Origin of the sequence: Streptomyces cynarae (assembly GCF_025642135.1) — a bacterium.
Lineage (GTDB): Bacteria > Actinomycetota > Actinomycetes > Streptomycetales > Streptomycetaceae > Streptomyces > Streptomyces cynarae.
This window is the reverse complement of the sequence record NZ_CP106793.1, coordinates 5,902,086-6,130,588: the sequence shown is the minus strand read 5'-3', so window position 1 is coordinate 6,130,588 and position 228,503 is coordinate 5,902,086. Positions and strand designations below refer to the sequence as shown.

General features: G+C 70.4%; 195 protein-coding genes, 1 tRNA gene, 7 pseudogenes and 2 riboswitches (1 of these 205 only partly in view). Of the genes and pseudogenes, 63 read left to right on the top strand and 140 right to left on the bottom strand.

Translation table 11 applies throughout. The features are described 5' to 3' along the window. A protein-coding gene (gene pruA / locus N8I84_RS27940) for an L-glutamate gamma-semialdehyde dehydrogenase (RefSeq protein ID WP_263232235.1) crosses the window boundary here: on the bottom strand, nucleotides 1-63 show its start. It extends 1,569 nt beyond the left edge of the window; only the first 63 of its 1,632 coding nucleotides appear in the window; its start codon is at nucleotides 61-63; its stop codon lies off the left edge, out of view. Nucleotides 64-113: 50 nt separating this feature from the next. Then, nucleotides 114-1,040, bottom strand: a complete 927-nt coding sequence (locus N8I84_RS27935) for a proline dehydrogenase family protein (protein WP_263232234.1) — start codon at nucleotides 1,038-1,040, stop codon at nucleotides 114-116. Between the two features lie 161 nt (nucleotides 1,041-1,201). On the opposite strand from N8I84_RS27935, the gene N8I84_RS27930 reads away from it, so the two are divergent. Next, a complete protein-coding gene (locus N8I84_RS27930; RefSeq protein ID WP_263232233.1) occupies nucleotides 1,202-2,440 on the top strand; it encodes a PucR family transcriptional regulator in 1,239 nt (412 codons plus the stop codon). 104 nt (nucleotides 2,441-2,544) lie between these two features. Beyond that, the gene (locus tag N8I84_RS27925; protein ID WP_263232232.1) at nucleotides 2,545-3,570 is read left to right on the top strand and encodes an alcohol dehydrogenase; all 1,026 of its coding nucleotides are present in this window, start codon (nucleotides 2,545-2,547) and stop codon (nucleotides 3,568-3,570) included. 8 nt (nucleotides 3,571-3,578) lie between these two features. On the opposite strand, the gene N8I84_RS27920 is transcribed toward N8I84_RS27925, so the two are convergent. Continuing rightward, on the bottom strand, nucleotides 3,579-4,169 hold the full coding sequence (locus N8I84_RS27920) for a TetR/AcrR family transcriptional regulator (RefSeq protein ID WP_263232231.1): 591 nt from the start codon (nucleotides 4,167-4,169) through the stop codon (nucleotides 3,579-3,581). A 97-nt stretch (nucleotides 4,170-4,266) separates the two neighbouring features. On the opposite strand from N8I84_RS27920, the gene N8I84_RS27915 reads away from it, so the two are divergent. After that, the gene (locus N8I84_RS27915) at nucleotides 4,267-5,799 is read left to right on the top strand and encodes an MFS transporter (protein WP_263232230.1); all 1,533 of its coding nucleotides are present in this window, start codon (nucleotides 4,267-4,269) and stop codon (nucleotides 5,797-5,799) included. A 70-nt stretch (nucleotides 5,800-5,869) separates the two neighbouring features. Here the strand turns inward: N8I84_RS27915 and serA are convergent, their stop codons facing one another. The 6 genes from serA to N8I84_RS27885 all read right to left on the bottom strand — a co-directional run bounded on the left by serA (nucleotide 5,870) and on the right by N8I84_RS27885 (nucleotide 16,102). Beyond that, nucleotides 5,870-7,459, bottom strand: coding sequence for a phosphoglycerate dehydrogenase (gene serA, locus N8I84_RS27910; protein ID WP_200422549.1), 1,590 nt, complete (start codon nucleotides 7,457-7,459; stop codon nucleotides 5,870-5,872). A gap of 241 nt (nucleotides 7,460-7,700) precedes the next feature. Beyond that, complete coding sequence (gene ilvC, locus N8I84_RS27905) at nucleotides 7,701-8,699, bottom strand: ketol-acid reductoisomerase (RefSeq protein WP_263232229.1); 999 nt, start codon at nucleotides 8,697-8,699, stop codon at nucleotides 7,701-7,703. Nucleotides 8,700-8,817: 118 nt separating this feature from the next. Then, a complete protein-coding gene (gene ilvN / locus N8I84_RS27900) occupies nucleotides 8,818-9,345 on the bottom strand; it encodes an acetolactate synthase small subunit (protein WP_103838036.1) in 528 nt (175 codons plus the stop codon). Nucleotides 9,346-9,366: 21 nt separating this feature from the next. After that, nucleotides 9,367-11,214, bottom strand: coding sequence for an acetolactate synthase large subunit (locus N8I84_RS27895; RefSeq protein WP_263232228.1), 1,848 nt, complete (start codon nucleotides 11,212-11,214; stop codon nucleotides 9,367-9,369). Between the two features lie 341 nt (nucleotides 11,215-11,555). Continuing rightward, nucleotides 11,556-14,615 carry a putative bifunctional diguanylate cyclase/phosphodiesterase gene (locus N8I84_RS27890; RefSeq protein ID WP_390898952.1) on the bottom strand — a complete coding sequence of 1,020 codons (3,060 nt, stop codon included), beginning with the start codon at nucleotides 14,613-14,615 and terminating at the stop codon, nucleotides 11,556-11,558. 545 nt (nucleotides 14,616-15,160) lie between these two features. After that, nucleotides 15,161-16,102: a 2-hydroxyacid dehydrogenase gene (locus N8I84_RS27885; protein WP_263232227.1), complete on the bottom strand. Its 942-nt coding sequence runs from the start codon at nucleotides 16,100-16,102 to the stop codon at nucleotides 15,161-15,163. Between the two features lie 74 nt (nucleotides 16,103-16,176). Here N8I84_RS27885 and N8I84_RS27880 point away from each other — a divergent pair, with 74 nt between their 5' ends. Together N8I84_RS27880 and N8I84_RS27875 are read left to right on the top strand one after the other, a co-directional pair. Continuing rightward, nucleotides 16,177-17,175: an aldo/keto reductase gene (locus N8I84_RS27880; protein ID WP_263232226.1), complete on the top strand. Its 999-nt coding sequence runs from the start codon at nucleotides 16,177-16,179 to the stop codon at nucleotides 17,173-17,175. A gap of 120 nt (nucleotides 17,176-17,295) precedes the next feature. Continuing rightward, the gene (locus tag N8I84_RS27875) at nucleotides 17,296-18,453 is read left to right on the top strand and encodes a PQQ-dependent sugar dehydrogenase (protein WP_263232225.1); all 1,158 of its coding nucleotides are present in this window, start codon (nucleotides 17,296-17,298) and stop codon (nucleotides 18,451-18,453) included. 14 nt (nucleotides 18,454-18,467) lie between these two features. On the opposite strand, the gene N8I84_RS27870 is transcribed toward N8I84_RS27875, so the two are convergent. From N8I84_RS27870 to N8I84_RS27815, 12 genes and pseudogenes are all read right to left on the bottom strand, one after another. Beyond that, entirely contained in the window at nucleotides 18,468-18,662 is a 195-nt protein-coding gene (locus N8I84_RS27870; RefSeq protein WP_200422542.1) for a DUF6191 domain-containing protein, read from the bottom strand. A gap of 38 nt (nucleotides 18,663-18,700) precedes the next feature. After that, nucleotides 18,701-21,745 (bottom strand): helix-turn-helix transcriptional regulator, encoded by a 3,045-nt coding sequence (locus N8I84_RS27865; RefSeq protein WP_263234911.1) that lies wholly within the window; start codon nucleotides 21,743-21,745, stop codon nucleotides 18,701-18,703. Nucleotides 21,746-21,903: 158 nt separating this feature from the next. Continuing rightward, on the bottom strand, nucleotides 21,904-22,080 hold the full coding sequence (locus tag N8I84_RS27860) for a hypothetical protein (RefSeq protein WP_263232224.1): 177 nt from the start codon (nucleotides 22,078-22,080) through the stop codon (nucleotides 21,904-21,906). Between the two features lie 192 nt (nucleotides 22,081-22,272). Further along, nucleotides 22,273-22,857, bottom strand: a complete 585-nt coding sequence (locus tag N8I84_RS27855; protein WP_263232223.1) for a hypothetical protein — start codon at nucleotides 22,855-22,857, stop codon at nucleotides 22,273-22,275. 77 nt (nucleotides 22,858-22,934) lie between these two features. Further along, nucleotides 22,935-23,428: pseudogene (locus N8I84_RS27850) on the bottom strand (GNAT family N-acetyltransferase). Beyond that, the gene (locus tag N8I84_RS27845; protein WP_263232222.1) at nucleotides 23,406-25,646 is read right to left on the bottom strand and encodes an MMPL family transporter; all 2,241 of its coding nucleotides are present in this window, start codon (nucleotides 25,644-25,646) and stop codon (nucleotides 23,406-23,408) included. Before N8I84_RS27845 ends, N8I84_RS27850 begins: the two are co-directional and overlap by 23 nt. 270 nt (nucleotides 25,647-25,916) lie before the next feature. Then, the gene (gene gatB, locus N8I84_RS27840) at nucleotides 25,917-27,431 is read right to left on the bottom strand and encodes an Asp-tRNA(Asn)/Glu-tRNA(Gln) amidotransferase subunit GatB (RefSeq protein ID WP_263232221.1); all 1,515 of its coding nucleotides are present in this window, start codon (nucleotides 27,429-27,431) and stop codon (nucleotides 25,917-25,919) included. A gap of 16 nt (nucleotides 27,432-27,447) precedes the next feature. Then, nucleotides 27,448-27,690 (bottom strand): hypothetical protein, encoded by a 243-nt coding sequence (locus tag N8I84_RS27835; protein ID WP_103838024.1) that lies wholly within the window; start codon nucleotides 27,688-27,690, stop codon nucleotides 27,448-27,450. Further along, nucleotides 27,687-29,189: an Asp-tRNA(Asn)/Glu-tRNA(Gln) amidotransferase subunit GatA gene (gene gatA, locus N8I84_RS27830; RefSeq protein ID WP_263232220.1), complete on the bottom strand. Its 1,503-nt coding sequence runs from the start codon at nucleotides 29,187-29,189 to the stop codon at nucleotides 27,687-27,689. The genes N8I84_RS27835 and gatA overlap by 4 nt, the downstream gene beginning before the upstream one ends. Before the next feature lie 6 nt (nucleotides 29,190-29,195). Beyond that, nucleotides 29,196-29,492, bottom strand: coding sequence for an Asp-tRNA(Asn)/Glu-tRNA(Gln) amidotransferase subunit GatC (gene gatC / locus N8I84_RS27825; protein WP_004925108.1), 297 nt, complete (start codon nucleotides 29,490-29,492; stop codon nucleotides 29,196-29,198). Nucleotides 29,493-29,614: 122 nt separating this feature from the next. Next, nucleotides 29,615-30,109 carry a cupin domain-containing protein gene (locus N8I84_RS27820; RefSeq protein WP_263232219.1) on the bottom strand — a complete coding sequence of 165 codons (495 nt, stop codon included), beginning with the start codon at nucleotides 30,107-30,109 and terminating at the stop codon, nucleotides 29,615-29,617. A gap of 31 nt (nucleotides 30,110-30,140) precedes the next feature. Next, nucleotides 30,141-30,512 carry a DUF4267 domain-containing protein gene (locus N8I84_RS27815; protein ID WP_263232218.1) on the bottom strand — a complete coding sequence of 124 codons (372 nt, stop codon included), beginning with the start codon at nucleotides 30,510-30,512 and terminating at the stop codon, nucleotides 30,141-30,143. Between the two features lie 98 nt (nucleotides 30,513-30,610). Between N8I84_RS27815 and N8I84_RS27810 the strand changes: the two genes are divergently transcribed. After that, nucleotides 30,611-31,195, top strand: a complete 585-nt coding sequence (locus tag N8I84_RS27810; protein ID WP_263232217.1) for a TetR/AcrR family transcriptional regulator — start codon at nucleotides 30,611-30,613, stop codon at nucleotides 31,193-31,195. A 16-nt stretch (nucleotides 31,196-31,211) separates the two neighbouring features. Here the strand turns inward: N8I84_RS27810 and N8I84_RS27805 are convergent, their stop codons facing one another. The 5 genes from N8I84_RS27805 to N8I84_RS27785 all read right to left on the bottom strand — a co-directional run bounded on the left by N8I84_RS27805 (nucleotide 31,212) and on the right by N8I84_RS27785 (nucleotide 38,335). Further along, nucleotides 31,212-33,341, bottom strand: a complete 2,130-nt coding sequence (locus N8I84_RS27805; RefSeq protein WP_449334054.1) for a putative bifunctional diguanylate cyclase/phosphodiesterase — start codon at nucleotides 33,339-33,341, stop codon at nucleotides 31,212-31,214. Between the two features lie 427 nt (nucleotides 33,342-33,768). Then, nucleotides 33,769-35,964: an NAD-dependent DNA ligase LigA gene (gene ligA / locus N8I84_RS27800; protein WP_263232216.1), complete on the bottom strand. Its 2,196-nt coding sequence runs from the start codon at nucleotides 35,962-35,964 to the stop codon at nucleotides 33,769-33,771. A 15-nt stretch (nucleotides 35,965-35,979) separates the two neighbouring features. Further along, on the bottom strand, nucleotides 35,980-36,987 hold the full coding sequence (locus N8I84_RS27795; protein WP_263232215.1) for a methionine synthase: 1,008 nt from the start codon (nucleotides 36,985-36,987) through the stop codon (nucleotides 35,980-35,982). Between the two features lie 94 nt (nucleotides 36,988-37,081). Beyond that, entirely contained in the window at nucleotides 37,082-37,780 is a 699-nt protein-coding gene (locus tag N8I84_RS27790; RefSeq protein WP_263232214.1) for an SDR family oxidoreductase, read from the bottom strand. A 15-nt stretch (nucleotides 37,781-37,795) separates the two neighbouring features. Next, nucleotides 37,796-38,335 carry an LOG family protein gene (locus N8I84_RS27785; RefSeq protein WP_263232213.1) on the bottom strand — a complete coding sequence of 180 codons (540 nt, stop codon included), beginning with the start codon at nucleotides 38,333-38,335 and terminating at the stop codon, nucleotides 37,796-37,798. 51 nt (nucleotides 38,336-38,386) lie between these two features. On the opposite strand from N8I84_RS27785, the gene N8I84_RS27780 reads away from it, so the two are divergent. Further along, a complete protein-coding gene (locus N8I84_RS27780) occupies nucleotides 38,387-38,710 on the top strand; it encodes a DUF427 domain-containing protein (protein WP_263232212.1) in 324 nt (107 codons plus the stop codon). A 36-nt stretch (nucleotides 38,711-38,746) separates the two neighbouring features. Beyond that, nucleotides 38,747-39,529 (top strand): alpha/beta fold hydrolase, encoded by a 783-nt coding sequence (locus N8I84_RS27775; protein ID WP_263232211.1) that lies wholly within the window; start codon nucleotides 38,747-38,749, stop codon nucleotides 39,527-39,529. 23 nt (nucleotides 39,530-39,552) lie between these two features. Here N8I84_RS27775 and mnmA read toward each other — a convergent pair whose 3' ends face one another. Next, a complete protein-coding gene (gene mnmA, locus N8I84_RS27770) occupies nucleotides 39,553-40,677 on the bottom strand; it encodes a tRNA 2-thiouridine(34) synthase MnmA (protein ID WP_263232210.1) in 1,125 nt (374 codons plus the stop codon). Between the two features lie 86 nt (nucleotides 40,678-40,763). Here mnmA and N8I84_RS27765 point away from each other — a divergent pair, with 86 nt between their 5' ends. Next, entirely contained in the window at nucleotides 40,764-41,420 is a 657-nt protein-coding gene (locus tag N8I84_RS27765) for an N-acetylmuramoyl-L-alanine amidase (protein WP_263232209.1), read from the top strand. A 52-nt stretch (nucleotides 41,421-41,472) separates the two neighbouring features. Here N8I84_RS27765 and N8I84_RS27760 read toward each other — a convergent pair whose 3' ends face one another. From N8I84_RS27760 to N8I84_RS27750, 3 genes are all read right to left on the bottom strand, one after another. Then, entirely contained in the window at nucleotides 41,473-42,636 is a 1,164-nt protein-coding gene (locus N8I84_RS27760; RefSeq protein ID WP_263232208.1) for a cysteine desulfurase family protein, read from the bottom strand. Nucleotides 42,637-42,723: 87 nt separating this feature from the next. After that, nucleotides 42,724-43,053, bottom strand: coding sequence for a DUF4190 domain-containing protein (locus tag N8I84_RS27755; RefSeq protein WP_263232207.1), 330 nt, complete (start codon nucleotides 43,051-43,053; stop codon nucleotides 42,724-42,726). 39 nt (nucleotides 43,054-43,092) lie between these two features. After that, nucleotides 43,093-43,260, bottom strand: a complete 168-nt coding sequence (locus tag N8I84_RS27750) for a hypothetical protein (RefSeq protein WP_263232206.1) — start codon at nucleotides 43,258-43,260, stop codon at nucleotides 43,093-43,095. A gap of 134 nt (nucleotides 43,261-43,394) precedes the next feature. On the opposite strand from N8I84_RS27750, the gene N8I84_RS27745 reads away from it, so the two are divergent. After that, on the top strand, nucleotides 43,395-44,021 hold the full coding sequence (locus tag N8I84_RS27745; RefSeq protein WP_263232205.1) for a TetR family transcriptional regulator: 627 nt from the start codon (nucleotides 43,395-43,397) through the stop codon (nucleotides 44,019-44,021). Between the two features lie 205 nt (nucleotides 44,022-44,226). Here the strand turns inward: N8I84_RS27745 and N8I84_RS27740 are convergent, their stop codons facing one another. After that, nucleotides 44,227-45,192 (bottom strand): helix-turn-helix transcriptional regulator, encoded by a 966-nt coding sequence (locus N8I84_RS27740; protein WP_263232204.1) that lies wholly within the window; start codon nucleotides 45,190-45,192, stop codon nucleotides 44,227-44,229. Between the two features lie 112 nt (nucleotides 45,193-45,304). Between N8I84_RS27740 and N8I84_RS27735 the strand changes: the two genes are divergently transcribed. Beyond that, entirely contained in the window at nucleotides 45,305-45,934 is a 630-nt protein-coding gene (locus N8I84_RS27735; RefSeq protein ID WP_263232203.1) for a TIGR03086 family metal-binding protein, read from the top strand. Nucleotides 45,935-46,031: 97 nt separating this feature from the next. Here the strand turns inward: N8I84_RS27735 and N8I84_RS27730 are convergent, their stop codons facing one another. Then, nucleotides 46,032-46,892 (bottom strand): thioesterase family protein, encoded by an 861-nt coding sequence (locus tag N8I84_RS27730; RefSeq protein ID WP_263232202.1) that lies wholly within the window; start codon nucleotides 46,890-46,892, stop codon nucleotides 46,032-46,034. A gap of 221 nt (nucleotides 46,893-47,113) precedes the next feature. Here N8I84_RS27730 and N8I84_RS42795 point away from each other — a divergent pair. Then, nucleotides 47,114-47,914 (top strand): annotated as a pseudogene (locus N8I84_RS42795) (alpha/beta hydrolase); the annotation flags it as partial. Between the two features lie 289 nt (nucleotides 47,915-48,203). Here the strand turns inward: N8I84_RS42795 and N8I84_RS27720 are convergent. The 11 genes and pseudogenes from N8I84_RS27720 to N8I84_RS27670 form a co-directional block, all read right to left on the bottom strand. After that, on the bottom strand, nucleotides 48,204-48,902 hold the full coding sequence (locus tag N8I84_RS27720; protein ID WP_263234910.1) for a trimeric intracellular cation channel family protein: 699 nt from the start codon (nucleotides 48,900-48,902) through the stop codon (nucleotides 48,204-48,206). 68 nt (nucleotides 48,903-48,970) lie between these two features. Next, nucleotides 48,971-50,371: a M1 family metallopeptidase gene (locus N8I84_RS27715; protein ID WP_263232201.1), complete on the bottom strand. Its 1,401-nt coding sequence runs from the start codon at nucleotides 50,369-50,371 to the stop codon at nucleotides 48,971-48,973. A gap of 105 nt (nucleotides 50,372-50,476) precedes the next feature. Beyond that, entirely contained in the window at nucleotides 50,477-51,949 is a 1,473-nt protein-coding gene (locus tag N8I84_RS27710) for a dipeptide ABC transporter ATP-binding protein (protein WP_263232200.1), read from the bottom strand. A 23-nt stretch (nucleotides 51,950-51,972) separates the two neighbouring features. After that, complete coding sequence (locus tag N8I84_RS27705) at nucleotides 51,973-53,070, bottom strand: ABC transporter ATP-binding protein (protein ID WP_263232199.1); 1,098 nt, start codon at nucleotides 53,068-53,070, stop codon at nucleotides 51,973-51,975. After that, entirely contained in the window at nucleotides 53,067-54,065 is a 999-nt protein-coding gene (locus tag N8I84_RS27700; RefSeq protein ID WP_103838005.1) for an ABC transporter permease, read from the bottom strand. Before N8I84_RS27700 ends, N8I84_RS27705 begins: the two co-directional genes overlap by 4 nt. Before the next feature lie 110 nt (nucleotides 54,066-54,175). Next, nucleotides 54,176-55,969: an ABC transporter substrate-binding protein gene (locus N8I84_RS27695; RefSeq protein ID WP_263232198.1), complete on the bottom strand. Its 1,794-nt coding sequence runs from the start codon at nucleotides 55,967-55,969 to the stop codon at nucleotides 54,176-54,178. A 69-nt stretch (nucleotides 55,970-56,038) separates the two neighbouring features. After that, the gene (locus N8I84_RS27690) at nucleotides 56,039-57,046 is read right to left on the bottom strand and encodes an ABC transporter permease (protein WP_263232197.1); all 1,008 of its coding nucleotides are present in this window, start codon (nucleotides 57,044-57,046) and stop codon (nucleotides 56,039-56,041) included. Between the two features lie 321 nt (nucleotides 57,047-57,367). Further along, on the bottom strand, nucleotides 57,368-58,162 hold the full coding sequence (locus tag N8I84_RS27685) for an enhanced serine sensitivity protein SseB C-terminal domain-containing protein (RefSeq protein WP_263234909.1): 795 nt from the start codon (nucleotides 58,160-58,162) through the stop codon (nucleotides 57,368-57,370). Between the two features lie 239 nt (nucleotides 58,163-58,401). Next, nucleotides 58,402-59,193, bottom strand: coding sequence for an enhanced serine sensitivity protein SseB (locus N8I84_RS27680; protein ID WP_263232196.1), 792 nt, complete (start codon nucleotides 59,191-59,193; stop codon nucleotides 58,402-58,404). Nucleotides 59,194-59,259: 66 nt separating this feature from the next. Continuing rightward, nucleotides 59,260-59,430 carry a hypothetical protein gene (locus N8I84_RS27675; protein WP_263232195.1) on the bottom strand — a complete coding sequence of 57 codons (171 nt, stop codon included), beginning with the start codon at nucleotides 59,428-59,430 and terminating at the stop codon, nucleotides 59,260-59,262. Beyond that, nucleotides 59,427-60,112 (bottom strand): annotated as a pseudogene (locus tag N8I84_RS27670) (AAA family ATPase). Before N8I84_RS27670 ends, N8I84_RS27675 begins: the two are co-directional and overlap by 4 nt. A gap of 221 nt (nucleotides 60,113-60,333) precedes the next feature. Beyond that, nucleotides 60,334-60,445, top strand: a riboswitch (glycine riboswitch). Further along, nucleotides 60,446-60,561: riboswitch (glycine riboswitch) on the top strand. Nucleotides 60,562-60,629: 68 nt separating this feature from the next. On the opposite strand from N8I84_RS27670, the gene gcvT reads away from it, so the two are divergent. The 4 genes from gcvT to N8I84_RS27650 all read left to right on the top strand — a co-directional run bounded on the left by gcvT (nucleotide 60,630) and on the right by N8I84_RS27650 (nucleotide 65,000). Beyond that, on the top strand, nucleotides 60,630-61,748 hold the full coding sequence (gcvT, locus tag N8I84_RS27665) for a glycine cleavage system aminomethyltransferase GcvT (protein WP_263232194.1): 1,119 nt from the start codon (nucleotides 60,630-60,632) through the stop codon (nucleotides 61,746-61,748). 109 nt (nucleotides 61,749-61,857) lie between these two features. Beyond that, complete coding sequence (gcvH, locus tag N8I84_RS27660) at nucleotides 61,858-62,235, top strand: glycine cleavage system protein GcvH (RefSeq protein WP_263232193.1); 378 nt, start codon at nucleotides 61,858-61,860, stop codon at nucleotides 62,233-62,235. 15 nt (nucleotides 62,236-62,250) lie between these two features. Further along, nucleotides 62,251-63,513: a serine hydroxymethyltransferase gene (gene glyA, locus N8I84_RS27655; RefSeq protein ID WP_263232192.1), complete on the top strand. Its 1,263-nt coding sequence runs from the start codon at nucleotides 62,251-62,253 to the stop codon at nucleotides 63,511-63,513. 119 nt (nucleotides 63,514-63,632) lie between these two features. Then, nucleotides 63,633-65,000 (top strand): L-serine ammonia-lyase, encoded by a 1,368-nt coding sequence (locus tag N8I84_RS27650; RefSeq protein ID WP_263232191.1) that lies wholly within the window; start codon nucleotides 63,633-63,635, stop codon nucleotides 64,998-65,000. 136 nt (nucleotides 65,001-65,136) lie between these two features. On the opposite strand, the gene N8I84_RS27645 is transcribed toward N8I84_RS27650, so the two are convergent. The 6 genes from N8I84_RS27645 to N8I84_RS27620 all read right to left on the bottom strand — a co-directional run bounded on the left by N8I84_RS27645 (nucleotide 65,137) and on the right by N8I84_RS27620 (nucleotide 71,041). Next, entirely contained in the window at nucleotides 65,137-66,558 is a 1,422-nt protein-coding gene (locus tag N8I84_RS27645; protein WP_263234908.1) for a glycosyltransferase family 39 protein, read from the bottom strand. A 388-nt stretch (nucleotides 66,559-66,946) separates the two neighbouring features. Further along, on the bottom strand, nucleotides 66,947-67,597 hold the full coding sequence (locus N8I84_RS27640; RefSeq protein ID WP_263232190.1) for an ABC transporter ATP-binding protein: 651 nt from the start codon (nucleotides 67,595-67,597) through the stop codon (nucleotides 66,947-66,949). Between the two features lie 52 nt (nucleotides 67,598-67,649). After that, entirely contained in the window at nucleotides 67,650-69,746 is a 2,097-nt protein-coding gene (locus N8I84_RS27635) for a hypothetical protein (protein WP_263232189.1), read from the bottom strand. A 129-nt stretch (nucleotides 69,747-69,875) separates the two neighbouring features. Next, entirely contained in the window at nucleotides 69,876-70,166 is a 291-nt protein-coding gene (locus N8I84_RS27630) for a lactococcin 972 family bacteriocin (RefSeq protein WP_263232188.1), read from the bottom strand. A gap of 229 nt (nucleotides 70,167-70,395) precedes the next feature. Further along, nucleotides 70,396-70,752: a hypothetical protein gene (locus N8I84_RS27625; RefSeq protein WP_263232187.1), complete on the bottom strand. Its 357-nt coding sequence runs from the start codon at nucleotides 70,750-70,752 to the stop codon at nucleotides 70,396-70,398. 4 nt (nucleotides 70,753-70,756) lie between these two features. Next, nucleotides 70,757-71,041 (bottom strand): hypothetical protein, encoded by a 285-nt coding sequence (locus tag N8I84_RS27620; RefSeq protein WP_263232186.1) that lies wholly within the window; start codon nucleotides 71,039-71,041, stop codon nucleotides 70,757-70,759. Nucleotides 71,042-71,630: 589 nt separating this feature from the next. On the opposite strand from N8I84_RS27620, the gene N8I84_RS27615 reads away from it, so the two are divergent. Continuing rightward, on the top strand, nucleotides 71,631-72,662 hold the full coding sequence (locus N8I84_RS27615) for a phosphatidylinositol-specific phospholipase C domain-containing protein (RefSeq protein WP_263232185.1): 1,032 nt from the start codon (nucleotides 71,631-71,633) through the stop codon (nucleotides 72,660-72,662). A 96-nt stretch (nucleotides 72,663-72,758) separates the two neighbouring features. Further along, nucleotides 72,759-73,316, top strand: a complete 558-nt coding sequence (locus tag N8I84_RS27610; RefSeq protein WP_263232184.1) for a glycoside hydrolase family 25 protein — start codon at nucleotides 72,759-72,761, stop codon at nucleotides 73,314-73,316. Between the two features lie 42 nt (nucleotides 73,317-73,358). Here the strand turns inward: N8I84_RS27610 and N8I84_RS27605 are convergent, their stop codons facing one another. The 9 genes from N8I84_RS27605 to N8I84_RS27565 form a co-directional block, all read right to left on the bottom strand. Beyond that, a complete protein-coding gene (locus tag N8I84_RS27605; RefSeq protein WP_390898950.1) occupies nucleotides 73,359-74,021 on the bottom strand; it encodes an NADPH-dependent F420 reductase in 663 nt (220 codons plus the stop codon). A 186-nt stretch (nucleotides 74,022-74,207) separates the two neighbouring features. Beyond that, nucleotides 74,208-74,420, bottom strand: a complete 213-nt coding sequence (locus N8I84_RS27600; RefSeq protein ID WP_263232182.1) for an EF-hand domain-containing protein — start codon at nucleotides 74,418-74,420, stop codon at nucleotides 74,208-74,210. A gap of 59 nt (nucleotides 74,421-74,479) precedes the next feature. Further along, entirely contained in the window at nucleotides 74,480-75,394 is a 915-nt protein-coding gene (locus tag N8I84_RS27595; RefSeq protein ID WP_263232181.1) for a MerR family transcriptional regulator, read from the bottom strand. A gap of 174 nt (nucleotides 75,395-75,568) precedes the next feature. Then, nucleotides 75,569-76,741, bottom strand: coding sequence for a YncE family protein (locus N8I84_RS27590; protein WP_263232180.1), 1,173 nt, complete (start codon nucleotides 76,739-76,741; stop codon nucleotides 75,569-75,571). Further along, the gene (locus N8I84_RS27585) at nucleotides 76,741-77,619 is read right to left on the bottom strand and encodes a polysaccharide deacetylase family protein (protein ID WP_263232179.1); all 879 of its coding nucleotides are present in this window, start codon (nucleotides 77,617-77,619) and stop codon (nucleotides 76,741-76,743) included. Before N8I84_RS27585 ends, N8I84_RS27590 begins: the two co-directional genes overlap by 1 nt. A 62-nt stretch (nucleotides 77,620-77,681) precedes the next feature. Beyond that, on the bottom strand, nucleotides 77,682-78,185 hold the full coding sequence (locus tag N8I84_RS27580) for an ATP-binding protein (RefSeq protein ID WP_313884293.1): 504 nt from the start codon (nucleotides 78,183-78,185) through the stop codon (nucleotides 77,682-77,684). A 313-nt stretch (nucleotides 78,186-78,498) separates the two neighbouring features. Beyond that, nucleotides 78,499-79,266 (bottom strand): enoyl-CoA hydratase/isomerase family protein, encoded by a 768-nt coding sequence (locus N8I84_RS27575; RefSeq protein WP_263232177.1) that lies wholly within the window; start codon nucleotides 79,264-79,266, stop codon nucleotides 78,499-78,501. Between the two features lie 87 nt (nucleotides 79,267-79,353). Further along, complete coding sequence (locus N8I84_RS27570) at nucleotides 79,354-80,583, bottom strand: L,D-transpeptidase (protein ID WP_263232176.1); 1,230 nt, start codon at nucleotides 80,581-80,583, stop codon at nucleotides 79,354-79,356. A 351-nt stretch (nucleotides 80,584-80,934) separates the two neighbouring features. Further along, the gene (locus N8I84_RS27565) at nucleotides 80,935-82,149 is read right to left on the bottom strand and encodes a L,D-transpeptidase (RefSeq protein ID WP_263232175.1); all 1,215 of its coding nucleotides are present in this window, start codon (nucleotides 82,147-82,149) and stop codon (nucleotides 80,935-80,937) included. Nucleotides 82,150-82,299: 150 nt separating this feature from the next. On the opposite strand from N8I84_RS27565, the pseudogene glgX reads away from it, so the two are divergent. Beyond that, nucleotides 82,300-84,560 (top strand): annotated as a pseudogene (glgX, locus tag N8I84_RS27560) (glycogen debranching protein GlgX). Nucleotides 84,561-84,584: 24 nt separating this feature from the next. On the opposite strand, the gene N8I84_RS27555 reads toward glgX, so the two are convergent. Genes N8I84_RS27555 through N8I84_RS27540 form a run of 4 tightly spaced genes read right to left on the bottom strand, consistent with a single transcriptional unit; the run spans nucleotide 84,585 to nucleotide 88,215 of the window. Further along, nucleotides 84,585-85,226 carry a response regulator gene (locus N8I84_RS27555; protein ID WP_263232174.1) on the bottom strand — a complete coding sequence of 214 codons (642 nt, stop codon included), beginning with the start codon at nucleotides 85,224-85,226 and terminating at the stop codon, nucleotides 84,585-84,587. After that, the gene (locus tag N8I84_RS27550) at nucleotides 85,216-86,517 is read right to left on the bottom strand and encodes a sensor histidine kinase (protein ID WP_263234907.1); all 1,302 of its coding nucleotides are present in this window, start codon (nucleotides 86,515-86,517) and stop codon (nucleotides 85,216-85,218) included. Before N8I84_RS27550 ends, N8I84_RS27555 begins: the two co-directional genes overlap by 11 nt. Nucleotides 86,518-86,542: 25 nt before the next feature. Further along, nucleotides 86,543-87,277 carry an ABC transporter permease gene (locus N8I84_RS27545; RefSeq protein WP_263232173.1) on the bottom strand — a complete coding sequence of 245 codons (735 nt, stop codon included), beginning with the start codon at nucleotides 87,275-87,277 and terminating at the stop codon, nucleotides 86,543-86,545. Then, the gene (locus tag N8I84_RS27540) at nucleotides 87,274-88,215 is read right to left on the bottom strand and encodes an ABC transporter ATP-binding protein (RefSeq protein WP_263232172.1); all 942 of its coding nucleotides are present in this window, start codon (nucleotides 88,213-88,215) and stop codon (nucleotides 87,274-87,276) included. Before N8I84_RS27540 ends, N8I84_RS27545 begins: the two co-directional genes overlap by 4 nt. A gap of 206 nt (nucleotides 88,216-88,421) precedes the next feature. On the opposite strand from N8I84_RS27540, the gene N8I84_RS27535 reads away from it, so the two are divergent. The 9 genes from N8I84_RS27535 to N8I84_RS27495 all read left to right on the top strand — a co-directional run bounded on the left by N8I84_RS27535 (nucleotide 88,422) and on the right by N8I84_RS27495 (nucleotide 106,046). Beyond that, complete coding sequence (locus N8I84_RS27535; protein ID WP_263232171.1) at nucleotides 88,422-90,278, top strand: ABC transporter ATP-binding protein; 1,857 nt, start codon at nucleotides 88,422-88,424, stop codon at nucleotides 90,276-90,278. Further along, nucleotides 90,275-92,143, top strand: a complete 1,869-nt coding sequence (locus N8I84_RS27530; RefSeq protein WP_263232170.1) for an ABC transporter ATP-binding protein — start codon at nucleotides 90,275-90,277, stop codon at nucleotides 92,141-92,143. The genes N8I84_RS27535 and N8I84_RS27530 overlap by 4 nt, the downstream gene beginning before the upstream one ends. Before the next feature lie 47 nt (nucleotides 92,144-92,190). Continuing rightward, nucleotides 92,191-93,921 carry an ABC transporter ATP-binding protein gene (locus tag N8I84_RS27525; protein WP_263234906.1) on the top strand — a complete coding sequence of 577 codons (1,731 nt, stop codon included), beginning with the start codon at nucleotides 92,191-92,193 and terminating at the stop codon, nucleotides 93,919-93,921. Further along, the gene (locus N8I84_RS27520) at nucleotides 93,918-95,693 is read left to right on the top strand and encodes an ABC transporter ATP-binding protein (RefSeq protein ID WP_263232169.1); all 1,776 of its coding nucleotides are present in this window, start codon (nucleotides 93,918-93,920) and stop codon (nucleotides 95,691-95,693) included. The genes N8I84_RS27525 and N8I84_RS27520 overlap by 4 nt, the downstream gene beginning before the upstream one ends. A gap of 147 nt (nucleotides 95,694-95,840) precedes the next feature. Then, nucleotides 95,841-96,758, top strand: a complete 918-nt coding sequence (locus tag N8I84_RS27515; RefSeq protein WP_263232168.1) for a GPI inositol-deacylase — start codon at nucleotides 95,841-95,843, stop codon at nucleotides 96,756-96,758. Beyond that, nucleotides 96,755-101,281, top strand: coding sequence for an nSTAND1 domain-containing NTPase (locus N8I84_RS27510; protein ID WP_263232167.1), 4,527 nt, complete (start codon nucleotides 96,755-96,757; stop codon nucleotides 101,279-101,281). Before N8I84_RS27515 ends, N8I84_RS27510 begins: the two co-directional genes overlap by 4 nt. A gap of 252 nt (nucleotides 101,282-101,533) precedes the next feature. Next, complete coding sequence (locus N8I84_RS27505) at nucleotides 101,534-103,576, top strand: M4 family metallopeptidase (protein WP_263232166.1); 2,043 nt, start codon at nucleotides 101,534-101,536, stop codon at nucleotides 103,574-103,576. A 241-nt stretch (nucleotides 103,577-103,817) separates the two neighbouring features. After that, complete coding sequence (locus tag N8I84_RS27500) at nucleotides 103,818-105,476, top strand: M4 family metallopeptidase (RefSeq protein ID WP_263232165.1); 1,659 nt, start codon at nucleotides 103,818-103,820, stop codon at nucleotides 105,474-105,476. Nucleotides 105,477-105,539: 63 nt separating this feature from the next. After that, nucleotides 105,540-106,046, top strand: coding sequence for a DUF1990 family protein (locus N8I84_RS27495; RefSeq protein ID WP_263232164.1), 507 nt, complete (start codon nucleotides 105,540-105,542; stop codon nucleotides 106,044-106,046). 85 nt (nucleotides 106,047-106,131) lie between these two features. On the opposite strand, the gene N8I84_RS27490 is transcribed toward N8I84_RS27495, so the two are convergent. Further along, nucleotides 106,132-108,756: a glycosyltransferase family 1 protein gene (locus tag N8I84_RS27490; RefSeq protein ID WP_263232163.1), complete on the bottom strand. Its 2,625-nt coding sequence runs from the start codon at nucleotides 108,754-108,756 to the stop codon at nucleotides 106,132-106,134. Nucleotides 108,757-109,165: 409 nt separating this feature from the next. Here N8I84_RS27490 and N8I84_RS27485 point away from each other — a divergent pair, with 409 nt between their 5' ends. From N8I84_RS27485 to glgB, 5 genes are all read left to right on the top strand, one after another. Further along, nucleotides 109,166-110,368 (top strand): S8 family peptidase, encoded by a 1,203-nt coding sequence (locus tag N8I84_RS27485; protein WP_263232162.1) that lies wholly within the window; start codon nucleotides 109,166-109,168, stop codon nucleotides 110,366-110,368. Between the two features lie 233 nt (nucleotides 110,369-110,601). Beyond that, nucleotides 110,602-112,719, top strand: coding sequence for an alpha-1,4-glucan--maltose-1-phosphate maltosyltransferase (locus N8I84_RS27480; RefSeq protein ID WP_263232161.1), 2,118 nt, complete (start codon nucleotides 110,602-110,604; stop codon nucleotides 112,717-112,719). Then, the gene (treS, locus tag N8I84_RS27475; protein ID WP_263232160.1) at nucleotides 112,716-114,416 is read left to right on the top strand and encodes a maltose alpha-D-glucosyltransferase; all 1,701 of its coding nucleotides are present in this window, start codon (nucleotides 112,716-112,718) and stop codon (nucleotides 114,414-114,416) included. Before N8I84_RS27480 ends, treS begins: the two co-directional genes overlap by 4 nt. 88 nt (nucleotides 114,417-114,504) lie before the next feature. Next, nucleotides 114,505-115,905 (top strand): maltokinase N-terminal cap-like domain-containing protein, encoded by a 1,401-nt coding sequence (locus tag N8I84_RS27470; RefSeq protein ID WP_263232159.1) that lies wholly within the window; start codon nucleotides 114,505-114,507, stop codon nucleotides 115,903-115,905. Continuing rightward, nucleotides 115,902-118,778: a 1,4-alpha-glucan branching enzyme gene (gene glgB, locus N8I84_RS27465; RefSeq protein ID WP_263232158.1), complete on the top strand. Its 2,877-nt coding sequence runs from the start codon at nucleotides 115,902-115,904 to the stop codon at nucleotides 118,776-118,778. The genes N8I84_RS27470 and glgB overlap by 4 nt, the downstream gene beginning before the upstream one ends. 711 nt (nucleotides 118,779-119,489) lie before the next feature. Here the strand turns inward: glgB and N8I84_RS27460 are convergent. The 4 genes from N8I84_RS27460 to N8I84_RS27445 form a co-directional block, all read right to left on the bottom strand. Continuing rightward, the gene (locus tag N8I84_RS27460; RefSeq protein ID WP_263232157.1) at nucleotides 119,490-120,899 is read right to left on the bottom strand and encodes a cytochrome P450; all 1,410 of its coding nucleotides are present in this window, start codon (nucleotides 120,897-120,899) and stop codon (nucleotides 119,490-119,492) included. Between the two features lie 102 nt (nucleotides 120,900-121,001). Next, on the bottom strand, nucleotides 121,002-123,239 hold the full coding sequence (locus N8I84_RS27455) for a HelD family protein (RefSeq protein ID WP_263234905.1): 2,238 nt from the start codon (nucleotides 123,237-123,239) through the stop codon (nucleotides 121,002-121,004). A 171-nt stretch (nucleotides 123,240-123,410) separates the two neighbouring features. Then, a complete protein-coding gene (gene trxA, locus N8I84_RS27450; protein WP_313884292.1) occupies nucleotides 123,411-123,743 on the bottom strand; it encodes a thioredoxin in 333 nt (110 codons plus the stop codon). Next, nucleotides 123,740-124,168, bottom strand: a complete 429-nt coding sequence (locus N8I84_RS27445) for a MerR family transcriptional regulator (RefSeq protein ID WP_263232156.1) — start codon at nucleotides 124,166-124,168, stop codon at nucleotides 123,740-123,742. Before N8I84_RS27445 ends, trxA begins: the two co-directional genes overlap by 4 nt. Nucleotides 124,169-124,348: 180 nt before the next feature. Between N8I84_RS27445 and N8I84_RS27440 the strand changes: the two genes are divergently transcribed. Continuing rightward, a complete protein-coding gene (locus N8I84_RS27440; RefSeq protein ID WP_263232155.1) occupies nucleotides 124,349-125,500 on the top strand; it encodes a serine hydrolase domain-containing protein in 1,152 nt (383 codons plus the stop codon). A 54-nt stretch (nucleotides 125,501-125,554) separates the two neighbouring features. Here N8I84_RS27440 and N8I84_RS27435 read toward each other — a convergent pair whose 3' ends face one another. Then, nucleotides 125,555-126,325 carry a DUF2127 domain-containing protein gene (locus N8I84_RS27435; RefSeq protein ID WP_263232154.1) on the bottom strand — a complete coding sequence of 257 codons (771 nt, stop codon included), beginning with the start codon at nucleotides 126,323-126,325 and terminating at the stop codon, nucleotides 125,555-125,557. Nucleotides 126,326-126,431: 106 nt separating this feature from the next. Further along, complete coding sequence (locus N8I84_RS27430) at nucleotides 126,432-128,111, bottom strand: MFS transporter (RefSeq protein ID WP_263232153.1); 1,680 nt, start codon at nucleotides 128,109-128,111, stop codon at nucleotides 126,432-126,434. A gap of 167 nt (nucleotides 128,112-128,278) precedes the next feature. Here N8I84_RS27430 and N8I84_RS27425 point away from each other — a divergent pair, with 167 nt between their 5' ends. Next, nucleotides 128,279-128,896: a TetR/AcrR family transcriptional regulator gene (locus N8I84_RS27425; RefSeq protein WP_263232152.1), complete on the top strand. Its 618-nt coding sequence runs from the start codon at nucleotides 128,279-128,281 to the stop codon at nucleotides 128,894-128,896. A 153-nt stretch (nucleotides 128,897-129,049) separates the two neighbouring features. On the opposite strand, the gene N8I84_RS27420 is transcribed toward N8I84_RS27425, so the two are convergent. After that, nucleotides 129,050-130,441, bottom strand: coding sequence for a cation:dicarboxylate symporter family transporter (locus N8I84_RS27420; protein ID WP_263232151.1), 1,392 nt, complete (start codon nucleotides 130,439-130,441; stop codon nucleotides 129,050-129,052). A 276-nt stretch (nucleotides 130,442-130,717) separates the two neighbouring features. On the opposite strand from N8I84_RS27420, the gene N8I84_RS27415 reads away from it, so the two are divergent. The 3 genes from N8I84_RS27415 to N8I84_RS27405 all read left to right on the top strand — a co-directional run bounded on the left by N8I84_RS27415 (nucleotide 130,718) and on the right by N8I84_RS27405 (nucleotide 134,136). After that, a complete protein-coding gene (locus N8I84_RS27415) occupies nucleotides 130,718-132,385 on the top strand; it encodes an ATP-binding protein (protein WP_263232150.1) in 1,668 nt (555 codons plus the stop codon). 242 nt (nucleotides 132,386-132,627) lie between these two features. Then, nucleotides 132,628-133,320, top strand: coding sequence for a response regulator (locus N8I84_RS27410; RefSeq protein ID WP_200419382.1), 693 nt, complete (start codon nucleotides 132,628-132,630; stop codon nucleotides 133,318-133,320). Between the two features lie 96 nt (nucleotides 133,321-133,416). Next, nucleotides 133,417-134,136, top strand: a complete 720-nt coding sequence (locus tag N8I84_RS27405; RefSeq protein ID WP_263232149.1) for a helix-turn-helix domain-containing protein — start codon at nucleotides 133,417-133,419, stop codon at nucleotides 134,134-134,136. Between the two features lie 38 nt (nucleotides 134,137-134,174). On the opposite strand, the gene N8I84_RS27400 is transcribed toward N8I84_RS27405, so the two are convergent. After that, on the bottom strand, nucleotides 134,175-135,200 hold the full coding sequence (locus N8I84_RS27400; RefSeq protein WP_263232148.1) for an ATP-dependent 6-phosphofructokinase: 1,026 nt from the start codon (nucleotides 135,198-135,200) through the stop codon (nucleotides 134,175-134,177). Between the two features lie 252 nt (nucleotides 135,201-135,452). On the opposite strand from N8I84_RS27400, the gene pta reads away from it, so the two are divergent. From pta to pyk, 3 genes are all read left to right on the top strand, one after another. Next, nucleotides 135,453-137,543 (top strand): phosphate acetyltransferase, encoded by a 2,091-nt coding sequence (gene pta / locus N8I84_RS27395; RefSeq protein ID WP_263232147.1) that lies wholly within the window; start codon nucleotides 135,453-135,455, stop codon nucleotides 137,541-137,543. Continuing rightward, nucleotides 137,540-138,760: an acetate kinase gene (locus tag N8I84_RS27390; RefSeq protein ID WP_263232146.1), complete on the top strand. Its 1,221-nt coding sequence runs from the start codon at nucleotides 137,540-137,542 to the stop codon at nucleotides 138,758-138,760. Before pta ends, N8I84_RS27390 begins: the two co-directional genes overlap by 4 nt. Before the next feature lie 98 nt (nucleotides 138,761-138,858). Beyond that, entirely contained in the window at nucleotides 138,859-140,289 is a 1,431-nt protein-coding gene (gene pyk / locus N8I84_RS27385) for a pyruvate kinase (protein WP_263232145.1), read from the top strand. 77 nt (nucleotides 140,290-140,366) lie between these two features. Here the strand turns inward: pyk and N8I84_RS27380 are convergent, their stop codons facing one another. From N8I84_RS27380 to N8I84_RS27365, 4 genes are all read right to left on the bottom strand, one after another. Further along, entirely contained in the window at nucleotides 140,367-141,689 is a 1,323-nt protein-coding gene (locus tag N8I84_RS27380) for a hypothetical protein (protein WP_263232144.1), read from the bottom strand. Then, complete coding sequence (locus tag N8I84_RS27375) at nucleotides 141,679-142,215, bottom strand: DUF6114 domain-containing protein (protein ID WP_263232143.1); 537 nt, start codon at nucleotides 142,213-142,215, stop codon at nucleotides 141,679-141,681. The genes N8I84_RS27380 and N8I84_RS27375 overlap by 11 nt, the downstream gene beginning before the upstream one ends. Before the next feature lie 127 nt (nucleotides 142,216-142,342). Then, entirely contained in the window at nucleotides 142,343-142,999 is a 657-nt protein-coding gene (locus tag N8I84_RS27370) for a DUF6230 family protein (protein WP_263232142.1), read from the bottom strand. 620 nt (nucleotides 143,000-143,619) lie between these two features. Continuing rightward, nucleotides 143,620-144,594, bottom strand: coding sequence for a tetratricopeptide repeat protein (locus N8I84_RS27365; protein ID WP_263232141.1), 975 nt, complete (start codon nucleotides 144,592-144,594; stop codon nucleotides 143,620-143,622). A 277-nt stretch (nucleotides 144,595-144,871) separates the two neighbouring features. Between N8I84_RS27365 and N8I84_RS27360 the strand changes: the two genes are divergently transcribed. After that, nucleotides 144,872-145,501, top strand: coding sequence for a TetR/AcrR family transcriptional regulator (locus N8I84_RS27360; RefSeq protein WP_263232140.1), 630 nt, complete (start codon nucleotides 144,872-144,874; stop codon nucleotides 145,499-145,501). A gap of 828 nt (nucleotides 145,502-146,329) precedes the next feature. Here the strand turns inward: N8I84_RS27360 and N8I84_RS27355 are convergent. The 3 genes from N8I84_RS27355 to N8I84_RS27345 all read right to left on the bottom strand — a co-directional run bounded on the left by N8I84_RS27355 (nucleotide 146,330) and on the right by N8I84_RS27345 (nucleotide 149,019). Then, complete coding sequence (locus N8I84_RS27355; protein ID WP_263232139.1) at nucleotides 146,330-148,030, bottom strand: acyl-CoA mutase large subunit family protein; 1,701 nt, start codon at nucleotides 148,028-148,030, stop codon at nucleotides 146,330-146,332. A gap of 75 nt (nucleotides 148,031-148,105) precedes the next feature. Next, on the bottom strand, nucleotides 148,106-148,444 hold the full coding sequence (locus tag N8I84_RS27350; RefSeq protein WP_103838639.1) for a DUF3817 domain-containing protein: 339 nt from the start codon (nucleotides 148,442-148,444) through the stop codon (nucleotides 148,106-148,108). 65 nt (nucleotides 148,445-148,509) lie between these two features. Then, nucleotides 148,510-149,019, bottom strand: a complete 510-nt coding sequence (locus N8I84_RS27345) for a MarR family winged helix-turn-helix transcriptional regulator (protein ID WP_263232138.1) — start codon at nucleotides 149,017-149,019, stop codon at nucleotides 148,510-148,512. 128 nt (nucleotides 149,020-149,147) lie between these two features. On the opposite strand from N8I84_RS27345, the gene N8I84_RS27340 reads away from it, so the two are divergent. Further along, complete coding sequence (locus N8I84_RS27340; protein WP_263232137.1) at nucleotides 149,148-149,579, top strand: SRPBCC family protein; 432 nt, start codon at nucleotides 149,148-149,150, stop codon at nucleotides 149,577-149,579. Between the two features lie 93 nt (nucleotides 149,580-149,672). Here N8I84_RS27340 and N8I84_RS27335 read toward each other — a convergent pair whose 3' ends face one another. After that, nucleotides 149,673-149,969 (bottom strand): MTH1187 family thiamine-binding protein, encoded by a 297-nt coding sequence (locus N8I84_RS27335; protein ID WP_263232136.1) that lies wholly within the window; start codon nucleotides 149,967-149,969, stop codon nucleotides 149,673-149,675. Continuing rightward, on the bottom strand, nucleotides 149,966-150,310 hold the full coding sequence (locus N8I84_RS27330; RefSeq protein WP_263232135.1) for a DUF3817 domain-containing protein: 345 nt from the start codon (nucleotides 150,308-150,310) through the stop codon (nucleotides 149,966-149,968). Before N8I84_RS27330 ends, N8I84_RS27335 begins: the two co-directional genes overlap by 4 nt. 244 nt (nucleotides 150,311-150,554) lie before the next feature. On the opposite strand from N8I84_RS27330, the gene N8I84_RS27325 reads away from it, so the two are divergent. From N8I84_RS27325 to N8I84_RS27310, 4 genes are all read left to right on the top strand, one after another. Continuing rightward, nucleotides 150,555-151,187 carry an AIM24 family protein gene (locus N8I84_RS27325; protein WP_263234903.1) on the top strand — a complete coding sequence of 211 codons (633 nt, stop codon included), beginning with the start codon at nucleotides 150,555-150,557 and terminating at the stop codon, nucleotides 151,185-151,187. A 1-nt stretch (nucleotide 151,188) separates the two neighbouring features. Then, nucleotides 151,189-151,839, top strand: coding sequence for an AIM24 family protein (locus N8I84_RS27320; protein WP_263232134.1), 651 nt, complete (start codon nucleotides 151,189-151,191; stop codon nucleotides 151,837-151,839). Further along, a complete protein-coding gene (locus tag N8I84_RS27315; RefSeq protein ID WP_263232133.1) occupies nucleotides 151,836-152,630 on the top strand; it encodes an AIM24 family protein in 795 nt (264 codons plus the stop codon). The genes N8I84_RS27320 and N8I84_RS27315 overlap by 4 nt, the downstream gene beginning before the upstream one ends. A gap of 92 nt (nucleotides 152,631-152,722) precedes the next feature. Next, on the top strand, nucleotides 152,723-153,199 hold the full coding sequence (locus tag N8I84_RS27310) for a MarR family winged helix-turn-helix transcriptional regulator (RefSeq protein ID WP_263232132.1): 477 nt from the start codon (nucleotides 152,723-152,725) through the stop codon (nucleotides 153,197-153,199). Nucleotides 153,200-153,232: 33 nt separating this feature from the next. On the opposite strand, the gene N8I84_RS27305 is transcribed toward N8I84_RS27310, so the two are convergent. From N8I84_RS27305 to N8I84_RS27295, 3 genes are all read right to left on the bottom strand, one after another. Then, nucleotides 153,233-154,525: an MFS transporter gene (locus N8I84_RS27305; RefSeq protein WP_263232131.1), complete on the bottom strand. Its 1,293-nt coding sequence runs from the start codon at nucleotides 154,523-154,525 to the stop codon at nucleotides 153,233-153,235. Nucleotides 154,526-154,689: 164 nt separating this feature from the next. Further along, nucleotides 154,690-155,646 (bottom strand): methylmalonyl Co-A mutase-associated GTPase MeaB, encoded by a 957-nt coding sequence (meaB, locus tag N8I84_RS27300; protein ID WP_263234902.1) that lies wholly within the window; start codon nucleotides 155,644-155,646, stop codon nucleotides 154,690-154,692. A gap of 47 nt (nucleotides 155,647-155,693) precedes the next feature. Continuing rightward, complete coding sequence (locus N8I84_RS27295) at nucleotides 155,694-156,896, bottom strand: acetyl-CoA C-acetyltransferase (RefSeq protein WP_263232130.1); 1,203 nt, start codon at nucleotides 156,894-156,896, stop codon at nucleotides 155,694-155,696. 148 nt (nucleotides 156,897-157,044) lie between these two features. Here N8I84_RS27295 and mce point away from each other — a divergent pair, with 148 nt between their 5' ends. The 5 genes from mce to N8I84_RS27270 all read left to right on the top strand — a co-directional run bounded on the left by mce (nucleotide 157,045) and on the right by N8I84_RS27270 (nucleotide 165,029). Further along, nucleotides 157,045-157,485: a methylmalonyl-CoA epimerase gene (gene mce, locus N8I84_RS27290; protein ID WP_263232129.1), complete on the top strand. Its 441-nt coding sequence runs from the start codon at nucleotides 157,045-157,047 to the stop codon at nucleotides 157,483-157,485. Nucleotides 157,486-157,718: 233 nt separating this feature from the next. Then, nucleotides 157,719-161,567, top strand: a complete 3,849-nt coding sequence (gene scy, locus N8I84_RS27285) for a polarized growth protein Scy (protein WP_263232128.1) — start codon at nucleotides 157,719-157,721, stop codon at nucleotides 161,565-161,567. A 181-nt stretch (nucleotides 161,568-161,748) separates the two neighbouring features. Then, on the top strand, nucleotides 161,749-162,684 hold the full coding sequence (locus N8I84_RS27280) for a coiled-coil domain-containing protein (RefSeq protein ID WP_263232127.1): 936 nt from the start codon (nucleotides 161,749-161,751) through the stop codon (nucleotides 162,682-162,684). Nucleotides 162,685-162,918: 234 nt separating this feature from the next. Further along, the gene (locus N8I84_RS27275) at nucleotides 162,919-164,163 is read left to right on the top strand and encodes an ABC transporter ATP-binding protein (protein WP_263232126.1); all 1,245 of its coding nucleotides are present in this window, start codon (nucleotides 162,919-162,921) and stop codon (nucleotides 164,161-164,163) included. Further along, the gene (locus N8I84_RS27270; protein ID WP_263232125.1) at nucleotides 164,160-165,029 is read left to right on the top strand and encodes an ABC transporter permease; all 870 of its coding nucleotides are present in this window, start codon (nucleotides 164,160-164,162) and stop codon (nucleotides 165,027-165,029) included. Before N8I84_RS27275 ends, N8I84_RS27270 begins: the two co-directional genes overlap by 4 nt. 17 nt (nucleotides 165,030-165,046) lie before the next feature. On the opposite strand, the gene N8I84_RS27265 is transcribed toward N8I84_RS27270, so the two are convergent. After that, nucleotides 165,047-165,376: an ATP/GTP-binding protein gene (locus N8I84_RS27265; protein ID WP_263232124.1), complete on the bottom strand. Its 330-nt coding sequence runs from the start codon at nucleotides 165,374-165,376 to the stop codon at nucleotides 165,047-165,049. Nucleotides 165,377-165,597: 221 nt separating this feature from the next. Here N8I84_RS27265 and N8I84_RS27260 point away from each other — a divergent pair, with 221 nt between their 5' ends. Next, entirely contained in the window at nucleotides 165,598-166,626 is a 1,029-nt protein-coding gene (locus tag N8I84_RS27260; protein ID WP_263232123.1) for an LLM class flavin-dependent oxidoreductase, read from the top strand. A gap of 120 nt (nucleotides 166,627-166,746) precedes the next feature. On the opposite strand, the gene N8I84_RS27255 is transcribed toward N8I84_RS27260, so the two are convergent. Then, nucleotides 166,747-167,139: an SCO5389 family protein gene (locus N8I84_RS27255; RefSeq protein WP_263232122.1), complete on the bottom strand. Its 393-nt coding sequence runs from the start codon at nucleotides 167,137-167,139 to the stop codon at nucleotides 166,747-166,749. A gap of 281 nt (nucleotides 167,140-167,420) precedes the next feature. Here N8I84_RS27255 and nucS point away from each other — a divergent pair, with 281 nt between their 5' ends. Continuing rightward, a complete protein-coding gene (gene nucS, locus N8I84_RS27250) occupies nucleotides 167,421-168,092 on the top strand; it encodes an endonuclease NucS (protein WP_103838620.1) in 672 nt (223 codons plus the stop codon). 88 nt (nucleotides 168,093-168,180) lie between these two features. Here the strand turns inward: nucS and N8I84_RS27245 are convergent. The 4 genes and pseudogenes from N8I84_RS27245 to N8I84_RS27230 form a co-directional block, all read right to left on the bottom strand. Beyond that, a pseudogene (locus N8I84_RS27245) lies at nucleotides 168,181-170,648 on the bottom strand (ATP-binding protein). 292 nt (nucleotides 170,649-170,940) lie between these two features. Next, nucleotides 170,941-171,264 (bottom strand): STAS domain-containing protein, encoded by a 324-nt coding sequence (locus tag N8I84_RS27240; RefSeq protein WP_103838618.1) that lies wholly within the window; start codon nucleotides 171,262-171,264, stop codon nucleotides 170,941-170,943. Between the two features lie 145 nt (nucleotides 171,265-171,409). Beyond that, nucleotides 171,410-172,258 (bottom strand): 3-hydroxyacyl-CoA dehydrogenase family protein, encoded by an 849-nt coding sequence (locus tag N8I84_RS27235; protein WP_263232121.1) that lies wholly within the window; start codon nucleotides 172,256-172,258, stop codon nucleotides 171,410-171,412. A 123-nt stretch (nucleotides 172,259-172,381) separates the two neighbouring features. Further along, the gene (locus N8I84_RS27230; RefSeq protein WP_263232120.1) at nucleotides 172,382-173,023 is read right to left on the bottom strand and encodes a TetR/AcrR family transcriptional regulator; all 642 of its coding nucleotides are present in this window, start codon (nucleotides 173,021-173,023) and stop codon (nucleotides 172,382-172,384) included. Nucleotides 173,024-173,102: 79 nt separating this feature from the next. Between N8I84_RS27230 and N8I84_RS27225 the strand changes: the two genes are divergently transcribed. Genes N8I84_RS27225 through N8I84_RS27215 form a run of 3 tightly spaced genes read left to right on the top strand, consistent with a single transcriptional unit; the run spans nucleotide 173,103 to nucleotide 175,230 of the window. After that, nucleotides 173,103-173,885 (top strand): ABC transporter ATP-binding protein, encoded by a 783-nt coding sequence (locus tag N8I84_RS27225; RefSeq protein ID WP_263232119.1) that lies wholly within the window; start codon nucleotides 173,103-173,105, stop codon nucleotides 173,883-173,885. Nucleotides 173,886-173,894: 9 nt separating this feature from the next. Further along, nucleotides 173,895-174,644, top strand: a complete 750-nt coding sequence (locus N8I84_RS27220; RefSeq protein ID WP_263232118.1) for an ABC transporter permease — start codon at nucleotides 173,895-173,897, stop codon at nucleotides 174,642-174,644. A 13-nt stretch (nucleotides 174,645-174,657) separates the two neighbouring features. Beyond that, nucleotides 174,658-175,230, top strand: coding sequence for a cob(I)yrinic acid a,c-diamide adenosyltransferase (locus N8I84_RS27215; protein ID WP_263232117.1), 573 nt, complete (start codon nucleotides 174,658-174,660; stop codon nucleotides 175,228-175,230). Nucleotides 175,231-175,282: 52 nt separating this feature from the next. Here N8I84_RS27215 and N8I84_RS27210 read toward each other — a convergent pair whose 3' ends face one another. The 5 genes from N8I84_RS27210 to N8I84_RS27190 all read right to left on the bottom strand — a co-directional run bounded on the left by N8I84_RS27210 (nucleotide 175,283) and on the right by N8I84_RS27190 (nucleotide 178,389). Beyond that, on the bottom strand, nucleotides 175,283-175,516 hold the full coding sequence (locus tag N8I84_RS27210) for a hypothetical protein (RefSeq protein ID WP_263232116.1): 234 nt from the start codon (nucleotides 175,514-175,516) through the stop codon (nucleotides 175,283-175,285). Continuing rightward, complete coding sequence (locus N8I84_RS27205; protein ID WP_263232115.1) at nucleotides 175,516-175,938, bottom strand: hypothetical protein; 423 nt, start codon at nucleotides 175,936-175,938, stop codon at nucleotides 175,516-175,518. The genes N8I84_RS27210 and N8I84_RS27205 overlap by 1 nt, the downstream gene beginning before the upstream one ends. Before the next feature lie 49 nt (nucleotides 175,939-175,987). After that, entirely contained in the window at nucleotides 175,988-177,451 is a 1,464-nt protein-coding gene (locus tag N8I84_RS27200; protein ID WP_263232114.1) for a sensor histidine kinase, read from the bottom strand. After that, on the bottom strand, nucleotides 177,448-178,137 hold the full coding sequence (locus N8I84_RS27195) for a response regulator transcription factor (protein WP_263232113.1): 690 nt from the start codon (nucleotides 178,135-178,137) through the stop codon (nucleotides 177,448-177,450). The genes N8I84_RS27200 and N8I84_RS27195 overlap by 4 nt, the downstream gene beginning before the upstream one ends. An 84-nt stretch (nucleotides 178,138-178,221) precedes the next feature. Beyond that, complete coding sequence (locus N8I84_RS27190) at nucleotides 178,222-178,389, bottom strand: type II toxin-antitoxin system RelE family toxin (protein ID WP_263232112.1); 168 nt, start codon at nucleotides 178,387-178,389, stop codon at nucleotides 178,222-178,224. On the opposite strand from N8I84_RS27190, the pseudogene N8I84_RS27185 reads away from it, so the two are divergent. Both N8I84_RS27185 and N8I84_RS27180 read left to right on the top strand, forming a co-directional pair. Beyond that, nucleotides 178,339-178,851: pseudogene (locus tag N8I84_RS27185) on the top strand (LuxR C-terminal-related transcriptional regulator); the annotation flags it as partial. The gene N8I84_RS27190 and the pseudogene N8I84_RS27185 sit on opposite strands and share 51 nt — an antisense overlap. A gap of 50 nt (nucleotides 178,852-178,901) precedes the next feature. Next, entirely contained in the window at nucleotides 178,902-180,731 is a 1,830-nt protein-coding gene (locus tag N8I84_RS27180) for a glycoside hydrolase family 18 chitinase (protein ID WP_263232111.1), read from the top strand. 67 nt (nucleotides 180,732-180,798) lie between these two features. On the opposite strand, the gene N8I84_RS27175 is transcribed toward N8I84_RS27180, so the two are convergent. The 25 genes from N8I84_RS27175 to N8I84_RS27055 all read right to left on the bottom strand — a co-directional run bounded on the left by N8I84_RS27175 (nucleotide 180,799) and on the right by N8I84_RS27055 (nucleotide 207,501). Beyond that, complete coding sequence (locus N8I84_RS27175) at nucleotides 180,799-181,245, bottom strand: DUF2550 domain-containing protein (protein ID WP_200419341.1); 447 nt, start codon at nucleotides 181,243-181,245, stop codon at nucleotides 180,799-180,801. A 158-nt stretch (nucleotides 181,246-181,403) separates the two neighbouring features. Beyond that, complete coding sequence (locus N8I84_RS27170; protein WP_103838606.1) at nucleotides 181,404-181,781, bottom strand: F0F1 ATP synthase subunit epsilon; 378 nt, start codon at nucleotides 181,779-181,781, stop codon at nucleotides 181,404-181,406. A 175-nt stretch (nucleotides 181,782-181,956) separates the two neighbouring features. Next, nucleotides 181,957-183,393 carry a F0F1 ATP synthase subunit beta gene (atpD, locus tag N8I84_RS27165; RefSeq protein WP_263232110.1) on the bottom strand — a complete coding sequence of 479 codons (1,437 nt, stop codon included), beginning with the start codon at nucleotides 183,391-183,393 and terminating at the stop codon, nucleotides 181,957-181,959. Beyond that, nucleotides 183,393-184,313, bottom strand: a complete 921-nt coding sequence (locus N8I84_RS27160; protein ID WP_200419339.1) for a F0F1 ATP synthase subunit gamma — start codon at nucleotides 184,311-184,313, stop codon at nucleotides 183,393-183,395. Before N8I84_RS27160 ends, atpD begins: the two co-directional genes overlap by 1 nt. A 21-nt stretch (nucleotides 184,314-184,334) precedes the next feature. Beyond that, nucleotides 184,335-185,927 carry a F0F1 ATP synthase subunit alpha gene (atpA, locus tag N8I84_RS27155; RefSeq protein ID WP_263232109.1) on the bottom strand — a complete coding sequence of 531 codons (1,593 nt, stop codon included), beginning with the start codon at nucleotides 185,925-185,927 and terminating at the stop codon, nucleotides 184,335-184,337. A 122-nt stretch (nucleotides 185,928-186,049) separates the two neighbouring features. Then, nucleotides 186,050-186,865: a F0F1 ATP synthase subunit delta gene (locus N8I84_RS27150; protein ID WP_263232108.1), complete on the bottom strand. Its 816-nt coding sequence runs from the start codon at nucleotides 186,863-186,865 to the stop codon at nucleotides 186,050-186,052. Then, nucleotides 186,862-187,413, bottom strand: a complete 552-nt coding sequence (locus N8I84_RS27145) for a F0F1 ATP synthase subunit B (RefSeq protein WP_263232107.1) — start codon at nucleotides 187,411-187,413, stop codon at nucleotides 186,862-186,864. The genes N8I84_RS27150 and N8I84_RS27145 overlap by 4 nt, the downstream gene beginning before the upstream one ends. A gap of 45 nt (nucleotides 187,414-187,458) precedes the next feature. Then, a complete protein-coding gene (gene atpE / locus N8I84_RS27140; protein WP_018571456.1) occupies nucleotides 187,459-187,698 on the bottom strand; it encodes an ATP synthase F0 subunit C in 240 nt (79 codons plus the stop codon). Between the two features lie 78 nt (nucleotides 187,699-187,776). Then, entirely contained in the window at nucleotides 187,777-188,595 is an 819-nt protein-coding gene (gene atpB / locus N8I84_RS27135) for a F0F1 ATP synthase subunit A (RefSeq protein ID WP_200419335.1), read from the bottom strand. A gap of 225 nt (nucleotides 188,596-188,820) precedes the next feature. Then, complete coding sequence (locus tag N8I84_RS27130; RefSeq protein WP_263232106.1) at nucleotides 188,821-189,258, bottom strand: hypothetical protein; 438 nt, start codon at nucleotides 189,256-189,258, stop codon at nucleotides 188,821-188,823. Between the two features lie 298 nt (nucleotides 189,259-189,556). Continuing rightward, nucleotides 189,557-190,897 (bottom strand): MraY family glycosyltransferase, encoded by a 1,341-nt coding sequence (locus N8I84_RS27125; RefSeq protein WP_263232105.1) that lies wholly within the window; start codon nucleotides 190,895-190,897, stop codon nucleotides 189,557-189,559. 126 nt (nucleotides 190,898-191,023) lie between these two features. Continuing rightward, nucleotides 191,024-192,265, bottom strand: a complete 1,242-nt coding sequence (locus tag N8I84_RS27120; protein ID WP_263232104.1) for a serine hydroxymethyltransferase — start codon at nucleotides 192,263-192,265, stop codon at nucleotides 191,024-191,026. 444 nt (nucleotides 192,266-192,709) lie between these two features. Further along, nucleotides 192,710-193,369 carry an arsenate reductase/protein-tyrosine-phosphatase family protein gene (locus N8I84_RS27115; RefSeq protein ID WP_263232103.1) on the bottom strand — a complete coding sequence of 220 codons (660 nt, stop codon included), beginning with the start codon at nucleotides 193,367-193,369 and terminating at the stop codon, nucleotides 192,710-192,712. A gap of 52 nt (nucleotides 193,370-193,421) precedes the next feature. Continuing rightward, nucleotides 193,422-194,069, bottom strand: a complete 648-nt coding sequence (locus N8I84_RS27110; protein ID WP_263232102.1) for an L-threonylcarbamoyladenylate synthase — start codon at nucleotides 194,067-194,069, stop codon at nucleotides 193,422-193,424. Between the two features lie 55 nt (nucleotides 194,070-194,124). After that, nucleotides 194,125-194,970 carry a peptide chain release factor N(5)-glutamine methyltransferase gene (prmC, locus tag N8I84_RS27105; RefSeq protein WP_103838595.1) on the bottom strand — a complete coding sequence of 282 codons (846 nt, stop codon included), beginning with the start codon at nucleotides 194,968-194,970 and terminating at the stop codon, nucleotides 194,125-194,127. 49 nt (nucleotides 194,971-195,019) lie between these two features. Next, nucleotides 195,020-196,099 carry a peptide chain release factor 1 gene (gene prfA / locus N8I84_RS27100; protein ID WP_263232101.1) on the bottom strand — a complete coding sequence of 360 codons (1,080 nt, stop codon included), beginning with the start codon at nucleotides 196,097-196,099 and terminating at the stop codon, nucleotides 195,020-195,022. Nucleotides 196,100-196,233: 134 nt separating this feature from the next. Then, nucleotides 196,234-196,455, bottom strand: a complete 222-nt coding sequence (rpmE, locus tag N8I84_RS27095; RefSeq protein ID WP_103838593.1) for a 50S ribosomal protein L31 — start codon at nucleotides 196,453-196,455, stop codon at nucleotides 196,234-196,236. 215 nt (nucleotides 196,456-196,670) lie between these two features. Then, nucleotides 196,671-197,810: an LCP family protein gene (locus N8I84_RS27090; RefSeq protein ID WP_263232100.1), complete on the bottom strand. Its 1,140-nt coding sequence runs from the start codon at nucleotides 197,808-197,810 to the stop codon at nucleotides 196,671-196,673. Nucleotides 197,811-198,094: 284 nt separating this feature from the next. Beyond that, entirely contained in the window at nucleotides 198,095-200,089 is a 1,995-nt protein-coding gene (rho, locus tag N8I84_RS27085; RefSeq protein WP_263232099.1) for a transcription termination factor Rho, read from the bottom strand. A gap of 408 nt (nucleotides 200,090-200,497) precedes the next feature. Further along, nucleotides 200,498-201,415: a homoserine kinase gene (thrB, locus tag N8I84_RS27080; RefSeq protein ID WP_263232098.1), complete on the bottom strand. Its 918-nt coding sequence runs from the start codon at nucleotides 201,413-201,415 to the stop codon at nucleotides 200,498-200,500. 256 nt (nucleotides 201,416-201,671) lie between these two features. After that, entirely contained in the window at nucleotides 201,672-202,730 is a 1,059-nt protein-coding gene (thrC, locus tag N8I84_RS27075; RefSeq protein WP_263232097.1) for a threonine synthase, read from the bottom strand. Nucleotides 202,731-202,736: 6 nt separating this feature from the next. Continuing rightward, nucleotides 202,737-204,026: a homoserine dehydrogenase gene (locus N8I84_RS27070; RefSeq protein WP_263234901.1), complete on the bottom strand. Its 1,290-nt coding sequence runs from the start codon at nucleotides 204,024-204,026 to the stop codon at nucleotides 202,737-202,739. Between the two features lie 164 nt (nucleotides 204,027-204,190). Continuing rightward, nucleotides 204,191-205,582 (bottom strand): diaminopimelate decarboxylase, encoded by a 1,392-nt coding sequence (lysA, locus tag N8I84_RS27065; RefSeq protein ID WP_263232096.1) that lies wholly within the window; start codon nucleotides 205,580-205,582, stop codon nucleotides 204,191-204,193. Between the two features lie 16 nt (nucleotides 205,583-205,598). Continuing rightward, nucleotides 205,599-206,678 carry an ArgS-related anticodon-binding protein NrtL gene (gene nrtL / locus N8I84_RS27060; protein ID WP_263232095.1) on the bottom strand — a complete coding sequence of 360 codons (1,080 nt, stop codon included), beginning with the start codon at nucleotides 206,676-206,678 and terminating at the stop codon, nucleotides 205,599-205,601. Nucleotides 206,679-206,952: 274 nt separating this feature from the next. Continuing rightward, nucleotides 206,953-207,501, bottom strand: coding sequence for a response regulator (locus N8I84_RS27055; protein ID WP_263232094.1), 549 nt, complete (start codon nucleotides 207,499-207,501; stop codon nucleotides 206,953-206,955). 109 nt (nucleotides 207,502-207,610) lie between these two features. Between N8I84_RS27055 and N8I84_RS27050 the strand changes: the two genes are divergently transcribed. Beyond that, a tRNA-Arg gene (locus N8I84_RS27050) sits at nucleotides 207,611-207,682 on the top strand. A 545-nt stretch (nucleotides 207,683-208,227) separates the two neighbouring features. Here N8I84_RS27050 and N8I84_RS27045 read toward each other — a convergent pair. The 12 genes from N8I84_RS27045 to N8I84_RS26990 all read right to left on the bottom strand — a co-directional run bounded on the left by N8I84_RS27045 (nucleotide 208,228) and on the right by N8I84_RS26990 (nucleotide 215,814). Further along, the gene (locus N8I84_RS27045; protein WP_263232093.1) at nucleotides 208,228-208,590 is read right to left on the bottom strand and encodes a hypothetical protein; all 363 of its coding nucleotides are present in this window, start codon (nucleotides 208,588-208,590) and stop codon (nucleotides 208,228-208,230) included. Between the two features lie 273 nt (nucleotides 208,591-208,863). Then, nucleotides 208,864-209,172 (bottom strand): putative quinol monooxygenase, encoded by a 309-nt coding sequence (locus tag N8I84_RS27040; RefSeq protein WP_263232092.1) that lies wholly within the window; start codon nucleotides 209,170-209,172, stop codon nucleotides 208,864-208,866. A 205-nt stretch (nucleotides 209,173-209,377) separates the two neighbouring features. Further along, on the bottom strand, nucleotides 209,378-210,751 hold the full coding sequence (locus N8I84_RS27035; protein WP_263232091.1) for a tyrosine-type recombinase/integrase: 1,374 nt from the start codon (nucleotides 210,749-210,751) through the stop codon (nucleotides 209,378-209,380). After that, nucleotides 210,748-210,918: a helix-turn-helix transcriptional regulator gene (locus N8I84_RS27030; RefSeq protein ID WP_033275543.1), complete on the bottom strand. Its 171-nt coding sequence runs from the start codon at nucleotides 210,916-210,918 to the stop codon at nucleotides 210,748-210,750. Before N8I84_RS27030 ends, N8I84_RS27035 begins: the two co-directional genes overlap by 4 nt. Further along, entirely contained in the window at nucleotides 210,918-212,294 is a 1,377-nt protein-coding gene (locus N8I84_RS27025; RefSeq protein ID WP_263232090.1) for a replication initiator, read from the bottom strand. Before N8I84_RS27025 ends, N8I84_RS27030 begins: the two co-directional genes overlap by 1 nt. Before the next feature lie 93 nt (nucleotides 212,295-212,387). Beyond that, nucleotides 212,388-212,693, bottom strand: a complete 306-nt coding sequence (locus N8I84_RS27020) for a SpdD-like protein (protein ID WP_263232089.1) — start codon at nucleotides 212,691-212,693, stop codon at nucleotides 212,388-212,390. Between the two features lie 19 nt (nucleotides 212,694-212,712). Then, complete coding sequence (locus N8I84_RS27015; protein WP_263232088.1) at nucleotides 212,713-212,868, bottom strand: hypothetical protein; 156 nt, start codon at nucleotides 212,866-212,868, stop codon at nucleotides 212,713-212,715. Between the two features lie 15 nt (nucleotides 212,869-212,883). Next, nucleotides 212,884-213,063: a mobile element transfer protein gene (locus tag N8I84_RS27010; RefSeq protein ID WP_061927187.1), complete on the bottom strand. Its 180-nt coding sequence runs from the start codon at nucleotides 213,061-213,063 to the stop codon at nucleotides 212,884-212,886. Nucleotides 213,064-213,079: 16 nt separating this feature from the next. After that, nucleotides 213,080-213,775, bottom strand: a complete 696-nt coding sequence (locus N8I84_RS27005) for a DUF2637 domain-containing protein (RefSeq protein WP_263232087.1) — start codon at nucleotides 213,773-213,775, stop codon at nucleotides 213,080-213,082. Between the two features lie 24 nt (nucleotides 213,776-213,799). Further along, the gene (locus N8I84_RS27000; RefSeq protein WP_263232086.1) at nucleotides 213,800-214,012 is read right to left on the bottom strand and encodes a hypothetical protein; all 213 of its coding nucleotides are present in this window, start codon (nucleotides 214,010-214,012) and stop codon (nucleotides 213,800-213,802) included. 84 nt (nucleotides 214,013-214,096) lie between these two features. Further along, a complete protein-coding gene (locus N8I84_RS26995) occupies nucleotides 214,097-215,461 on the bottom strand; it encodes an FtsK/SpoIIIE domain-containing protein (protein WP_263232085.1) in 1,365 nt (454 codons plus the stop codon). 5 nt (nucleotides 215,462-215,466) lie between these two features. Beyond that, nucleotides 215,467-215,814, bottom strand: a complete 348-nt coding sequence (locus N8I84_RS26990) for an SCO3933 family regulatory protein (RefSeq protein ID WP_263232084.1) — start codon at nucleotides 215,812-215,814, stop codon at nucleotides 215,467-215,469. Nucleotides 215,815-216,058: 244 nt separating this feature from the next. Between N8I84_RS26990 and N8I84_RS26985 the strand changes: the two genes are divergently transcribed. Next, a complete protein-coding gene (locus N8I84_RS26985; protein WP_263232083.1) occupies nucleotides 216,059-216,553 on the top strand; it encodes a hypothetical protein in 495 nt (164 codons plus the stop codon). A 54-nt stretch (nucleotides 216,554-216,607) separates the two neighbouring features. On the opposite strand, the gene N8I84_RS26980 is transcribed toward N8I84_RS26985, so the two are convergent. The 4 genes from N8I84_RS26980 to N8I84_RS26965 all read right to left on the bottom strand — a co-directional run bounded on the left by N8I84_RS26980 (nucleotide 216,608) and on the right by N8I84_RS26965 (nucleotide 219,791). Further along, nucleotides 216,608-217,429, bottom strand: a complete 822-nt coding sequence (locus tag N8I84_RS26980; RefSeq protein ID WP_263232082.1) for a protein phosphatase 2C domain-containing protein — start codon at nucleotides 217,427-217,429, stop codon at nucleotides 216,608-216,610. Then, on the bottom strand, nucleotides 217,426-218,277 hold the full coding sequence (locus N8I84_RS26975) for a sigma factor-like helix-turn-helix DNA-binding protein (RefSeq protein ID WP_263232081.1): 852 nt from the start codon (nucleotides 218,275-218,277) through the stop codon (nucleotides 217,426-217,428). Before N8I84_RS26975 ends, N8I84_RS26980 begins: the two co-directional genes overlap by 4 nt. Nucleotides 218,278-218,452: 175 nt before the next feature. Beyond that, the gene (locus N8I84_RS26970; RefSeq protein WP_263232080.1) at nucleotides 218,453-218,842 is read right to left on the bottom strand and encodes an ATP-binding protein; all 390 of its coding nucleotides are present in this window, start codon (nucleotides 218,840-218,842) and stop codon (nucleotides 218,453-218,455) included. A gap of 97 nt (nucleotides 218,843-218,939) precedes the next feature. Beyond that, nucleotides 218,940-219,791: a helix-turn-helix domain-containing protein gene (locus N8I84_RS26965; protein ID WP_263232079.1), complete on the bottom strand. Its 852-nt coding sequence runs from the start codon at nucleotides 219,789-219,791 to the stop codon at nucleotides 218,940-218,942. Nucleotides 219,792-220,277: 486 nt separating this feature from the next. On the opposite strand from N8I84_RS26965, the gene N8I84_RS26960 reads away from it, so the two are divergent. Continuing rightward, nucleotides 220,278-221,393, top strand: a complete 1,116-nt coding sequence (locus tag N8I84_RS26960; RefSeq protein ID WP_263232078.1) for a hypothetical protein — start codon at nucleotides 220,278-220,280, stop codon at nucleotides 221,391-221,393. Between the two features lie 17 nt (nucleotides 221,394-221,410). On the opposite strand, the gene N8I84_RS26955 is transcribed toward N8I84_RS26960, so the two are convergent. From N8I84_RS26955 to N8I84_RS26935, 5 genes and pseudogenes are all read right to left on the bottom strand, one after another. Continuing rightward, nucleotides 221,411-222,592 carry a hypothetical protein gene (locus tag N8I84_RS26955; protein WP_263232077.1) on the bottom strand — a complete coding sequence of 394 codons (1,182 nt, stop codon included), beginning with the start codon at nucleotides 222,590-222,592 and terminating at the stop codon, nucleotides 221,411-221,413. A 126-nt stretch (nucleotides 222,593-222,718) separates the two neighbouring features. After that, nucleotides 222,719-223,465 carry a DUF5677 domain-containing protein gene (locus tag N8I84_RS26950; protein ID WP_263232076.1) on the bottom strand — a complete coding sequence of 249 codons (747 nt, stop codon included), beginning with the start codon at nucleotides 223,463-223,465 and terminating at the stop codon, nucleotides 222,719-222,721. A gap of 204 nt (nucleotides 223,466-223,669) precedes the next feature. Further along, nucleotides 223,670-224,482 (bottom strand): annotated as a pseudogene (locus tag N8I84_RS26945) (transposase). 44 nt (nucleotides 224,483-224,526) lie between these two features. Further along, entirely contained in the window at nucleotides 224,527-225,177 is a 651-nt protein-coding gene (locus tag N8I84_RS26940) for a hypothetical protein (RefSeq protein ID WP_263232075.1), read from the bottom strand. A gap of 9 nt (nucleotides 225,178-225,186) precedes the next feature. Beyond that, a complete protein-coding gene (locus N8I84_RS26935) occupies nucleotides 225,187-225,831 on the bottom strand; it encodes a hypothetical protein (RefSeq protein WP_263232074.1) in 645 nt (214 codons plus the stop codon). 1,251 nt (nucleotides 225,832-227,082) lie between these two features. On the opposite strand from N8I84_RS26935, the gene N8I84_RS26930 reads away from it, so the two are divergent. Further along, entirely contained in the window at nucleotides 227,083-227,460 is a 378-nt protein-coding gene (locus N8I84_RS26930) for a hypothetical protein (RefSeq protein ID WP_263232073.1), read from the top strand. Nucleotides 227,461-228,503 lie beyond the last annotated feature (1,043 nt).

Here is a 228,503-nt window from a genome sequence, read left to right as displayed (position 1 = left end):
GCCGGGGGCGTAGCCGTGCACCGGCTCGTTGACGGGGGTGGGGACCTGGGTCACAGCGTCCATGGGTTCCGTAACTCCTTGACGTGAGCGGTGTTGCGAGCGGGGGTGCGGGCTCAACCCTTGGTGGCCATCGAGCGGACGAAGAAGCGCAGGTTCGCCGGCTTCTCCGCCAGGCGGCGCATGAAGTAGCCGTACCAGTCGGTGCCGTACGCCGTGTAGACGCGCATGCGGTGGCCCTCGGCGGCCAGGCGCAGGTGCTCCTCGCTGCGGATGCCGTACAGCATCTGGAACTCGTACTCGTCCATCTTGCGCCCGGCGCGGTGGGCGAGTTCCTGGGCGACGGAGATCAGGCGCGGGTCGTGGGAGCCGATCATCGGGTATCCCTCGCCCTCCATGAGGGTCCTCAGGATGCGGACGTACGCCTTGTCGGTCTCGTGCTTGTTCTGGTACGCCACCGACGCGGGCTCCTTGTACGCCCCCTTCACGATACGCACGCGGCTGCCGCTCTCGGCGAGGCGGCGGGCGTCGGCCTCGGTGCGGAAGAGGTAGGCCTGGATGACGCAGCCCGTCTGCGGGAAGTCCTTCCGCAGCTCCTCGTGGATGGCGAACATCGAATCGAGGGTGGTGTGGTCCTCCGCGTCCAGCGTGACCGTCGTGCCGATCGCGGCGGCCGCCTCGACGACCGGACGGACGTTCTTGAGGGCCAGCTCGTGGCCGTCCTCCAGCGCCTGGCCGAACATCGACAGCTTCACCGACATCTCGGCGCGGGTGCCCAGTTCCAGGGGCTCCAGCCGGTCGATCAGCTCAAGGTAGGCGTCGCGCGCGGCCGCGGCCTGCTCGGGGGTCGTGATGTCCTCGCCGACGACGTCCATCGTCAGCTCCAGCCCCTTGCCGGTGAGGTCCTGGATGATCGGCACGACGTCCTCGACCGTCTCGCCCGGGATGAAGCGGTCGACGACCTGCTTGGTCACCGGGGCCGCCGAGATCAGGCGTCGCATCCGGTCGCTGCGCGACGCGGCGAGAATCACGGGACCCAGCACGGGGCACCTCCACAGAACGGGCAAGAGGCCGCGACCCGACCATTCGGGTACGGCACGGAGAACCACCGTGAAACCTAAGGATCCCTCCGATCGTCGGCCATCGACAGCTGTCACGCATCCGTGCCCTGGATCTCAGACAGATGTATGAGCGGGATGGGAAAATGCGGGAGAATGCACGTGTGGCGGACGTTTTCAAGGCTGGGCGCGGCGATTACCAGGAGCTCGTCGACGAGATCTCCGCGCTGCTCGGCGCCCCGGCGACCCTGGAGAACCGGGACTTCGAGCTGATCGCCTTCGCCGCGTACGACAGCGAGGGCGACTTCGACGAGGCGTCCCTCGACCCCGTGCGCACCCGCTCGATCCTCACGCGGCGCTCCACGGCGGCGGTGCGGAAGTGGTTCGAGGGCTTCGGCATCGCGCGCGCCACCGGGCCGGTGCGGATTCCGCCCACTCCGGAGGCCGGCGTGTACCGGGGAAGGATCTGTCTGCCGGTACGCCATCGGGGTGTCGTCCTCGGCTATGTGTGGCTGCTGGCCGACGAGCCGGGCCCGTCCGAGGCACAGCTGTCGGCCGCGATGGAGATCGCGGCGCGGATCGGCGACCTGCTCGCGGAGGAGGCGCAGGCGGGCGCGGAGGTGACGCGTGAGCTGCGCGCGGTGCTGACCGCGGAGCGCGGCTGGCCGCAGGACATGGCGGTGGCCGAGTTGCGGACGGCGCTGGGCGCGCGCGGCGAGGGCCTGCACACGGTGGTCTGTGTCGCGCCCTGGCCCTCGGCCGACCCGGACGACGCGCCGTCGGCCCGGACGATCCCGGCGGCGACCGCGCTGTGCACGGTGCCGTGGGGTGCCACCGGCCAGAGCCTGGCGCTGCTGGTGCGGCTGCGCTCGGCGGACGTGCTGACCCCTGCGCTGACGGCGGCCACCCGGCTGCTGCGGGAGGCGGGACACCAAGGCGCGGGCTCCGCCGCGGGGGCGACCGGGCCGGACCGGGGCTCCGCGGCCGGGGTGGCCGGCGCCCGGCACGGCCTCGCCGAGCTGGGCGCGGCCTGGCAGGAGGCATCGTCGGCGGCCCGCGCGGCCTTGGCGGAACCCCGGTTCGGCCCGGTCGCCCAGTGGTCGGCCATCGGCCCGTACCGCCTGCTGACGTCGCTGCCGCCGCAGGCGGCCCACGACCCGGCCGTCAGCGCCCTGCTGGCCCCCGCCCACCGCGAACTGGCCCGCACCGCCGAGGTGTTCCTGGACTGCGCGGGCCAGGCGGGCCGCACGGCCGCCGAACTGGGCGTCCACCGCCAGACCCTGTACTACCGCCTCTCCCGCGTCGAACAGCTCACGGGCCTGGACCTGGACGACGGCGAGGACCGTCTGCTGCTGCACATGGCGCTGAAGGGGGCGCGACTGTAGAAACATCCGCTCGCTTCTCCCTCTCCTTCGGCGCGCGTGATCGGGCCGGAACTGGTCTGCTGGGGTTGCGGGGGGTCAGTCGTACCCGTTTCCGGGGAGAGCCCATGAGTACGTATCGAGTCGCGCAGGCGGCCGCCGCCGGCGGTCCGTTCGAGGTCGTCGAGCGTGAGGTGCCACAGCCTGGCCCCGGCCACGTACGGGTCGCCGTGGACGCGTGCGGGATCTGCCACAGCGACGCCTTCTTCGTGAACGCCGGACTGCCGGGCGTCACGTTCCCGGTGGTGCCCGGGCATGAGATCGCCGGGCGCATCGAGGAGCTCGGCGAGGGAGTGCGGGAGCGGGGCTGGCAGATGGGCGACCGGGTGGCTGTGGGCTGGTTCGGGGGCAGTTGCGGCCACTGCACGCCCTGCCGGCAGGGCGACTTCGTCGTGTGCCAGAACCTGAAGGTGCCCGGATGGGCGTACGACGGGGGCTTCGCCGAGGCGGTGATCGCGCCGGCCGACGCACTGGCCCGCATCCCCGACGCGCTGGCGGCGACCGACGCCGGGCCCATGGCCTGCGCGGGGGTGACCACCTTCCACGGGCTGCGGCGCAGCTCCGCCCGGCCGGGGGACCTGGTCGCCGTGCTCGGCATCGGCGGGCTCGGCCATCTGGGGGTGCAGTACGCGGCCGCCATGGGCTTCGAGACGGTGGCGATCGCCCGCGGGGCCGAGAAGGCCGACCTCGCCAAGCAACTCGGCGCTCATCACTACGTCGACAGCACGGCGGACACCTCCGTGGCCGACGCGTTGCAGTCCCTCGGCGGCGCCAAGGTCGTCCTGGCCACCGCCGGCGACGCCGAGGCCATCACGGCGACCGTGGACGGGCTGTCGCACCGCGGCGAACTGGTCGTCATCGGCGCGTCTGTCGATCCCATGGGGATCAGCCCGGTCCAGCTGATCATGAGCGGCAGGGTCGTCCGCGGGCACCCGTCCGGCACCGCGCAGGACGTGCAGGACACCATGGCGTTCAGCGCCCTGCACGGGATCCGCCCGATGGTCGAGACCGTGCCCCTGGACCAGGCGGGTGAGGCGTACCAGAAGATGCTCTCCGGCACCGCCCGCTTCCGGATGGTGCTGACCACCCGGTGACGGACGCGTCAGCTCTTCGCGGTCCCCGCGATGACGCGGCGCAGCCCCTCGGTGAGCTGGTCGGCGTCGGTCGCCGTCTCCGGGTTGAAGAGCCACTGCACCATGAGGCCTTGGAGGAGGGTCTGGTAGAAGCGGCCCTCGGTTTCGACGGTCTCCTCGTCGAGATCGGCTTCCGGGATGTCGCTGAACAGCGGCACAAGCCCGGAGCGGCCCTGCCCCTCCGCCTCGATCATCAGCCTGCGCACCTCGGGAAGCCGGTCGCCCTGGAGGATCAGCTCGAAGCTCAGCAGGAAGATGGCTCGTGACTCGGGCAGCGCACGGATGATGTTCGCCCAGACCTTCTGGAAGCGCTCCAGCGACCCGGGGGGCTCGGACATCGCCTGCTGCGCCTCTCCACCGGGGTCGAACCGGTGCCCTGTCTCCTCGATCAGCGAGACATAGGCCTCCACCAACAGCGCGTCCTTCGACCCGTAGTGGTAGCCGATCGACGCCAGGTTGGTCCCCGACTCCTTGACGATGTCGCGCGCCGTCGTGCGCAGGAAGCCCTTCTGAAGCAGGCAGCGCCTCGCGCCCTCGAGCAGATCCTCACGATGTCCCATGCCCACCGACCCTACCGCGATTCAGACGGCCGTCCTAGACGAGCGATTTATACGAGCGTACTAGACAGCTGTTTAAGACGCCCGTACAGTCCCTGGCATGACGAACCCGACGAGCACGACCCCGGCCGCGCCGCCCGCCGGAACCCGCGCCGGCCGCCGTGAATGGACCGCCCTGGGCGTCCTGATGCTTCCGCTGCTGCTGGTCTCGATGGACGTCTCGGTCCTCTACTTCGCGATCCCCGCGATCAGCGCGGACCTGGAGCCGAGCAGCACCCAGCAGCTGTGGATCTTCGACATCTACGCCTTCGTCCTCGCCGGACTGCTGATGACGATGGGCTCGCTCGGCGACCGCATCGGCCGCCGCAGGCTGCTGCTGCTCGGGGCCGCCGCCTTCGGGGGCGCCTCACTGCTGGCGGCCTACGCGAACAGCGCCGAGACCCTGATCGCGGCCCGCGCCGTCCTCGGTATCGGCGGCGCGACCCTCATGCCGTCGACGATGGCGCTGATCCGCACGATGTTCACCGACCCCGGTCAGCGCGCGAAGGCGATCGGCCTGTGGTCGGGCATCATGACGGCCGGCATCGCACTCGGCTCGGTGATGAGCGGCGTCCTCGTCCAGTACTTCTGGTGGGGCTCGGTCTTCCTGGTCAACCTGCCGGCGATGGTTCTGCTGCTGGTCCTCGGTCCGTTCCTGCTCCCGGAGTCGAAGAACCCCGAGCCCGGCCGCTTCGACCTGCTCAGCGTGCCGCTGTCGATGGCGGCGGTCCTCCCGGTGGTCTACGGCCTGAAGGAGATCCCGGCCGAGGGCTGGCGCGTCCAGTACGTGCTGGCCGTGACGGTGGGCCTGCTGTTCGCGGCGCTGTTCGTGTACCGCCAGCGCACCACGGCCTCCCCGATGATCTCCCCCGCCCTGTTCCGCGGCCGGGGCTTCGCGCCCGCCGTGGTCCTCAATCTGATCTCGGCCTTCGGGATGATGGGCTCGGCCTTCTTCACCACGCAGTATCTGCAGTCGGTGCTCGGCAAGAGCGCGATGGAGGCCGCGCTGTGGGCGCTGCTCCCCTCCGTGCCGATCGGCATGGCGGCGCCGATCGCCACCCAGCTGGTGCAGAAGGGCGTCAACCGCGCCTACGTCGTCACGGCCGGGTTCACGATCGCCGCGGTCGGCTACGGAATGCTCGTCCTCGCCGGTACCGACTCCCTCTGGCTGGTGCTCGCGGCCTGCGGTGTCCTCGCCTCCGGGATCGTCATCGCCATCTCCCAGATGACGGACCTGGCGATGAGCGCGGCCCCCGTCGAGCGGGCGGGCTCCGCGTCCTCCCTGCTGGAGACGGGTGCGGAGTTCGGTGGCGCCCTCGGGATGGCGGTCCTCGGCTCGATCGGTACGGCGGTCTACCGCCACGAGATCCCGGCCTCGGCCCCTTCTCCGGCCCACGAGACGCTGGGCGGCGCGCTCGCGGTGGCCCACGGGATGCCGGGCCGGGCGGGAGCGGAGCTGCTGGCCGCGGCGCGGGAGGCGTTCACCGCCGGGATGCACGGGGCCGCGATCGCCGGGGCGGTGGTCCTGGTGGGGGCGGCGGTACTGGCGGCGACGAGCCTGCACCGGATCCACGTACGCGACACCGAGGAGTGACGGATCAGGAAACGAGCCGGGGCCCGGCCACCCTGAGGTGGCCGGGCCCCGGCTGTCGTGTTCAGCGCTGTCAGACCAGGTTCACCGAGCGGGCGGACGTCGCACCGATCTCCTCCGCGACCTCCGTCAGCACGTTCTGCGGCACCGTGTCGTCGACCGTGAGGACCGCGAGGGCCTCGCCGCCGGCGATGTCGCGGGCCACCTGCATGCCCGCGATGTTGATGCCGGCCTCGCCGAGGATGCGGCCGACGGTGCCGACCACGCCGGGACGGTCCGTGTAGCGAAGCACGATCATGTGGTCGGCGAGCGACAGGTCCACGTCGTAGTCGCCCACCGCCACGATCTTCTGGTGGTGCTTCGGGCCGGCCAGCGTGCCGGACACCGAGACCTCCTCGCCGTCGGCGAGCGTGCCGCGGACGGTGACCACGTTGCGGTGGTCGGTGGCCTCGGAGCTGGTGGTCAGGCGCACCTCGACACCGCGCTCCTGAGCGAACAGCGGGGCGTTCACGTACGACACCGTCTCGTCCACGACGTCCTCGAACACGCCCTTGAGCGCGGACAGTTCGAGCACCTTGACGTCGTGCTGGGTGATCTCGCCGTACACCTCGACGTCGAGCCGGACCGCGACCTCGCCCGCGAGCGCGGTGAAGATGCGGCCGAGCTTCTCGGCGAGCGGCAGACCCGGCTTGACGTCCTCGGCGATGACACCGCCCTGGACGTTCACCGCGTCCGGCACCAGCTCGCCGGCGAGCGCCAGGCGTACCGACTTGGCGACCGCGATGCCCGCCTTCTCCTGCGCCTCGTCGGTGGAGGCGCCGAGGTGCGGGGTGCAGACGACCTGGTCGAGCTCGAACAGCGGGGAGTCCGTGCACGGCTCCTTCGCGTACACGTCGAGGCCGGCACCGGCGACGCGGCCCTCCTTGAGCGCCGAGTACAGCGCCTCCTCGTCGACGATCCCGCCGCGCGCGGCGTTGATGACGCGCACGCTCGGCTTGACCTTGTGCAGCGCCTCGGAGCCGATCAGGCCGAGCGTCTCGGGGGTCTTGGGCAGGTGGACGGTGATGAAGTCGGAGACCTCGAGCAGCTCGTCCAGGGTCAGCACCTTCACGCCCATCTGCGCGGCCCGGGCAGGCTGGACGTAGGGGTCGTAGGCGACGACCTTCATGCCGAACGCGGACATGCGCTGCGCGACCAGCGCGCCGATGCGGCCGAGGCCGACGACGCCGAGGGTCTTCTCGGCGAGCTCGACGCCGGTGTACTTGCTGCGCTTCCACTCGCCGTTCTTCAGCGCCGCGTTGGCCTGCGGGATGTTGCGGGCGGTGGAAATGATCAGACCGCAGGCCAGTTCGGCCGCGGTCACGATGTTGGAGGTGGGGGCGTTGACGACCATCACGCCGGCCTTGGTGGCGGCGGAGACGTCCACGTTGTCCAGGCCGACGCCGGCTCGCGCGACGACCTTCAGCTTCTTCGCGGCGGCGATGGCCTCGGCGTCGACCTTCGTCGCGGAGCGGATCAGGATGGCGTCGACGTCGGCGATCGCGGGCAGCAGCTCCGCCCGGTCGGCGCCGTTGCAGTGGCGGATCTCGAAGTCGGGTCCGAGGGCGTCGACGGTCGCGGGCGACAGCTCTTCAGCGATGAGTACGACGGGTTTCGAGCTCACGTGAGTCCTCACATGTCCAATGCGGACGGCCGTCCCGACGGCCGCTGGCGGTGGAGGGGTGCTTGCCGCGTGGAAGACGCACGACGCTGTGGGCCTGACGCGATTGTTGTGCAGCAGTCTAGTGGCGCGGCGAGGGGCGCATTGCGCCTGCGCGGAAGGATCACCCGGACGTGGCTGGCCGGTGTGGACAACAAGAATAATGCGGCGGCGCCCCCGGCAAAGGGCACCGCCGCATCAGAGGTCACGCCTCCTCGTTCACCCACGACATCAGCTTGCGCAGCTGCTTGCCGGTGGTCTCCAGCAGGTGCTCGGAGTCCTGCTTCTTGTACTCGTTGTACTTCTTCAGACCGCCGTGGTACTCGTCCATCCAGTTCTGGGCGAAGGAGCCGTCCTGGATCTCGGCGAGGACCTTCTTCATCTCGGCCTTGGTGGCGTCGGTGATGATGCGCGGGCCGGTGACGTAGTCGCCCCACTCGGCGGTCTCGGAGATCGACCAGCGCATCTTCTCCAGGCCGCCCTCGTACATGAGGTCGACGATCAGCTTGAGCTCGTGCAGGCACTCGAAGTAGGCGATCTCCGGCTGGTAGCCCGCCTCGGTCAGCGTCTCGAAGCCCGCCTTCACCAGCGCGGCGGTGCCGCCGCAGAGCACGGCCTGCTCACCGAACAAGTCGGTCTCGGTCTCCTCGGTGAAGGTCGTCTTGATGACGCCTGCGCGGGTGCCGCCGATGCCCTTGGCGTACGACAGGGCGAGCGCGAAGGCGTTGCCGGTGGCGTCCTGCTCGACGGCGGCGATGCAGGGAACGCCGCGGCCCTCCTCGTACTGGCGGCGGACCAGGTGGCCCGGGCCCTTCGGGGCGACCATGCAGACGTCCACGCCGGCCGGGGGCTTGATGAAGCCGAAGCGGATGTTGAAGCCGTGGCCGAAGAACAGCGCGTCGCCGTCCTTCAGGTTCGGGGCGATGGACTCCTCGTAGACCTGGGCCTGGATCGGGTCCGGCACCAGGATCATGATCACGTCGGCCTCGGCGGCGGCCTCCGCCGGGGTCACCACGCGCAGGCCCTGCTCCTCGGCCTTCGCCTTGGACTTCGAGCCCTCGTGCAGACCGACACGGACGTCGACACCCGAGTCGCGCAGCGACAGCGCGTGGGCGTGGCCCTGGCTGCCGTAGCCGATGACCGCGACCTTGCGGCCCTGGATGATGGACAGGTCGGCGTCAGCGTCGTAGAACAGCTCGGCCACTTTGGGTTCTCTCCTTGAGTGCAGGTGTTGCGTCCCACCGTATGACGGCGGGCGGAAGGGAAGTTTCGGGGTCTCGGAATACGGGCGGCCGGTTCTCCCCGGCCGCCCGGACACCGTCTTACGCCGACCGGTCGAGGGCCCGCAGGGACCGGTCCGTGATCGAACGGGCGCCGCGGCCGATCGCGATCGTGCCGGACTGCACCAGCTCCTTGATGCCGTACGGCTCCAGCATCTTCAGCATGGCCGACAGCTTGTCGCTGGACCCGGTGGCCTCGATGGTGACGGCCTCCGGGGAGACGTCGACCGTCTTCGCACGGAACAGCTGGACGATCTCCACGATCTGGGAGCGCGTCTCGTTGTCGGCGCGCACCTTCACCAGAACGAGTTCACGCTGAACGGCCTGCGACGGCTCCAGCTCGACGATCTTCAGCACGTTGACGAGCTTGTTGAGCTGCTTCGTCACCTGCTCAAGGGGCAGGTCCTCGACGTTCACCACGATGGTGATGCGGGAGATGTCGGGATGCTCGGTGACTCCGACCGCGAGGGAGTCGATGTTGAAGCCGCGGCGGGAGAACAGGGCGGCGATCCGGGCGAGGATGCCGGGGGTGTTCTCGACCAGGACGGAGAGGGTGTGCTTGGTGGACATGGTTCTCGACTCAGCTCTCTCTCAGTCGTCCTCGTTGTCGCCGAAGTCGGGGCGGACGTCCCGAGCGGCCATGATCTCGTCGTTGGAGGTGCCGGCGGCGACCATCGGCCACACCATCGCGTCCTCGTGGACGATGAAGTCGACGACGACGGGGCGGTCGTTGATGGAGTTCGCCTCTTCGATGACCTTGTCCAGGTCGTCCGGGGACTCGCAGCGGATCGCGTAGCAGCCCATGGCCTCCGACAGCTTCACGAAGTCGGGGACGCGGGTTCCCCTGGCCGCCGGATCGACGTCCTCGGGCCCGGAGTGCAGCACCGTGTTGGAGTACCGCTGGTTGTAGAAGAGGGTCTGCCACTGGCGGACCATCCCGAGGGCGCCGTTGTTGATGATGGCGACCTTGATCGGGATGTTGTTCAGGGCGCAGGTGGTCAGCTCCTGATTGGTCATCTGGAAGCAGCCGTCGCCGTCGATCGCCCAGACCGTTCGGTCCGGGGCGCCGGCCTTCGCACCCATCGCGGCCGGGACCGCGTAGCCCATGGTTCCGGCGCCGCCGGAGTTCAGCCAGGTCGCGGGCTTCTCGTACTGGATGAAGTGCGCGGCCCACATCTGGTGCTGGCCGACGCCCGCGGCGAAGATCGAGCCCTGCGGCGCGAGCTGCCCGATGCGCTCGATGACCTGCTGCGGGGAGAGCGTGCCGTTCTCGGGCAGGTCGTAGCCGAGCGGGTAGGTCTCGCGCCAGCGGTTCAGGTCGTTCCACCAGGCGGTGTAGTCGCCCTGGTGGCCCTCGCTGTGCTCCTTCTGCACGGCCTGGATCAGGTCGGCGATGACCTCACGGGCGTCCCCGACGATCGGCACGTCGGCGGCGCGGTTCTTGCCGATCTCCGCCGGGTCGATGTCCGCGTGGACGATCTTGGCGTACGGGGCGAAGCTGTCCAGCTTGCCGGTGACGCGGTCGTCGAAGCGGGCGCCGAGGGCGACGATCAGGTCGGCCTTCTGCAGGGCGGTGACGGCGGCCACGGAACCGTGCATGCCGGGCATGCCCAGGTGCTGCGGGTGGCTGTCGGGGAACGCGCCGAGCGCCATCAGCGTGGTGGTGACGGGCGCCCCGGTGAGCTCCGCGAGGACCTTCAGCTCGGCGGTGGCCTGCGCCTTGAGGACGCCGCCGCCGACGTACAGGACGGGCCGCTTGGCGGAGGTGATCAGCTTGGCGGCCTCGCGGATCTGCTTGGCGTGCGGCTTGGTCACCGGGCGGTAGCCGGGCAGGTCCATCACCGGCGGCCAGGAGAAGGTGGTCCGCGCCTGGAGGGCGTCCTTGGCGATGTCGACCAGGACCGGGCCGGGGCGGCCGGTCGAGGCGATGTGGAACGCCTGCGCGATCACCCGCGGGATGTCCTCCGCCTTGGTGACCAGGAAGTTGTGCTTGGTGATCGGCATGGTGATGCCGACGATGTCCGCCTCCTGGAAGGCGTCGGTGCCGATCGCCTTGGAGGCGACCTGGCCGGTGATCGCGACCAGCGGCACGGAGTCCATGTGGGCGTCCGCGATCGGGGTCACCAGGTTGGTGGCTCCCGGTCCCGAGGTCGCCATGCAGACGCCGACCTTGCCGGTGGCCTGGGCGTAGCCGGTGGCCGCGTGGCCCGCGCCCTGCTCGTGCCGCACCAGCACGTGGCGCACCCGCGTGGAGTCCATCAGCGGGTCGTACGCCGGAAGGATGGCACCACCCGGAATGCCGAATACCGTGTCGGCGCCGACCTCCTCGAGAGAGCGGATGAGGGACTGCGCACCCGTGACGTGCTCGGGCGCGGACTGCTGTCCTCCGGATCGGGGCCGCGGCTGCGGGTGATGGGCCCCGGTGGCCTGCTCGGTCATCGGCATTCTCTTCTCGATGCTGAGGGTTTTGGCGAGGTTTGGGCGTTGTTCGGCTGGTGCCTGTGCAACAAAAAACCCCTCGTGCCGTGAGGCAAGCGAGGGGAGCGCGCCGGGTGTGGTCGCTGGGTTCTCCGGTTCATGTCCGGTGGGTCCCAGCTCAGCCGACGCGCTGTCCAAGTACGAGAATTCGGGTGCGCATGGCACAGACCCTCCCCCCGGCACGGCATCACTGTCAAGTGTGTGGGACGGGAGTCTCATTATGTGAGCGTAGGCCCGTCCCGCCTCCGAAAACGGCAGGCACGCCACTGGTGTACACCCCCGCGGCCCTCCCCTTGAGCCGTTCACCTACGGGGTGCCCCGGTCGGTGTCGAGGCCACGACCGTGCTCAGCCCCTCGGGCCTCCGCGCTCCCCCGCTCTCGGCTTCGCCGGAGCGGGGGGACCCCCATGCGCTCTCGACACCGACGCGCTCCTTCGGCTCTCTCACTCCGCCCGCGAAGGCCGGCTCCGCCGGGCCGAGCGGCACCGGGTAGTGGCCGGAAGTGAGCGCCCGGCGCAGCCGGTACTCGTCCAGTGGGCCCGAGAATGCCATGCCCTGACCGTGCGTGCAGCCCATGGCGCGCAGAGCGACGACCTGCTCGGGCAGGTCCACCCCGTCGGCGACGGAGGTGAGGCCCAGGTCGCCCGCGATGCGCAGCAGCCCACCGGTGATCTTGTGCAGCCGCGCCGACTCGACGACCCCCTCGACGAGGTTGCGGTCCAGCTTCAGGACGTCGATGGGGAGCCGGCGCAGCGCCGCGATGGCCGCGTAGCCGCTGCCGAGGCCGTCCAGGGCGATACGGACGCCGATCCGGCGGAGGTTGCCGAGTCTGCGTTCCAGTTCCTCCAGGGAGATGCGCGGGTCGATGCCGGACAACTCGATCATCAGGGCGCCGGAGGCCAGACCGTGCCGGGTGAGCAGGGCCTCGATGGAACCGAGCGGCAGGGAGCGGTCGAGCAGCCGGCGGGCGCTCACCCGGACGGCGACGGGTACGACGAGCCCGCCGGCGGCGCGCTCGGCGGCCTGCCGTACGGCCTCCTCGAGGATCCAGCGGCCCAGCTCGGCGGCCTTGTCACTGTCCTCCGGGACACGCAGGAACTCGTCGGGTGTGAAGAGCACGCCCTGGGAGGACCGCCAGCGCGCCCGGGCGCTGACGGACGCGATCCGGCCGTCCTCGAGCGAGACGACGGGCTGGTGCAGCAGGGTGAACTCGCCCTCGTCGAGCGCGGCCCGCAGCCGGGTGGCCAGCTCGGCCTTGCGTACGACGTCCTGCTGCATCTGGGGCCTGTACAGCTCGACGCGGCCCTTGCCGGCGGCCTTGGCGCGGTACATGGCGAGGTCGGCGTTGCGCAGCAGCTCACCGGCGCCGAGGCCCGGCTCGGCGAAGGCCACGCCGATGGAGGCGGCCACCCGGACATCGTTGCCGTCGATCTCGTACGGCTGGGAGAGGGTGACCCTCAGCCGGTCGGCGAGCTCGAGGATGTGCCTCTCGCGGGCGGTGCGGTCCCGGGTGCCGTCGCCGACGATGAGGGCCGCGAACTCGTCGCCGCCGAGGCGCGCGGCGGTGTCGCCCTGCCGCACCGACTCCTGGAGCCTGCGGGCGGCCTGGACGAGCAGTTCGTCGCCGGCCTGGTGCCCGATGGTGTCGTTGACGGCCTTGAAGCCGTCGAGGTCGATGAACAGGACGGCGGTGCCGCGGTCGGAGGAGCGGCGGCCGGCGAGGGCCTGCTGGACGCGCTTGGTGAACAGGGCGCGGTTGGGCAGGTCGGTGAGCGGGTCGTGCTCGGCACTGTGCTGCAGCTGGGCCTGCAGGCGCACCCGCTCGGTCACGTCCCGGCTGTTGAAGATCAGGCCGCCCTGGTGGCGGTTGACGGTGGACTCCACGTTGAGCCAGCCGCCGTCGCCGGAGCGGAAGCGGCACTCGATGCGGGTGGTCGGTTCCTCCGTGTGGCTGGCGGCGAGGAAACGCCGTACCTCGTGCACCACACACCCCAGGTCGTCGGGGTGGATGAGCGCGGCGAGTTCGGTTCCGACGAGTTCCTCGGCGGGCCGGCCGTAGACGCCGGCGGCGGCCGGGGAGACGTAGTTCAGGATGCCGTCGGGCGCGGCGATCATGATGACGTCGCTGGAGCCCTGCACCAGGGAGCGGAAGTGGTTCTCCTTCTGCGCCAGTTCCTGGGTGAGGGTGATGTTGTCGAGCAGCATGATGCCCTGGCGCACGACGAGCGCGAGGACGACGGCGCCCGCGGTGATGAGCACCACGCGGTCGACGCTGTGGCCGTTGAGGACGTTGTAGAGGATCCCCAGTGTGCAGACGGCGGCGGCCAGGTAGGGCATGAGGGCGGCCAGCGATCCGGCGATCGGTCGCGTGGCCCGGTACCGGTCGTGGTCGGCGTCCGGCGGGGGTGAGGCCGGGTACCGGTCGTGGGCCGGTCCCTGCGGGAGCCCGGGAGCCGGGTCGTGGTCCCGGTGCCCTTCCTCGTGGCCGGTGGCCCGGGGCTCGCCCTGCCGCTGCTCGGGGACGTGTTCGTGCACCACGCGCGTGTGCTCGTCGTCCGGCATCCGGCCGGGCCGGGCGCCGACCCAGGGGGCATAGGCGAGGAGCAGGGAGCCGGAGAACCAGCCCGCGTCCAGCAGTTGGCCGGAGTGGTAGCTGCTGTGCAGCAGCGGCGAGGTGAACAGGGCGTCGCACAGCACGGTCAGGGCGAGTGCCCCGATCGCGGTGTTGACCGCGGAGCGGTTCACCGCCGAGCGCCTGAGGTGCAGGGCGACCACCATGCTGATCAGGGCGATGTCCAGCAGCGGGTACGCGAGCGACAGCGCGGTGTGCGCCACGCTCGGCCCGTCGAACTTGGCCGCCTGCGCGAGCGCGAGGCTCCACGACAGCGTCAGCAGCGAGCCGCCGATCAGCCACGCGTCGAGCGCCAGGCATACCCAACCCGCCTTGGTGACGGGCCTTTTGGCGAGCACGAGCAGTCCTACGATCGCGGGTGGGGCGAAGCAGAGGAAGAACAGGTCGGCACAGCTGGGCGAGGGGACGGGGCGGTCGAGGACGACCTCGTACCAGCCCCAGACGCCGTTGCCCAGCGCGGCCATGGCGGAGGAGAGCGCGAACAGCAGCCAGGCCGGTCGAAAGCGGCTGCGGCGGCTGCGGGCGTACAGCAGGCAGGAGACCGACGCGGTGCCGGCGGCCGCGCTCAACCCGAAGTCGCCCATGATCAGCGCGAGGATCCGGGAGCCCCAGTCGACCGCGGAACCGACGGCGTATCCCGCGCACACCAGGGCCAGGACGAGTTGCGGAGCCGGGTGCGCCCGGCCGCCCGGTGCCGGACGGCGGGCCGGCGGTACCCCCGGGGACCTCACCGGTCCCTCCCGGTCCGTGGCGCCGGGTCCCGCTGGGCCCGGCGTGCCGGGTGGGCGTGCCTCTTGCGGCCGGCGTCCCCGGGGTGGTGACGGTGGCCGGCGTGGTGACGACGGCTGCCGTAAGCGCTGTGACCGCGTCTGCGCGTCGCGGTCCGCCAGGGTCGTCGCCCGCGGCCGCGCCGCGTCGGGTCGTTCGTCCATAGGCCGTGCATCGCCCGTCGCCCCCCTCGTATGTCTGAAAGTTCCGTCCCCGGCGCCGAACGGTGCGCGGCGCAGCCCTGTCGGGGACGATACACCAGTCTCGTCACTCAGGGACATAGTCCCTCTACTCTCAGTGACGACCAGGGGGAATGCGGGTACGTACCGCGTTCGGGGGACTGCGGAGCGTTCCGGAAGCGGACGGGTGGTGCGCCGGAAGCGGTGTGCGCGCCGGTGGTGCGACCGTTGGCGGGCGCGTGCGCGGGTGGCGGCGATGGCTGGATTCGTGTGCCGCGTCGACGTGCGCGGGGTCCCCCCGCCCCGACGCCCGCGCCCGCCGCGCCTTTTCAGCCGCCGGTCGTCAGGACGACGTTCTCGAGCGGTTCTCCCTGTGCGAAACGGTTCAGCTGAGAGCTGAGGAGACGCTTGGCGCGGGGCCAGAACGCCGAGGTGGGGCCGCCGACATGAGGGCTGATGAGCACGCCCGGCGCATGCCAGAGGGGGTGGCCTGCGGGCAGCGGTTCGGGGTCGGTGACGTCCAGGGCGGCGGTGATACGGCGGGACTCCAGCTCGGCCAGCAGGGCCTTGGTGTCGACGATCGGGCCACGCGCCACGTTGACGAGCAGCGCTCCGTCCTTCATCCGGGCCAGGAACTCCGCGTCGACCAGGCCTTTCGTCTCCTCGGTGAGCGGGGTGACCAGGACGACGACATCGGCGTCGGGAAGAAGTTCCGACAATCGGGAGAGAGGATGCACAAGGCCGCGCGCTGTGTTGCGCTCGCGGCGCGCGACGCGCGCCACCCGCGCGACTTCAAAGGGTGCGAGCCGGTCCTCGATGGCGGCACCGATCGCGCCGTAGCCGACGATGAGAACGGACTTGTCGGCGAGCGCGGGATGGAAACCGCTCTGCCAGCGCTCCTCCGCTTGAGCCCGTACGAAGCCGGGGATGCCGCGCAGCGAGGCGAGGATCAGGGCGAGCGCGAGCTCGGCCGTGCTCGCCTCGTGCACTCCGCGCGCGTTGCACAGGCGCACGCCCGGCACGACGGACGAAAGGTGGGCGGTGATGTCGTCGACGCCGGCCGTCAGTGTCTGGATGACCTGGAGGTTCCGCATCTGCTCCAGCGGCCGGACCTTGACGTCCTGGCGCTTCATGTACGGCACGGCGTAGAACACGCAGTCCGCGGGGTCGGCGGGAAGGTCCTGCCCGCCGTCCCAGTAGCGGTAGTCCAGGCCCTCGGGGAGGCCCTCTATCTCGTCGGTGCGGAACGGAAGCCAAACGTCGTCGGTCATGGTCAGGAGGCTATGCCAAGGATCCGGCGCCGCATTGGTTAGTTTGGGGTGCCAGCAAAGGAGGACACGGCCAGGTGGAGCGCAGGACGATCGGCGCGGCGACGCTCGAAGTGGGGGCCGTGGGACTCGGGTGCATGCCGATGAGCTGGGGGTACTCCACCTCCCGGCAGCGGGGCGACGAGTCGCTGCGGACGGTGCACCGGGCGCTCGACCTGGGGATGACACTGCTGGACACCGCCGACATGTACGGACCGTTCACCAACGAGCTGCTGCTGGGCCGGGTCCTGAAGGAGCGGCGCGCCGATGCCTTTGTCTCGACCAAGGTGGGGCTGCTGGTGGGCGAGCAGCACATCGTGGCCAACGGCCGCCCCGGCTATGTGAAACGGGCCTGCGACGCGTCGCTGCGCCGTCTGCAGACGGACGTCATCGATCTCTACCAGCTGCACCGCGCCGACCCGGAGGTGCCCGTCGAGGAGACCTGGGGCGCGATGGCGGACCTGGTGCGGGCGGGCAAGGTGCGGGCGCTGGGGCTGTGCGCGGTGGGGGTGCGCGAAGGGCGGCGGACCGGGACGCGGCGGTACGACGGAACGATCCGGCAGCTGGAGCGGGTGCAGCAGGTGTTCCCGGTGAGCGCGGTGGAGGCGGAGCTGTCGGTGTGGTCGCCCCAGGCCCTGGACGCGCTGCTGCCGTGGTGCGCGGCGCGCGGCGTGGGCTTGCTCGCGGCCATGCCGCTCGGCAACGGCTTCCTGACCGGCACGCTGACCCCGGGCGAGGGTTTCGAACCGGACGACCTGCGCGCCCGGCATCCCCGCTTCACGGCGGAGATGATGGCGGCGAACCAGCCGATCGTGGCGGGCCTGCGCCGGGTGGCTCACCGCCACGGCGACGCCGTCACCCCCGCCCAGGTGGCCCTGTCCTGGGTGCTGTCCCAGGGCCCCCACGTGGTCCCGGTCCCAGGCGCCAAACAGCGGCGGTGGGTGGCGGAGAACGCGGCGGCCTCCGTGCTGCGGCTGACCCCCGAGGACCTGACGGAACTGGCGGGGCTGCCCGCGGCGCAGGGGTCGTGGGACTGAACGGACCCCGTACCGCGTGGCCGGAATGGGAAGGTCGCTGGAGGGAAGACCGGCGATGGGAACCCCAGTGGTGTCCGAGGCGTAGGTAAGGGAGGGACGGCCCGTGGCGGAGGGAGCTGGATGGTGCGACGTCGAGTGGTGACGGCCGTGGTGGCCGCGACCGCGCTGCTGGCGGTCGGCTGCTCCTCCGGCGGCGGAGGCACACCGAGTGGTGGCGAGAGTTCCTCGGCCGGCTCGGCGGCGCCGTCGGCCTCCGGGCGGACCGCCGAAGAGACACCGCCGGCCAAGGGGTCGGTGCGGGTGGTGCGCACGGTCGCCGATCACCTCAAGACACCCTGGGGCCTGGCTGCGCTGCCCGGCAGCGGGCTCCTGGTCTCCTCCCGGGACGACGGGACGATCACCCGGGTCGACGACAGGACCGGCCGGAGAACGCTCCTGGGCACGGTGCCCGGTGTCGCCGCCGACGGCGAGGGCGGGCTGCTGGGCATCGCGCTCTCCCCGGACCACGCCTCGGACCACCTGGTCTACGCCTACCTGACGACCGACTCCGACAACCGCATCGTCCGCATGCTGTACGACCCGCGGAAGCCGGCCGGTGAGCAGCTCGGCGCACCGGACACCGTGTTCAAGGGCATCCCGAAGGGCTTCATCCACAACGGCGGCCGTATCGCGTTCGGCCCCGACGGCATGCTGTACGCGGGCACCGGCGAGTCGGGCGACCGGGGTCTGGCCCAGGACCGGAACTCGCTGGGCGGCAAGATCCTGCGCATGACCCCCGAGGGCGAGCCCGCCCCCGGCAACCCCTTCGGGAACTCGGTGGTGTATTCGTACGGGCACCGCAATGTGCAGGGTCTGGCCTGGGACGGCAAGCAGCGGCTGTACGCCTCCGAGTTCGGCCAGGACACCTGGGACGAGCTGAACGCGATCAAGCCCGGCGGCAACTACGGCTGGCCGGACACCGAGGGCAGGTCGAGCGACCCCGGGTACCAGAACCCGATCGCCCAGTGGCACACCGACGTGGCCTCCCCCAGCGGCATCGCCTACGCCGAGGGGTCGATCTGGATGGCGGGTCTGCGCGGGGAGCGGCTGTGGCGCATCCCGCTGAAGGGCACGGAGACCTCGGCACCCCCGCAGGCCTTCCTCACCGGCGCATACGGCCGTCTGCGCACGGTGGTCGCGGCCGGCGGCGACAAGCTGTGGCTGACGACGAGCAACACGGACGGCCGGGGCAAGCCGTCGCCCACCGACGACCGGATCCTCGAGGTGGTGGTGTCGTAGCCGGGCGGGCCGGTTCAGCCCTGGTCGGGCTCCGGCTCGGCGGGAGCCGGTTTCGGCAGGCGTATGACCACCGTGCCCGACGCCAGGTCGATCGGGCCCCGGCCCGGATCGCCGTCCGTGACGTCCAACCGGGTCAGTTCCAGGCGCTTCTGCTCATCGTGGGTGTGTTTGCGGCCCGGCGCGAACAGTTCCTCGAACATGTTGAACACGGCGCCTCCCTAGGCCCGGATTCCCGTCAGCGTAAGCCTCAGCCCGCGGCCTGGACAGGGGGTGCCTCCGCCGGGAACAACCGCAGGCGGTGTGCCACCGCCGCCGCCTCGCCCCGCCCCGCGACACCCAGCTTCGCCAGGATGTTCGACACGTGGACGCTGGCGGTCTTCGGGGAGATGAACAGCTCCTCGGCTATCTGCCGGTTGCTGCGGCCGATCGCGACCAGGCGGAGCACGTCCCGCTCCCGGTTGGTCAGCCCCAGGGACTCCGCCGGATCGAGCGCGGCCGGTTCCGGGACGCGGCTCAGGGTGAGGCGGGCGCGCCGGGCGAGCAGGGCGACCGAGTCGGCGAGCGGCCGGGCACCGAGGTGGTCGGCCACCGCCCCGGCCAGCCGCAGCAGCTCGGCGGCCCGCTCGCGCGCGTCCTCGTCGCAGCCCGGGGCCAGCAGGGACTCGGCGAGCCGGTGCCGGACCCGGGCCAGGTCGTACGGGCGGTCCAGGGCCTCGAAGGCGGTCACGGCCTCCGCCCAGACGTCCGGGGTGCCACGCCCCTCGGCACGCAGCAGCTCGGCGCGGACCCAGCATGCGTAGGCCTGCCACACCGGCACGTTCGCGGCGAGTGTCTTCGCGGTGTCGCGGATCCGCTCCAGCGTCTCGGCGCGGCCCGGCTCGGCGGCGGGCAGCCCGAGCGCGTCGGCCTCGGCGGTGGCGGCGGCGAGCAGCAGCGGCCAGCCATAGCGCTGGGTGCCGAGCGGAAAGCCTCTGTTCAACACGGTGGCGAGCGTGGCGCGGGCGTCGATGAGGCGGCCTTCGCCGGCGGCGATCCCGATGGCGACGTGATCCAGCCTCAGCTCTTGCTGCGGCACGCTGTCGTGCGTGCCCAGGTACGCACGGGCGGCGGCCAGTTGCCGCCCTGCCTCGGCCAGGTCGCCGCGGCAGAGGGCGAGGTGTGCGTGGATCGTGGCGCGGAAGGCGCGGGGCTTGGCGCTCTGGCCGACACGCTCGGAGTTGATCCCTGCCTCGGCGGCCTCGTCCCAGCGGCCCAGGGAGTGGAGGGATTCGCCGAGGTTGGCCCATACCCAGGCCTCGGAGTCCGTCAGCCCCAGCTTCCGGGTGATCTCCAGGCCCTCGCGCATCACCTCCACGGCCTCCCGGGAACGGCCGATGCCTTCCAGGTGGGACGGCAGGTTCACCTGCAGGCGGCCCCTGACATAGACCTCGCCGAAGACAGCCGCCCGTTCCCTGACCTCGTAGATCTCCGCGAGCCCGGCGTCGATGTCACCCGCGTCGACGAGGAGGCCGCCCAGGGTGAGGCGCGCGTTGAGCTCGATGTCGCGGGCGCCCACCATGCGCGCGTACTCCACGGCGCGCTCGGCGGCCGAAAATGCGTCGGGGCCGGGCTCGTGCAGCATCGACCAGCCGGCGACCATGGCGAGCACCTCGGCGTGCACCTCGGAGGGCGGCAGTCCCCGCACCAGCTCCTGGGCGGTGGCGAGTTCCTTCCATCCGTCGCCGCGGCCCGTGTTCTGCACGAGCCGGGAACGCTGCACCCAGAACCAGGCGGCGCGCAGCGGATCGGGGTCCTCCTCCAAGAGGCGCAGGGCCCGTCTGGTGATCTTCAGGGCGCGTTCCCGCTCGCCGCACAGCCGGCCCGCCACGGCCGCCTCGGCCATCAGGTCGAGGTAGCGCAGGGGTGTGGTCGCCGGGTCGCAGCCGCACGGAGGGTAGACCTCCGCATAGTCCACGGGCCGCAGGGCCGCCCGTACGTCCTCGGGGGCGAGGTCCCACAGCTCCATCGCCCGCTCCAGCAGCCGCAGTTGCTCGGAGTGGGCGTGCCGGCGTCGGGCCTCCACCGCGGCGTCGAGGACCGCGGGCAGGGCCTTGGCGGCGTCGTGCGCGTGGTACCAGTAGCTGGCCAGGCGGGTGGCTCGCTGGTCGGCGGGGACGAGTGCGGGGTCGGCCTCCAGGGCCTCGGCGTAGCGCCGGTTGAGACGGGAGCGCTCGCCGGGGAGCAGGTCGTCGCTGACGGCCTCGCGGACCAGGGAGTGACGGAAGCGGTAGCCGTCGCCGTCGGGGGTGGCCAGGAGGATGTTGGCGCCGACGGCGGCGCGCAGGGCCTCGATGAGGTCCTCCTCGGCGAGTGAGGCGACGGCGGCGAGGAGGCGGTACTCGACGGTGGAGCCGCCCTCGGCGACGGTCCGGGCGACCCGCTGCGCGGTCTCGGGCAGCGCCTCGACCCGGACGAGGAGCAGGTCTCGCAGGGAGTCGGTGAGGCCCGTGCCGCAGCTGTCCTGGGCGGCCACCGCCAGTTCCTCCACGAAGAAGGCGTTGCCGTCGGAGCGGGCGAAGATGTCGTCGACCTGGGCCGGGTCGGGGTCGGCGGCGAAAATGCCGGCGATCTGGCGTTCGACCTCGGTGCGGTTGAACCGGCCCAGCTCGATGCGGTGGACGGTGCGCAGGCGGTCGAGTTCGGCGAGGAGGGGGCGCAGCGGGTGGCGGCGGTGGATGTCGTCGGAGCGGTAGGTGGCGACGACGACCAGACGGCCGCTGCGCAGCGTGCGCAGGAGGTAGGCGAGCAGGTGGCGGGTGGAGGCGTCCGCCCAGTGCAGGTCCTCCAGGGCGAGGACGACGGTGCGGCGGGCGGCGATCCGCTCGAGCAGGCGGGCGGTGAGCTCGAAGAGGCGGGCCATGCCCTCCTCGTCGTCCCGTGGGCCGCGGCGGACCTCGCCGAGTTCGGGCAGCAGCCGGGCGAGCTCGTCCTCCTGACCGGCGGCGGCCTCGGCGAGTTCCTCGGGCATCTGGCGGCGCAGGGCGCGCAGGGCGGTGGAGAACGGCGCGAAGGGCAGCCCGTCGGCGCCGATCTCGACGCAGCCGCCCAGCGCGACGACGGCGTCCCGGCGGGCCGCGGCCGCCGTGAACTCCTCCAGCAGCCGGGTTTTGCCGACGCCCGCCTCGCCCCCGACGAGCAGCGCCTGGGGCTCTCCGGCTGCGGCGCGGGCGAGCGCGTCGTGCAACGCCCCCAACTCCTCGTCGCGGCCGACGAAAACGGGGCTGACGGACCTGGTCTCCACGCCCCCGAGCATGTCACGGGGCACTGACAGAGCGGCACCGATTATCCGCTCCGGTGACGGCGAAGCGGCCGCCCCCGGTGGTTCGGGGACGGCCGCCGCGTCGGATCGGGCGGGGTCGGCGTGCGCCGGGAGCGCGGGGCCCGTGCCGCCGTCCCCGCAAGACCGCGTGTTCACGCCGCGCGGGTGAACCCGCTCCGGCCGCGGCGGGCACTATGGGACCGGGCCTGGCGGGCCGCGTCGTCGGCGGACTGCCGGCGGCGGCGCTGGGCCGTGCGGGCGAGACGGTAGTCGTCGGCCTCGCGGATCAGCTCGGCGGAACGGATCTTGTGCAGCTCGTACGCGAACATGTGCGTCCCCCTGGGAAGTTGTGGTGCGCCAGCGCTTTCTGCGCTGCCTCAACCTTCGTTTCCGAGGGGGGTCCGTCGCATCGGGAAAGTTCCGCATCTTCCGGCTCGGTAGGGGCCTTAGATGCGAAGAGGGGGTCTTAGGGCCCCGGCGGAAGTGCCGGAGACGCCCTAAGACCCCTCATACCGCGCTCCTCAACTGGCGGACGGAAGGCCGAGCAGGATGTCCGTGTACTTCAGCACGGCCAGGAACAGGCCGATGACACCCAGCGCGACACCGCCCCACGCGACCGACTTGACCCACGCGGCCTGCGGCTTCCCGGGCGCCCCGAACGCCGGCCGCGCCAGCACCACGACGCCCACGATGAGCGCGGCCAGCGCGAACAGGCCGCCCCACAGCGCGGTGGCGTGCCAGGCGTCTCCGTAGACCGCCTTGATCTGCTTGGCGACGCTCGCCTGGGACGAGGTCCGCAGCTGGCCGATGAGCTGCTGGCGCGCTCCGGCCACGGTGCCGAGCCAGCTCCCGCTGAGCGAGACGAAGCCGAGCGCGGCCGAAACCACCGCCCCGGCACCCTGGCCGATGCCGGAGGGACCCTTCGGCGCGGCCTCCTCGGACACCTCAGTGGCCTCCATGGCCTCGGCAGCCTCCCCGGCCTGGGCCTCCCTCGCCTCGGTGGCCTCGCTCGCCTCGTCGGCCTTGGTGGCCTCCACCTTCTCCTCGTCGTTCGTCGCTTCGACGCCGCTCGCGGCCTTGGCCTCGTCCACTGTCTTGGTTCCCATGCCTCGCACCGTACGGACGCTGTCTGAGAGGTCTCTTAATGAATCGGTCTTGGTGATCGACTGTTGGCGATCGTCTCTCAGTGATCGTCCCGGTCGTCACACGCGCGTGCCGCACTCCACTCGGGGGCGAGCACCGACCAGACCTCGATGTCCTGACGCACGCCCCGGTGCGGGTACGCCTCGCGGAGCACCCCTTCCCGGGTCATGCCGAGCCGTCGCGCCACATTGATGCTCGGTTCGTTGGCGGACGACGCGTACCACTCCACACGGTGCATGCCGCGCTCGTCAAACGCCCAGTCGATGAGGACCCGCGCCCCACGGGTGACAAGGCCCCGTCCGGCCGCCGCGGGCTCCAGCCGGCAGCCGAGCTCGCAGTTGCCGACGGCGCGCTTGTCGGCGTACCCCTTGAGGATCTCCCGGGCGGAGTCCACGTCGGTGGCGTTCTCCCCGAACCGGATGTGCCGGGTGATGAACTCCCGCCCGCGGTGAGGTGCGCGAGGAACTCCTCCGCGTGCCACGGCTCCAGCGGCCGCAGCTCGGCTCCGTCGTCACCCAGGGATATCGCGCACATCCTGTTCCCGCTCCTTCAGGAGTACGTCGACCAGGGCGTCCTCCTCCGGACGCGTCCCAGGGACCGTCGTACGGCACTCGGGCGGTTCGATGCTGATCCGCGGCAGCCGGCGCTCCAGCCAGGAGGGCAGCCACCAGTTGGCGGCGCCGAGGAGGTGCATCAGGGCGGGGACGAGGAGGGTGCGCAGGACGAAGGCGTCCAGGGCGACGGCGGAGGCGAGGGCGATGCCGAACATGGCGATCACGCGGTCGCCGCCGAGCACGAAGGAGAGGAAGACGGAGATCATGATGACGGCGGCCGAGTTGATCACCCGGCTGGTCTCGGCGAGGCCGATGCGCACGGCACGGCGGTTGTCGCCGGTCTCCAGCCACTCCTCGTACATGCGGCTGACCAGGAACACCTGGTAGTCCATGGACAGCCCGAAGAGCACCGAGACCATGATCACGGGGAGGAAGGGCTCGATCGGGCCGGCGCTGCCGAGACCCAGCAGCTCGCTCCCCCAGCCCCACTGGAAGATCGCGACGACCACGCCGAAGGCGGCGGCGACGGCGGCGAGGTTCATCGCGGCGGCCTTCAACGGGATGCCGAAGGACCGGAAGGCCAGCAGGAGCAGCACGCAGCCCAGGCCGATCACCACGCTCACGAACAGCGGCAGCTTGCCGACGATCACGTTGGCGAAGTCGTCGTAGCCGGCCGTCACCCCGCCCACGTACAGGTCGAGGCCGGTGCCCTTCTCGGCGCGCGGCAGCACGTCGGAGCGCAGCCGCTTCACCAGGTCGCTCGTGTGCTGGGACTGCGGGGCGGAGTCGGGTACGACGGTGAGGTACGCCGTGGTGCCGCTGCCGTTGTACGTCACCGGCGTCACGGCGGCGACGCCCTTGGTCGCGGCGAGCGTGGAGTCGAGGTTGTCGAGGGCGAGCTTGTCCTCGGCGCCGCCGACCTTGCCGACCAGGGTGAGCGGGCCGTTGACGCCGGGGCCGAAGCCCTCGGCGAGGAGGTCGTACGCCTGCCGGGTGGTCGACGACTTCGGGTCGTTGCCCTGGTCGGAGGTGCCCAGGTGGAGGGAGAACGTGGGCAGTGCGAGCAGCGCCATGACGGCCAGGGCGACGGCGCCGAGCTTCTTGGGGTGGCGCTCGACGAACGCGGACCAGCGGGCCGCGAGCCCGGTCGGCATCTCGGGTTCGGGTCCGTGTTCGTAGAGCCTGCGCCGCTCGCGCCTGCTCAGGGCGCGCGGGCCGATGAAGGAGAGCAGGGCGGGCAGCAGGGTCACCGAGGCCGCGACGGTGAGCAGCACGGTCAGGCAGGCGGCGACCGCGACGCCGTTGAGGAAGCCGAGCCGGAGGATCAGCATGCCGAGCAGCGCGATGCACACGGTGGCGCCCGCGAAGACGACGGCCCGTCCGGTGGTGGCGACGGCGTTCACGGCGGCCTCCGCCACCGGGACGCCGCGCTTGAGGCTGCGGCGGTGCCTGGTCACGATGAACAGCGCGTAGTCGATGCCGACGCCGAGCCCGATCAGCAGGCCGAGCATGGGCGCGAAGTCGGCGACGGTCATCACGTGCCCGAGCAGGTCGATACCGAAGTAGGCGGTGCCCACACCGATCAGCGCGGTCGCGATGGGCAGCAGGGATGCGGCGAGGGAGCCGAAGGCGAGGAACAGGACCACGGCGGCGACGGCCACGCCGATGGCCTCTGCGAGGTGCCCGCCCTGCGCCTCGGTGAGCGAGACGGCGCTGCCGCCGAGCTCCACCTGGAGCCCGCGGGTCTCGGCGGCCTTGGCTGCGCCGACCACGGCCCGGGCCTCGCCTTTCTTGATGTCCTGGGCCTCGTGGGCGAAGGTGACCGTCGCGTACGCGGTGTGGCCGTCGCGGCTGATCGCGTCGCCGCGGTCGCCCTCGTAGGGGTTGGTGACGGAGGCGACGCCCGGCAGGTCCTCGATGCGGTCCAGAGTGCGGGTCATCGCCTGCTGGACGCCGGTGTCGCGCACGCTGCCGTCGGTGGTGTGCCAGACGACGGTGTCGCTGTCGCCGCTCAGGTGCGGGAAACTCTTCTGGATCAGCCGGTAGGCGCGGTCGGACTCGGTGCCGGGGGCGCCGTAGTTGTTCGAGTACGCGGAGCCCGTGACGGCTGCCGCGGAGGTGACGCCGACGAAGGCGACCAGCCACAGCAGGACGGTGACGAGGCGGTGGCGGACACACCAACGTGCGAGGGCTGCCACGGACGTGCTCCCTGGGGTATTTCGTGGATCTTTGCCCGGGGACAGCCGCTAAGAGAACTGAACAGCCCGCAAAGAACACATGAGCAATCCACAACACTTTCGCAGCCGGAAAAGATCGTTTGTCACTTTCGTGGTGTTACTCACGGGAATGGGACCCAAGTCACAGGACAATCCCAGCAACTCTGTCGCCACATAAGGTTCTTGTAAGCGAACGAGGGGCAGTACACCAGGTTCGGTGCACTGCCCCTCGGGAGCGTTCCGCGCTGTCTCTCAGCCCTCGCTGACGCCGAGCTTCTGAAGGATCAGCTCCTTGACGCGGGCCGCGTCGGCCTGGCCCCGGGTGGCCTTCATGACGGCGCCGACCAGGGCGCCGGCCGCGGCCACCTTGCCGCCGCGGATCTTGTCCGCGATGGCCGGGTTGCCGGCGATGGCCTCGTCGACGGCGGCGGTCAGGGCGCCCTCGTCGGAGACGACCTTCAGACCGCGCTTCTCGACGACCTCGTCCGGGGCGCCCTCGCCCGCGAGGACGCCCTCGATGACCTGGCGGGCCAGCTTGTCGTTCAGGTCGCCCGACTCCACCAGCTTGGTCACGCGCGCGACCTGCTCCGGCGTGATCGGCAGCTCCTCCAGGGCCTTGCCGGACTCGTTGGCGTTGCGAGCCAGTTCGCCCATCCACCACTTGCGCGCGGCGGCCGCGTCGGCGCCCGCGTCGATGGTGGCGACGATCAGGTCCAGGGCACCGGCGTTGAGGATCGCCTGCATGTCGGTGGCGGAGACGCCCCACTCCTCGCGCAGCCGGTTGCGGCGCACCAGCGGCAGCTCGGGCAGCGAGGTGCGCAGCTCCTCGACCCACTCGCGCGGGGGCGCGACCGGCACCAGGTCCGGCTCGGGGAAGTACCGGTAGTCCTCGGCCTCCTCCTTGGTCCGGCCCGAGGTGGTCGTGCCGGTGTCCTCGTGGAAGTGGCGGGTCTCCTGGATCACCGTGCCGCCGCTGCCCAGTACGGCGGCGTGGCGCTGGATCTCGTAGCGGCAGGCGCGCTCGACGGAGCGCAGCGAGTTGACGTTCTTGGTCTCGCTGCGGGTGCCGAACTTCTCCGCGCCCTTGGGCATCAGCGACAGGTTCACATCACAGCGCATCTGGCCCATCTCCATGCGGGCCTCCGAGACGCCGAGCGCCCGGATGAGCTCGCGCAGCTCACGGACGTACGCCTTCGCCACCTCGGGCGCGCGCTCGCCGGCGCCGACGATCGGCTTGGTGACGATCTCGATCAGCGGGATGCCTGCGCGGTTGTAGTCCAGCAGCGAGTGCTGGGCGCCGTGGATGCGGCCGGTGGCGCCGCCGACGTGCGTCGACTTGCCGGTGTCCTCCTCCATGTGCGCGCGCTCGATCTCCACGCGGAAGGTGGTGCCGTCCTCCAGCTGCACGTCCAGGTAGCCGTTGAAGGCGATCGGCTCGTCGTACTGGGAGGTCTGGAAGTTCTTCGGCATGTCCGGATAGAAGTAGTTCTTCCGGGCGAAGCGGCACCACTCGGCGATCTCGCAGTTCAGCGCGAGACCGATCCTGATCGCGGACTCCACGCCGGTCGCGTTGACGACCGGGAGGGAGCCGGGCAGGCCGAGACACGTGGGGCAGGTCTGGGTGTTCGGCTCGGCGCCCAGCGCCGTGGAACAGCCGCAGAACATCTTGGTCCTGGTGCCGAGTTCGACATGGACCTCGAGGCCCATGACGGGGTCGTACGACGCCAGCGCGTCCTCGTACGACACCAGGTCGGTCATGGTGGTCACGGTGAAACTTTCCCTCTCAGCCCAGCAGGACGTCGTCGTCGCCCAGGCGCTTCAGCTCCCGCACGAGCAGGGCGAGGCCGGTGACGATGGCGGCGGCGGACACGGCGGCGTCGATCAGGCGCAGCGTGTCGTGTTCGAGGCGGGCCTTCTTGACCTGCTTCGCGACACTGATCGCGCCGAACGCGGTGGTGGCCATGGACAGGTACGTACCGGACTTGGACTTCTTGAAGCCCTTGGCCTTGGACAGTGCCTTACTCACAGCGACGGAGCCTCCTCGAGAAGCGGGTGCCCCCACTTTTCCACGAAGGCGGCCTCGACGGCGGCGCCGACCTTGTAGAGGCGGTCGTCCTTCGTCGCCGGGGCGATGATCTGGAGGCCGACGGGGAGGTTGTCCTCGGGGGCCAGGCCGCAGGGCAGCGACATGGCGGCGTTGCCGGCCAGGTTGACCGGGATGGTGCACAGGTCCGCGAGGTACATCGCCATCGGGTCGTCGGCGCGCTCGCCGATCGGGAAGGCGGTGGTGGGGGTCGTGGGCGACACGATCACGTCCACCTTCTCGAACGACTTCTCGAAGTCGCGGGTGATGAGCGTGCGGACCTTCTGGGCCGAGCCGTAGTACGCGTCGTAGTAGCCGCTGGACAGGGCGTAGGTGCCGAGCATGATGCGGCGCTTGACCTCCGGGCCGAAGCCCTCCGCTCGGGTCAGCGAGGTGACCTCCTCGGCGGAGTGCGAGCCGTCGTCACCGCTGCGCAGGCCGTAGCGCAGGCCGTCGAAGCGGGCGAGGTTGCTGGAGCACTCGCTCGGCGCGATCAGGTAGTACGCGGCCAGTGCCAGGTCGAAGGACGGGCAGTCCAGCTCGACGATCTCCGCGCCGAGTTCCTTCAGGAGCGCGACGGACTCATCGAAGCGCTGGAGGACACCGGCCTGGTAGCCCTCGCCGCGGAACTGCTTGACGACACCGACGCGCATGCCCTCGACGGAGCCGTTGCGCGCGGCCTCGACGACCGGCGGTACCGGGGCGTCGATGGAGGTGGAGTCCAGCGGGTCGTGGCCCGCGATGACCTCGTGCAGCAGGGCCGCGTCCAGGACCGTACGGGCGCAGGGACCGCCCTGGTCGAGGGAGCTGGAGAAGGCGACCATGCCGTAGCGGGAGACACCGCCGTAGGTCGGCTTGACGCCGACCGTGCCGGTGACGGCCGCGGGCTGGCGGATGGAGCCGCCGGTGTCGGTGCCGATGGCCAGGGGCGCCTGGAAGGAGGCGAGCGCGGCGCTCGACCCACCGCCGGAACCGCCGGGGATACGGGTGAGGTCCCACGGGTTGCCGGTCGGCCCGAACGCGCTGTTCTCCGTCGACGACCCCATGGCGAACTCGTCCATGTTGGTCTTGCCGATGATGACGACGTCGGCGGCCTTGAGCTTCTTGGTGACGGTCGCGTCGTACGGCGGGATCCAGCCCTCGAGGATCTTGGATCCTACGGTGGTCGGGATGCCCTCGGTGGTGAAGATGTCCTTCAGCGCGAGGGGCACACCGGCGAGCGGGCCGAGCTTCTCGCCGCGCTCCCGCTTCTCGTCGACGGCACGGGCCTGGGCGAGCGCGCCCTCACGGTCGACGTGCAGGAAGGCATGCACCTTCTCGTCGACGGCCTCGATCCGGGCGAGGTGGGCCTCGGTGACCTCGACGGCGGTCAGCTCGCCGGAGGCGATCTTCGCGGCCGTCTCGGCGGCGGTGAGCCGGATGATGCTGTTCTTGTCCGTCATGGCGGGCTACTCCTCCCCCAGGATCTGCGGCACCTTGAAACGCTGCTGCTCCTGGGCCGGGGCGCCGGACAGCGCCTGCTCGGGGGTGAGCGACGGACGGACCTCGTCCGGGCGCATGACGTTCGTCAGCGGCAGCGGGTGAGAGGTCGGCGGTACGTCTTGGTCGGCGACCTCGCTGACGCGGGCGACCGCGCCGATGATGTCGTCGAGCTGGCCTGCGAAGTGGTCGAGCTCTTCGGGCTTCAGCTCCAGACGCGCCAGCCGGGCGAGGTGGGCGACCTCCTCGCGCGTGATGCCAGGCATGCAGCGATCCTCTGGGGTGAGTGTGTGTGCTTTGGCCCAATCCTATGGGGCGGGGACCGGTCGCCGTGAAACGGTTTGCCGGGCCCGCCCCTCAGCCTCGCGCCGGGAAGGGCGCTCACCCCTCAGCCTCGGCGCCCTTCCCAGGCCTCGCTGCGCAGGAAGTGGTTGTCGTACAGGTCCTGCACCTCCAGCAGGCTCTCCGGGGTGGCCTCGCCGAGGGCGATGCGCTGGAGGTGACGGAAGTACTCGAAGCGCTCGACGCCCGGGGTGATGACGATCAGCAGGTCGGCGTCCGCACCGGGTACGGCGGCGAAGGCGTGCGGCTTTCCGGGCGGGACGATGACGAGGTCGCCGGGTCCGGCGGTCACGATGTCCTCCCCGGAGAGGATGTCCGCGGCGCCGTCGAGCAGGAAGAACATCTCGGCGGAGTTGTCGTGCCAGTGCGGCTTGGCCCCGTCGGCGCCGCCCTTGAGGGTGACGCGCTGGGTGGACAGGGCGCCGCCGGTCGCGCTGCTGTCGGCGAGCAGACGGATGGTGGTGGGCGCGCGACCGACGACTTCGGCCTCGGCCTCGCGAACGATCACGGACTCTTCGAACTTCGGCACGAACAGCGACATGTGTGACCCCCTGGTGTCGGTATCGGCGTGATCAGACGGCGAAGAGCAGGCCGGCACTGATCAGTACAACGACGGCGGTTGCGAAGTGGATCCCGAAGGCCACGGCCTTCGGGCCGCCGTGGCGCAGGACTATCAGCGTGTCGAGGAATGGGACGAGTGCCACGCTGACCATGAACCAGGCCTCGGCACGAGCACCGGCGAAGGCCAGCACCGCGAGGCCCGCCAGCCCGAAGGTGCCGTCCCTCAGCCCCTTGACCGACAGGTAGGCACCGGCTTCGCCGCGGGGGTCGGCGGGGACGCCGTAGCCCGCCGCGGCGGATGCGGGCTGGAACCAGAAGCGGTAGCCGAGGAACACGCAGAACAGGTCGAGCAGGACGGCCAGTGTGTACGCGGTGACGGTCATGTCTCTTCTCCCCCATCGAGATGAGCTAGCGGCGCTAGCGACAAGAGCGACACTAATGGAGCATCGGCAGATTGTCTAGCGTTGCTAGGCTTTTGAGCATGACGATCCAGACGCGCCGGGAGCGCGAACGAGCGGAACGCGAGCGGCTGATCGTGACGGCCGCGCGGGAACTGGCGGAGGCCGAGGGCTGGGACGCCGTCACCACCCGGCGGCTCGCCGCCGAGATCGAGTACAGCCAGCCCGTGCTGTACAGCCACTTCAAGGGCAAGGACGCCATCATGGCGGCGGTCGCGGTGCAGGGTTGCGCGGATCTGGCGGCCGAGCTGCGCGCGGCGCGTACGGCGGCCGAGGGCGCGCGCGGGGCGCTGGCAGCGGTGGGGAAGGCGTACACGGAGTTCGCGCAGCGGCGGCCCGCGCTCTACGACGCCATGTTCACCCACGTCGTGGACCTGCCGTTCGCAACACCGGAGGCGCCCGCGGCCCTGCAGGAGGCGTTCGGCGAACTGCTCCGGGCCGTGGAACCCGTGGCGCACGAGGGCGACGACCAGGGCCTGCTCGCGGAGACGTACTGGGCCGGGCTGCACGGCCTGGTCACGCTGATGCGCAGCGGACGCCTGCCGGACCGGGCCCATGAGCGTCGGCTCGCCCTGCTGATCGGGCACTTCGCCGCGGGAACGAGTTGATCACGCGGCTGTCGGGTCAGCCGAGCCGCCCCGGGTCGTCGGCGGTGGCCGCCGGCAGCGCGGCCCGGGGACGCTGCCACCCGCGCACTCCACGGGCCCGCAGCCACGCCGTCGTCTCCTCCGCGGGCATGGCCGCGGCGACCAGCCACCCCTGCACCGCGTCGCAGCCCAGGTCCCGCAGCCGCTCCCATGTCTCGTCGTCCTCGACGCCCTCGGCGACGACGAGCAGGCCCAGCGAATGTGCGAGGTCCACCGTGCAGCGCACGATCTCCGCGTCCTCCGCGTCCACCGCGAGCCGTGCCACGAACGACCGGTCGATCTTCAGCTCGCTCACCGGCAGCCGCCGCAGATGCACGAGCGACGAGTAGCCCGTACCGAAGTCGTCCAGCGACATCTTCACGCCGTGCCCGGCCAGCCCCGCCAGCGTGTCCGCGGCCCGCTGGGGGTCCTCCAGGAGCACGTGCTCCGTGATCTCCAACTGGAGCGCCCCCGCCGGGACCCCGTGCCGCGCCAGCCGCGCCGCGACCGACCCGGCGAACCCCGGCGTGTGGACGTCGCGCGGCGAGACGTTCACCGCGACCGGCACCGTGAGCCCCTGCGCCCGCCACCGCGCCACCTGCTCGAGCGCCGTCTCCAGCACATACTCCGTCAGGTGGGGCATCAGCCCGGACGACTCCGCGATCGCGATGAACTCGTCCGGCGGCACCTTCCCGCGCTCGGGATGCACCCACCGCACGAGCGCCTCCAGCCCGGCGACCTGCCCGTCGAAGCGCACCTTCGGCTGGTAGTGCAGCTGCACCTCGTGCGCGTCCAGCGCGCGCCGCAGATCCCCGAGCAAGCCGAGCCGGTCGGGAGTGTTCGAGTCCCGCTTGGACTCGTACACCTCCACCCCGGTGCGGTCCCGCTTCGCCTGGTACATCGCCACGTCCGCCCGCCGCAGCAGCCCCTCGGCGTCCAGCGCGTGGTCGGGGAAGACGGCGACCCCCGCGCTGGCCTCCAGGACGAGCGTGAGCCCGTCCAGGTCGAGCGGCGAGCTGAGCGCTGCGACCAGGTTGCGGGCCGCCCTCGACGCGGACGTCGTGGAGTCCGCGACCGGCAGTAAGACCGCGAACTCGTCGCCGCCGAGCCGCGCGGCCTCGGCCCCGCGCGGCAGCGCCAGCCGCAGCCGCTCCGCTATCTGCAGCAGCAGTCGGTCGCCCGCGAGATGACCGAGCGTGTCGTTCACGGACCGGAAGCGGTCGAGGTCGATCAGCATCAGGGCGGCCCGGGCCCCGATGCGCTCGGCGTCGTCGAGGGCTGTCCAGGTGCGCTCCAGCAGCCACTGGCGGTTGGGCAGGCCCGTCAGCCCGTCGCGCAGCTGCTCCTCGGCGCGGGCACGGGCTATCCACAGGGTGGAGTCCAGGGCGATGAGCGGGATGGAGAACAGCGGCAGCAGCACCGGCACCGCGACGGCGACGACACAGACCAGCGGGGCGATGCCGAGCAGCGCGACGGCGACGAGTCCGTGCCGGACCAGGGCGGTGCGGGCGACGGTGGGCAGGCCGCCGGTGCGCGGCGCGTGCAGGTACCACAGCAGCAGCCGGGTCACGGCGAGGTACGCGGCGGCGACGAGGACGACCTGGGGGGCGGCGTAGAGGGTCCAGGTGTTCGGGTCCCAGGGCGTCTCGACGGTCGGGACGCGCCCGAAGGCGGCCAGTACGAGGGCTCCGGCGCCGATGCCGAGGAGGTCGACCGCGCCGTGCAGTATGCCCTGCCGCCAGCGGCCCAGCCGGGCCGCGCCGACCAGGACGACGACGGTGAGGCTGACCATCACGGCGGGCACCCAGCCGTACAGCAGCAGGACGGCGAGGGTGAGGGCGGCGCCCGAGCCCGTGCCGCCCCACCAGCGGGAGCGGCCCAGCATGACCAGGTGGCCGACGATGATGCCGGTGAGCAGGGCCAGGGACCAGCCGACGGCGCCGGACGGGAACAGCGCGTGGTTTTCGCCGAACGCGCGGTAGAAGCCGGCCCCGAGGACGAATCCGGCGGCCGCGACGACCACCGCGGGCAGCGCGGGCCACGAGATGTGCCGTTCCCCGTCGTGGCCGGGCAGCCCGGAGGAACTGCCGTCGGCGAGCGCGCCGGTGCCGGGCGGCAGGGCCGGCAGCGAGGTCGTGCCCGGGGTGCTCCCCGCCGGGACTCCGGCGACGGGGCCGGGGGCGCCCCGGCAGGGCCCGTGGAACGGCACACGGGCCGCCCGTACCGGCGTGTCCCGACGGCCGCACGATCCGGCGCCCCGCCCGCCAGGCGCCGGACACCCGGCGCAGGCGCAGCCGTGAGTCCGGGGCGGCGCTCTTGGTCGGTTCCATTCCCGTCCCTCTCACAGCCGGTGCCCTCGTCACGCGGCCCGATTGCCCGACGAACCGTCAACGGCACCGCGACTGAAAACCCACCACGCGTCCGGGCACGGCAGGCGCACAGCTCAACAGTAGGCCGCAGAAGGCTTTCACGGGCAGCGGTCGTCGACGGTTGCCCGAATGCGACCCGGCCACCCGTATGCATCTGGTATGCGCCGAACGGGTGACCTTCAACCGCTACTCCCCGGTCGGAAGCGCGACTTCCGCAGCTGCTTCCGGCCCTCGTTCCAACAGGACGGCGAAACCGTCCTCATCCAGCACGGGGACCTTCAGCTGCATGGCCTTGTCGTACTTCGACCCAGGATTCTCCCCCACCACGACGAAGGACGTCTTCTTGGAGACAGAACCGGTCACTTTGGCGCCACGACTCTGCAGCGCCTCCTTGGCGCCGTCCCGGGTGTACTGCCCGAGCGTTCCGGTGACGACCACCGTGAGCCCCTCCAGCGGACGCGGTCCCTCGTCCTCGCCGGAGCCCTCCTCCTCCATACGGACGCCCGCAGCCTTCCACTTGCGGATGATGTCGCGGTGCCAGTCCTCGGTGAACCACTGCTTGAGGGAGGCGGCGATGATGGGCCCGACCCCGTCGGTGGCCGCCAGCTCCTCTTCGCTCGCCTGGTCGATCCGTTCGATCGACCGGAACTCGCGGGCCAGCGCCTCCGCCGCGACCGGGCCGACGTGACGGATCGACAGGCCGGTGAGGACGCGGGCGAGCGGACGCTCCTTGGCGGCCGCGATGTTCTCCAGCATCGCGAGCGCGTTCTTCTTCGGCTCGCCCTGCTGGTTGGCGAAGACCGTGACGATCTTCTCCTCGCCGGTCTTCGGGTCGCGCTTGGGCAGGCCGCTGTCCTGGTCGAGGACGTACGCCTTGATGGGCAGCAGCTGTTCGACGGTGAGGTCGAACAGGTCACCCTCGTCCTTCAGCGGTGGCTCGGAAGGCTCCAAGGGCTGGGTGAGGGCGGCGGCGGCGACGTATCCGAAGTGTTCGATGTCCAGCGCCTTGCGGCCCGCCAGGTAGAAGAGACGCTCGCGCAACTGAGCGGGACAGGAACGCGCGTTCGGGCAACGTAGATCGACGTCGCCCTCCTTCATGGGCCGAAGCGGTGTGCCGCACTCGGGGCACTCGGACGGCATCACGAACTCCCGCTCGGTGCCGTCACGCAGGTCGACGACCGGGCCGAGGATCTCCGGGATGACGTCACCGGCCTTGCGCAGCACCACCGTGTCGCCGATGAGCACGCCCTTGGCCTTGACCACGTCCTGGTTGTGCAGGGTGGCGAACTCGACCTCCGAGCCGGCCACCGTGACCGGCTCGACTTGCGCGTACGGCGTGACCCGGCCCGTACGGCCCACGCCCACGCGGATGTTGATGAGCTTGGTGTTGACCTCCTCCGGCGCGTACTTGTACGCGATCGCCCAGCGCGGGGCACGCGAGGTGGAGCCGAGGCGGCCCTGGAGCGGGATCTCGTCGAGCTTGACGACGACTCCGTCGATCTCGTGCTCCACGGAGTGGCGGTTCTCCCCGAAGTAGGCGATGAACTGCCGTACGCCGTCGAGGTCGCCGACCACCTTGTTGTGCCGGGCGGTGGGCAGGCCCCAGGACTTCAGCAGGTCGTACGCCTCGGAGAGGCGCGTGAGGCCGTCCTTGAAGCCCTTCAGGGCGCCGATGCCGTGGACCACCATGTGCAGCGGGCGGGTGGCCGTGATGCGCGGGTCCTTCTGGCGCAGGGAACCGGCCGCCGCGTTGCGCGGGTTGGTGAAGGGTTTGTCGCCGCCCCCCACCAGTCGGGCGTTGAGTTCCTCGAACTTCTCCATCGGGAAGTAGACCTCGCCGCGGATCTCCACGAGGTCGGGGACGTGGTCGCCCTTGAGGCGGTCCGGGATCTCCGCGATCGTACGGACGTTCGGAGTGATGTCCTCGCCGGTTCGGCCGTCGCCACGAGTGGCGGCGCGCGTGAGGCGGCCCTGCTCATAAGTGAGGTTGACCGCGAGGCCGTCGACCTTCAACTCGCACAGGAAGTGGTACGCGGAGGTGCCGACCTCCTTGGCGACGCGGTCGGCCCAGGCGGCGAGCTCCTCGTCGTCGAACGCGTTGTCCAGGGAGAGCATGCGTTCGCGGTGCTGGACGGCCGTGAACTCCGTCGCGTACGCCCCCGCGACCTTCTGGGTGGGCGAGTCGGGGGTGCGCAGCTCCGGGTACTGGTCCTCTAGCGCTTCGAGGGAGCGCAGGAGCCGGTCGAACTCCGCGTCGCTGATGACGGGAGCGTCCTTCACGTAGTACCGGAAGCGGTGCTCCTCGATCTGCTCGGCGAGCTGCGCGTGCTGCTCCCGGGCCTCGGCGGGCACCGTCGTCTCCGCTTGCTTGTCGCCGGCCACCGTGTTGTCCTCCCGTTACTCTGGGTTGTCCGCGAGGGATCTCGCCGCCCGGACGCAGTGGGCGAGCGCCTTGCGCGCGTAGTCCGGGGAGGCGCCCGCGAGCCCGCACGTCGGCGTGACCGTGACCGCGTCCGCGAGAAGCCCCGGATTCAGCCCCAGCCTGCGCCACAGCGTCCTGACACCCATGACGCTACCGGCAGGGTCTGACAATGGGCCGTCGGTGGACGGCACGACCCCGGCGAACAGCCGTGTACCCCCTTCGACGGCTTCCCCGATCGCCTCGTCGTCACGCTCGGTGAGCAGGGAGAAGTCGAAGGAGACGGCGGCGGCACCGGCCCTGCGCAGGAGCGCCAACGGAACGTCCGGGGCGCAGGAGTGCACCACGACCGGGCCGTCCGCGTGCACGCCGACCACATCGCGCAGCGTGGCCTCGACGATCTGCCGGTCGACGGCGCGGTGGGTGCGGTAGCCGCTCGCGGTCTTCACCCGGCCGCGCAGGACGGCGGTGAGGGACGGCTCGTCGAGCTGGAGGACGAGCCGGGCGCCGGGGACGCGCCTGTTCACCTCGTCGAGGTGGAGTCGCAGGCCCTCGGCGAGCGAGCCGGCGAGGTCGCGGCAGGCGCCCGGGTCGGACAGGGCGGCCTCGCCGTTCTTCAGCTCCAGCGCGGCGGCGAGCGTCCACGGGCCCACCGCCTGCACCTTCAGCGGCCCCTCGCAGTCCTGGGTGAACTCCTCCAGCGCGTCGAGGTCCTCGCCGAGCCAGGAGCGGGCCCGCCGGGTGTCCCGGCCCGGCCGGTCCCCGATCCGCCAGCCACTCGGCTCCACGCGCGCGTACAGGTCGACGAGCATCCCCGCGGTCCGCCCGATCATGTCCGCGCCGGGCCCCCGCGCGGGCAACTCGGCCAGAAACGGAAAGTCCTCGAAGCTCCCGGTGACGGTCTTGGCCGCCTCCCGGGCGTCCCCACCGGGCATGGAACCTACGCCGGTGGCGGCACCGAACGTGAACTGGCTGTTCTCACTCACCCCGGCAGCGTAGGCCCTCCGGGCCGGACCGGACTCGGGGCCCTCCGCCGGCGGGCACCCGGTGGCAAAGCCCCGCCCGGGGGCTGCGCGCCCACTACCGCCCCGGTCGCACGGTGAGGTCGTTGACCTCCGCGTCCCCCGGCAGATCTAGGCACATCAAGACCGTCGTCGCCACCGACTCGGGATCGATCCACCGGGACGGGTCGTACTGCTTGCCCTCCTGCTGGTGCACCTTCGCCTGCATCGGGCTCGCCGTGCGGCCGGGGTAGACCGAGGTGACCCGGACGCCGTTCGCATGCTCCTCCTCGCGCAGGGAGTCCGCGAGGGCCTTCAGGCCGTGCTTGGAGGCCGCGTACGCGGACCATTCCGCGTGGGCGTTCAGGCCGGCCCCGGAGTTCACGAACACGACGTGGCCGCGTGCGGCCCGCAGCTGCGGCAGAAAGAGGCGGGTCAGCTCGGCGGGTGCGATCAGGTTGACGTTCAGCTGGTGGTGCCAGGACTTCGGGGTCAGCTCGCCCACCCGGCCCAGGTCGACCACGCCCGCGATGTGCAGCAGGGAGTCCACCCGGTCCGGCGGGCTCTGGTGCGAGAGGGCCCAGGACAGCCTGTCGGGCTCCGCGAGGTCGCCCACCAGCGTCCGCGCCCCGGGGAACTCCGCCGCCAGCTCCTTCGCCCGGCCCGCGTCGCGCGCGTGCAGCACGAGCTCGTCCCCGCGCGCGTGCAGGCGGCGGGCGACGGCCGCGCCGATGCCGGAGCCCGCACCGGTGATCACATGAGTAGCCATGTCCGCCATGCTCGCACCACCGCGTCACTGGATCCCCAGCGACTCCTCCAGGTACGCCAGCGCCCCCACCGGCTCCTCGGCGAAGAACACCAGGTCCGCGAGGGGCCTGGGCAGGAAACCCTCGTCCTCCATGCGCCGGAACTGCTCCTTCAGGCCGTCGTAGAAGCCCGCGGTGTTCAGCAGGACCACCGGCTTGTCGGTGTGTCCGTGCTTCTTCAGCTCCAGGATCTCGGTCGCCTCGTCCAGCGTCCCCGTGCCACCCACCATGATCACGACCGCGTCGGCCTTCTCCAGGAGCAGCTTCTTGCGTTCGGCGAGGTCCCTGGCGACCACCATTTCGTCGACGCCCGCCCTCGCCTTGTGCGAGAGGAACTCGACGGACACTCCCACCAGTCGCCCGCCGGCCTCGTGCACCCCGTCCGCGACCACCTTCATCAGCCCGACGTCGGAACCGCCCCACACAAGGGTGTGCCCGCCCTTGCCGACCAGTTCGGCGAACTCGCGGGCGGGCCGCGTATAGGTCTCGGAGAGGTCGGCGGCGGAGAGGAAGACGCAGATGTTCATGCCGACCACCGTACGCGGGAAGAACCGGGTCCCCGCGAGCGCTTTTCAGGTATGGCCGAAGGACACACGATCACCATCGAGCAGGGCGACCGGCACGTGCGCGTGGTGCACGGCGGACAGATCCTGGCGGACAGCGACCGCGCCCTGGTACTGCGCGAGACCGGCTGTCCCGTCCGGTACTACATCCCCGCCGAGGACGTCCGGAGGGACCTCCTCACACCCTCGGACACCCACACGGTCTGCCCCTTCAAGGGGACGGCGTCGTACTGGTCCCTGCCGGACGCGCCGGACCTCGTCTGGACGTATCCGGACCCCAAGCCGGACGTCGCCCGGATCAAGGACCACCTCTGCTTCTACGAAGTGGAGGTGTCTTGACCGATTAGCGCCGTGGTCTGCGGCAGTCTCACAGTCATGGACAAGCAGACCATCTCGCGCGACGGCACCCCCATCGCCTACGAACGCACCGGTGAGGGCCCGGCGGTCGTCCTCGTGAGCGGTGCGATGTCCACGGGCGCCACTGTGGCGCCCCTGGCCGCGCGCCTCTCGGACCGCTTCAGCGTCATCGTGTACGACCGCCGGGGCCGCGGCGCGAGCGGCGACACCGCGCCGTACGCCGTAGACCGCGAGGTCGAGGACCTGGCGGCGCTCATCGAGGCCGCGGGCGGCGAGGCGTCGCTCTACGGCATCTCGTCGGGCGGCGCGCTCGTGCTGCGGGCGGCTGCGAGCGGGCTGCCCGTTCGTCACGTCGCCGTGTACGAGGTGCCGTTCGCCGACTACGGGGAGGGCGGCGCCGAGGAGCGCGCGGAGTACACCCGGAATCTGACCGAGGCGCTCGCGGCCGGGCGGCGCGGGGACGCGGTGGAGCTGTTCCTGAGGCTCACCGGCCTGGCCGAGGCGGTGATCGCGACCGCCCGCCAGTCCCCCATGTGGGCGGACATGGAGGCGATCGCACACACGCTCGCCTACGACGACGCGGTGATGGGCGACGGGCTGGTGCCCCGGGAGCGGCTGGCCTCGCTCACGGTCCCGGCCCTGGCCGTCGCGGGCGATGCGAGCCCTCCGTGGCTGCGCAGGGCGGCCGAGGCGATCGCCCGGGCGGCGCCCCGAGGCACACACCGCACGCTGCCGGGCCAGACCCACATGGTGGATCCCGAGGTGCTGGCACCGGTGCTGGCGGAGTTCTTGGACCGGTAGCCCCGGGGGCCGGGGGCCGTGGGCTACGCGACCGCGGTGGTCGCCCGCGTCGTCGACGCGATCGTCGCGGAGCCCACCACGCGCGTGCCGTCGTACAGGACGATGGCCTGGCCGGGGGCCACACCGCGGACCGGCTCGGTGAAGCGGACCCTCAGTTCACCGTCGACGAGTTCCGCGGTCACCTCGGTCTCGCCGCCGTGGGCGCGGAGCTGGGCCGTGTAGGTGCCGGGGCCGGCCGGGGCCGTTCCGCACCAGCGGGGCTTGATGGCGGTGAGGGCGGAGACGTCCAGGGCGGACGCCGGGCCGACGGTGACCGTGTTCGTCACCGGGGAGATGTCCAGGACGTAGCGCGGCTTGCCGTCCGGGGCCGGGGTGCCGATCCTGAGGCCCTTGCGCTGGCCGATCGTGAAGCCGTACGCGCCGTCGTGCGTGCCCAGCCTGGCGCCGGACTCGTCGACGATGGCGCCCTCGGCCTTGCCGAGCCGGCGGGCGAGGAAGCCCTGGGTGTCGCCGTCGGCGATGAAGCAGATGTCGTGCGAGTCGGGCTTCTTGGCGACCGCGAGGCCGCGGCGCTCGGCCTCCGCGCGGATCTCGTCCTTGGTGGTGACCGTGTCGCCGAGCGGGAACAAGGCGTGCGCGAGCTGCTTGTCGTCGAGAACGCCGAGCACGTACGACTGGTCCTTCGCCATGTCGGAGGCGCGGTGCAGCTCGCGGGAGCCGTCGGGCAGCGTCACGATCTTCGCGTAGTGGCCGGTGCAGACGGCGTCGAAGCCCAGCGCCAGCGCCTTGTCGAGCAGCGCCGCGAACTTGATCTTCTCGTTGCAGCGCAGGCAGGGGTTCGGGGTGCGTCCGGCCTCGTACTCGGCGACGAAGTCCTCGACCACGTCCTCGCGGAACCTGTCGGCGAGGTCCCAGACATAGAACGGGATGCCGATGACGTCCGCGGCGCGGCGGGCGTCGCGCGAGTCCTCGATGGTGCAACAGCCGCGCGCGCCCGTGCGGAACGACTGCGGGTTCGCGGACAGCGCGAGGTGGACGCCGGTCACGTCGTGGCCCGCCTCGGCGGCGCGGGCGGCGGCGACGGCGGAGTCGACCCCGCCGGACATGGCGGCGAGGACGCGGAGGGGGCGCTGCGGGGTGTCAGTCATAGCCCTTCAAGGGTACGGGGCCGTGGGAACCGCTGTCGGCGAGTATCCGTTGACGATCACAGCGGGGATCACAGGGGGGATCACACATGAAGGACAGGGACGGCGATCGGCGGCTCGGGCGGCGGGCGCTGGTCCTCGGCGGTGCGGCGGCCGCCGTGGGCACGGCCGTACTGGCGCGGCAGGAGCTGGCGCATGTGTGGTGGCGGCTCCCCGGCGTCGAGAAGCCGCGGGTTAAGGGCGCGGTCGACTTCCCCGGTGCGCGGTGGCTGGCCGCGTCGCCGGCGAACCTGCGGCGCGCGGACCGGCCGGACGACTACGGCATAGACCGGGTGATCGTCCATGTCACCCAGGGCGGCTACAGCAGCGCGGTGAAGGCGTTCCAGGACCCCGGGCACGGTGCGGCGGCCCACTACATCGTGCGCCGGGACGGCCGGGTCACGCAGATGATCCGCGAGCTGGACGTGGCGTTCCACGCGGGCAACCGGGAGTACAACGAGCGCAGCGTCGGCATCGAGCACGAGGGGTTCGTGGAGCGGGCGTCGTCCTTCACCGACGCGATGTACGCGGCGTCGGCGCGGCTCACGGCCGCGGTCTGCGGGCGGTACGGGATACCCGTCGACCGTGAGCACATCATCGGGCACGCCCAGGTGCCGGGCACGGACCACACGGATCCGGGACCCCACTGGGACTGGGAGCGGTACATGCGGCTCGCACGACGGGAACGGGCGGCGCGGACCCGGTAGGGCCCGGAGGCCCGGTAGGGCCCGGAGGCCCGGTAGGGCCCGGAGGCCGGTGTCAGGTCAGCCCCGCCGTGCGCGCGCGCTCCACCGCGGGGCCGATCGCCTTCGCGACCGCCTCCACGTCCGCCTCCGTGGACGTGTGGCCCAGGGAGAAGCGCAGGGTGCCGCGGGCGAGGTCCGGGTCGGCGCCGGTGGCGAGCAGGACATGGCTCGGCTGGGCCACCCCCGCCGTACAGGCGGAGCCCGTGGAGCACTCGATGCCCTGGGCGTCCAGCAGCAGGAGCAGGGAGTCGCCCTCGCAACCGGGGAACGTGAAGTGGGCGTTGGCCGGGAGCCGGTCCACCGGGTCGCCGCCCAGGATCGCGTCCGGGACCGCCTTGCGGACCTCCTCGATCAGGTCGTCGCGCAGGGCGCCGATCTCGCGGGCGAACCACTCGCGTTGCTCGGCGGCGAGCCGCCCGGCGACCGCGAAGGACGCGATGGCGGGCACGTCCAGGGTGCCGGAGCGCACATGGCGTTCCTGGCCGCCGCCGTGCAGCACCGGGACGGGGTTGTACTGGCGGCCGAGGACCAGCGCGCCGATGCCGTACGGGCCGCCGATCTTGTGGCCGGAGACCGTCATCGCTGCGAGGCCCGAGGCCTCGAAGTCGACGGGGACCTGGCCGAAGGCCTGGACGGCGTCCGCGTGCAGCGGGACGCCGAACTCGGCTGCGGTCTCGGCCAGTTCGCGGACCGGCATGACGGTGCCGATCTCGTTGTTGGCCCACATCACGGTGGCGAGGGCGACGTCGTCGGGATCGCGGGCGATGGCCTCGCGCAGGGCCTCGGGATGGACGCGGCCGTAGGAGTCGACCGGCAGGTACTCGACGGTGGCGCCCTCGTGTTCGCCGAGCCAGTGGACGGCGTCCAGGACGGCGTGGTGTTCCACGGGGCTCGCGAGGACCCGGGTGCGGGCCGGGTCGGCGGCGCGGCGCGCCCAGAACAGGCCCTTCACGGCGAGGTTGTCGGCCTCGGTGCCGCCGGAGGTGAAGACCACCTCACTGGGGCGGGCGCCGAGGGCCTCTGCGAGGGTTTCGCGGGCCTCTTCGACGGTTCGCCTGGCGCGGCGGCCCGATGCGTGCAGCGAGGAGGCGTTGCCCGTGATGCCGAGGTGCGCGGTCAGGGCCTCTGCCGCCTCGGGGAGCATCGGGGTGGTCGCGGCGTGGTCGAGGTATGCCATGGTGACGCCAATTCTAGGCCCCACCCGTTTGGTGGCCGGTGTGGCCGGGCCTCGGCGCAGCCGCACCCGGCGTCGTGGCGGCGGCGGTCAGAAGCTCCAGGACACCGTGTGGTCCAGCTGCATGAACGTCACCAGGAGCACCAGGTCCGCCACGCCCAGGCCGAGGCCCAGCAGGGCGCGGCCCCGGCGGGTCGTGCCGCGCCACAGGGCCACCGCGGCCAGGGCGATGGCGATCGGGCCCAGCACCACGTTCAGGACCAGCAGGCCGATCAGGCCGAGGATGAAGGACGCGACGGCCATGCCGTTCGCGTCGCGCACGCCGGTGCGGCCGGCCGGGGCGGCGGTCTCCTTGCCGCGTGTGGCGGCGTCCTGGCCGCGTGCGGTGGTGTCCTTGGTTCGTACGGCGGTGAGTTGCATGACAGTCAGCTCCCGAGAGTCGAAGGACGTGCGGCGGTCTTAGTGCGCCGACGTGTGCCGGCGGCGCCCGTGCCGCTCGCGGAGCGCGAAGACCACGAGCCATACGGCGATGACGGCCGCGGCGACGAGGGTGAAGGAGAGCGGGGCGTGGGCCACGGTGCCCAGGACGGTGCCCAGCAGCAGGAGCGCGGCGACGAGGAACAGCATGGGACGAGATCCCCCTCCGGGATGCCTCTCGTGACATTTCGGTGAACGGTTGTTGTTACAGTTGTTCACTGACTTCCCAGTCTAGCGCGTCCCATGGCTTTCCAATTACAGAGAACAGTTGTTAACTGCATGGCATGAGTCACACCCTCGGCATCCGGCAGGCCCAGAAGCAGAAGACCCGGCAGGCGCTGCTGGACGCGGCGCTCGGCCTGCTGGAGGAGCAGAGCCTGAGCAGCCTGGGGCTGCGCGAGGTCACCCGTGCGGTCGGCGTCGCACCGACCGCCTTCTACCGGCATTTCCGGTCGACCGCGGATCTCGGCGTGGAGCTGGTCGAGGAGGCCCTCGGCAGCCTCCACCCGATGATCGAGTCCACGGTCTCCGCGACCGGTGACAGCGACGAACGCATCGAGCGCGCCGTCGGGCTGATCGCCCGTCATGTGGACGCGTACCCCGCACACGTACGGTTCATCGCCCGAGAACGGCACGGTGGCGTCCAGCCGGTGCGGGAGGCGATACGCCGGCAACTCGCCCGGTTCGCCGAGGAGGTGAAGGTCGCGCTGGCCGAACACCCGGAGTCCGCCGGATGGAGCGAGGAGGACCTGCTGATGCTCGCCGGTCTGTACGTCGACCAGATGCTGGTGACCGCTTCCCAGTTCCTGGAGGCCATGGAGGGCGCCGCCGAGGACCGGGACCGGGTGGCCCGGCTCGCCGTCCAGCGGATGCGGCTGATCAGCATCGGCCGCCACCACTGGAAGGAGTGACGGTCCGCGGATCAGCCCCGGGCCTGCCGCCCCTGTCCGCCCGGCTGTCCGCCGGGGCCGCCGCAGCCGCCCTGACCGCCGCCGGACCCGCCGCCCGAACCGCCGGCCCCCTCGGGGCTTGACCCAGGCCGTCCTGTGACGTGGCTGTGCGGCGGGCGAAAGGGGCGCCAAGTCACCTCGCCGACCTGCGCGTTCGTCCCGGGGCTCAGTCCTCGCGCCGGTACAGTTCCGTGACGGAGGCCGCCGCCCGCAGCAGTTCCTCGCAGGCCTCGGGCGGTGCCAGGACCTCCAACCGGTCGGCGAACATCAGCAGTTGGCGCACCTCGCGGACGAACCCGTACGACAGCCGGGCGGTCGCCCAGGGACTCTCGCCGTCGTCCTCCGGCAGGGCGACGAGCGCGGAGGCGGTCAGCCGCTGGAACATGTCCAGGATGTCGCGGCGCACCCGGACCGTCACCTCGAAGCCGCCCGGCCGCTCCTCGACCTGCCGGCGCAGCACCTCCCACACGTCGGCGAGTTCGACACCGGGGCGCCGCCGCACCGGGTCCGGCAGCAGGGTCGCCGAGCGCACCCGGTCCGCGCGGAACAACCGGGGGGTACCGCGGCGGTCGGCGACCAGGTACCAGACACCGGCCTTGGAGACGAGCCCGTACGGGTCCACGGTGTACGTGCGCGGGGTCGTCGCCCCGCTGTGCCGGTAGTGCAGCCTGAGGCGGCGGTCGGCGAACACCGCGTCCTGGAGGGAGTCCAGGTCGACGGCGGACTGCGGCCCTCCCTTCCAGCGCGTGGCGTCGACCAGGATGCGGCGGCTGGTGGCCTCGGCGGCCGGGCGGTGCGGGGCGGGCAGCGCCGCCATCACCTTGCGCAGCGCGGAGCCGAGGGCGGCGTCGAGGCCGAGCGCGGCGTGCGCGCCCTGGGCGGCGAGGATGAACAGGGCGCGGGACTCGTCGGCGGTCAGGCCCGTGACGTCCGTACGGAATCCGGCGAGCAGTTCGATGCCGCCGTGCCGTCCGCGCTCCGCGTACACCGGGACACCGGAGGCGGAGAGGGCCTCGATGTCGCGGTAGATGGTGCGCACCGACACCTCCAGCCGCTCGGCGAGTTCGTGGGCGGGGACGCGGCCGCGGGTCTGGAGCAGCAGGAGGATCGACAGCAGGCGGTCGGACTTCACCGGCACAGGATCGCGGGCGCGGGTACGGCCGCGCAAATGTTGACGGAATCTGTCAGGTTATGGCGCGAGTCTCCGGTCATCCCTCGCGGACCCGAACAGAACGGAGAGGACCATGACCATCGAGACCGCCATGGCGAACGGCACCGCCACGACCACCGACACCATGACCGACCCCCGCCCCGTGTACGCCCGCGCCGCCGAGCAGGCCGCCGCACTGATCGAGACCGTACGGCCGGGGCAGCTCGCGGGTCCGACGCCGTGTACGGAGCTCGACGTACGGACGCTGCTGTCGCACATCGTCGGTGGCACCCTGCGGATCGCCCAGGTCGGCGCGGGCGGCGACGGTATGGCCGTGCATCCCTTCGTGGACGGCGTTCCGGACGACGGCTGGGCGGCCGCGTACGACGAGGCCAGGTCGGCGGTGCGGCGGGGCTGGGCGGACGACGGCCGGCTGGAGGCGGCGGTGCGCGTGCCGTGGGGAGAGGCGCCGGGGCGCAATGCGCTGGCCGGGTATGTCATGGAGTGCGTGGCCCACACCTGGGATCTCTGGCAGGCCCTGGGGCGGCCCGGTGACCTGGACCCGGAACTGGCGGAGTTCGCGCTCGCGGTGGGCCGCCTCGTCCTGCCGGATGCGGAGCGGGGCGACGACCTGCCGTTCGCGTCGGCGGTTCCGGCCCCCGAGGGGGCCGACGCCTACGCGCGCCTGGCGGCGTGGCTGGGCCGCCGGCCGCTGGACGGCTAGGACCGGGCCGCGGTGGGGCAGGTGCGGCCGGTGCGGCGGGGATGGGGTTTTCGCTCCGCCGCCCTTGCCCCTGCGGCAGCCGGTCCAGGTGTTCGGGTCAGGGCAGTTTGACGCGGGCCAGTTGGCGGGACTGGGCGACCAGGCGGTCGTCGGCGTCCCAGACCTCCGCGTCCTCCTCCAGGAAGCCGCCGGCGAGGTTGCGGGTGGTGATCGAGACGCGCAGGGGGCCCGGAGCCGGGCGGGAGCGTACGTGCACGGTCAGTTCGATCGTCGGCACCCAGCCGGAGATTCCCAGCTCGAAGGCGGTGGGCGGCAGTGCGTCCACCGCGAGCAGCAGGGACAGGGGGTCGGCGTCCCGGCCGTCGGCGAGGCCGAACCAGGCACGCATCTCACCCTTCCCCGAGGGGGCGCCGAGCGCCCAGCCCAGGGTCGCGGGGTCCAGCTTGAGCATCAGCCGGTCGGTGATGGCAGAGCTGCCGGGGACCGGCGCCGGAGCGTCCTGCGGGCCGAAGCACTGGTCCAGGGGCGGCATCGCGGGCGGCCGCGCGCTCGTACGGACGTCGTCGGGGAGGGAGTCCAGGTCGCCGTAGGAGGCGAGGACGCGTATGCGCTCCACCTCGTGACCCTCCTCGTCGAACTGGAAGAGGGACGCCTGGCCCGTGGAGAGGGTGCGGCCGGTGCGCACCACGTCCGTGCGCACGACGGCCGGGCCCGGCTGGGAGGCCGTCAGGTAGTGCGCCGAGACGGTGAAGGGGTCCGGGTGCGGCAGGGCGTCCGCGAGGGCGCGGCCCAGGACGGCCAGCAGATAGCCGCCGTTGACGGCGTTGATGATCGTCCAGCCGGCGGAGAGGTCGATGTCGTAGACGCCGGGTTCCCGTCGGGTGACCGCGGTGTCGCGGTCGAACTCGCTGTCGCCGATCGTGGCCCGCGCGGCCGGTGCGGTAGCTGCTTCTGGCATGCCAGAACCGTACAACAAGAAATTACTAAGCAGTAGCTTTGAGGGACGGTCGAGTGAGTGACGTCGCGTCGGACCTCTGCGCGACTTTCGGCCATTCTCCGGTGAGGTTTTGGCAATTTCCCGGTAAGTGTCCCCACACGTCCGTGACCGACGGGCCGCCGGCTCCCTCTCAGAAGATGTACAGCCCGTTCCGCCCGTTCACAGGAAGAGCCGCATAGCCGATGAGCCTGACCGGGACGCCGTTCCTCATCACGTCGATCGTCCTCTTGGCGGTCGCCCTCATCCTGCCTCTGCTCCTGTGGTCGCGGCTGCGGGGCCCGATGGTGCTGCGCCAGGCCGTCCGCGTGCTCATGCTCGTGTTCGCCCAGGCGACGGCGGTCACCCTCGTCTTCGTCCTGGTGAACAACGCCAACAGCCTCTACGACAACTGGTCCGACCTGTTCGGCACCGGCAACCACGTGCAGCAGGCCGCCGACCTCGGCCAGGACGGCACCGGCGGCATCCAGATCAAGGCCCTGCCCAAGGTCAAACAGACGTTCACCCCGGCCGACGGCCCGGGCATGCGCGCGGCCGGCGGGGTGGAGGTCACCCAGCTCAAGGGCCGGGTCTCCGGCGTCGACGCCGAGGTCTACGTGTGGCTGCCGCCGCAGTACAACGACCCCGCCTACAAGGACAAGAAGTTCCCGGTGGTGGAGCTGCTGTCCGGCTACCCGGGCTCGGCCAAGGCCTGGTTCGGCTCGCTGAAGGTGCACGAGCAGCTGCTGCCGCTGATGCAGAGCGGGCAGGTGGAGCCGTTCATCCTGGTGTCGCCGCGCACCAACCTCATCGCCAAGGTCGACACCGGCTGCGCGAACATCCCGGGCGTCGTGAACGCCGACTCCTGGCTCAGCGTCGACGTGCCCAAGATGATCACGGACAACTTCCGCGCCCAGGCCGCCCCGAACGGATGGGCGACCGCCGGGTACTCCGCGGGGGCGCACTGCGCCGCGAAGCTCGCGGTCGCGCACCCCGACCGCTACCGGGCCGCGATCAGCCTGTCCGGCTACAACGACCCGATCGGCGAGCGCAACTCGCTGGCCGCGCGGAGCGTCGAGCTGCGCCGGCAGAACAACCCGTACTTCATCCTGAAGGGCTACCGCACCCCGCCCCGGATCTCGCTGTACCTCTCGGGCCAGATGGGCGACGGCTACCAGGCGGCCGCCGCGCTGCAGGCGATCGCGAAGCCGCCGACGGTGGTACGCGCGGTGCTGATCCCGCACAGCGCGGGCGGCCACAGCATGGCCCTGTGGCGGCCGCAGATCCCGACGGTGTTCACCTGGCTGAGCCAGCAGATGACCGGCCAGGCCACGGGGAGTCTTCCTCAGCCACATTGGACCGCCGGTTCCAGGCGCGCGGAGCTCGCCAGTGGTACTTCATCGCCATCAGGCGTAGTACGAAAGCGGTGACGACAGCGAGCCCCGAGGTGAGCGGGGTCAGCGTGTCGAAGCGTATGCAGAGCGCGACCATGGTGGCCCCGACGATCGCCGGGACCGCGTAGAGGTCGCGGTCCCAGCGCAGCAGCGAGGGCACCTCGTTGGCGAGGACGTCGCGCAGGACACCGCCGCCCACGGCCGTCGCGAGGCCGAGGGCGGCGGACGCGGTCAGGCCGAGCCCGTAGGCGTACGCCTTCGTCGTCCCCGCGACGCAGAACAGCCCGAGGCCGGCCGCGTCGAAGACGTTGACGGCGACCTGGATGCGCTCCACCTGGGGATGGAGGAAGACCACCAGGAGGGCGGCGAGCAGCGGGGTCAGGAAGTACCCCAGATCCGTGAACGCGGCCGGCGGCACGGCGCCGATGACCACGTCCCGGAACAGCCCTCCGCCCAGCGCGGTGACCTCGGCGAGCACGGCGATGCCGAACACGTCGAAGTTCTTGCGGACGGCCAGCAGGGCGCCGGAGATCGCGAAGACGAAGATGCCGACGAGATCCAGCGTGTGCTGGACGGAGGGACTGAACAATTGCTGGAGCACCCTTACATTCTCACCCATCCAGCAGGGTGCACCTTACAAAGCAAGGGGAACTCCGGATTGCGCCGAAGTTACAGCGCCGGCTTGCCCGTGGTGAAGATCCACTTCTGGAACAGGTCGTCGAGCTGCTGCCCGGAGATCCTCTCCGCGAGCCGGATGAAGTCGCCGGTGTTCGCGTTGCCGTAGCGGTGGAGCCTGGTCCAGGCGGGCAACAGCTCGAAGAACGCCGTGTCGCCGATGCGCTCGCGCAGCGCCTGGAGCGTCATCGCCCCGCGCTGGTAGACCGCCGAGGCGAACATGGTGTCGCGCTGCGGGTCGGCCACCTTGATCTGCCAGAACGCGTTGTCGGCGGGGCGGGCGTCGTACGCCGCGACGAAGGAGTCGTGCGCCGAGCGGGTGCCCTTGTGCTCGGCCCACAGCCACTGGGCGTAGGTCGCGAAGCCCTCGTTGAGCCAGATGTCCTTCCAGTGCGCCACCGAGACCGAGTCGCCGAACCACTGGTGGGCCAGCTCGTGCACGATCGTCGTCTCGTTGCGGACGGCCGAGTACGCGGGCTTCGACTGGACCTCCAGGGAGAAGCCGGCCTCGGGCATGTCGTCGACGATGGCGCCGGTCTCCTCGAAGGGATACGGGCCGAAGACCTTCGACCAGTAGTCGGTGGCCTCGGCGGTGACGGCGTACACGTCGACGCTGTTGCTGTTCTTCAGGACGGGGTCGATGGCCACGTAGATCGGGATCCCGGACGGCGTCTTCCCGGTCCGCACGTCGAACTTTCCGATGGTCGCCGTCGCCAGGTAGGTGGCCATCGGCTTGGACTCCCGCCAGTGGGTGACGGTCTGGTCCCCCTTGTCGTACGTCGATATGAGCCGTCCGTTGGAGACCGCGGTCAGGCCCTTGGGCGCCCTGATGCGGATGTCGTAGGTGGCCTTGTCGGAGGGGTGGTCGCTGGACGGGAACCAGGTGGAGGCGGCGTTGGGCTCGCAGGCGACGAAGACGCCGTCGGCGGTCTTCATCCACCCGTACTTGGAGCCGAAGACGATCGGGCCGCCGAGGGGCTGCGGCATGCCGCCGTAGGTGACGGTGACGGTGAAGTCCCGGCCCCCGGGCAGAACGCCGCGCGGGGTGATGCGGATCTCGTCGCCCTGGCGCGTGAAGCGGGCGGGTCTGCCGTTCACCTCGACCTTCGTGACCTGAAGCTGCTGCAGGTCCAGGTCGAAGGAGGTGAGGCTCTGGGTGGCACGGGCCGTGATCGTCGTACGGCCGTCGAGACGGCCGGTGTCCGGGGCGTACGCCACGTCGAGGTCGTAGTGGCGGGCGTCGAAGCCGCCGTTGCCGAGTTGCGGGAAGTAGGCGTCGCCGATGCCGTCGGAGCCCGGGGCCGGGGCGGAGGACGCCGCGACGGCGAGGAAGGAGGCCGCCGCCGTGACCAGAACACCTAAGCGCCCCGAACGTGCCGAACGGGAGAGTGCCATGGAGTCATCCCTTCGAGCGTGCGCCGATCAGTCGATCGGACGGTCACGCCAGACTCTGCACTCTCCCGTTCGGTCATGTGCATGACTTTGCCAAGTTGTCATGCCTTACTTGTCGGTTGACTCCTGACGGTCCGCTGCCGCGGGCTTGTCGGGAGCGGGCTCCTTCGAGGGCGCCTCGCCGTCGGGTTCGTCCGAGGGCGCCTCTTCGGCAGGCTCCTCGGAGTCCGACTCGCCGGAGGGCTCGCCCGAGGGCGTCTCTTCGGCGGTAACCTCCGCGGACTCCTCTCCCGCGGATGCGGGGGTCTCCTCCGCGGAGGGTGCTTCCGCGTCCTCGGAGTCCTCGGAGTCCTCGGAGTGGTCGGATGCCTCGGAGGGCTCCTCCGTCGCATCCGGTGCACCGGAGGCCTCGGCCTCGGCTTCGGCTTCGACCTCCGCGGCCACCGCCGCCGACGTCTCCGCGGACTCCGCCAGCACCTCGTCGGCGACCAGCTTCGCCGCCTCCTTGGCGTCGGAGAGCAGCACCGTGTCCTGCGGAGCCTGGTCCTCGAAGTTCTCCGGGTGGTGGCAGGCCACCCGCTGCCCCGGCTTCAGCTCCACCAGCTGCGGCTCGGTGGTCCGGCAGATCTCCGTCGCCTTCCAGCACCGGGTGTGGAAACGGCAACCGCTCGGCGGCGAGATCGGCGAGGGGACGTCGCCCTTGAGCAGGATGCGCTCGCTCTTGGCGTTCTTCCGCTTCGGGTCCGGGATCGGCACCGCCGACATCAGCGCCTTGGTGTACGGATGCATCGGCGCCCTGTACAGCGAGTCGCGGTCGGCCAGCTCGACGATCTTGCCGAGGTACATCACCGCGATCCGGTCCGAGACGTGCCGGACGACCGACAGGTCGTGCGCGATGATCACATACGTCAGGCCCAGCTCCTGCTGGAGGTCGTCGAGCAGGTTGACGACCTGCGCCTGGATCGACACGTCCAGCGCGGACACCGGCTCGTCGGCCACGACCAGCTTCGGGTTGAGCGCGAGCGCCCGGGCGATGCCGATGCGCTGGCGCTGACCGCCGGAGAACTCGTGCGGATAGCGGTTGTAGTGCTCGGGGTTGAGACCCACGACCGACAGCAGCCGCTGCACTTCCTTCTTGATGCCGCCCTCGGGCGTGACGCCCTGGAGCCGGAAGGGCGCGCCGACGATGGTGCCGATGGTGTGGCGCGGGTTCAGCGACGAGTACGGGTCCTGGAAGATCATCTGCACATCGCGGCGCAGCGGGCGCATCCCGCTCACGCCGAGGTGCGTGATGTCCTTGCCCTCGAACTCGACGGTGCCCTCGGTCGGCTCCAGCAGCCGGGTGATCAGCCGGCCCATGGTGGACTTGCCGCATCCGGACTCGCCGACGACGCCGAGGGTTTCACCGGCCTTGACCTCGAAGTCGAGGCCGTCGACCGCGCGCACGGCGCCGACCTGCCGCTGGAGCAGGCCCTTGCGGATGGGGAAGTGCTTCTTGAGGCCGGTCACCTTCAGCAGGGTCTCGCCGGGTGCGGCGTCCTTGGTGAGGGTGGCACCGTCACTCTGCGCAGGAATCGTCACTGCCGCGTCCTTGGAGTTCTCGCTCACAGCTTCGGCGCAATCTCTTCGGTCCAGATACGCTCCCGCTGCTCCTGCGACATGTGGCAGGCGGCCCAGTGCCGGCCGTCGACCTCGGTCAGCTCGGGCCGGACGGTGCGGGTGACGTTGTCCTTCGGGACGTCGGCGTACGGGCAGCGGGGGTTGAAGGCGCAGCCGGACGGGACGTTGATCAGGGAGGGCGGTGAGCCCTTGACCGGAATGAGGCGCTCCTGCTGCTCGCGGTCCAGGCGCGGCATCGAGCCGAGCAGGCCCCAGGTGTAGGGGTGGCGGGGCTCGTAGAACACCTTCTCGGCCGGCCCGCGTTCCACACAGCGGCCGCCGTACATCACCAGGATGTCGTCGGCCAGTTCGGCGACGACGCCCAGGTCGTGGGTGATGATGACGACGGCGGAGCCGAACTCCTTCTGCAGATCGCGCATGAGGTCGAGGATCTGCGCCTGGACGGTCACGTCCAGGGCGGTGGTCGGCTCGTCCGCGATGAGCAGTTCGGGGTTGTTGACCAGCGACATCGCGATCATCGCGCGCTGGCGCATACCGCCGGAGAACTCGTGCGGGTAGTTGTCGACACGCTTGTCGGGCTGCGGGATGCCCACCCGGTCGAGCATCTCGATCGCCCGCTTGCGGGCGGTCTTCTTGTCGACGTCGTGGTGGATCCGGTACGCCTCCACGATCTGCTGGCCGATCGTGTAGTACGGGTGCAGCGCGGACAGCGGGTCCTGGAAGATCATCGCCATCTCGCGACCGCGCATCTTGCGCACCTGGTCGGGGTCGGCGGACAGCAGCTCGGTGCCGTTCAGCCAGATCTCGCCGGAGATCTGCGCCTTGCGCTTGCCGTACTGGCCCGTGGTGTGCAGGCCCATGATGCCGAGCGAGGTGACGGACTTGCCGGAGCCCGACTCGCCCACGATGCCGAGGGTCTTGCCCTTCTCCAGCTGGAAGCTGAGGCCGTCGACGGACTTCACCAGGCCGTCGTCGGTCGGGAAGTGCACCTTGAGGTCGCGCACCTCCAGGAAGGCGGTCGGCGCGGGCGAGGAACTCGTGGGTTCGCTCACGGCTGCTCCGGTCTTGCTGAGTTCGCTCATGAGAGCCTCACTCGGGGGTCGATCACGGCGTACAGAACGTCCACCACGAGGTTGGCGATGAGCACCGCGAGGGAAGTGATCAGGGTGACGCCCAGGATGATGGGCAGGTCCTGGTTCCTGATGGCGTCGAGCACGGCACGACCGAGGCCCGGCAGGTTGAACGTGGACTCGGTCAGGATGGCGCCGCCGATGAGCGCGCCGAGGTCCATGCCGAGCATGGTCAGGATGGGCGTCATCGTCGAGCGCATGGCGTGCTTCCCGATGACCGTCTGTTCGCGCAGGCCCTTTGCGCGGGCGGTGCGGATGTAGTCCTCGCCGAGGATCTCCAGCATGGTGGCGCGGGTGATCCGGGCGTACATCGCCGCGTACAGGAACGCGAGGGTGATCCACGGCAGGATCATGCCGCCGAACCAGCCGCCGACGCTCTGGTCGAGGGGCACGTACTGGGCGTCGATCCACTTCAGGCCGAAGGCGAAGATCGCCAGGCTGAGCAGGCCGGTGAAGTAGATGGGGAGGGACACACCCGCCAGGGCGACGACCATCGCGCCGCGGTCCCAGATGCTGCCCCGCTTGAGCGCGGAGAGCACACCCGCCGCGATGCCGAAGATCAGCCACAGCACTGCGGCACCGAGCGCGAGACCCAGGGTCACCGGGAAGCGGTCTGTCAGCACCGGCCAGACGGCCTGTTCACTGCGGAAGGAGTAGCCGAAGCACGGTGCGGCGCAGTGGGTGACGTCACCGCCGGCCGCGTACGTGCGGCCCGCGAAGATGCCCTTGAAGAACTCCCAGACCTGGACGTAGATCGGGTCGCCGAGGCCCAGCTTCTCGCGCACCGCCTCCACGGCGGCCGGGTCGGCCTGCTTGCCCACGAAACTCGCGGCGATGTCGACGCCCGCCCACTTGGGGACGAGGAAGAAGATGCCGAAGACCACCATGACGATGACCACAAGCATCACTGCGGCGGCGAAGAGCCGCCTGATGAGGTAAGCGAGCACAGCTAACGGCCCGCCGCGGACCGCGGGCCACCGGAGGTTGTCCGGTGGCCCGCGGTCACGCCGCGCCGGCCTTCACCTGCCTTTCGTGCCGTACGGCGGGTGTGCCGGGTTTACTTCGCGGACTTCAGGCCCAGGTTGACGAAGTCGTACTGACCGCTGTACGCGTCGGTCGTGTACACGTTCGCCAGCCGGTTCGAACGCCAGTTGATGAACTTCTCGAAGACGAAGGGCAGGTAGTAGCCGCCCTCCATGACCTTGTGGTTGATCTGCGTGGCGATCTCGGTCTTCTTCGCGTCGTCGAGCGTGTTCACGTACTGGTCGAACAGGCCGTCGATCGTCTTGTCCTTGATCAGGGCGTAGTTGTTGTTGCCGCTCTGCAGGATGTACTTGCTGTCCCACAGCGGCAGACCGAAGCCCTGGACGGTCGGGAAGTCCGGGCCCCAGCCCATGACGATGATGCCGTAGCCCTTCTTCTTCACGTTGTCGGGGCTACCGATGATGCCGGTGGTCTGCGAACCGTCGTACTGGTCGATCTGGGCGTTGATGCCGATCTTCTTCAGCGACGCCTGCAGGGACTGGGCGGTGGCCACCTCGACCGGCTTGTTGTTGCGGACGGCGATGGTGGTGCTGAAGCCGTTGGGCTGGCCGCAGGCCTTCAGCTCTTCCTTGGCCTTGGCGGCGTTGCCGTTCTTGTTGGCACCGGCGAGCTCGTACGGGTCGTACTTCTGGCCTTCGGCGCCCGGGACGGACGGCGGCAGCATGTTGGTGCCGATGTCACCACCGGCGACGGGGCCACCGCGGGCGGTCTGCAGGGAGACGTGGTCGGCGCCGTAGATGACGGCCTTGCGGCAGTGCTCGTTGTCGAACGGCTTCACGCTCTGCGGGAAGACCGCGTAACGGATGTAGCCCGAGACCGGGTTGTCCAGGTTGGCCTTGTGCTCCTTCAGGGCGGTGGTACGCCCCTGGGGCGACATGCCGGTCTGGTTGATGTCCAGATCGATGTCACCGTTGAGCAGACGCTGGTCCAGCTGGTTGGCGTCGGAGAAGAACTGGACGGTGATCTTGTCCGGGTACGCCTTGCGGATCGGGTCCGAGGACTGCTTCCAGTTGGTGTTGCGGACCAGAGTGAGGTCCTTGCCCGGGTTGTACGACTGGAACTTGTACGGGCCCGAGGAGAACGGGTGCAGCGCGTACTTGGACTTGGTGTCCTTGTCCTGGCGGACCGGGGACGCCGAGGTCAGCGCGAGCACTTCCTCGAAGTCGGCGTTCGCCTTGGGCAGGTGGAAGACGATCGTCTTGTCGTCGGGCGTGTCGATCGCCTTCAGACCGAGGTGGTCCGCGGACGTGTCCTTGTACGGGCCCTGGTACTTGCCGTCCGGGTCCAGGAAGTCCTTCAGGTAGGTCGGGCCGCCGGACAGCACGTCCTGCGCCCACACGCGCTCGATGCCGTACTTGACGTCCTTGGAGGTGATCGGCTTGCCGTCCTCCCAGGTGATCCCGTCACGCAGCGTGTACGTGTACGTCTTGCCGTTGTCGGAGACCTTGGCGAGCCCGGTGGCGAGGTCCGGGGTCAGCTTGGCGCCTTCCTTACCGGGCTCCGTCTTGTTCGTGACGAGCTGGCGGCTGTAGTAGCGCATGAAGTTCCAGGCGAAGCCGTAGTAGCCGCGCGTGGTGTCCCACGAGTCGGCGTCCTGGGCCCCACCGAACTTCAGCGTGCCGCCCTTCTTGGCCAGGGAGGCCTGGGCGACCTTGTTGTTCGCCGCGTCGAAGCCGGCCGCACCGTTCTTCGAACCGCTGTTGTCGTCGTTGCCGCCGCCGCACGCCGCCGTGGTCAGCAGCGCGGCGACCACGGCGGCAGCGGCCATGGCCTGCTTGCGCCGCCCTGAGGTGCGTTGGGTAGTCACGATCTCGGATCCTCCGGATTTGATGAGAGACCCCGTGCAGGTGCCACGGGAAGCTTCGGGTACGGCAGTTCAGCGGGAGCCCTTCGGGTCCAGCGCATCGCGCACGCCGTCGCCGAAGAGGTTGAATGCAAGAACGGTGATGAAGATCGCCACGCCCGGGACCACCATGTACATGGGGTCCGAGTCGTAGTAGTCGATCGCGCTCGAAAGCATCTGTCCCCAGGAGGCCGTGGGCGGCTTGACGCCCACGCCCAGGAAGCTGAGTGCCGCCTCGGTGAGGATGTTGGTGGGGATCATCATTGTCGTGTACACGATGATCGGCGCGACGAGGTTGGGCAGCAGCTCCTTGAAGAGGATGTAGAGGCGCCCGGCGCCGAGCGAGCGGGCCGCCTCGACGTACTCGCGCTCACGCAGCGAGAGCGTCTGGCCGCGAACCACGCGTCCGATGTAGGGCCAGCCGAAGAAGCCGATGACCAGGATCATCACGAACACGCGCACGCTGGAGCCGGTCAGCCCCAGCATGTTGTTCGGCATGACGGAGACCAGCGCGATGGTGAACAGCAGCTGCGGGAAGGCGAGCAGACCGTCCATGACGCGGCTGACGATCGAGTCGACCCAGCCGCCGAAGAAGCCGGCCAGGACACCCAGGACGGTGCCGAGGATGACGGCGACCATGGCGGACAGGAAGCCGACCAGCAGCGAGACCCGCGCGCCGTAGAGGATGCGGGCGAAGATGTCACGGCCGTTGACCGGCTCGACACCCAGCAGGTGATCGCCGCTGATGCCGCCCAGGGACCCCTTGGGGGTGCCGAAGAGCGGGTCGATCAGGTTCTCGTGGTACGCGTCGGGATCCTGCCCGACCAGGTTGGAGATCACGGGCGCGAGCAGGGCGACCGCGATGAGCACGAGCACGACGATGCCGCCCGTGAGGGCGAGCTTGTCCTGCTTGAGACGCTCCCAGGCGATCCGTCCCAGGGAGCGGCCCTGAACGGCTTTCGCGTCGGTGGCGGCAGCTGCTGCTTCCTCGGCCGCCCCCGGGGCCGCTTCCGCAGTCGGCTCGTGCAATGGTGCCGTCATCTGGCAGGGACCCCTCTCAACCGGCGGTGGCCGGCCCGCACTTGCCGCGGTGGCGGCATGAATCAGTCCGTCGTACACAGGGGCGAACCCCTTGAAGCCGGAGTCTTCAATGCTTCGGCGATCAGTGGCCAGACTTGGCAAAGAAAGGATGCATAAACGTGATGCGGACTGGGGAGATCCGTTATCCGGACAGCTGGTAACGCGGTGCGGACACCAGCAAATTAGGACACTTCACGCGAGAGAGGGACCATCCACCCTCATCTACGCGCGAAGAAGAGCTCCGGCTACCGAACCAAGTCCTCCGCCCGGGAAGTACGGACGTCAGTACGCCCCGCGCAACGGCGGATAGCCGTAGCCGCCCGCCGCGGGGGCCGGTGCCGGGGCGTGGGCCTCGCGGTCGTAGAACGGGCGGGAGTTGACCCGGAGCCACATCGCCACCGGGTCGTCCTCGTCGGACAGCGCGACCGTCGACACCGGCAGGCCCTCCGGGACGGCCGTGACGGACTGCTGCATCATCGCCCGCACCGAGTCGACGGCGGGCGGTGAGGTGTCGTAGACGTCCAGGCCGATCGCCAAGTACGGGGCGCCGAGGGCGGGTTGCACCCAGGCGCGGCGCAGGGAGCGCACGGCGGGCGTGCGGTGGGCGTTCTGGGTGAGCAGCGCGTAGAACTGTGGGATCTCGATGGCCGGTTCGGACAGCCTGAGGGGGCCCGCGGGCTGGTGCTCCAGGCCGGCGGCGATGCGGCGCAGGTCCAGCCAGGGGATGCCGACGCCACCGCCGGGCGCGTGCGGGTTGAGCCACAGGCCGTAGTGGCCGGGGTAGAGGGCGCGGGCCGCGTCGGCGCCGTCGATCACCTCGTAGGAGCGGGTCCAGCCGCTGGCCGAAAGCTCCTGTGCGGAGGTGACGCACGGCGCGTAGCCGTTGCCGTCCACTTCCATGGTCGCGTACTGGGCGTCGGGTGAGCCGGCCTGGCCGTGCCACAGCAGCATCCAGACCCTGCCGGTGGACGGGGTTGCGAGCGCGCGCAGGAGCGCCTCGTAGGCGTCGTAACGCCCGGGCGTCACCTGGCGCAGCATGTGTTCGACCTGGCCGGCCGTGGTGCCGCTCGCGCTCACCCCGCTCACCCTTTACCGCCCCTTCGCTGACGATGTGCTCCGCATATGAAACCAGGTTAGGTGGGTCCGCTGACAGCCGGTGCGCGGTGGCTGCCGCCGGCCGCGGGCGCCCAAGAGCTCGGGCTCTGCTGCAGGCCGGCGGGTGCGGCTCGTTCGTGGCTGGGCGCGCCCACGCGGCGGAGCCGTATATCGACACAGCCCCGCGCCCCTGAGGGGGCGCCCCTGACGGAGCGCCCTGCTCAGTACCCCTGCTGGTAGAACGGCCGGACCTTCTCTCTCATCCAGTCGGCCACCGGGTCCTGGGCGACGTCCAGGAGGACCAGGTTGACCGGCCACTCGACCGCCACCTTGGCCAGGGCGCGGCCGAGGGCGTCCATGGGGAGGGTGCGGAGGTCGCCCTCCCACTGGGAGAGCTCCACGCCGACGAACAGCACCGGGTCCGCCGTCTCGACGGCGGCAAGGCAGCGGCGTGCCGTGAGGACCACGCCGGTCGCCGCGAACTCGGCGGACGCGGCGGCGAGGAAGTCCACCGGGTCGTCCTGCCAGTCCGGTTCGAAGAGTCGGACGCGGCCGCCGGTCGTGGGGCCGTCCAGCGGGGTGCGTCCGACGCGGCACAGTTCGGCCACCGCCTCCGGAGGCAGGGGTATGCCGACCACGCCGCCCGGGTTGACCGCGATGCCGACCTGCGGGGGCAGCCCGCGGGCGAACTCGGCGGCGGGCGCGATGGTGTACGACATGTGGCCGCCGGCGGCGTGGCGGAACTGCTCCTCAGAGCTGAACACCGGGACGTACGCCTGTCCCTCGATGTCCAGTGTGGGCAGGTCGAGGGGGCCGCTGTGCGGGCCGCCGCCGTTCGGCAGCGGCACCCACAGGAAGCTGCGGCCCAGCACCTCGACGATCCGGCCGCCCGCCGAGGGGATGCCGAGCGAGGCGGAGAGCACCTCCTCCAGCTCGTTGCCCGGCCATCCGCCGTGCGGATGGGGGTGCGCCTGTGCCGGGAAGTCCGCGGGAAGGTCCGCCGGGATGTCCATCTGCCTACCGCCTGCCGAGTACCACTGGTGTGGCGAAAAGGCTAACGGGTGCGCGGGCGGCGCGATTCATTCCGCTCCTTCCGGGCGGTCCGCGAAGTCGATCCGGCGCAGCACGTCCACCGCGTCGCGGTCGAGCAGGACCGCCGAGCCGCAGCCCTCCGGGAGCCTGCCCCGCTCGACGGCGCGCAGCAGATGACGATTGGCGCGGCGGTGGCGCAGGAAGGCGGCGCGATTCATTCCGCTCCTTCCGGGCGGTCCGCGAAGTCGATCCGGCGCAGCACGTCCACCGCGTCGCGGTCGAGCAGGACCGCCGAGCCGCAGCCCTCCGGGAGCCTGCCCCGCTCGACGGCGCGCAGCAGATGACGATTGGCGCGGCGGTGGCGCAGGAAGGCGTACCTGGAGACGCCTCGGCCCCGCTCGCGCTGGCCGTCCAGGGCCGTGTCGGGGGTGACGTCGAGCAGAAGCAGATGCAGCGTGCCGCCTCGGCGCCGGGCCTCGCGGGCCAGCCAGGTGCGCACCCAGGTCTGGGTGCCGCAGTCGTGCACGACGACTCCGCTGCCGGCGCGCAGGGCCCGGCGCAGGCCCGCGTAGTGCGCGAGGCGGACCAGGGGGCGGTAGACCCCGTACGGCAGGAAGCGTGCCAGGCGCGCGTCCCAGCGGTCGCGGGTGTCCTGGGAGTCGACGCGGGCGCCGCGCACCGTGCGCCGCATGAGCGTGGACTTGCCGCTGCCGGGCAGGCCGGTGACCACGACGAGGTCGCGGGCGCCGAAGGTGAGCCCGTACGGGCTGTGGCCCCCTCGGTCGCGCAGGTCGCGGACCACCGGCGCCGGCACCGGCGCGCCGCCTCCCGGGCCGGGGCTCCGGGCTGCCGGGGTACCGCGATGCCCGTGGTCATGGCGTACGCCGTCGTCCTGTCCACCGTGATCGTCCTCCCTTGCGGTCAGGAAGTCCCATCCCCGCCGAGTGTAAAGAGAAGGTAATGGACGGTTTCCCCCGATGGCGTTCGCGTACTGCCACAAGCCGGTCACAGATGCGTCCGGAAGCCGGTCACGCCGGCGGTCCCGGGCCGGATGCCCACGCGGCCTGCCACGATCGGGCGAGGCGTGCAATGATGTGCGCGCCAACTGCATACCGGCCGCTTGAATCCGCGCGGGAGAGTTCCGGGGACGTACGGGGTACGTACGTGGGCCCGGGCGCCGAAGGAGCAAGTCCCTCCCTTGAATCTCTCAGGCCCCGATACCGCGCGGGCGAGGCACATCTGGAAAGCGGGCCGCTTCTCGGTGGCTCCACCCAAGGTGCAAGCCGTGACGACCCGCCGTGCGGGCGTTCATGGCGAACCTCTCAGGTTCCGATGACAGATGGGGAGGACCGACCTCGCCCTCCCCCACGCTCGAATTCGCTCGCGCGGGGGGACCCACGCCCTGGGAGCACAACCGATGAGCAGTAGCCCCCTGCGCCGCACCGCGCTCGATGCCCTGCATCGTTCGCTCGGCGCGACGATGACCGACTTCGCCGGCTGGGACATGCCCCTCAGGTACGGCTCCGAGCGCGACGAGCACGTCGCCGTCCGCACCAAGGCGGGGCTGTTCGACCTCTCGCACATGGGCGAGATCACGGTGACCGGGCCCGAGGCGGACCGGTTCCTCAACCACGCGCTGGTCGGCGACATCGCTTCCGTCCGCGTGGGCCGCGCCCGCTACACCATGATCTGCCGGGAGGACGGCGGCATCCTGGACGACCTGATCGTCTACCGGCTGGCCGACGCCGAGTACATGGTCGTCGCCAACGCCTCCAACGCCCAGGTGGTCCTCGACGCGCTGACCGAGCGTGCCGCGGGCTTCGCCGCCGCGGTGCGCGACGACCGGGACGCGTATGCGCTGATCGCCGTCCAGGGCCCCGAGTCGCCCGGCATCCTGAAGTCCCTCACCGACGCCGATCTCGACGGCCTGAAGTACTACGCCGGCCTGCCCGGCACGGTGGCGGGCGTCCCCGCCCTCATCGCGCGCACCGGCTACACCGGCGAGGACGGCTTCGAGTTGTTCGTCGCGCCCGAGCACGCCGAGAAGCTGTGGCAGGCGCTGACCGAGGCGGGCGCCCCCGTCGGTCTGGCCCCCTGCGGGCTCTCCTGCCGCGACACGCTGCGCCTGGAAGCGGGCATGCCGCTGTACGGGCACGAGCTGAGCACCTCGCTGACGCCCTTCGACGCCGGGCTCGGCCGGGTGGTGAAGTTCGAGAAGGAGGGCGACTTCGTGGGGCGTGCCGCGCTGGAGGAGGCCGCGGCCCGTGCTCAGGAGAACCCGCCCCGCGTCCTCGTCGGCCTGGTCGCCGAGGGCCGCCGCGTGCCGCGGGCCGGTTACCCGGTCGTCGCGGGCGGCGAGGTGATCGGCGAGGTCACCTCCGGGGCGCCCTCCCCCACGCTGGGCAGGCCGATCGCGATGGCGTACGTCGACGCCGCACACTCCGCGCCGGGCACGCCCGGGGTCGGGGTGGACATCCGGGGCAGCCACGAGCCGCACGAGGTCGTGGCACTGCCGTTCTACAAGCGCCAGAAGTAGGCACTCGGCGGACAGGTGACGTGATCCCGCGCACCTCCGCCGTGCTCACGCACGTCTCCAGCAGTACTCCCTTCACCACCACTCCCCCGCGTACAGGAGAATTCAGGCCATGAGCAACCCCCAGCAGCTGCGCTACAGCAAGGAGCACGAGTGGCTGTCGGACGCCGAGGACGGCGTCGCGACGGTCGGCATCACGGAGCACGCGGCGAACGCGCTCGGCGATGTCGTCTTCGTCCAGCTCCCGGAGGTCGGTGACACGGTGACCGCGGGCGAGACCTGCGGCGAGCTGGAGTCGACGAAGTCGGTCAGCGACCTGTACTCCCCGGTCACCGGCGAGATCACGGAGGTCAACGAGGACGTGGTCAACGACCCGTCGCTGGTGAACTCCGAGCCGTTCGAGGGCGGCTGGCTGTTCAAGGTGCGCGTGTCCGAGGAGCCGGCCGACCTGCTGTCCGCCGACGAGTACGACGCCCACGTCGCCGGCTGAGGAGCGCACCCGCAGATGACCGTTCTGAACACGTCCCTGCACGAGCTCGACCCGGAGGTCGCCGCAGCGGTCGACGCCGAGCTGCACCGCCAGCAGTCCACCCTCGAGATGATCGCCTCCGAGAACTTCGCCCCGCTGGCGGTCATGGAGGCGCAGGGCTCGGTCCTCACCAACAAATACGCCGAGGGCTACCCCGGCCGCCGCTACTACGGCGGCTGCGAGCACGTCGACGTCGCCGAGCAGATCGCCATCGACCGGATCAAGGAGCTGTTCGGCGCGGAGTACGCCAATGTGCAGCCCCACTCCGGCGCCTCCGCCAACCAGGCCGCCCTGTTCGCGCTGGCCCAGCCCGGCGACACCATCCTCGGCCTGGACCTGGCGCACGGCGGCCACCTGACCCACGGGATGCGGCTGAACTTCTCGGGCAAGCAGTTCGACGTGGTCGCCTACCACGTGGACGAGACCGGCCGGGTCGACATGGCCGAGGTCGAGCGGCTCGCCAAGGAGCACCGCCCGAAGGTGATCATCGCGGGCTGGTCGGCGTACCCGCGGCAGCTGGACTTCGCCGAGTTCCGCCGGATCGCGGACGAGGTCGAGGCGTACCTGTGGGTGGACATGGCGCACTTCGCCGGTCTGGTCGCGGCGGGCCTGCACCCGAACCCGGTGGAGTACGCCGATGTCGTCACCTCCACCACCCACAAGACGCTGGGCGGTCCGCGCGGCGGCATCATCCTCGCGAAGAAGGACTTCGCGAAGAAGCTGAACTCGTCCGTCTTCCCGGGCTTCCAGGGCGGCCCCCTGGAGCACGTGATCGCGGCCAAGGCGGTGTCCTTCAAGGTCGCCGCGTCGGAGGAGTTCCGCGAGCGCCAGCGCCGTACCGTCGAGGGCGCGAAGATCCTCGCCGAGCGGCTGACGGCCGCCGACGCGCGCGAGGCCGGCGTGAACGTGTTGACCGGCGGCACGGACGTGCACCTGATCCTGGTCGACCTGCGCGACTCGGAGCTGGACGGGCAGCAGGCGGAGGACCGCCTGCACGAGGTCGGCATCACGGTCAACCGCAACGCGGTCCCGAACGACCCGCGCCCGCCGATGGTCACCTCGGGCCTGCGCATCGGCACGCCGGCCCTGGCGACCCGCGGCTTCACGGCCGAGGACTTCACGGAGGTCGCGGACGTCATCGCCGAGACGCTGAAGCCGTCCTACGACGCGGAGGGGCTCAAGGCCCGGGTCAAGGCCCTGGCCGAGAAGCACCCGCTGTACCCGGGTCTGAACAAGTAGGTCACCTTCTGCGGGGCACCGCGCACACTGGGAGTACCGGCGTGCGCGGTGCCCGCACCCCTGTACCGCCCCTTCTGCACCACCCCCTTTTGCACCACCCCCGTAGTGAGGAGTCACCCGTGGCCGTCTCGGTCTTCGACCTGTTCTCGATCGGCATCGGCCCGTCCAGCTCCCACACGGTCGGCCCGATGCGCGCGGCCCGCATGTTCGCCCGCCGGCTGGGCAACGAGGACCTGCTGGCCTCGGTGGCGTCCCTGCGCTGCGAGCTGTACGGCTCCCTCGGCGCGACCGGCCACGGTCACGGCACCCCGAAGGCGGTCCTGCTCGGCCTCGAGGGCGCCTCCCCGCGCACGGTGGACGTGGAGACGGCCGACGAGCGGGTCGAGGCGATCAAGGCGGAGGGCCGTCTGAAGCTCCTCGGCGAGCACGAGGTCCCGTTCTCCTTCGACGACGACCTGATCCTGCACCGCCGCAAGGCGCTGCCGTACCACGCCAACGGCATGACGGTGTGGGCGTACGACGCCGAGGGCAAGGAGCTGCTCTCCAAGACGTACTACTCGGTCGGCGGCGGCTTCGTCGTGGACGAGGACGCGGTGGGCGCCGACCGCATCAAGCTCGACGACACGGTCCTGAAGTACCCCTTCCGCACGGGCGACGAGCTGCTGCGGCTGACGAAGGAGACGGGCCTGTCGATCTCCTCGCTGATGCTGGAGAACGAGCGTGCGTGGCGTTCGGAGGAGGAGATCCGCTCCGGGCTGCTGGACATCTGGCGGGTCATGCAGGCGTGCGTGGCGCGGGGCATGTCCCGGGAGGGCATCCTGCCCGGCGGCCTGAAGGTGCGCCGCCGCGCGGCCGTCACCGCCCGCCAGCTGCGCGCCGAGGGCGACGCGACGGCCCGCGCGATGGAGTGGATCACGCTCTACGCGATGGCGGTGAACGAGGAGAACGCGGCCGGCGGCCGGGTCGTGACCGCCCCCACGAACGGTGCCGCGGGCATCATCCCGGCGGTCCTGCACTACTACATCAACTTCGTGCCCGGCGCGGACGAGGACGGGATCGTGCGCTTCCTGCTGGCCGCCGGAGCGATCGGCATGCTCTTCAAGGAGAACGCGTCCATCTCCGGCGCCGAGGTCGGGTGCCAGGGCGAGGTCGGCTCGGCCTGCTCCATGGCGGCGGGCGCGCTGGCGGAGGTGCTGGGCGGCACCCCCGAGCAGGTGGAGAACGCGGCCGAGATCGGCATGGAGCACAACCTCGGCCTGACCTGCGACCCGGTCGGCGGTCTGGTCCAGATCCCGTGCATCGAACGCAACGGCATGGCCGCGGTGAAGGCGGTCACGGCGGCCCGGATGGCGATGCGCGGCGACGGCTCGCACAAGGTCTCCCTCGACAAGGTCATCAAGACCATGAAGGAGACCGGCGCGGACATGAGCGTCAAGTACAAGGAGACGGCGCGGGGCGGGCTGGCCGTCAACATCATCGAGTGCTGAGGGAACCGGCACGAAGCAACAGGCCTGCGGGAACAGGCCCTCGAGCTGGCATGTCGCGGCTGCCGGGACCGGCACTCGGTCATGACGGGACGCACGAGCGTCTGCGCCGCGCGGTGGTCGGCCGCCCGGCCGGGTCTCAGTGCAGTGTGATCACCGTTGCGTCGCCGACGGCTCCCCGGGTGGGGATCCTTCGCGTTGTGGTTTCACGCCCGCCGATCAGCTGCTTCAGGGCTGCCGGGCCGGGTTGCAGGCGCCCTCGTTCGAAGAGCACAAGGCTGACTCTTGTGTGAGGGGGCGGTTCCATCCGACGGTACTGGCTGTATGTGACCGCGTCGCACCCGGAGTACCAGCCCATCTCGGGCTCGTATCCGGTCACCAGGAGACAGGGCTCGTCGGAGGCGAGCTGCCGGGCCACAGGCACGGTCGAGGCACCGAGTCGTTCGGGGCCGGGCATCGCGCCGTGGGCGACGACTTGAGCGGTTCCGAGCACCGTGACCGCGGTCAGGACCGCGACGGCCGCAAGTACTCCTGATGCCCAGTGGCCGACCCGGTCCGCTGTCTCGGACACCCCCAGAACGGTGAGGAGCACGACCGAGAGATATATGAACCGGGGCTCACCGTCCGTGGCGAGTCCCAGGACGACGCAGATCAGAACGGCGGACATGCCCAGAAACGCGGTGCGCCGGTCGTGCATGCGCAGTTCGCCCCCATGCGGACGATGGGAACGCCACAGTCGTCGTATCGCCCCTCCCATCGCCACGAGCCCCGCGGCCATGACGACGGCTCCCAGGTCACCGGCCAAGCGGTACGGGAAGATCGCGACGTAGTAGACGAGTCCGTCGCCCACGAATCTGCGTTCGGCCTGATCGGTCGCCCAGAAGATGATTCCCAGCGGTGAGCCGGTGGTCCTGGTCGCGTAGACGAAGTGCGGCAGGAGGCCGAGTACCAGGATCACCGCCGCAAGACCCAGGCGACGCCCTTGGGCGAGCCAGGCACGGGGCCCATAGGCGATGACGGCGGCCGATGTGATCGCGAGCAGGTTTCCGACGACTCCGTACCGCAGGTAGAAAGCGGCCAGCGTGACGAACGGCAGCAGGAGCAGCGCCCGGGAGTTCTTCTTCTCCTGCGTCCGGACCACGAGGAACACCACGATGAGCAACAGCCCGGTGGCGCCTATGTCGTTGAGGAACTCAGGGAGCCGACGGAGGAAACCGAGTCCGCTGAGCAGCAAGAGCATGACCACGACGGCCCGGCGGCGCGACAGCCACTGAGCGGCGACCAGATACACGACTGTGAGCGTGAACAGGCTCAGAAGCAGCGCGACGACGCGAAGGGCGCCGACGTCGTCGTGCACGGCGAGCGCCAGCCTGCCCAGAGCCGGAAGGCCGACGGGGCGGTAGAGGCCCCAGCCCGCGTCAGGGGTGCCGTCCAGCCAGAAGCGGGCCTTGTTGGCGTAGACGGCTTCCTCGTGCGCGAAGTGAGGCTCTTCGTCCTGCAACCACGCCCAGACGCCGCACGCCAGGAGGAGTACGCCCACGACGTACGCCTCGACAGGCACACGCCGCAACAGGGCCAGCGTTCTCTGTACAGAGGCCGGTACGCCGGCCTTTGACCAGCGGGGACGGCACAGCAGCCAAGCGGGGGCGGCTCCGAGCAGGTACGGCCAGGGTTGCCACCCGGGCAGCCGTCCCCCCATCCCGACGATGATCAGAAGTTGTTGCAGGGCCGCGGCCACCGTGAGTGTGACGGCCGTGACAAAGGCTGCTCGACGGAGCGGTGAGGCGACGGCGGAGGAGTCCGCAGAGGCTGTTCGACTCGCAGGAGAGGCAGCCTTCACCTTGTTTCGGTACATGTCCGGTTTTTCTCTGGCGCACAGGCCAGTGCGAGAGCATGGTGCCGTGGCCGAAGCGCCCGGCGGATGTGTGATCGACGGCCGGGGTCGCCACTCAAGCGACAAGGGAACTCTCGTGGACCGAGTAGACGGCGTCGCATCGGTCGCGCACGTAGTCGTCGTGGGTGGCGATGACTACGGCGCATCCGGCATCGCTCATCTCCCGGAGGATGTCGATGACCACTGTGGTGTTGGCATGGTCGAGGGCGCCGGTCGGCTCGTCGGCGAGCACGAGCGCCGGTTTCTTGACCATGAGCCGGGCGAGCGCCACACGCTGCTGCTCTCCGCCACTGAGGTGGTGGATCTTCTCCTTCTCCCGCCCCGCCAGGCCAACGCGGTCGAGGGCCTCGGCGACGGTCGTACCGGCATTGCCCCGCAGGGTCCGTTGCGGCTTGACGGCAACCTCCAGATTGGCCGCGACGGTGGCGTTCTCGATCAGGGCGTAGCTCTGGAAGAGGTAACCGAGGACATCGCGACGGAATCGGCGGATCTCGCCCCGTCCGAAGCGGGTTATGTCCTTTCCCTCATGACGGATCGTCCCCGCGCTCGGCTTGTCCAGAAGCCCGATGCAGTTGAGGAGGGTGGACTTCCCCGATCCACTGGGGCCGACAAGGGCGAGCATCTCGCCGCGGCTCACGGTGGCGGTGACATCGGACCACAGAGTACGGGTGCCGAAGGTCTTCGACAGCTTGACGATATCGATCACGACAATGCTCCTGAATGCTCCTGCTGAGTGGGGGGAATGCGCCTGCGCCGGCTCACCTCTCGGCAGCCCCGTCCGTCACGATGCGCCGGTGGAACACCGCGAGAGCGAGAAGCACGGCACAGACTTCGGTGATGACCAGCCCGGCGATGACACCGAGGTCCGATGCGGTGATCTGGACGGGCGGGAAGGGCGCGGGGATGCCGCGGGAGGTGAACTCCCGTACCTCCTGGTGCTGTTGCCAGACCTGGATGGGCACCCACCAGGCGATGAAGACCGCGAGGACGCCTTCCACGGCGAGGATGAAACGGTGGGTTGCGACGAACGTCCAACCGCTGATGTGTTGCGCGAAGACTGCCTGCGCGTGCTTGCGCGCGTGGATGAAACAGACGCCGACGCCGGTGGCGAGGAGCACGGCCACGCCCGCGACGAGGCTGAAGAGCCGCAGTCGGAGGCCGTTGACGGCGTCCCTCAGCCCGAGTGCGGCGCTCTGCCCGACCGGACGGACGGAGGTCACATACGTTCCCAGTCCGGTCTTGTCGGCCGCCATGGCGTTCAGGGCATCCTGAGGGTCGGGGAAGACGATCCCCTCCTGGGTGGCGAACGCGGTGTAGGCGTCGTCGGTGAGGATCTTCGAGCCGTTCGGCACCACGACGAGGACCGGGTCACGCACCAGCGACCGGTCCTCGTTCGGGCGTCCGCCGGAGTTGTAGCCGAAGACGCTCTGGCCACTTCGCGCCCGGAGTGTCTCCACCCTCAAATGCCGACGGACATCCGGATCCAGTCGGCCCAGTACATCGGGGACCGCCGCGCTGATGTCCGACGCGTGGCGGCCGAGGGATTCGGGGACGATGACGCGCACCGCGCGGGCCTGTGCCGCCTTCCCGTCCTCAGCCACCGGAGAGTGGCGCCGTCCCATCGGGTCGAGGACCGACTGCTTGGCGAGGAAGGTTTCGTTGACGATGAGCATCTCGCCCTGCGGGAGGTGCGCGTCGGAGGAGGCGTCCTGCAGGTCGCGGCGCCCGGCGACAATGATCTCGCCCGCCGCGTCGGCCCGCCGCAGCCACCGGCCCACCTGCGTGATCACCTGCTCCTCCTGGCCCACCAGGCTGCCGTTGAGGCGGATGGTCACGGCGTCGCCCACCTTGGCGTAGGTGTCCTGGTCGGCCTGACGCGCAAGCACGTCCTGGCCCGCCAGCGCGATGTCCATGGCGATACCGAGCGCGAGGAGCAGCGCGGGGACACGCACCAGGTAGGTGCAGACGAACGCCGCCCGGGCGGGTAGCTCGCCCTTGAGGGCACGCAGTACCTCGACCCTGAAGGTCAGCGCGAGCACGGCGGCATGCGCGGCCAGTACCAGCACGATGAGCACGCCGGCGAGGACCGCGCTCACCCCGGCGAACAGCCCCAGCCAGGCGAGACCGTTGTAGAAGCCGAGGAGAGCCAGCACGACGGTGGCCACGGCACCGGCTGCGACCGACCAGAACAACGCCAACTGCCTGAGGTCACGGGCGAGGATGTCCATGAAGGACTTGCCCTGCAGGCGCAGGACCGCGTACGCCTTCGCGCTCAGCAGCACGCTTGCGCCGGTCATCGTCACGGCGGCGAGAGCGACCACCAAGAAGGACCGGAACAGGTCGCCGCCCGAGAACCGAAGGACGAGTTCGCGGTACGAGAGCGGGTGCTGCACGCTTGCCCGCAGGCCGAGATCCGCGAACTCGGAGACCAGGGCATTCGCGGCCTCGGACGATCCGAAGACGTAGTAGTAGCCTCGAGGGTCCCGCTGTCCGAGATCGGCGATCGGGTGCACATCCGTTGCGTACTGCCTGCTGAACTCGGGGTAGCCGTCGTCCAGCCATGACGCAGCATCGGATTTCGGGACACCCGAGGTCAGATACAGGTGTCGGCGACCGTCGGGATTCCTCGTGTCGGGCAGCTCGCGAGCCACCGAGACCCTGTGCTCGACCGAGAACGAGGCGATGGCTCGGGTCACCTGTGCGCCGCTCACCGAATCGTTGGAGTCGAACACCCAGATCTGAGCCGAATTACCCAGGACCAACTCCTCGTCCAGCCCTCGCACGAACAGAAAGGCCGTCATCGCGGAGATGACCAGCACGGCGGCGTGGACGAACTTGATACCTCGGTGCAGCATCGGTTACCTAGGTTCGGGCACTCGGGAGCGCGTCGTGGGAATGTACTGTGAAAAGCCTGACTGCGGGAGGGACGGCAGCCGTCCCGCAGTCAGGCCTGGCAACCCCGTTGGGCCGCGTGTGGATGGGTGTCAGCAGGAGGCGTCGTAGAACGCGTCGTTGCGGATGTCCGACTTCTCCACCGAGGCCTTGGACCACGTCCCGTTCTTGGTGCAGCCGCTGTAGGCCCAGATCGCACCGTGCACGGAAGACGAGTGGTAATTGACCTTGTGGTAGAAGTTCGAGTACGCGTAGTTCGCGCCCACGTCGTAGCTCCACCTACCCCCGCTGACGTCGACCGACTTGGCCAGCGCGGGAGCGGCAGCGGCCATGACTATGACGCCTGCCGCAGCAACGGCCTTGAGTCCGCCTTTGATTCTCATGAACAATTCCTTTTCGGTTTGATTTCGCCTTGACCGGCGCGTTGATCTTACGATTGCGACTCGGCTGGATCAATTCTTTTTGCTTGCTGAATTTGATCGCAGCAATTCCTTGTTCTACAGCGGGTCGCCGTGCGCATCGAATACACAGGCGAGGCGGAGAATGCCGGAAATCCATAGCCGCAAATCCATGGCTGCATCGAGCCGACGGCGTGGGGATGCGTGAACCGGATCAGGCGGCGATCCACGGAACACGGCAGGCGTGGGGCTCCGTGCCCTCCGGGCACAAAGCCTGGATCACCGCTTTGCGGATCGCTCGCCATGACCGCAGGGAACAGACCAACCGGACGCACAGTTCGACCGGTTCTCGCGCACCGCTGTCCTGGTCAGGATGCTCCAAGGCCCACTGTTCCGCCAGGATGCCGTACACGTCCGAGGTCGTCAGTTCGCTCCCGGGGAGGGTGCGTGCGACGGTCACTCCGACGATTCGCGCGCTCCGGGAAGCCACGGCTTCCTCGACGAGTTCCCTGACCCATGTCAGCCACTGCTCGTCCGCGTACAGGCCGAACCTCAGAGTGCGCGCCCTCATGGCATCAGATCCTCGTGATCGTCTTCTTCGTGCAGTGCTTTGCGCGGTAGCCGGTGGGCATCTGGTCGTTGGCGTTCTTAATAGCCGCCTTCCAGGCGTCCGGCTGCGTCTTGGCTTCGCCGTGCCCCTGGACGAATCCATGGGCCGTGTTGTCGGAGATGCGCATCTTGGTGCATTGCACATGCGCCGCCCATCCGCTCGCCGCCTCCGCGGGAGCGGCGGCGCCGAAGGAGAGCAACGCCGCGACGGCGGTGGCGACGAGAGGGCCGGCAGCGAACAACTTACGCATAAGCGTTTCTCCTAGGGATCGATATTCCGTAAGGGGGCACAACTGACCGTCATCGGGCGCGAATGATGCAGCCCGGTTGCCGAGACGTGCTTGTTTCCTGTCGGTTTATCGACGATGGAGGCTCGCAGAACCGCCGCTGACGCGGATGTCTGAACTGTCCACTCGGCCTCGCCGGCAAGGCTCTTGCCACTGCCGGTCATCATGGAAATACATGAAGAATTCCCCCGGTTTGGCCCACAACAGGCCGGACGACGTGCCCGCACACGGCTGGGCGCGATCTTGCATTCTCGCCGCTGGTCGGGCAGCGAGCATGAAGCTGTACCCCGTTTTTCCGCCACTGGTCAGGTGGCGATCTTGAAGCTACATTGCCGCTACTTTACATACAACCTAAATGGATGTGAGGTGGAGCACACCTGACGGAAGGGATGGAATTTCGGCCAACTCGGCTTGATCCTGCCGCCAGAGCGAACTGCGGTCCTCTGAACCACGCGGCCGGTCTGCTCCCAATCCTTCGTCCAGGGGCTACCGTACGGTAACCACCCTCTCCTACGCTTCCGCCAACTCGGTGACGACACAGGGGAGTTGGCCCATGCGTGTGGTGAGACGGCTGGCGGCGCTGCTGGGTGCCGCCGCGATGCTGACGGTGGTGCCGGGGAACGCCCACGCGGCGTCGCCCACGTTCGCGGACGCGACCACGATCGGGACGCACAACGCGTACGAGAAGGACAAGTACACCTACTTCGCTCAGGCCCTCGACTCGGGGGCCTCACTTCTGGAACTGGACGTCTACACCGACAGCATCAGCAAGCGCTGGCGGGTCAGTCACAGCAATCCGTTCGGCGACGACAACAACTGCGAGGCCGCGAAGAGCCCGAGCGAGCTGTACAGCAAGAACCGCAACCAGGATCTCGGCAGTTGCCTCGACAACATCGCGGCCTGGCACCAACTGCACCCCGACCACCGGCCGATCGTCTTCAAGGTGGAGATGAAGAACGGCTTCAACAACAACCGCGGCCTCGGACCCGACGAATTCGACGCGCTGGTGCAGCAGAAGCTCGGCAGCATCGTCTACAAGCCGTCCGACCTGCTCGGCTCCTCCTACTCCACGCTCGACGCCGCCGCGAGGGCGAACGCCTGGCCGTCCCGGGACTCCCTCAAGGGCAAGGTCGTCTTCGAACTCATCCCCGGCACGGTCGAGATGAACAACCCGTTCGACCACTACTGGACCGACCGGGAGTACGGCGACCACCTGCGCGACCTGTACGCCGCCGGGAACATCTCCAAGGCTCAGGCCTTCCCCGCGGTGCTCGGCGCGGCCTCCGGCGACCCGCGCACCAGCCGCTACGACGCCTCCATCCGCCCGTGGTTCGTGTTCTTCGACGGAGACGCGGCGACGTACGTCAACAACGGCTACGACACGTCCTGGTACGACACCGGCCACTACATCCTGATCATGACGGACGCGGCGGGCGTCGCCCCGGCGATCTCGTCCACCGACCCGACGGACGCCGAGGTCGCGGCACGCCTGTCGTTGCTCGCCCACGACCACGCCAGTGTGATCACCTCCGACTGGGCGGCGAAGTCGGCGTCGGTCCTCAGTTCGGCGGCCGACCGGGGCTGACGTCCGAACGCAGGGGGCATATCACCCGTACAAAGGTGACAACAGGTATCGATCCGTGTCGATGCCTGTTCCCCCCACCACCTCCAGGGAGCCCCCATGCTGCGAGGCATCGACGTCAGCGCGTACCAGTCCTCCGCGTACGACACGGACGGCCTCTCCTTCGTCTTCATCAAGGCGACGGAGGGGCGTTCGTATGTGAACCCGAAACTCTCCGCCCAGACGAAGACCGCCCGGGACGCCGGTTGCGTGGTCGGCTTCTACCACTTCCTGTGGCCGGGTGACATCACCGCCCAGGCCGAGTACTTCGTCGGCAAGGCTCCGGAGAGGGCCGGCGATCTGCTCGCCTTGGACTGGGAGACCACCGGTGACGGGACGCACGCGAGCAACGCGGAGAAGGACGCCTTCATCCGCAAGGTGAAGCAACTCCGCCCGGACAACCGCGTGCTCCTCTACACCAGCCGCCACTTCTGGCTGACCATCGACACCACGTCCTACGCCGGGGACGGCCTGTGGATCGCCGACTACGTCACCGCGGGCAAGCCCCGGATCAAGGCCCCGTGGCGCTTCCACCAGTACACGTCGGACCCGGTGGACCGGAACGTGGCGAACTTCTCCGGCAAGGCGGCGCTCAAGGAGTGGGCCGGGGACGCCTGACCGACACCGGCCCGCCGCCCGGGCGCTTCGACGACGCGACGCCTACGCGCGGAACTCCGCGGAGCGCTCGGGCGACGCCTGCTCCAGTGCCTTGGCGACCTCGTCGGAGCCTGCGCGCAGGCCGTACACCGGGGTGCCGGGCTGCTGGCGCCAGGAGTCGTCGATGCCGCCCGCGTCCACCGTGTCGAAGCCGAGCTCCTCGATCAGGTCCCTGACCTTCGCCTTCGCCGACTCGTCGTCACCCGCCACCGGGAGTGCCATGCGGTCGGGGGCGCCGACCGGGCGGGGGCGCTCCAGGATGTCCTGGGCGTAGGTGCCGTTGAAGGCCTTGATCACAGGGTGGCCGATCTGCCGTTCGGTCCAGCGGCTCTCGGTGAGGCCCTCGTCCTCGATCGCCGCGATCCTCCCGTCCCGCTGCTGCGGGTAGTAGTTGCCGGTGTCGATCACGGCGACCCCCTCGACCGCGCTGTCCAGCAGCCCGGGCGGCAGGTCGGGTACGGCCTTCACCGGGATCGTGATCACGACGACCTCGGCGCCGCGGGCCGCGTCCTCGACCGTGACGGGGGTCGCGCCCGTCTCCTCGGCGAGTTCGGTGAGCGTGTGCGGGCCGCGGGAGTTGGCGACGGAGACGTCGTGGCCGAGGGCGGTGAGCCGCCTGGTGAGGTTGCCGCCGATGTTGCCGGCGCCGATGATGCCGATCTTCATGACTCGCCTCGCCCTTTCCGGGGATCGGTGTTCGTACACAGCCTCTGCGGGCTGTCCACAACCACCGGACACGGCGGGCTATTCCGGTCCACGAGCGAACGGGTGACGTCCGTCGGTGAGACCCGAGACGACGCAGTGCACGACGAAGGGGGCGCCGGCCCGCACGGCCGGCGCCCCCTTGTCGCGTCACTTGCTCAGGTGCGCCCAGAACTCGTCGAACGACAGCACCTTGTCACCGTTGAGGTCACGGGACTTGATGATGGCCTCGGCCACCGCCTCGGTGACGTTCCAGTCGCCCCCTTGAGCCAGGGCGGTCCTGAACTCGGCGGCGGTGATGAAACCGTCACCGTCCGCGTCGATCCGCTCGAAGTGCTTGCGTGCTTCCTCGATGTCCGCCACCGGTCCGCCCCTTTGTGTCGCGTTTCGTCTGTCTTGCTGTCGTACTGACGCAGGTCAGATTAACGGGCCACGCGAGCCCTCAGTGCCGCGACCACCCAGGCGAACTCCTCGTCGGGCGATGGCAGGGGCTCGAGGCCGTTCACGACGGCGGTCAACTCGCGGTAGCGGGCGAGTCGGACGTTCGCGACCGCCGTCAGACGCTCCAGTACGGCGGCTCGGTCCCCGTCACCGAGCAGCTCGCGCAACACGTCCTCGGCCTCCGGCGCCTCCGGGGCGATGCCCTGCCGCAGCGCCTGGCCCGCCAACTGCACCAGGCGGCTCATGAACCACAGGGACGTTCCCGCCGGGACGTCCGGTCCCCGGTCAGCGGCGTTGAACTCGACCATCCTGCGCATGTGTGCGCGGAAGTCGGGATCCTGGATCAGCTCCGCGAGCTCCACCCAGGCGTCGACCTGCTCGGGCGTGGGGTCGTCGGGCAGGTTCGCCGCGGCGAACCGGAGCCGCTTGCGGATGTCGGGGTCCACCGTGTCGAGACCCTCGAAGATCTCCGCCATGAAGTCATCGATGATCCGTTTCCGCTCGGCCGCCGACAGCCGCGCCAGTTTGTTCATCAGAGTCATCTCCTCCGCACTCGAACCCCGTCGTGCCACCGTCGACAGCACCGCCCTGGTCACCTTCAGAGCCCGGATCTGCGCGTCCAGGGCCGCCACGTGCGCGGCCGCCACCTCCGCGACCGTCCGCTCGCCCGCCAGCACTCCGCGCACGTCTGCCAGGCCGAGGCCCAGCTCGCGCAGGGACCGGATCAGCTCCAGGCGCGCCACGGACGCGGCGTCGTACAGCCGGTAGCCGCCCGCGGAGCGGGCCACCGGGGGCAGGACCCCCTCGTCCGACCAGTAGCGGATGGTGCGCACGGTCAGTCCGGTGGCGCGGGCCAGGTCGCCGATGGTGAAGAGGCCGGTGCCGTCGTCGATCACGTCTGCGAGTCTGGGCCTTCCAGTGGGTGGAGACTCAAGGAGCGCACGGTGGCGGCCGAGGGTCTGCGGGCCGTCCTGGACGCGGCGGCACGGTGATCGCGCCTGGAACGCCCGCAGCGTGCGGGGGTTCCAGGCGGCGGGGTACCTGCCCGTCGACGCGGAGGCGCTGCTCCTTCAACGGAAGACGCCCGTGTGGCCGAGCGAGTAGCGGCCCGGCTGGGGGTAGACGGCGAGGCCGTGCGGGCCGCTGCCCACCCTGATCCGGGCCAGCTCCCGGCCGGTCTCCGTGTCGATGGCGTACACCGCGGAGTTGTAGCGGCCGGACAGCCACAGCACCTTGCCGTCCGCCGAGACACCGCCCATGTCAGGGCTGCCGCCGCCCGGCAGGCGCCACTTCTTGGTCAGCCGGTTCTCCTTGAAGTCGAAGACTGAGACGGTGCCCTCGCCCCGGTTGGAGATGTACATCTCGCGGGAGTCGCGGCTGACGTAGAGGCCGTGCGCGCCCTTGCCGGTGGGCAGGAAGGACGGCTTGGCGAAGGTGTCGCCGTCCAGGATCCACATGCCGTCGGCGACCATGTCGGCGATGTAGAACTTCTCGCCGTCCGGGGAGACCTTGACGTCCTGCGGCATGGCACCGCGGTGGGGCAGCTTCTGCTGGCCGATCACCTTCATCTTCTCGGTGTCGACCTTGAGCAGTTCACCGCTGAACTCGCAGGAGACGATGAAGTAGCGTCCGTCCAGCGAGAAGTCGGCGTGGTTGACGCCGTAACAGCTCACCGGCACCGCCTTCTTCACCTTCATGGTGTGCGCGTCCCGGAAGACCAACTGGCGGTCCTTGGAGGCCATCACCACCGCGTACTTGCCGTCCGGTGTGAAGTACAGGTTGTAGGGGTCGTGCACGGCGACCGGCTTGCCCGCCTCGCCGGTCCTCGGGTCGATCGGGGTGAGGGAGTTGCCGAGGTCGTTGTTGACCCACAGCGTCTTCAGGTCCCAGGAGGGCACCACGTGCTGGGGCTGGCGGCCGACCCGGATCGTCTCGACGACCTTGTAGGTCTGCGGGTCGATGACGGAGACGGTGTCGGAGTTGGTGTTGGGTACGTAGATCCGGGACCGGAAGCCTTTGACCACCGGGGAGAGCTGCCCCGGGCGGTCGGCGGCGTAGACGTCCTTGGGATCGAGGACGGGCGGCATGCCCGGCAGTCCCTGGGGGGCCTGCGGCTGGGCGCGCCGGACGGGGGCCTTGGAGGCGGTGTCCTCGTCCTTGTGGGAGGTTCCGCTGCTGCAGCCGGCCAGCACGGCGAGGGCGGCGCCGGCGATCAGTACGCGCGTGACGGTCGAGGGATGCATCAGCTCAGCAGCTCCGTGGTGGTCACCGCGGCGAGGCCGCGGTCTTTGAGGGCGTGCAGGATGTCGGGGACGGCGGCGACCGTGTCCGGGTACCCGAAGTGCAGGCTCACCACCGATCCGTTGCGGATGTCGTCGGTGACCTTGCGGGTGACGGCGGCGGCGCCCGGTGAGGTGTAGTCGAGCGAGTCGACGTCGTACGACAAGATGTGCGGATAGCCCGCGCGGCGGGCCAGGCGTTCGACGAGCGGCGTGGCGCGCTGCGCCTGGGACGGTCGGAACCAGGCGCCGATGCCCCCGGTGAGGTGCCGCAGCCGCTCGGCGCATCCCTTGATCTCGGCGAACGCCTGCTGCTCGGACATGCTGTTGATGTCGAGGTGGCGCAGGGTGTGGTTGCCGATGTCGTGACCGCCCTCGATGATGCGGCCGGCGACCTCGGGGTGTTCGTCGAGCCAGGTGCCGACCGCGAGGACGGTGACCCTGGCGCCCGCCTTCTCGGCCGCATCGAGGATCGCCTTGGCGTAGGAGGGGTCGCCCTGGCCGTGGAAGGTGAGCGCGACCCGGGGGCGGTTGCGTGGACCGCTCGTGATCTGGGCGGGCAGGCCCGGGAAGGAGCGCGGGTCCGGTGTGGCGACCGGGACGCGGGATCCGGTGGCGGAGCGCGGGGTTCCGGTGGCGCGGGACGAGAGGGCCCGGTGGACGACGGTGTCGCCTGGGGAACAGGCGGCGGCGAGGGCACCGGCGGCGGCGAGCCCCGCGCCCGCGCGCAGTGCCGCGCGGCGGCCGGGCGCCGTGCTCGCGGTGTCCGTCTCGCGGTCGGTCCCGCGGTCGGTCTCCGGGTCGGACGAGGGGGGAGGGACGGGGGTGGTCACTCTCCCCATTTAAGGACGGGTTGATGCTGAAATCGACGATTTGACCTTTTCCTGGAAGGGGCGGGTCGCGGTCACCGGTCGGCGACCCGCATCTCGAACCAGGTGGTCTTGCCGCGCGGCAGCAGGTCGACGCCCCAGCGGTCGGCGAGTTTGTCGACGAGGAACAGGCCACGGCCGCTGAGGTCCAGTTCCTGTACGGGCATCAGGCAGGGCAGTCCGCGGGAGGGATCGCGGACCTCGATGCGGATCCAGCCGCGGCGCCGCCGCATCCGTAATCCGAAGACGCGGGCGCCGGTGTGCCGTACGGCGTTCCCGACGAGTTCGGAGACGAGCAGGACGGCGTCCTCGGTCATGCGCGGGCCGAGCCCCCACTGCCGCAGGATCACGACCTGGGCGAGCCTGCGCGCGGTGGCGGCGGATTCGGGCCGGGACGGCAGCGGCACATCGGCCTCGGCGGGGTTTCCGTACAACTCCAGCGCCTTGAGCGCCTGTTCGTCCTCGATCGCAGGCGACCAGCGTGCCGCGGTGGCACCCCCGTGCCGCCGCGGCGGCTCCATACCCTCCAGCCCCGCCATGGACCCATCATGGCCGTCCAACGGGGGGCTCGGGGTCGTTACGACGGAATACGCCCCCCGGAAGCACACATTCCTCACCATTCGACCGGCATATGCCAATCGCAATCCAGGGGCTGTCGCACCCCAACTGACCTGCGGAAACGAGCCAGTTGGGGGCAATCGCCGGGCGAGGCCGGCGCGACAGCCTTAAGGTTGCCTTAAGGCTTCCATAATCCGCCCCATCGAGGGACACGAAAACGGACGCGGCGTCAACTGTGCATGGACCAGCGGGACTTGCTGAACAATGCTCACGTTACGCCTTCCAGGTGGGTCCTCACACGAACTTCGCCTTGCCCGGCCCCTCCTCCACGAAGCTGCGCATCCCCCGCTCGCGGTCCTCCGTCGCGAACAGGCCCGCGAACCAGTTGCGTTCGACCGCGAGACCGGTCTCGATGTCCGTCTCCAGACCCGTGTCGATCGACTCCTTGGCCGCACGCAGCGCGATCGCCGGGCCCTGGGCGAGCTTCGCGGCCCAGGCGTGCGCCTCGGCGTACACCTGCTCGGCCGGGACGACCCGGTCGACCAGGCCCAGCCTCAGCGCCTCGTCCGCCTTCACCTGGCGCCCCGTGAAGATCAGGTCCTTGGCCTTGGACGGGCCGATCAGCCGGGCCAGCCGCTGCGTGCCGCCCGCGCCGGGGATGAGGCCGAGCAGGATCTCCGGCTGCCCGAGCTTGGCGTTCTCGCCGGCGATGCGGTAGTCCGCGCACAGCGCCAGCTCGCAGCCGCCACCCAGGGCGTAGCCGGTGACGGCGGCGACGACGGGCTTCGGGATGCGGGCGACAGCGGTGAAGGAGTCCTGCAGGGCGCGGGAGCGCAGCACCATCGCGGTGTGGTCCATGCCCTGCATCTCCTTGATGTCCGCGCCCGCGGCGAACACCTTCTCTCCGCCGTAGAGGACCACCGCGCGCACGTCCTCGCGGCGCGTGATCTCCTCGGCGAGTTCCTTGAGCCGGTCCTGGGTGGCGACGTCCAGCGCGTTCATCGGCGGGCGGTCCAGGCGGAGGGTGCCCACGCCCTCGGCGACTTCGAGATGCACAGTCATGGGAGGAGGTTAACGGGGACTAACGACAACGGGCCCGGTGTGCTCGCTCACAGCGGCACACCGGGCCCGGTCACTGCGGATCGGCCGTTACTTGATCCACTGGTCCCAGGGCATGTTCCAGCCGTTGAGCCCGTTGTCGGGCGCGACCGTGGCGTCGTGGGAGTTCTTCACGATGACGACGTCACCGAGCATCGAGTGGTTGTAGAACCAGGCGGCCGCCACCGAGCTGTCGTAGCCGCCCTTCACATCGCGCAGGCCGACGCAGCCGTGGCTGGCGTTGTAGTTGCCGAAGGCGTCGCCGCCCCAGTAGTTGCCGTGGATGAAGGTGCCGGAGTCGGTCAGGCGCTGGGCGTGCGGCACGTCCTTGATGTCGTACTCGCCGCCGTAGCCGACCGTTTCGCCGTTCATCCGGGTCACCACCTGGCGCTCGCTGATGACCATCTGGCCGTTCCAGGTGTCGTAGCCGGGCTTGCCCGTGGTGACCGCGAGGGTCTTGACGACCTTGCCGTCCTGCTTGACGACCATCGTGTGCGCCTTGGCGTCCACGGTGGAGACCTGGCTGCGGCCGATGGTGAAGCTCACCGTCCTGGCCTGCTCGCCGTAGACGCCGGGGCGGCCCTCGACCCCGTCGAGGTTCAGGTTCACGGTGACCTTGGTGCCGGGCTTCCAGTAGTCCTCGGGCCGGAAGTCGAGGCGGTCGTTGCCGAACCAGTGGCCGCGGACCTCGACGGCGGGCTCGGTCTTGATGGTGATGGCCTTCTCGACGTCGGCCGGGTGGGTGATGCCCCGGCTGAACCGGACCGAGAACGGCATGCCGACGCCGACGGTGGAGCCGTTGTCGGGCGTGTAGACGCCGACGAAGGTGTTCTTCGGAGTGAGCGTGGTGAACGAGGAGTCCGCGGTGGCGGCGAGGCCCGACGCGTCCTTGGCGACCGCGTGGACCTTGTACGTGGTGGCCGCGGCGAGGTGGGTCGACGGGGTCCAGGAGGCACCCCCGCCGGTGATGGTCCCGGCGATCTCGCGGCCCTTGGGGTCCTCGACCCTGACCTGGCTGAGTGTGCCCTTGGCCGCGGTCACCTTGAGGGCGCCGCCGGTGTCCACTCCCTTGGCGCCGTCCTTCGGGGCTATGGTGACGACGGCCTGCGACTGCTTGGCCGCCGCCTTGCCGGAGTCCTTGTCCTTGGCGTCACCGTCTCCCCCTCCCCCACCGCACGCGGTGACGGTCAGCAGGAGGGCGCCGAGTATCAGCGCCGAGAAACTCTTGCCACCACGTCCCCGCGCACCGGTCGACGCGCCCGATATGGGTCGCCCGTTCACGTTCCCTCTCCCCTCGCACGGCCTGATCGCCTCAGGCCCCCCACTGCGCAGCGCGTCCCGCACGCGCATTGCGCAAATCAATCACACGCCACGGCCCGATGACTCCCCGCCGCTGTCACTGTTCAGTCCCAACTCGGGACCGCGCGAAGGGGCACCGCCGACTGCCGGATGCGCCCCCTGACGTGCCGCTGAGCCGGTCTCTCACCCTTTCGGGTGATCGCGGGCAACATCTTCGTTCCATAGCACTTGATGCTTGTCACCGGCCTGAGGTTGCACGGCGGTGGCCGAAGGCGTGGGCGAAAGTCCGTTTCGATGCTCGAAACGCCGAATGCTCCCGTGACACCGGGCCGGTCAGGACTGGTCGACGGCCCCGCCCGCTGTCCAGTCGCTCCAACTCATGTTCCACCCGCCGAGCCCGTTGTCGGGAGCGACCTGCTTGTCGTCGCTGTGCACGACCTCGATGACGTCGCCGACGAGGCTGCGGTCGAAGAACCAGCCCGCAGGGGTGTCGGAGCCGCCGCCCCTGACGTCCTTCAGGCCCACGCAGCCGTGGCTGACGTTGCTGTGCCCGGGGGCCTCCGGGGCCCAGTAGTTGCCGTGGACGAAGGTGCCGGACTCGGTCAGGCGCATGGCGTGCGGGACGTCCGTGATGTCGTACTCGCCGCCGAAGCCGACCGTGCGGCTGTTCATGCGGGTGACCGGGAGCCTCTCCATCACCACCATCTTCCCGTTGTACGTGGTGGTCTTCGGGGCGCCCGCGGTGATCGGCAGGGTGGCGAGCAGCCGGCCGTCGCGGCGGACCCGCATCGTGTGCCGGGCCGCGTCCACGAGGGACACCTGGCTGCGCCCGATGGTGAAGGCGACGGTCCGGTACTGCTGTCCGTAGACCCCGGGCGCGCCCTCCACGTCGCGCAGCCGCAGGGTGACGGTCACTCGGGTGCCCGGCTTCCAGTAGTGCTCGGGTCGGAAGTCGAGGCGGTCCCTGCCGAACCAGTGCGGGCGGATCTCGACGGCGGGCCTGGCGGTCACACGGATCGCGCGCTCGACGGCGGCCCGGTTCGCGATCTGCCGGTCGAACTGAACGGACACGATCATTCCCGTGCCGACGGTCGAGCGGTCCTCCGGGATGACGTACCCGGTGAACCGCTGCTCCGGGACGTAGGTGGTGAACGTCGCGTGACGGGCCGAGCGGCGGCCGCCACCGTCGCGGGCCACCGCGTCGACCGTGTACCGGGCGGCGAGGGCGAGACGGGGGTCGTCCGGCTCCCAGACGGTGCCGTCCGCCGAGAGACGGCCGGGGACCGCGGACCGCCGGGCGTCCTGGGACCTGACGACGGTCACCGACTCCAGGCGGCCGCTCACCACCCGTACCCTCAGCCGCCGGTCGGCGGGCACGGCCCTGCTGCCGTCGTCGGGGGAGATCCGGATGAGGTCCGCGGGCGCCGGATTCTTTCCGAAGACGCCGTCGAGTCCATGGCCGGTGCAGCCGGCCAGGAGGGCCGCCCAGGTCAGTGCCGCGGCCAGTGCGGCGCCCGCGCGCCGCGCGCGCGTGTGTACGTGCGTCACGACGATCTCAACGACCCAGCCGCTCCCGGGAAACGTGAGTGCGAGCCGCGCACTGGGCAGAACAGGGGGGAGGACGACGGGATCAGGTACGCGGCCGGGACGCCGTGCACCCGTTTTCCCGTCGTTCCGCGAGCCGCGGGAGGCGTGTACGTGTCCAGCGCAGCCGAGCAGGAGGCAGTGCAGGAGGAGCAGGCGGGCGAGGGACGGTCCGCGCGCTCTGCCGCCGTGCTGAACGGCAGGCGGCGCCCGGTGCCCACGGTGCCCGTGTGGCCGGGTGCGCCGACCCCGCTCGGGGCGCGCTTCCGGGCGGCCCGGACGGGGTCGCGGGCACGAACTTCGCGCTGTGGGCGGGGGGCGCGGAGGCGGTCGAACTGTGCCTGTTCGACGGCCCGGGTCCGCAGAGCCGGGAGACCCGCGTCCGGCTGACCGAACTGACGCACGAGATATGGCACGGTTTCGTCCCGGGCGTGATGCCGGGGCAGCGGTACGGCTACCGGGTGCACGGCCGCTGGGACCCGTGGACCGGCGCCCGCTGGAACCCGGCGAAGCTGCTCCTCGACCCGTACGCGCGCGCGGTCGACGGGGAGTTCTCCCTGCCGCCCGAGGTGTACGGGCACGTGCGGGACTGGCCCGACCAGAACGTCGCCGACACCGTGCGCGACGACCGGGACTCCGCGCCGCACGTCCCCAAGGGCGTCGTGGTGCACGATGACGACGACTGGGCGGACGACCACCGCCCGAAGACGCCGTGGGCGGACTCGGTGATCTACGAGCTGCACGTGCGCGGCTTCACGCGCCTGCACCCGGACATCCCCGAGGAGCTGCGCGGGACCTACGCCGGCCTCGCGCACCCGGCGGCGATCGAGCACCTGGTGAAGCTGGGCGTGACAGCCGTCGAGCTGCTGCCCGTGCACCAGTTCGCGCACGAGGACCACCTGCTGCGGCGTGGCCTGAGGAACTACTGGGGCTACAACTCGATCGGCTACTTCGCCCCGCACGCCGCCTACGCCTCCACCGGCACGGCCGGCCAGCAGGTGGGCGAGTTCAAGCGCATGGTGAAGGCGCTGCACGCGGCCGGGATCGAGGTGATCCTCGACGTTGTGTACAACCACACCGCGGAGGCGGGCGAGCTGGGTCCGACGCTGTCGCTGAAGGGCATCGACAACCGCGGCTACTACCGGTTGCAGTCCGACCCGCGCCGCTACGCGGACTACACCGGCTGCGGCAACACCCTGCACGTGGTGCAGCCGCAGGTGCTGCGCCTGATCACCGACTCGCTGCGCTACTGGGTGACGGAGATGGGCGTGGACGGCTTCCGCTTCGACCTGGCGGCGGCGCTCGCGCGGTCCATGCACGACGTCGACATGCTCTCCCCTTTCCTCGCGGTCATCGCCCAGGACCCGGTGCTGCGCCGGGTGAAACTGATCGCGGAACCGTGGGACGTGGGCTCGGGCGGCTACCAGGTCGGGGCGTTCCCCCCGCTGTGGACGGAGTGGAACGACCGCTACCGGGGCGCTGTACGGGACTTCTGGCGTGGGGCGCTGCCGGACGTGCGGGACCTCGGCTACCGCCTGTCGGGGTCGAGCGACCTGTACGCGTGGGGCGGCCGCCGCCCGTACGCGTCGGTCAACTTCGTCACCGCGCACGACGGTTTCACCCTGCGCGACCTGGTGTCGTACGAACGCAAGCACAACGAGGCCAACGGCGAGGGCAACCGAGACGGCTCCGACGACAACCGCTCCTGGAACTGCGGTGCGGAGGGCGACACCGACGACGAGCGGATACGGGCGCTGCGGCGCCGGCAGCTGCGGAACCTCCTGACGACCCTCCTGCTCTCGACGGGCGTGCCCATGCTGGTCGCGGGCGACGAGATGGGCCGCACCCAGCGCGGCAACAACAACGCCTACTGCCAGGACAACGAGATCGGCTGGGTGGACTGGAGCATGCCGGCCGACCCCGGCTGGCGGACGCTGTTCGACCTGACGTCCCGTCTGATAGCGCTGCGCCACCGCCATCCGGTGCTGCGCCGCAGGGCGTTCTTCTCCGGCCGGCCGCAGGCGGCGGACGGCCTGAGGGACCTGGCGTGGTTCACGCCCCGCGGAGCGGAGATGACGGAACGCGACTGGTACGCGCCTGCCGCGACCCTCGGCATGTATCTGTCCGGCCGGGACATACCGGGCCGGGACGCCCGGGGCGCACCCGTGGTGGACGACAGCTTTCTCGCGGTTCTGCACGCCGGGGACCGCCCGGTGAGCTTCCTGCTGCCGGGGCCGCCGTGGGCCGAGCGCTACGAACTGGTCGTGGACACCTCCCGCGAGGAACAGGCGCAGGCCCCGGGGACGGAGTACCGGGCGGGCGCGACGGTGACGGTGCCGGCCCGGGCGGTGCTGCTGCTGAAGGTCGCCGGCTGAGGGCCTGTCCGGGCTCTGCCGCCGTCAGCCCAGGATCCCCCGGTCGTAGGCCACCGCCACCGCCGCAGCGCGGTCGTTGACGCCGAGTTTGGCGTACAGGTGGCTGAGGTGGGTCTTCACGGTGGCCTCGCTGATGAACAGCTCGCGGGCGATCTCACGGTTGGAGGTGCCCTTCGCGACCAGGGCGAGGACCTGCCGTTCGCGGGCGGAGAGGGGCTCGCTGCCGGGGGCCGGGGAGCGGACGGCGGAGACCAGACGGGAGGCGACGGCCGGGGACAGGACCGTACGGCCTTCGGCGGCAGCCCGGACCGCGGTGAGCAGCTCGTCGCGCGGGGCGTCCTTGAGGAGGTAGCCCGTCGCGCCCGCCTCGATCGCGGGCAGGGTGTCGGAGTCGGTGTCGTAGGTGGTCAGGACGAGGACCTTGGCGCGGGCGGCCCGGCGGGTCAGCTCCCGGATGGCGTCCACGCCCGAGCCGCCGGGCATGCGCAGGTCCATCAGGATCACGTCCGGGTCGAGGGAGGCGCCCTTGTCGACCGCCTCGACGCCGTTCGACGCCTCGCCCAGGACCCTGAAGCCGGGCGCGGACTCGAACATGCCGCGCAGGCCGTCCCTTACGACGGGGTGGTCGTCGACGATCAGCAAGGAGATCACGGCGTCATCGGTCATGGCGCACCAACGGTACGCGAGCCGACACCGCCGTGCCCTGCCCCGGCTCGGTCTCCACGGTGAGGGAGCCGGCGATGCGTTCGGCGCGGGCGCGCATGCCGTCGAGGCCGAAGCCGCCGGTGGGGGTCCCCCCGCTCGAGCGAAGTCGAGAGTGGGGGATGGATCGGGCGGGGAGACCGAGGAGTTCGAATCCGGTGCCGTCGTCGCGGATGTCGAGGATGACCTCGTCGCCCAGGAAGGAGAGGGTGACGCCGACGCGGGAGGCTTGGGCGTGGCGAGCGGCGTTGGACAGGGCTTCCTGGACGATGCGCAGAAGGGTGGCCGCGACCTCCTCGTGGAGCTGTTCCACGGCGCCGACGACCGTGAACTCCGCCCGTACGCCCGACCGTTCACCCCATTCGGTGACCGTCTTCTTCAGCGCTTCGGGCAGTCCGTCGTTCTCCAGCGCCACCGGCGCCAGGTTGTGCACGGAGCGGCGGGCCTCGCCGAGACTGTGCCGTGCCAGGGCCGAGGCGCGGTCCAGATGCGTGCGGGCGGTGGCCAGGTCGGGGGCGCCCGCCACGACCTGAAGCTGGGCGATGATGCCGGTCAGGCCCTGCGCGATGGTGTCGTGGATCTCGGCCGCGAGGCGCCGCCGCTCGTCGGCGACCCCCGCCTCCCGTGCCTGGACGAGGAGTTGGGCGTGAAGGGCGGCGTTCTCGTCGAGGGCCTGGTGCAACGCCGCGTTGGTGCGCTCGAGTTCGGCGATGGTCTCGGTGCGCTCGTGGGAGCGCCGTGTCTCCTGCTCGGTGAGATGGGCGACCACCATCTGCAGGCCGGAGTTGGCTACCAGGAGGGCGGCGAAGACGATCCACTGGACCACGCTGCCGAACGGCATCCCACCGGCCTGCGCGCCGGCCACGGTGACCGCGCTCGCGAGCAGTCCGAGCCGCTGCCACCTGCCCGGGAGGGTCTCGTCGGCGTCCATGTAGCCGGCGGCGGCGTAGAAGGCGAAGAACGGGTTGAGCCAGGTGAGGGCGAAGGCGAGGGCCCAGCGGACGATGTAGTACGCCGTCCCGGCCCGGGACGGCGTCCGGCGCCGGTCGGGCCCGCTGGGACGGGTGCTGTGCCACCACAGCTGGAGCGCGACCGCGGCACCGAGCAGGGCCCAGGCGGTGTACCACTTGGCCGGGCCGGCGTGCGGGTCGGCGGTCGCGAGTGCGGGGACGAAGCCGATGCCGAGCAGCCCGTACGGCCCCCAGGTGTGCAGTTGCTCCCAGCGCCGTTCGATCTGCGTGTCCGCCCCGGTCATGTCCCCAGTCTGCACGGCCCCGCTCCTACTCCCAGCGGAACCAGCGGCTTGCGGCACCCGTCAGCAGCAGGATCCACACCGCCGGCACCCCGAGGTGGCTCCAGCCCGGCCAATGCCCGGCCGCCGCCTGGTTGAGGGCCTGCGCCGCCGCTCCGAAGGGCGTGCAGCCGACGATCCTCCGGAGCAGGTCCGGCATGGCCTGCACCGGCAGCCACACGCCCGCGCAGAACATCATCGGGAAGAACACCGCCGTTCCGACCGCACCCGCGATCTTCGTGGTCCGGGACAGCGCCGAGACGACGGAGCCGAGAGCGAGGGCCGCCGCGGTCGCGAGCAGCAGGGCCAGCAGATAGCCGGCCGTCTGCCTGGGCAGCGTCACGTCGAAGGCGAGGCGGCCGACGGCGAGCGCGAGCAGCGCCGATGCCAGCGCCACCGTGCCCTGCACGACCATCTGCGCCGACAGCAGGGCGGAGGGCCGCACGGGGGTGAGCCGCATCCGGCGCAGGATGCCCCGCTCCCGGTGGCCGGTCAGGGCCTGGGGCAGCGCCTGAACCCCGGACATGATCAGGGCGATCAGCACGGCGATGGGCACGTAGGCGTCGACCGGACGCAGCCCGCCCAGGGACTTGTCGGCCTCCCGGAACGACGGGATCGAGCCGAGTATCACCAGGAGCAGGGTCGGGAACAGGGCGATCCAGAACACGGCGCCGGGTTCACGGCGGAAGAGACGGAACTCGGTGCGCAGGACGGCGGTGTTCATGCCGCGGTCTCCTTCGTCAGGTCCAGGAACGCGTCGTCGAGGGTGGCGTCCATGACTCGGAGCTGATGGGCGGTGATGTGGTGGCGGGCGAGGAGGGTGATGACGGCGTTGACGGTCTCGTCGGTGCCGGACAACGTGATCCGGCCGTCCTTGTGCGCGACGGAGGCGAGCGCGGGCAGGGCGTTCAGCTCAGCGTCGTCCAGCGCGGCGGACGGCGTGAAGCTGATGACGGTCGCGCTCGCCGAGCGCTGGATGAGACCGGCCGGCGTGTCCAGGGCGGCCACCCTTCCCTTGTCGATGACGGCGATCCGGTCGCACAGCCGCTGGGCCTCCTCCATGAAGTGGGTGACCAGGAGGACGGTGACGCCGCCCGCACGGACGTCCTCGATCAGCTCCCAGGTGTCACGGCGGGCGCGCGGGTCGAGCCCGGTGGTCAGCTCGTCCAGGACGACGACCCGGGGGTTGCCGATCAGCGCCAGCGCGATGAACAGGCGTTGTTTCTGCCCGCCGGAAAGCCTGGCGAACCGGGTGGTCAGCTTCTGGGTCAGGCCGAGGCGTTCGGCGAGGGGGCGCCAGTCGGCCGGGCTCGGATGGAAGGAGGCGTACAGTTCGAGCGCCTCGCGAACGGTGAGCTTGGGCTGCAACTCGCTCTGCTGGAGCTGGGCACCGAGCACCCGGGAGACCCGCTCGTGGTCGGCGACGGGGTCCAGGCCGGTGACCCGGACGCGGCCCGCGTCCGGGACCCTCAGGCCCTCGACGCACTCGACGGTGGTGGTCTTGCCGGCGCCGTTCGGGCCGAGGATCCCGAAGATCTCGCCCTCCTCGACGGCGAAGGAGACACCGTCGACGACGGCCCTGCCGCCGTAGGACTTGCGCAGAGCGTCGACTTCGATGACGGGTTGCCCGGTCGTCCGGGTCATGCTGGTCATGCTGGTCATGCATCGAGGGTCCCGGGCGGACCGGGTCCGGCACATCGGCCGACCCGCTCGAAGGAGCATCAACCGATCGGCTGACGGGGTGATACGACCGCGTGACCGCCAGGTCGTACGGCCGCTCGAACACCCAGGTCGTAGGACCAGCGGTGGACCTCGGCCGGGCCGAAACTCGGTGGGCAGTGTCAGTGCCGATCCGTAGGCTCGCACCGATGCCGACGACACGTGCAACCACCAGCGACCGTTCCGCCGTCCGCACCCTGCTGCGCCTGTGGCCGTATGTGCGCCCGGTGCGGCTGCGGCTGTTCACGGCGGCGTTCGTCGCGGTCGTCGCCTCCTGCGTGGGGCTCGTGATCCCGCTCGTCCTGAAGTGGATGGTGGACAGCCCGGTCACCGACCGGGACCCGGCGGGGGTGTGGCTCGGCGCGCTGTACCTGCTGCTGCTCGGGATCGCCGAGGCCGGGCTGTTCGGTGTGCGGCGGTGGCTGGTGGCGCGGCCGCTGTCACGCGTCGAGGCGGAGATGCGGGCGGATCTGTTCCGGCATCTGCAGCGGCTCCCGGTCGCCTTCCACGACCGGTGGGCGTCCGGGCAGTTGCTGTCCCGGGGCACGACGGATCTGATGCTGCTGCGTCAGTTCCTGGCGTTTCCGCTCACGTTCCTGCTGGTGAACGCCGTGACGATCCTGGTGGGTGTGGTCATCATGCTGCTCCAGGACTTCACCCTGGGACTGGTCGTCCTGGGGCCCGGCATCCCGGTCGTCGTGATGTGCTGGGTGTTCGAGCGGCGGTACGCGCTGGTGGCGCGGCGGGCGCAGGACCAGGTGGGCGACCTGACGACCGTGGTCGAGGAGAGCGTGCTCGGCATCCGCATCATCAAGGGGTTCGGGCGGCACCGCAGCCAGGCCCGGGCGTTCCGGGAGCTGTCGCGGACGCTGCGCGGGACCGAGCTGGCCAAGGCGCGGCTGCTGGCGGCGATCTGGGCGGTCATCGTGACGCTGCCGGAGGTCGCCCTCGGGGCGGCGCTGGTCGTCGGATCGGTGCAGGTCGCGGACGGCGGGCTGTCGGCGGGAACGCTGGTGGCCTTTCTCTCCACGGCTCTCGCGCTGCGGTGGCCGGTGGAGTCCATCGGCTTCCTGCTGGCGATGAGCCAGGAGGCGGCGACGGCCACGGAGCGGTACTTCGAAGTCATGGACGAGGAGCCGGAGGCGCCGCGTACCGCCGAGTTGCGGGACGAACCCCCGGCCCGCACCCGCACCGGCACCGGCACCGGCACCGGCACCGGCACCGGCACCGGCACCGAGCAACCCGACGGCCTGCGGTTCGACAACGTTTCCTTCCGCTACCCCGACGCACCGACCGCCTCCCAGCCGATCCTCGACGGCATCGACCTCCACATCCGTCCCGGCGAGACCATGGCCCTGGTGGGCGCCACCGGCAGTGGCAAGACCACCCTCACCGCGCTCATCCCCCGCCTGCACGAGGTGACCTCGGGACGCATCACCCTCGACGGAGTCGACATCACCGCCATGTCCCGGGAAGAGCTCCGCTCCAAGGTGGCCGTCGCCTTCGAGGAACCCACCCTCTTCTCCGCCACCGTCGCCGCCAACGTCCTCATGGGCGCCCCCGACACCGCAGGCGAGAAGGAACTGGAGCGCGCCCTCGCCGTCGCTCAGGCCGACTTCGCCCACGCCCTCCCCCAGGGCACCCGCACCCAGGTCGGTGAGCAGGGCCTCAGCCTCTCCGGAGGTCAGCGGCAGCGCCTCGCGCTCGCCCGCGCCGTCGTCGGCAGCCCCCGCTTCCTCGTCCTGGACGACCCCCTCTCCGCCCTCGACGTGCACACCGAGGCCGCGGTCGAGGCCGCCCTGCGCCGCGTGCTCGACGGCACGACCGCCCTGGTCGTCGCGCACCGCCCGTCCACCGTCCTGCTCGCCGACCGCGTCGCCCTGCTCTCCGGCGGCCGTATCGCCGCCGTCGGCACCCACCAGGAACTGCTGCGCGGCAACGCCGAGTACGCCCATCTGATGTCCGGAGACCCCGCACACTCCCAGGACAGCGAGGAGGTCCTATGACGGCGCCCACGACGACCGCGCCGAACGACGAGGAACAGGACCGGAAGGGACCCGCCCCGGACCCCGCCGCCTCCGACGACCCCTTCGACCGCGACGCCCTCCCCACACCCCCGGGAGCCACCGCCGCGCTGCTGCGCTCGCTGCTCGCCCCGCTCAAGGCCCGAACGGCCCTGACCTGCGTCCTGCTGCTGCTCCAGCAAGCGGCGGTGCAGGTGGGCCCGCTGCTGGTGGCGTACGCCATCGACCGCGCCGTACCGGCGTTGCGGCACGGCGACCACGGCCCGCTGATCGCGGTGGCGGTCGGCTACCTGCTGTCCGCCGCGGCCTCCGGCGTCCTGCAGTACGCGTTCACGATCGCCTCCGCCCGCGTCAACCAGGATGTGCTGCTCGATCTGCGCGGCCGCATCTTCCGCCACGCGCAGGCGCTGAGCATCGACTTCCACGAGCGCTACACCTCGGGCCGGCTGATCTCGCGGTCCACGACGGACGTCGAGTCGCTGCGCGAACTGCTCAGCGAAGGCCTTCAGGAACTGGTCACCGTCATCCTGTCGTTCGTCTTCATCTCGGCGATGCTGCTCTGGCTCGACCTGGGCCTCGGCGCGGTAGCGGTGGCCTCCCTGGTGCCGCTGTACGGGCTGGTGCGGCTCTACCGGCGCCGGGCGGGACGGGTCTTCCGCAGGCGCTCGACCGCGATCGCCGCGGTGATCGTGAAGTTCGCGGAGACCATGAACGGCATCCGCCCGGTGCGCGCGTTCCGCCGGGAGGAGGCCAACGACGCCGACTTCCGCGTCCTGAACCGGCGGCACGAGCGGACCAACGGCGACGCCCTGCTGGAGATGGCCCGCTATGTCACCGGCTCCCGGCTGATCGCCAACTCGACGGTGGCCGGAATCGTGCTGTGGGGCGCGTACCGGGTGGCGGAGGGCTCCCTCGCGCTGGGTGTCCTGGCGGCGGCGGTGCTGTATCTGCGGCGACTGTACGACCCCATCGACCGGCTCGGCATGTTCCTGAACTCCTACCAGTCGGCCGCGGCCTCGCTGGAGAAGATCGCGGGGCTGCTGGCGCAGACGCCGTCCGTGCCGGAGCCGGCCCACCCCGGCGAGCTCCCGCCGCCGAAAGGCGACCAGCCGGGCCGCGAGGTGGTCTTCGAGGAGGTCCGCTTCGCGTACCGCACGGGCGGCGAGGTGCTGCCGCGCTTCTCGCTCACCCTGCCGGCCGGGCAGACGGTGGCGGTGGTCGGCGCGACCGGCGCGGGCAAGTCGACGCTCGCCAAGCTGCTGGCCCGTTTCTACGACCCCACCGACGGCCGCGTCCTGCTGGACGGCGTGGACCTGCGCGACCTCGCGCTGCCCGACCTCAGGCGCGGAGTGGTCATGGTGACCCAGGAGGCGTTCCTGTTCTCCGGGACGGTCGCCGAGAACATCGCGATCGGCCGCCCGGACGCGACCCGCGAGGAGATGGAGCGGGCGGCGAAGGCGATCGGCGCGCACGACTTCATCACCGCGCTGCCGGAGGGCTACGACACCGACGTCCGCAAACGCGGCGGCCGGATCTCGGCCGGGCAGCGGCAACTCGTCGCGTTCGCCCGGGCGTTGCTCGCCGACCCTGCGGTGCTGATCCTCGACGAGGCGACCAGTTCCCTGGACGTCCCCGGCGAACGGGCCGTGCAGCGGGCGATGGAGACGGTGCTGCGGGGCCGTACGGCCGTGGTGATCGCGCACCGGCTGTCGACGGTGGAGATCGCCGACCGGGTGCTCGTGATGGAGGGCGGCCGCATCGTGGAGGACGGCAGCCCGGCGGAACTGATCTCGGGGACGGGACGGTTCGCGGATCTGCACCGGGCCTGGCGGGACAGCCTGGCGTGAGCGGAACGGGAGAACAGGAAGAACGGGGAGACGGGGAGACGGGGCGGATGATCGACGCGTACGAGGATCCCGGGAAGCCCGACTGTCGTGACGGCTGGCGGTATCTGTGGTGGCTGGTGACCCGGCAGCCGGGGCGGTCCGTCGCTGGGGCGCTGCTCGGCAGCGTCTGGATGGTGCTGATGGCGGCGACGCCGTACCTGATGGCCCGTGCGGTCGACGAGGGTCTTCGCCGGGGTGACATGGGCGCCCTCGCCGGATGGTCCACGGCGCTGTTCGCGGTGGGCGCGTTCAACGCGTGGCTGAGCATCATGCGGCATCGGGTGATGACCCGGGTGCGGATGGACGCCAACTTCCGCACGGTGAAGGTGGTCGTGGGGCACGCGGTCCGGCTGGGGGCCGCGCTGCCGCGGCGGGCCGGGGCCGGTGAGGTGGTCACCATCGGTGTGAGCGACGTGCAGACGATCGCCGGCGCCCTGACCGTCGTGGGCCCCGGCGTCGGCGCGGTCGTCGCCTATCTGGTGGTCGCAGGGCTGTTGCTGTCGGTCTCCGTGCAACTCGCCGCGGTGGTCGTGCTCGGCGTGCCGGTGATCGCCCTGATCGTGGGACCGTTGATGCGGCGCCTGCAGGACACGGAGGCGGAGTACCGGGAGCGGCAGGGGGTGCTCACCGCCCGGATCGGCGACCTCGCGGGCGGGCTGCGGGTCCTCAACGGCCTCGGCGGCAAGGGGCTGTTCGCGGACGCCTTCCGTCGGGACTCCCAGCGGCTGCGGGAGCAGGGATACCGGGTCGGGTCGGTGACCAGCTGGATGCAGGCGCTCGGGGTGGGGCTGCCGACGCTGTTCCTCGCCGTCGTGACCTGGCTCGCGGCGCGGCTGGCCGCCCGGGGGGACATCACCGTGGGTGAGCTGGTGGCGGTGTACGGGTATGTCGCCGTGATCGTGCGCCCGGTGGCGGCCTTGATCGACTGGGGTTACCAGGTCGGCCGGGGCGTGGTGGCCGCCCGGCGCGTCGTACGGCTGCTGCGGATGGAGCCGGAGCCGGACGACGGCACGTGCGACGCTCCCCCGGAGCCGTCGGTGCTGCACGACCCGGAGTCCGGGGTGCGGGTGCCGCCGGGGCGGCTGACCGCCCTGGCCGGGGCGCGGCCCGCGGACACCGCAGCGGTCGTCGACCGTCTGGGCCGGTACGTCCCGTCGGAGGCGACCTGGGGCGGAGTGCGCCTGGACGACATCCCGCTGTCACAGGTGCGGGAGCGGATCCTGGTCGCCGACAACGAGGCCGACCTGTTCGCCGGGGCGCTGCGCGAGCTGGTCGCGGGCGCCCGGGAGGCGGAGGACGTCGATGACGCGGCGATCGGCCGGGCCGTGCACGCCGCTGTCGCCGACGACATCGTCCAGGGCCTGCCGGACGGGCTCGGCTCGGCGATCGACGCGCAGGGACGCAACCTGTCCGGCGGCCAGCGGCAGCGCGTCCGGCTCGTGCGGGCGCTGCTCGCCGACCCCGAGGTGCTGCTGGCCGTCGAGCCCACCTCGGCGCTGGACGCGCACACCGAGGCGGCGGTCGCGGAACGGCTGCGGGAGGCGCGCGAGGGCCGTACGACCGTGGTGACCACCACCTCCCCGCTGGTCCTGGACCGCGCGGACACCGTCCACTACCTGGTCGACGGCAAGGTCGCGGCCACCGGGAGCCACCGACGGCTGCTCGAGGCGGAGCCGGGCTACCGGGCGCTGGTGGCGCGGGACACCGACACCGCCGATGCCGAGGAGGTCGTGGCGTGAGCCGGGGACATCTGCCCGTGGCCGAAGCCGTCGACGTGCGGCGGGCCGCCGTACGGCTGGTGCGGGCCGACGGGCGGGCCTTCACCGCCGTACTGGCCCTCAACGCGGCGGCGGCCGGGGCCGGGCTCGCCGGGCCGTGGCTGCTCGGGCGGATCGTCGACGAGGTCCGGTCCGGGGGCGGCGTCGGTGCGGTGGACCGCCTGGCGCTCGGCATCCTGCTGTGCTCGCTGGCGCAGTTGCTGCTGTCGCGCTGGGCCCGGTACGTGGGGCACCGCTTCGGGGAGCGGACCCTGGCCCGCGTGCGCGAGGAGTTCGTCGACCGGGTCCTCGCACTGCCCGCGTCCGTGGTGGAACGGGCCGGCACCGGGGACCTGACCGCGCGCGGCACGGCCGACGTGGCCACCGTGGGCACCACGTTGCGCGACGCCGGCCCCGAGCTGCTGATCAACACCGTGCAGGCGCTGTTCCTGCTGGGCGCGGTCTTCGCGCTCGACCCGCTGCTCGGCGCGATCGGCGTGTTCGCCCTGTTGCCCATCTGGTGCGTGCTGCGCTGGTATCTGCGCCGGGCCAGGGACGGCTACCTCGCCGAGGGCGAGGCGAACTCCCAGGTCGCGGAGATCCTGGCGGCGACGGCGTCCGGAGCGCGCACGGTGGAGGCGTTCCGGTTGCAGGAGCGGCGGGTCGTGACGAGCCGGGACGCGCTGGACGTCTCCCGGCGCCGGCGCCTGTACACGCTGTCCCTGCGGTCCGTGTTCTTCCCGGTGGTGGAGGTCTCCTATGTCCTTCCGGTGGCCGGCGTGCTGCTGGCCGGCGGGGTGCTGCACGCGCACGGGGTGATGAGCCTGGGGTCGGTGGTGGCCGCGGCGGTGTACCTGCAGCAGTTCAGCTCACCGCTGGACGAGATCCTGATGCGGGTCGAGCAGTTGCAGAGCAGCGGCGCGTCCTTCGCCCGGGTGGAGGGCCTCGCCCGGGCCCCGCAGGCCGACCCGGAGGGCACCCCGGCCGTCCCGGCGGACGACCGGATCGACGTGACGGACGTGCGCTACGCCTACGACCGCGGGGGCGAGGTGCTGCGCGGGGTCGACCTGTCCGTGCGGCCCGGGGAACGGCTGGCGGTGGTCGGCCCCTCCGGCGCCGGCAAGACCACCCTGAGCCGACTGCTGGCCGGCATCGACGCGCCGACCGAGGGCTCGGTGACGGTGGGCGGTGTGCCGGTCGCGGACCTGGGGCCGGAGCGGCTGCGCCGCCAGGTCGTCCTCGTCACCCAGGAGCACCACGTCTTCCTCGGCACGGTCCGCGACAACCTGCTGGTCGCCGAACCGTCCGCGACGGACGAGCAGCTGTGGGCGGCGCTCGCCGCGGTGGGCGCCGACGACTGGGTGCGGGAGCTGCCGGACGGCCTGGACTCCGAGCTCGGGCCGACCGGTTGCCGCACGGACGGCTCACAGGCCCAGCAACTCGCCCTGGCCCGGGTGGTGCTGGCCGACCCGCACACGCTGATCCTCGACGAGGCCACGGCCCTGCTGGATCCGGCGACGGCCCGCCACACGGAGCGCGCGCTGGCGGCGGTCCTGAAGGGCCGCACGGTCATCGCGATCGCCCACCGCCTCCACACGGCCCACGACGCGGACCGGGTGGCGGTGATGGAGAACGGCCTGCTGACGGAACTGGGCAGGCACGAGGACCTGGTGACGGCGGAGGGGGCGTACGCGGCCTTGTGGCGGACGTGGCACGGGGACGGCAGGTCCCCGGCCTCCCCGGCCACCGGGTGACACTGCCCGAAGAAGTCGGACAACATACCGCCACCGGCGCCCTGTCGGACTTTGAGCGCCCGAAGACGCCTCCGGAACACTGGATTCGGTGTGCGTCGCGAGCCGCTGCGCAATCATGGCCCTGCGGGTCGAGACGAGGAGGGCCGCGTGGCACGAGTGGTCGTGGTGCATGGAGTGGGGCAACAGTTCCTCGGGCGCAACTCTCTGCGTGATCCGGTCGCCGCGGCACTGGCCGACGGAGTGGAACTCGCCGACGCGGCCGACGGCTTCGGCCCGCAGCTCGTGGATGTCGCCTTCTACGGGAACGTCTTCCGCGCACCCGGCGCCAAGGGCGACGGTGGTCTTCCGCAGCGTGCCACCGACCTCGTCGACCCGTTCGAGATCGAGCTCCTCAACGCCTGCTGGGCCGCCGCCGCGCAGGCCGAACCCGACCGGGTACCGCCCCCGGAGGGCTCCGCGGCGGGCAGCAAGGCGCCGACCCCGCAGACGGTGCAGCGGGCGATGAACGCGCTGCTGCGGTCGCGGTTCCTCTCCACCGCGGTCGCGGAGCGGTTTCTGCTGGGTGTGCTGCGCCAGGTGCGCCGCTACTTCACCGAGGAGCCCGTGCGCGCGCGGGCCCTCGCGGCCGTGGCCGCACGGATCGAGGCGGACACCACGGTGCTCGTCGGTCACTCCCTGGGCTCGGTCGTGGCGTACGAGGCGCTGTGCGCGCATCCGCACTGGCCGGTCCGGACGCTGGTGACCCTCGGTTCTCCCCTGGGTATGCCCAAGCTCGTGTTCGACCGTCTGCGGCCGTCGCCGGAAGCGGGGCGGGGCCACTGGCCCCAGGGCCTCGAGAGCTGGGCCAACGTGTGCGACCGGCACGACGTGGTCGCCTCGGTGAAAGAGCTCGCCCCGCGGTTCACCCCGCCGGCCGCGGACGGTGAACGCCCGGCCGGGCGGTCGGTACCGGCGGTGCTGGACGTCCTGGTGGACAACGGCTGGAAGGTGCACGACCTGCTGCGCCATCTGACGGCCCGGGAGACGGGAGAGGCGATCGGCAAGGGCCTCGGGACCGTGCGGTGAGCACCGGCGGCCCGCGGCGCCATGTGCTGGCCTTCGGCACCGAGCGGTACACGCACGAGGAGCTGCCCGCGTTGCCGGGCGTGGTCGAGGACCTCCCCGCCGTCATCGGCTCGCTGGCCGGTCTCGGCTACGAGTCGGCGGCGGTCTTCCCTGAGGGACTGCTCAATCCGCGGGGGCCCGACGAGGTCGTACGGCCAATGCTCCGCTGGCTCGACGAGGCGTTCGAGGACGGCGACACGCTGGTGATCTACTTCAGCGGTCACGGCCAGGAGGAGTCCGGACACCACTACCTCCTGTGCGCCGACTCCGAGACGGGCCCGGCGGAGCTGCGGATCAGTGCATTGCCGGTCGGGCAACTCGTGGAGTTGCCCGCGCTGAAGGGCGTGAGCCGTCTGCTGCTGGTGCTCGATTCCTGCTACGCGGGAAGGGGCGCGGTCGACGCCCTGGAACAGGCGGTACGGGCGAAGCTCGCCGTCGCCGACGCACCGGGTGCCGACCCCCGCTTCCTCAAGGCGTTCGGGGTGCTGTGTGCCGCCAGGATCCTTCAGGAGGCGCGCGACGGGGTCTTCAGCGCGTCGCTCACCACGGTGCTGACCGATGAGGCCCGGCTCGGCAACCGCGCCAGTCACATCAGCCTGCCCGAGCTCGTGAGGGGACTGAACGCCGAGTTCCGCCGCCGGGGCGTCGAACAGCGGGCCGACTGGGCGCAGTTGTGCGACGACACGGTGGAAGGCGACCTGACCACGGGTTTCTTCCCCAATCCCTACTACGTGCCGCAACTGCTCGTGGAGGGACGCGAGTTCGATGTCGCCGAGCAGCGCTTCTTCGTCCGGCGGCTGGGGCTGCGCACGCAGTCGGAACTGGCCGAGCAGCGGCGCCGGGACGCCGAGCTGATGGACCACTTCTCCCCGCGCGGGACCGGCAGACAGACCGTCAACGAGGTCGGCCACTACTTCACCGGACGCGGCCGGGTGCTCGAGCGGCTGGCCGGCTGGCTCAGAGGAGAAACCGAACGCCAGGTGCGTGTGTTCGTGGTGACCGGGCCTCCGGGCGTGGGCAAGTCGGCGGTCCTGGGACGGCTGGTGGCCCTCTCCGATCCACGGGTGCGCGAGACCATACCCGCGGACACGGTGCCGGCGGGCGCCCAACTGCCCGTCGGGGTCGTCACGGTCGCGGTGCACGCCCGGTCCCTCACCCTCGCGCAGATGACGACGGCCCTGGCCGCGGCCGTCGAGGCGCCCGAGCCGACCGCACGGAGCCTGCGCGAGCGGCTCGCCTCACTCGACACCGTCGCCACGATCGTGGTGGACGCCCTGGACGAGGCAGGATCGTCCCAGGGCGAGGAGCGGCAGATCGCCCAGTTCCTCGGCCGGCTGGTGGCGGACGCCCCCAAGCTGCGGCTCCTCATCGGCGTCAGGCCGCACATCGTCGGCACCGTCGTCACCGGCGTCCGGCAGGCGGAGGTCATCAACCTCGCGGACCCGGCCTGGACGGACCCCGACGACCTGGTCATGTACGCCGAGCAGCTGCTGCGCGCTCCGCACGGCCCGGGCAGCGACACCGGGTTGCCCGCGGAGCACATCAACCGCATCGCGACGCACATCGCCGCCTCCAGCCACCCCCTGTTCCTCGTGGCCCGGCTGGTCGCCCGTGCCGTGGCCACCCGCGGGGTCGGGGACGCCCCCGGCCCGGCGGAGCTTCCCGCGCCGGTCCGGGAGCACAGCCCCGAGGCCGCCGTGGGCCGGGCCTTCACCTGGGCGCTGGAGCTGCAGCTCGGCCGGGAGGAGGCCGCACACGTACGGACGTTGCTGCTCCCGCTGGCGTACGCGGAGGGCCAGGGCATGCCGCTGTCGCAGATCTGGTCGGTCCTCGCGTCCCGCCGGCCGTCCGAGGCCGCGCGGACCGCCGAGCGGCTGCTGCACCTGCTGCGGAGCGATGTCGTCGGACCGTACGTCGTCGAGGCGGTCGACGACGAGGGCCGCTCCGTCTACCGGCTCTACCACCAGTCCCTCGCGGACAACCTGAAGAAGGACGCGCCCGACGACATCTGGGCCCGCTGGTACCGGCGGCTGCTCGGCACCGTTCCCCGGACCCCGGACGGCCGCCGCCTGTGGCGCCAGGCCGACCCCTATGTGCTGCGCCATCTGCCGGCCTGCGCGGCGGGCGCCGGGCTGCTGGAGGAACTCGTCGGCGACGCCGAGTTCCTGGTGTACGCCCACCCGGTCGGGCTGACGCCGCTGCTGCGCGGTCTGCAGTCCGAGCCCGCACGTCTCGCCGCCGCCGTCTACCGGGCGCACCTGGAGCAGCACCGGGGACTGGAGCCCGAAGAGCGCCGCCATGTCCTGAGCTGCGACGCGGCCAGGCACCGCTACGACGCCATGGTGCGGAAGCTGAACCGCGGCGGCCGGGACCAGCGCTGGAAGCCGCTGTGGGCGGCCGCGGGCCGGCCCCCGGCGGCGCTGTCGCCGCAGCTGGTGCTGGAGGGGCTGCCTGCTCCGGTCATCGCCGTGGGCCACGCGGAGCTGGAGGGCCGCGACGTCGTCCTCGGGGCCGAAGGGCACAAGGTACGGGTGTGGGGCGCGGAGAACGGCCTGCCGCTCGGCGAGTTCGAGTACGGGGAGCAGGAGCGGGTCAGCGCGTTGGCGTGCACGATGGTGGACGGACACAGCACGGTGGCCGTCGGCACGGAGGACGGCACCGTGTGGCTTCACGACCTGGTCACGCACACGGTCGTCGCCGCGCGGGGGCACCGGGCACGGGTGACCGGCCTGGTCTGCACCGCGCTGGAGGGTGCCCCGGTCGTAGTCAGCGTCGACGCGGACGGCACGCTGAGGACGTGGGACCCCGCCGACGGGGCGTCCCTGCCGCAGACCCTCACCCTCGGGGCCGGTTGCTCCGGTGCGCTGGCCGGCGCCACGGTGCGCGGACGGCCGGTGGTGGTCGCCGGTGACCGGCTGGGCGCGCTGCACGTCTGGGACCTGACGTCCGGAGACTGCCGTTCCTCGGACCCGACGGACTCCCGTACCTGGAAAGCCATGAACGACCGCCCGTGGGACATCGCATACTCCCGGACCTCCAAGGCACCGCGGCAACGGTTCGCCATCCGTGCGGTGTCCTGCACCGTCGTGCACGGACAGCCGGTCGCCGTGACCGCGGACGGCGCGGGCGTGCGGCTGTGGGCGCTGACGACCCGGGGGCCGATGGAGATCTCCGCCCGGTTGCCGGCCGTGCAGGCGACCGGCGTCGCCTGCCTCAGCCTCGACGAATGGGCCGTCGCCGTCATCGGGGCCCGGGACGGCTCCGTACACCTGCTGGACCTGGCACTGCGCGAAACCGTCGCCACCTCCGGGTCCGCGACTTCCGGCGCGGTCCTCGCGGTGCACGGCTTCGGCACGCTGGGCGTCGCCACCGCCGTCGTCGGGACCGAGGACGGCTCGGTCCGGGTGTGGGATCTCGCCCTGGCTCCCGGCGGATCGTGGGAGGGGCACAGCGCACCGATACGCGCGGTCGCCCTCAGCCACTACCGGAGCCGGCCGGTCGTGGTGACCGCGTCCGAGGACACGACCCTGCGGGTGTGGGACATGACCACGGGCGCGCCCGCCGCTCCGGTGGTCACCGACGGCGTCAGCCTGTTCATGGCGCTGTCCGCGGGACGGTCGGACGACCGTGCCCTGGCGCTGACGAGTTCGGCGAACCGCCCCGCGGAGGTGTGGGACCTGACGACCGGCACCACGATGGACCATCTGGCGCCGTGCTGGGCCACGGCGGTCGCGGTGAGCACGGTGCAGGACCGTGCCGTCGCCGTCACCGCCGACCATCTGCACCGGCTGCGTGTCCGGGATCTCGAGACGGGTATGGCCCTGTTCGACCTGCCGGGCCACACGGCACGCGTGACCGCCCTGTGCGGCACGGTCGTGGCGGACCGTCCGGTCGTGGTCTCCGCCGCCGAGGACAGGACGGTCCGCCTGTGGTCCCTGGCGGACCAGCGCGAGGAATCCCGGCTGGCCTGTATGTTCCCGCCCGTCGCACTCGCCTGCGTGGGTCTCGGCGACCGGCCCGCCGTGCTGATCGCCTTCGAGAACGGCACGGTGCGGATCTGGGACGGTCACCGGGATTCCGTCCTCCTGCGCCACCCGGGCATCATCACGGCCCTCGCCTGCACTGTCGTCGACGGCCGCCTGGTGCCGGCCACCGGAGGCCGGGACGGCGCGGTGGCGGTGTGGGAGCCGGACCACGGGGAGTGGCCGGAGCTTCCCCCTCAGAATCCGGCGGACGTGTTCTCCACACCCGCCCGATCGCCGGTACGCGGCCTTGAGTTCGGGCCGGGGGGCCGGCTCGTCGTCTGCGTGGACCGGGACGTCTACGTCTTCCACAGGGCCCGTGGCGCGGCGCCCGACGGGGATCTGCCCCAAGCGCCCGGGTCGGGCCGCGAACTCCCACCGCGTCCGGTGTCCGCCCAGGAGCCCGGACACATGCCACCTCCTCCCCGAACCTCCGGAAAACGATCCGTATATCGGACGTGACCAACCGGCCAACGAACGATTTCCGGCCAACCTCTTGATGCGATCCTGACAACTTCAGCGCTCTCTGCCACGCTTCCCACGGCCCCTCCACAGCAACCCCACAGCTTCGACCGCTGTGCCGGGCCGAGACACCCTTCACGCACTGCGCACCCGCACCTGGTTCCGCGTTCCGCCCTGTTCTGCCCGGACGGCTCACCCTCCGTCCGGTCTCCCCTGGCCGCGCGACCCGCGGCCACGCAGAAGGAGTCAGTGTTGAGAAGCAGTTCCTCTCGCAGACGCACCTCCCACACCCCCTCCCGCCGCGCCGCCGCCGTCGCCCTCGTCGGCGTCTCGGCCCTGCTCGCCGCCGCCGTCCAGTCGGGCGCCGCGAGCGCCGCCCCGGCCGGCCCCGCCGCCGGGAAGTTCGACCCCGCCCACGCGGCCATGAAGCTCTCCCCCTCGCAGCGCGCCGAGCTGATGCGCGACGCCGACGCGGCGAAGGCGGACACCGCCAGGGCGATCGGCCTCGGCGCCCAGGAGAAGCTGGTCGTCAAGGACGTCGTCAAGGACGGCGACGGGACGCTCCACACCCGCTACGAGCGCACCTACGCCGGCCTTCCCGTCCTCGGCGGCGACCTGGTCGTCGACACGAGCAAGTCGGGGACGCCGCAGAAGGTCGTCAAGGCCACGCAGGCAGCCCTCAAGGTCGCCTCGCTGACCCCCGCGATCGCCCCCGCGAAGGCGGAGAAGCAGGCGCTGTCCGTGGCCCGGGCGGCGGGTTCGAGCAAGACCGGCGCGGACCAGGCGCCCCGCAAGGTGATCTGGGCGGCGAGCGGCAAGCCGGTGCTGGCGTACGAGACGGTCGTCGGCGGCTTCCAGGACGACGGCACGCCCAACGAACTGCACGTCATCACCGACGCGGCCACCGGCAAGGAGCTGTACCGCTACCAGGGCGTCGAGACCGGCATCGGCAACACCCAGTACAGCGGCCAGGTCACCCTGACCACCACGCAGTCCGGGTCGACGTACACGCTGAACGACGGCTCGCGGGGCGGCCACAAGACGTACAACCTCAACCGCGGCACCTCCGGCACCGGCACGCTGTTCTCGCAGTCGAACGACACCTGGGGCAACGGCACCACGTCCAACGCCGCGACCGCGGGCGCCGACGCGCACTACGGCGCGGCCGTCACCTGGGACTTCTACAAGAACGCCTTCGGCCGCAGCGGCATCAGGAACGACGGCAAGGCGGCCTACTCGCGGGTCCACTACGGCAACGCGTACGTGAACGCGTTCTGGGACGACGGCTGCTTCTGCATGACCTACGGCGACGGCTCCGGCAACGCCGACCCGCTGACCTCGCTGGACGTTGCGGGCCACGAGATGAGCCACGGCGTCACTTCCAACACCGCGGGGCTCAACTACAGCGGCGAGTCCGGCGGTCTGAACGAGGCGACCTCGGACATCTTCGGCACCGGCGTGGAGTTCTACGCCAACAACGCCTCCGACCCGGGTGACTACCTCATCGGCGAGAAGATCGACATCAACGGCGACGGCACCCCGCTGCGCTACATGGACAAGCCCAGCAAGGACGGCGGCTCCGCCGACAGCTGGTACTCGGGCGTGGGCAACCTCGACGTCCACTACTCGTCGGGCGTGGCGAACCACTTCTTCTACCTCCTGTCGGAGGGCAGCGGCGCCAAGGTCATCGGCGGGGTGAGCTACAACTCGCCGACGTCGGACGGGCTCCCGGTCACCGGCATCGGCCGGGACAAGGCGCTGCAGATCTGGTACCGGGCGCTGACCACGAAGTTCACCTCGACCACCAACTACGCCGGCGCCCGTACCGGCACGCTCGCCGCCGCGGGTGAGCTGTACGGCACCACCAGCGCCGAGTACAAGGCGGTGCAGGACGCCTGGGCGGCCGTAGCGGTCGGGTCGCGCTCGGGCGGGGGCGGCGGCGGTGGCACGTCGTACGAGAACACGACCCCGGTGTCCATCCCGGACAACGGACCCGCCATCACATCGTCGATCACCGTCTCCGGCAGGACCGGAAACGCGCCGAGCAACCTCCAGGTGACCGTCGACATCACGCACACCTGGCGCGGTGACCTCGTGATCGATCTGGTCGGCCCCTCGGGCACCTCCTACCGCCTGAAGAACTTCAGCTCCTCCGACTCGGCGGACGACGTCAAGGCGACCTACACGGTCAACGCCTCATCGGAAACGGCCAACGGAACCTGGAAGTTGAAGGTCCAGGACCAGGCGGCGCAGGACGTCGGCACCCTCAACAGCTGGAAGCTGACCTTCCCGTAAACCGCCCCCGAGCAGCGCGGACAGGGCACCGTCCCCGAGGTGGGCCACCTCGGGGACGGACCCGTTTACATGCCCGCAACGTTCACCTGCGAGTCGACTTTCGGCCAACATCACTTCGAAGTCCTGACATGTACGCGACCGCGTGGCACGCTTCCACAGCTGCCGCACATGCACCGCAACTTCACAACCGATCCGGCCGGTAACCCCACGCCGACCGGAATCCCCCACAGAAGGAGCTTGTGTGACTCCCCGCTACGCGCGTCACCAGCGCACCACGCTGGCCATCGCCACCGCCGTCGCCGCCGGAGCCCTCCTCACCACGGGCCTGACCGCGAACGCCTCGGCCCAGACCCAGGCCGCCTCCGCCGGCCAGGCGCCCCTCGCCGCCGCCCCGACCTACCTGTCCGCCGCGGCCCGCACCTCGCTCATCGCGAAGGCCGAGGAGAACGCCACCGAGACGGCGCGTCAGATAGGCCTCGGCGTCCAGGAGAAGCTGGTCGTCAAGGACGTTGTCAAGGACGTCGACGGCACGGTCCACACCCGCTACGAGCGTACCTACGCCGGCCTTCCGGTCCTCGGCGGCGACCTCGTCGTCCACTCGAAGTCCGGCAGGACCGAGGGCGTGACCAGAGCGAGCGGCGCGGCCATCAAGGTGGCCTCGCTCAAGCCGCAGATCGCCGCCGCCAAGGCCGAGAAGCAGGCGCTGACCGTCGCGAAGGCCGCGGGCTCGGACAAGACCGCCGCCGACAGCGCGCCCCGCAAGGTGATCTGGGCGGGCAGCGGCAAGCCGGTCCTCGCCTACGAGACGGTCGTCGGCGGCCTCCAGGACGACGGCACCCCGAACCAGCTGCACGTTATCACCGACGCGGCCACCGGCAAGAAGCTGTACGAGTACCAGGGCATCGAGACCGGCACCGGCAAGAGCCTGTACTCCGGCACGGTCACCCTGAACACCACCCTGTCCGGGTCGACCTACCAGCTGTACGACACCACGCGGGGCGGCCACAAGACGTACAACCTCAAGCACAGCAGCAGCTCGTCCACGGGCACCCTGTTCACCGACTCGGACGACGTGTGGGGCACGGGGACGGCCTCCAGCTCGTCCACGGACCAGACGGCCGCCGCCGACGCCGCCTACGGCGCCCAGGTGACCTGGGACTTCTACAAGAGCACCTTCGGCCGCAGCGGCATCAAGAACGACGGCAAGGCCGCCTACTCCCGCGTCCACTACGGCAACGCGTACGTGAACGCGTTCTGGGACGACAGCTGCTTCTGCATGACCTACGGCGACGGCTCCGGGAACACCCACCCACTCACTTCGCTGGACGTTGCGGGCCACGAGATGAGCCACGGCGTCACTTCCAACACCGCGGGGCTCAACTACAGCGGCGAGTCCGGCGGTCTGAACGAGGCGACCTCGGACATCTTCGGCACCGGCGTGGAGTTCTACGCCAACAACGCCTCCGACCCGGGTGACTACCTCATCGGCGAGAAGATCAACATCAACGGCGACGGCACCCCGCTGCGCTACATGGACAAGCCCAGCAAGGACGGCGGCTCCGCCGACTACTGGTCCTCCGGCGTCGGCAGCAAGGACGTGCACTACTCGTCCGGTGTCGCCAACCACTTCTTCTACCTCCTGTCGGAGGGCAGCGGCGCCAAGACGATCAACGGCGTCAGCTACAACTCGCCGACGTACAACGGCTCCACGGTCACCGGCATCGGCCGCGCCAAGGCGCTGCAGATCTGGTACAAGGCGCTGACCACGTACATGACGTCGACGACGAACTACAAGGGCGCCCGCACGGCGACCCTGAACGCGGCGTCCGCCCTCTACGGCTCCGGCAGCACCGAGTACAACGCGGTGGCGTCGGCCTGGTCCGCGGTCAACGTGAACTAGCGCACGCCGACACGGCGGCCCCCGGCGGGAAGGTCGCGCCGGGGGCCGCCCTAGGCTGGGCGCATGTCCTTCACCTACGAGGATGTCGGCGCCACCCGCGAGCCCGGCCACTGCCCCGAGGGCTTCCGCCCCCTGCACGTCCGTGCTCGCATCGGCGAGGGCGAACAGGTGTTCCACAGGGCCTCCGAGGCTGTCCTGACCTGGCAGCTGCACCGGGCGATGGGCGTCGGAGTCTCGGTCACCGGGGACAGGGCGGCGCCGGGGGTGGACGTCACCATCACCCTGGCCGGCATGATCAAGGCCCCGTGCCGCGTGGTCTGGACGCTCGAGGAGTCCCGCCGCGCCGGCTGGGCGTACGGCACGCTGCCGGGCCACCCGGAGTGCGGCGAGGAGTCCTTCGTGGTGGACCGCACGGGCGACGGCACGGTCTGGCTGACGATCACGGCCTTCAGCCGGCCGGCCAGATGGTACACGAGGGCGGGCGGACCGGCCGCACGGGGGTTCCAGCACGCCTATGCACGACGGTGCGGGGTCGTCCTGCGGAGGCTGTGCGGGGATCCGGACGAGTGAACCGTGCGGCCGCGCAGTCGGTTCTGCGCAGCCGCACGGTCGCCGGCCCACGACCTGCCTGTTCGGCGCTCCCTTGGACGGGCCCCTACCGCATCAGCACCCCCGCCGCTCCCACCACGTCCTCCGACGGCACCGTCACCAGCCCCAGCTCCGCGCTCGACGCCAGCAGCCGGTGCGACGGCAGGATCCGGACCGTGTAGCCGAACGGTCCCGTGCGGTCCAGGGACAGGGGTCCCTCGTACAGCCAGCGGCCTTCGGCATCCGGGCCGCCCGCCGGTTTCAGCGGCACCGGTGTCGCGTCCTCCAGGCGGTCCTCCATGTCCACACGGCCCGCCACCGCCTGCACCTCCACGTCGTCCGGCGCCAGCTCGCCGAGGCCGACCCGGACGCGGAGCACCAGCGTCGTGCCCAGTTCCGCCGTCTGAGTCGTGGCCGACGTCTCGACGTGGTCGACCGTGACCGACGGCCAGGCGGAGCGCACACGCGCCTTCCAGCCCGCCAGCTCCCGCGCCGCCTGAGGTGTCATCGACCGGTGCGCGTGGGCCGCCGGGGTGTACAGGCGCCCCACGTACTCCCGGACCATCCGGCCCGCCAGCACCTTCGGGCCCAGGTGCATGAGGGTCTGGCGGACCATCTCGATCCAGCGGTCCGGCAGCCCGCCCTGGCCCCGCTCGTAGAAGCGCGGCGCCACCCGCTGTTCCAGCAGCTCGTACAGCGCCGCCGCCTCGAGGTCGTCGCGCCGGTCCTCGTCCGTGCCCGCGCCGTCGGCGGTGGGGATCGCCCAGCCGAAGTCCGGCTGGAACCATTCGTCCCACCAGCCGTCGAGCACCGACAGGTTGAGGCAGCCGTTGAGCGCCGCCTTCATCCCGCTCGTCCCGCACGCCTCCAGCGGGCGCAGCGGGTTGTTCAGCCACACGTCACAGCCCGGGTAGAGCTTCTGCGCCATCGCCATGCCGTAGTCGGGGAGGAACACGATGCGGTGGCGTACGCGTGGGTCGTCCGCGAACCGGACCAGCTCCTGGATGAGGCGCTTTCCGCCGTCGTCGGCGGGGTGGGCCTTTCCGGCCACCACGATCTGGATCGGGTGTTCGGGGTGCAGCAGCAGTTCCATCAGGCGGTCGGGGTCGCGCAGCATCAGCGTCAGACGCTTGTACGACGGAACGCGGCGCGCGAAGCCGATCGTCAGGACGTCCGGATCGAGGACGCCGTCGATCCAGCCCAGCTCCGCCGTTCCGGCGCCACGCTGCCGCCAGGACGCGTACAGCCGCTCCCGGACCTCGAGGACCAACTGCTCGCGCAGCACCCGGCGCAGGTCCCAGATGTCCTGGTCGGGGATCTCCGCGATCGCGTCCCAGCGCTCGCGCCCGCCCTCCGTCATGGCGTCCTCGGTGCGCTCGGCGCCGATCTGCCGCACGCCGAGCCGGAACACCTCCGGTGCCACCCAGGTCGGCGCGTGCACGCCGTTCGTCACGGACGTGATCGGCACCTCGTCGGCGTCGAAGCCCGGCCACAGACCCGAGAACATCTCCCGGCTGACGTTGCCGTGGAGGAGGGACACCCCGTTGGCGCGCTGGCCGAGACGGAGGCCCATCACGGCCATGTTGAACAGGTTCGGTTCGCCGCCCGGGTAGGTCTCCATGCCGAGCCGCAGGATCCGTTCCACGTCGATGCCCGGCAGCTCGGCGTCCGGGCCGAAGTGGCGGGCCACCAGCTCCCGGTCGAAGCGGTCGATACCGGCCGGGACGGGGGTGTGGGTGGTGAAGACCGTGCCGGCGCGCACCGCTTCCAGGGCGGAGTCGAAGTCGAGGCCGTCCTCGCACAGTTCCGCGATCCGCTCCAGTCCGAGGAAGCCCGCGTGCCCCTCGTTGGTGTGGAACACCTCCGGCTCGGGGTGCCCGGTCAGCCGGCAGTACGTGCGCACGGCGCGCACCCCGCCGATGCCGAGCAGCATCTCCTGGAGCAGCCGGTGCTCGCTGCCGCCGCCGTACAGCCGGTCGGTGACGCCCCGCTCGCCGAAGTCGTTCTCCTCCACGTCCGAGTCGAGCATCAGCAGCGGTACCCGGCCCACCTGGGCGAGCCAGACACGGGCCTTCAGACGACGGCCGCCGGGCAGGCCGAGGGAGACCCGGGCGTGGGTGCCGTCCGGCTCGCTCAGCGGCGTGAGCGGCAGCTCGTGCGGGTCGAGCACCGGGTAGTGCTCCTGCTGCCAGCCGTCGCGGGAGAGCGTCTGCCGGAAGTAGCCGTGCCGGTACAGCAGGCCCACGCCGATCAGCGGGACGCCGAGGTCGCTGGCCGCCTTCAGATGGTCCCCGGCGAGGATGCCGAGCCCGCCCGAGTACTGGGGCAGCGCGGCCGTGATGCCGAACTCGGGCGAGAAGTAGGCGATGGCGGCGGGGAGGCCGGAGGACCGGTCCTGGGACTGGTACCAGCGCTCCCCGGTGACGTAGTCGTGCAGATCGTCGGCGGCCGCGGTGAGGCGGCGCAGGAAGCGGCGGTCCTCGGCCAGTTCGGCGAGCCGGGCGGGTGGCACGCTCCCCAGCAGCCGCACCGGGTCACCACCCGAGGCGGCCCACCGCTCGGGGTCGACGGACTGGAAGAGGTCGCGGGTCTCCGCATGCCACGACCAGCGCAGATTGCGCGCCAGGTCGCTCAGCGGCTGGAGGGGTTCGGGGAGGACGGGACGTACGGTGAACCTGCGGATGGCCTTCACGAATTCCACCTTCACGGAGGACGTACGTAGCGCCTCCGACGGTACGCTGCGCTCCCCCGCGGGGGCGACGGCGGCTGTGCGGGTTACCGCCGGGTTCGTAGGCACCCGGGAGTGCGGCGGCCGTCGCGGGAGGCTCCGCCCCCCGTACCCCCGATCGGCCTGAACGGCCTCGTCCCCATGGGCCGGACGGGCTGGTGGCGCCGGACCCGGCTGCGACGCGGACCCGTAGCCCTCCACCCGAGCGGACCGAAAAACAACGCAACTTTTACACATCCGCCATCCCCCGATATGGCCGATTCCCCACGCATAGCGACCTTGTGGCGGTTCGCCCCCGCACGAGAGGCTTCAGGCGGCGCACCGCTCGCGAACTGCGGCCGGATCGCGTCGAGTTGGGAGGGGAACTCGAGTCATGGCACGGATGAGAAAGGCGCGTCTGCGCTGGGCGGGCGGTCTGACCACCATCGCCACGGTCGCGGCACTCGCGGCCGTCGCACAGCCCGCGCAGGCCGCCCCGGAAGGAACCGTCCTCGGCGCCGGTGCTCCCGGCGCCGTCAGCGGCAGCTACATCGTGACGCTCAAGGGGGGAACGGAGGCCCTGTCGACCTCCGGCAAGGGCATCGCCGAGAAGTACGGGGCGAGAATCAGCCAGACCTACGGCAGCGCGCTCAACGGCTACGCGGTGACCGTCGACGAGCGGCAGGCCCGGCGTCTCGCGGCTGACTCCCGCGTGGCCTCGGTCGTCCAGGACACCCGGGTCGCACTCGACCACTACCAGAAGAACCCGCCCTCATGGGGCCTGGACCGGATCGACCAGCCGAACCTGCCGCTCGACAAGGGCTACACCTGGCCCGAACCCGCGGGAGCGGGCGTGACGGCGTACGTCATCGACACCGGCATCCGCATCTCGCACAAGGACTTCGGCGGCCGGGCGAGCTACGGCTGGGACTTCGTCGACAACGACGCGAGCGCCCAGGACGGCAACGGACACGGCACGCACGTGGCCGGCACCATCGCGGGCACCACGTACGGGGTGGCCAAACAGGCCGAGGTCGTCGCCGTGCGCGTCCTCGACGACAACGGCGCGGGCACCACCGCGCAGGTCATCGCGGGCATCGACTGGGTGACCAAGCACGCGAGGAAGCCCGCGGTGGCCAACCTGAGCCTGGGCGGCTACGCGAACGCCCAGCTGGACGCGGCCGTGCGCAACTCCATCGCCTCCGGCGTCACCTACGCGGTCGCCGCCGGCAACGACGGGCTCGCGGCCGGCCTGTACTCCCCGGCCCGGGTCGATCAGGCCATCACGGTCGGCGCCAGCGACCGCAAGGACGCCCGGGCGAGCTTCTCCAACTGGGGTCCGAGCCTGGACCTGTTCGCCCCCGGCGTGGCGATCACCTCGGACTCGAACGCGAGCGACACCGGCACCGCCACGCTCTCCGGCACTTCGATGGCGACACCGCACGTCGCAGGCGCCGCCTCCCTCTATCTGGCCCGCCATCCCAGGGCCACCCCGGCGGAGGTGAGCCAGGCCCTCGTACGGCGGGCGGTCTCCGGGAAGATCAAGGGAGCGGGGATCGGGTCGCCCGACAAGCTGCTCCAGGTCGACAATCCTTGACCCCCGGTTAACCGGACACGCGTACTCTGACCGGCCTCGCCCCTTGTCACGGGCGGGGCCGGTCCTCTTGGCTGTACTGAATGCGGCCGGTCTTGAGCGTAGACATACGCGTGAGTAGTTAACAAAGTGCCGGAATGCCCACCCGTACTGCGGGAAGGCTCCTCCGGTAACCCCGCCGGCCCACCTTCCGACACCCCATCCGCCCGGACATGTTGACGCGGACAGGAGCGGTCATGCCCCCGACGCACCACTCGCCGGCACCCCCGGCACCTGGCACCATCCCCGCACGACACACCGACGCCGGTCCCCCCGCCCAGCGGAAACCCGCCTCGGACGCGGGGCCGAGCCCGGCGCCGGACACCGGCCCCGTCCTCGGACGCATCCCCGTCCTCGACGTACGCCCCCTCGTCCTCGGCGGCCGGCGCCCGGCCAAGGCCGTGGTCGGCGAGGAGTTCGAGATCTCCGCGACGGTCTTCCGCGAGGGCCACGACGCCGTCGCCGCGAACGTCGTCCTCACCGACGCCGAAGGCCGCCGGGGACCCTGGACACCGATGCGTGAACTGGCCCCCGGCACCGACCGCTGGGGCGCCACCGTCTCCCTTCCGAGTGAGGGCCGCTGGACCTACGCCGTGGAGGCGTGGAGCGATCCGGTCAGCACCTGGCGCCACCACGCGGGGATCAAGATCCCGGCGGGGATGGACACCGAGCTCGTCCTGGAGGAGGGCGCACGACTGTACGAACGCGCGGCCACCGGCGTCCCCGAAGGCGAGGACGGACAGGGCGTGCTGCCGGCCGCGGCCTGTGCCCTGCGCGACACCGGCCGCCCGGCCGCCTCCCGTCTCGCGGCTGCGCTGACTCCCGAGGTGGATGCGGTCTTGGCGCGGTATCCGCTGCGTGAACTGGTGACGTCTTCTGATGCGTTGCCGTTGGTGGTGGAGCGGGAGCGGGCGTTGTTCGGGTCGTGGTACGAGTTCTTCCCGCGTTCGGAGGGGACTTCGGAGCGGCCGCACGGGACGTTCCGTACGGCGGCGCGGCGGCTGCCGGTGATCGCGGGGATGGGTTTCGATGTGGTGTATCTGCCGCCGATCCATCCGATCGGGACGACGTTCCGCAAGGGGCCCAACAATTCTCTGTCGGCGGGGCCGGGGGATGTGGGGGTGCCGTGGGCGATCGGGTCGCCGGAGGGCGGTCATGACGCGGTGCATCCGGATCTGGGCTCGATCGAGGATTTCGACTGGTTCGTGGGGCGGGCGCGGGAGGTGGGGCTGGAGGTGGCCCTGGATTTCGCGTTGCAGTGTTCGCCGGATCATCCGTGGGTGGACAAGCATCCGGAGTGGTTCCGGCATCGTCCGGACGGGTCGATCGCGTATGCGGAGAATCCGCCGAAGAAGTACCAGGACATCTATCCGGTCCATTTCGATGCGGACATGGACGGGTTGGTGGCGGAGACGCTGCGGGTGCTGCGGTTCTGGATGGGGCATGGGGTGCGGATCTTCCGGGTGGACAATCCGCACACCAAGCCGGTGGTGTTCTGGGAGCGGGTGATCGGGGACGTCAATGCCACGGATCCGGATGTGATCTTCCTGGCGGAGGCGTTCACGCGGCCGGCGATGATGCACACGCTGGCCAAGGTGGGGTTCCAGCAGTCCTACACGTATTTCACGTGGCGGAATTCGAAGCAGGAGCTGACGGAGTATCTGAGTGAGTTGTCGGGGGAGGCGGCGGCGTACATGCGGCCGAACTTCTTCGTGAACACTCCGGACATCCTGCATGCGTATCTGCAGCACGGGGGGCGGCCCGCGTTCGAGGTGCGGGCGGTGCTGGCGGCGACGCTGTCGCCGACGTGGGGGGTGTACTCGGGGTACGAGTTGTGTGAGAACGTGCCGCTGCGGGAGGGCAGTGAGGAGTATCTGGACTCGGAGAAGTACCAACTCAGGCCCCGGGACTGGGAAGCCGCCGAGCGCGAGGGCCGCAGCATCGCCCCCCTGATCGCCAGGCTGAACGAGGTCCGCCGGAACAGTCCGGCACTGCGGCAGCTGCGTGACCTGCACTTCCACCACGCCGACAAGGACGCGGTGATCGTCTACTCCAAGCGTTCGGGTTCGAACACGGTTCTGGTGGTCGTGAACCTCGACCCTCACCACACCCAGGAGGCGACGGTCTCGTTGGACATGCCGCGGCTCGGCCTCGACTGGCACGAGACCGTACCGGTGCGCGATGAGCTCACCGGTGTCATCTATCACTGGGGCAGGGCCAACTACGTACGTCTGACGCCGGGCGACAGCCCCGCGCACGTGCTGACCGTCCTGCGACCGTCCTCACCGCAGATCGGAGGGTCACCCACACGATGATCGTCAACGAGCCCGTTCCGGACACCTTCGAGGACACTCCCGCCGCGGAGCGCGACCCGGAGTGGTTCAAGCGTGCCGTCTTCTACGAGGTCCTGGTCAGGTCGTTCCAGGACAGCAATGGGGACGGCGTGGGCGACCTCAAGGGGCTGACCGCGAAGCTGGACTATCTGCAGTGGCTGGGCGTCGACTGCCTGTGGCTGCCGCCGTTCTTCAAGTCCCCGCTCCGGGACGGCGGTTACGACGTCTCCGACTACACGGCGGTGCTGCCGGAGTTCGGGGACCTGGCGGACTTCGTGGAGTTCGTCGACGCCGCCCACCAGCGGGGCATGCGCGTGATCATCGACTTCGTGATGAACCACACCAGCGACCAGCACCCGTGGTTCCAGGAGTCGCGCGCCAATCCCGACGGCCCCTACGGGGATTACTACGTCTGGGCCGACGACGACAAGCAGTTCCAGGACGCGCGGATCATCTTCGTCGACACCGAGGCCTCCAACTGGACCTTCGACCCGGTCCGCAAGCAGTACTACTGGCACCGGTTCTTCTCCCACCAGCCGGACCTCAACTATGAGAACCCGGCCGTGCAGGAGGAGATGATCTCCGCCCTGAAGTTCTGGCTGGACCTCGGCATCGACGGCTTCCGTCTGGACGCGGTGCCGTACCTCTACCAGCAGGAAGGCACCAACTGCGAAAACCTTCCGGCGACGCACGAGTTCCTGAAGCGGGTCCGCAAGGAGATCGACGCGCAGTACCCCGACAAGGTGCTGCTGGCGGAGGCGAACCAGTGGCCGGAGGACGTGGTCGACTACTTCGGCGACTACGCCGGCGGCGGCGACGAGTGCCACATGGCCTTCCACTTCCCGGTCATGCCGCGCATCTTCATGGCGGTGCGCCGTGAGTCCCGCTACCCGGTCTCGGAGATCCTGGCCAAGACCCCGTCGATCCCGTCGAGCTGCCAGTGGGGCATCTTCCTTCGCAACCACGACGAGCTGACCCTGGAGATGGTCACCGACGAGGAACGCGACTACATGTGGGCGGAGTACGCCAAGGACCCCCGCATGCGCGCCAACATCGGCATCCGCCGCCGGCTGGCCCCGCTGCTGGACAACGACCGCAACCAGATCGAACTGTTCACCGCGCTGCTGCTGTCCCTGCCCGGCAGCCCGATCCTGTACTACGGCGACGAGATCGGCATGGGCGACAACATCTGGCTCGGCGACCGGGACGCGGTACGCACCCCGATGCAGTGGACCCCGGACCGCAACGCCGGTTTCTCCTCCTGCGACCCGGGCCGCCTGTTCCTGCCCACGATCATGGACCCGGTCTACGGCTACCAGGTCACCAACGTGGAGGCGTCGATGTCGTCGCCGTCCTCGCTGCTGCACTGGACCCGGCGCATGATCGAGATCCGCAAACAGAACCCCGCGTTCGGCCTCGGCTCCTACACCGAACTGTCCTCCTCCAACCCGGCCGTGCTCGCCTTCCTGCGGGAGTACAAGGACGACCTGGTGATGTGCGTGCACAACTTCTCCCGGTTCGCGCAGCCCACCGAGCTGGACCTGCGCCAGTTCGCGGGCCGGCACCCGGTGGAACTGATCGGCGGGGTCCGCTTCCCCGCGATCGGAGAACTGCCCTACCTGCTCACCCTCGCAGGCCACGGCTTCTACTGGTTCCGCATCCGCAAGGCCGTCGCCTAGTCGTCCGGTCGGGGCGGTTTCCACCGCCCCGACCGGGGCACGCAGGCAAGTAACCCCCCGACCGCCCCCCGGGGAAAGGACGCACGCCATGCCGGAAGCCGTCATCCGTCCCGCCGCGACCCACCCCGGTCTGCTCGCCTCCCTCGATCCACTGCTGCGGGAGTGGTTGCCGCGCCAGCGCTGGTTCGCGGGCAAGGGACGGCCGGTCACCGGGTTCTCCCTGGTGGCGGCCACCGACCTGCTGCCGCCCGGCGGCCCGCTGGGCCTGGTCCACCTCCTGGTGCGGGCACACCAGCCGGACACCCCGGCGCCCGGCGCCATGCCCCGCCCCGGGGACTGCTACCAGCTGCTGATAGGCGTCCGCGAGGCGCTGCCCCCGCATCTCGCCCCCGCGCTCATCGGGCATCTGGAGGACGGCCCGCTGGCCGGGCGGACCGTGTACGAGGCGCTGTACGACCCCCGGGCCGCCACCGTGCTCATGGAGGCGATCCGCAGCCGCGCCCACGTCGGCCCGCTGCGCTTCGAGGGGGACACGCGCCAGGAGATACCGGAGGGTCTCGTCCCGCGGCTGGTCACCTCCGAGCAGTCGAACTCCTCCATCGTCTACGGAGATACGTTCATCCTCAAACTCCTGCGCCGTGTCCTGCCGGGCGTCAACCCCGACCTCGAACTCCCGCTGGCACTCGCGCGCGAGGGCTGCCCCCGGGTGCCCGCCCCGGCCGGCTGGCTGCTCGCCGACCTGGACGGCCTCGAGGACCCGTACGTCCTGGCCGTGCTGCAGCCGTATGTGCGGGGCGCGACGGACGGCTGGGAGCTTGCGCTGCGCGAGCTGGCCAAGGGGGAGGACTTCACCGCCGAGGCGCGGGCGCTCGGGCGGGCGACGGCCGAGGTGCACACGGCGTTGGCCCGCGCTCTGCCCACCGTCACTCTCGGCCACGCCCAGATAGGGCTGCTGGTCGACGGCATGACCGAGCGGCTGGAGGCGGCGGCCCAGGCGGTGCCCGCGCTGCGGCCGTACGCGCCCCGGCTGCGCTCCGCCTTCGAGGCGCTGGGCGACCTCGCAGCCGAGGGGCGGGTGTGGACCGCCCAGCGCGTGCACGGCGACCTGCACCTGGGTCAGTGCCTGCGCTCACCGTCCGGGGACTGGTCACTGATCGACTTCGAGGGGGAGCCGTCGAAGCCGCTGACCGAGCGCCGGATGCCGCAGCCGGTGACGCGGGACATCGCCGGAATGCTGCGCTCCTTCGACTACGCGGCGCACTCGGCCGTCCCGGCGGGCCCGGAGTGGGCCACGGAGTGCCGGGCCGCCTACTGCTCCGGTTACGCGGAGGTCGCCGGGCGCGATCCGCGCACCGAACCGGTACTGCTGCGCGCGTACGAGACGGACAAGGCCGTCTACGAAGTCGTGTACGAGGCCCGCCACCGGCCCGACTGGCTTCCGGTCCCGATGGCGGCGATACGCCGGCTGTCCGCCGACCCCACACCATGACCCCACCATCGCCTGCCGAGGAGGCCCCGTCCGTGACCCCCCGTCCTCCGTCCGACGACAGCACGAAGAAGAGCGCCGAGGGCCGGCCGACGGCCGGTGCGCAGAAGGCGACAGCGGCTGCCTCAGAGCCGCCGACGGCCGGGAAGAAGAAGGCGGTGGCGAAGAAGGCGGCGACCGGGGCGAAGAAAGCCACGGCGAAGACAGCGGTCGCCAAGAAGGCCGTCGCGAAGACGCCGGTCGCGGGGGTTGAGGAGGCCGCCGCGGAGAGCGAGAACACCGCAGCGGTGAAGGCACCGGCCGAAAAGGCCCCGGCGAAGAAGGCGCCCGCCAAGAAGGCGCCCGCCAAGACGACGACGGCCAGGACGACGACGGCCGAGAAAACTGCGGCGAAGAAGGTCGCCGCCAAGAAGGTCGCCGCCAAGAAGGTCGCCGCGAGGACGACCGCGGCCGAGGTGGTCGCCGAGAAGGCGGTGGCGAAGAAGGCACCGGCCGGCACAGCCCCGGCCAAGAAGGCACTCGCCAAGAAGACGGCGGCCAAGGCGGCCAAGACGACGGTGGCGAAGGCACCCGCCAAGAAGACGGCGGCCAGGACGACGGCAGCCAAGAAGACGGCCGCGAAGAAGGTCGCCGCCGAGAAGGTGACCGCGCAGAAGGCCGTCGCGGCGGACCCGTTGGCCACCGTGGCCGTGTCCCCCGCTCTCGCGGCCGGGGACCGTGAGCGGCTGCTGGCCGGCACCCATCACGACCCGCATTCCGTGCTCGGCGCGCACCCGGTGCCCGGCGGTGTCGCCTTGCGGGCCTTCCGGCCGTACGCGCTGTCCGTGACCGTCGTCGCCGGGGATGTGCGGGCCGAGCTGGACGCCGACGGGGACGGCTTCTTCTCCGGGCTGCTGCCGCTGCCGGGCGTGCCCGAGTACCGGCTGCTGGTCGAGTACGAGGGCACGGTCCAGGACACCGAGGACGCGTACCGTTTCCTGCCCACGCTCGGCGATCTCGACCTCCACCTGATCGGTGAGGGACGTCATGAGGAGCTGTGGAAGGCACTCGGCGCCCACCCCATGACCCACCAGGGCGTGACCGGCACCCGCTTCTCGGTGTGGGCGCCGAACGCACGGGGCGTGCGCGTCGCCGGCAGCTTCAACTTCTGGGACGGCACCGGCTTCCCGATGCGCTCGCTCGGCTCGACCGGGGTGTGGGAGCTGTTCGTGCCCGGTGTCGGGGAGGGCGAGCTGTACAAGTTCGAGATCACCCGCCCCGACGGCTCCAAGACGCTGCGCGCCGACCCGCTGGCCCGCCGCACGGAGGCCCCGCCGAACACGTCCTCGGTCGTGTGCGCCTCGCACCACGCGTGGGGCGACGCGGAGTGGATGGCCCGGCGGGGTGAGCGGCCGGTGCACGAGGCGCCGTTCTCGGTGTACGAGGTGCACCTGCCGTCCTGGCGGCCGGGGCTGTCGTACCGGCAACTGGCCGAACAACTCCCCGCCTACGTCAAGGAGCTGGGCTTCACCCACGTCGAGTTGATGCCGATCGCCGAGCACCCCTTCGGCGGGTCCTGGGGCTACCAGGTCACCGGCTTCTACGCGCCCACCGCCCGCCTGGGCACCCCCGACGACTTCAAGTACCTCGTCGACGCCCTGCACCGGGCCGGCATCGGCGTCCTCATGGACTGGGTACCGGCCCACTTCCCGCGCGACGACTGGGCGCTGGCCGAGTTCGACGGACGCCCGCTGTACGAGCACCAGGACCCGCTGCGCGCGGCCCACCCCGACTGGGGAACCCTGGAGTTCGACTACGGGCGGCGCGAGGTGCGCAACTTCCTGGTCGCCAACGCCGTGTACTGGTGCGAGGAGTTCCACATCGACGGCCTGCGCGTGGACGCCGTCGCCTCCATGCTCTACCTCGACTACTCCCGCGAGCCCGGCCAGTGGGCCCCGAACGAGCACGGCGGCCGGGAGAACCTGGACGCGGTCGCCTTCCTCCAGGAGATGAACGCGACGGTGTACCGCCGCAACCCCGGCGTGGTGACGATCGCGGAGGAGTCCACCGCCTGGGACGGGGTGACCCGGGCGACGCACCACCGGGGGCCGAGCGGCTTCGGCGGCCTCGGCTTCGGGCTGAAGTGGAACATGGGCTGGATGCACGACTCGCTGGAGTACATGGCCCACGACCCGATCCACCGCGCGTACCACCACGACGAGATGACGTTCTCGATGGTGTACGCCTACAGCGAGAACTACGTCCTGCCGATCTCCCACGACGAGGTGGTGCACGGGAAGCGGTCGCTGGTGTCGAAGATGCCGGGCGACTGGTGGCAGCAGCGGGCGAACCTCCGTGCGTACCTGGGCTTCATGTGGGCGCACCCGGGCAAGCAACTCCTCTTCATGGGGCAGGAGTTCGCGCAGGGAGCGGAGTGGTCGGAGGAGCACGGACCGGACTGGTGGCTGCTGGATGCGGAGTACGGGGCGGAGGCGGACCACCGGGGGGTGCGGGACCTGGTCCGCGACCTCAACACCGTGTACCGCGGCACGCCGGCGCTGTGGGAGCGGGACACCGAACCGTCCGGTTTCAGCTGGGTCGTGGGCGACGCGGCGGACGACAACGTGTTGGCCTTCCTGCGCCACGACGCGGAGGGGAGCCCGCTGCTGGCGGTTTCCAACTTCTCCCCTGTCGTTCGCCAGGACTACCGCCTGGGCGTGCCCGACGACGTCCCTGCCTGGCACGAGGTGCTGAACACGGATGCGGCGGCTTACGGAGGCAGCGACGTCCGCAACCCGGGGCCGGTGAAGCCGGAACCCACACCGTGGCACGGCCGTGCGGCCAGCCTCCGCCTGACGCTGCCGCCGCTGGCAACGCTCTGGCTCCGCCCGGCCTAGGTTTCTCGCCCCCGCCGCCCCTACCCGTCCCACCCCAGGGGCTCCGCCCCTCCAACCCCACCGGGGCTCCGCCCCTGAACCCCGGCGGGGACTACGTCCCCAGCACCCCTCGCGGTACCTCCGGCCCCAAGCCCCGGCGGGGCTGCGTCCCCAGCACCCCCCGGGGCTCCGCCCCCGGGCCCCGGCGGGGACTACGTCCCCAGCACCCCTCGCGGTACCTCCGGCCCCAAGCCCCGGCGCGGCTGCGTCCCCAGCACCCCTCGCAGGGCTCCGCCCCGGAACCCCGGCGGGGACTCCGTCCCCAGCACCCCTCGCGGTACCTCCGGCCCCAAGCCCCGGCGCGGCTGCGTCCCCAGCAACCCTCGCAGGGCTCCGCCCCTGAACCCCGGCGGGGACTCCGTCCCCAGCACCCCTCGCGGTACCTCCGGCCCCGCACCCCGCTGGGGCTTCGCCCCAGACCCCCGTCCGGGGGCCCGGCCCTCGGGCCCCCGCTCCTCAAACACCGGAGGGGCTGAATTCCCCGCCGGAGGGGCTGCTGTGTCAGCGCCGGTCGGCATCACTCAGCCCGTCTGGGGATCGGGTCCCCCCTGCTCGTAGAGCTCGGGGGAGTTCGAGGACGAGGCCGAAAGGCCGACAGCGGGGGTCTGGGGGCGCAGCCCCCAGGGACGGGAAGGGTAGGGGCGGCGGGGGCGCGACACCCTCGCGGTCGGCTCAGCGGCCGCCGAACATCAGCCTCCGCAGCCCCGTCAGCAAGCCCCTCGCCTCCCGCCCCACAGCGCGCGGCTTCTCCGGGGGTTCCGGAGCTTCCCCCGAGGAGCCACGCGCGCCCGGCAGCGGCACGTCCCCGTGCAACTCGTAGCGGATCGGCAGCAGTCGCAGCCCCCGCACCACCGGCCCCGACCGCCACGGCAACTGATCGGACGGCAACGTCAGTTCCGCCCGCGCGAAGTGCTCGAAGACCCGCCCCACCGCCGTCGCCACGATCATCCCGCCCAGCTCCCGCGCCGGACTCGGGCACTGGTGCTGACCCGCTCCCCACCCCAGATGCGCCCGCGTACTGATCGTCGAGTCCACCGGCGAGGACGAGTCGAGCGCCAGCAGGTCCCGGTGCGCGGCCGCCGCGGACGGCGACACCGCGTCGCCCGCCCGGATCCAGAAGTTGCCCAGCCGCACGTCCCGCGCCGCGAAGCGGAAACACATGTTGGCCACCGGCGGATTGACCAGCGCCGCCCGGTTCACGGTCTCCCCCAGCTGCCCGGCCGACAGACCGAGCCGCACCGTGGCGTTGCCCCGCAGCACCTCCAGGAGCGTGTTCAGCACCATGTTCCCGGTGACGTCGTTGAGGTAGACCGCGTTCATGAACAGCTCCCGGCCCAGCTGTTCGTCCGACAGGCCGGGATCGGCCAGCAGCATGTACGACGTCAGGTCGTCACCCGGCCGCGCCCGGCGGTGCGCCGCCAGTCGCGTCATGGCCGCGAGCGCCCTGCCCGTCGCCGCCCCCGCGTCCGACCCGCCGTCCAGCATCCGCCACAGGTCCATGACCAGCTCGTCGCCCAGCTCCTCCGGGCAGCCGAACAGCCGCGTCGTCACCATCAGCAGCAACGGCCGTGTGTACTGCGCCCCGAGATCCGCGAACCCCGTCGGCCCCGACTCGGCGGCCAGCACGCCGATCAGTTCGTCCGTGTAGCGGGCGACGGCGGCCCGCAGCTCCCAGCCCTGCGGCGTGTGCCCGTCCTGGAAGGGGCGCAGCGCCGAGTGGTGGGTGCGGCGGGCCGCCCGGTGTTCGTCGCCGTCCATGAACATCGTCTGCCGCACCTCGTAGCCCGCGAGCAGCGGCCAGTCCGCCGGCAGCCACCCCTGCGCCCGGGCCCGCCAGTACCGCACGTCCCGCCGCCACACGCTCTCGTCCCGCAGCACCTGAAGGACCTCGCGGTAGCCGAGCACCAGCCACACGGGCACCCCCATCAGCCCGACCGGCGCCACCGGGCCGTAGGTGCGCCGCAGCCGCTCGTACACGCCCCCGGGATCGGCGTCGAACTCCGAGGTGAGCAGCGGCGGTACCGGCAGCGAGGCGAGCGACGGGCTGTCGGCCGGCGCGGTCGCGTACGGTTGGGCGTCCATACCGACACGCATACCGCACCGGACGTGCACGGCCGGTGATCGAAGCGTGAACTGTTATGCCCCGGTGATCTCCGTTTCCGTTGCGTTCGGTCGCGTGTCGTCCTAGTCCTGCAGTGCCGCCGCCAGTGACTCGGGCAGCTCCCCGCTGTGCACCACGCCCAGCCGCTGCGTCGCCCGCGTCAGCGCCACGTAGAGGTCGCTCGTGCCGTAACGCCCCGGCTCGACCACCAGGACGGAGTCGAACTCCAGACCCCTGGCCTGACGCGGGTCGAGCAGGACCACGGTCCGGGTCAGGTCCGGTTCGCCGCCCGCGGTCACCCCGTCGATCCGTGCGGCCAGCGCCCGGTGGAGCTCGCGCGGAGCGATCACCGCCAGCCGGCCCTCGGTGGGGGTGAGTTCGGCCGCCGCCTTCGCCACCGTGCCGGGCAGGTCGTCCACCGCGCGGCGCGCCCACGGCCGTACGCCCGTGGAACGCACCGAGCTCGGCGGTTCGAAGCCGGGGTGCTCCGCCCGGACCACGGCCGCCGCGACCTCCATGATCTCGGCGGGCGTGCGGTAGTTGACGCCGAGCCGGGTGTGCTCCCAGCGGTCCTCGACGTAGGGCGCGAGGATCTTCGACCAGGAGCCGACCCCGCCGGCCTCGGACGTCTGCGCCGGGTCCCCGACCAGGGTCATCGAGCGGGTCGGGCAGCGCCGCATCAGCAGGCGCCAGGCCATCGGCGACAGCTCCTGCGCCTCGTCGACGATGATGTGCCCGAACGCCCAGGTGCGGTCGGCCGCGGCGCGCTCGGCGGCACTGCGGTGGTCGGCCTCCTCGTGCCGCTCGGCGAACCGTTCGGCGTCGATGATGTCGTGCGCGGACAGGACTTCCGACGCTTCCGGGTCACTGTCCTCCTTGTCCTCGAACTCGTACGTCCGGGAGGCGTACGACACGTCCAGCACGCCCTGCGCGTACGACACCTGCGCCTCCCGCTCGCGTTCGGCGCGGGCGCGGGCCGAGCGGTCGTCCTCGCCGAGGAGTTCGGCCGCCTCGTCGAGCAGCGGGATGTCGGCCGTCGTCCAGGCGCGGGTGACCGGGCGGCGGATGGCGGCCGCGTCCTCGTCGGACACGTGGCCCTCCGGGTCGGCGAGGAAGTCGGCGACCAGCCGCTGCGGGGTCAGGCGCGGCCACAACTGGTCGATCGCGGACCAGACTTCCGGGTTCTCGGCCAGTTCGTCGCGGATCTGGGTGATGTCGCTCGCGTCGAGGAGGTTCGAGCCGTCGTACGGGTCGGTGCCGATCCGTTCGGCCACCATGTCCGTCAGCGTGTTGAGGATGTGGCCCTCGAAGTGCTCGCGCGCCGCGTTGTGCGGCAGCTTCGCGGCGCGGGTGCGTTCGCGGGCCACGTTCACGAGCCCGTCGTCGAGCAGCAGGACGTCCCGGTCGTGCTCGATGGCGATGACCGGGTCGGGCAGCGCCTGCCGGTCGGCGACGACCCGTGCGAGCACGTCGGCCATCTCGGCGCGGCCCTTCACGGCGGCGGCCTGGGGTGTGTCGGCGGCGGTGGCCTTCACCCCCGGGAACAGCTCGCCGACCGTGGCGAGCAGCACGCCGGTCTCGCCGAGGGAGGGCAGCACCTCTCCGATGTAGCCGAGGAATGCCGGGTTGGGGCCGACGATGAGGACGGCGCGGCGGGCGAGCAGGTCCCGGTGCTCGTAGAGGAGGTAGGCCGCGCGGTGCAGCGCGACGGCCGTCTTGCCGGTGCCCGGGCCGCCCTCCACCACCAGCACTCCCCGGTGGGGTGCGCGGATGATGCGGTCCTGGTCGGCCTGGATGGTCCGGACGATGTCGCTCATCCGACCGGTGCGGGCCGCGTTGAGCGCGGCGAGCAGCACGTCGTCCCCGGCGGGGTCCTCGTGGCCGGTGCGTTCGCGGTCGGCGACGTCGAGGTGCTCGTCGTGCAGAGCCGTGACCCGGCGGCCCTCGGTGGCGATGTGCCGGCGTCGGCGCAGGCCCATCGGGGTGTGTCCGGTGGCCAGGTAGAAGGGGCGGGCGACCTCGGCCCGCCAGTCGATCAGGATCGGTGTGCGCTCGGCGTCGTCGGCGCGCAGTCCGATACGGCCGATGTGGTGGCTCGTCCCGGAGGTGAGGTCGATACGGCCGAAGCACAGCGAGCCGTCCACGGCGTTCAGCGCGGCCAGCAGGCCCGAGCGTTCGGCGACGAGGATGTCCCGTTCCAGGCGGGCCTGCATGGGCTTGTCGCCCTGGGCGAGCGCGTCCGCGACGGAACCCTCGGTGTCGCCGCGCAGCGCGTCCACCCGCGTGTACAACCCGTCGATGAATTCCTGCTCGTGCCGCAATTCATCGTCCGGAAATTCGGTGTTTGACAATTCAGCTCCCGCCCGGATATAGTGTGCCCACTGAACTTCTTCGCGGCCCGACCCATTCCCCAAGTCGCGAACCATTGAATATACGAAAGAAATCCCCCGAGCGCAATTACTCGGGGGATTTCTGCTGTAGCGGGCGGGGCATCACAGCACGTCGGACAGCTCCTCCAGCAGCCGCCGCTTGGGCCGCGCCCCCACCATCGCCTTCACGGGCTCACCGTTCCGGAAGACCATGAAGGTCGGCATCGACAGCACCTTGTAGGCGTTCGTCGTCTCCGGATTGGTGTCCACATCCAGTTGGACCACCTTGAGCCGGTCACCCTCCTCCGAAGCCACGGAGCTGAGCACCGGCCCCATCTGCCGGCACGGCGGGCACCAGTCGGCGGTGAACTCCACCAGCACCGGCAGATCCGATGCGAGCACCTCCGCCCCGAAGTCCGCGTCCGTCACCTCGGCCACACCATTCGCCTTGATCACCGCTCCTGCCCTCCCAGCTCGCACAGCGGTTCCGGACCTCCCGGAACCAGCGCCTCGGCGGCCAGTCCGTCGCGGGCCTGCTCGGCGCGCGCCAGCTGTCCGGCGACCTTCTCCCGCACCGACCGCAGCTCCCCGATCAGCGCGTCCAGTTCGTCCAGCTTGCGCCGGTAGACCGCGAGCGACGCCGGGCAGGAGTCGCCCTCCGGGTGCCCGGCCCGCAGACACTCCACGAAGGGCCGTGTCTCCTCCAGGTCGAACCCGAAGTCCTGCAGGGTGCGGATCTGCTGGAGCAGCCGCAGATCGCGCTCGTCGTAGGTCCGGTATCCGTTGTCACCGCGCCGCGCGGGCAGCAGCCCCCGTGACTCGTAGTACCGCAGGGTCCGCGTGGTGGTCCCGGCCCGCGCCGCCAGCTCGCCGATTCGCATGTCCGCGACGGTAGTCCTTGACGCCGACGTCAGGGCAAGGCCGCAGGCAAGGCGACGCCGCAGACGGTCACGCGGGCCCCGGGAAAAATCCCGCCACTCCCCCGGCGCGCACCGATGACTCCGGCCCGCCCCGGCGGTCTCATCTGTGACAGGACTCGGCGACGGCGGACGGACGGACCCATGACCACCCTGCACCACCTCGTGAAGACGTACATCGACAAGGACTGGGCGCCGGGCGCCGTGGCCCTGGTGGAGCGGCACGGCCGCACGGAGACCGCGGCGGTCGGCTCGCTGGACGCCACCGGCGCGCAGCCGATGCCGCCCGATGCGATCTTCCGCCTCGCCTCGATCACCAAGCCCCTCGTGGCCGCCGCCGTGATGACCCTCGTGGAGGACGGCACCCTCGCCCTCGACGCCCCGGTCGCCGTGTGGATCCCGGAGCTGGCGCACCCCACCGTGGTGCGCACCCCCGCCGGTCCGCTCGACGACGTGGTGCCCGCCTCCCGGCAGATCACGGTCCAGGACCTGCTGACCTTCCGCGCGGGGTACGGCTTCCCGTCGGACTTCTCCCTGCCCCAGGTCAAGGCCCTGTTCGAGGTGCAGCGGCCCGGCGCGGATCCGGGCGCCCTCCCCGACCCGGACACCTGGGTCGCCGAGCTGGCCCGCCTCCCGCTGCTGTACCAGCCGGGCGAGGCCTGGCTCTATCACACGTGCTCCGACCTCCAGGGCGTGCTGATCGCCCGGGCGACCGGCCGTCCGCTGCCCGAGGTGCTGGCCGAGCGGATCCTCGAGCCGCTGGGCATGTCCGACACCGCCTTCGAGGTGCCGGCCGCCAAGCGCCATCGCCTCACCACCGCCTACCGCCCCGACGGCACGGACGGCCTGGAGGCCATCGACACCCCGGACGGCGGCTGGAGCAGCCTGCCGGCGTTCCCGTCCGGCGGGGGCGGCCTCGCCGGTACGGCCGCCGACTGGCTGGCCTTCGCCCGCATGCTGCTGGCCGGCGGGACCACGCCCGACGGCCGCCGTGTCCTCGCCACGGAGTCGGTGCGCCGGATGACCACCGACCAGCTCACCCCGGCGCAGCGCGCGAGGGCCGCCCTCTTCCTCGAGGGGCAGGGCTGGGGCTACGGCGGCTCGGTGGACATCGCGGCCTCCGATCCCTGGACCGTCCCCGGCCGCTACGGCTGGATCGGCGGCACCGGCACCAGCGCCCACGTCGTCCCGGCCACCGGGACGGTCGCGATCCTGCTCACCCAGCGCGCGATGGAGAGCCCGACCCCGCCCGCCCTGATGCGCGACTTCTGGCGCTACGCGGCCGGTACGTCATGAGACGCCCGGGCAGGGACGGTCCGGCGGCGGGGCCGCCGGGCCGACCGGGACGGTTCAGGGCGTGAGCAGGACCCCGGCCGACTCCTCCACCTCCAGCAGGGAGGCGCTCCGCCGCTCCTCCTCGAACGCCTTGCGGCCGCCGCGCAGCCCGAAAAGGCGCTTGGCGAACGCGATGTAGAGGACCGCGAGGATGTTGAGGACCAGTGTCGCGATCTTCAGGCCGCTGATGTGCTCGGTGAGTTCGTACACCTCCAGCGGCAGGAAGGCCGCGGTGGCGACGACCGTCAGGTACTCCGCCCAGCGCTTGGCGTACCAGAGTCCGACCGCCTCGACCAGCTCGATCAGCGCGTACGCCAGCAGCAGCCCGGCCACCAGGATCAGCGTGGAGTGCCGGTAGCCGAAGGACTTCTGGATGGTGCCGACCACGGGCGAGTGGTCGAGGTCGTAGTGGAAGTGCCGGAAGACCGGCCGGAAGACCTCCAGGTACTCGTTGAACAGCCGCCGCACCGCGTCCTGGCTGTTGCTGAACCTCCACACCGCCACCGCGACCAGCACGATGAACACCCCGCGAACGGCCCGCTCGATCGCCAGGAAGCGCAGGATGAACAGGTCGCGCAGCACCTTGCCGCGCGGCACGAGCGGGGCGTCGCCGGCCGGTCCCGAGCCGCGCGGCTCGCCGAGCACGAAGTCCCCGCAGCGCAGGCAGCGCCACACGTCCCCGAGTGCGGTCTGGGCGTGCAGCCGGAGCCGCAGCCGGGGGTCGTCCGGCGCGTAGGTCACATGACCGCGGCGCGCGCAGGTGCGCCGGTCCCAGTCGATCTTCATTGCCCCCGTGCCTCCCGCATGAAGGTGCCGTGCCGGTCGTTCCGGCACGGCACGGTAGTGCATGTCCTACGAGACGTGGGGGCAGGGCGCGGGGTTCCCGTCGAGGTCAGTGGCGTTCGGCGGTCACGAGTTCCCGCTCTTCGGCCTGCTCCTCGGCGGGCTGCGCGGGGCGGTCCCTGCGCGGCAGCAGCGCGGCGACCAGGACGGTGCCTGCTCCGAGGATCACCGCGCCGACCAGGCTGGTGTGGGCGACGGCGTCCGCGAAGGACGAGCCGACCGCGTCGGCCATCTGCCGGGCGCCGTCCGTGAGCTGGCCGGCCTGCGCCTTGAGCTGTGCGGCCTGCTGGGCGCTGCCCGCGTGTGCGGCCTGCTCGGCGAGCTGCCGGGCCTTGTCGCCGATGCCCTGCGCCACCGCGTATCCGGCGCCGACGGAGTCCTGCGCGGTGTCCAGCGTGTTCGCCGGGAGCCGGCTGCCCGCGGTGGCGTCCGCCAGGTGCGACGAGTAGGAGTTGGCGAGCACCGAACCGAGGAGGGCGATGCCGAGCGAGCCGCCGAGTTCGAGGGAGGTGTCGTTGACGGCGCCGCCCACGCCCAGCTCGGACTCCGGGAACGCACCCATGATCGCGTCGGTGCAGGGCGAGAGCGCGAGGCCGATCGCGAGGCCCAGGATCACCAGGGGCAGCACGAAGTCGCCGTAGGTGGATCCGGCGTCGACGCGGGTGAGCAGCGCGAGCGCCGCCGTGCCGCCGACCATGCCCGCGGTGACGGTGATCCTCATGCCGACGCGCGGGGTGAGGAACCCGGTCAGCGCCGAGCCCACGAACACGGCTCCCGCGAGCGGCAGCATGCGCACACCGGTCTGCAGGGCGTCGTAGCCGAGGACGAACTGCAGGTGCTGGGTGAGGTAGTAGAACGCGCCGAAGACCGCCAGGAAGAACAGCGCGACGGCGAGGTTGGAGCCGGCGAAGCGGCGGTGGGCGAAGCGGCGCACGTCCAGGACCGGGCGCGGGTGGCGCAGCTCCCAGGCGACGAACAGCACGAGGCCGACTCCCGCGACCACGGCGGCCGTGACGGCCTTGGCGCCCCAACCGAAGTGCGGCCCCTCGATGATCATGTAGACGAGCGAGCCGACCCAGACCACCGACAGCAGCCCGCCGACGATGTCGATCCGGTCGTGGTGGGCGGCCCTGGACGGCGGGACCAGGACGAAGGCGGCGACCAGGGCCACGGCGGCGATCGGCACGTTGATCAGGAAGGTCGAGGACCAGCCGTGGTCCTTGAGCAGGGCTCCTGCGACGACCGGTCCGGCCGCGATGGCGAGCCCCGCGGTCGCGGTCCACAGGGTGATCGCCTTGGCGCGTTCGGCGCGCGGGAAGGTCGCGGCGAGCAGGGAGAGCGTGGCGGGCATGATCAGCGCGGCGCCGACGCCCATCACGGCTCGCGCCGCGATCACGGTGGCGGCGCTGTCGGCGAGGTAGCCGAAGACGGCGCCGCCGCCGAAGACGACGAGCCCGAGGACCAGCGCCCCGCGTCGGCTGTACTTGTCGCCGATCGCGCCGAGCAGCAGCATCAGCGCCGCGTACGGGACGGTGTAGCCGTCGATGACCCACTGCAGGTCGGCGCTGGACAGGCCGAGGTCGCGGGTCATGTCGGGGGCGGCGACGGTGAGGGCGGTGTTCGCCATCACGATGATCAGCAGGCTCAGGCAGAGCACGAGCAGCGCCCACCAGCGCCTGGGGTAGGGCCGGTCCGTCCTCTCGACCGGTTCGTTCATGACGAGACGCATGAGTGCGGGCCTTCCTCTCTCCTCCATCGCCCATGACGTGCACAGCGACTTGCACATCACCGTGCAACTGCACAACACTGTGCAAGATACGGCATTGCACAGCTGTGTGCAAATGGAGGAGGTGGAGGCCCTGTGGAGGCGTACGGACATCACGCGGGCCGTGCACAATGGCAGCCATGACCACGGGTAACGCCAGCCGGGCCGATGTAAACCGCCGCCGCATCCTGGATGTCGCGCTGGCCGAGCTGCTGCGCGACCCGGACGCGTCCATGGACCAGATCGCCCGGGCCGCGGGCGTCGTACGGCGCACGGTGTACGGGCACTTCCCGAGCCGTGAGGCGCTGATCAGCACCCTTGTCGACGGCGCGGTGGAGGCGGTGGCGGCGGCGCACGCGGCGGGCCGTGAGGGCGTCACGGACCCGGCCGAGGCGCTGGCCCGCTCGGTGCTCACGGTGTGGGAGGTCGCCGACCGCTACCGGATCCTGGTGGCGCTGGCCCAGCGCAGCGTCACCGTGCAGGGCATCCGCGACCGGCTGGCACCGGTCCGCAAGGCGTGTACGGAGATCCTGGCGCGCGGTCTGGAGCAGGGCGTCTTCGCATCGCCGCTGCCGCCGCAGGCGCTGGCGTATGTGCACGAGCAGATGCTGATCGCACTGATGGAGGCGGTGAACGACGGCCTGCTGGCGGCGCGGGAGGCGGGCGGCTCCGCCGCGGTCACACTGCTGACCGCGGCGGGGGTGCCCGCCGAGCGGGCCGGCGAGCTGGTGGCGAAGCTGAGCGGCTGAAGACCGCCCGGAAACGGAAAAGGCCGAGCGGCCGAGCCCACGGGGGGAGGCTCGACCGCTCGGGGTGAGTGGCGCCCCTCAAGGGGCGCGGGGAAGGTGCGCGACCGGCCACGGACGGCCCGCAGCTGCCGGACCGCCCCACCAGCGGAGCGCCTACGCCTTGGCCAGCTCCTTGTCGCCGTCCTGCCCGGCCGCCTCGGCCTCGTCGACCGGGACCGCCGAGTGGCCCTCGTCCAGCAGCGTGGTCTCGTCGAAGGGCAGCTGCCCGGCGAGCACCTGCCGCACCCGCTCCTTGTCGATCTCCTTGGTCCAGGTGCCGATCAGGACCGTGGCCACGGCGTTGCCCGCGAAGTTCGTCAGGGCGCGTGCCTCGCTCATGAAGCGGTCGATGCCGACGATCAGGCCGACGCCGTCGACCAGCGCGGGCTTGTGCGACTGCAGACCACCGGCCAGCGTGGCGAGGCCGGCGCCGCTGACGCCCGCCGCGCCCTTGGAGGCGACGAGGAGGAAGAGCAGCAGCGGGATCTGCTCGCCGACGGACATCGGCGTGCCCAGCGCGTCGGCGATGTAGAGCGACGCCATGGTCATGTAGATCATGGTGCCGTCGAGGTTGAAGGAGTAGCCGGTCGGGACGGTGATGCCGACCACCGGCTTGCTGACGCCCAGGTGCTCCATCTTCGCGATGAGCCGCGGCAGGGCGGACTCGGAGGAGGAGGTGGACAGGATCAGCAGGAACTCACGGGCCAGGTACTTCAGCAGCGAGAAGATGTTCAGGCCCGAGACGATGCGCAGCACCGCTCCGAGCACGACGAAGACGAACAGGACGCAGGTGATGTAGAAGCCGAGCATCAGCACGGCAAGGCTCTTGAGCGCGGCCAGGCCGGAGGAGCCCACGACGGCGGCGATCGCACCGAAGGCACCGATCGGCGCGGCCCACATCACCATGGCGAGGATGCGGAAGACGAGCCGCTGGATGTGCTCGATGCCACGCAGCACCGGCGTGCCGACGGAACCCATGGCCTGCAGGGCGAACCCGGCGAGGAGCGCGACGAGCAGGGTCTGCAGGACCTGGCCCTCGGTGAAGGCGGAGACGAACGTCGTCGGGATGATCGAGAGTGCGAAGTCGACCGGCGGCAGAGCGTCGGACGACACCTGCGCGTGGCCCGCCTGCTTGATCGCGTTCGTCAGGTGCAGGCCCTCACCCGGGTGCAGGACGTTCCCCACCACCAGGCCGATGGTGAGCGCCACCAGGGACATCACCAGGAAGTAGCCGAGGGCTATGCCGCCGACGGCCCCGACCTTGGCGGCCTTGCGTACCGAACCGATGCCCAGCACGATCGTGCAGAAGATGATCGGCGAGATCATCATCTTGATCAGGTTCACGAAGCCGGTGCCGAGGGGCTTGAGCTGGACCGCGGCATCGGGGGCGGCGAGGCCCACGGCGATGCCGAGCGCCACCGCGACGATCACGGCGATGTACAGATAGTGGGTGCGGTCCCGCTTGGCTGCGGGCGCGGCAGGTGCCGTTCGGGCTGTGCTGGCCACGGCTGCCCTCCTCGACGACGTCGTCGGTTGATCCGGCGTGCGGCTCACGTCCGGGGGATGGCGGGAGGCGTACTCCCGGGGTCCGGGAGGCGTCGTCCCGGGATTCCGGGAGGTGTACTCCCGTGATCCGGGGCGTGTACTCCCGGGGTCCGGGAGGCGGCGCACGCTCCCCGGGGGATGCGGTGACTATCTCCCGCCCCTGTGAGGGCGGTCACCCTTCCGTTCATTTAGTTCTCGCTTATACGGAGAGCGGGAACGGCGAGGCAGACTGAACCCATGCGTGTGCCCCACATACCGAGACCCCGCAGCCTCGCAGGTCAGCTGTTCGCCATGCAGGCCGTGCTGATCGCGGTGCTCGTCGCCGGGTACGCGCTCTTCACCTACGTCAGCGACCACAGCCAGGCCCGCCAGGCGGCCGACCGGCAGGCGACGGCGGTGGCCCGCTCGGTCGCGGACTCCCCGTCGGTCCGGGCGGCGATCCGCACCGCCGACCCGACGAGGTCGCTCCAGCCCTACGCGCTCCAGGTGCAGCGGCACACGGGCGTGGACTTCGTCACGATCATGAACCCCCAGGGCATCCGCTGGACCCACCCCAACCCCCAGCGCATCGGCGAGCACTTCCGCGGCCATATCGAGCGCGCGCTGAAGGGCGAGACCTTCACCGAGAAGTACACCGGCACGCTGGGCCCGTCCGAGCGCGCGGTCACCCCCATCCGGGACGACGGCCGCATCGTCGGCCTGGTGAGCGCGGGCATCAAGATCGAGACGGTCACGGCCCGGGTCCAGGACCAGGTGACCGCCATGGCCGGCGTCGCGGTCGGCGCGCTGTTCCTGGGCGGCATCGGCACCTACGTGATCAACGCCCGGCTGCGCCGCTCCACCCACGGCATGAACGCCACCGAGCTGAGCCGTATGCACGACTACCACCAGGCCGCCCTGCACGCCGTGCGCGAGGGCCTGCTCATGCTGGACGGCCAGTTCCGGGTGGCGCTGATCAACGACGGCGGCCGGGAGCTGCTCGGGGTGAGCGGCGAGGTGGTGGGCCGCTCGGTGGCGGAGCTCGGACTGCCGGCCCCGCTGACGGGCGCGCTGCTGTCCTCCGAGCCCCGGGTCGACGAGGTGCATCTGACGGCGACCCGGGTCCTGGTGGTGAACACCTCCCCGGTCTCCGGCGGCGAACGCCGGGGCACCGTCGTCACCCTGCGCGACGTGACCGAGCTGCAGGCGCTGACGGGCGAGCTGAACTCGGAGCGCGGCTTCACCCAGGCGCTGCGCTCCCAGGCGCACGAGGCGGCGAACCGGCTGCACACGGTGGTCTCACTGATCGAGCTTGGCCGCGCCGAGCAGGCGGTCGACTTCGCCACGGCCGAGCTGGAACTGGCGCAGGCCCTCACCGACCAGGTGGTCGCAGCGGTCAACGAGCCGGTGCTGGCGGCACTGCTGCTCGGCAAGGCGGCGCAGGCGAACGAGCGGGGCGTGGAGCTGGTGGTGTCGGAGGACAGCAGCATCGACGACGGTCTGCTGCCGCCCTCCCTCCCCTCCCGGGACCTGGTGACGATCCTCGGCAACCTGATCGACAACGCGGTGGACGCGGCCCAGGGCTCGGTAGGCGCCCGGGTGACGGTGACCGCGTACACGGAGGGCCCGGACCTGGTCCTGCGGGTGTCGGACACCGGGGACGGTGTGGACCCCGCGCACGCGGAGTCGGTGTTCGAACGCGGCTGGTCGACGAAGCCCGCCACCGCCCCGGGCGGCCGCGGCCTGGGCCTCGCCCTGGTCCGCCAGACGGTACGCCGCCACGACGGCACCCTCACGGTCTCGGAGGCGCCCGGAGGCGGGGCGGAGTTCGAGGCCCGGGTGCCGTTGCCTACCGTGGGGGCGGCCATTGCGGCGCCGCGGACGTCACCGGCCGCCGAGACCGCCCTGCCCGGAGGTGACGCATGAGAGGCTCCCGCACCGCGCCCGCGTCCGGAGGTGACGCATGAGACGCACCCCCACCGCGCCCGCGTCCGGAGGTGACGCATGAGACGCACCCCCACCGCGCCCGCGTCCGGAGGTGACGCATGAGACGCACCCCCACCGCGCCCGCGTCCGGAGGTGACGCATGAGACGCACCCCCACCGCGCCCGCGTCCGGAGGTGACGCATGAGACGCACCCCCACCGCGCCCGCGTCCGGAGGTGACGCATGACCGAGCCCATCCGCGTCCTGGTCGTGGAGGACGACCCGGTCGCCGCCGACGCGCACGTGATGTACGTGGGCCGGGTCCCGGGCTTCACGGCGGTCGGCAAGGCCGCCACGGGAGCAGAGGCGCGCCGCGCCCTGGAGCGCACGCGGGTGGACCTCCTCCTGCTGGACCTGCACCTGCCCGACGTGCACGGTCTGCAACTGGCGCGCTCCCTGCGGGCGGCCGGCTACCACGCGGACGTCATCGCGGTGACCTCGGCGCGGGATCTCGCGGTGGTGCGGGAGGGCGTCTCCCTGGGAGTCGTGCAGTACGTGCTGAAGCCGTTCACGTTCGCGACGCTGCGGGACCGGCTGGTGCGGTACGCGGAGTTCCGCGAGGCGGTGGGCGAGGCGAGCGGCCAGGACGAGGTCGACCGCGCCCTGGCCACCCTGCGGGCCCCGGGTCCGGCGGCGCTGCCCAAGGGGCTCAGCGCCCCGACACTGGAGCGGGTGACGGGGGTGCTGCGGGACGCGGAGGAGGGGCTCACGGCGGCGGGCGTCGCCGAAGCCGTGGGGATCTCGCGGATCACTGCCCGGCGGTATCTGGAACACCTGGTGGACGCGGGTCGGGCGGGGCGGAGCCCGTTGTACGGGCAGGTGGGGCGGCCGGAGTTGGTGTACCGGTGGGTGACGGCGGCGGAGCGGGGGCGGTAGCCGCTCCCGCCGGGCAGGGCACGGAGCCGTACGTTCCTACGATGCGTGAGTATGGCCGAACAGTCCGTAGTCGCATGAGCCCAGGCGCTCTACCTTGTGCTCGTGCATCCACCGCAGGCCCGGCAACCGCACCCACCCACCCCGCCCTTCGACGCCGCCGCCGCCCGCCGCCTCCGGGTGGCCCTGGGCATGGCACCCGAGCACGTCGCCCACACGATGCGCTCCTCGTACGGGCTCCCCCATGTCACACCCGACCTCGTGATCGACTGGGAGGGCGGGGCCGCCACTCCGAGGCCGCACGAACTGACCGCGCTCGCGGGCGTGTTGTGGTGTGCCCCGGGCGAACTCATCGGCGCGCCCCGCACCCTGCGCGAGCACCGTCTCGCGCGCGGGCTCGCACAGGAGGACGTGGCGGACGCCGTGGGCCTCGAGCTCCTCGCCTACGTGCGGATGGAGGAGGCGGACGCCTGGCGCGGCAACGACCGGCAGTCCGCCGCCCTCGCCGAGGTGCTCCAGCTGTCCCTGCCCGACTTCGTCACCGTGACCGGGCGCGGGGGCCGGCTCGCCCAGCTGCTGCGCGGCGCGGTCACCACCCGCTGGCAGGCGTACGTCCGCCAGGTCGGCAAAATGCTGCCCCTTAAGCGGCCGCTCGTCGAGGACGTCCTCGAGGAGATGCACGCCGACTACCAGGGGCGGATGACCGCCACGCTGAACTGGGGCGCGGGCTCCGCCGCGGCCGACGCCGGTGAGGCCGGCCGCGACTACCTCGACCGCGTGGTGGAGATCTTCTGGGAGACGGTCGAGAGGAACTCCTAGCGACGAACCCGGTGTTCCAGAACGACGAACCCGGTGTTCTAGAACACCGACTCCGCCTCGTCCATCCGGTCCTTCGGTACCGTCTTCAGCTCGGTCACCGCCTCCGCCAGCGGCACCATCACCACGTCGGTGCCGCGCAGCGCCGTCATCCTGCCGAACTCGCCGCGGTGCGCGGCCTCGACCGCGTGCCAGCCGAAACGGGTGGCGAGCACCCGGTCGTAGGCGGTCGGTACGCCGCCGCGCTGGACGTGGCCGAGGATGACCGGCTTGGCCTCCTTGCCGAGCCGCCGCTCCAGCTCGTACGCGAGGGCCGTGCCGATGCCCTGGAAGCGCTCGTGGCCGTACTGGTCGATCTCGCCCTTGCCGTAGTCCATGGTGCCCTCGGCGGGATGGGCGCCCTCGGCGACGCAGACCACCGCGAACTTCTTGCCGCGGGCGAAGCGCTCCTCGACCATCTTGACCAGGTCGGCCGGGTCGAAGGGGCGCTCGGGGAGGCAGATGCCGTGGGCGCCGGCCGCCATGCCCGACTCCAGCGCGATCCAGCCGGCGTGGCGGCCCATGACCTCCACGACCATCACGCGCTGGTGCGACTCGGCCGTCGTCTTCAGGCGGTCCATGGCCTCGGAGGCCACGGTGACCGCGGTGTCGAAGCCGAAGGTGCGGTCCGTGGACGAGATGTCGTTGTCGATCGTCTTGGGCACGCCGACGACCGGCAGGCCCGCGTCCGAGAGCATGCGCGCCGCCGTCAGGGTGCCCTCGCCGCCGATCGGGATGAGGGCGTCGATGCCGAAGTCGCGGATCATGTCCGAGGCGTTCTCGCAGGCCTCGCGCAGCCGGTCGCGCTCCAGCCGGGAGGAGCCGAGAATGGTGCCGCCACGGGCGAGGATGCCGCTCACGGCGTCGAGGTCGAGGGTGCGGTAGTGGCCGTCCAGAAGACCCCGGTAGCCGTCCTCGAAGCCGATCACCTCGTCGCCGTACTGCGCTACCGCTCGGTGCACGACCGACCGGATCACTGCGTTCAGGCCCGGGCAGTCGCCGCCTGCGGTGAGTACTCCGATGCGCATCGTGCTGTGTCTCCTGCTCGCTGTCGATACCGGTGAGCCAGTCCGATTGTTTCACGGCTCACAGGCCGGTGCCGATCGCGCATACCCGCCCTCGATCCCTGGTACCGGAGGGGCGCCCTATCCGCGCCCAGGGGTATTGTCAAGAGGGTTCTGCTCACCCGCGTGGAGGATTTTCAGCCTCCGCAGAACTCCACAAAAGCATTCGGAATCGGTCAAGACCACCCCCCTCGAGAGACGAAACGGAGAGCACGCGTGACGCGCTGCGTGTACGTGACCGGGATCGACCGCGGCGACGGCCGCCAGGTCGTCGAGCTGGGAGTCATGGAGCTCCTGACCCGGCAGGTCGACCGGGTCGGCGTCTTCCGTCCGCTCGTCCACGACGGCCCCGACCGCCTCTTCGAGCTGCTGCGCGCCCGGTACCGGCTGTCCCAGGACCCGGCGACCGTGTACGGCATGGGCTACCAGGAGGCGGCCGCGCTCCAGGCCGAGCGGGGGGTGGACGAGCTGGTGTCCACGCTGGTCGACCGGTTCCACGCGGTGGCCCGCGACTACGAGGTCGTCCTCGTCCTCGGCACCGACTTCGCCGACACCCAGCTCCCGGACGAGCTGTCCCTCAACGCCCGGCTCGCCAACGAGTTCGGGGCGTCGGTGATCCCGGTCGTGGGCGGCCGCCGGCAGACCGCGGAGTCGGTGCGCGCCGAGACGGCGAACGCCTACCGCGCCTACGAGGGGCTCGGCTGCGACGTTCTCGCCATGGTCGTCAACCGGGTGGCCCGCGACGACCGCGACGAGATCGCCGAAGGGCTCGACTCCCGGCTCCCGGTGCCCTGTTACGTGCTTCCCGACGAGCCCGCCCTCTCGGCGCCGACCGTGGCCCAGATCGCCCACACCCTCGGCGCCAAGGTGCTGCTCGGCGACGACTCGGGCCTCGCGCGCGACGCCCTCGACTTCGTCTTCGGCGGTGCCATGCTGCCGAACTTCCTCGCCGCCCTGACCCCGGGCTGCCTGGTGGTCACCCCGGGCGACCGTGCCGACCTCGTCGTGGGCTCACTGGCCGCGCACAGCGCCGGGACCCCACCGATCGCGGGTGTGCTGCTGACGCTGAACGAGGTGCCCCGCGACGAGGTCCTCGCCCTCGCCGCGCGCCTCGCCCCGGGCACCCCGGTGCTCTCGGTGTCCGGCACCAGCTTCCCCACCGCCGAGCAGCTCTTCTCCATGGAGGGGAAGCTGAACGCGGCCACCCCGCGCAAGGCGGAGCGGGCGCTCGGGCTCTTCGAGCGGTACGTCGACACCGTGGATCTGAACAAGCGGGTGTCCGCGCCGAGCAGCGACCGGCTCACGCCGATGATGTTCGAGCACAAGCTGCTGGAGCAGGCCCGCGCCGACAAGCGCCGGGTGGTCCTCCCGGAGGGCACCGAGGAGCGGGTGCTGCACGCCGCGGAGGTGCTGCTGCGCCGCGGGGTGTGCGACCTCACGCTGCTCGGGCCCGTCGACCAGATCCGCAAGAAGGCCGCCGACCTCGGCATCGACCTCGGCGACTCGCAGCTGATCGACCCGGCCACCTCGGAGCTGCGCGACGCCTTCGCCGAGAAGTACGCGGCGCTGCGCGCCCACAAGGGGGTCACGGTCGAGCTGGCGTACGACGTCGTCTCCGACGTGAACTACTTCGGCACCCTGATGGTCCAGGAGGGGCTCGCCGACGGCATGGTGTCCGGGTCCGTGCACTCCACGGCCGCCACCATCCGGCCCGCCTTCGAGATCATCAAGACCAAGTCGGACGCGAAGATCGTCAGCTCGGTCTTCTTCATGTGCCTCGCCGACAAGGTCCTCGTCTACGGCGACTGCGCCGTGAACCCGGACCCGAACGCCGAGCAGCTCGCCGACATCGCCATCCAGTCGGCCGCCACCGCCGAGCAGTTCGGGGTGGAGCCGCGGATCGCGATGCTGTCGTACTCCACGGGCAGCTCCGGCTTCGGCGCCGACGTCGACAAGGTGCGCGAGGCCACCGAGCTGGTGCGGCAGCGCCGCAGCGATCTGAAGATCGAGGGTCCGATCCAGTACGACGCCGCCGTCGAGCCCAGCGTCGCGGCCACCAAGCTGCCGGGCTCGGAGGTCGCCGGGCAGGCGTCGGTGCTGATCTTCCCGGACCTGAACACCGGCAACAACACCTACAAGGCCGTGCAACGCTCGGCCGGCGCGATCGCCGTCGGACCGGTCCTGCAGGGCCTGCGCAAGCCCGTCAACGACCTCTCCCGGGGCGCCCTCGTCTCCGACATCGTCAACACCGTCGCCATCACGGCGATCCAGGCCCAGACCCCCGAGCAGAAGGCAACCGCCCAGTGAGCCCGTCCCGTGTCCTCGTCCTGAACTCCGGCTCCTCCTCCGTGAAGTACCAGCTGCTGGACATGCGTGACGGCAGCAGGCTGGCCGTGGGCCTCGTCGAGCGCATCGGCGAGCAGACCTCGCGGATCAAGCACACGGCGCTCACCACGGGCGACACCCGGGAGCAGAACGGGCCGATCGCCGACCACCAGGCCGCCCTGAAGGCGGTCGCCGAGGAGCTGGACAGGGACGGGCTGGGCGTCGACTCGCCCGAGCTGGCCGCCATCGGCCACCGCGTGGTGCACGGCGGCATGTTCTTCACCGAGCCCACCGTCATCGACGACGCCGTGCTCACCGAGATCGAGCGGCTGATCCCGGTCGCGCCGCTGCACAACCCGGCCAACCTCACCGGCATCCGCACGGCCATGGCGCTGCGCCCCGACCTGCCGCAGGTCGCCGTCTTCGACACGGCGTTCCACACGACGATGCCGGAGCACGCGGCGCGTTACGCGATCGACACGAAGATCGCGGACCGGCACCGGATCCGGCGGTACGGGTTCCACGGGACCTCGCACGCGTATGTGTCCCGGGCGACCGCGAAGCTGCTGGGCAAGGCGCCCGAGGACGTCAACGTCATCGTGCTGCACCTGGGCAACGGGGCGTCCGCCTCGGCGGTCAGGGGCGGGAAGTGCGTGGACACCTCCATGGGGCTCACCCCGCTCGAGGGTCTGGTGATGGGGACGCGCTCGGGTGACCTGGACCCGGCCGTCATCTTCCATTTGCAGCGTGTTGGCGGAATGTCCATGGACGAGATCGACACTCTTCTCAACAAGAGGAGCGGTCTGTTCGGTCTGTGCGGCGACAACGACATGCGGGAGATCGGCCGGCGGATCGAAGAGGGCGACGAGGAGGCGCGGCTCGCCTTCGACATCTACATCCATCGACTGAGGAAGTACATCGGCGCCTATTACGCGGTACTCGGCCGGGTGGACGCGGTCGCCTTCACGGCGGGTGTGGGCGAGAACGCCGCAGCGGTGCGTGAGGCCGCCGTCGCGGGCCTGGAGGGCCTGGGCCTGGCGGTGGACGCCGACCTGAACGCCGTGCGCGGCGACCAGCCGCGGCTGATCTCGCCCGTGTCCGCGCGGGTGGCGGTCGCGGTGGTGCCGACCGACGAGGAACTGGAGATCGCCACGCAGACCTACGCACTGGTCGGCAAGGGCACCGGAAAGGGCAACTGAAGAAATTCGACGGCTCTCGCCTGAGCGCGAACCCGCCCATTTGTATTTTCCGCCAGACGGAATATTCCGTAGCGAAACAAACCGATAGGATCGCCCCCATGCGCCGTTCGAAAATCGTCTGTACTCTCGGCCCCGCGGTCGACTCCCACGAGATGCTCGTCTCGCTGATCGAAGCCGGCATGAATGTGGCCCGCTTCAACTTCAGCCACGGCACGCACGAAGAGCACGAGGGCCGGTACGTCCGCGTCCGTGCCGCGTCCGCCGAGACCGGCAAGGCCATCGGCGTCCTCGCCGACCTGCAGGGCCCGAAGATCCGCCTGGAGACCTTCGCCGAGGGTCCGGTCGAGCTGGTGCGCGGTGACGAGTTCACCATCACCACCGAGGACGTGCCGGGCGACAAGTCGATCTGCGGCACGACGTACAAGGGCCTGCCGGGGGACGTCTCCAAGGGCGACCAGATCCTGATCAACGACGGCAACGTCGAGCTGAAGGTCCTGGACGTCGAGGGCCCCCGGGTGAGGACGATCGTCATCGAGGGCGGCGTCATCTCCGACCACAAGGGCATCAACCTGCCCGGCGCCGCGGTGAACGTGCCGGCGCTGTCCGAGAAGGACGTCGAGGACCTGCGGTTCGCGCTGCGCATGGGCTGCGACATGGTCGCGCTGTCCTTCGTGCGGGACGCCAACGACGTCAAGGACGTCCACCGCATCATGGACGAGGTGGGCCGCCGCGTCCCGGTCATCGCCAAGGTGGAGAAGCCGCAGGCGGTGGCGAACATGGAGGACGTCGTGATGGCGTTCGACGGCGTGATGGTCGCCCGCGGCGACCTGGCCGTCGAGTACCCGCTCGAGAAGGTCCCGATGGTGCAGAAGCGGCTCATCGAGCTGTGCCGCCGCAACGCCAAGCCGGTGATCGTGGCGACCCAGATGATGGAGTCGATGATCACCAACTCCCGTCCGACCCGCGCAGAGGCCTCCGACGTGGCCAACGCGATCCTGGACGGCGCCGACGCGGTCATGCTCTCCGCCGAGTCCAGCGTGGGCGCGTACCCGATCGAGACGGTCAAGACGATGTCGAAGATCGTCCAGGCGGCCGAGGAGGAACTGCTCTCCAAGGGCCTGCAGCCACTGGTTCCGGGCAAGAAGCCGCGTACGCAGGGCGGTTCGGTGGCGCGCGCCGCGGCCGAGATCGCGGACTTCCTCGGCGGCAAGGGCCTGGTGGCCTTCACCCAGTCCGGCGACACCGCCCGCCGGCTGTCCCGCTACCGCGCGGCCCAGCCGATCCTGGCGTTCACCACGGACGAGTCCACCCGCAACCAGCTGTCGCTGAGCTGGGGCGTGGAGTCGCACATCGTGCCGTTCGTGAACAGCACCGACGAGATGGTGGAGCTGGTCGACCAGGAGATGGTCAAGCTCAACCGGTTCAACGAGGGCGACATCGTGGTGATCACCGCCGGCTCCCCGCCCGGCGTCCCCGGCACCACGAACATGGTCCGCGTCCACCACCTGGGCGAGGGCGGACGCAACTGACACACGCGAGGGCGCCCCCTGCCGTACGGCGGGGGGCGCCCTCTGTGTGCGGCTCCCGAACGGGTCTTAAGAGGCGCTCAGTTCGCGCCGGTGACGTACTGACGCATACCCGGGATGGTCAGCGTTCCACCGAACTGGCCGGCCTGGGTCACCTTCACGTTGGTGAAGTAGATCAGCGGGATGTTGAGCGGCGGTGGGTTGTCCGGGCTGAACGTGACGGGGATCAGGCCGAGCAGGTTGCCGGAGATGCTCTCCGTGTACATCACCGTCTTGCCGCCGGTGATGGTGGACTTCGATCCCTTGGCGCCCTGGACGTGGTACGTCACACCGTTGGGGCCGTCGACCAGCTGGTGCAGGTCGCCGATCTCGGTGCCGTCGGAGATGACGTACTTCAGGACCCTCTTGATGGTGCCGTTCGCGGTGCGGACCTTGACGACGCCCTGGTAGTCGGCGCCCTTGAGCAGCAGCGAGCTGGCTTGCAGGTGCCACGGCTTGTCGGGCAGGGACAAGATCTTCTCGACGCCGCCCTCGTCATCGGTCGCCGCCGGGCAGTCCTCGGCAGATGTGCCGGAGCTCGGGGACGGGCTCGCGGCCGCGGACTCGGCCGCCTTCACGGTGTCGCCCGCCGCCTTGGTCGCCTCGGAGGCCGCCTTCGTCGCGCCCTTCACCGTGTCCTTGACCGTGCCGGTGACCTTCCCGGTCGTGTCCTTGACGGTGCCGGACAGGTCCTTCGGCGCGGCGGTGCCCTTCGTGGCGGACGCCGAGGCCGAGGGGGACGGCGTGGCCGAGGGGCTCGCGGACGAGCCGGAACCGGACCCGGAGCCGCCGGTGAAGACGCCCGTGATGGCGTCGCCGATCGTCTCCAGCAGGTTCCCGCCGCTCGCGGAGGCCGACGGGCTCGGCGTGGACGCACCGCCGCCGGAGGAGGTACCGGACGTGCTCTTCGACGGCGTGGGCACGGCCTTGTCGTCGGAACCTGAATCCGACGAAGAGGTCTTGCCCGACGTGGTGCCCGACGCCTTCCCCGAAGTCCCCTCCGGGGACGCCGAGGACGTCGGCTCCGGCGTGTCGGCGGACTTCGAGGGGCTCGCCGAAGCGGATGACGACGGCGAAGGCGAGGACGAGGCGTCCTTGGAGTTGTCCAGGGCCTCCACGCACTTCTGGTACTCGTCGACGGTCAGGTTCTTGGACGACGGCGTGTGGTCGGCGGCACGGGCGAGCGTCGGTGTGAGCCCCATCCCCATGAGGACCGCCGTCGGCATCGCCGCCAGGGCTATCGCCTTCCCGGCCGGCATGTGGAACCTGGTGAACAGCGGCTTCCTGGGGGCCGCGTGGCGCGGCCCGGTTCTCACACGGGACGCATCCGCGTCAGCCCCGTGAGTCACCTCGTCAGCCGGCACTGTGCCTCCCGTTCGCCCCGTTGGCCGGGCTCGTTCCTGACAGATCGTTCGGCAGACCCGCACCGTCCACGGCCCCGGGGGCGCCACCCTCGCCCATGCCGGCCTCCTGCGCCGCCTGCGGCTCGGGCGGCGGTCCCGGCGCCCACGCCACGGCCATCGCCCCGCCGATGAGGGCGAACAGGAAGCCGACGACGAAGCCGCCGAAGTTGGACACCGGGATGGACACCAGCGCCAGCAGGATCGCCGCGACGCCCGCGAAGACCCGTACGTGCTGCTGGAACCACAGCGTCAGGCCCAGGACGACCAGGAGCACGCCGATGATCAGTGACCCGGCTCCCGCAGTGGTCGCCATCGCCACCGTGAGCGCACCGATCTTTATGTGCGCGTACGGGAAATACATGATCGGGAAGCCGCCGAACAGGACGAAGAGGCCGGCCCAGAACGGACGGGCGCCCCGCCAGTCGCGGAAGCGCTGCCGGAAGACGCGGAGATGGTGCTCGTTCTGCGCGGGCGACTCGGCGTTCATCGAATAGCTCCCTGGAGCGGTGTTGCTGTGGTGAGGGGAGGTGCTGCGGTGGGTGGTGGGGCGGGGACGAGGGCAGAGAGACGACGGGCGGGGGAGACCGGTGGCTCCCTCGCCCGTCACCGACTGCCTAGTAGCACTCGATTCCCTCGCCGCTGCCCCACTGCAGTCCCATGTGCAGGTTGGCGAGCTTGAAGGTGCCGGCGGTGGTCGCCCACGCCGTCTGCTTCACATCGGTCAGCACGGCCTTGTCGGCCTGCTGGGCGAACCCGTAGGGGCTCGTCTTCTGCTGCTGGATCTCGTCGGCCTTGGGCTTCGGGCCCTTGGTGACGCTCCCGGCCGCGACGCCGATGTCGATGTTGCTGAACTCGGCCTGAGTCGAGTCGAGGTCGGCGACGTCGATGAAGAGCTGCTCCGCCTCGACGTCCTTGCCCTTGTCACCCGCGGTCAGCTTGAAGGTGACGTTCTTGTTCAGGAACGGGATCGGGGTGACCACGGACTGGCACATCTTGGTGATGGTGGCGTGGTTGAACGCCGAGACCGCCACCGGGTGTGCCTGGTCCTTGCCGTCGAGGCCCTTGCCGGTGTCGAGCGCGCCGTACTGGGTGAAGCCGGTGCCGACCAACTGGCCGGCGGTCACCTTGAAATCCTGCCCCGACACGCTGAACGACGCGGCGAGAGCGCCCTGCGCGAGGGCGACACCTATTGCTGCTGTCGCGGCGACGCTGGGCACCATGACCACAGCGAACCGCTTCCATCTGGTCCCGCCACGCACCTGGGACTCCATATTTCCTCCTTCTCGGACGTACATCTCCTGATCCCGGCTCGCTGCCGGTCGGCGGCTTGGCCGGGCAGGGATGGGAGAAGTGCTACGTCCTCGGGAAGGAGAGCGCCCGCGCTCGGAGGCGCGAACCGCGCCCCAATCACCGGCGATCACCCCCGAGCGACAACCACTGGTCGCGCCTGACACACATCACGCACAACCTCCGGACAGGCTCCGCCGCGGCGGAGACCCCCCTGTCCAAGAGCCGACGCCACTGCCGCCGGCTCCTGCCCGGTGGGGACCCACGAAAAGCCGTTGCCCCGGCTGGGTGTCGGGTACGGCGATGGACCGAGCGTGGCCGATCGTGGTGCATTCTCGCCGCCCCCGCAAGGGGGTTCGTTACTCACTAGTAACGGCCGGATAACCACCCGACGACCGCCCGGCATCGCCCGGCAACTCTTCGTGGCACAAAGGGAGATGGCGAAACGGTTGAAGAGCGGACAGAACCCCACAGAACAACGGGCCCGTCTTACTCGCAGTAACAGCGGCCGCGATTACCAAGATTTGGTAAAGCGCGGCCGCCGTCAACCTCTGTCGGCAAATCTTTCACCCGGGCATCACAACCCCGGGCGTTTAGCGACTGGTCAGAACAAGGCCCTCGCGAGCGCCCTCCGCGCCGCCGTCACGCGCGGGTCGTCGGCGCCCACCACCTCGAAGAGTTCCAGCAGCCGCAGCCGTGCGGCGTCCCGGTCGTCCCCCGCCGTTCGCCGCACCGTCTCGATGAGCCGCCCGAACGCGTCATCCACGTGTCCGCCCACCAGATCCAGGTCGGCCGCGGCGATCTGTGCCGCCACGTCACCGGGCTTCTCCGCGGCCTCCTTGCGTACCTGCTGCGGGTCGGCCCCCTGCACCCGCTGCAGCAACTCGGCCTGGGCGAGGCCCAGTTTGGCCTCCGTGTTGCCCGGGTCGTCGCTCAGCACGTTCTTGTACGCCTGGATCGCACCGCCCAAGTCGCCCGCGTCCAGCGCCTCGACGGCCGCTTCGAGCAAGGCGTCGTAAGGGCCCGCCGGGGTCTGAGGGGCCGGCTGGGCGCCGCCCGGCTCGGCGTCGGGGTCGACGGTCAGACCGGTCAGACCGAAGCGCTGCTCGGCGACCTGGACGAGCTGGTCGAGGGTCGCGCGGATCTGCTGTTCGGGGGCGGCGCCCTGGAAGAGGGGCAGCGCCTGCCCGGCGACGACGGCGAAGACGGCCGGGATCCCCTGGATGCCGAACTGCTGCATCAGCATCTGGTTGGCGTCGACGTCGATCTTGGCGAGCACGAACCGGCCGTTGTACTCGACGGCCAGCCGCTCCAGGACCGGGCTCAGCTGCTTGCAGGGCTGGCACCACTCGGCCCAGAAGTCGATGACGACGGGCACCTCGGTGGACCGCTGCAGGACGTCGTACTCGAACCCCGCCTCGTCGACGTCGATGACGAGGTCGGCCGGGGAGACCGCCCCTCCCCCGCCCTGCCGGGCCGCTTCGGCGCGCGCCTGCTCCGCCTTCGCCTTCGCCTCCTGGGCTGCCTTCACCGCGGCGAGGTCGACGACTCCGCTCATGGACATGTTCCGTGGCTGCATGAGTACATCCTCCCCCTTCCGTACGCCGCTGTGAAAAGCATGGTCAAAGCCGTGCCCGGGACTGCGCCCGGCGGGTCGTGCTCGGTGGCCGGGTCCCCACCCGGCGCCAGTGGTCGTCGCTCGCGAACACGGCACGCACGGTGCGCGTACGCTTTCGCTACGAGTCGTAGCGTAACTGTCTCCGGGCGTGGCTGTGGCCAGTCCGCCGGTGATCTCCCTCACCACTTCACACGACGGACAGATATCGCCATTGCCTGGGCCGGATATGGTCACTGACATGCAGAGCAGCCCGTCCGCAGGCCGTCCGGGGCGCCCCCGCAGCGCCGCCGCGGACGCCGCGATTTTGGCGGCGACGCGCGAGGCGCTGGTCGAGCTGGGCTGGTCGAAGCTCACGCTGGGAGACGTGGCGACACGGGCGGGGGTGGCGAAGACGACCCTCTACCGCCGCTGGGCGGGCAAGAACGAACTCGTGGTCGACGCGGTGGCCGAACTCTTCGACGAGCTGGAGCTGCCGGACCGGGGCAGCCTGGCCGCGGACATCGAGGGCGTGGTGCTGCAGTTCGCGGCGATCCTGGACCGCCCGGACGCCAAGAGCGGCCTGATGGCGGTGGTGGCGGAGTCCACCCGGGACGACGCCCTGCGCGAACGGATCCGCGCCTCCATCGTCGACCGCCAAAAACGCCTGGTCCTGGCGGGCCGCGCCCGCGCGACGGCCCGCGGCGAGCTGCCTCCCGAGACCGACCCGGAGGGGGCGGCCCGCACGGCCGACCTGATCTTCGACATGGTGGCAGGCGCGGTGGTCCACCGCACCCTGGTGAGCGCCCGCCCGGCGGACGAGGAGTGGGTGCGGGGTCTCACCCGGGTCCTGTTGCTCGGGCTGACTGCGGCAAGCCCGCCCGCCGATTGAGCGCGAGGCCGTTCAGACGACCGACATCGAAGGACTGGGAGCGCACCCCACCCGGGACCGAGCGGCGCAGCCCCCGGCAGGGGCAAGGGGGCCGGGGGCAGCCCCCGGCAACAGGTCAGCGGGCGCGACCCCCGGCAAGAGGCCGACAGGCGCAGCCCCCGCAAGCAGCCCACAGGCGCAGCTCCGGCAAGGGGCCGGCGGGCACAGCCCCCGCAACGGGACGACAGGCGCAGCCCGCCGCAACGGGACGACAGGCGCAGCCCCCGCAAGAGGCCGACAGGCGCAGCCCCCCGCAAGCAGGCCCGGCGCAGCCCGCCGCAACGGGACAACAGGCGCCCCCCCCCGCAAGAGGCCGACAGGCGCAGCCCCCGCAACGGGACGACAGGCGCAGCCCGCCGCAACGGGACAACAGGCGCCCCCCGCAAGAGGCCGACAGGCGCAGCCCCCCGCAAGCAGCCCACAGGCGCAGCTCCGGCAAGGGGCGGCGGGCGCAGCCCCCGCAAGCAGCCCACAGGCGCAGCTCCGGCAAGGGGCCGGCGGGCACAGCCCCCGCAACGGGACGACAGGCGCAGCCCGCCGCAAGAGGCCGACGGGCACAGCCCCCGGCAACGGGCCAGCGGGCGTAGCCCCGGCAACAGGCCGACGGGCGCAGCCCCCGGCAACGGGCCGACGGGCGCAGCCCCCGCAACGGGCCGACGGGCCGACGGGCCCGCGCAGCCCCCGGCAAGGGGTCTGGGGGCGGAGCCCCGGGAGGGGCCGGGGGCTGCGCCCCCAGGGGCGGGAAGGGCGGGGGCGGAAGCAAGCAGGGGCACCCCCACCCGGCCGCACTCAGAACCCGGCCGGCTCCGTGTACACCCCCCACTCGTCCCGCAACGCGTCACAGATCTCGCCCAGCGTCGCCTCGGCCCGAACCGCATCCAACATCGGCTCGATCATGTTGGCGCCGGACCGCGCAGCGGCCAGCATCCCGTCCAGAGCCGCACGCACCGCCACGTCGTCCCGAGCGGAGCGCCGGGCGCCCAGCACCCGCACCTGCTCCCGCTCCACCTCGTGGCTGACCCGCAGGATCTCCAGGTCCCCGGTGACCGACCCGGTGTGGACGTTCACGCCCACCACCTTCTTGTCGCCCTTCTCCAGCGCCTGCTGGTACCGGAACGCGGACTCCGCGATCTCCCCGGTGAACCACCCGTCCTCGATGCCCCGCAGGATCCCGGACGTCATCGGCCCGATCGGGTGCTGCCCGTCGGGGTGGGCCCTGAGGCCCCGCTCCTTGATCTGCTCGAAGATCTTCTCCGCGTCCGCCTCGATCCGGTCCGTCAGCTGCTCCACGTACCAAGAACCGCCCAGCGGATCGGCCACGTTGGCGACCCCGGTCTCCTCCATCAGCACCTGCTGGGTCCGCAGCGCGATCTCCGCCGCCTGCTCGGACGGCAGCGCGAGCGTCTCGTCCAGGGCGTTGGTGTGCAGGGAGTTGGTGCCGCCCAGCACCGCCGCCAGCGCCTCCACCGCCGTACGCACCACGTTGTTGTACGGCTGCTGCGCGGTCAGCGAGACCCCGGCCGTCTGCGTGTGGAAGCGCAGCCACTGCGCCTTCTCGCTCGTCGCCCCGTACACGTCCCGCATCCAGCGCGCCCAGATGCGCCGCGCCGCGCGGAACTTGGCGATCTCCTCGAAGAAATCGACGTGCGCGTCGAAGAAGAAGGACAGGCCCGGCGCGAACACGTTCACATCGAGCCCGCGGCTGAGCCCCAGCTCCACGTACCCGAACCCGTCGGCGAGCGTGTACGCCAGCTCCTGCGCGGCCGTCGCGCCCGCCTCCCGGATGTGGTAGCCGGAGACGGACAGCGGCTTGTAGGCGGGGATGCGGGACGCGCAGTACTCCATCAGGTCGCCGATGAGGCGCAGATGCGGCTCGGGCTGGAAGAGCCACTCCTTCTGGGCGATGTACTCCTTGAAGATGTCGGTCTGGAGCGTGCCGTTGAGCACGGAGGGGTCCACGCCCTGGCGCTCGGCGGCGACCAGGTACATGCAGAAGACGGGGACCGCCGGTCCGCTGATCGTCATCGAGGTGGTGACGTCACCGAGGGGGATGTCCTTGAACAGGACCTCCATGTCCGCGGCCGAGTCGATCGCGACACCGCAGTGCCCGACCTCGCCGAGCGAACGCGGGTCGTCGGAGTCGCGGCCCATGAGGGTCGGCATGTCGAAGGCGACGCTCAGGCCTCCGCCGCCGGCGTCCAGGATCATCTTGTAGCGCTCGTTCGTCTGCTCGGCGTTGCCGAACCCGGCGAACTGGCGGATGGTCCAGGTCCGCCCCCGGTAGCCGGTCGGGTACAGGCCGCGGGTGAAGGGGTACTCACCGGGCCAGCCGATCCGCTCGAAACCCTCGTACGTGTCTGAGGGCCGGGGCCCGTACACAGGCTCCACGGGATCGCCGGAGAGCGTCGTGAAATCGGCCTCGCGCTTGCGTGAGGCGTCGTACCGGGCCTGCCAGCGTCGGCGGCCCTCCTCGATGGCGTCAGCGTCCATACCCTCGAATTTACTAGGACGTCCAAGTAAATGTCGACGGCAGACCGCCGCACGGCCTCCGTACGGCGGTCTCCGCTACGCCTTGGCGACCGCGGGAGCGTCCTCCGCGATCTTCGACTCGAGCTCGTGGGTGACCTTGCGCTCCACGAAGAAGGCGGCCGTCGGGATCGTCCCCGCGAGCAGGACCCACAGCTGCTTGCCGACCGGCCACTTCGCCTTCGAGCCCAGGTCGAAGGCGAAGACCAGGTAGATGACGTACAGCCAGCCGTGGGCGATGCCGATGACGCGGGTGAAGTCGGCCGCGCCGTTCACGTCGAGGATGTACTTGGCGATGACACCGAGGGTCAGCAGGACCAGCAGCACACCGGTGACGTAGGCCATCACGCGGTAGCGGGTCAGCACGCTCTTTTTCATGGCTCCGAGCGTAACGGCCGGTTTGCGTCGATCTTCCGGCACCCCCGGCGCCGCACGACCGCCGCTCAGCCCTCCTTGAAGTCCCCCGCGGCGATGCGCAGCGGACGCAGCATCGCGAAGATCTCGGCGCACTCCTCCGCGTCGTAGCAGCCGAGCCCGAAGTCCATCGCCATCAGGTCCCGGGTGGCCGCGTCGCAGACCTCGCGGCCCTTGTCGGTGATGGAGGCGAGGGTGCCGCGGCCGTCGTTGGGGTTGGGCCGCTTGGCGACCAGGCCGGACCTGACCAGGCGGTCCACGGTGTTGGTGACCGACGTGGGGTGCACCATGAGCCGCTCGCCGATCTTGGACATGGGCAGCTCGCCCGCCTTGGAGAAGGTGAGCAGTACCAGCGCCTCGTAGCGCGCGAAGGTCAGTCCGTACGGTTTCACCACCGCGTCGACCTCGGCCAGCAGGATCTGCTGCGCCCGCATGATCGAGGTGATCGCGGCCATGGACGGCACGTTTCCCCACCGCTGCTTCCAGTGCTCGTCGGCGCGGGAGATGGGGTCGAAGGACAGACTGAGGGGCTTCGGCACGCCATCGACCTTACCGGCCGGTCACATGCTGGTCAGCCCCGTCTCGCTTTTCGGTCCACGGGCTGTTGCCGGGCGCACACTGGAAGCAGAAGGCAGGAGGGGGGACGAACCGAACGCGGAGGTCAGCCATGAGCACCCTCGAAGAGCACGTGGATGTGGGAGTTCCGATCGACACGGCCTGGGAGAGCCTGCACCGGGTGGAGAACTATCCGCGCTTCGTGGACGGACTGCGGGACGCCCGTACGGAGGCGGGCGGCCGGGCGCATCTGGGCGTCGAGGCGGGCGGCCGGGCCCGGGAGATCGAGGCGGAGGTCTCCGACCGCGGCGGGGAACGCGTGATGGAGTGGCGCACCACGGGCGAACCGGAGCTGAAGGGCTCCTTCTCTCTGCAGTCGATCGACAGGGACCACACCCGGGTGCAGGCGCGGCTCGCGTACGACCCGGGTGCGGTCAGGGAGACGTTCGGCGGCCCGAGGGGCTTCGCCCAGGCGAGCGCCATCGAACGGCTGGTGCGCAGCGATCTGGAGCACTTCAAGGAGTACGTGGAGCAGGGGAGCTGAGCGAGGGCCCCTGGGCACGGTCCGCCGGGCGGGCGTGAAAAAACCCCGGCCCCGGGGCCGGGGTCGCGCCTTCCGTCGCCGGGCGGCGGCGCCTCACTCGCCGGCCAGGTGCCGCTCCACCGTCTCCACCTTGGAGGTGAGGCCGTCCGTCACGCCCGGACGGATGTCCGCCTTGAGGACCAGGGAGACACGCGGCGCCCGCTCCTCGACCACCGAGACGGCACGCTTCACCACGTCCATGACCTCGTCCCACTCCCCCTCGATCGAGGTGAACATGGCGTCGGTGCGGTTCGGCAGACCGGATTCCCGTACGACCCGGACGGCGTCGGCGACGTACTCCCCCACGTCCTCGCCGACCCCCAGCGGCGTCACTGAGAAGGCGACGATCACGCGTTCACGATCCCTTCCTTGCGGGCGCGGGCCGCGATGACGGCGTCCTCGGCCTCGCGGCGCAGCTTGCGCTCGGCGAAGAAGCCGCCGGTCGGCAGCACCGAGAGGACGAAGTAGACGGCGGCGGTCTTCAACGGCCACTTGGTGCGGTTCCAGGCGTCCGCCCAGAAGATCACGTACAGGATGAACAGGACGCCGTGGATCGAGCCCATCACGGGCACGGCGTTGAAATCGGTGGTGCGCTTCAGTACCGAGCAGACGAGCAGCAGCAGGAAGGAGACGGCCTCGGGGGCCGAGACCAGTCGGAGCCGGCGGAGGGCGGTGGCGGTCTTTATGTCCACGGGTCACCTTCGGTGGGAGGTTCGTCCGGAAGGGGCGGGCGCTTTGTGAACGCACGCACAAGCGCCCGCCCATTGTGACATCCGGGACGCGGCGGGCCGGGCACGGGGGTACGGGGTGTCGGCCACACGCCGACTCGTCCCTATACCCGACCGCCGGACACCCCTAGGGGTGGGCTCAGGGTGCGGATCCACCTTCGGGCTCTGTCCGCTCCACCCACCGGGCCGTTACCTTCGCTCCGTGGCGATGTTCCGACTCCAAGGCAGCAAGGTGCTGGCCGTCGACATGACCGGGGACGGCGTGAAGGCGAAGAACGGCTCCATGGTCGCGTACGACGGCCAGATGACCTTCAAGAAGCTCACCGGCGGCGGCGAGGGGATCCGCGGGATGGTGACCCGACGGCTCACCGGCGAGCAGATGACCGTGATGGAGGTGAGGGGGCACGGGACGTGCTGGTTCGCGGACCGGGCCTCCGAGATCAACCTCGTCAGCCTCCAGGGGGACAAGCTGTTCGTCGAGTCCAGCAACCTCCTCGCGACGGACGCCGGCCTGCGCACGGGCACGACGTTCACCGGCCTGCGCGGCGCCTCGCAGGGCAACGGCCTGTTCACGACGACGGTCGAGGGCCACGGCCAAGCGGCGATCATGTCGGACGGCCCGGCGGTGGTGCTGCGGGTCAGCGCGCAGTACCCGCTGACCGTCGACCCGGGCGCGTACGTGGCGCACCAGGGGAACCTGCGGCAGTCGTTCCAGTCGGGCGTGACCTTCCGCACATTCCTCGGCGAGGGCGGCGGCGAGGCCTTCCAGATCCGCTTCGAGGGGGACGGACTGGTGTACGTGCAGCCCAGCGAGCGCAACACGATCGCGGGGGACCTCTGACATGGCCTTCCGTGAAGTGAACTCCAAGATGATCGAGGCGACGGTGATCCCCGGGCAGCGGCTGTTCAGCCAGCGCGGCGCGATGCTCGCCTACAAGGGCGACGTCTCCTTCACCCCCAACATCCAGGGCGGCCAGGGCGGGATCATGTCGATGATCGGCCGTCGCATCGCGAACGAGGCGACGCCGCTGATGACGGTCGAGGGCAGCGGCACGGTGCTGTTCGGGCACGGCGGCCACCACGTCCAGGTGATCAACCTGACCGGCGACATGCTGTACGTCGAGGCGGACCGGCTGCTCGCCTTCGAGGGCACCCTCCAGCAGGGCACGATGTTCATGGGCTCCCAGGGCGGTGTCATGGGGCTGGTGCGGGGCCAGGTCACCGGCCAGGGCCTGTTCACGACCACCCTGACGGGGCACGGTGCGGTCGCCGTCATGGCGCACGGCGGCGTCTTCGAGGTGCCGATCACCCCGCAGCGCCCGGTCCACGTCGACCCCCAGGCGTATGTCGCGCACCACGGCGACGTGCGGAACAAGCTGTCCACCGCGCTCGGCTGGCGCGACATGGTGGGCCGCGGCTCCGGCGAGGCGTTCCAGCTGGAGCTGAGCGGCAGTGGTGTGGTGTACGTGCAGGCGTCGGAGGAGAAGCTGTGACCACCTACCCGGGCGCGGGGCCCGTCGTGTACGACCCGATGACGCTGCCGGCCGACGACAACGTCGACAAGTACACCTTCTGCGTGGAGCTCAAGGGGAGCCAGTGGTTCCTGCAGAAGGGCAAGATGATCGCCTACTACGGCTCGATGGAGTTCAACGGCATCGGGCACGGCCGTCTGGACCGTCTCGTCCGTACGTCGTTCCATTCGCCACTGCACGCGAGCGACTGGGTGGTGGCGGACGGCTCGGGCAAGATGCTGCTCGCCGACCGGGCCTTCGACGTGAATTCGTACGACCTCGAGGACGGCAATCTGACCATTCGCTCGGGCAACCTGCTCGCTTTTCAGCCAAGTCTGTCGCTGAAGCAGTCGATCATTCCGGGCTTCCTCACGCTCATCGGAACCGGGAAGTTCGTGGCCGCGTCCAACGGTCCGGTGGTGTTCATGGAACCCCCGATCCGGGTGGACCCGCAGGCGCTGGTCGGCTGGGCCGACTGCCCGTCGCCGTGCCACCACTACGACCACGGGTACCTCGCGGGCGTATGGGGCGGTCTACGTGCGATGACGGGGCTCGGCGGGGCCTCCGGGGAGGAGCACCAGTTCGAGTTCGTCGGGGCGGGCACGGTGCTCCTGCAGTCCTCGGAGACGTTGATGGCCGAGCAGGACACCGGGGTGGTTCCGCAGGAGCCGGGCGTACCCGGCGGGGGCGGGGTACCGGGCCACCAGGGGCAGCCGGGGACACCGCGTCTTCCCGGACAGCTGGGGGACCTCCAGCGTCGCTTCGGGCTGTGAGCGGTAGTCTGCGGAGTGTGACGTCGAACGCGTGCGCACAGTCACACCACCCTCACTAGTTCGCCTTTCAACCTTTTAGGTAGACTTCATACATGGAGACCGAGACGGCCACGCGCTGGCTGACGGATGCGGAACAGTGCGCCTGGCGCACCCACCTGGAGGTCAACAAGCTGCTGACCTACCAGCTGGAAAGGGATCTGCAGCCGTTCGGCCTGACGATGAACGACTACGAGATCCTGGTGAACCTCTCGGAGTCGGAGGGCCTGCGAATGCGGATGAGCGACCTAGCCGCCGCCACCCTCCAGTCCAAGAGCCGCCTCTCGCACCAGATCACCCGTATGGAGAACGCGGACCTGGTACGCCGGGAGAACTGCGAGTCCGACCGCCGGGGTCTGTACGCGGTCCTGACGGACCACGGCTTGGAGACGATGAAGAAGGTCGCGCCACACCACGTGGCGTCCGTGCGGCGCCACTTCATCGACCTGCTGCCCCCGGACGACCTGGAACACCTCCACAAGTCCCTGCGCCCCATCGCAGAACATCTGCGGAGCCAGCGGGGCAAGCCGTAGCGCTCCGCCGCGCGGGGCCGCAGGGGGCGCGCGTCAGCGCTCACCTGCGGGCCCGTTGTGGCTGGTCGCGCCCCTGCGGCGGAGCCGCGTGATGCCACGCCCCGCGCCCCTCCGGGCGCGGGGATGGCCACCCGCGGCCAAGCCCGCAGCAGCCACTGTGACCGCCCCCGGCACCGCGAAGCACCACCCCAGCGGCAGATGCCCCAGCAACGCCCCTACCGCTGCGGAGCCCGCCGAGATGCCGCCGTTCACGGCCATGTTCACCCAGGCGCCCGCCTGGGTGCGGAAGTCCGCGGGGGACGACTCGTCCGCGAGCAGGTACGACGTCGTCAGGGCCGGGGCGATGAACAGGCCCGCGCAGATCACCGTCGCCGTGAGGACGCCGAGGCCCGGTGCGAGCCCCGCCGCCGCCACCGCCAGCCCCAGAGCCGCGCCCAGCAGCGGCAGGCGCACCCGAGCGCTCCCCCGCCACTCGACAGCCCCGTTCAGCAGCCCGCCGGCCGCGCTGCCCGCGGACAGTGCCGCGAGCACCCAGGCCACCACGTCGTCGCCATACCCTCGCTGCTCGGCGAACGCCATAACCAGGAGGTCCAGCGCGCCGACGGCCAGTCCGGCGCCCGCGGCCACGAGCACCGGCTGCGCCAGTCCCCGCACACCCCGCAGCTGCCCGCGCATCAGGCGCGCCGGAGTCCCCGCGGGCGGCCGCACACGCGCCACCCCCGGGGAGGCGACGAAGGCGATCGTCCCGGCCGTCACCAACAGCGCGCTCAGCACCACTCCGGCCACCGGTGGTGCATACCGGACCGTCATGCCGACCAGCAGCGGGCCCGCGACGAACGTCAGCTCCTCGACCACGGCATCGAGTCCGTACGCCCGCTGCACCAGCCGGCGGTCGTCGAAGAGGGCGCTCCACACGGCTCGCACGGTGGGCCCGAGCGGAGGCGGAAAGACCCCGGCGGCGGCGCCCAGGGCGCCCAGCAGCAGCGCCGGGGCGCCGGGCCGCCGGCTGACCACCGCGAGCAGGCACAGGACGCAGGCGTAGAGCAGGGCCGTCGTCAGGAGCGCCCGCCGGGGCCCGTAGCGGTCGACGAACGCCGCCCTCAGCGGTGACAGCAGGACCGTCGTGGCCCCGAACAGCGCCAGGACCGTCCCGGCCACGGCGTACGACCCGCTGGCCCGGGTCACGGCGAGCATCACGGAGAGGGGAGCCGTCCCGTACGACAGCCGCGCGACCAGGGAGGCGGCGAGGATACGGCGGACGTGCGGGGCACGGAGAACGGCTGCGTAGGAGGGCCGCACGGAAGCAGCGGAAGGAGGCGTGGACACGCGGAAAGTTCCTCGGCTCGAGGCGATGAAGGGACGCCGGAGTGCCGCGACGACCACAGCCACTGCTGCTCGTCGGTCGCGGTCCTGGGCGGGCCCTAGGCCAAGAGGCGGAACATGCCGATCAACGTATCAACGCACCCGCGTGCGGACCACGCACTTTTCCGTCAGCCCTGCGTCAGCCCCGCCACCAGTTCGTCCGCCGCCCGGTACGGGTCCAGCTCCCCCGACACGATCCGCTCCGCCAGCGCGCTCAGGCGGCGGTCGCCGTGGAGGTCTCCGATGCGTTCGCGCAGTGCCGTCACCGCGATCGTCTCGACCTCGTGGGCCGCGCGGGCCAGGCGGCGTTCCGCCAGGACTCCGCGCTCCTCCATCCACGCCCGGTGCTTCTCCAGCGCCTCCACGACCTCGTCGACGCCCTCGGCACGGGCCGCGACCGTCTTCACGATCGGCGGGCGCCAGTCGCCGGGAGCCCGCGACTCGCCCAGGCCCAGCATGTGGTTCAGCTCACGCGCGGTGGCGTCCGCGCCGTCCCGGTCGGCCTTGTTGACGACGTACACGTCACCGATCTCGAGGATGCCCGCCTTCGCCGCCTGGATGCCGTCGCCCATGCCGGGAGCCAGCAGGACGACCGAGGTGTCCGCCTGGGAGGCGATCTCGACCTCCGACTGGCCGACGCCGACCGTCTCCACCAGGATCACGTCGCAGCCCGCCGCGTCCAGGACGCGGATCGCCTGCGGGGCCGCCCACGCCAGACCGCCCAGGTGGCCGCGCGTGGCCATCGAGCGGATGTAGACGCCGGGGTCTGAGGCGTGCTCCGACATCCGCACCCGGTCGCCGAGCAGGGCGCCGCCCGAGAAGGGCGACGACGGGTCGACGGCGAGCACGCCGACCCGCTTGCCCTGCTTGCGGTACGCGGTCACGAGCGCCGAGGTGGACGTGGACTTGCCGACGCCCGGCGATCCCGTGAGGCCCACCACATATGCGTTGCCCGTCAGCGGGGCCAGCGCCGCCATGACCTCCCTGAGCTGCGGGGACGCCCCCTCCACCAGGGAGATCAACCGGGCCACGGCCCGCGGCCGGCCTTCCCTGGCCTGGGCCACCAGCGAGGAGACGTCCTGCATCACAGCTCCGTTCACGTGTTCACGCAAAGAGGTCGGTTCAAGGGTGCTCAGGCCTTGGGTACCCGCACGATCAGCGCGTCACCCTGGCCGCCGCCCCCGCACAGCGCCGCCGCACCCACGCCGCCGCCGCGCCGCTTCAGCTCCAGTGCGAGGTGCAGGACGAGCCGGGCGCCGGACATCCCGATCGGGTGACCCAGGGCAATGGCGCCGCCATTGACATTCACCTTTTCGATGGAAACCCCAAGGTCCTTCATTGACTGCACGGCGACCGCCGCGAAGGCCTCGTTGATCTCGATCAGGTCGAGGTCGGCGACCTCCAGGCCCTCCTTCTTCAGGGCGTGCTGGATCGCGTTGGACGGCTGCGACTGCAGGGAGTTGTCCGGCCCCGCCACGTTGCCGTGGGCGCCGATCTCCGCGATCCAGTCCAGGCCCAGCTCCTGCGCCTTGGCCTTGCTCATCACGACCACGGCCGCCGCACCGTCCGAGATCTGCGAGGAGGAACCGGCCGTGATCGTGCCGTCCTTGCTGAACGCCGGCCGCAGCTTGCCCAGCGACTCCACCGTCGTGTCGCCGCGGATGCCCTCGTCCTTCGCGAAGAGGACCGGCTCGCCCTTGCGCTGCGGGATCTCCACCGGGGTGATCTCCGCCTCGAAGACGCCGTTCTTCTGTGCGGCGGCGGCCCGCTGGTGGGAGAGGGCGGCGATCCCGTCCTGCTCCGGGCGGCCGATGCCGAGGCGGGTGTTGTGCTTCTCGGTGGACTCGCCCATGGCGATGCCCTCGAAGGAGTCGGTCAGCCCGTCGTACGCCATCGCGTCCAGCATCTGGACCGCGCCGTACTTGAAGCCCTCCCGGGACTTCGGCAGCAGGTGGGGGGCGTTGGTCATGGACTCCTGGCCGCCCGCGACGATCACGTCGAACTCACCCGCACGGATCAACTGGTCCGCGAGCGCGATCGCGTCGAGACCCGACAGACACACCTTGTTGATCGTCAGAGCCGGGACGCTCATCGGGATGCCCGCCTTGACCGCGGCCTGACGTGCCGGGATCTGCCCGGCCCCGGCCTGCAGCACCTGGCCCATGATGACGTACTGCACCTGGTCGCCACCGATCCCCGCACGGTCGAGGGCGGCCTTGATCGCGAAGCCGCCGAGGTCGGCTCCGGAGAAGGACTTCAGCGAGCCGAGCAGCCGCCCCATCGGGGTGCGGGCACCCGCGACGATGACGCTGGTCGTGCTGTTCGTTCCAGACATGAGCTGCGATCCCCTTCCGGCCTGCACAGCCGAGGAGTGAACGAGGGTTTACTTCGAATGTACTGAGCGGTAGGGCAAACCGTCACCGGGCTGTCAGTGTGATCGCGCGCACGTTGCGTAACCACACGAGGAGCGCTGCACTGAATCCATGCTGACGCGAATCGACCACATCGGAATCGCCTGTTTCGACCTCGAGAAGACCGTCGAGTTCTACACCTCGACGTACGGCTTCTCCGTGTTCCACACCGAGGTCAACGAGGAACAGGGTGTCCGCGAGGCCATGCTGAAGATCAACAACACGGACGACGGCGGCGCCTCCTACCTGCAGCTGCTGGAACCCATCCGCGAGGACTCCACCGTCGCCAAGTGGCTCGCGAAGAACGGCGAGGGCGTGCACCACATCGCCTTCGGCACGGCGGACGTGGACGGCGACTCCACCGACATCAGGGACAAGGGCGTGCGGGTGCTGTACGACGAGCCGCGGCGCGGCTCCATGGGCTCGCGGATCACCTTCCTGCACCCCAAGGACTGCCACGGCGTTCTCACAGAACTGGTCACATCGGCGGCCGTTGAGACACCTGAGCACTGACTCCCGTACATAGGGGCCGGTAGGGTTGGGGGCGGTCGCCGCTCCACCAGGGCGACCGGGTCCCGCCGTGACACCGGCGGGACGTGCCGGGGTCCGGGTTTCGGGGGACGAGCGCCGGGGCAGCAGCCCATGCTCCGCCGTTGATCTGACACCATTCCCCGGGGGCCCCGTTCGGCGGATGGACGGAGCTCGTTTGGAGAGACTTGCGACCAGGGGACGGATGGGACCGCGCAGTGCGGGGCTACGAACGCCAGGAGCGAGAGCCGGCGGCTGACGTCGACCACCTCTCTCGGTTCGAGGCCGAGATGGAGCGGCTGAAGACCGAGCGGGAAAAGGCGATCCAGCACGCCGAGGACCTCGGCTACCAGGTCGAGGTGCTGCGCGCCAAGCTGCACGAGGCGCGCCGCACTCTCATGTCCCGTCCCGCGTACGACGGGGCCGACATCGGCTACCAGGCCGAGCAGATGCTGCGCACCGCCCAGATGCAGGCGGACCAGCTGCGGGCGGAGGCCGAGCGCGAGCTCAGCCAGGCCCGTGCGCAGACCCAGCGCATCCTCCAGGAGCACGCCGAGCAGGCCGCCCGCCTCCAGGCGGAGCTGCACGCGGAGGCGGTCGCCCGCCGCCAGCAGCTCGACCAGGAGCTGGCCGAGCGCCGGGCGACCGTCGAGTCGCACGTCAACGAGAACGTGGCCTGGGCGGAGCAGCTGCGCGCCCGCTCCGAGGCCCAGGCCCGCCGCCTTGTCGAGGAGTCCCGCGCCGAGGCCGAGCAGGCCCTCGCCGCCGCCCGCGCCGAGGCCGAGCGGCTGGTCACCGAGGCCCGGCAGCGGCTGCAGAGCGACGCCGAGTCCGCCCGTGCGGAGGCCGACCAGATCCTGCGCCGCGCCCGCGCGGACGCCGAACGGCTGCTGAACGCCGCCTCCACCCAGGCCCAGGAGGCCACCGACCACGCCGAGCAGCTGCGCTCCAGCTCCGCCACCGAGTCCGAGGCCGCCCGTCGGCAGGCGTCCGAGCTGAGCCGGGCCGCCGAGCAGCGGATGGCCGAGGCGGAGGCCGCGCTGCGCGAGGCCCGCGCCCAGGCCGACAAGGTCGTCACGGAGGCGAAGGAGGCCGCCGCCAAGGCCCTTTCGACCGCCGAGACGGAGGGCGAGCAGCGCACCCGTACCGCCAAGGAGCAGGTCGCCCGGCTGGTCAGCGAGGCCACCAAGGAGGCCGAGGCCACGAAGGCCGAGGCCGAGCAGGTCGTCGCGGACGCGCGCGCCGAGGCCGAGAAGATCGTCGCGGAGGCCGCCGAGAAGGCCCGCACGATCACGGCCGAGGAGACCGCCTCCCAGCTCGGCAAGGCGGCCCGTACGGCCGAGGAGGTCCTCAACAAGGCGTCTCAGGACGCCGCGGCGACCACCAAGGCCGCCGCCGAGGAGGCCGACCGGATCCGCAAGGAGGCCGAGGCCGAGGCGGACCGGCTGCGCGCCGAGGCGCACGACATCGCCGAGCAGCTCAAGGGCGCCGCCAAGGACGACACCAAGGAGTACCGCGCCAAGACGGTCGAGCTCCAGGAGGAGGCCCGCCGGCTGCGCGGCGAGGCCGAGCACTTGCGCGCCGAGGCGGTCGCCGAGGGCGAGAAGATCCGCGCCGAGGCGCGCCGAGAGGCCGTCCAGCAGATCGAGGAGGCGGCCAAGACCGCCGAGGAGCTGCTCGCCAAGGCGAAGGCCGACGCGGACGAGCTGCGCACCACCGCCACCGCCGACAGCGAGAAGGTCCGCACCGAGGCCATCGAGCGCGCCACGATGCTGCGCCGCCAGGCGGAGGAGGCCCTGGAGCGCACCCGCAAGGAGGCCGAGACCCAGCGCGCCGAGGCCGTCGAGCTGGCGGACGCGATCAAGGAGGAGGCCGAGAAGGTCGCCCGCGCCCTGCGCGAGGAGAGCGAGCGGGCCGTGGAGGCGCGCCGCGCGGAGGCCGCCGAGGAGCTGGCCCGCCTGCAGTCGGAGGCCGAGCAGCGGCTCGCCTCGGCCGAGCAGGCCCTCTCCGACGCCCGTGCGGAGGCGGAGCGGATCCGCCGGGAGGCCGCAGAGGAGACCGACCGGCTGCGCACGGAGTCCTCCGAGCGCATTCGTACGCTGCAGGCACAGGCCGAGGCCGAGGCCGAGCGGCTGCGCACGGAGGCCGCCTCGGACGCGTCGGCCTCACGCGCGGAGGGCGAGGCCATCGCCGTCCGACTGCGCTCGGAGGCCGCGGCCGAGGCCGAGCGGCTGAAGTCGGAGGCGCAGGACACCGCCGACCGGGTTCGCGCGGAGGCGCAGGCCGCGGCCGAGCGGCTGAGCACGGAGGCCTCGGAGACACTGGCCGCCGCCCAGGAGGAGGCCGCCCGGCGCCGCCGGGAGGCCGAGGAACTCCTCGGCGCCGCCCGCCAGGAGGCCGACCAGGAGCGTGAGCGCGCCCGGGAGCAGAGCGAGGAGCTGCTCGCGGTGGCGCGCGCCCGGGTCGAGGAGGCCCAGGCCGAGGCCGTACGGCTGGTGGAGGAGGCCGATCGGCGCGCCACGGAGATGGTGTCGGCGGCCGAACAGCACGCCCAGCAGGTGCGGGACTCCGTGGCCGGGCTGCAGGAGCAGGCGCAGGAGGAGATCACCGGCCTGCGCTCGGCCGCCGAGCACGCGGCGGAGCGTACGCGCACCGAGGCGCAGGAGGAGGCCGACCGGGTCCGCTCCGACGCCTACGCGGAGCGCGAGCGGGCCACCGAGGACGCGAACCGCATCCGGCGGCAGGCCACCGAGGAGTCGGAGGCCGCCAAGTCGCTGGCGGAGCGGACGGTTTCGGAGGCGATCGCCGAGGCGGAGCAGCTCCGTACGGACGCCGCCGAGCACGCGCAGCGCGTGCGGACCGAGGCGTCGGACGCTCTCGCCGAGGCCGACCAGGCGGCGGCACGCACCCGTGCGGAGGCGCGCGAGGACGCCAACCGGATCCGGTCGGACGCGGCCACGCAGGCGGACACCCTCATCACCGAGGCGCGCGCGGAGGCCGAGCGGCTCACCACGGAGACCGCCGCCGAGACCGAGCGGGTGCGCGCGGAGTCCGTGGCCAAGGCGGAGAAGCTGCTGTCGGACGCCACCGACGAGGCGGAGCGGCTGCGCGCCGAGGCCGCCGAGACGGTCGGATCCGCGCAGGCGCACGCCGAGCGGATCCGCACCGAGTCCGAGCGGGTCAAGGCGGATGCTGAGGCGGAGGCCGAGCGGATCACGACGGCGGCCCGCGAGGAGGCCGAGCGCACCCTGGACGAGGCCCGCAAGGACGCCAACAAGCGGCGTTCCGAGGCGGCCGAGCAGGTGGACAAGCTCATCACGGAGACCGCCGCCGAGGCCGACAAGCTCCTCACGGAGGCCCAGCAGACGGCCCGCAAGACGACCGCGGACGCCGAGGCGCAGGCCGACACGATGGTGGGTGCCGCCCGCACGGAGGCCGACCGCCTGGTCGCCGAGGCGACGGTCGAGGGCAACACCCTGGTGGAGCGGGCCCGGGCGGACGCGGACGAACTGCTCGTCGGTGCGCGCCGGGACGCCGCTCAGATCCGGGAGCGCGCTCAGGAGCTGCGCGAGCGCATCACCGCCGAGATCGAGGAGCTGCACGAGCGGGCGCGGCGCGAGTCGGCCGAGACGATGAAGTCGGCGGGCGAGCGCTGCGACGCACTCGTCAAGGCCGCCGAGGAGCAGCTGGAGAAGGCCAAGGCGCAGGCGAAGGAGCTGCTGTCGGAGGCCAACTCCGAGGCGGGCAAGGTCCGTATCGCCGCCGTCAAGAAGGCCGAGGGGCTGCTCAAGGAGGCCGAGCAGAAGAAGGCCACGCTGGTCGCCGAGGCCGAGCAGATCAAGGCCGAGGCGATCCGCGAGGCCCGCAAGGCCGTCGAGGAGGGCAAGCGGGAGCTGGAGATCCTGGTGCGCCGGCGGGAGGACATCAACGCGGAGATCTCCCGTGTCCAGGACGTCCTGGAGGCGCTCGAGTCCTTCGAGGCGCCGTCCGTCGGCAAGGACTCGGGTGTCAAGGCGGGCGCCACCGTGGGTGCACCTCGTTCGGGTGGCAAGGCGTCAGAAGGCTAGCCAGAAGCGCCGTTCTATGCTTGCCGGGAGGCTTCGTGCAGCTCCTGGCAAGCCCCCCGACAGCTCAGCCACCCAAAAGGAGTGTCATTCTCCAGATCAAACACGCATCCGCTCGATGACACGCCGCTTTGCGCCCTAGGATTCCCCTATCACCTCACCGGTCTCATTCGACAGGAACCCCATGAGCGACACTTCCCCCTACGGCTTCGAGCTTGTGCGGCGTGGGTACGACCGCGCTCAGGTGGACGAACGGATCTCCAAGCTCGTCTCCGACCGTGACAGCGCTCTCGCCCGCATCACCGCCCTGGAGAAGCGCATCGAGGAGCTCCACCTCGAGACGCAGAACGCCCAGGCCGCCGTCAGCGACGCGGAGCCGTCCTACGCGGGTCTCGGCGCGCGCGTCGAGAAGATCCTCCGCCTCGCCGAGGAAGAGGCCAAGGACCTGCGCGAGGAGGCCCGCCGCGCCGCCGAGCAGCACCGCGAACTCGCGGAGTCGGCCGCCCAGCAGGTGCGCAACGACGCGGAGTCGTTCGCCGCGGACCGCAAGGCGAAGGCCGAGGACGAGGGCCTCCGGATCGTCGAGAAGGCCAAGAGCGACGCCTCTCAGCTGCGTGCCGAGGCCCAGAAGGACGCCCAGTCCAAGCGCGAGGAGGCGGACGCCCTCTTCGAGGAGACCCGCGCCAAGGCCGCCCAGGCCGCCGCCGACTTCGAGACGAACCTCGCCAAGCGGCGTGAGCAGTCCGAGCGCGACCTGGCCTCCCGTCAGGCCAAGGCGGAGAAGCGCCTGGCGGAGATCGAGCACCGTGCCGAGCAGCTTCGTCTGGAGGCGGAGAAGCTGCGCACGGACGCCGACCGCCGCGCCCGCCAGACGGTGGAGACGGCCCAGCGCCAGGCCGAGGACATCGTCGCGGACGCGAACGCCAAGGCCGACCGCATCCGTTCGGAATCCGAGCGCGAGCTGGCGGCGCTGACGAACCGTCGCGACTCCATCAACGCCCAGCTCACCAACGTCCGCGAGATGCTGGCGACGCTCACGGGCGCCGCGGTCGCCGCGACCGGCACGCCGGCCGAGGACGAGCCGATCTCGCGCGGGGTCCCGGCGCAGCAGTCCCGGTAACACCGGGCCGTACGGCGTCTGAACATCCGCGAAGCCCTCCGTCACTCCAGTGGCGGGGGGCTTCGCGCCGTCTCGGGATGGCCGCAGACCGTGTTCGGGGGTGGAAGACGCGCGACGCCCGACCGCAGGTGGTTTTACCTGCCCTTGAGCGGAACCGTCAGCGCCCCGATATCCTCCTAACCCTTACGGGGGGCGTGCGCCCCGCTGTGCTGAACCTTGCGATGGGTGCGGAGCATGATCGAGGCAGTCGGCCTGACCAAGCGCTACGGCGACAAGACCGCTGTGTACAACCTCTCCTTCCAGGTGCGGCCGGGATCCGTCACCGGCTTCCTCGGGCCGAACGGCTCGGGCAAGTCGACGACCATGCGGATGATCCTCGGCCTGGACAATCCGACCTCGGGGACGGTGACGATCGGCGGCTACCCCTACCGGAAGCTGCCCAACGCGCCCCGCCAGGTCGGCGCCCTGCTCGACGCCAAGGCCGTGCACGGCGGCCGGGCCGCCCGCAACCATCTGCTGTCCCTCGCCCAGCTCTCGGGCATCCCGGCCCGCCGCGTGGACGAGGTGCTGGCCGTCGTCGGCCTTCAGGAGGTGGCCGGGAAGCGGTCCAAGGGCTTCTCGCTCGGCATGGGGCAGCGGCTCGGCATCGCCGCCGCGCTGCTCGGCGACCCTCAGGTGCTGCTGTTCGACGAACCGGTCAACGGCCTCGACCCCGAGGGCATCCTGTGGGTCCGCAACCTGATGAAGTCCCTCGCGGCGGAGGGCCGTACGGTCTTCGTCTCCTCGCACCTGATGAGCGAGATGGCGCTCACCGCCGACCATCTGATCGTGATCGGGCGCGGGCAGTTGCTCGCCGACATGAGCGTGAAGGACTTCATCTCCGCCAACTCCGCCGACTTCGCCCGCGTCCGCACCCCCGACACCGAGCCACAGCAGCGGGAGAAGCTGACGGCCGCACTCACCGAGGCGGGCGGGCACGTGCTGCCCGAGCAGGACGGCGCGCTGCGGGTCACCGGGCTGCCGCTGCCCCGCATCAGCGACATCGCGCACGACACCGACGTACGCCTGTGGGAACTGTCGCCGCACCAGGCCTCGCTCGAGGAGGCGTACATGCGGATGACGCAGGGAGCCGTCGACTACCGCTCGAGCATCGACCAGAAGGCGGGCCTGATGCAGCCGCTGCCGCCCGGTGTCCAGCCGCCGGTCCCGGTGCCGGGGCAGGGTCAGCCGGGCTGGTACGCCCCACCGCCGCCGCAGCAGCAGGGCGGACAGCCGTTCTCCATGCCGGCGCAGCCCGGGCAGCCGCCCACGGGTCCGTACACCGCCCCGCCCGCACCGTCCGCCGGGCAGCAGCCGAACCCCTACACGCAGCCGGGGCCCCAGGACCAGGCGCCGGTCCCCGCCGCCCCGCCCGCGCAGGCGCCCGCCGCCGACGCCACCGCCGCTGCCGACCCGACCAAGTCCGAGGACGCCCGATGAGCACGCCCCAGCCCCCCATGCCGCAGGCCGCGCCCACCTGGCAGACGGCGCCCGGTTCCGTGTACCCGACCTACACCTCGCCGATCCCCGTGGTGCGCACCCACCTCGGACACGCCATCGCCTCGGAGTGGACGAAGATCAGGTCGGTGCGCTCCACGATGTGGACGCTGGGTGTCTTCCTGGTCCTCATGATCGGCATCGGGACGCTGTTCGCCGCCATCGCCGCCGCGTCGGATGCCCGCCTCGAGGGCAACTCACCGCTCGGCCTCGGGATCGGCGGAGTCCTGACCGGCAGCATCTGCATCATCACGCTCGGCGTGCTGACCACCGCCTCCGAGTACGGCACCGGGATGATCCGGACGACCATGACCGCGTGCCCGAGCCGGACCAGGGTGCTGCTGGCGAAGGCGATCGTCTTCTTCGCCGTGGCCTTCGTGATCACGACGGTGTCCGCGCTGCTCGTCGGCATCCTCCAGACCGCCATGCTGAAGAGCTACGGGCTGGCCCAGCCCACCGGCATGGAGTGGCTGAAGGGGACGGTCGGCATCGGCCTGTACGTGGCGCTGCTCGGCCTGCTGTCGCTGTTCGTGGGCTCCGTCATCCGGCACTCGGCGGGTGCCATCACCATCATGATCGGCCTGGTGCTCGCCCCGCTCGTCATCGCGATGTTCCTGTTCTCGGAGTCGATGCAGGGCCTGCAGAGGTTCCTGCTGGAGTACTCGATCCCGAGCCAGCTCAGCACCCTGTACGGGGAGTCCCTCGGCGGCTCCGGCGCCACGGGCTGGGAGCCGGTGTGGATCGTCCTCGGCCTCGCGGCCCTCGCCTTCGCCGGCGCCTGGCTGCTGCTGGAACGGCGGGACGTGTAGACCCCGGGCCCGGGGCCTCAGTACTTCGGCGCGTTACGGGACCGCTGCACCCGCGTGGTGCGGCGGTCCTTCGCGTTCCAGCAGGACTTGTGCCAGTGCCGGCGTTCGTCCACCCCCGCGAACGCGGGCCAGGCCACCACGTGCGGGACGCCCGAGGAGATCACCTGGTCGCAGCCGGGGCACCGGTAGGTCTTGCCCTCGGCGCTCGCGCCCGCCACATGGCGCACGCTCCACTCCTCGCCCTGCCAGCTCTCGGTGGACTGCCAGCCGCCGTACCGCTCCCTGTCGTCGTCCGCACTCCGGCCGGACGAGCCTGGGCCCTTGGGTCGGTTGCGACGCGGGGACACGGGACACCTCACAGGGCTATACAGGGAGCAGCGGCCGTATCCAGCCTACGCGGCACCGACAGGGGTACGCGTACGTCACCGACTCCACGGATCCGCCCTCCCATCGGCTCATTCGGCAGACAATCCGCAAATCTCTCCGCCAACCCGTGACTTGGGCACATGTCAGGCAGTTATGCCCCGTGGGGGAGCTCCGCGTCGGAGCCAGGAAAGCAGGAAGTGCGATGCGCGTTGGAAGTTTTGTACTGGCGGCCCAGTTTCCGGGACAGGGCCAGGGGGAGGCGCTGCACCGCGCGGTGCGGTCGGCCGAGGCCGCCGAGGAGGCGGGCCTGGACACGGTGTGGCTGGCCGAGCACCACTTCGTGCCGTACGGGACCTGCCCGTCGGCGATCACGCTGGCAGCCCTCCTGCTGGGCCGCACCCGCCGGATCCGGGTCGGCACGGCGGTGAGCGTCCTGCCCACCGCGCATCCGGTCGCACTCGGCGAGCAGGCCGCGCTGCTGCACATCGCCTCCGGCGGGCGGTTCTCGCTCGGGGTGGGGCGCGGCGGACCGTGGGTGGACCTGGAGGTGTTCGGCGCGGGCCTTGAGGCGTACGAGACGGGCTTCCCGGAATCACTCGATCTGCTGGTGCGCTGGCTGCGCGAACCGTCCGTCGCCGCCGCGGGGGAACGATTCACCTTCCGTGAAGTCCCGGTCGTCCCGCGCCCGTCGGAGTCGCTCACGGACGCCGAGGGCCCGGAGGTCGTCGTCGCCTGCACCTCGCCGGCGAGCGTACGGCTGGCGGCCGAGCGGGGGCTGCCGATGCTGCTCGGCATGCACGTGGGGGACGAGGAGAAGGCGGACATGGTCGCGCTGTGGCGGAGTCACGCGCAGGCGGCCGGAGTCGGCGGCGACACGATCGCCGGCGCCGCCCATGTCTCGGCGGGCGTCTGCCAGATCGCCGACCGGCGCACCGACGCCGTCGAGGCGCTGACGAAGGCGATGCCAGGCTGGCTGAAACAGGGGCTCGACGCGCATGTGACGGTGGACGGGCGGGCCCGCGCGATGCGGGACCCGCTCGCGTACACCGAACTGCTCTGCGGGTTGCACCCGGTGGGCACCCCGCGCCTGTGCGCCGACCGGCTCGCGGCGACCTCCGAGCGGACCGGCATCACACGCTTCGCGCTGCTCGTCGAGGGCTCCGGCGACCTTGCGGCGACGGTGGAGAACGTCCGCAGGCTGGGCGCCGAGGTACTCCCCCACCTCCGCTGAACCACCGGGCGGGTCACGGATGCGGGAGCTCGCCGCTTTGCTGCGCACGCGGGAGCTTGCCGCTCCGAAACCGGTGCACTTCCCGCGTGCGGAGCGGCAAGCCGTACGAATCTGCGGGTCTCAGCAGTCGCGCAGCTCCGGTGACTGGTTGAGGAGCTGGCTGCGGACCGAGGTGAAGCGGGCCAACGTGTCGTCCACCGAGGAGTCCAGCGGGAACACCGCCACTCGGTGGCAGTTCTGGAACGCCAGGCGCACTCCGAAGTGCCGCTGCAACGCGCCGCGTATCGCGTCGCTCGCGAGCGCGCGCAGCAGCTGTCCACGTGCCTGCTCGTCCGGCGGGGGCGTCTGGTTGTCGGCGAAGTCACCGCCGTCGACCTTCAGCTGGGCCACCAGGGAGCTGATCATCTCCCACGCATAGGGCAGGGAGGTCCGGACGCAGTCGACGAAATCGGCTTCGTCGACCTCGCCTCGCTCGGCCTGTTCGAGTAGGGCCGGTGAGACGTCGAGCGACATGGGTTCTCCTCTCGCACCCCGAGACAACAGGGGTTGATGGACAGGTAAGGGAGTTCGCAATATCGAACACGCTGAGTACACACTTCGCGACCTCCCGTTTACTACGGTAGGCAACCGCCGATGACGGCACCAGGAAAATGCGAACACAGCGAAATCCCACTGGGCACACAACCAGCCATTGCCGAACGGGGGCATCTCGGGAAAAAGGGGGGAGCCCCGGGGGCCGGCTCGCTCAAGGTCGAATCGCGTGCGGACGGGGGCGTCGAGTAGCGTTGCCGACCATGCGTCTCGTCATTGCCCGGTGCTCCGTCGACTACGCGGGCCGTCTCACCGCTCACCTCCCCTCCGCTCCCCGCCTGATCCTGGTGAAGGCGGACGGAAGCGTCTCGATCCACGCGGACGACCGTGCCTACAAGCCCCTCAACTGGATGTCGCCGCCCTGCACGCTGAAGGAGGGTTCGGGCGACGAGGAGGGTGTGTGGACCGTGATCAACAAGACGGGCGAGAAACTGATCATCACGATGGAGGAGATCCTCCACGACTCCTCGCATGAACTCGGCGTCGACCCGGGGCTGATCAAGGACGGCGTGGAAGCGCACCTTCAGGAACTGCTCGCCGACCGGATCGAGACCCTCGGTGAGGGCTACACGCTGATCCGCCGCGAGTACATGACGGCGATCGGGCCGGTGGACATCCTGTGCCGGGACGCCGAGGGGCAGACCGTGGCGGTGGAGATCAAACGGCGCGGCGAGATCGACGGCGTGGAACAGCTCACGCGCTACCTGGAGCTCCTGAACCGGGACCCGCACCTCGCGCCGGTGCGCGGCATCTTCGCGGCCCAGGAGATCAAGCCGCAGGCCCGCGTGCTGGCCACGGACCGCGGGATCAGCTGTGCGGTGCTGGACTACGACGCCCTGAGGGGCATCGAGGACGACAAGCTCCGCTTGTTCTGAGGCGATTCGTGATTCGTCCCGAGGGACGGTACGACGGCAGAGGGCCGGGTCCGGGAGGCGGACCCGGCCCTCTTGCGTCGCCGGGGCGCTACATCACCGTGCCGGTGCTGCTCGGGGTGCCGGAGGCGGAGGTGGCGGGGGCACTTGCCGAACTGCTTGACGTGGCAGGGGCGCTGGAGGCGGGGCCGCTGGCCGAGTTGGAGGTGCTCGGCGTGCTCGCGGTGGGCGCCGGGGACGTGGACGTGGTCGGCCCGGAGCTCGTGGGGGTCTGAGTCGGGGTGGGGCTCGACGTCCTCGTAGGCGACGTCGACGGCTTCGTGGGCGGCGTGGACGGCGGCTTCGACGGCGACTTCGGGGGAGTGGACCCCTGCGTCCCCGTCGGGTTGCCCGAGGGCACGTCACCGGTGCTGCCCGGCGTCGGGCTGCCCGCAGTACCGGGCGTGCCGGTTCCGCCGGGAGCCTTCGCCGTCGCCGCGCCCACCGAGCCCGAACCGGCCTTGCCGCCCGAGTCGTCGCCCGCCTTGTCCGCTCCCAAGCCTGCGCCGTCCGTGCCCTGGCTTGCCGAAGGGCCCACGCGGACCTGGTCCGCCGGGGCCTTGCCGTCGTCGTTCGACGTCATGCCGAGCGTGACCACCGTGCCGAGCACCGCGACAAGGGCCGCGCCCGCACCCGCGGCCACCAGGTTGCGCCGGGTGCCCTTGCCCACGCCTCGCAGGCCGCCGGACGGGCGGGCGGCGCCTGCCGGGTGAGCAGGGTCCCCATGTCGTCGGAGGGCGTGGGCGCCAGGAAGCCGGTCGGCGGGGTCGGTACCGCGGGCAGCTCCACACCGGGCGGCGTCTCTCCGGACCGGTCGGCGACCAGGGCAAGGGCGCGCCGCCCCGCGACCGTGCCGCGCTTGTCGGCGAGGGCGCCGCGCAGCCCGATGGACGCCTCCAGCTCGGCCCGCGCCCGGTCGAGCTGTCCGCCGCAGAGCGCGAAGACGCCCAGCTCGTGGTGGAAGTAGGCCTGCTCCCCGACCTGCCCGGCCAGCCGGGACGCCTCCGCGCCTGAGCGCAGTGCCCGCTCCCAGGCGCCCCAGTGCAGCCCCGCGGCCAGCGCGGGCGCCGCCTGCCGGGCAAGTCGCACCGCCGCGCTGTCCTCGCCCTCGGGGGGCGGGGAGGTGGCGGGTACGAGGGCGGTCAGCGCGGCCAGTATGGCGTCGGCCTCCGCGGAGACCCTCTCGGGCGTGACCGAGGGGTGCCCGGCCCACCAGGAGTAGTGCTGGGCGGCCTTGAGCGCGTACTCCTCCGCGCCGGTCGCGTATCCGGCGGCCTCCAGCTGGGTCAGCACTCCGGCCGCGAGCCGGTAGCGGGAGCCGACCGGGGAGACCAGGGCGCAGCCGACGAGTTCGGCGAGCGCCGCGTCCGCGTGGGTGTCGTCGACGAGGGCCGGCAGATGCGTCTGGTGCGGCACCTCTCCCCCGAGCGCGACCGCGAACTTCAGCGTCTCGCGCGCCGAGGCGCTGAGCCGGGAGGCGAGCAGCGGGGCGGGCGCGGCGGCCTCGGCGAGTGACGGCAGCGGCACGTCACGGTCGTCCCCGGCGTCGAAGGGCGCGTCGACAGGGACGTCGACGTCCTGGAAGACGCCGAACTCGTCGACGGCGCCCTCGTCGGCCCGCTGCCGGTCGCGCTGCCTGAGCAGCGCCCCGGCCTGCACGAAGCGCAGCGGCAGTCCCTCGGACTCGAACCACAGGTCGCCCGCCCAGTTCGCCTCGTCCTCGGTGAGGTCGCGGCCGACCGCGTGTTCGAGAAGTTCCAGGCCTCCGGAGCGGGCGAGCCCGCCGAGGAAGACCTCCTCCACGTGCGAGTCGGCGGAGGGCGCGGGCACGTCGGGCGTGGCGGAGAGCAGGAACGCGCACTCGGGTGTGGCGTCCAGCAGCTCGTCGAGCGCGCTGCCGCCGAACTCCAGGTCGTCCAGGACGACGACGGCCCCGATCTCGCGGACGTACCCGAGCAGCTCCTCCCGGTCGGGCCGGTGCCGAGGCGCCTTGTGGACGGCAGCGAAGAGGTCGTACAGCAGGTCGCCGGTGGTGCGCCGGTAGCCGGTCAGACGTACGACGCCGTCGGGCGCGAGATCCACGCAGTCCTCGGCGACGACGTCGAGGAGCGTAGTGCGACCGGAGCCGGAGGGTCCGGTGAGCCGGACCGAGCGGCCGCGGGCGAGCAGCCGCACCAGCCGCTCGCGCTCCTCCTGGCGCTCGAGCAGCGGCAGCCGTGCCTGCGAGGGTCCGGGCGGTACGGGCGGCCTGGCGGCACGCTCGCGGCCGCTGCGCTCGTCGGCGGTGTACTTGGCCGGGCGCGCGGGGCGCTCCCCGGGAGGGCAGACCTCGATCTCGCTGCCGTCGACGGGGTTGACGGTGAGCAGGAAGTCGCCCGCCACGAGCTGGACGGTACGGGCGAGTGCCGGTGCCGGCTGTCCGAAGTCGGGTGTGATGGGGTCCCGCGGCGGTCGCCGGCCCGGCGCGTCGCCAGCGCCGTCCCGGCCGTACTGCTCGGGTCCCGGGTTGTTCGGGTCCATAGGTCCAAGCCCCCCCAAAAGCGTCGTGTGCCTGAGCCCCTCCCGGCCTTGCCGCACACTGCGCTGTCGCTTCTGGTCCGGTGCCCGCTCGTGGGCCTGAGGGCGGCGGGCAGCCGAACCCTAAACCTTCGGTCAGTATCTCCGACAGGCCGGGGTACCGCGCCGTCCGAGACATCACAGTCTCGTGAGGATTGCGCGCGACGCACGTTTCGTCGGCGTTCACCCCTGGGGGCCGATCTCCGGGTCACCCGCCTGGCGCCGGCGAAACCCGTGCCGTCGGGTCACCGCCCGGTCAGACCCGGGGCAGTGACTCCACCCCGATGCCGCCCTCGATGGCCAGGATCCGGTGCAGTCGGGTGGCCACCAGCAGGCGCTGCATCTGCGGCGGAACACCGCGCAGCACCAGCCGTCGGCCGCACCGCCCGGCCCGTCGGTGGGCCCCCATGATCACCCCGAGCCCGGTGGCGTCCCAGGAGTCCAGTTCGGACAGGTCGAGCACCAGGTCGCCGACGCCGTCGTCGACGGCCGAGTGCAGGACCGTACGGGCGTCCGCCGCGCTGTGGACGTCGAGGCGGCCCCCGACGACCAGCTCGGCGTGGTCGCCCCTGATGTGCATATGCGCTCCCCGAGAGTGCGTCGCTGTGTACTCCGCGTTGTGGTTGTGCAACGTCTGACTGCCTGGAGAGCGGCCAGGTTGCCGATCGTTGGCGAACCGATACCGAATTCACCCGGGAGGGTGATCCCCGAGGGGGCCCGCGGTGTCAGTACGTGTAGAAGCCCTGCCCGCTCTTGCGACCGATGTCACCCGCGTCAACCATCCGGCGCATCAGCTCGGGCGGAGCGAACTTCTCGTCCTGGGTCTCGGTGTAGATGTTGCCGGTGGCGTGCAGCAGGATGTCGACGCCGGTGAGGTCGGCGGTGGCCAGGGGTCCCATGGCGTGGCCGAAGCCCAGCTTGCAGGCGAGGTCGATGTCCTCGGCGGTGGCCACGCCCGATTCGTACAGCTTGGTGGCCTCGACGACGAGTGCCGAGATGAGACGGGTCGTCACGAAACCGGCGACGTCGCGGTTGACGACGATACAGGTCTTGCCGACGGACTCCGCGAACTCGCGGGCGGTGGCCAGGGTTTCGTCGCTCGTCTTGTAGCCGCGGACGAGTTCGACGAGCTGCATCATCGGAACCGGCGAGAAGAAGTGCACGCCGACGACGCGCTCCGGGTGCTCGGTGGCCGCCGCGATCTTGGTGATCGGGATGGCGGAGGTGTTGGACGCGAGCACGGCGTCCTCGCGTACGAGCTTGTCGAGCGTCCGGAAGATCTCGTGCTTGACCTCGAGCTTCTCGAAGACGGCCTCGATGACGACGTCCGCGTCGGCGGCGGCGTCGAGGTCGGTGGTCGCGGTGATGCGGGCGAGCGCCGCGTCGGCGTCCTGCGCCTCCAGCTTGCCCTTGCTCACGAACTTGTCGTACGACGCCTTGATGGCGTCCGTGCCACGGTTCAGCGCCTCGTCCGTGACGTCCCTGAGGATGACGTCCCAGCCGGCCTGGGCCGATACCTGGGCAATACCAGAACCCATGAGTCCGGCCCCGATGACGGCAAGCTTCCGTGCCACTGTGCGACTCCCCTGACGCGCCTTCTATGCCTCTCTGGGCGGACACTAGCGCTCGTGAGGGCCGGTGTGACCGGTTAGTAACGCGCGTCACGTCTCAGATGACGGACATCACACCGGCACGGGTCATTCCGGGGCACGGACGGCGTACTTGAGCACCTTTTCGCTCAACAGCTCCTCCATCTCGTCGAGAAGCACGAGCACCTCGCGTGACACTTCGTCCGGATTGCGCCCGGCCATCATCTCCCGGCCGATGGCGGCCATGACCGTCTGGTGAACCCAGTTGACCTGACCGGCGATCAGGGTGGGCAGCGGGTCGTCGGGGGCGGCACCGGTCTCCTCACGCAGGGCGGCTTCGAGGTTGTCGAGGACCTCCTGGCCGATGGCCCACAGGCGGGACCGGAGAGCCGGGGCCTCGTGAATGACCCTCATGAAGCGGTCATATCCCTCCATCAGCCCCAATCGCGGCGACACCGCCGTGAGCTCGTCACGCAGTTCGCGCAGGACGGCCGCGGCGGCCGACTCACCCTTCTCGCGCCCGCGCACCCAGCGGGCCAGGCGGTCCACCACCCCCTTGGAGCGGTCGAGGAACAGGTCCTCCTTGGCGGGGAAGTAGTTGTAGACGGTGTTGACGGAGACGTCCGCCGCTTCCGCGATCTCCGCGACCGTCACCGCGTCGAAGCCGCGCTCCAGGAACAGGCCCGTGGCGACATCGGAGATGTACTGCCGGGTCTGCCGCTTCTTCCGCTCCCTGAGCCCCTCTGCCATACCTCGATCCTAGCTTCGCTGGGGCATCTCAAATCTTGGAGTCATTGCAAACTTTCATGGATTCTGTTTTTCTGGGGCCATGACCATCATCAGTACGGCCGGTCTGGCCCGTACCTTCCAGACCAAGCGGGGCCCGGTGGAGGCGGTGCGGGGGATCGACCTCACCGTGCGGGAGGGCGAGATCCTCGGCTTCCTCGGACCCAACGGCGCGGGCAAGACGACGACCCTCCGCATGCTGACGACCCTGCTGAAACCCACCGGCGGCGCGGCGACCGTCGCCGGCTGCGACCTGGCCACGGACCCCGTCGGAGTGCGCAGGGCATGCGGGTATGTGGCGCAGTCCGGAGGCGTGGATCCGCAGATCACCGTGCGGGAGGAGCTGGTCACCCAGGGCCGCCTGTACCGCCTGCCGAAACATCAGGCAGTCGAGCGGGCCGACGAGTTGGCTCATGACCTCGACCTCACCGAACTGCTCGACCGCAGGACGGGCGCGCTCTCCGGCGGCCAGCGACGCCGCCTGGACATCGCGATGGCGCTCATGCACCGCCCGAAGGTGCTGTTCCTGGACGAGCCGACGACAGGACTGGACCCCGCCAGCCGCGCCGACCTGTGGGAGCTGGTCCGTCGACTGCGGGACCGGCACGAGACGACCGTCTTCCTGACCACTCACTACCTGGACGAGGCCGATGCCCTCGCCGACCGGCTCGTGGTCGTCGACCACGGCACGGTCGCCGCCGAGGGCACGCCGAGCGGGCTGAAGCTGGAGTACGGCGGCTCGATCGACGCCACGCTCCAGGACACGTTCCTCGCCATCACCGGACGCGGCCCCGCGCCGACGGACGCCGCCCCCGTAGCCGTATAGGACGATCAGATGCTTCTCCATGACACGGCCCTCATCTACGGCCGCTATCTCCGCCAGTCCCTGCGCTCCCGTTTCGCCCTGCTCTTCGGCGTGCTGACGCCGCTCCTGTACCTCCTCTTCTTCGGCCCGCTGCTCACCGACCTCCCGTTGGGCGAGGCGGGGAGCTCCTGGCAGGTGCTGGTTCCGGGGCTGCTGCTCCAACTCGGCCTGTTCGGCGCGCTGTTCGCGGGCTTCACGATCATCATGGAGAACGCCCAGGGGGTGGTGGAGCGGATGCGTGTGACCCCCGTCAGCCGCCTCGCCCTCCTCCTCGGCCGAGTCCTGCGTGACGCCACTGTCTTCGTCTTCCAAGCAGTGCTGCTGGTGCTCGCCGCGCTGGCGATGGGCCTGCGCGCACCGCTGCCGGGCATCCTGATCGGCTTCGCGTTCGTCGCCGTGCTCACGCTCTCGCTGGCCTCGCTGTCGTACGCGACGGCGATGAAGGTCCGTACCCCGCAGGAGTTCGGGCCGCTGATCAACGCGGTGTCGATGCCGTCGATGCTGCTGTCCGGCCTGATGCTCCCGATGACCCTCGCGCCCGGCTGGCTGGACGTGCTCTCGCACTTCGTCCCGTTCCGCTATCTGGTGGACGCGGTGCGCGACGCCTACGTCGGCCAGTACACGAGCGCGCACATGCTCTACGGCGTTCTCGTCGCCGTCGGCTCCGCGGCGCTCGCCGTGACGGTGGGCACACGGGTGTTCCGGACGGCCGGGGCGTAACTACGCTGGTCGCATGGTCAATCTCACGCGCATCTACACGCGGACCGGCGACAAGGGCACGACGCACCTCGGGGACATGAGCCGGGTGCCGAAGACCGACCTGCGGATCGCCGCGTACGCGGACGCCAACGAGGCGAACGCGGTGATCGGCACCGCGATCGCGCTGGGCGGGTTGAGCGACGCAGTTGTCAAGGTCCTCACCCGCGTGCAGAACGACCTGTTCGATGTGGGCGCGGACCTGTCGACGCCGGTGGTCGAGAACCCGGAGTTCGCGCCGCTGAGGGTCGAGCAGTTCTACATCGACCGGCTGGAGGCGGACTGCGACCGCTTCCTGGCCGACCTGGAGAAGCTGCGCTCGTTCATCCTGCCCGGCGGCACCCCCGGCGCGGCCCTGCTGCACCAGGCGTGCACGGTCGTACGACGTGCCGAGCGCTCCACGTGGGCCGCGCTGGAGGTCCACGGCGAGGTGATGAACCCCCTGACGGCCACGTATCTGAACCGGCTCTCGGACCTGCTGTTCATTCTCGCCCGGTACGCGAACAAGGAGACCGGGGACGTGCTGTGGGTGCCGGGCGGGGAGCGCTGAGCCGCGGGGCGCGCTCCCAGCCCTGAGCCGCGGGGCGCGCTCCCCGGCCCGGTCAGCGGCCGGTGCCGTCCTGGGACGCGTCCCGGTCCGCCTGCGCGAGCGCGGACTCCGCGGCGGCCACCTTCTTCTGCATGTCCGCCAACCCGGACGGGGCGGCGGACGGCGTCGCTGACGGGCCACCGGACGACACCGGCGTGGCCGCCGTCCCGTGGTCCCGGGCGCAGCCCGCGGTGAGGCCGACGAGGAGGGCCACCACGGGGGCGGCCGCCCGCAGCCCGCGACGCATCAGCTCGCCGCCTTGCCGTTGTCGTTGTCCGCGCACCACGTCTTGACCCCGGCCAGGTCCTTCTGCCGCTGCTGAAGCGTGGTCACCAGCGACTTGCGGAAGGTGAGCCGGTCCTGGAGATAGGTCGCGATCTCCTCGTGGCCCGCCTTCTTCGCGTTGTCCACGCGCTGCTGCAGCCGGGCGACGGAGCCCTTGACGCCCGCTCCGCCCTCCAGCCGCTTCAGCGCGCGGTCGATGCGCCGGTCGATCTTCGGCACCCGCTTGCACAGCGCCTTCGCCCCGTCGCCCTTGGGCGCCGCCTCGGCCGTGTGCGCGGACGCGGGCGCGGGTGACGTCTCCGCGGCGGCCGCCCCGGTCCCGCTCACCAGCAGCACGGCCGTGGCAAGACCCGCGAGCAGGGTGCGCCGTCGTCGTACGTCCATGTCCTCCTCCGTTCCCGGACGGCCCGTCGTCCGTCCGACGCCGCGGAGGCTAGGAGCCGTCTTTGTGGGAACTCTGTGACCGGTTTGCCCCTGCTGTACCGATCAGCCAGTCCCGCCGTGCGGGCAGCGCCCCGCCCGCCCTGGGCAGCCGTACCTCGAAGCGCGCCCCCGCCCCGTCCGGGCCGTCCGTCACCGTGACGCTCCCCCGGTGCAGCGCCGCCTGCTGCGCGACCAGGGTGAGGCCGAGCCCGGAGCCAGCACTGTCCGGCCCCCGCTGGAACCGTTCGAAGATCCGGGCGCGGGCCTCGATCGGGACCCCGGGCCCCTGGTCGTCCACCGTGATCACGACCTCTTGGCCGTCTTCCTGTACGCCGACCGTCACGGCCGCCCCGCCCTGCCCGTCCCGTCCGTGGGCCAGCGCGTTGGCGAGCAGGTTGTCGAGCAGCAGCCGCAGTCCGGGCTCCCAGCCGTGCACGGTGAGCCCCGGCTGCGCGCTCGACGTGATGCGGGCGTCCGGGGCGCGGCGCCGGGCCTCGGCGACCGCCGCGTCCGCGGCCTCCGTCACGTCGACCGCGCGGAACGCTTCCTCCTCCACCAGGTCCCCACGCCCCAGCTGGCGCAGCATCACCAGCAGTCCGAGCAGCCGGGCGTGCTCGCGGCGCAGGTCGGTGAGGACTTCCGTGCGGTCCGGCTCCGGCAGGTCGGGGTGGTCGGCGAGGATGTCGAGGTTGGTGCCCATGCTCATCAGCGGGGTGCGCAGTTCATGGGAGGCGGCGGCGGAGAAGGAGCGGGCGGTGTCCAGGGCCTCGGCGGTGCGGGCGGCCTGTTCGTCGTAGCGGGCGAGGACGGTGCGCAGGGTGGCCGCGAGTTCGTCGACCTCCTTCACGCCGGTCGGCTCGTGGCGCAGCCGGGTGGTGCTGGTGCGGGGGTCGAGGCCCGCGGTACGGCGGCCGAGGCGGCGCAGCGGGCCGGTGGCGCCGGTGGCGAGGCCCCAGGCGAGCAGGCCGGACAGGGGCGCGGCGAGCAGCGCGGTCATGACGACGCGGCGCCGGACGAGGCGGAGTTGGGTGCGGTCGGCGGTGTCGGGCTGGAAGACCCACAGGGTGCCGGAGACCTGCGGGCCCTCGATCGGCTTGGACAGGGCCCGCCAGCTGCGGCCGGCGTCCCGGACGGTGACCGGCGCGGTGGCCTCGGCCGGCAGGGCGACCGAGGCGTCGGGCTGGGGCCCGCCGCTGAAGGTGGCGTCCGGTCCGACGACGCGTACGCCGACGTCGAGGGCCGCGGTGTAGAGCCGGCGTTCGCGGGTGTCGGCCGCCTTGGGCCGACCGGCGGCGGCCGCGCGCAGCAGGGAGCGTGCGTCCGGGGCCACGGCGGCGGCCCGGGTGCGCAGATGGCGGTCCTCCTCCTGGTGCAGGTCGCGGGCGACCAGGCGCAGCAACAGCCAGCCGGAGGCCAGCACGAGAAGCGGGACGGTCAGTCCCACGGCGAGTCCGATACGGGTGGACAGTCTCACGGCTGTTCCCTCAGGACGAAGCCCACGCCGCGCACGGTGTGGATCAGCCGTGGCCGCCCCTGTGCCTCCAGCTTGCGCCGCAGATAGCTGACGAAGGTGTCGACGGCGTCGGTGCGGACGTCGAAGTCGTAGCCCCATACGCGTTCCAGGAGCTGGTCGCGGGTGAGGACGAGGCCGACGTTGCGGGCGAGCACCTCGAGGAGTTCGAACTCGCGCCGCGTCAGCTCCAGTGGACGGCCGTCGCGGTGGGCGGTGCGGGCCGCCGGGTCGATCACCAGGTCGGCCACGCGCAGCACGTCCCGGTCGGCGGGCGGGCGACGGCGCAGCAGGGCGCGTAGCCTGAGGACGAGTTCCTGGAGGGCGAAGGGTTTGACGAGGTAGTCGTCGCCGCCCGCCTGGAGGCCGGCTATGCGGTCGGCGGTCTCGTCCAGCGCGGAGAGCATGAGGACGGGCAGGTCCTGGCCGTCGTCGCGGAGCCGGGTGCACACCTCGATGCCGCTCATACCCGGCATCGACACATCGAGGACGAGCACGTCGGGCGGTGCGTCCCGGATGACGGCGAGCGCCTCGGCCCCGCCCTCGGCGGTCCGCACCCGGAACCCGCTGAGCCTGAGGCCGCGCTCCAGCGAGCGCCGGATGGCCGCGTCGTCGTCCACGACCAGCACCGCCCCGACCGCGTCGCCCATACACCCTCCCTTGACCGCCTGTCGCCGGGTCAGCGTACGGCGCGGCGTCGGACCGGTGGCAGCGGTGTCCGGGCTCCGCCGGCTTCAGAGTCGACGGTGGACCTCCCGACGATGGCCCACTTCGCCGACGAGGACGACGAGCTTGCCGTCATCGATCACGTAGGCGATCCGGCACGCGCCCACGCGGAGCCGGTAGAGGTCGTCGTGCCCGGGGGACTTCTTCACGTCCGCGTCCTCGCCTTCGACCTGCACGAGTACGTCTTCGGCGCGCTGCGGGCCGGCGCGGCCGGCTTCCTGTCGAGGAACGCGGAGGCGAAGGACCTCATCGAGGCCGTGCGGACGGTGGCGCGCGGCGAGGGGCTGATCCCTCCCCCGGTGACGCGGCGGCGGATCGCGGAGCTGGCCACGGGGCCGGTACAGGAGCCCAGGACGGATCCGGCCGTCCTCGACGTCCTCACCCGGCGCGAGCGCGAGGCGCTGTCGTGCCTCGGTGAGGGGCTGTCCAACGCCGAGACGGCGAGGCGCCTGGACATGGCCGAGGCCACCGTGAAGACCCACGTCAGTCGTCTCCTCGGAAGGCTGGGGCTGCGCAGCCGGGTCCAAGCCGCGGTTCTGGCGCAGGAGTTGGGGATCCAGCGCACCGACCGTCACAGTGGTCCAGACCTATTGACCTATGGTCCAGACCTTTCTATTCTCGCGGCACCGTGGGTGTGAAGGCTCAGTCATGCCCACCACTCCCCATCCCCAAGACAGGGAGGCGCAGCATGCGCTTCAGACACAGAGCCGCGGCAGGGTTCGCGACCCTGTTGCTCCCACTGGCCGGGCTCGTCGGACTCGCCGCAGGTCCCGCCCAGGCCGCCTCGACCGCCACCGCCACCTATGCCAAGACGCAGGACTGGGGCACCGGCTTCGAAGGCAAGTGGACGGTGCAGAACACCGGCTCCACGACCATCAGCTCGTGGACCGTCGAGTGGGACTTCCCCTCCGGCACGTCCGTCACCTCGGCGTGGGACGCGGACGTCACCAACTCCGGCACCCACTGGACCGCCAAGAACAAGTCCTACAACGGCACCCTCGCCCCCGGCGCCTCCGTCTCCTTCGGCTTCAACGGCAGCGGCTCCGGCTCACCGTCCAACTGCAAGCTCAACGGCGGCAGCTGTGACGGCGGCACGACCGTCCCCGGCGACAACCCGCCCTCCGCACCCGGCACCCCCACCGCCTCGAGCATCACCGACACCTCGGTCAAGCTCGGTTGGAGCGCGGCCACCGACGACAAGGGCGTCAAGAACTACGACGTCCTGCGCGACGGCAAGACCGTCGCGACCGTGACGGCCACCTCGTACACGGACACCGGTCTGACCGCCGGCACCGACTACTCCTACACCGTCCAGGCCCGTGACACCGCCGACCAGACCGGTCCGGCCAGCGGCGCGGTCGCCGTGCACACCACCGGGGGCACCACCACTCCCCCGACCACCGGCGACAAGGTCAAGCTCGGCTACTTCACCGAGTGGGGCATCTACGGCCGCAACTACAACGTCAAGAACCTGGTGACGTCCGGGTCGGCCGCGAAGATCACGCACATCAACTACGCCTTCGGCAACGTCACCGGCGGCAAGTGCGCGATCGGCGACTCCTACGCCGACTACGACAAGGCGTTCACCGCCGACCAGTCCGTCAACGGCGTCGCCGACACCTGGGACCAGCCGCTGCGCGGCAACTTCAACCAGCTGCGCGAGCTGAAGGCCAAGTACCCGCACCTCAAGGTGCTGTGGTCCTTCGGCGGCTGGACCTGGTCCGGCGGCTTCGCGGACGCTGCCAAGGACCCTGCGGGCTTCGCCCAGTCCTGCTACGACCTGGTGCACGACCCGCGCTGGGCCGACGTCTTCGACGGCATCGACATCGACTGGGAGTACCCGAACGCCTGCGGCCTGTCCTGCGACACCAGCGGCGCTGCGGCCTTCAAGAACGTGATGGCCGCGCTGCGCGCCAAGTTCGGCTCCTCCGCCCTGGTCACCGCGGCGGTCACCGCCGACGGCTCCTCGGGCGGCAAGATCGAGGCCGCCGACTACGCGGGCGCCGCGAGTTACGTTAACTGGTACAACGTGATGACGTACGACTTCTTCGGCGCCTGGGACGCGCAGGGCCCCACGGCCCCGCACTCCCCGCTCACGTCGTACAGCGGCATCCCGAAGGCCGGTTTCACCACGGCCGACGCGATAGCCAAGTACAAGGCGATCGGTGTGCCCGCCAAGAAACTCCTCGTCGGCATCGGCTTCTACGGCCGCGGCTGGACCGGCGTGACCCAGGACGCCCCGGGCGGCACGGCCACGGGCCCGGCGGCCGGCACGTACGAGCAGGGCATCGAGGACTACAAGGTGCTCAAGACGTCCTGCCCGGCCACGGGCACCATCGCGGGGACGGCGTACGCACACTGCGGCAGCAACTGGTGGTCGTACGACACCCCGGCCACCATCGGGACGAAGATGGCATGGGCCAAGAACCAGGGGCTCGGCGGTGCCTTCTTCTGGGAGTTCAGCGGCGACACCAGCAATGGTGAGCTGGTGAGCGCCCTCAGCAACGGGCTGTCGTAAACCTGACCGAAGGGTCAAGTCGATGTTCACCCTCCCCCGGGCTTCTTTCGGGGGAGGGTGAATGCTGCTACGCCACATTCACCCGCTGTCCGGGAGGTGCGGCTTCCAGCCACGCCAGGAACCCGGTCAGCGCGTCCTCGCTCATCGCCAGTTCCAGACGGGTGCCCCGGTGGTGGCAGGCGAGGACCACCGCGTCGGACAGCAGCGCCAGCTCCTCCTCGCCCTCGGGAGCGCGCCGGCCGGCCACCTCGATCGCCGAGCGCTCCAGGACCCGGCGCGGGCGCGGGGCGTAGGAGAAGACGCGGAACCATTCGATGCGGTCGCCGTTGTAGCGGGCGATGCCGTACCCCCAGCCCTTGCCGCTGGTGTCGGGCTCCTCGGGGACGTTCCACCTCAGGCTGCAGTCGAAGGTGCCGCCGGAGCGCTGGATGAGGCGGCGCCTGAGGCCGAAGACGAACAGCCCCACCAGTACGAGTGCCACGACCACTCCGCACACGCTCAGAGCGAGGACCATCGACACCGACCTCCTCGTCTCCTAGGTAACGGAACGGAAAAAACACCCGGATTTGCCTCAGCCGCGGCCGGCACCGGATCACTCCGGGCCGACCGCGGCTGAGTCACGTCATAGAAAGCGCTCCCCCAGAGCCTAGACGGCCTGGGAGGCACCCCCGGTCAGCGCGCTGCCTGTGCCGCCCGCAGGCGGACATCCGCGCGCCGCTCGGCGACGGCGTCGTCCTCCGCCTTCGCGCGCTCGAGCTCTCGCTCGACGCGCTGGACGTCGATCTCGTCCGACAGCTCGGCGACCTCGGCCAGCAGCGACAGCTTGTTGTCCGCGAACGAGATGAAACCGCCGTGCACCGCGGCGACGACCGTTCCACCATCACTCGTACGGATGGTCACCGGGCCCGACTCCAGCACACCGAGCAGCGGCTGGTGACCGGGCATGACGCCGATGTCGCCGGACGTGGTGCGCGCGACGACCAGGGTGGCCTCGCCGGACCAGACCTGGCGGTCGGCGGCGACCAGCTCGACATGCAGCTCAGCAGCCAAGGGTGGCTCCTCGGGTCACCACCCGGCGGTCGCCGGGTGTTGGTCTGAATTCTAGTAGGCGTAAGGAGAGGGGCGGACCGCACCCCGCGGGCAAGCCCGCGAAACGCTTCTCCACCCCTCACACCAAGAGGCGGTACCTGTGGCGGGCCCGGTTCGAGCCCGCCACAGGCGACCGTCAGGAGACGCCCAGCTCCTTGGCGTTCTTCTTCAGGTCCTCGAGACCACCGCACATGAAGAACGCCTGCTCCGGGAAGTGGTCGAAGTCGCCGTCGATGATCGCGTTGAACGCCGCGATCGACTCGTCCAGCGGCACGTCCGACCCGTCGACGCCGGTGAACTGCTTGGCGACGTGGGTGTTCTGGGACAGGAAGCGCTCCACACGGCGGGCCCGGTGGACGACGAGCTTGTCCTCCTCGCCGAGCTCGTCGATACCGAGGATCGCGATGATGTCCTGGAGGTCCTTGTACTTCTGCAGGACCGTCTTGACGCGCATGGCCGCGTTGTAGTGGTCCTGCGCGATGTAGCGCGGGTCCAGGATGCGGGACGTGGAGTCCAGCGGGTCCACGGCCGGGTAGATGCCCTTCTCGGAGATCGGACGGGACAGAACCGTCGTCGCGTCGAGGTGGGCGAACGTGGTGGCCGGGGCCGGGTCGGTCAGGTCGTCGGCGGGGACGTAGATCGCCTGCATGGAGGTGATCGAGTGACCGCGGGTCGAGGTGATGCGCTCCTGCAGGATGCCCATCTCGTCGGCCAGGTTCGGCTGGTAACCCACCGCGGACGGCATACGGCCGAGGAGCGTGGAGACCTCGGAACCGGCCTGGGTGAAGCGGAAGATGTTGTCGATGAAGAACAGCACGTCCTGCTTCTGGACGTCGCGGAAGTACTCCGCCATCGTCAGACCCGCGAGGGCCACGCGCAGACGGGTGCCCGGCGGCTCGTCCATCTGACCGAAGACCAGCGCGGTCTTGTCGATGACGCCGGACTCGGACATCTCCTGGATGAGGTCGTTGCCCTCACGGGTGCGCTCACCGACACCGGCGAACACGGAGACACCGTCGTGGTTGTTGGCGACGCGGTAGATCATCTCCTGGATGAGCACCGTCTTGCCGACGCCGGCGCCGCCGAACAGACCGATCTTGCCGCCCTTGACGTACGGGGTCAGCAGGTCGATGACCTTGATGCCGGTCTCGAACATCTCGGTCTTCGACTCGAGCTGGTCGAAGTTCGGGGCCTTGCGGTGGATGGTCCAGCGCTCGCCGTCGTACTTCTCGTCGACGTTCAGGACCTCACCGATGGTGTTGAACACCTTGCCCTTGGTGAAGTCGCCGACCGGCACGGAGATCGAGGCGCCGGTGTCGGTCACCGGGGCCTGGCGGACCAGACCGTCGGTGGGCTGCATCGAGATCGCGCGGACCATGCCGTCACCCAGGTGCTGGGCGACCTCCAGGGTCAGCGTCTTCTTCTCGCCCGGGTTCGCCGGGTCGGAGACCTCGACGTGGAGGGCGTTGTAGATGTCCGGGATCGCGTCGACGGGGAACTCCACGTCGACGACCGGGCCGATGACCCGCGCGACGCGGCCCGTCGCCGTGGCCGTCTCAACAGTGGTGGTCATTAGTAGTCACTCCCCGCGGTCGCGTCGGCCAGGGCACTCGCGCCACCGACGATCTCGCTGATTTCCTGGGTGATTTCGGCCTGGCGGGCCGCGTTGGCAAGCCGGGACAGCGTCTCGATGAGCTCTCCGGCGTTGTCGGTGGCCGACTTCATCGCGCGCCGCGTGGCGGCGTGCTTCGAAGCGGCCGACTGGAGCAGCGCGTTGTAGATACGGCTCTCCACGTAGCGCGGCAGCAGGGCGTCGAGGACGTCCTCCGCCGATGGCTCGAAGTCGTACAGCGGCAGGATCTCGTCGCCCTTCGCCGCGGCCTCCTTGGCCACGTCGTCGAGGCTGAGCGGCAGCAGACGGGCGTCGAGCGCCGACTGCGTCATCATCGACACGAACTCCGTGTAGACGATGTGCAGCTCGTCCACGCCGCCGTCCGCCGTGTCCTTCTCGATGGCCTCGATCAGGGGGGCCGCGACCTTCTTGGCGTCCGCGTACGAGGGGTCGTCGGTGAAGCCTGTGAACGACTCCGCGATCTTGCGCTCACGGAAGTTGTAGTGGGCCACACCTCGCCGACCGACGATGTACGTGTCGACCTGCTTGCCCTCCCGCTCGAGCCGCTCGGTCAGCTGCTCCGCCGTCTTGATGGCGTTGGAGTTGAAGGCGCCGGCCAGGCCGCGGTCGCTCGTGAGGAGCAGGACCGCGGCACGGGTCGGGTTCTCCGACTCCGTCGTCAGCGGGTGCTTGGTGTTCGACCCCGTGGCGACCGCGGATACCGCGCGCGTCAGCTCGGTCGCGTACGGCGTGGAGGCCGCCACCTTGCGCTGCGCCTTGACGACGCGCGAGGCGGCGATCATCTCCATCGCCTTCGTGATCTTCTTGGTCGCGCTGACGGATCGGATGCGACGCTTGTAGACCCGGAGCTGGGCTCCCATGAGTCAGGTCCCTTCCTTACGTCACTTGGCGGCTGCGGCCGGGGTGTCCTCGCCGAGCAGCTTGCCGTCCGAGGTCTCGAACTGCTTCTTGAACTCCGCGACGGCGTCGTCGATCGCCTGGATGGTGTCGTCCGACATCTTGGCGCCCTCCTTGATGGAGGTCATCAGACCCTGCTCCTTGCGGTGCAGGTAGTCGAGGAGCTCCTTCTCGAAGCGGCGGATGTCGGCGACCGGAACGTCGTCCATACGGCCGTTGGTGCCGGCCCAGATGGAGACGACCTGGTCCTCGGTGGCCATCGGCTCGTACTGGTTCTGCTTCAGCAGCTCGACCATGCGCGAACCGCGCTCCAGCTGGGACTTCGACGCGGCGTCCAGGTCGGAACCGAAGGCGGCGAACGCCTCCAGCTCACGGAACTGGGCGAGGTCCACGCGCAGACGGCCGGAGACCTGGCGCATCGCCTTGTGCTGGGCGGAGCCACCGACGCGGGAGACCGAGATACCGACGTTCAGGGCCGGGCGCTGGCCGGCGTTGAACAGGTCGGACTCCAGGAAGCACTGGCCGTCGGTGATGGAGATGACGTTGGTCGGGATGAACGCCGAGACGTCGTTGGCCTTGGTCTCGACGATCGGCAGACCGGTCATCGAGCCGGCGCCCATGTCGTCGGAGAGCTTGGCGCAGCGCTCCAGCAGGCGGGAGTGCAGGTAGAAGACGTCGCCCGGGTAGGCCTCACGGCCCGGCGGACGGCGCAGCAGCAGGGACACGGCGCGGTAGGCGTCGGCCTGCTTCGACAGGTCGTCGAAGATGATCAGGACGTGCTTGCCCTGGTACATCCAGTGCTGGCCGATGGCGGAACCGGTGTACGGCGCCAGGTACTTGAAGCCGGCCGGGTCGGACGCCGGGGCGGCGACGATCGTGGTGTACTCCAGCGCGCCGTTCTCCTCCAGCGCGCGGCGGACGCCGGCGATGGTGGAGCCCTTCTGGCCGATGGCGACGTAGATGCAGCGGACCTGCTTCTTCGGGTCGCCGGTGCGCCAGTTGTCGCGCTGGTTGATGATCGTGTCGATCGCCAGGGCGGTCTTGCCGGTCTGGCGGTCACCGATGATCAGCTGACGCTGACCACGGCCGATCGGGGTCATCGCGTCGACGGCCTTGTAGCCCGTCTCCATCGGCTCGTGCACCGACTTGCGCTGCATGACCGTGGGGGCCTGCAGCTCGAGGGCGCGGCGACCCTCGGTCTCGATCTCGCCGAGGCCGTCGATCGGGTTGCCGAGCGGGTCGACGACGCGGCCGAGGTAGCCCTCGCCGACGGCCACGGAGAGCACCTCACCGGTGCGCTGCACCGGCTGCCCCTCCTCGATGCCGCTGAACTCACCGAGGACGATGGCACCGATCTCGCGCTCCTCGAGGTTGAGGGCGAGGCCGAGGGTGCCGTCCTCGAACTTCAGCAGCTCGTTGGCCATGGTCGAGGGCAGGCCCTCGACCTTCGCAATGCCGTCGCCGGCAAAGGTGACCGTGCCGACCTCCTCGCGCGAGGCCGCGTCCGGCTTGTACGCCTGGACAAAGTTCTCCAGCGCGTCCCGGATCTCCTCCGGCCGGATCGTGAGCTCCGCCATCTGGGTTCCCTGCTCTCCTTGTTGGGCCCGAAGTTTCTGTGGGGGTTCTGGGGGCGCCCCCCAGAAACTCTGCATCCTCTGCACGGCCCAACCCGGGCCGTAGTACTGCTTGTGGAGTTGTGCTAGCTCGCCATGCGGCGGCCGGCGTCCTCGAGTCGGTCCGCGATCGAACCGTTGATGACCTCGTCACCGACCTGCACCCGGATCCCGCCGACGACCTCGGGGTCGACGTCCAGGTTGAGGTGCATCTGGCGGCCGTAGAGCCCCGCCAGTGCGGCACCGAGGCGTCGCTTCTGGGAGTCGCTCAGCGGGACCGCCGAGGTGACGACGGCGACCAGGCGGTCACGGCGGGCGGCGGCCAGCTTGGACAGGGACTCGATTCCCGATTCCAGGCTACGTCCCCGCGGCGCGGTCACAAGGCGCGTGACCAGACGCTCGGTCGCGACGTCGGCGCGACCGCCGAGCAGCCGGTGCAGCAGCTCGATCTTGGCCGGGGTGCCGGCGGCACGGTCCGTGAGCGCGGAGCGCAGCTCCGTGTTCGAGGCGACGATCCGGGCGAACCGGAACAGCTCGTCCTCGACGTCGTCCAGCGTGCCCGCCTTCTCGGCGGCGGTGAGGTCGGCGAGGTTCGCCAGCTCCTCCAGCGCGTCGACCAGGTCGCGCGACTGCGACCAACGCGAGCGCACCATGCCGGACAGCAGGTCCACGACCGGCCCGCCGACCTGGCCGCCGAGCAGGCTCTGGGCCAGCCCTGCCTTGGCCTCGCCGGCCCGCGCCGGGTCGGTGAGGACCCGGCGCAGCGACACCTCGCGGTCGAGCAGCGCGGTGACGGCGGCCAGCTCGTCGGCGAGCTGCGCCGCGTCCACGGACGTCGCGTCCGTCAGCGCGTCGAGACGCTCGCGTGCGGCTGCCAGGGCCTCGCGGCTCGCTCCGTTCATCGCGCGGCCTCGGCCTTCTCCTCGAGCTCGTCGAGGAAGCGGTCGATCACGCGGCTCTGCCGGGCGTGGTCCTCGAGGGACTCGCCGACGAGCTTGCCGGCCAGCTCGGTGGCGAGCCTGCCGACGTCCTGCCGCAGGGTCTGCGAGGCGGCCTTGCGGTCGGCCTCGATCTGCGCGTGACCGGCGGCGATGATCTCCTCACGCTGCCGCTGGCCTTCCGCGCGCATCTCGGCGATGAGGGCGGCGCCCTGCTCCTGCGCCTCCTGGCGCAGCCGCGCGGCCTCGTGCCGGGCTTCGGCGAGCTGAGCCTTGTACTGCTCGAGCACGCTCTGGGCCTCGACCTTCATGGCGTCGGCCTCTTCGATGCCGCCTTCGATCGCCGCGCGACGCTCCTCCAGAACCTTGTTGATGTTCGGAAGCAGCTTCTTGCTGAGGAAGAAGAAGACGATGGCGAAGGTGACGAGGCCGATGACCAGTTCGGGGCCGGGCGGGATGAGCGGGTTCTGCTGCTCCTCCGCGGCCAGCATCAGCTGCTGTGTCAGCTGCATGTCATCAGTGCCTTTCCCTTGAGGGGGTGGGTCGCCGACCGCGGTTTACTTGTAGGTGTAAACGAACGGCATGACGATACCGATCAGGGCGAGCGCCTCGCAGAAGGCGAAGCCCAGGATCTGGTTGGCGCGGATCAGACCGGCGGCCTCGGGCTGACGGGCGAGGGCCTGGGTGCCGTTGCCGAAGATGATGCCGATGCCGATGCCGGGACCGATGGCGGCGAGGCCGTAGCCGACGGAGGCGATGGAGCCGGTGACGGCGGCAAGGGTCTCAGTGGCAGCCATGCTGATTCTTCCTTCTCTTTCAAGGACCGGTGGGGGTTGGCCACCGGACGTCTGGTGAGGAGCGTTCGGACGGGGGGCTCAGTGGTGCTCGGCGAGAGCGCCCTGAACGTAGGAGCAGGCCAGAAGGACGAAGACGTACGCCTGGACGGCCTGGACGAAGAGCTCGAACATGATCATGACCATGGCCATGACGAACGAGACGGCGCCGGCCGCGGCCAGCCAGCTGTTCATCAGGTACCAGCTGGCGACGGTGAACATCACGAGCAGCAGGTGACCGGCGAACATGTTGGCGAACAGTCGCACCGCGTGGGTGAACGGCCGGACCAGGACGTTCGAGAAGAACTCGATGGTCACGACGAGGGGCAGCACCGCGCCCAGCGACTTGTCGTAGCCGGTGAGGTTCTTCATGCCCCCGACGAAGCCGTGCTTGCGGAAGGTCAGGATCATCCACGTCAGGTACACGATCGCGGCGAGCGCGGCCGGGTAGGCGATGATCGACGTCACCGGGAACTGGGCGACCGGGATGATCGACCACAGGTTCATGATCCAGACGAAGAAGAAGATGGAGACCATGAGCGGGACGTACTTCTCGCCCTCGGTCTTGCCGAGCGTCTCGTAGACGATGCCGCGGCGCACGAAGTCGTAACCGGCCTCGCCGACCATCTGGAGCTTGCCCGGCACCACCTTGGCCTTGCTGAAGGCGGCCCAGAAGAAGCCGACGACGACGACGGTGGTCACCAGAGCCAGCAGCATCGGCTTGTCGAAGTCGATGCCGCCGACCGTGAACATCGGCTTGAAGATGAAGGAGTTCAGACCCGGCGAGGGAAAGCCGCAGCCGTTCTCGGCGAAGACGCGGCAACTCCAGTCAAAGGCGAGCGTGGTCTGGTCAGCACTCACCGCGGGCTCCTTCGGCGTGGCGCATGGATACGGCAACCTCGTTGTGTCGGCGCGGCGCGCAGCCGCGGATCGGCACCGGACTGGTGTTACGGATGTGGGGGCGGCTGAGGGGCATCGAGCCTCGCGTATGAGCAGGCGTCAGCTCAGGTGCCCGCGCCCGCGATGCCGCAGTTGGCACCGGACGATAGCAGGAGATCTCACACGTCTTTATCCCGGCCCTACCCCTCACGACGGGTGCCCCGTCTTCTGGGGGCTCTCGCCCTTCTGGGAGTCGGGTTCGACGTAGAAGATTTTGGCCTTCATGTGCGCCCGGGCCTGCGCGATCATCCACCCGACCGTCGCGGCGATGAGTGAGAACGCGAACGCCCTGCCGTTGAAGAGCGAGGTGCCCTTGAAGAGAGCCAGGAAGATCATGAGCAGGAGGAGCTGGGCGACGTAGAGCATGAGGCCCATCGCCTGGAAGAGCTGCGGGAGCGTCCTCGCCGTCCACTGCAGCACATACAGGCCGATCCCCATGAAGAGGATGGCGAGCACCGCGCCGACGGCCGCCCCGATAGCCCCCTTGCCGCCCGCGACGACCCCGCTGACAGCGACAGCGACGACGCCGATCGCTGCTACGGGCACAGCGATCTGCAGAAGGTTCCGGGCGTCATTGGACGGCATGGCGGCAACTCCGCTTTCACAGGGGGCAGGGTGTCGTCATGGACGAGCGTAGTCCCGGGCCGAGCGAAGTCCGCACGCCGAGGGGCCGTCGCATCCGGACCCTCCGGCTCTATCCCGGGGTTCTCGTGAACCGTATCACAAACTATTTGATGCGGTCTTTACCTAGGTGGTGTGCCAACTGTCACACATGAGAGTGAATCTGCCCGTCTGCGCGGACAGGGCGGCACCTTGTCTGGTATTGCGACGCTTTGTGCCCTCACGAAATGGCAACGCGCTCGCCAGATTCTTACCTTGCACGTCAGCGGGACGACTCCGCCCGGCGCCGGTCCATCCGCGCACGGGTGCCGATGGCCGTGGCTCCGTTGGCCCCCGAGACGCCTGCGACAACAGGGGTGCGGCGCTCCTCCTGCCGGGCCTGCCCGCCGCCCTCGGTGTATGCGGCGGCCGGCAGCGGCTTCGCGGCGGTGTCGCGCCGACGGCGGTAGCGCGGAGGCACGAAGGACTCGGCCCACTGCGGGGCGCGCGGCGTGAACCGCGGCAGCAGGAGCAGCACCAGACCGACCGCGCTGAGCATCACGATGCCGAGCACGATCCACATGGACGCGGAGTTCACGGAGTAGCCGAGGGTGCCGAAGGCGATGAGCGCCGACCAGAAGTACATGATCAGCACGGCGCGGCTGTGCGAGTGCCCGATCTCCAGCAGCCGGTGGTGCAGATGACCGCGGTCGGCGGCGAACGGGGACTGGCCGCGCCAGGTACGGCGCACGATCGCGAGGACCAGGTCCGCGGCCGGGACGGCGATGATCGTCAGCGGGAGCAGCAGCGGGATGTAGACGGGGACGGTCTGGTGGACCGTCGCGCGCTCGGAACCGGAGAAGAGGTTCATCGCGTCCGGGTCGACCTGCCCGGTGACCGAGATGGCGCCGGCGGCGAGCACGAGCCCGATCAGCATCGATCCCGAGTCGCCCATGAAGATCCGCGCAGGGTGCATGTTGTGCGGCAGGAAGCCCAGGCACATGCCCATCAGGACGGCCGCGAACAGGGTGGCGGGGGCGGCGGCCTCGAGTCCGTAGCCGTACCAGATCCGGTACGCGTACATGAAGAACGCCGCCGCCGCGATGCACACCATGCCGGCGGCGAGACCGTCGAGGCCGTCGACGAAGTTGACCGCGTTGATCGTGATGACGACCAGCGCCACGGTGAGCAGGGTGCCCTGCCAGGGGGTGAGCGAGACCGTGCCGACGCCCGGGACCGGCAGCCACAGGATGGTCAGACCCTGCATGACCATCACACCCGCGGCGATCATCTGGCCGCCCAGCTTGATCAGGGCGTCGATCTCGAACTTGTCGTCCAGCACACCGATCAGCCAGATGAGGGCCGCTCCGGAGAGCAGCGCCCGAGGCTCGTTGGACTTGGCGAAGACCTCGTTGAGGTTCTTGAGGTGGTCGGCGACCAGCAGGCCCGCGCACAGGCCGAAGAACATGGCGATCCCGCCGAGCCGGGGCGTCGGTTCCCGGTGCACGTCCCGGGCCCGGATCTCCGGCATCGCTCCTGCCACGATCGCGAATTTGCGTACCGGCCCTGTCAGCAGATACGTCACCGCGGCCGTGATGCAGAGCGTCAGCAGGTATTCACGCACGGGCTTCCCCACAGGTCTCGCTGGGCGTCCTCAGCCCCACACCCTAGCTTCGCGTGCATATGGTTGAGGACTCACGGGTAGCGAAGATGGTTGCACGTGTGGCTGTGTATAACGCGCGCCTACCCCTCATCGCCCGGGATACGGCGGAAATCCCTCGGTGAGATCCCGCACTTTCTCGCGTGCCGTCCTGGCCTCCGTCTCCTGGCGCAGCACGGACGCGAACAGGGCCGCCACATACGCCATTTCGCCCTCGCCCATGCCCTGTGTCGTCAGCGCCGCGGTGCCCAGGCGCAGGCCACGGGCGTCGCCGTGCGGCAGCGCACAGCAGTCCAGGACCATCCCGGCGGCGGCGAGCAGCCCGCGCGCGCTGCGGCCGTCGACGCCCAGCGGCGCCGGATCGGCGATGATCAGATGCGTGTCGGTGCCGTCGGTGGTGATGTGCAGCCCCTCGGCGGCCAGTCCCGTCGCGAGCGCCCGGGCATTGGCGACCACCCGGTGGACGTACGCGGCGAAGGCGTCCGTCGCCGCCTCCCCGAACGCGACGGCCTTGGCCGCGATGGTGTGCATCTGCGCGCCACCCTGGGTGAACGGGAAGACGGCCCGGTCCACGCGCTCGGCCAGTTCGCTTCCGCACAGGATCATGCCGCCGCGCGGGCCGCGCAGGACCTTGTGGGTGGTGGCGCAGACGATGTCGGCGTACGGCACCGGACTGGGTGCCGCTCCCCCGGCCACGAGCCCGATCGGGTGCGCGGCGTCGGCGATGAGATACGCCCCCACCTCGTCGGCGACCTCCCGGAAGAAGGCGTAGTCGATGTGGCGCGGATAGGCGATCGACCCGCACACGATGGCCTTCGGGCGGTGCGTACGAGCCAGGGCGCGCACCTGCACATGGTCCATGAGCCCGGACTCCGCCTCGACGCCGTAGCCGACGAAGTCGAACCAGCGGCCGGAGAAGTTGGCGGGCGAGCCGTGCGTGAGATGGCCGCCGTGCGGCAGCCCGAGGGCGAGCACCGTGTCGCCGGGGCGGAGCAGGGCGGCGTACGCGGCGAGCATCGCCGACGATCCCGAGTGGCACTGCACATTCGCGTGCTCGGCACCGAAGAGTGCCTTGGCCCGCTCCACGGCGAGGCGCTCGGCGACGTCGACGATCTCGCACCCGCCGTGGTGCCGGGCGCCGGGGTATCCCTCGGCGTACTTGTTGGCGAGCGGGGATCCGAGGGCGGCGAGCACCGCCGACGAGCTGAAGTTCTCGGCGGCGATCAGCTGCAGGGTCGTCGACTGCCGTGCCAGCTCCCCGAGCAGGAGCTCGGCCATCTCGGGGTCCTGCCGCCGCAGGACATCGGCCTCGAGGGTGGGGATGACCGCCATGGTGAGCTCCCGGGCGACGACGGGGACGTAGCACCAATGTAGGCCGGGGGCGGCTGGGACGCCCGGTATTGGAGGCGCCTGGGACCTCGGGGCGTTCCGCGGCCACGACGACTGCGGCTTCGCCGGGGTCGACCGCGCAGTTCCGCGCACCCCTTGCGGGCGGCTTCAGCTGATGCGGCAGCCGCTGCGGGCAGTCGCGCCGCCGCAGCCCGCCGGGTGCGGACAGCCGCGCCGCCGCAGGCGCCATAGCCGCGGGCAGTCGTGCCTCCCCCAGGGCCTTGACGGCCTGAGGGACCCGCAGGGGCGGCACGGGTGGGGGCTGGGGGTACCCCCTGCTCGAAGAGCTCGGTCAGGCGCCCCGTAGCGCCGGGCCGCGCGACGTCGCCGCGGGCAACCGCGCCCCCGGGCACTGCACACCTCCGGGCGCCCGGAAGCCACGGCACCCTACGTCCGCGCAGGCACCCCCGTCAGCGCCGTCACCACCGGCTCCAGCGCCTGATGGATCTCGTCCCCGATCGACCGGAAGAACGGCAGAGGCGCCCCGTACGGGTCGTACACCTCGTCCGCCTCCGCCGTGGGCGCCAGCAGCCACCCGCGTAGAGCCGCCGCAGCGCGCACCAGCGCACGCGCACGCGCGACCACACCGTCCTCCAGGGGCGGCAGGGTGGCCGGGTCTATCGCGCGCACCAGCCGTGTGAACTCCTTCAGCGTGAACGTGCGCAGCCCCGCCGAGTGCCCCATGGAGATCACCTGCGCCCGGTGGTCCCGCGTGGCGGTCAGCACCAGGTCGGCCCTGATCACGTGCTCGTCCAGCAGTTCCCGCCCCACGAACCCGGAGGCATCCGCCCCGAAGTCAGCGAGGACCGCCTCCGCGTTCGCCTCCATGGGCGCGCCCTCATGGCCCCAGGTGCCCGCGCTCTCGACGATGACCCCGCCCCACAGCGGGTCGCCGAGCCGGTCCGCCAGGGCGTGCCGGGTCAGCCGCTCGGTGATCGGCGAGCGGCACACGTTGCCGGTGCTGACGTGGAGGATGCGGAAGGTGTCGCGGGGCGGACCCGGCTGTGCCGGGTCCCCCGTCTCGTCCCCGTTGCCTATGCCACGCATGGGGGTGCCCCCTGCTCGAGCGGAGTCGAGAGCTTGGGGGAGTCAGGGGCCGTCAATTCGCCACCTCGAGGTCGGGTACGACCTTGCGCAGCTCCTCCGGCGACAGGGCGCCCTCGCGCAGCAGCACGGGCACCTTGCCGGTGACGTCGACGATCGACGACGGCACGTTGCCGGGGGTGGGGCCGCCGTCCAGGTAGACGGAGACGGAGTCGCCGAGCATCTCCTGCGCGGCGTCGCACGTCTCCGGTGCCGGGTGGCCGGTGAGGTTCGCGGAGGAGACCGCCATCGGCCCGACCTCCGTCAGCAGCTCGATCGCGACCGGGTGCAGCGGCATCCGCACGGCGACGGTGCCCCGGGTGTCCCCCAGGTCCCACTGGAGCGACGGCTGGTGCTTGGTGACGAGCGTGAGGGCCCCCGGCCAGAAGGCGTCCACCAGCTCCCACGCCATCTCGGAGAAGTCCGTGACGAGGCCGTGCAGCGTGTTCGGGGAGCCGATGAGGACGGGCGTGGGCATGTTGCGGCCGCGGCCCTTGGCCTGGAGCAGGTCGGCCACGGCCTCCGCGGAGAACGCGTCGGCGCCGATGCCGTACACCGTGTCGGTCGGCAGCACCACGAGTTCGCCCCGGCGGACGGCGGACGCGGCCTCGCGCAGACCCGTCGCGCGGTCGGTCGCGTCGTTGGTGTCGTATCGCCGTGCCATTGTCAGCTGGCCTCCTCGTACACGTACTGCTGCGGGAAAAGAGTCTCGGGGATGCTCACGGCAGAGCCTTGCGGGCGGTCGCGAAGCGCGGGCGGTTGTTCAGGTCGGGGTGGTCGGCCGCGTCGGCCCAGCCCCGCTCCTCGGTGAAGATCCACGGCACCTGGCCGCCCTGGGTGTCGGCGTGCTCGATGACGACGACACCTCCGGGGCGCAGCAGCCGGTGCGCGGTGCGCTCGATGCCCCGGATGAGGTCCAGGCCGTCCTCGCCGGAGAACAGGGCCAGCTCCGGGTCGTAGTCCCGGGCCTCCGGGGCCACGTACTCCCACTCGGTGAGCGGGATGTACGGCGGGTTGGAGATCACGAGATCGACCTGTCCGTTGAGGTCCGGAAAGGCGTCCCGCGCGTCTCCCTGACGCAGGTCGACCCTGGAGCCCGCCATGTTCTTGCGGGTCCACTGCAGGGCGTCCTCGGACAGCTCCACCGCGTGCACGCGCGAGCGCGGCACCTCCTGCGCGAGGGCGAGCGCGATGGCGCCGGAGCCGGTGCACAGGTCCACGATGCACGGCTCGACGACGTCCATGGCCCGTACGGCGTCTATGGCCCAGCCGACGACCGACTCGGTCTCCGGGCGCGGCACGAACACCCCGGGTCCGACCTGGAGTTCCAGGTACCGGAAGTAGGCACGCCCGGTGATGTGCTGGAGCGGCTCGCGCTGCTCCCGGCGCGCGATGACCTCCCAGTAGCGGGCGTCGAAGTCCGAGTCCTTCACGGAGTGCAGCTCGCCCCGCTTGACGCCGTGCACGAACGCGGCGAGCTCCTCCGCGTCGTTGCGCGGCGAGGGCACGCCGGCGTCGGCCAGCCGCTGGGTGGCCTGGGCCACCTCCGCGAGCAGCAGGTTCACGCTGGTCCTCCGGTGCTGTCTACGGGCCTGGTGCGGCTGGTACGGAGCCTTACGCGGCGGCGGCGAGCTTGGCGGCCGAGTCCGCGTCGACGCAGGCCTGGATGACCGCGTCGAGGTCGCCGTCCAGAACCTGGTCCAGGTTGTACGCCTTGAAGCCGACGCGGTGGTCCGAGATGCGGTTCTCCGGGAAGTTGTACGTGCGGATCTTCTCGGAGCGGTCGACGGTGCGGACCTGGCTGCGGCGGGCGTCGGCGGCCTCCTTCTCCGCCTCCTCCTGCGCCATGGCGAGCAGCCTGGAGCGCAGGATACGCATCGCCTGCTGCTTGTTCTGCAGCTGGCTCTTCTCGTTCTGGCAGGAGGCGACGACGCCGGTCGGGATGTGCGTGATGCGCACCGCGGAGTCGGTGGTGTTGACGGACTGGCCGCCGGGGCCCGAGGACCGGTAGACGTCGATCCGGAGGTCGTTGGGGTTGATCTCCACGTCGACCTCCTCGGCCTCGGGGGTGACGAGGACACCGGCCGCGGAGGTGTGGATACGGCCCTGGGACTCGGTCGCGGGCACGCGCTGCACGCGGTGCACCCCGCCCTCGTACTTCAGCCGGGCCCACACGCCCTGGCCGGGCTCGGTGGCACCCTGGCCGCCCTTGGTCTTCACGGCGACCTGGACGTCCTTGTAGCCGCCCAGTTCGGACTCGGTGGCGTCGATGATCTCGGTCTTCCAGCCGACCCGCTCGGCGTAGCGCAGGTACATGCGCAGCAGGTCGCCGGCGAACAGGGCGGACTCGTCGCCGCCCGCGCCCGCCTTGATCTCGAGGATGACGTCCTTGTCGTCGCTGGGGTCGCGCGGGACGAGCAGCAGGCGCAGCTTCTCGGTCAGCTCCTCGCGCTGCTTCTCCAGCTCCTTGACCTCGGCGGCGAAGTCGGGGTCGTCGGCGGCGAGTTCGCGCGCCGTCTCGATGTCGTCGCCGGTCTGCTTCCAGGAGCGGTACGTGGCGACGATCGGGCCCAGCTCGGCGTAGCGCTTGTTCAGCCTGCGCGCGCCCGCCTGGTCGGCGTGGATCGACGGATCCGCGAGTTTCTTCTCCAGGTCGGCGTGCTCACCGACCAGTTCCTCGACCGCCTCGAACATCTCCGGCTCCCTGAAATGCCCCCTGCCCGGCCGGGGCATGGGGACGTGTGTACGACGAACAATGGCTGCACCGCAAAGCGCCGGCCCCGGTGCCCCCGGCGAAGGGGGCACCGGAGACCGGCGCTGTGGGCTCGCTACTTCTTGGCAGCGGCAGCCTTGCCGAAGCGGGCCTCGAAGCGGGCCACACGGCCACCGGTGTCGAGGATCTTCTGCTTGCCCGTGTAGAACGGGTGGCACTCGGAGCAGACCTCGGCCCGGATGGTGCCGGACTCGATGGTGCTACGGGTGGTGAACGACGCGCCGCAGGTGCAGCTGACCTGCGTCTCGACGTACGCGGGGTGGATGTCGCGCTTCAAGGTGTCTCCTAGTTTCCGGGAGGGCGCCGGGTCGCAGCCGCGGGATGCGGCAGCGTGAACCGGAGCCGACGTACCAGTCTGCCAGGACTGGCGCCATCCCCCAAAACCGGGGGCCGGGCTCGTGTATTCCCCACGGGTGGAGGGGTGGGCTCGCCTACTGGGGGGCACCTCGTCGCCGTGGGCTGGTGCGGGCTCGATGTGGTTCCTCGCGCACCTTACGGGGCGCTGACCACACCCTTGGCTTGGCCCGTGGCCGTCCCCTTCGTCGCCGCCGCCGGGATCGGCTGGTCGTTCTTCAGTGCGGTCCACATCAGCCGGGCCTTGGCCTCGTCCAGCAGGACCCGGTTCGGGTTCGCCGGGTCGTACTGGACCGGCATCGTCACCATGTTCATGTGGGAGGAGCTGATGCCCTTCAGCCCCTCGGCGAACGACGCCAGGTCCTTGACGGAGGCCAGGTCGGAGTCGGTGGTGACGGACTTCGTCGCGGTGTCGGCGAGGTCGTACAGCTTCTGGGGGCTGGTCAGCACGCCGATGTGCTCCACCTGGCTGACCAGGGCCTTGATGAACGCCTGCTGGAGCTGGATGCGCCCGAGGTCGGAGCCGTCGCCCACGCCGTGCCGGGTGCGGACCAGGCCGAGCGCCTGCTGCCCGTTCAGGGTGTGCGTGCCGGCCTTCAGGTCGAGGTGGCTGCTGCCGTCGTGGATGTCCTTGGTGGTGGTCACCTGGACGCCGCCGAGAGTGTCGATCAGTTTCTCGAAGCCGGCGAAGTCGACCTCGACGTAGTGGTCCATACGGATGCCGGTGATCGACTCGACGGTCTTCACGGCGCAGGTGGCGCCGCCGACGGAGTAGGCCTCGTTGAACATGGAGCCGCGGGCCGCGGCGTGCGTGACGCCCTTGGGGTCGGTGCACGCGGGCCGGTCGACGAGGGTGTCGCGCGGGATGGAGACGACGCTGGCCTGCTTGTGGCCCTTGTACAAGTGCACGATCATCGCGGTGTCCGAACGCCCGGTGCCGTCGTCGGTGCCGCCGCCCAGCTTCCTGTTGGCGCCGGAACGGGTGTCCGAGCCGAGGACCAGGATGTTCTCGGAGCCGTTGTCGACCTTCTGGGGCCGGTCGCCGCCGAGCGCCTGGTTGATGTCGACGCTCTTGATGTTGCCGTTGAGCTTGAAGTAGAGGTAGCCGGCGCCGGTGCCGCCGAGCAGCAGGATGCCCGCCGCACTCCATGCGGTGGCCAGGAGCGCCTTGCGTCCGGCGCTGCGGGGCTTGCGGCGGCGGCCCTTGCCGCCGCGGCGCGGGCCCGGCGTCGTGGCCTCGCCGGCTATGCCGGCGTCCGGCGTGCTCTCGGAAGGCATGTGCTCCTCAGTCCTGGCGGCCTCTCATTGGTCCATGGTCGCTCCGTTCGGTCGGACGGAGAAACCGGAGCAAGAGTTGCACAACGCTGAGTGTCCAGGACGTGGCCCGGCAAACACGCACGGTCACTTCGGGGTCGGTGGCACGGCGTTCACCTGCGGCTTCGCCCGTACAGGGGCGTAGTGGCCGTACCGCCCGCAATCAGTTCCTTGTGGCGTAAATCTCGCCAACGCACAGGGCCGTCCCGTCGGATACGACGGGACGGCCCTGTGCTGTGACGACCTGCTCAGTCCCCGTTGCCGGGCGCCGGGGTCGTCTTCTGGATCTGCATCAGGAACTCGACGTTCGACTTGGTCTGCTTCATCTTGTCGAGGAGCAGCTCGATCGCCTGCTGCTGGTCGAGGGCGTGCAGCACCCGGCGCAGCTTCCAGACGATGTTGAGCTCCTCGGCGCCGAGCAGGATCTCCTCCTTACGGGTACCGGACGCGTCCACGTCCACCGCGGGGAAGATGCGCTTGTCGGCGAGCTTCCGGTCGAGCTTGAGCTCCATGTTGCCGGTGCCCTTGAACTCCTCGAAGATCACCTCGTCCATGCGGGACCCGGTGTCCACCAGGGCGGTGGCGAGGATGGTCAGCGAGCCGCCGTCCTCGATGTTGCGGGCCGCACCGAAGAAGCGCTTCGGCGGGTACAGGGCGGTCGAGTCGACACCACCGGACAGGATGCGGCCGGAGGCCGGGGCGGCGAGGTTGTACGCACGGCCCAGACGCGTGATCGAGTCGAGCAGCACGACGACGTCGTGACCCAGCTCCACCAGGCGCTTGGCGCGCTCGATGGCCAGCTCGGCGACCGTGGTGTGGTCCTCGGCCGGGCGGTCGAAGGTCGAGGAGATGACCTCGCCCTTGACCGACCGCTGCATGTCGGTGACCTCTTCCGGACGCTCGTCGACGAGGACGACCATCAGGTGGCACTCGGGGTTGTTGTGGGTGATCGCGTTGGCGATCGCCTGCATGATCATGGTCTTACCGGTCTTCGGCGGGGCCACGATCAGACCGCGCTGGCCCTTACCGATCGGCGAGACCAGGTCGATGATGCGGGTGGTGAGGACACCGGGGTCCGTCTCCAGGCGGAGGCGGTCCTGCGGGTAGAGCGGGGTCAGCTTGTTGAACTCCGGGCGGCCGCGGCCGTGTTCGGGCGCCATGCCGTTGACGGAGTCGAGGCGGACCAGCGCGTTGAACTTCTCGCGGCGCTCGCCCTCCTTGGGCTGACGGACCGCACCCGTGATGTGGTCACCCTTGCGCAGGCCGTTCTTGCGGACCTGGGCGAGGGAGACGTACACGTCGTTCGGGCCCGGCAGGTAGCCGGAGGTCCGGATGAAGGCGTAGTTGTCGAGGATGTCCAGGATGCCCGCGACGGGGATCAGGACGTCGTCCTCGGCGAGCTGCGGCTCGGGCGCGATGTCGTCGCGGCCACGACGGCCACGGCGGTCGCGGTAGCGGCCGCGACGGCCCCTGCGTCCGCCGTCGAAGTCGTCGTCGTCCTGCGGACCGGTGTTGCGGTCCTGGCGGCCACCACCCTGCTGCTGGCCCTGCTGCTGACGGTCCTGGCGGCCGCCGCCCTGGCCCTGCTGCTGGTCGTCGCCCTTGCCGCGGCGGTCACGGTCACGGCCGCGCTCACGGCGGTCGCGGCGGCGGCCCTCGCCGCCGTCGCCGGCGTCGGCCTTGGCGCCGTCGCCCTGCGGCTGGGCCTGCTGGGGCTGGGCCGGGGTCTCGGCCTTCGCCTCGCTCTGCGCCTCGGCGGCGACCGTCTCGGGGCTGCCGGCCTCGGCGGTGGCGCGGCGCCGACGGCGCTCGACCGGGGCGTCGTCACCGGCTCCCTGGCCGGGGATCTCGATCTGCTGCGGGGCCACGGCCTGCTCGGGGGCCTTGTCGGCCTTGGCGGCCTTGGGCTCGGCCGCGGCGGCTTCGTCTCCGGTGCGAGTCCTGGAGGTGGCCCGGCGCTTGGGCTTGGTCTCGGTGGCGGTGTCGGCCTTGGCGGCCGGGGCGCCACCTCCCGCCTGCGCCTCCTTGATGACCTCGATCAGCTGGCTCTTGCGCATGCGCGCCGTGCCCCTGATGCCGAGGCCGGATGCGACCTGCTGTAGCTCGGCCAGCACCATGCCCTCGAGGCCGGTACCGCGGCGCCGCCGGGACCCGGCACCGGTGGCAGGCGCGGAGGCGTCCGTGGCGGGCGCGGCAGCGGTGTCCTCGACACGTGCGCCCATCAGATCGGTGGTGTCGCTCACGAAGGGTCCTTCCCTGGAGCGGACGTCGGCCTGTCTGGCTCGGCGACCGGTTGTGCTGTCCGGCTTCGGTCCGGTTTGTGTGAACCGTGCCGGTGCGGTGGTCCGCCAAAGCGGCGGAAGAGATTTCTGGTGATTGGCGCTTCCCGAAGCCGTGACACCCGGTTTTGTGTCGCGCGGCTCGGTCACGCCGATTCCGGAGCGTGCTCTGCAATCCGCTCAGTGTCCGCGTACGACGTATGGCTCAGGTACGTGATACGGAACACAGGGCAGCTTGGGAAGCTCCCGGAAGAATGTTGGTCCCGGACGGGGACACGAAGCACCTCGCCATGGCGGGGTCGGGTGCAGACTTGAGGTTAACACTACCGGATCCAACAAACATTCCCCCTCTCCAAATCCGGCAACCGTGTGTCAGGGCGCAAGCGGCAGCACGCTCGCTCCCTGGCTGTCCAGCTCCAGCCGGTTGGCGGCCCAGCCCTCGCCCGCCAGGTCGGCCACCTTGTCGGCGCTCGCGTCGTCGGCGAGCGCCAGGACCGTGGGGCCGGCGCCGGAGATCACCGCGGGGATGCCGTCCGCCCGCAGCCGCTCCACCAGCGCGGCGCTCTCCGGCATGGCCGGGGCGCGGTACTCCTGGTGGAGGCGGTCCTCGGTGGCGGGCAGCAGCAACTCGGGGCGCCTGGTCAGGGCCTCGACGAGCAGGGCGGCGCGGCCCGCGTTGGTGGCGGCGTCGACATGCGGCACGGTGCGCGGGAGCAGTCCACGCGCGGTCGCGGTCAGGACCGGCTTCCCGGGGACGAAAACCACCGGAACGATGGAATCGGCGGGGTCCATGCGGATCGCACGGGCGGCGCCGCGCTCCATCCAGGAGAGGGTGAATCCGCCGAGGAGACAGGCCGCGACGTTGTCGGGGTGACCCTCGATCTCGGTGGCGAGTTCCAGCAGCGCGGTGTCGTCGAGCCGGCTGTCGCCGCCTATGGTCACGGCGCGGGCCGCGACGATGCCGGCACAGATGGCGGCGGAGGAGGAGCCGAGGCCCCGGCCGTGCGGGATGCGGTTGGCGCAGACGATCTCCAGGCCGCGCGGCTGCCCGCCCAGCGCGTCGAAGGCGGCGCGCAGGGACCGCACGAGGAGATGGCTCTCGTCCCGCGGGAGGGTCTCGCTGCCCTCGCCCGCGATGTCGATGTGCAGCCCGGAGTCGGCCACCCGGACGACCACGTCGTCGTAGAGCCCCAGCGCGAGCCCGAGGGCGTCGAAGCCCGGACCGAGGTTGGCGCTGGTGGCGGGGACGCGCACCCGGACGGCGGCGGCGCGGAACGCTGGACCGGCCATCGCTCGTTGACTCTCCTTGAGCTGCGTGATCGTCGAATGACATTCGATGACGTACGGAGGACCCGAAGGCCGCGAAGGCGGCGCGGCACCACGGCACATGCGGCTGCGGCATATGCGGCGGGCGGGTTCAGTACAGCCTATCGAAGGAAGGTTCTGTGGCGACATAGGGCGCACAGGAGGCGCACGATGCGTGTCGTGCTGCCCCTGTGCCCCCTCTGTCGGTGCCCGTAAGGGTTATCCCCCGGGAGGGGCCTGATTACGCGAGGCCGAGCCGCTCGGCAGCGGTCGCCGCGTCGACCGGGACGGTGACCGGCTGCGGGGCGCCCGCAACGGCCCAGTCGGGGTCCTTGAGGCCGTTGCCGGTGACGGTGCACACGATCCGCTGCCCGGGGTCGACCTTGCCCTGCTCGGCCGCCTTCAGCAGCCCGGCGACGGACGCGGCGGACGCGGGCTCCACGAAGACACCTTCCTGCGCGGCCAACAACCGGTAGGCGCGCAGGATTTCACGGTCCGTCACCTCATCGATGAACCCGCCCGATTCGTCCCGCGCCTCGAGGGCGTACTTCCAGGACGCCGGGTTGCCGATGCGGATGGCGGTGGCGATGGTCGAGGGGTCCTTGACGACCTCGCCGCGCACGATCGGGGCGGAGCCGGACGCCTGGAAGCCCCACATGCGAGGGGTGCGCTCGGCGACGCCGTCGGCGGCGTACTCCTTGTAGCCCTTCCAGTAGGCCGTGATGTTGCCCGCGTTGCCGACCGGAAGGACGTGGATGTCCGGGGCGTCGCCGAGCATGTCCACGATCTCGAAGGACGCCGTCTTCTGACCCTCGATACGCACCGGGTTGACCGAATTGACCAGCGCCACGGGGTAGTTGTCGCTGAGCGCCCGGGCGAGGGTGAGGCAGTCGTCGAAGTTGCCGTCGACCTGGAGGATCTTCGCCCCGTGCACCAGGGCCTGGCCCATCTTGCCGAGCGCGATCTTGCCCTGCGGCACGAGCACGGCGGAGACCATGCCGGCGCGCACGGCGTAGGCGGCGGCAGAGGCGGACGTGTTGCCGGTGGAGGCGCAGATGACGGCCTTCGCCCCCTCCTCCTTGGCCTTGGAGATGGCCATGGTCATACCGCGGTCCTTGAAGGACCCGGTGGGGTTGGCGCCCTCCACCTTGAGATGGACATCACACCCGGTGCGCTCGGAGAGCACCTGCGCGGGCACGAGCGGCGTACCGCCCTCGCGGAGCGTGACGACCGGCGTGCTGTCGGACACCGGCAGCCGGTCCCGGTACTCCTCGATGATTCCGCGCCACTGGTGGGTCATTGCTGGTTACTCTCCTTCAACCCGCATGATGCTGGCGACACCCCGCACGGTGTCGAGCTTGCGCAGCGCCTCGACGGTCCCGCTGAGCGAGGCGTCGGACGCTCGGTGGGTGACGACGACGAGGGACGCCTCGCCGTCCTTCCCCTGCTGACGAACCGTATCGATCGAGACGTCGTGCTCGGCGAAGACGGTGGCGACCTGGGCGAGAACGCCCGGTTTGTCGGCGACGTCCAGGCTGATGTGATACCTGGTGACGACGTCGCCCATGGGCGACACCGGCAGGGCGGCGTACGCGGACTCGCCGGGCCCGGTGGCGCCGCTGAGCCGGTTGCGGCACACCGCGACGAGATCGCCGAGAACGGCGGAGGCCGTCGGCGCACCGCCGGCGCCCGGACCGTAGAACATGAGCTGACCGGCGGCGTCGGACTCCACGAAGACGGCGTTGTACGCGCCGCGCACGGAGGCGAGCGGGTGGGTCAGCGGAATCATGGCGGGGTGCACGCGCGCGGTGACCGAGCCCCCGTCGGCGGCCCGCTCACAGATGGCGAGCAGCTTGATGGTGCAGCCCATCTGCTTGGCGGAGGCGAAGTCGGCCGCGGTGACCTCGGTCATGCCCTCGCGGTAGACGTCGTCGAGACGCACGCGCGTGTGGAAGGCGATCCCGGCGAGGATGGCGGCCTTGGCGGCCGCGTCGAACCCCTCGACGTCGGCGGTGGGGTCGGCCTCCGCGTACCCCAGGGCGGTGGCCTCGTCGAGGGCCTCCTGGTACCCGGCGCCGGTGGAGTCCATCTTGTCGAGGATGAAGTTGGTCGTCCCGTTGACGATGCCGAGCACCCGGTTGACCTTGTCACCGGCCAGGGACTCGCGCAGCGGCCGGATCAGCGGGATGGCACCGGCGACGGCGGCCTCGTAGTACAGGTCCTTGCCGTGCTCCTCGGCGGCCGCGTGGAGGGCGGCCCCGTCCTGGGCGAGGAGGGCCTTGTTCGCGGAGACGACCGAGGCGCCGTGGTCGAAGGCGGTGGTGATGAGGGTCCGGGCGGGCTCGATCCCGCCGATCACCTCCACCACCACGTCGATGTCCCCCCGTTTGACGAGGGCGGTGGCGTCGGTGGTGACGAGGGCGGGGTCGATGCCCTCCCGGACCTTGGAGGGCCGCCGCACGGCCACGCCCGCGAGCTCCACGGGCGCGCCGATCCGAGCGGCGAGGTCGTCGGCGTGCGTCGTCATGATGCGCGCCACCTCTGAGCCGACAACCCCACAGCCCAGCAGCGCCACCTTCAGCGGACGCGTACGCATCATCCGACCTCGTTTCCTCATGCGGTCTACGGTTCGACCAGTCTCACTCACCGGACGGGAGTTTCTGCCCTTGGTCCGGATCGTGAGACGTTTATTTCATTTTGTCGGCGGCGGAAGACCGGAAGATCTTCCGCCGTGTCCGTGGGCTCGTCACGCGGTGCGCCTCACCCGACGTCGAGACGCAGCAGGTCGTCCTCCGTCTCACGGCGGACGATGACCCGGGCGTCTCCGTCGGCCACGGCGACGACGGGCGGGCGGAGCGCGTGGTTGTAGTTGCTGGCCATGGACCGGCAGTAGGCGCCGGTGGCAGGTACGGCGATGAGGTCACCGGGCGCCAGATCGGCGGGCAGGAAGGCGTCCCGCACCACGATGTCCCCGCTCTCGCAGTGCTTGCCGACGATGCGGACCAGCATCGGCTCCGCGTCCGAGGTGCGCGAGGCCAGACAGACGCTGTACTCGGCGTCGTAGAGCGCGGTGCGGATGTTGTCGGACATGCCGCCGTCGACGGAGACATACGTACGCAGTCCCTGGAGCGGCTTGATGGTGCCGACCTCGTAGAGGGTGAAGGCGGTCGGCCCGACGATGGCACGGCCCGGCTCGACGGAGATACGGGGCGTGCGCAGACGGGCGCCCTCGCACTCGCGCGAAACGATCTCGGTGAGGGCCTTGGCGATCTCGTGGGGCTCACGGGGGTCGTCGTCGCTGGTGTAGGCGATGCCGAGGCCGCCGCCGAGGTCGATCTCGGGCAGCTCGACACCGTGCTCGTCGCGAATGTCCCTGAGCAGCCCCACAACCCGGTGGGCGGCGACCTCGAACCCGGACATGTCGAAGATCTGCGACCCGATGTGGGAGTGGATCCCGATGAGTTCGAGCCCGTCGAGCTGAAGGGCACGGCGTACGGCTTCGGCGGCCTGACCGTCGGCGAGCGGGATGCCGAACTTCTGGTCCTCGTGGGCGGTGGCGATGAACTCGTGGGTGTGCGCCTCGACGCCGACGGTCACGCGGATCTGGACGCGCTGCCGCTTGCCCATGGACGAGGCGATGTGCGCGACCCGCACGATCTCCTGGAAGGAGTCGAGGACGATCCGCCCGACACCGGCTTCGACGGCCTTGGTGATCTCCTCGACGGACTTGTTGTTGCCGTGGAAGGCGATGCGGTCGGCGGGCATACCGCCGGCGAGGGCGGTGGAGAGCTCACCACCGGAGCAGACGTCGAGGTTGAGCCCTTCCTCGTACAGCCAACGCACGACGGCGCGGGACAGGAACGCCTTCCCGGCGTAGAACACGTCGGCGTCCGGCCCGAAGGCGGTACGCCACGCGCGGGCGCGGGTCCGGAAGTCGGCCTCGTCGATGAAGTAGGCCGGGGTGCCGAACCGCTCGGCGAGCGTCTTGACGTCGATACCGCCGACGGTGACGACACCGTGCGCGTCACGCGTGACGGTCTGCGCCCACACCTTGGGGTCGAGGGCGTTGAGGTCGGTTGGCGGGGCGGAGTAGTGGCCCTCGGGCAGGACGTCGGCGTGGCGGGGCCCGGCGGGGTGCGCGGAACGGCTCATGACTGGTCAGGCTCTCTCACAGGTAATCGGGTGCACTGATACCGAGCAGGGACAGGCCGCCGGCCAGCACCGTCCCGGCGGCTTCGGCGAGAGCGAGCCGGGCGCGGTGGGCGGCCGAGGGTTTCTCCTCGCCGAGCGGAAGAACGGTGTGCTGAAAGGCGAGCAGTCCGTCGGCGACGGCGACGAGGTGCCGGGCGAGCCGATCGGGCGCACGGTGGGCGGCCGCCTGGGCGAGGGCGGTGGGGTACTCGGCGAGGGCGCGGGTGAGGGGCGCGGCGGTCGCGTCGGGTACGTCGCCGGGGGCGGCGGTGAAGTCCAGTCGTGCGGCGTTGCGGACAAGGGCGCGGGCGCGGGAGTGGGCGTAGCGGACCCGGAAGAGGGGGTTGCTCTCGCGCTGGAGGAGATGGTCGGCCGTGATCCGGGGCCGGTCGTGGGCGGCGGGGTGGAGAAGGGCCCAACGGGCGGCGTCGGGTCCGAGCGGGGTGGGGTCCTCGGGCGCGGGAACGGGCCGGAGATCGACGGGTTCACCGGGACGCGCATGATCGACCTCGGCGCGTCCGCCCTGGGTGGCGATGATCCGCACGAGGGTGTCGGCTACGACTTCGGCGCGGATGTCGTAGGGGATGCGGAGGGGGATGACGGCGCCGTCGAGGACGTTGCTGTGGCCGTAGGTGTTGTTGTGGCGATGGGTGTCGCTGTGGCAATCGGTGTTGCTGTGGCGATGGGTGTCGCTGTGGCAATCGGTGTTGCTGTGGCGATCGGTGTTCTTGTGGTCGTCCAGGATCTGGCGGACGAGGGCGGCGGTGGCGGTGCCCTGGTCGAGGTGGATGTTGAGGAAGCCCGGCCCGGTGATCTCGACATCGGCGACGCCGACGGTGTCACGGAGGTGGGGCCGGAGAATCTCGGCGACCTGTAGGGCCGGACGCCCGGCGGGACGGGCCAACTGAAGGGCGATGTTGGTGGCGTAGTCCCCACGCCCACCGGGCCCGGGCGGAGTGACCACCGCACGTGCGGGCACCGGCACACTGAGTTCCCCCACGTCAATGGCACGACGCACCGCGTGCAGCACGGTACTGGACAGCTCGACGGGGGTCACGGGGACAAGGGTAGGGGAGGAGGGGGGTGGGTAGGCGAGTTGTTTCCGCTGGGGTCCGGGATGTGGACGGGGGTGGTGGGGCGGGGGTGCATTTGGGCGGTTTGGTTGCCTGGCGGGGCTGGGGGGCGGCTCGGTTGCCCGGCGGGCCTGCGGGGCGGCTCGGTTACCCAGCGGCCTGCGTGGCAGTTCAGTGGCTTGCGTGGCGGCTCGGTTGCCCGGCAGGCATGTCTGGTGGCTCGCGGTTGCCGGGGGTGGCGTGCGGGGAGGGGTTGCCTCAGCCGCCCGGCTGCCCGGCGTGGGGGGCGTGCCCGGCGGGCTCGACGCGATCTGCGGCACCGGAGTCGGACGCGCCGTGGAGGTCTCGACCGCTCTGCTGCTGGTGGTGCCGGCCGACCTGAGGACCGCGCTCGAGCAAGTCCTTCACGAGCTGGACGAGTTCGGACGGCTCGAAGGGCTTGGCGAGAAAGGCGTCGACGCCGACATCGAGGCCGCTCTCGACCTCGGACTGCGAACAGGCACTGATGATGGCGAGGGGCAGCTTCCGGGTCCGCGGATCGGCACGAAGCCGCGCTGCCGTCCGCAACCCGTCGAGCCGAGGCATGACGACGTCCAGGGTGACGACATCGGGCCGCACCTGATGCACGACGTCCAGACACTCGGCACCGTCGGCGGCGGTCACGACCTCGATACCCTCCAGCTCGAGGTTGACCCTGATCAGCTGCCGGATGACCTTGTTGTCGTCCACAACAAGCACCCGGCCGGACGCGCCTGGCACAACTCGAGAGTAGGTCGCCCCAGGGGGCCGCGTCCGGGTTTTCCCCACTTCCGCCCCGTCCGGGCGAGCCGCGACGCCGGAGCCCCCAGCAAACGGTTCATGACCACCACGAAGGAGCTGGTAGGGTTCTACCCGTCAGCGCAGCAGCGCGAGACACGCCCCCGTAGCTCAGGGGATAGAGCAACGGCCTCCGGAGCCGTGTGCGCAGGTTCGAATCCTGCCGGGGGCACCCTGTATGAGGTGCCCAGAGACCCCGTCACCAGCGGAAACGCTGAGGCCGGGGTCTTCGTGTTTGTGCAGGCGTATGCCGCCCGAAGCGGCCGCATGTCGGCGTCTGTGGACTATTCGTGGACAGGATCTTGAGGCGTCTGCCCAGGTCAGCCCCGGCAAACGGCAAGGCCCCGGACAAGCCCAGGGGCCTGAGGGTCGGTTGATCGGCGGTGACCCCCAGCAGCCGATCTCGGTCGGCTGACCGTTGCGGTAGAGCACAGTGCAGCGGCCGCGCCCTGAGGGCAAAAAACAGTCCCCGGTAGTACTGCGCGTGTCCTGAAGCTTCAGTCGTCACTGTCGCCTCGGTATCGCGCCGGCTTGCCGGGGGCCTGAACCACATCCTGTCCAAGTCACTACGCCGACTAGACGTCCTCATCGACTTTGCAACTCTTTCGGTGTTATGGCCTACTAACCACGATGCACACCAGGCGCCACGAGTCAATAGTTTTTTCGGTAAGTTTCAGAGGAAACCTCCCGCGATCACCTTCGACTGTGGCATCCGGCTCATCCGAGCACAACATGAGCACGGCAGTGCAGCGCCCACCGAGTGGAGCATGTGGGAGTCAGGTCCAGGACGACCCGCTTAACAATAGTGATCTGGGGGGCAGGGGGCCAGCCGGGGTACGAATCGGGGTAGTACGAATTGGGCTGCCATTCGGGGTACGGATACGAATCGGTATCGCCCTTGTCGCCCTTGCCGTGGTCGCCGTGACCGTCGTGAGCTGCGATCGTGGTTGCGGTGCCGGTGTGCGGTGTCGTCGTAGCGGCGAATGCGCTGGTGGGCAACAGCGTGCCTCCCGCAGCCAGGGCGGTCGAGGCGGCGAGCACCAGAAGATGCCGCGTCCGAGAGGTGTGCGTCGTTGTCATGAGAAGCTCCCTGAGCTCGAACTTTTCTACCTCGTTCGAGCGTTGGGGTTTTCCCTGTCTCTGTCATGTCGCGGATGTTCGTGACTTGACAGCTGCACGCGGGTCTGAGTTCGGAGCCGAAGCGCTGCCCGCAGATCTCCAGGTGGTGTTCGCGACACACCTCCGACACACTCAGATCGCGGCTCTCCTGATCACCTGCAACAACACGCCGCAGTCAGGAGCCGGTGAGGCCGTAGACCGCCACCGGCCAGAGGCCTCGCTGGCCGATAGCGCTCAGTACTCCACACCCTTGCCAGAGACGAAGTCCAGTCGGTCAACCTCCGTGGCGGAGACGTACTTGTCCCGCTCGGAGAGGAAGGCACGTACGTAGTCCTTCGACTCGTGCTCATCGAAAGCCGCCTTGTCCCGATAGAGCTCGTAGAACGCGCGCTGCAAGGGACGGCCATCAACACGGTGTACTGCGTAAATCACCGTCGCAGGCTCGTTCGCCCGGATCTGCTCACCAGTCCGTGCCACCAACTCATCAAACGCGGTCGCCGCCGCTTCGTCCTTGCAGGTGAATCGCACAAACAGCCCGAACATGCCAAGTCCCCTCTCCATCGGCATCCGGTCGGCGCCTGTCCATCATGATGCCCACGCAGGACGCCCCTCCGTTCAACACGGCCGGGAGTTCACGGGGAGATCAGAGATGGTGCGTGGGCAAGCGTGTGCATCGTCCCGGGAGCCCCGAGCAAGGCGAAGGTCCCCGGACTGATCCGGGGACCTATGAGTGAAGCAACACCCGTGCTCACTCGTATTCGCGCAATAGCTCTTCGATCTTGCGGTTGGCGATGTCCTGCCGTCCATCGATGCACTTGGCGTAGCGGCTCAACAGGACCTCAACACTGTTGCCAGCGCGTTCGGCGACCTCGGTGGGATCCACCCCGGAGTTGAGCCAGGTCGACAGGGCCGAGTGCCGGAGATCGTACGGCCGAGCAGCGAGCGGGGAGGCGACCGCGGCCGGCGGGAGCGCCAACGCACGGGCCTCCTGCCAGACGCGGTAGTACGTCGAGGAGCCGACCACTCCCCCGCGCTCGTTGGCGAACAGCCGCCCGTCCTCGGCGGTGCCGAAGGTGGCGAGGTGCTGCCGGAGGATGGCGACGAGCTGCGGCGGAATCGGTACGGGTCGGACCTCCTCCGCCGGTCGGTTCTTCAGGCCTCGGTCGTCGTGGGTCTCGCCTGAGTCTGTCCACTGCTTGCCGACACTGGGGCGCGTCCGGTGCAGGAGTGCCGTCCCCCAGCCGCTTTCGGGCAGCTTCAGGTCTGCGCTGGTGAGGCCGATGGCCTCAGCCGGGCGCAGAGCGCCGTAGTACATGCAGGCGAACAGGCCGACGAGTCGGCGACCACGCGCGCGGCCGTACCCGCCAACGTACGAGACCGCAGTCAGCAGGGAACGAGCCTGCTCGGGATTGGCGACCACCCGAGGATCGACCTCCCCGGCGACCTTCGGCTTCTTCCAGCGGATGCCCGTAATCGGGTTCTCCTTGAACTCCCCGAGGTCCACCGCGTAGTGCATCGCGTTGACGAGTGTCCGACGCTTACGCCGGACGGTCTCCGCGGCCGCCGCCGTCCCGTCGAGCTTCAGCTTGAGCGAGTCCAGGACGGCCCTGCCGATCGCGGCGTCACCGAGGTCCGAGAGCGGGCGCGACGCCTTGGCCACCCAGTGCAAGGTGTTCGCGATCTCGGTCGGCAATTCGCGCTCGTCCGGAGCGGGAAGGACGAAGGCCCAGCTGCGGAGCGCCTTCCTGATCAGTTCCTCGGACGGCTGCCCCGGGCGATCGTCGAGAAGGGCCATCGTTACGGCGGTCAGGGCCTCATTGATCCCGTTGCGCGTGTTCGGCGCTGCGTGAGGCCACTTCATGGCCAAGTACTTCAGAGCGAAGGCGTACCAGGTCATGGAAGCTGCCTTCTCGACCATCGAGTCGGGCAGCCCTGTGGCCGTGTCGAACTCTTCGCCGGCATGCGCGGCACGGAGCAACTTGGACCGGTAATGGTCCGCGAGTGCTTTGGTCCGGAACTGCTCGGAAAACACGTTCCCGGCGACCGTCCATCGGACGTCGTAGGACGACTTCTTGGTGTTCCTCTTCCGGACGCCCCACACCTTCACATCGAGAGACTTCATGCCGCCGCCTCCAACTGCCGCAGCCACGTGGTGAAGTCACTCCGCCACACCCGGAGCTCCCCGTTGGGCAGCTTGAAGGCTGCGGGACCCTGGCCCAGCTCCCGCCAGCGGTAGAAGGTGCGGCGGGAGACTCCGCCCAGCTCGGCGAGGATCTGCGGGACAGTCATCAGTTCGTCTCGTCGGCGGTCCACACCGAGTCTCCTTCCGTTTCGTCATTCGTCAGGCCCGCGGATGGCGGGGTGCCGTGGGTGATGAGGGCTTCCGCAGCAGTCAGCCCAGTACCGGCGAAGCGCCAGTGGGAGAGGACGAGGACGGTGTCCGGGTCGGGCAGCGGGTGGCCGGCCTCTACCGCGCGCTGGCGGGCCAGGGCTTCGTTGTGGTCGGCGCGTTCCTGGCGGAGGGCGCCGAGGGTGACGGAGTAGGCGCGGGACTTGGTCGAGAAGTGGCCGCGGAAGCCGAGCATGTGGGCCCACTTGCGCAGGCGCAGGGCTTCCAGCTCGGGAAGGCCGCCGAGGTGCCAGCAGGTGAGGATCATCTGCCGGGCGTGGTCGGTGACGCCGGAGCCGATCAAGTCGGTGATCGGGTTCCGGATGGGCCGGTCCAGGGTCCCCGCGCTCTCGGCGCCCTTGGTGGCGTACTTGGCGATGTAGGCCGCCACGGCGCGGCTGGACAGTTCCGAGGTGCCCGCGAAGTCGGCGGAGCGGATGGGGCGGATGTCGAGCTGTTCACCGAAGCGGAAGGCGTACGTGCGGCCGTCGACGACGGGGCCGGGGGTCTCGGCGAGGCGGGCCGCGGAGCGGATCGCGTCGGTGAGCAGTTCCGTGGTGGCCCAGGCCGGTGGCGTGTCCTCGGCGCCGTCCGGGCCGTCGAGGCGGATGACGGCGTGGAAGTGGACGGCGCCGCGCCGCTGGTACTCGGCGACCTTGGCGTACGAGACCTTGAGGCAGTGGCGCAGTGTCGAGCGCTTGATGCCCGCGCGGGAGGCGAGTTGCTGGCGCAGGTAGGTGGTGAATCGGCCCCAGAGCGCCCCGGCGTGCGCGTTCCACAGGACAGCCGCGCGGTAGTCGTACCGTTCCGGGTCGAGCGGTGTGCCCAGAGCCGGGTCGTCGTCGGAGTGGAGCCGCCCACAGCGGCAGCGACCGCCGCCGGGCCGGTTGTGCACGGGGCCGAAGGACGGGGCGGTGAAGGTAGCGAACACTCGGGGGTGTTGGGCGACGGCCGGACCGATGCCCTTGCCACCGCTCAGACCGGCTGTGACGAGGTGGAAGGTGTCCTTGCGGTACACCTCGGCGCAGGCGGCGCATCGGGTGGCCCGGCGGTTGTTGCAGCGGATGAGGAGCTGTCCGGCCGGAAGGTCGCGGTCGGCGATCTCATGCACGATCTCACCGGTGGCGGCGTGGACGTCGAGCCGGTGGCCCTCCAGCCGTATGGGCCGCTCGCAGCCGCCGAGGCGCTGGATCTGCCGGGCATAGGCACTGAGGTCGCCGTGCCAGGCCAGGCTTGCCAGGTGGCGGATGGCTCCGATGGGAGCCGGGGGACGCATGTGCAGATTCCTCCTTCGGAGTGCGGAGTTCAGGAGCCCGGCTTGTCAAGGGGGCTAGACAGTGTGGGCAGGCCGGGCGGTGAGCCGGTGAGGTCAGCGGCGGCTGAGGATGAACCGGACGACGACGGCGCACACCGCCACCGAGGCGGCGGTGACGGCGACGGCCAGGAGCATGGAGACGAGGACGGCACCGACGACCAGGACCACGGCGGTGCCGCCGCCGACGAGGGCGAGCGCGGTGCTGGGGGTGACCTGGACAACCGGTCGGGACGGCGCCTGCGTGATGGAAGCAAGCGGCGGAGTCTGGGCCGCAGGAGTGATGGCGGTCGGCTCGACGACAGCGGGTGAGGTGGCCAGGCCGGTGGGCTGAGGCATGGTGGGGATCTTCGGCCGGAACATGGACTCTCTCCCTTCGCGGTTACTTGACGGCGGTGTTGATGACAGGGGCGAGCACGCTGTCTGCGAGGAGGTAGCCGCCGAGGAGCAGCACGGCGACGAGCCACCAGGGCGGGCGGATGAGCTTGACGCCCAGGACCCCGATGCAGAGCAGGGCGAGCCAGAGGGGGACGTGCATGGCGGTGCTCTCCTGTCAGGCCGGGCAGCGGTGGGTGCGGGCGGCGAGTTCGGCGGCGGCACGGCTGTCGTACTCGGCGGAGAAGTCGCAGCGAGGCGCGGTACAGGCGGCGAGGTGGCGGTTTCTGCCGCGGTCGACGTAGGAGGCGACGTTGACGGGGCCGATGCGGCGGACGTTACGGAAGCGCCGGTTCATGGTGGTTACTCCTCCTTCAGAGGTGAGCGGCGACGGACGCGGTCATGGACGGGGGCAGGCCCAGCCGGGCGCGTACGGTGTCCGGATCGGCGGGGCGGCCGGTGGACGAGCGGTGTTCCTCGGCCAGGGCCCGGACCCGCTCGACTAGGGCGGGCGGTAGGGGGACGGCGGGAACGGGTGCCGGGGTCGGAGCGGCGACCGGTTCGGCGGCGGGTTCGGGGTCAGTGGACGGTGCCGGAAGCCGCTCCCGGTCGGGCGTGTCGAGGGCGGCCGGGGCGGGGTGCCGCTCCTCGTCCGTGTTCGTCGGCGAGACCGGGGCCGCCCGCGCTTCCGGCTCGTGCGGTGCGTGGGCCAGGAGCGTTCCGCCGAAGAAGGCGACGGCGGGCCAGCCTGCGACCACTACCCGGAGCGAGGCGGGGACGTGGTCCAGGTCGAGGAGTCCGGCGGTGGCGACGTTGGCGCCGAGGGATGCAGCCAGGGCCACCAGGAACCAGAGCCGCGGTCCCCCGGCCGACTGCCCCGCTCGCTGCTGCCCGCGCATCCGGCGCCAGGCGGCAACCAGCAGCAGGTCGACACTGACCGGGTAGGCCCACGCCTTCCAGCCGCCCTGTCCGGCCGCCGCGGCGAGGTCGTGCAGGTGGGAGAAGGACAGGGCGCCCGCGATGACGGCCTGGACGATCACGGCGTCCACTCGGGCAAGGTGGGCACGCATCGGCTCGGGTTCCCTTCCGTGCGATCAGTTGGGGGTCTTGAGCGCGTCGGCACGCTCACGGGCGAGGCGGGCCACCTCGGCGGTTTCGTCGTCTCCGGGCGTGTGGGCAGCGATGCGTTCCAGCAGGTCCGCCTTCCGGTCCATGAGATCGGCGTAGCCGGCGGAGGTGGGGTCCCACCGGAACGCGGCCAGGTCGGCGATGAGTGCGCTCACCTCGGAGATGGAGGGGCGGGACATAGGTGCTCCTTCCGGTTTTTGGCATGGCAGGGGTAGGGACTTGGCGCGAGGCGGTCACGCCGACCGTGGAGGGAAAGCGCGTGGCTACTCGGTCACCGGGCGAGCGGTAGGTGCCGCGGCCGAGGACGACGGCCGGGCCTCTTCGACGGCGACGACGGGCCGGAAGGAGTCGAACCGGGGCAACTCCGGCACCAGGGCGGAGGTGTCGCGGCAGATGGCCGCCGCTTCGTCGAGGGTGAGGTGCGGCGAGCGGACGCGGGTCCAGCCGCCGGAAGAGTCGCCGACGACCGCGACACCGGGCCGTTCGGCGGGGATGGAGGTGGCGGCCAGCGCCGCTTCGGGTGCGATGTCACCGAGCGCCATGTTGGCGGAGGTCTCGTCGTTGACGCGGTGGCAGACCCGGCCGGTCAGCTGGGCGCGCAGCATGGTGGCGCCCTTGCCGAGTTCGGCGCCGAAGCGCTGCCCGCACACCTCCAGGTAGATGCCGGCGGCGCGGCCGAGCTGGGCGAGGCGGATGAGCTTGGTGACCATGGCGTCCCGCCGCTTCTCGTCGTCCTTGCTCGCGACGAGGAAGAGTTCGGCGACCTCGTCGACGACGACCACGACCGGCACCGGCCGCAGCTTCTCCGGCAGGCCCCACACGTCCGAGGTGAGCACCGCGTCCGGGCCGGCCCCGCCCGTCATGCCGATCAGGCGGAACCGAGCCTCCATCTCCTCCACCAGGACGTCGAGGAGGTCATTCGCGCGGTCCGGCGTATCGGCGAGCGCAGACAAGCGGGGCGCGAACGGGGCCAGTTCGACGCCCCATTTGCAGTCGATGCCTACGAGCGCGACGGGTTGCCGGGCCAGCCCACACAGCAGGTTGCGCAGGTACACGGACTTGCCCGACTGCGTGGCGCCGAGGATCAGTTCGTGCGGCACGGTGCGAAAGTCCCGGACGTGCCAGTGCCCGTCCTCACGCAGCGCCAACGGCAAGGACAGCGGACCGGTCCGCAGCCACCGCCGAGCCGGCCGGACGTCGGCGAGGACGTCCCAGCCGACGAGCCGCAGTTCCAGCCGCCCCGGTTTGGTGGGGCGGACGTGCACGGCGTGCGCGCCCCAGGCGTGCCGCAGCCGGTCGGCCGAGGCTGTGAAGTCCTCGGGTGCCTGACCGGTCGCCATGCGCAGCCGCATCACGAGCCCGGACCCGGTCGGCCGGGGCAGCGACCGGCGGGGCGGTACGGGAGCAGCCTGCCGTCCCATCATCCTGGCGGTGGCGCGGCGGACGGCAGAAGCGGGCACCGTCAGGCCGCAGGCGTCCATGGTGGCCCGGTACGTGGCGAGCACCCGCAGCGTGACGACCGGGTATCCGACCAGCCACCAGAACACGACCGGCAGCCGGCGGCGCACCACGACCAGCACGGCCACCGCCAGCAGTAACAGGATCAGAATCCACAGGGCATCGGTCATGGCACTCAGCCCCGAGCCGCCGCCGGAGTGCCGACCATGACGGCGTCCGCCCGGAAGGCGATGCCGTGCCGGGTGCGGCCGCCGAACTCGCTTTCCCAGGGCCGCGCCACCAGACCGGACAGGAAGACCGGCGCACCCATGACCAGGCCCTCGCCGATGCCCTTCTCGGGGACGGTCACCTTGATCATGTCCGAGCCGCCCTCGGCGATGAACACCAGCTCCAGGACCATGAGCCGGTCGTTGGTCACCGGGTCCACGGCCACCTCACCGGTCTGCCGGTCCCTCACCTTGACCTCCGGGAGCTTGGTGACGAGGAGCGTTGCGGCCGAGGTGTCCACGGGGATGACACGCATTGTCTTTACCTCACTGCGTTGGCGGTGTCGGTCGCCCGACACCGTTCGTATTGGATAGCCCCCTAGACAGCACAAGGGGGAACCCACCTATCTGTCTAGGGGGGTTGACGACCAAGTTAGCCCGACGCACCGTCAACTGTCTAGGGGGGTATACGAGATGCCTCAGTGCGTCAGCGAGGTGCCAGCCGGTCAGGGGGGCGACGGAACGACACGCCAAGTGCCATCGGTCCTACACTCCAGCTTCATGCCGCCCCAGAATCAGCCCGCACGCTCCGCTGATGAACAGCTGTCGATCGTCGACACTCTGGCCGCCCAGACGTTCCCGGAAGGAAAAGGGCAGTCCAGAACGGAACACGGCTGGGGCGGCCCCGGCTACCACATAGCCATCCTGCGGGCGACCCAAGATTTTTGGGACGACCGAAGCCCTGAGGTCGTCGAGCCAGCCGTACAGGAGTTGGAGTCTGACCTCACCGCGATAGCCAGCGCTCTGACTGGGCGTTGGGGTGACCCGATCACGGTCGATCTTTGGCCGTACCTCGGACTCGACAACCCGGACTATCCCAACATCGAGCCCGCGCCCGAGCCGATGCGCTCCTTGTGCAACGTCGCCGCAAGCATGCTGGTGTGGCGGATACCGTCCACCAGCCGTTGGCTCGGGCTGACGATCGGCCAGGGCGACAGAGAGCTCCCATTCGAACTCCTCGCCGCCGTCGGCCAGGAGTCCTCGTTCCCACACTGAGCCGCAGCGCTGCCCGCACCACGGGCCCCGCTCCAGCGTCCGCAGGACACAGCGTTACGACAGAACCCAATGCAGGACCGTGGCGTCGTCCTGCGCCTTGCCTCGCGGCCAGCGTCGTCCCTGGGGATCGCCGGCCTCTGCTTCGCGCACAAGGCGGATCAGCTGGTCGGGCCCGGACGAGTTGAGGACGGCCAGCGTCTCTTTCCAGTCGGCGAGTTCGAAGCGATCGACGAGTCGAGTCGCGCCGTCGCTCAGCAACGTCACGGAGGCCAGCGAGTCCAGCGGCACCGATCCCATGAGGGCGTGTTCAGCCGCGTGCGGGTCGGGGCCGGCGATCCAGAAACCGCCGGGCCGGTTACGAAGCCTGGTCAGAGCGTCGCGGTATTCCGCGAGCGCGGCGGAGTGTTCAGGCGAACCGGTGGGCAGCGCGTCGACCGGTCCGCGCAGTCGCTTGCCGACCTCGTCCAGGCGCTGGTCAGTGACGGCGGCCGTACTCCCGTCCGTCTCGGCGAGGAGGAGGGTCGAGTCACCCAGAACGAGGTACTCCAGAGCTCCCGCACGGGCCCGGACCGCAAGGACCGTACTGGTCGGGCTGGCCCGATAAGCCAGGTCGCATGTGTCCTCGTGCAGGGAGCGGACAACCCGGATCGAGTCGGCGAGACAGTCGGCGAGCGGCCGGACGGGGTGCGCTGCGATACCGCTCAGCAGCGCCCCACCCAGCGTCGAGGAGAACCATGCGACGCCGTGTACGCATCCGGTCTCTCCCCCAGCCACGCCGGCGCCGTCGAGGAGAACCGCCGCGCCGAACGCAGCAGCGGCGAAGTCTTCGTTTTCCCGACCCGGATCGGCCGCCTGTGAGCCGAGGGCGACGTTCACGCCGTTGCCTCCTCGTCGTGCAGGTAGAGGGGGCAGAGAAGTTCGACGGATTGCGGCTCGTCGGTCTCGGGGGCGTATTCGACGCTCACCAGCGTGGAGAAGTGGCGCTCGCCCACCTGTCCCCAGAGCGTGTTGAGGTCCGAGGTGAGCAGATGGACCACACCGAGGGAACCTGCCGTGTGGATGCCAGCGATAGCGAGCACCGACCCCTTACCGTCCGGGCGAGGCAGCCTGCCGAGGTACCCGACGTCGTGCGGGCGGCGCGGCTCGATGTCCGCACCGGCGTGGTACGCCGTGCCGGTGCGCCGGTCCACCAGCGCCCACGGTTCGCCTTCCGGATGTTTCCAGCCGAGCACCGGGTCCTGGGCGTACAGGTCCTTCATGGCCTGGGACATGCCCGGCCCACAGACGACGACCAGGCCGTCGCGGTTGAGGTCGATCTCACCGCTCACCTGCACATGGCCGGAGCTGACATCGAGCCCGTAGGACTTGGCCAGCTCTTCCAGTCGCTTCCCGGAATTCATGTCGGCCATGGCGACCACCGGGCGCTTTTTCTCACTGTCCCACCGCAGCGGAGTCACAACGGTGACGGCACCCGCACCGAGGAAGGCCCCCTCGGGGGCCGGTCCGGTGTGCCGGATTTGATGAATCCGCCCGCGGCTCAGGCCGGCCTTCTCGGCGATCTGCGCGTACGACAGCCCTTGCGCGTGGAGGTCCTGGACCACACGACGGCGGAGCCGGGCGAGCTCGGTCACCTCCTGCTGCGCGTCGGCCAGCCTCTTCGTGACCTCGCGCAGGAGCAGGTACGGATCATCGATCGCCGTGATCCGTTGCAACTCGTCCGACATGGCCGCACCTCCTAGAAGTAACCAGGAGTCTAGGGCCCTAGACGGAATGGGCGGGAGGCGCCGCCCTGTATGAACGCCGATCACGAAGAACCGGGACCGCCGCCGAGGCACACCCCGAGGGCTCAACCGTCACCACCCGCGGGGTGATCACCGACCACCGTCGAGTAGGGCGCCGTCACGATCCCTCCCGCGCCAGGTCGGCCCACACGCAACGTCCATTGGGCCAGTTCTTCACACCCCAGTCCTTGGCGCAGGACGCGATCATCAGCAGTCCGCGCCCACCCTCTTCCTGACTGGTCACGTCACACAGGTGCGGCACGCGTTCGCCGCCCTCGTCGACCACCTCAATGCGTACGTGGTCGTCGCCGAAGCCGACGACCACCAGGAACCAGCCGCCGACTTTGCCGCTCAGTGAGTGCCGCACGGCATTGGCCGCTAGCTCGCTCACCACCAGGACGGCATCGTCGACAGGGCCGTGCCCGTCGAGCAGGGCAGCGACGAAGTGACGGGCGTTCGCCACCTGCTCGGCAACACCGGGGAAGGCACGGCACCACTTGGACCGCATAGGAGACTCCTCACCATCGTCTAGGGGACTAGACAGCGCAGCGGCAGAGTATTCCTACATGCAGCCAACAGGCCAGGCATCTAGAGGAATTATTCCTCTAAGGAGTGAGAGTGTCTCCCAAGTCGCGGAACTCCTTCAACATGCGCAACAGCAGCTCCCGCACCTCATCACCGAAGACGGCAGCCCGCTCGAAGCGACCGAACGTCTCCTCGAACGCGGCGAGTTCGTCAACGTCGACTGACACCCGCTCACCGCCGAACGTCTCCATCACGACCGCTCGCCGGTCGCACAACGTGAACCCGTGGCGAGGCAGCACAGGCACCGGCCGACGCCAGGGGATGACCCCGAGGCGTACCGTGCTCAGACTCTCGACGGCCAGCAGCCGGTCGAGTTGGGCGAGCATGAGCGCCGGAGTTCCCGGCCAGGTCCGCAACACGGCTTCCGTCAGCACGAACACCGACTCACGGCCCGGCTCGTACAGCACGCTCTGCCGATCCACACGGGCAGCAACAGCCCGACCGACCGCCTCAGGCGTCGAGTTGGGAGCACTCTCGAAAACGTGCCGGGCATACTCCGCGCTCTGGAGCAGGGCCGGCAGAACGACACACTGGAACGAGCGCACGAGCCGAGCTGAGCGCACCTCATCATCAACGGCCGCGCCGGTCGAGGTCGTACTGTCTTCTGGTACACCGGAGTCCGCAGCCGTCTCTACCGCGGCCAGGAGGTCACGCACCTCACGAGCGGTTGACTCATCGAGACCGAGGGCACGCGAGAGCCGGTCCAGTACATCGACGCTCGGAACCATGCGCCCGTTCTCCACCTTGGACACAGTCGGCTGCCCCACGTGGGCCCGCTGCGCCAACACAGCACCCGTCAGGCCGGCCTCTGTACGAAGCGCACGAAGACGCACTCCAAGCGCCCTCATCCGCTCTCGCCGTTCACTCACCATGCCCAGGGTTCTACACCACGAGCCAGCAGCCATCAGGCACAAGAGCAGCATCAACGGCCAGCAGCGCGGGCGTGATTCAAATTCTCCCTACAGGTTCAAGGCGGCTCGCTCTGCTCGCCGCGCGCGGCCCGGCCCCCGGCCGGGCCTGCGCTCCTGCCTCCGTCCCGCTCCAGCCCGGCCGGCGCCCGGACCGCGCGCACAGCAATCAGCCGCTTGCTGTCAGAGAAGAGGGGTACATCGTGGCTGGGGCGGTCGGCTCCACGGCTTTACGGAGCCACTTTGGCGCGAGCCTCGAAGATCATGGCCCCAACGTCGTGCTTTAACGGGCAGGTCAACAGACTGCCCGACGCGCCGCAAGCTTACGGGGCCATGATCACTCGCGCCAAAGCAGCGCCACCCCAAAGCCGTTCCACCGACCTATCATGCATCCTTGCCCCCATCTTAATTTCTCGACATTGCAAGGAACGCCTGTCATAGTCAGGCTTCATGAAGACGGACACTCACACCTCCGCGATCTGGTCTGGGATTGCTAGCGATGCCGACTATTTCGGCCGCTACACGCGGGACCTACTTTCCAGTAGCGATGAGTTTCTGGGTTCCGTCTTGGCCTTCTGCATGACACCATACCTCTCTCTCGCCATGCATGAATCGCTACAAAAGCTTCACAAGATCGACCCCGGCATCACGGCAGCGTTCAACAAGGACACGCTTGCCATTAGCGCACGTTCTCGTCATTCCTTGAAGCCCTTCGAAGACACGAAGCGTGGCATTGAGGGTCAGATCTCATATTTTCGGGAGGAGGTGCTCCCCGCACACTCCGCGAGGTTCCTCGGAAACACTTGGCTTCCATGGGCTCGCTTTCTTGAAACCGATCTCGGCCTCTACAGCTACGGAGGACGACTGATCACCACAACACATTCTGCAACGTACCACCTGGGGTTCGAACCGACCAGGCTACTTGAAGAAGGTGCGGGGCCGCATATCCGATCGGTATTTGAAGAGTATGGGGCATTCTTCGGAAGCATCGGAGCTAGCCTCGAGGAGGGGAGTGCGGACACCTTCGTCGCGTCCTTGAGCGGGTCAAGCCTGCATGACGAAGATGTGCGCGCAAGCAAGTATTACCGACGGGTGTTCAATGGATCAGAGACACCCGAACTGAATGCCATGCTCACAACATTTCGAGCACTGCTAAACTTTGCCGAACTTGTCTTGACGGATGGAGTCCAGCGAGAGCACGTCGAGTACACGACACTCAAGATTGCGTATCTTTCTCTCTACCAGGTACTGCGCAGCGTACACATCCTACTGAACGATCCGTCCTATCCGCTCACCGCGTCTTCTACGGAAAGTGCCGCCAGCATCGTTGGATCAGACTCCGCGCAGGAGCTCTTGAACCCCAACGCCAGGCCGTTCCGTAATATGCTGATGCATTACAATTTGCCGCCGAAGATCGACGTGGGCAAGGTGAACTTCTCTAAGCCATTCTTTGGCATGATCCCAGCGCATTTTCCGGGTTATGGGATCGGCGATTTTGTTGAGCTTGTTCGTCAGTGCTGCTCTATGACTGCAGGACTTCTCGACCAGTGGGCGGAGAGGCACTAGGGGCTGCCAATCGGGCGTCACGACAGCAAATGAGAGAGGCGATCAACTGCCTTCGGGAGTTTGGCGACAACGGGACACTCCGCCTCTGTACCTCTCCATGCCCTTTGCAAATAATTCGTGGCGGCTCTCTCCGCCACAACAACATCAGCATATGCAGCTGCACACCCCAAGTACAGCATATCTACTAGGTCATTCGCCTCCCAATTCGCGCGAATCGCCAGTCGGTGGCCGATCGCGTCCCCATAGAGGCGCATGAACGGCATAGATTCAATTTCTTCATATAGCGTAACCGAGAGACGCTCCACAGAAGTTATGCCGAGCGATTGAGCAACCGCGATAGCTTCAGGCGCGACATCTGCAATCGCCATAGCGCGACCATCAATTATTTTTTGACTCGCCTTCCGCGCCTGAAATTCCGGGTCGCGGGATACGTTGTTATAGTGCTCATGCCAACCCGTCTTGGCGGATGGAACTTTTTCCGGATTCATAAGTACATCATAGATCGCAGAAAAGGATGTCATCCTCTCGAAGAGCGCAGCCATTCCGGGCGGAAGTCCGGAAGCATCCGAAATTCTCCTATTCGTATCCATGGCTCCTGCGGCCAGAGTGAAAACATCCAATTCGGATTCGTGTGGCGAGACGTCAGACCTACGCACCAAGGCATCGGCCATCTCCTTCATTCGCACTACGATTGGGCTCCGCATCTGCCAGCCTCGGGATAGCCTGAGAATAGTGGATGCCAGGTTCTGGCGCTTTGAATCAAAAAGTGCAGAGGTTTCAAGCGCATGCGCAGACGAGACTGGAATGATTACCTCCCGACGCTCCGCCAAATCGATCAATTTAGCAGCGGCATCGCGGTCTTCCTCCCTTCTGATCAGTGCAGGATCGAAGATCGAGTTAGATATGGTGCTCCAGTGACACTGATCCAGGTACACGACAGGTCGGTGATCGGTTCTCGCGCCCTCGGTCTCCGGTTCCACCTCGAACCGATCACCCCTGAGGGATTCAAAGCGAATCACGCCACTAGAAAAGCTATAAGCGATCTCTCTAAGCGTGCTTTCTCTATCGCCATCACTTAGGCGCGCTATCACCGCTCGACCGTCCCGGTACTTTATGCGCACTTCTCCAGAGACCGGGTATTGCGCCATCTCCTCGAAAAGTAGGGCAAGATCATGGATATCCGGGTTGGCTCCTGTCACACATATCACCTTTTCCTCACTGGCCACCCCTGAAACGGCTCCAGTCTGAGCTGGACCCCAAAGCCAAGGCTTAGCGACGAAGAGGGCCTGGCCTTCGCCTGCCACGTGTCTGGCTTGCAGCTATTGCTACCTCGGCTCTCCAGCGCCCTGCCACGCGGGCAGCGTAGTCATGAACCCGTGCTCCTTGGCGATCTTCTTAAGCTCCGAATCCCATGGTCTTCCAGTGAGCAGCTCGTTGAAGCACAGCATCGCCGTGTGAAGGATCCACAGGCAGAACAGTGGGCAGGAGACGAGTTCCTCGTAGATCGGCATCTGACTGACCCGGAAGGCCTCATGGTCCTCTTGAAAGAACATTTGAGTCCCGGTGAGAGTCGGATGTGTGAAGCGGGACTCGACCGTGTAGTAACTCCACTCCCTGGTCAGCCCGTAGTTCTTCATCAGGTGCTCGATCTTTGCGAGCCGCTCGTTGGGGTCCGGCGCGATCGACTCCTTAACCGTCTCCACTGACTCTGCCATCACTTGATACGCGTCCTGATATCGCTCGACCGTGCAATCCGCTCGAATAGCCTTCGCAAGTTGGATCTGGTCCATCCCCAACTTGCGGTTGTAGATGTCGCCTATGCGGTCGCCCTGATCCGCACACCATCGCAGCGTGACGGTGTGTTCCAGGGCACTGCGCCGATTCGGGCTCGCGGCCCCACAAGCGTCGGCCTGGTGCAGCACGAGCACCGCACGGATCTGGTGAACGGCGGTGAAGAAGAGTCCCCATCCGATCAACGTCGCACGGTTGGAGGGGTCGATACGTTCGTGAAGGTCTTCCGAGATCAAGTTCTCAAGGCGCAGCAAGCCCTCGCCAAGGTCCGGTTCTGTCACCCCATCATCATCACCGGTGCTGGGGGCGTGCCGCCATGAGATTTCCGAAGACCCATCCTTCCCGAGGAGCCGACAGCGGAGGCAGATCTGCTACTTGGCTTCCGTACTGGGTCGTCCCTGGGCTGTGCGGGCTGACGCCGACCCATATCGACAAACGCCCGACCGGCGACGGAGCCGTTACTATCTCCACTTCGCAGAACGGGGTCACGACGCCGGATGGACGGGACACCTTCGCGGTGAACCAGAGCCAGCTCGTCCCGTGAGAGCGAGATTCTGAAGTCGGGCGATCCCGAGCATGGCCTGGTGAACGCCGGTGCCCTTGAGCCGGCAGGCGCGCAGGATCTTCCAATTCTTCAGCCGGGACAGGGCGTGTTCAACCCGGGCGCGTGCCCGGCGGTGGACGGCATTCTCCGCCTCCTGCTGCGGGCTGAGATGCTCTGGCCACGTTGTTTGCGGTGCGGGATGAGCAGGCCGGTGCACTGGTAGCCGCCGTCGGCGATGACCGGGGCGCCGCGGCAGGCCCGGTCGACACCGGACTCCGCAAAGGCCCGCAGTCGTTGCGGCTGCCGGGCAGCGGGGTCCCGATCGCCACGGCCAAATGGCTGTTGGCGTCGATGACGACCTGCAGGTTGGTCGAATACCGGTAGTTCTTGCTGGAAGAAGCGATGCTGCGGTCGCGGGTGGGCACCAGGGTGCCGTCGACGATATAGACGGTGTCCTTGCGAGGTCGACGGGCCGGCGAGATGGCCAGCAGGGGTGCGAGGTGATCGAGAATGCGGTCCGCCGCGGACTTCGAAACCCCGAACAGCGGCGCTATCTGCCGCAAGGTGAGGTTCGTCCGCCAGTACGTGGCCACCAGCAGCACCCGGTCCTCCAGCGGCAGTCGCCAGGGGCGGCCGCGCTGAACGTCGCTGCCACGGCGCCGTACCAACGCAACCAGCCTTGCGAACTGCACCTGGACAGCCCGGAGAACGGCTCGATCCACTTCGGATCATCCGCCGAGATCACCCCACCCATGCCCAGGCAACGCAGCAACCGCCACACGGGTTACGGGACAACCTCTACGCAGGATTAGATAGAGCTCGGCTCACTACCTCGACCAGGGGAGCATCACCGTCTTCGGGCCGCCAATGAGTGGCCCACATCGGGCTGCCCTCCCTTCTGAACTGCTCAATGTTGCTTTCTAGTTGCGCAGGAACCACGCCACTTGTGATGAGAAGCCCAACAATCTTTGCGTTTCTGGCGTTACGCAGTTGTGAAATGTGGCGCGCTAGCTGGGCTGCCATTTCTGTCCTTACAGGGACGTTCGGACGAGAGTAGTGTTTCGCTTCAACGACGATCAATCGACCCTTGATGAAAAATGCGAAATCATATCCGCTGTCGGGCCCCTGTCGAATAGAGCGATCACTGCTCCACTCCCCGCCGAAGCGGCTCAAGACTCTTTGGAGCGCCTCGCCCAGTTCAGCCTCATAGCGGTAGGCCGATAGCCAGCTTCCGGGTTCTTTCTCCAGCTTCGAAACTTCGGCAGACTCCAGCACGTGGACTGGAAAAGCCAGCGTCTCTGCCTCACTGGTGTCCCCCGCTGGCGAGACATCCACCAAGATGCGGCGTCCCGGGCCCGATCCATACGAACCAACCACGGTCCCCTCGATTACATCGAGCCCCCAGGGGACAGCTACTTCCTGCCCAACCTCGTATTCTCGCTCAGTCACGCCTCCACCTCACCAAGGTCGCTGGATGCCCAGTAGAGCACTCAGATAGGTACTCGTCATGTCATCCATGCTGGTAGCGATGTCGTCGAGCATAGTTTGCCACTTCTGTAGGGACGCAGCGTCGAGTGTGTAACCCTCGCGCTGCAATCTGGCGAGCTTTGCCGCATCGTCATGCGCAACCCCGTTACGCATTTCAACGAGTTTCAGGAGATCTTTTTTCCAGTTATTTGCTCGACTATCTGCCGCTATCATGGACGGCCAAAATGTCATTCCAAGACGACCGAAATCTTTGGAAATCCCGTCACTGTGAGCGTTCCCGCGGCTAAGGGCTCTGTCGGATGTGAGGCGTTCTCGCAGAACGTTTTCGACGGCAGAATTACCAGCTGCGACTTCAGCTGAGAAAACGTCGGTGCACTCGTCGTGGAGATCACGTGCGAACCCCTGAAACTCTGTGGCCATCCGCTGAATTACGATGGCAAGAGCCTGGTGTTCACGCCATAGCGTCGGCGGGTTGCCCGTCAGTTGAGGATGGACTCCCCATAACAAGTTGATCTTCTGACGGCGGGAAGTGTTCCACTCGACCAGCGCACGTGAAGTCACCTGCGAAGCATACGCCGAGGAACGTCCATTGAGGTGCTGCAGCTTGAGCGGCACCTCGGGACAATGCGTGGCCCAGAGATTGGGCGGCGGGTGTCGTCCATGCTGACCACCGTGACCGAGTCCGAGGGGCCCAACCCTGTAGCACCGTCTCCCTCCGGGGTCCGCAGAGCTACGGATCAGAGAATGCTCTGAGCCAGACGGCAGTGACGGCAACGAGCGCGGAGGCCGACAACACTCAGCAGCCTGTCACGGAACCCCTGCGGACCTGCTGGTCTAGCCTGCTGGGGCGTGCCCGCATCTTCTACAGTCAGCGCCTGTGCCGCCGACAGCCGCGAGCCCACTGGGCAACGATGCCTCCCTGGCCCCGAGATTCGCTCGAACCGAGGACGGAACGCTGTAAAACGCACAATACTGGCTGCAGTTGAAAGGGAGGGGCCATTCGCGATGTTGAGACGGTGGGCACAGCGACGTTACGACAGAGCTCAGGCAGAGTACTGGCGGAGCATCGAGCCGGTGCTCGAGCCGGGGGAACAGAAGATCGCCAGTGCCCCTGCGCGGAACCTGTGGGACGGTCCTCACGATGGAGTCCTTTTCCTCACGGACCGGACCATCTACTGGGGTGCTTGGTTGGGGCAGGGCAGGCAGACCAGGCCCATGTTCGCGCAGGATCTTCGAGAGTGTCCGAGCGCTCGCATCGGCGAGCAAGGCACTTTGGACATAGCAGTGAGTGGCGAGCAGGTCGGGTCCTTCGCCTCGTTCGCGCCAGCTCCCGGCGCGCAGTGGGGGTTCGCTGAATTCTGCAAGAGCTTCGGCAAAGCCATGGAGGACAGCAGAAAGTTGCCTCCAGCCACGGAAACGCCTTCTAGCGATGCCCGGTGAGTGTCTAACTGCGTGACAACGCCGACACACAGCGGCGAACAACCGCGGACGTCTGCGGACCGTCGCAGCAGGTGAGAGGCACACCAGCCCAAGGCCGAGCGCCCCACGTAGTGGCTTCGGGACGAAGCGGTCGCTCCGTTAGGGTGCGCTACATGACCAACGCCCCGGCCTGTCCCGAGTGCAGCCAGCCCATGAAGTTCGGCGGCTTCGTCCTCGTCAAACGGGAGAGCGATGGCCAGCGGACGTGCCGGGCGCTGTGGAGGTGTACCGGTCGGCATGTCTGGTGACGCTGGGCCGGCCGGAGGAGCCGTTGGGGCCTTCCCGATGCCCGGGCTGTTCCGCTGACATCCAACGCTGGCGCCGCCATCGCCGTACCCGCCGCGGCCGTCCCTGGTCAGCGAAGTCACGATCGGAGAGTCTGGGGGCATGCTGCTACCGCTCACCCATGGGAAGACCGAGCTCATCGAGGTCGTCCGCATCACCGATCCCGTCAGGCACCTCAGTTCGGAGAACCTGGTCGGCGACACTGCCGCGATCTGGGAGGGAGACCAAGCCCAGCAGGCCCTGTCCCTGATCGCCGACCTACCAGGAAGTGAGCTGTACCGCTGCTTCCTCCCAGGCTGGGGAATCCGGGCGCACAGCTCCACCGATCAGCTCTTCGAGATCGCCTTCTGCTTCCACTGTCACGGTGCCCGTATCTGGGGTCCGGGTCTTCCTGTCGAACAACAAGGCCAGACCTTCAACGCAGAGAGCCCTGCCGCACTTGAACTGCTCCACCGATTCCGCTCCTGCCTGCCGGACTGAGGTCTCAGCAGCTTGGGGACGAAGAGGTCACCGTGCCATAGCCGTGCCAGATACCGGGGTCAGCAGCGGTCAATAAGGGTGGCTGGCGGGCGCATCTGTGCCCGCCATCTCGCCCGCCGAAGCAGCAGGTCAACGGCCCGACGCCCCACCCTCTCTCCTAAGGCGGTGCTCCTTTTGGCGGATCATCGACGGCTGTGACAGCGGACGGCAGCGGCACGAGACAGCCCATCGCCATGGCCATTGTGGCCAACGTCCCCTCATCCTTCGGCCTTGCCGCGGCGAAGACCGTGGTAGTCATCGATGCCTTCCGTGCCGGGTACTCCGCGAGACGCATTGCTGACGAACATCCCTGAGCGGATTTGGTCGGCGCAACGTTGCACGCTCTGAGCTGTGACTCCGCTACACCTATACCGTCGTGCACGGATGTCCTGAGCCATCTCAAGGAGGTGCCCACGGAGTCGGTTAGCTGCCTCGAACGTCATTTCCGGAAAGAGCGCCGCTTGCCCGCTCGCTCCGTGCTGGCGGCGAGGCGCGTTCTGAAGGAAGACCCTCGTAGGGTCGGCCTCGGGAAGACGGCATGTGAGGCCGTTGGCGACAAGGTCAGAGATCTGGAAGCGCACGAGTTGGTCACTAGACATGTAAACATCCTGGCGCTCTACGGCCGTCCAGGTCAGGCCCTTCGGCGCTTTCACCTTGTCTGAGCGCTCATCTGTGCGCTTGCCCTGATGCACGGCGATGGTTGAGGCGCGGCCAACGCTGGTTGCCTCTTGGCCATCGACGAAGCCCGACCGTTGGTTAGGCCCGGTTGTTACCAGGCCGGGATGCAACGGCCCTACCGACCTGGACACCTCGGAAGCCGGCCGCGCGTCTGAGACGCTAGCCATGGGCACTGACGGCGCCTCTCCCTCCACGGCCTCCGGCGACCCATACGACGCTCGGCCCGCACCACAAGCGCACCAGATCGAGCGGGGAACAGCGGGAAATCACGGTGAAGTCAACCGAGCCCCACAAGCCGTGCCCCGGTCGTTCGTCCAGGTCAGCGC

What these genes read in the sequence shown, in the direction of transcription:
- N8I84_RS27180 (WP_263232111.1), top strand. Translation starts at nt 178,902, where the DNA reads ATGCGCTTCAGACACAGAGCCGCGGCAGGGTTCGCGACCCTGTTGCTC.
- N8I84_RS27575 (WP_263232177.1), bottom strand. Translation starts at nt 79,266, where the DNA reads ATGACTGTGCATCTCGAAGTCGCCGAGGGCGTGGGCACCCTCCGCCTG.
- N8I84_RS27615 (WP_263232185.1), top strand. Translation starts at nt 71,631, where the DNA reads ATGCGTGTGGTGAGACGGCTGGCGGCGCTGCTGGGTGCCGCCGCGATG.
- N8I84_RS27045 (WP_263232093.1), bottom strand. Translation starts at nt 208,590, where the DNA reads ATGACAACGACGCACACCTCTCGGACGCGGCATCTTCTGGTGCTCGCC.
- N8I84_RS27115 (WP_263232103.1), bottom strand. Translation starts at nt 193,369, where the DNA reads ATGCGTGGCATAGGCAACGGGGACGAGACGGGGGACCCGGCACAGCCG.
- N8I84_RS27270 (WP_263232125.1), top strand. Translation starts at nt 164,160, where the DNA reads ATGAGCACGCCCCAGCCCCCCATGCCGCAGGCCGCGCCCACCTGGCAG.
- N8I84_RS27040 (WP_263232092.1), bottom strand. Translation starts at nt 209,172, where the DNA reads ATGTTCGGGCTGTTTGTGCGATTCACCTGCAAGGACGAAGCGGCGGCG.
- N8I84_RS27255 (WP_263232122.1), bottom strand. Translation starts at nt 167,139, where the DNA reads ATGTCGCTCGACGTCTCACCGGCCCTACTCGAACAGGCCGAGCGAGGC.
- N8I84_RS27460 (WP_263232157.1), bottom strand. Translation starts at nt 120,899, where the DNA reads ATGGACGCCCAACCGTACGCGACCGCGCCGGCCGACAGCCCGTCGCTC.
- N8I84_RS27855 (WP_263232223.1), bottom strand. Translation starts at nt 22,857, where the DNA reads ATGGGAACCAAGACAGTGGACGAGGCCAAGGCCGCGAGCGGCGTCGAA.
- N8I84_RS27070 (WP_263234901.1), bottom strand. Translation starts at nt 204,026, where the DNA reads ATGCGTACGCGTCCGCTGAAGGTGGCGCTGCTGGGCTGTGGGGTTGTC.
- N8I84_RS27675 (WP_263232195.1), bottom strand. Translation starts at nt 59,430, where the DNA reads ATGAATCGCGCCGCCTTCCTGCGCCACCGCCGCGCCAATCGTCATCTG.
- mce (WP_263232129.1), top strand. Translation starts at nt 157,045, where the DNA reads ATGCTGACGCGAATCGACCACATCGGAATCGCCTGTTTCGACCTCGAG.
- N8I84_RS27625 (WP_263232187.1), bottom strand. Translation starts at nt 70,752, where the DNA reads ATGAGGGCGCGCACTCTGAGGTTCGGCCTGTACGCGGACGAGCAGTGG.
- N8I84_RS26960 (WP_263232078.1), top strand. Translation starts at nt 220,278, where the DNA reads ATGAAGACGGACACTCACACCTCCGCGATCTGGTCTGGGATTGCTAGC.
- N8I84_RS27865 (WP_263234911.1), bottom strand. Translation starts at nt 21,745, where the DNA reads ATGCTCGGGGGCGTGGAGACCAGGTCCGTCAGCCCCGTTTTCGTCGGC.
- gcvH (WP_263232193.1), top strand. Translation starts at nt 61,858, where the DNA reads ATGAGCAACCCCCAGCAGCTGCGCTACAGCAAGGAGCACGAGTGGCTG.
- N8I84_RS26990 (WP_263232084.1), bottom strand. Translation starts at nt 215,814, where the DNA reads ATGCGTGTCATCCCCGTGGACACCTCGGCCGCAACGCTCCTCGTCACC.
- N8I84_RS27580 (WP_313884293.1), bottom strand. Translation starts at nt 78,185, where the DNA reads ATGGCGGGGCTGGAGGGTATGGAGCCGCCGCGGCGGCACGGGGGTGCC.
- N8I84_RS27895 (WP_263232228.1), bottom strand. Translation starts at nt 11,214, where the DNA reads ATGACCGAGCAGGCCACCGGGGCCCATCACCCGCAGCCGCGGCCCCGA.
- N8I84_RS27400 (WP_263232148.1), bottom strand. Translation starts at nt 135,200, where the DNA reads ATGCGCATCGGAGTACTCACCGCAGGCGGCGACTGCCCGGGCCTGAAC.
- N8I84_RS27925 (WP_263232232.1), top strand. Translation starts at nt 2,545, where the DNA reads ATGAGTACGTATCGAGTCGCGCAGGCGGCCGCCGCCGGCGGTCCGTTC.
- N8I84_RS27820 (WP_263232219.1), bottom strand. Translation starts at nt 30,109, where the DNA reads ATGTCGCTGTTCGTGCCGAAGTTCGAAGAGTCCGTGATCGTTCGCGAG.
- N8I84_RS27025 (WP_263232090.1), bottom strand. Translation starts at nt 212,294, where the DNA reads ATGCGTCCCCCGGCTCCCATCGGAGCCATCCGCCACCTGGCAAGCCTG.
- N8I84_RS26965 (WP_263232079.1), bottom strand. Translation starts at nt 219,791, where the DNA reads ATGGTGAGTGAACGGCGAGAGCGGATGAGGGCGCTTGGAGTGCGTCTT.
- gatC (WP_004925108.1), bottom strand. Translation starts at nt 29,492, where the DNA reads ATGCCTGGCATCACGCGCGAGGAGGTCGCCCACCTCGCCCGGCTGGCG.
- N8I84_RS27930 (WP_263232233.1), top strand. Translation starts at nt 1,202, where the DNA reads ATGCGGGAGAATGCACGTGTGGCGGACGTTTTCAAGGCTGGGCGCGGC.
- N8I84_RS27260 (WP_263232123.1), top strand. Translation starts at nt 165,598, where the DNA reads ATGCGCGTTGGAAGTTTTGTACTGGCGGCCCAGTTTCCGGGACAGGGC.
- meaB (WP_263234902.1), bottom strand. Translation starts at nt 155,646, where the DNA reads ATGCAGGACGTCTCCTCGCTGGTGGCCCAGGCCAGGGAAGGCCGGCCG.
- N8I84_RS27000 (WP_263232086.1), bottom strand. Translation starts at nt 214,012, where the DNA reads ATGTCCCGCCCCTCCATCTCCGAGGTGAGCGCACTCATCGCCGACCTG.
- treS (WP_263232160.1), top strand. Translation starts at nt 112,716, where the DNA reads ATGATCGTCAACGAGCCCGTTCCGGACACCTTCGAGGACACTCCCGCC.
- N8I84_RS27160 (WP_200419339.1), bottom strand. Translation starts at nt 184,313, where the DNA reads ATGGGAGCCCAGCTCCGGGTCTACAAGCGTCGCATCCGATCCGTCAGC.
- thrB (WP_263232098.1), bottom strand. Translation starts at nt 201,415, where the DNA reads ATGGCCGGTCCAGCGTTCCGCGCCGCCGCCGTCCGGGTGCGCGTCCCC.
- N8I84_RS27715 (WP_263232201.1), bottom strand. Translation starts at nt 50,371, where the DNA reads ATGGCACTCTCCCGTTCGGCACGTTCGGGGCGCTTAGGTGTTCTGGTC.
- nucS (WP_103838620.1), top strand. Translation starts at nt 167,421, where the DNA reads ATGCGTCTCGTCATTGCCCGGTGCTCCGTCGACTACGCGGGCCGTCTC.
- gcvT (WP_263232194.1), top strand. Translation starts at nt 60,630, where the DNA reads ATGAGCAGTAGCCCCCTGCGCCGCACCGCGCTCGATGCCCTGCATCGT.
- N8I84_RS27225 (WP_263232119.1), top strand. Translation starts at nt 173,103, where the DNA reads ATGACCATCATCAGTACGGCCGGTCTGGCCCGTACCTTCCAGACCAAG.
- N8I84_RS27030 (WP_033275543.1), bottom strand. Translation starts at nt 210,918, where the DNA reads ATGACTGTCCCGCAGATCCTCGCCGAGCTGGGCGGAGTCTCCCGCCGC.
- N8I84_RS27015 (WP_263232088.1), bottom strand. Translation starts at nt 212,868, where the DNA reads ATGCACGTCCCCCTCTGGCTCGCCCTGCTCTGCATCGGGGTCCTGGGC.
- N8I84_RS26970 (WP_263232080.1), bottom strand. Translation starts at nt 218,842, where the DNA reads ATGCGGTCCAAGTGGTGCCGTGCCTTCCCCGGTGTTGCCGAGCAGGTG.
- N8I84_RS27325 (WP_263234903.1), top strand. Translation starts at nt 150,555, where the DNA reads ATGTTCCGACTCCAAGGCAGCAAGGTGCTGGCCGTCGACATGACCGGG.
- N8I84_RS27440 (WP_263232155.1), top strand. Translation starts at nt 124,349, where the DNA reads ATGACCACCCTGCACCACCTCGTGAAGACGTACATCGACAAGGACTGG.
- N8I84_RS27775 (WP_263232211.1), top strand. Translation starts at nt 38,747, where the DNA reads ATGGACAAGCAGACCATCTCGCGCGACGGCACCCCCATCGCCTACGAA.
- N8I84_RS27110 (WP_263232102.1), bottom strand. Translation starts at nt 194,069, where the DNA reads ATGGCACGGCGATACGACACCAACGACGCGACCGACCGCGCGACGGGT.
- N8I84_RS27630 (WP_263232188.1), bottom strand. Translation starts at nt 70,166, where the DNA reads ATGAGAATCAAAGGCGGACTCAAGGCCGTTGCTGCGGCAGGCGTCATA.
- N8I84_RS27550 (WP_263234907.1), bottom strand. Translation starts at nt 86,517, where the DNA reads ATGACCGGGGCGGACACGCAGATCGAACGGCGCTGGGAGCAACTGCAC.
- gatA (WP_263232220.1), bottom strand. Translation starts at nt 29,189, where the DNA reads ATGACGGACAAGAACAGCATCATCCGGCTCACCGCCGCCGAGACGGCC.
- atpA (WP_263232109.1), bottom strand. Translation starts at nt 185,927, where the DNA reads ATGGCGGAGCTCACGATCCGGCCGGAGGAGATCCGGGACGCGCTGGAG.
- N8I84_RS27745 (WP_263232205.1), top strand. Translation starts at nt 43,395, where the DNA reads ATGAGTCACACCCTCGGCATCCGGCAGGCCCAGAAGCAGAAGACCCGG.
- N8I84_RS27320 (WP_263232134.1), top strand. Translation starts at nt 151,189, where the DNA reads ATGGCCTTCCGTGAAGTGAACTCCAAGATGATCGAGGCGACGGTGATC.
- N8I84_RS27205 (WP_263232115.1), bottom strand. Translation starts at nt 175,938, where the DNA reads ATGGACGTACGACGACGGCGCACCCTGCTCGCGGGTCTTGCCACGGCC.
- N8I84_RS27635 (WP_263232189.1), bottom strand. Translation starts at nt 69,746, where the DNA reads ATGCTGCACCGAGGTATCAAGTTCGTCCACGCCGCCGTGCTGGTCATC.
- N8I84_RS27540 (WP_263232172.1), bottom strand. Translation starts at nt 88,215, where the DNA reads ATGACCAGCATGACCAGCATGACCCGGACGACCGGGCAACCCGTCATC.
- N8I84_RS27035 (WP_263232091.1), bottom strand. Translation starts at nt 210,751, where the DNA reads ATGAAGTCTCTCGATGTGAAGGTGTGGGGCGTCCGGAAGAGGAACACC.
- N8I84_RS27220 (WP_263232118.1), top strand. Translation starts at nt 173,895, where the DNA reads ATGCTTCTCCATGACACGGCCCTCATCTACGGCCGCTATCTCCGCCAG.
- N8I84_RS27765 (WP_263232209.1), top strand. Translation starts at nt 40,764, where the DNA reads ATGAAGGACAGGGACGGCGATCGGCGGCTCGGGCGGCGGGCGCTGGTC.
- N8I84_RS27735 (WP_263232203.1), top strand. Translation starts at nt 45,305, where the DNA reads ATGACCATCGAGACCGCCATGGCGAACGGCACCGCCACGACCACCGAC.
- N8I84_RS27210 (WP_263232116.1), bottom strand. Translation starts at nt 175,516, where the DNA reads ATGCGTCGCGGGCTGCGGGCGGCCGCCCCCGTGGTGGCCCTCCTCGTC.
- N8I84_RS27120 (WP_263232104.1), bottom strand. Translation starts at nt 192,265, where the DNA reads ATGGCGGTCATCCCCACCCTCGAGGCCGATGTCCTGCGGCGGCAGGAC.
- N8I84_RS27860 (WP_263232224.1), bottom strand. Translation starts at nt 22,080, where the DNA reads ATGTTCGCGTACGAGCTGCACAAGATCCGTTCCGCCGAGCTGATCCGC.
- N8I84_RS27485 (WP_263232162.1), top strand. Translation starts at nt 109,166, where the DNA reads ATGGCACGGATGAGAAAGGCGCGTCTGCGCTGGGCGGGCGGTCTGACC.
- N8I84_RS26985 (WP_263232083.1), top strand. Translation starts at nt 216,059, where the DNA reads ATGCCGCCCCAGAATCAGCCCGCACGCTCCGCTGATGAACAGCTGTCG.
- N8I84_RS26975 (WP_263232081.1), bottom strand. Translation starts at nt 218,277, where the DNA reads ATGTCGGACGAGTTGCAACGGATCACGGCGATCGATGATCCGTACCTG.
- N8I84_RS27355 (WP_263232139.1), bottom strand. Translation starts at nt 148,030, where the DNA reads ATGGACGCTGACGCCATCGAGGAGGGCCGCCGACGCTGGCAGGCCCGG.
- thrC (WP_263232097.1), bottom strand. Translation starts at nt 202,730, where the DNA reads ATGACCCACCAGTGGCGCGGAATCATCGAGGAGTACCGGGACCGGCTG.
- N8I84_RS27425 (WP_263232152.1), top strand. Translation starts at nt 128,279, where the DNA reads ATGGCAGCCATGACCACGGGTAACGCCAGCCGGGCCGATGTAAACCGC.
- N8I84_RS27430 (WP_263232153.1), bottom strand. Translation starts at nt 128,111, where the DNA reads ATGCGTCTCGTCATGAACGAACCGGTCGAGAGGACGGACCGGCCCTAC.
- N8I84_RS27280 (WP_263232127.1), top strand. Translation starts at nt 161,749, where the DNA reads ATGAGCGACACTTCCCCCTACGGCTTCGAGCTTGTGCGGCGTGGGTAC.
- N8I84_RS27535 (WP_263232171.1), top strand. Translation starts at nt 88,422, where the DNA reads ATGCCGACGACACGTGCAACCACCAGCGACCGTTCCGCCGTCCGCACC.
- N8I84_RS27885 (WP_263232227.1), bottom strand. Translation starts at nt 16,102, where the DNA reads ATGACCGACGACGTTTGGCTTCCGTTCCGCACCGACGAGATAGAGGGC.
- glgB (WP_263232158.1), top strand. Translation starts at nt 115,902, where the DNA reads ATGACCCCACCATCGCCTGCCGAGGAGGCCCCGTCCGTGACCCCCCGT.
- N8I84_RS27525 (WP_263234906.1), top strand. Translation starts at nt 92,191, where the DNA reads ATGATCGACGCGTACGAGGATCCCGGGAAGCCCGACTGTCGTGACGGC.
- N8I84_RS27785 (WP_263232213.1), bottom strand. Translation starts at nt 38,335, where the DNA reads ATGAACATCTGCGTCTTCCTCTCCGCCGCCGACCTCTCCGAGACCTAT.
- N8I84_RS27295 (WP_263232130.1), bottom strand. Translation starts at nt 156,896, where the DNA reads ATGTCTGGAACGAACAGCACGACCAGCGTCATCGTCGCGGGTGCCCGC.
- N8I84_RS27310 (WP_263232132.1), top strand. Translation starts at nt 152,723, where the DNA reads ATGGAGACCGAGACGGCCACGCGCTGGCTGACGGATGCGGAACAGTGC.
- atpD (WP_263232110.1), bottom strand. Translation starts at nt 183,393, where the DNA reads ATGACCACCACTGTTGAGACGGCCACGGCGACGGGCCGCGTCGCGCGG.
- mnmA (WP_263232210.1), bottom strand. Translation starts at nt 40,677, where the DNA reads ATGACTGACACCCCGCAGCGCCCCCTCCGCGTCCTCGCCGCCATGTCC.
- N8I84_RS27545 (WP_263232173.1), bottom strand. Translation starts at nt 87,277, where the DNA reads ATGAACACCGCCGTCCTGCGCACCGAGTTCCGTCTCTTCCGCCGTGAA.
- N8I84_RS27790 (WP_263232214.1), bottom strand. Translation starts at nt 37,780, where the DNA reads ATGGCGGACATGGCTACTCATGTGATCACCGGTGCGGGCTCCGGCATC.
- N8I84_RS27610 (WP_263232184.1), top strand. Translation starts at nt 72,759, where the DNA reads ATGCTGCGAGGCATCGACGTCAGCGCGTACCAGTCCTCCGCGTACGAC.
- glyA (WP_263232192.1), top strand. Translation starts at nt 62,251, where the DNA reads ATGACCGTTCTGAACACGTCCCTGCACGAGCTCGACCCGGAGGTCGCC.
- N8I84_RS26930 (WP_263232073.1), top strand. Translation starts at nt 227,083, where the DNA reads ATGCTGCTACCGCTCACCCATGGGAAGACCGAGCTCATCGAGGTCGTC.
- N8I84_RS27445 (WP_263232156.1), bottom strand. Translation starts at nt 124,168, where the DNA reads ATGCGAATCGGCGAGCTGGCGGCGCGGGCCGGGACCACCACGCGGACC.
- N8I84_RS27415 (WP_263232150.1), top strand. Translation starts at nt 130,718, where the DNA reads ATGCGTGTGCCCCACATACCGAGACCCCGCAGCCTCGCAGGTCAGCTG.
- N8I84_RS27760 (WP_263232208.1), bottom strand. Translation starts at nt 42,636, where the DNA reads ATGGCATACCTCGACCACGCCGCGACCACCCCGATGCTCCCCGAGGCG.
- N8I84_RS27145 (WP_263232107.1), bottom strand. Translation starts at nt 187,413, where the DNA reads ATGCAGCTGACACAGCAGCTGATGCTGGCCGCGGAGGAGCAGCAGAAC.
- N8I84_RS27370 (WP_263232142.1), bottom strand. Translation starts at nt 142,999, where the DNA reads ATGGAGTCCCAGGTGCGTGGCGGGACCAGATGGAAGCGGTTCGCTGTG.
- atpE (WP_018571456.1), bottom strand. Translation starts at nt 187,698, where the DNA reads ATGGCTGCCACTGAGACCCTTGCCGCCGTCACCGGCTCCATCGCCTCC.
- N8I84_RS27365 (WP_263232141.1), bottom strand. Translation starts at nt 144,594, where the DNA reads ATGCAGCCACGGAACATGTCCATGAGCGGAGTCGTCGACCTCGCCGCG.
- N8I84_RS27240 (WP_103838618.1), bottom strand. Translation starts at nt 171,264, where the DNA reads ATGCACATCAGGGGCGACCACGCCGAGCTGGTCGTCGGGGGCCGCCTC.
- N8I84_RS27470 (WP_263232159.1), top strand. Translation starts at nt 114,505, where the DNA reads ATGCCGGAAGCCGTCATCCGTCCCGCCGCGACCCACCCCGGTCTGCTC.
- N8I84_RS27680 (WP_263232196.1), bottom strand. Translation starts at nt 59,193, where the DNA reads ATGGACATCCCGGCGGACCTTCCCGCGGACTTCCCGGCACAGGCGCAC.
- N8I84_RS27920 (WP_263232231.1), bottom strand. Translation starts at nt 4,169, where the DNA reads ATGGGACATCGTGAGGATCTGCTCGAGGGCGCGAGGCGCTGCCTGCTT.
- N8I84_RS27915 (WP_263232230.1), top strand. Translation starts at nt 4,267, where the DNA reads ATGACGAACCCGACGAGCACGACCCCGGCCGCGCCGCCCGCCGGAACC.
- N8I84_RS27005 (WP_263232087.1), bottom strand. Translation starts at nt 213,775, where the DNA reads ATGCGTGCCCACCTTGCCCGAGTGGACGCCGTGATCGTCCAGGCCGTC.
- N8I84_RS27605 (WP_390898950.1), bottom strand. Translation starts at nt 74,021, where the DNA reads ATGAAGATCGGCATCATCGGCGCCGGCAACATCGGCGGCAACCTCACC.
- N8I84_RS27020 (WP_263232089.1), bottom strand. Translation starts at nt 212,693, where the DNA reads ATGTTCCGGCCGAAGATCCCCACCATGCCTCAGCCCACCGGCCTGGCC.
- N8I84_RS27875 (WP_263232225.1), top strand. Translation starts at nt 17,296, where the DNA reads ATGGTGCGACGTCGAGTGGTGACGGCCGTGGTGGCCGCGACCGCGCTG.
- N8I84_RS27810 (WP_263232217.1), top strand. Translation starts at nt 30,611, where the DNA reads ATGACGATCCAGACGCGCCGGGAGCGCGAACGAGCGGAACGCGAGCGG.
- N8I84_RS27750 (WP_263232206.1), bottom strand. Translation starts at nt 43,260, where the DNA reads ATGCTGTTCCTCGTCGCCGCGCTCCTGCTGCTGGGCACCGTCCTGGGC.
- N8I84_RS27620 (WP_263232186.1), bottom strand. Translation starts at nt 71,041, where the DNA reads ATGCGTAAGTTGTTCGCTGCCGGCCCTCTCGTCGCCACCGCCGTCGCG.
- N8I84_RS27410 (WP_200419382.1), top strand. Translation starts at nt 132,628, where the DNA reads ATGACCGAGCCCATCCGCGTCCTGGTCGTGGAGGACGACCCGGTCGCC.
- N8I84_RS27230 (WP_263232120.1), bottom strand. Translation starts at nt 173,023, where the DNA reads ATGGCAGAGGGGCTCAGGGAGCGGAAGAAGCGGCAGACCCGGCAGTAC.
- N8I84_RS27590 (WP_263232180.1), bottom strand. Translation starts at nt 76,741, where the DNA reads ATGCATCCCTCGACCGTCACGCGCGTACTGATCGCCGGCGCCGCCCTC.
- N8I84_RS27350 (WP_103838639.1), bottom strand. Translation starts at nt 148,444, where the DNA reads ATGAAAAAGAGCGTGCTGACCCGCTACCGCGTGATGGCCTACGTCACC.
- ilvN (WP_103838036.1), bottom strand. Translation starts at nt 9,345, where the DNA reads ATGTCCACCAAGCACACCCTCTCCGTCCTGGTCGAGAACACCCCCGGC.
- N8I84_RS27815 (WP_263232218.1), bottom strand. Translation starts at nt 30,512, where the DNA reads ATGACCGTCACCGCGTACACACTGGCCGTCCTGCTCGACCTGTTCTGC.
- N8I84_RS27195 (WP_263232113.1), bottom strand. Translation starts at nt 178,137, where the DNA reads ATGGGCGACGCGGTCGGGGCGGTGCTGGTCGTGGACGACGACGCGGCC.
- N8I84_RS27530 (WP_263232170.1), top strand. Translation starts at nt 90,275, where the DNA reads ATGACGGCGCCCACGACGACCGCGCCGAACGACGAGGAACAGGACCGG.
- N8I84_RS27090 (WP_263232100.1), bottom strand. Translation starts at nt 197,810, where the DNA reads ATGCCTTCCGAGAGCACGCCGGACGCCGGCATAGCCGGCGAGGCCACG.
- N8I84_RS27375 (WP_263232143.1), bottom strand. Translation starts at nt 142,215, where the DNA reads ATGAACGCCGAGTCGCCCGCGCAGAACGAGCACCATCTCCGCGTCTTC.
- N8I84_RS27215 (WP_263232117.1), top strand. Translation starts at nt 174,658, where the DNA reads ATGGTCAATCTCACGCGCATCTACACGCGGACCGGCGACAAGGGCACG.
- pyk (WP_263232145.1), top strand. Translation starts at nt 138,859, where the DNA reads ATGCGCCGTTCGAAAATCGTCTGTACTCTCGGCCCCGCGGTCGACTCC.
- lysA (WP_263232096.1), bottom strand. Translation starts at nt 205,582, where the DNA reads ATGAGCCGTTCCGCGCACCCCGCCGGGCCCCGCCACGCCGACGTCCTG.
- N8I84_RS27360 (WP_263232140.1), top strand. Translation starts at nt 144,872, where the DNA reads ATGCAGAGCAGCCCGTCCGCAGGCCGTCCGGGGCGCCCCCGCAGCGCC.
- N8I84_RS27010 (WP_061927187.1), bottom strand. Translation starts at nt 213,063, where the DNA reads ATGAACCGGCGCTTCCGTAACGTCCGCCGCATCGGCCCCGTCAACGTC.
- N8I84_RS27130 (WP_263232106.1), bottom strand. Translation starts at nt 189,258, where the DNA reads ATGCCGTCCAATGACGCCCGGAACCTTCTGCAGATCGCTGTGCCCGTA.
- N8I84_RS27705 (WP_263232199.1), bottom strand. Translation starts at nt 53,070, where the DNA reads ATGAGCGAACTCAGCAAGACCGGAGCAGCCGTGAGCGAACCCACGAGT.
- N8I84_RS27435 (WP_263232154.1), bottom strand. Translation starts at nt 126,325, where the DNA reads ATGAAGATCGACTGGGACCGGCGCACCTGCGCGCGCCGCGGTCATGTG.
- prfA (WP_263232101.1), bottom strand. Translation starts at nt 196,099, where the DNA reads ATGTTCGAGGCGGTCGAGGAACTGGTCGGTGAGCACGCCGACCTGGAG.
- N8I84_RS26995 (WP_263232085.1), bottom strand. Translation starts at nt 215,461, where the DNA reads ATGACCGATGCCCTGTGGATTCTGATCCTGTTACTGCTGGCGGTGGCC.
- N8I84_RS27780 (WP_263232212.1), top strand. Translation starts at nt 38,387, where the DNA reads ATGGCCGAAGGACACACGATCACCATCGAGCAGGGCGACCGGCACGTG.
- N8I84_RS27755 (WP_263232207.1), bottom strand. Translation starts at nt 43,053, where the DNA reads ATGCAACTCACCGCCGTACGAACCAAGGACACCACCGCACGCGGCCAG.
- N8I84_RS27175 (WP_200419341.1), bottom strand. Translation starts at nt 181,245, where the DNA reads ATGGTCCTCGCTCTGAGCGTGTGCGGAGTGGTCGTGGCACTCGTACTG.
- N8I84_RS27690 (WP_263232197.1), bottom strand. Translation starts at nt 57,046, where the DNA reads ATGACGGCACCATTGCACGAGCCGACTGCGGAAGCGGCCCCGGGGGCG.
- N8I84_RS27730 (WP_263232202.1), bottom strand. Translation starts at nt 46,892, where the DNA reads ATGCCAGAAGCAGCTACCGCACCGGCCGCGCGGGCCACGATCGGCGAC.
- N8I84_RS27150 (WP_263232108.1), bottom strand. Translation starts at nt 186,865, where the DNA reads ATGAACGGAGCGAGCCGCGAGGCCCTGGCAGCCGCACGCGAGCGTCTC.
- N8I84_RS27275 (WP_263232126.1), top strand. Translation starts at nt 162,919, where the DNA reads ATGATCGAGGCAGTCGGCCTGACCAAGCGCTACGGCGACAAGACCGCT.
- N8I84_RS27585 (WP_263232179.1), bottom strand. Translation starts at nt 77,619, where the DNA reads ATGGGGAGAGTGACCACCCCCGTCCCTCCCCCCTCGTCCGACCCGGAG.
- N8I84_RS27340 (WP_263232137.1), top strand. Translation starts at nt 149,148, where the DNA reads ATGAGCACCCTCGAAGAGCACGTGGATGTGGGAGTTCCGATCGACACG.
- N8I84_RS27555 (WP_263232174.1), bottom strand. Translation starts at nt 85,226, where the DNA reads ATGACCGATGACGCCGTGATCTCCTTGCTGATCGTCGACGACCACCCC.
- N8I84_RS27480 (WP_263232161.1), top strand. Translation starts at nt 110,602, where the DNA reads ATGCCCCCGACGCACCACTCGCCGGCACCCCCGGCACCTGGCACCATC.
- N8I84_RS27495 (WP_263232164.1), top strand. Translation starts at nt 105,540, where the DNA reads ATGTCCTTCACCTACGAGGATGTCGGCGCCACCCGCGAGCCCGGCCAC.